Origin of the sequence: Oceanobacillus phoenicis, from assembly GCF_047238145.1 — a bacterium.
Classification (GTDB): domain Bacteria; phylum Bacillota; class Bacilli; order Bacillales; family Amphibacillaceae; genus Oceanobacillus.
In genome coordinates this window covers 2465490-2696175 of record NZ_JBDFME010000001.1, presented here as the reverse complement: position 1 = coordinate 2696175, position 230686 = coordinate 2465490, and the positions used below count along the sequence as shown (strand labels likewise).

Annotated in this window: 244 protein-coding genes, 6 tRNA genes, 1 other RNA gene, 2 riboswitches and 1 other annotated feature (2 of these 254 only partly in view); of the genes, 43 read left to right on the top strand and 208 right to left on the bottom strand. The window is 34.4% G+C overall.

Annotated elements, in window-relative coordinates; all coding sequences use genetic code 11:
- From hepT to ABC346_RS13245, 41 genes are all read right to left on the bottom strand, one after another.
- Positions 1 to 555, bottom strand: the 5' portion of a protein-coding gene (gene hepT / locus ABC346_RS13445) for a heptaprenyl diphosphate synthase component II (protein ID WP_413235325.1). 417 nt of this gene lie to the left of the window's left edge; 555 of the gene's 972 nt are visible here — the first part of the coding sequence; it begins with the start codon at positions 553 to 555; its stop codon lies off the left edge, out of view.
- Positions 556 to 593: 38 nt separating this feature from the next.
- Positions 594 to 1310 carry a demethylmenaquinone methyltransferase gene (menG, locus tag ABC346_RS13440; protein ID WP_413235324.1) on the bottom strand — a complete coding sequence of 239 codons (717 nt, stop codon included), beginning with the start codon at positions 1308 to 1310 and terminating at the stop codon, positions 594 to 596.
- A gap of 15 nt (positions 1311 to 1325) precedes the next feature.
- Positions 1326 to 2051 (bottom strand): heptaprenyl diphosphate synthase component 1, encoded by a 726-nt coding sequence (locus ABC346_RS13435; protein WP_413235323.1) that lies wholly within the window; start codon positions 2049 to 2051, stop codon positions 1326 to 1328.
- A gap of 103 nt (positions 2052 to 2154) precedes the next feature.
- Entirely contained in the window at positions 2155 to 2379 is a 225-nt protein-coding gene (gene mtrB / locus ABC346_RS13430) for a trp RNA-binding attenuation protein MtrB (RefSeq protein WP_413235322.1), read from the bottom strand.
- A gap of 101 nt (positions 2380 to 2480) precedes the next feature.
- On the bottom strand, positions 2481 to 2753 hold the full coding sequence (locus ABC346_RS13425; protein WP_010650679.1) for an HU family DNA-binding protein: 273 nt from the start codon (positions 2751 to 2753) through the stop codon (positions 2481 to 2483).
- A 355-nt stretch (positions 2754 to 3108) separates the two neighbouring features.
- A complete protein-coding gene (gene spoIVA, locus ABC346_RS13420; RefSeq protein ID WP_413235321.1) occupies positions 3109 to 4587 on the bottom strand; it encodes a stage IV sporulation protein A in 1479 nt (492 codons plus the stop codon).
- Positions 4588 to 4771: 184 nt separating this feature from the next.
- Complete coding sequence (locus tag ABC346_RS13415; RefSeq protein ID WP_413235320.1) at positions 4772 to 5500, bottom strand: hypothetical protein; 729 nt, start codon at positions 5498 to 5500, stop codon at positions 4772 to 4774.
- 19 nt (positions 5501 to 5519) lie between these two features.
- The gene (locus ABC346_RS13410; protein ID WP_413235319.1) at positions 5520 to 5726 is read right to left on the bottom strand and encodes a DUF2768 domain-containing protein; all 207 of its coding nucleotides are present in this window, start codon (positions 5724 to 5726) and stop codon (positions 5520 to 5522) included.
- Between the two features lie 238 nt (positions 5727 to 5964).
- Entirely contained in the window at positions 5965 to 6225 is a 261-nt protein-coding gene (locus ABC346_RS13405) for a stage VI sporulation protein F (protein WP_011066193.1), read from the bottom strand.
- A gap of 58 nt (positions 6226 to 6283) precedes the next feature.
- Positions 6284 to 7318 (bottom strand): NAD(P)H-dependent glycerol-3-phosphate dehydrogenase, encoded by a 1035-nt coding sequence (locus ABC346_RS13400; RefSeq protein ID WP_413235318.1) that lies wholly within the window; start codon positions 7316 to 7318, stop codon positions 6284 to 6286.
- A gap of 19 nt (positions 7319 to 7337) precedes the next feature.
- A complete protein-coding gene (der, locus tag ABC346_RS13395) occupies positions 7338 to 8648 on the bottom strand; it encodes a ribosome biogenesis GTPase Der (protein ID WP_413235317.1) in 1311 nt (436 codons plus the stop codon).
- 85 nt (positions 8649 to 8733) lie between these two features.
- On the bottom strand, positions 8734 to 8919 hold the full coding sequence (locus ABC346_RS13390) for a capping complex subunit for YIEGIA (protein ID WP_413235316.1): 186 nt from the start codon (positions 8917 to 8919) through the stop codon (positions 8734 to 8736).
- A gap of 2 nt (positions 8920 to 8921) precedes the next feature.
- Positions 8922 to 9818, bottom strand: coding sequence for a YIEGIA family protein (locus tag ABC346_RS13385; protein WP_413235315.1), 897 nt, complete (start codon positions 9816 to 9818; stop codon positions 8922 to 8924).
- Positions 9819 to 9979: 161 nt separating this feature from the next.
- Positions 9980 to 11110, bottom strand: coding sequence for a 30S ribosomal protein S1 (gene rpsA / locus ABC346_RS13380; RefSeq protein WP_413235314.1), 1131 nt, complete (start codon positions 11108 to 11110; stop codon positions 9980 to 9982).
- A 118-nt stretch (positions 11111 to 11228) separates the two neighbouring features.
- The gene (locus ABC346_RS13375; RefSeq protein WP_413235313.1) at positions 11229 to 11810 is read right to left on the bottom strand and encodes a lysophospholipid acyltransferase family protein; all 582 of its coding nucleotides are present in this window, start codon (positions 11808 to 11810) and stop codon (positions 11229 to 11231) included.
- Positions 11811 to 11823: 13 nt separating this feature from the next.
- Entirely contained in the window at positions 11824 to 12516 is a 693-nt protein-coding gene (gene cmk, locus ABC346_RS13370; protein WP_413235312.1) for a (d)CMP kinase, read from the bottom strand.
- Between the two features lie 91 nt (positions 12517 to 12607).
- On the bottom strand, positions 12608 to 13273 hold the full coding sequence (locus tag ABC346_RS13365; protein WP_413235311.1) for a flagellar brake protein: 666 nt from the start codon (positions 13271 to 13273) through the stop codon (positions 12608 to 12610).
- Positions 13274 to 13360: 87 nt separating this feature from the next.
- Positions 13361 to 14704 carry a germination protein YpeB gene (ypeB, locus tag ABC346_RS13360; RefSeq protein ID WP_413235310.1) on the bottom strand — a complete coding sequence of 448 codons (1344 nt, stop codon included), beginning with the start codon at positions 14702 to 14704 and terminating at the stop codon, positions 13361 to 13363.
- 15 nt (positions 14705 to 14719) lie between these two features.
- Positions 14720 to 15544 carry a spore cortex-lytic enzyme gene (gene sleB / locus ABC346_RS13355; protein WP_413235309.1) on the bottom strand — a complete coding sequence of 275 codons (825 nt, stop codon included), beginning with the start codon at positions 15542 to 15544 and terminating at the stop codon, positions 14720 to 14722.
- Positions 15545 to 15719: 175 nt separating this feature from the next.
- Positions 15720 to 16373 carry a glutamic-type intramembrane protease PrsW gene (gene prsW / locus ABC346_RS13350; RefSeq protein WP_413235308.1) on the bottom strand — a complete coding sequence of 218 codons (654 nt, stop codon included), beginning with the start codon at positions 16371 to 16373 and terminating at the stop codon, positions 15720 to 15722.
- A 239-nt stretch (positions 16374 to 16612) separates the two neighbouring features.
- Entirely contained in the window at positions 16613 to 17584 is a 972-nt protein-coding gene (locus tag ABC346_RS13345; protein ID WP_413235307.1) for an asparaginase, read from the bottom strand.
- Positions 17585 to 17819: 235 nt separating this feature from the next.
- Positions 17820 to 18812: a YpdA family putative bacillithiol disulfide reductase gene (locus ABC346_RS13340; RefSeq protein WP_413235306.1), complete on the bottom strand. Its 993-nt coding sequence runs from the start codon at positions 18810 to 18812 to the stop codon at positions 17820 to 17822.
- Between the two features lie 291 nt (positions 18813 to 19103).
- Complete coding sequence (locus tag ABC346_RS13335; RefSeq protein WP_413235305.1) at positions 19104 to 20384, bottom strand: Glu/Leu/Phe/Val family dehydrogenase; 1281 nt, start codon at positions 20382 to 20384, stop codon at positions 19104 to 19106.
- A 187-nt stretch (positions 20385 to 20571) separates the two neighbouring features.
- The gene (locus tag ABC346_RS13330; protein ID WP_413235304.1) at positions 20572 to 21150 is read right to left on the bottom strand and encodes a genetic competence negative regulator; all 579 of its coding nucleotides are present in this window, start codon (positions 21148 to 21150) and stop codon (positions 20572 to 20574) included.
- A 126-nt stretch (positions 21151 to 21276) separates the two neighbouring features.
- Entirely contained in the window at positions 21277 to 21582 is a 306-nt protein-coding gene (locus ABC346_RS13325) for a hypothetical protein (protein WP_413235303.1), read from the bottom strand.
- 10 nt (positions 21583 to 21592) lie between these two features.
- A complete protein-coding gene (locus ABC346_RS13320; RefSeq protein ID WP_413235302.1) occupies positions 21593 to 22159 on the bottom strand; it encodes a CPBP family intramembrane glutamic endopeptidase in 567 nt (188 codons plus the stop codon).
- Positions 22146 to 23699 carry a RecQ family ATP-dependent DNA helicase gene (locus ABC346_RS13315; RefSeq protein WP_413235301.1) on the bottom strand — a complete coding sequence of 518 codons (1554 nt, stop codon included), beginning with the start codon at positions 23697 to 23699 and terminating at the stop codon, positions 22146 to 22148. Before ABC346_RS13315 ends, ABC346_RS13320 begins: the two co-directional genes overlap by 14 nt.
- Entirely contained in the window at positions 23680 to 24753 is a 1074-nt protein-coding gene (locus ABC346_RS13310; protein WP_413235300.1) for a YpbB family protein, read from the bottom strand. Before ABC346_RS13310 ends, ABC346_RS13315 begins: the two co-directional genes overlap by 20 nt.
- A 306-nt stretch (positions 24754 to 25059) precedes the next feature.
- Entirely contained in the window at positions 25060 to 25569 is a 510-nt protein-coding gene (locus ABC346_RS13305; protein WP_413235299.1) for an ECF transporter S component, read from the bottom strand.
- Positions 25570 to 25572: 3 nt separating this feature from the next.
- Positions 25573 to 26007 (bottom strand): DUF4430 domain-containing protein, encoded by a 435-nt coding sequence (locus ABC346_RS13300; protein WP_413235298.1) that lies wholly within the window; start codon positions 26005 to 26007, stop codon positions 25573 to 25575.
- 99 nt (positions 26008 to 26106) lie between these two features.
- Entirely contained in the window at positions 26107 to 27861 is a 1755-nt protein-coding gene (locus ABC346_RS13295) for an ATP-binding protein (RefSeq protein ID WP_413235297.1), read from the bottom strand.
- The gene (locus ABC346_RS13290) at positions 27861 to 28577 is read right to left on the bottom strand and encodes a response regulator transcription factor (protein WP_413235296.1); all 717 of its coding nucleotides are present in this window, start codon (positions 28575 to 28577) and stop codon (positions 27861 to 27863) included. Before ABC346_RS13290 ends, ABC346_RS13295 begins: the two co-directional genes overlap by 1 nt.
- Positions 28578 to 28774: 197 nt before the next feature.
- A complete protein-coding gene (gene ccsB / locus ABC346_RS13285; protein ID WP_413235295.1) occupies positions 28775 to 29965 on the bottom strand; it encodes a c-type cytochrome biogenesis protein CcsB in 1191 nt (396 codons plus the stop codon).
- A gap of 42 nt (positions 29966 to 30007) precedes the next feature.
- Entirely contained in the window at positions 30008 to 31648 is a 1641-nt protein-coding gene (resB, locus tag ABC346_RS13280) for a cytochrome c biogenesis protein ResB (protein WP_413235294.1), read from the bottom strand.
- Positions 31649 to 31680: 32 nt separating this feature from the next.
- Positions 31681 to 32253, bottom strand: a complete 573-nt coding sequence (gene resA / locus ABC346_RS13275; protein WP_413235293.1) for a thiol-disulfide oxidoreductase ResA — start codon at positions 32251 to 32253, stop codon at positions 31681 to 31683.
- A 62-nt stretch (positions 32254 to 32315) separates the two neighbouring features.
- Positions 32316 to 33050, bottom strand: a complete 735-nt coding sequence (locus ABC346_RS13270; protein WP_413235292.1) for a pseudouridine synthase — start codon at positions 33048 to 33050, stop codon at positions 32316 to 32318.
- A 70-nt stretch (positions 33051 to 33120) separates the two neighbouring features.
- On the bottom strand, positions 33121 to 33651 hold the full coding sequence (locus ABC346_RS13265) for a spore maturation protein (protein WP_413235291.1): 531 nt from the start codon (positions 33649 to 33651) through the stop codon (positions 33121 to 33123).
- Positions 33651 to 34241, bottom strand: coding sequence for a nucleoside recognition domain-containing protein (locus ABC346_RS13260; protein ID WP_413235290.1), 591 nt, complete (start codon positions 34239 to 34241; stop codon positions 33651 to 33653). The genes ABC346_RS13265 and ABC346_RS13260 overlap by 1 nt, the downstream gene beginning before the upstream one ends.
- Positions 34238 to 35341 carry a D-alanyl-D-alanine carboxypeptidase family protein gene (locus ABC346_RS13255; protein ID WP_413235289.1) on the bottom strand — a complete coding sequence of 368 codons (1104 nt, stop codon included), beginning with the start codon at positions 35339 to 35341 and terminating at the stop codon, positions 34238 to 34240. Before ABC346_RS13255 ends, ABC346_RS13260 begins: the two co-directional genes overlap by 4 nt.
- A gap of 146 nt (positions 35342 to 35487) precedes the next feature.
- A complete protein-coding gene (gene scpB / locus ABC346_RS13250; RefSeq protein WP_413235288.1) occupies positions 35488 to 36066 on the bottom strand; it encodes an SMC-Scp complex subunit ScpB in 579 nt (192 codons plus the stop codon).
- On the bottom strand, positions 36063 to 36812 hold the full coding sequence (locus tag ABC346_RS13245; protein ID WP_413235287.1) for a segregation/condensation protein A: 750 nt from the start codon (positions 36810 to 36812) through the stop codon (positions 36063 to 36065). Before ABC346_RS13245 ends, scpB begins: the two co-directional genes overlap by 4 nt.
- Positions 36813 to 36950: 138 nt before the next feature.
- Here ABC346_RS13245 and ABC346_RS13240 point away from each other — a divergent pair, with 138 nt between their 5' ends.
- Complete coding sequence (locus ABC346_RS13240; protein WP_413235286.1) at positions 36951 to 37040, top strand: YjcZ family sporulation protein; 90 nt, start codon at positions 36951 to 36953, stop codon at positions 37038 to 37040.
- A 97-nt stretch (positions 37041 to 37137) separates the two neighbouring features.
- On the opposite strand, the gene ABC346_RS13235 is transcribed toward ABC346_RS13240, so the two are convergent.
- From ABC346_RS13235 to ABC346_RS13185, 11 genes are all read right to left on the bottom strand, one after another.
- The gene (locus ABC346_RS13235) at positions 37138 to 37515 is read right to left on the bottom strand and encodes a GNAT family N-acetyltransferase (protein ID WP_413235285.1); all 378 of its coding nucleotides are present in this window, start codon (positions 37513 to 37515) and stop codon (positions 37138 to 37140) included.
- 98 nt (positions 37516 to 37613) lie between these two features.
- Positions 37614 to 38099 (bottom strand): hypothetical protein, encoded by a 486-nt coding sequence (locus tag ABC346_RS13230; protein WP_413235284.1) that lies wholly within the window; start codon positions 38097 to 38099, stop codon positions 37614 to 37616.
- 12 nt (positions 38100 to 38111) lie between these two features.
- The gene (locus ABC346_RS13225; protein ID WP_413235283.1) at positions 38112 to 38543 is read right to left on the bottom strand and encodes a peptidylprolyl isomerase; all 432 of its coding nucleotides are present in this window, start codon (positions 38541 to 38543) and stop codon (positions 38112 to 38114) included.
- Positions 38544 to 38619: 76 nt separating this feature from the next.
- The gene (gene lysA / locus ABC346_RS13220) at positions 38620 to 39927 is read right to left on the bottom strand and encodes a diaminopimelate decarboxylase (RefSeq protein WP_413235282.1); all 1308 of its coding nucleotides are present in this window, start codon (positions 39925 to 39927) and stop codon (positions 38620 to 38622) included.
- A gap of 343 nt (positions 39928 to 40270) precedes the next feature.
- Positions 40271 to 41746 (bottom strand): spore germination protein, encoded by a 1476-nt coding sequence (locus ABC346_RS13215; RefSeq protein ID WP_413235281.1) that lies wholly within the window; start codon positions 41744 to 41746, stop codon positions 40271 to 40273.
- A gap of 23 nt (positions 41747 to 41769) precedes the next feature.
- Positions 41770 to 42198 carry a stage V sporulation protein AB gene (locus tag ABC346_RS13210; RefSeq protein ID WP_413235280.1) on the bottom strand — a complete coding sequence of 143 codons (429 nt, stop codon included), beginning with the start codon at positions 42196 to 42198 and terminating at the stop codon, positions 41770 to 41772.
- A complete protein-coding gene (locus ABC346_RS13205) occupies positions 42176 to 42793 on the bottom strand; it encodes a stage V sporulation protein AA (protein ID WP_413235279.1) in 618 nt (205 codons plus the stop codon). The genes ABC346_RS13210 and ABC346_RS13205 overlap by 23 nt, the downstream gene beginning before the upstream one ends.
- A 325-nt stretch (positions 42794 to 43118) precedes the next feature.
- Positions 43119 to 43871 carry an RNA polymerase sporulation sigma factor SigF gene (gene sigF, locus ABC346_RS13200; protein WP_413235278.1) on the bottom strand — a complete coding sequence of 251 codons (753 nt, stop codon included), beginning with the start codon at positions 43869 to 43871 and terminating at the stop codon, positions 43119 to 43121.
- A 9-nt stretch (positions 43872 to 43880) separates the two neighbouring features.
- The gene (gene spoIIAB / locus ABC346_RS13195; RefSeq protein ID WP_413235277.1) at positions 43881 to 44321 is read right to left on the bottom strand and encodes an anti-sigma F factor; all 441 of its coding nucleotides are present in this window, start codon (positions 44319 to 44321) and stop codon (positions 43881 to 43883) included.
- Positions 44318 to 44671 carry an anti-sigma F factor antagonist gene (gene spoIIAA / locus ABC346_RS13190; protein WP_413235276.1) on the bottom strand — a complete coding sequence of 118 codons (354 nt, stop codon included), beginning with the start codon at positions 44669 to 44671 and terminating at the stop codon, positions 44318 to 44320. The genes spoIIAB and spoIIAA overlap by 4 nt, the downstream gene beginning before the upstream one ends.
- A 105-nt stretch (positions 44672 to 44776) precedes the next feature.
- Positions 44777 to 45943, bottom strand: a complete 1167-nt coding sequence (locus ABC346_RS13185) for a D-alanyl-D-alanine carboxypeptidase family protein (protein ID WP_413235275.1) — start codon at positions 45941 to 45943, stop codon at positions 44777 to 44779.
- Between the two features lie 270 nt (positions 45944 to 46213).
- Here ABC346_RS13185 and ABC346_RS13180 point away from each other — a divergent pair, with 270 nt between their 5' ends.
- The gene (locus ABC346_RS13180) at positions 46214 to 46936 is read left to right on the top strand and encodes a 3-ketoacyl-ACP reductase (protein ID WP_413235274.1); all 723 of its coding nucleotides are present in this window, start codon (positions 46214 to 46216) and stop codon (positions 46934 to 46936) included.
- Positions 46937 to 47418: 482 nt separating this feature from the next.
- On the opposite strand, the gene ABC346_RS13175 is transcribed toward ABC346_RS13180, so the two are convergent.
- The 8 genes from ABC346_RS13175 to ABC346_RS13140 form a co-directional block, all read right to left on the bottom strand.
- Positions 47419 to 48711, bottom strand: coding sequence for a pyrimidine-nucleoside phosphorylase (locus ABC346_RS13175; protein WP_413235273.1), 1293 nt, complete (start codon positions 48709 to 48711; stop codon positions 47419 to 47421).
- A 32-nt stretch (positions 48712 to 48743) separates the two neighbouring features.
- Positions 48744 to 49559 (bottom strand): purine-nucleoside phosphorylase, encoded by an 816-nt coding sequence (locus ABC346_RS13170; protein WP_413235272.1) that lies wholly within the window; start codon positions 49557 to 49559, stop codon positions 48744 to 48746.
- Between the two features lie 13 nt (positions 49560 to 49572).
- Positions 49573 to 50751, bottom strand: coding sequence for a phosphopentomutase (gene deoB, locus ABC346_RS13165; RefSeq protein WP_413235271.1), 1179 nt, complete (start codon positions 50749 to 50751; stop codon positions 49573 to 49575).
- Between the two features lie 95 nt (positions 50752 to 50846).
- Complete coding sequence (xerD, locus tag ABC346_RS13160; protein ID WP_413235270.1) at positions 50847 to 51740, bottom strand: site-specific tyrosine recombinase XerD; 894 nt, start codon at positions 51738 to 51740, stop codon at positions 50847 to 50849.
- A 4-nt stretch (positions 51741 to 51744) separates the two neighbouring features.
- Positions 51745 to 51951 (bottom strand): DUF4227 family protein, encoded by a 207-nt coding sequence (locus ABC346_RS13155; protein ID WP_413235269.1) that lies wholly within the window; start codon positions 51949 to 51951, stop codon positions 51745 to 51747.
- 114 nt (positions 51952 to 52065) lie between these two features.
- The gene (fur, locus tag ABC346_RS13150; protein WP_413235268.1) at positions 52066 to 52521 is read right to left on the bottom strand and encodes a ferric iron uptake transcriptional regulator; all 456 of its coding nucleotides are present in this window, start codon (positions 52519 to 52521) and stop codon (positions 52066 to 52068) included.
- Between the two features lie 105 nt (positions 52522 to 52626).
- Positions 52627 to 53265: a stage II sporulation protein M gene (gene spoIIM / locus ABC346_RS13145; RefSeq protein ID WP_413235267.1), complete on the bottom strand. Its 639-nt coding sequence runs from the start codon at positions 53263 to 53265 to the stop codon at positions 52627 to 52629.
- 94 nt (positions 53266 to 53359) lie between these two features.
- Positions 53360 to 53905 (bottom strand): NUDIX domain-containing protein, encoded by a 546-nt coding sequence (locus tag ABC346_RS13140; protein ID WP_413235266.1) that lies wholly within the window; start codon positions 53903 to 53905, stop codon positions 53360 to 53362.
- A gap of 102 nt (positions 53906 to 54007) precedes the next feature.
- On the opposite strand from ABC346_RS13140, the gene ABC346_RS13135 reads away from it, so the two are divergent.
- Positions 54008 to 54928, top strand: coding sequence for an aldo/keto reductase (locus ABC346_RS13135; protein WP_413235265.1), 921 nt, complete (start codon positions 54008 to 54010; stop codon positions 54926 to 54928).
- A gap of 205 nt (positions 54929 to 55133) precedes the next feature.
- Here ABC346_RS13135 and ABC346_RS13130 read toward each other — a convergent pair whose 3' ends face one another.
- Positions 55134 to 55439: an iron-sulfur cluster biosynthesis family protein gene (locus ABC346_RS13130; protein WP_413235264.1), complete on the bottom strand. Its 306-nt coding sequence runs from the start codon at positions 55437 to 55439 to the stop codon at positions 55134 to 55136.
- A 12-nt stretch (positions 55440 to 55451) separates the two neighbouring features.
- Positions 55452 to 56255 (bottom strand): SDR family NAD(P)-dependent oxidoreductase, encoded by an 804-nt coding sequence (locus tag ABC346_RS13125; protein ID WP_413235263.1) that lies wholly within the window; start codon positions 56253 to 56255, stop codon positions 55452 to 55454.
- Between the two features lie 126 nt (positions 56256 to 56381).
- On the opposite strand from ABC346_RS13125, the gene ABC346_RS13120 reads away from it, so the two are divergent.
- The 3 genes from ABC346_RS13120 to ABC346_RS13110 are packed head-to-tail and all read left to right on the top strand — an operon-like array spanning position 56382 to position 59461.
- Positions 56382 to 57110 carry a glycerophosphodiester phosphodiesterase gene (locus ABC346_RS13120; protein ID WP_413235262.1) on the top strand — a complete coding sequence of 243 codons (729 nt, stop codon included), beginning with the start codon at positions 56382 to 56384 and terminating at the stop codon, positions 57108 to 57110.
- 20 nt (positions 57111 to 57130) lie between these two features.
- Positions 57131 to 58051 (top strand): ribonuclease Z, encoded by a 921-nt coding sequence (gene rnz, locus ABC346_RS13115; RefSeq protein WP_413235261.1) that lies wholly within the window; start codon positions 57131 to 57133, stop codon positions 58049 to 58051.
- A gap of 30 nt (positions 58052 to 58081) precedes the next feature.
- Positions 58082 to 59461, top strand: a complete 1380-nt coding sequence (locus ABC346_RS13110; protein WP_413235260.1) for an aldehyde dehydrogenase — start codon at positions 58082 to 58084, stop codon at positions 59459 to 59461.
- 99 nt (positions 59462 to 59560) lie between these two features.
- Here ABC346_RS13110 and ABC346_RS13105 read toward each other — a convergent pair whose 3' ends face one another.
- From ABC346_RS13105 to ABC346_RS13090, 4 genes are all read right to left on the bottom strand, one after another.
- A complete protein-coding gene (locus tag ABC346_RS13105) occupies positions 59561 to 60820 on the bottom strand; it encodes a DNA polymerase IV (protein WP_413235259.1) in 1260 nt (419 codons plus the stop codon).
- A 75-nt stretch (positions 60821 to 60895) separates the two neighbouring features.
- On the bottom strand, positions 60896 to 62020 hold the full coding sequence (locus ABC346_RS13100) for a M20/M25/M40 family metallo-hydrolase (RefSeq protein WP_413235258.1): 1125 nt from the start codon (positions 62018 to 62020) through the stop codon (positions 60896 to 60898).
- Between the two features lie 45 nt (positions 62021 to 62065).
- Positions 62066 to 63538, bottom strand: coding sequence for an acyl-CoA carboxylase subunit beta (locus ABC346_RS13095; protein ID WP_413236555.1), 1473 nt, complete (start codon positions 63536 to 63538; stop codon positions 62066 to 62068).
- Between the two features lie 14 nt (positions 63539 to 63552).
- Positions 63553 to 63945, bottom strand: coding sequence for a VOC family protein (locus ABC346_RS13090; protein ID WP_413235257.1), 393 nt, complete (start codon positions 63943 to 63945; stop codon positions 63553 to 63555).
- Positions 63946 to 64179: 234 nt separating this feature from the next.
- Here ABC346_RS13090 and prli42 point away from each other — a divergent pair, with 234 nt between their 5' ends.
- Positions 64180 to 64314: a stressosome-associated protein Prli42 gene (prli42, locus tag ABC346_RS13085; RefSeq protein ID WP_413235256.1), complete on the top strand. Its 135-nt coding sequence runs from the start codon at positions 64180 to 64182 to the stop codon at positions 64312 to 64314.
- A gap of 18 nt (positions 64315 to 64332) precedes the next feature.
- Here prli42 and ABC346_RS13080 read toward each other — a convergent pair whose 3' ends face one another.
- From ABC346_RS13080 to ABC346_RS13040, 9 genes are all read right to left on the bottom strand, one after another.
- A complete protein-coding gene (locus ABC346_RS13080) occupies positions 64333 to 65334 on the bottom strand; it encodes an aromatic acid exporter family protein (protein WP_413235255.1) in 1002 nt (333 codons plus the stop codon).
- A 285-nt stretch (positions 65335 to 65619) separates the two neighbouring features.
- Entirely contained in the window at positions 65620 to 66051 is a 432-nt protein-coding gene (locus tag ABC346_RS13075) for a BrxA/BrxB family bacilliredoxin (protein ID WP_413235254.1), read from the bottom strand.
- Between the two features lie 78 nt (positions 66052 to 66129).
- Positions 66130 to 67404 (bottom strand): dihydrolipoamide acetyltransferase family protein, encoded by a 1275-nt coding sequence (locus ABC346_RS13070; protein ID WP_413235253.1) that lies wholly within the window; start codon positions 67402 to 67404, stop codon positions 66130 to 66132.
- Between the two features lie 14 nt (positions 67405 to 67418).
- On the bottom strand, positions 67419 to 68402 hold the full coding sequence (locus tag ABC346_RS13065; protein ID WP_413235252.1) for an alpha-ketoacid dehydrogenase subunit beta: 984 nt from the start codon (positions 68400 to 68402) through the stop codon (positions 67419 to 67421).
- Positions 68403 to 68417: 15 nt separating this feature from the next.
- On the bottom strand, positions 68418 to 69404 hold the full coding sequence (locus ABC346_RS13060) for a thiamine pyrophosphate-dependent dehydrogenase E1 component subunit alpha (protein ID WP_413235251.1): 987 nt from the start codon (positions 69402 to 69404) through the stop codon (positions 68418 to 68420).
- Positions 69405 to 69420: 16 nt separating this feature from the next.
- Complete coding sequence (lpdA, locus tag ABC346_RS13055; protein ID WP_413235250.1) at positions 69421 to 70842, bottom strand: dihydrolipoyl dehydrogenase; 1422 nt, start codon at positions 70840 to 70842, stop codon at positions 69421 to 69423.
- 15 nt (positions 70843 to 70857) lie between these two features.
- On the bottom strand, positions 70858 to 71934 hold the full coding sequence (gene buk, locus ABC346_RS13050; protein WP_413235249.1) for a butyrate kinase: 1077 nt from the start codon (positions 71932 to 71934) through the stop codon (positions 70858 to 70860).
- Positions 71935 to 71961: 27 nt separating this feature from the next.
- Positions 71962 to 73056 carry a Leu/Phe/Val dehydrogenase gene (locus ABC346_RS13045; RefSeq protein ID WP_413235248.1) on the bottom strand — a complete coding sequence of 365 codons (1095 nt, stop codon included), beginning with the start codon at positions 73054 to 73056 and terminating at the stop codon, positions 71962 to 71964.
- Between the two features lie 175 nt (positions 73057 to 73231).
- Positions 73232 to 75283 carry a sigma 54-interacting transcriptional regulator gene (locus ABC346_RS13040; RefSeq protein WP_413235247.1) on the bottom strand — a complete coding sequence of 684 codons (2052 nt, stop codon included), beginning with the start codon at positions 75281 to 75283 and terminating at the stop codon, positions 73232 to 73234.
- 138 nt (positions 75284 to 75421) lie between these two features.
- Here ABC346_RS13040 and ABC346_RS13035 point away from each other — a divergent pair, with 138 nt between their 5' ends.
- Together ABC346_RS13035 and ABC346_RS13030 are read left to right on the top strand one after the other, a co-directional pair.
- On the top strand, positions 75422 to 75670 hold the full coding sequence (locus ABC346_RS13035) for a DUF2627 family protein (RefSeq protein WP_413235246.1): 249 nt from the start codon (positions 75422 to 75424) through the stop codon (positions 75668 to 75670).
- An 89-nt stretch (positions 75671 to 75759) separates the two neighbouring features.
- Entirely contained in the window at positions 75760 to 77142 is a 1383-nt protein-coding gene (locus ABC346_RS13030; protein WP_413235245.1) for an aspartate kinase, read from the top strand.
- A gap of 169 nt (positions 77143 to 77311) precedes the next feature.
- Here ABC346_RS13030 and spo0A read toward each other — a convergent pair whose 3' ends face one another.
- The 26 genes from spo0A to ABC346_RS12900 form a co-directional block, all read right to left on the bottom strand.
- Positions 77312 to 78094, bottom strand: coding sequence for a sporulation transcription factor Spo0A (gene spo0A / locus ABC346_RS13025; protein ID WP_413235244.1), 783 nt, complete (start codon positions 78092 to 78094; stop codon positions 77312 to 77314).
- A gap of 281 nt (positions 78095 to 78375) precedes the next feature.
- A complete protein-coding gene (gene spoIVB / locus ABC346_RS13020) occupies positions 78376 to 79581 on the bottom strand; it encodes a SpoIVB peptidase (protein WP_413235243.1) in 1206 nt (401 codons plus the stop codon).
- Between the two features lie 255 nt (positions 79582 to 79836).
- The gene (recN, locus tag ABC346_RS13015) at positions 79837 to 81531 is read right to left on the bottom strand and encodes a DNA repair protein RecN (RefSeq protein ID WP_413235242.1); all 1695 of its coding nucleotides are present in this window, start codon (positions 81529 to 81531) and stop codon (positions 79837 to 79839) included.
- A 27-nt stretch (positions 81532 to 81558) separates the two neighbouring features.
- A complete protein-coding gene (gene ahrC, locus ABC346_RS13010) occupies positions 81559 to 82008 on the bottom strand; it encodes a transcriptional regulator AhrC/ArgR (protein WP_011066272.1) in 450 nt (149 codons plus the stop codon).
- Between the two features lie 20 nt (positions 82009 to 82028).
- On the bottom strand, positions 82029 to 82838 hold the full coding sequence (locus ABC346_RS13005) for a TlyA family RNA methyltransferase (protein ID WP_413235241.1): 810 nt from the start codon (positions 82836 to 82838) through the stop codon (positions 82029 to 82031).
- Between the two features lie 2 nt (positions 82839 to 82840).
- Complete coding sequence (locus ABC346_RS13000) at positions 82841 to 83725, bottom strand: polyprenyl synthetase family protein (RefSeq protein ID WP_413235240.1); 885 nt, start codon at positions 83723 to 83725, stop codon at positions 82841 to 82843.
- Complete coding sequence (locus ABC346_RS12995) at positions 83722 to 83958, bottom strand: exodeoxyribonuclease VII small subunit (RefSeq protein ID WP_413235239.1); 237 nt, start codon at positions 83956 to 83958, stop codon at positions 83722 to 83724. Before ABC346_RS12995 ends, ABC346_RS13000 begins: the two co-directional genes overlap by 4 nt.
- Entirely contained in the window at positions 83933 to 85300 is a 1368-nt protein-coding gene (gene xseA / locus ABC346_RS12990) for an exodeoxyribonuclease VII large subunit (RefSeq protein WP_413235238.1), read from the bottom strand. The genes ABC346_RS12995 and xseA overlap by 26 nt, the downstream gene beginning before the upstream one ends.
- The gene (gene folD, locus ABC346_RS12985; protein ID WP_413235237.1) at positions 85290 to 86147 is read right to left on the bottom strand and encodes a bifunctional methylenetetrahydrofolate dehydrogenase/methenyltetrahydrofolate cyclohydrolase FolD; all 858 of its coding nucleotides are present in this window, start codon (positions 86145 to 86147) and stop codon (positions 85290 to 85292) included. Before folD ends, xseA begins: the two co-directional genes overlap by 11 nt.
- A 14-nt stretch (positions 86148 to 86161) precedes the next feature.
- Positions 86162 to 86542: a transcription antitermination factor NusB gene (gene nusB / locus ABC346_RS12980; RefSeq protein WP_413235236.1), complete on the bottom strand. Its 381-nt coding sequence runs from the start codon at positions 86540 to 86542 to the stop codon at positions 86162 to 86164.
- Between the two features lie 168 nt (positions 86543 to 86710).
- The gene (gene ptsG, locus ABC346_RS12975; RefSeq protein ID WP_413235235.1) at positions 86711 to 88738 is read right to left on the bottom strand and encodes a glucose-specific PTS transporter subunit IIBC; all 2028 of its coding nucleotides are present in this window, start codon (positions 88736 to 88738) and stop codon (positions 86711 to 86713) included.
- Positions 88739 to 88930: 192 nt separating this feature from the next.
- Positions 88931 to 89773, bottom strand: a complete 843-nt coding sequence (gene glcT, locus ABC346_RS12970; protein WP_413235234.1) for a glucose PTS transporter transcription antiterminator GlcT — start codon at positions 89771 to 89773, stop codon at positions 88931 to 88933.
- A gap of 131 nt (positions 89774 to 89904) precedes the next feature.
- The gene (locus ABC346_RS12965; RefSeq protein ID WP_413235233.1) at positions 89905 to 90294 is read right to left on the bottom strand and encodes an Asp23/Gls24 family envelope stress response protein; all 390 of its coding nucleotides are present in this window, start codon (positions 90292 to 90294) and stop codon (positions 89905 to 89907) included.
- Between the two features lie 12 nt (positions 90295 to 90306).
- Positions 90307 to 91674 carry an acetyl-CoA carboxylase biotin carboxylase subunit gene (gene accC / locus ABC346_RS12960; RefSeq protein ID WP_413235232.1) on the bottom strand — a complete coding sequence of 456 codons (1368 nt, stop codon included), beginning with the start codon at positions 91672 to 91674 and terminating at the stop codon, positions 90307 to 90309.
- A 13-nt stretch (positions 91675 to 91687) separates the two neighbouring features.
- Positions 91688 to 92173, bottom strand: coding sequence for an acetyl-CoA carboxylase biotin carboxyl carrier protein (accB, locus tag ABC346_RS12955; protein ID WP_413235231.1), 486 nt, complete (start codon positions 92171 to 92173; stop codon positions 91688 to 91690).
- Between the two features lie 271 nt (positions 92174 to 92444).
- The gene (locus ABC346_RS12950) at positions 92445 to 92999 is read right to left on the bottom strand and encodes a SpoIIIAH-like family protein (RefSeq protein WP_413235230.1); all 555 of its coding nucleotides are present in this window, start codon (positions 92997 to 92999) and stop codon (positions 92445 to 92447) included.
- A 12-nt stretch (positions 93000 to 93011) separates the two neighbouring features.
- Positions 93012 to 93647 (bottom strand): stage III sporulation protein AG, encoded by a 636-nt coding sequence (gene spoIIIAG / locus ABC346_RS12945; RefSeq protein ID WP_413235229.1) that lies wholly within the window; start codon positions 93645 to 93647, stop codon positions 93012 to 93014.
- Entirely contained in the window at positions 93644 to 94261 is a 618-nt protein-coding gene (gene spoIIIAF / locus ABC346_RS12940) for a stage III sporulation protein AF (protein WP_413235228.1), read from the bottom strand. Before spoIIIAF ends, spoIIIAG begins: the two co-directional genes overlap by 4 nt.
- 13 nt (positions 94262 to 94274) lie before the next feature.
- Positions 94275 to 95453 carry a stage III sporulation protein AE gene (gene spoIIIAE / locus ABC346_RS12935; protein ID WP_413235227.1) on the bottom strand — a complete coding sequence of 393 codons (1179 nt, stop codon included), beginning with the start codon at positions 95451 to 95453 and terminating at the stop codon, positions 94275 to 94277.
- Positions 95454 to 95486: 33 nt separating this feature from the next.
- Positions 95487 to 95879: a stage III sporulation protein AD gene (gene spoIIIAD, locus ABC346_RS12930; RefSeq protein WP_413235226.1), complete on the bottom strand. Its 393-nt coding sequence runs from the start codon at positions 95877 to 95879 to the stop codon at positions 95487 to 95489.
- An 11-nt stretch (positions 95880 to 95890) separates the two neighbouring features.
- Positions 95891 to 96091, bottom strand: coding sequence for a stage III sporulation protein AC (gene spoIIIAC / locus ABC346_RS12925; protein WP_017797006.1), 201 nt, complete (start codon positions 96089 to 96091; stop codon positions 95891 to 95893).
- Positions 96092 to 96134: 43 nt separating this feature from the next.
- Positions 96135 to 96647, bottom strand: coding sequence for a stage III sporulation protein SpoIIIAB (gene spoIIIAB / locus ABC346_RS12920; RefSeq protein ID WP_413235225.1), 513 nt, complete (start codon positions 96645 to 96647; stop codon positions 96135 to 96137).
- Positions 96592 to 97575, bottom strand: coding sequence for a stage III sporulation protein AA (gene spoIIIAA / locus ABC346_RS12915; protein WP_413235224.1), 984 nt, complete (start codon positions 97573 to 97575; stop codon positions 96592 to 96594). Before spoIIIAA ends, spoIIIAB begins: the two co-directional genes overlap by 56 nt.
- A gap of 198 nt (positions 97576 to 97773) precedes the next feature.
- On the bottom strand, positions 97774 to 98331 hold the full coding sequence (efp, locus tag ABC346_RS12910; protein ID WP_413235223.1) for an elongation factor P: 558 nt from the start codon (positions 98329 to 98331) through the stop codon (positions 97774 to 97776).
- 25 nt (positions 98332 to 98356) lie between these two features.
- A complete protein-coding gene (locus ABC346_RS12905; protein WP_413235222.1) occupies positions 98357 to 99418 on the bottom strand; it encodes a M24 family metallopeptidase in 1062 nt (353 codons plus the stop codon).
- A gap of 78 nt (positions 99419 to 99496) precedes the next feature.
- Complete coding sequence (locus ABC346_RS12900) at positions 99497 to 100012, bottom strand: YqhR family membrane protein (RefSeq protein ID WP_413235221.1); 516 nt, start codon at positions 100010 to 100012, stop codon at positions 99497 to 99499.
- A 322-nt stretch (positions 100013 to 100334) separates the two neighbouring features.
- Here ABC346_RS12900 and ABC346_RS12895 point away from each other — a divergent pair, with 322 nt between their 5' ends.
- Positions 100335 to 100697 (top strand): SA1362 family protein, encoded by a 363-nt coding sequence (locus ABC346_RS12895; protein WP_413235220.1) that lies wholly within the window; start codon positions 100335 to 100337, stop codon positions 100695 to 100697.
- Between the two features lie 18 nt (positions 100698 to 100715).
- Here ABC346_RS12895 and ABC346_RS12890 read toward each other — a convergent pair whose 3' ends face one another.
- Both ABC346_RS12890 and mntR read right to left on the bottom strand, forming a co-directional pair.
- Positions 100716 to 101606: a patatin-like phospholipase family protein gene (locus ABC346_RS12890; RefSeq protein WP_413235219.1), complete on the bottom strand. Its 891-nt coding sequence runs from the start codon at positions 101604 to 101606 to the stop codon at positions 100716 to 100718.
- A gap of 127 nt (positions 101607 to 101733) precedes the next feature.
- Positions 101734 to 102177 (bottom strand): transcriptional regulator MntR, encoded by a 444-nt coding sequence (mntR, locus tag ABC346_RS12885; protein ID WP_413235218.1) that lies wholly within the window; start codon positions 102175 to 102177, stop codon positions 101734 to 101736.
- A 346-nt stretch (positions 102178 to 102523) separates the two neighbouring features.
- On the opposite strand from mntR, the gene ABC346_RS12880 reads away from it, so the two are divergent.
- A complete protein-coding gene (locus ABC346_RS12880) occupies positions 102524 to 102898 on the top strand; it encodes a rhodanese-like domain-containing protein (protein ID WP_017797015.1) in 375 nt (124 codons plus the stop codon).
- Between the two features lie 238 nt (positions 102899 to 103136).
- Here the strand turns inward: ABC346_RS12880 and gcvPB are convergent, their stop codons facing one another.
- Genes gcvPB through gcvT form a run of 3 tightly spaced genes read right to left on the bottom strand, consistent with a single transcriptional unit; the run spans position 103137 to position 107064 of the window.
- Positions 103137 to 104594, bottom strand: coding sequence for an aminomethyl-transferring glycine dehydrogenase subunit GcvPB (gene gcvPB, locus ABC346_RS12875; protein ID WP_413235217.1), 1458 nt, complete (start codon positions 104592 to 104594; stop codon positions 103137 to 103139).
- A complete protein-coding gene (gcvPA, locus tag ABC346_RS12870) occupies positions 104587 to 105936 on the bottom strand; it encodes an aminomethyl-transferring glycine dehydrogenase subunit GcvPA (protein ID WP_413235216.1) in 1350 nt (449 codons plus the stop codon). Before gcvPA ends, gcvPB begins: the two co-directional genes overlap by 8 nt.
- A gap of 12 nt (positions 105937 to 105948) precedes the next feature.
- A complete protein-coding gene (gene gcvT / locus ABC346_RS12865) occupies positions 105949 to 107064 on the bottom strand; it encodes a glycine cleavage system aminomethyltransferase GcvT (protein WP_413235215.1) in 1116 nt (371 codons plus the stop codon).
- A gap of 67 nt (positions 107065 to 107131) precedes the next feature.
- Positions 107132 to 107230: riboswitch (glycine riboswitch) on the bottom strand.
- A gap of 3 nt (positions 107231 to 107233) precedes the next feature.
- Positions 107234 to 107324, bottom strand: a riboswitch (glycine riboswitch).
- A gap of 195 nt (positions 107325 to 107519) precedes the next feature.
- Here gcvT and ABC346_RS12860 point away from each other — a divergent pair.
- Together ABC346_RS12860 and ABC346_RS12855 are read left to right on the top strand one after the other, a co-directional pair.
- A complete protein-coding gene (locus ABC346_RS12860) occupies positions 107520 to 109130 on the top strand; it encodes a DEAD/DEAH box helicase (protein WP_413236554.1) in 1611 nt (536 codons plus the stop codon).
- Positions 109117 to 109896: a YqhG family protein gene (locus ABC346_RS12855; protein ID WP_413235214.1), complete on the top strand. Its 780-nt coding sequence runs from the start codon at positions 109117 to 109119 to the stop codon at positions 109894 to 109896. The genes ABC346_RS12860 and ABC346_RS12855 overlap by 14 nt, the downstream gene beginning before the upstream one ends.
- A gap of 16 nt (positions 109897 to 109912) precedes the next feature.
- On the opposite strand, the gene ABC346_RS12850 is transcribed toward ABC346_RS12855, so the two are convergent.
- A complete protein-coding gene (locus tag ABC346_RS12850) occupies positions 109913 to 110098 on the bottom strand; it encodes a YqzE family protein (RefSeq protein ID WP_413235213.1) in 186 nt (61 codons plus the stop codon).
- A gap of 139 nt (positions 110099 to 110237) precedes the next feature.
- Here ABC346_RS12850 and comGA point away from each other — a divergent pair, with 139 nt between their 5' ends.
- The 8 genes from comGA (at position 110238) to ABC346_RS12810 (ending at position 114425) form a co-directional block, all read left to right on the top strand.
- Positions 110238 to 111245 carry a competence type IV pilus ATPase ComGA gene (gene comGA / locus ABC346_RS12845; RefSeq protein ID WP_413235212.1) on the top strand — a complete coding sequence of 336 codons (1008 nt, stop codon included), beginning with the start codon at positions 110238 to 110240 and terminating at the stop codon, positions 111243 to 111245.
- On the top strand, positions 111208 to 112248 hold the full coding sequence (comGB, locus tag ABC346_RS12840; RefSeq protein WP_413235211.1) for a competence type IV pilus assembly protein ComGB: 1041 nt from the start codon (positions 111208 to 111210) through the stop codon (positions 112246 to 112248). The genes comGA and comGB overlap by 38 nt, the downstream gene beginning before the upstream one ends.
- 12 nt (positions 112249 to 112260) lie before the next feature.
- A complete protein-coding gene (gene comGC / locus ABC346_RS12835; RefSeq protein WP_413235210.1) occupies positions 112261 to 112563 on the top strand; it encodes a competence type IV pilus major pilin ComGC in 303 nt (100 codons plus the stop codon).
- Positions 112553 to 112981: a competence type IV pilus minor pilin ComGD gene (comGD, locus tag ABC346_RS12830; protein WP_413235209.1), complete on the top strand. Its 429-nt coding sequence runs from the start codon at positions 112553 to 112555 to the stop codon at positions 112979 to 112981. The genes comGC and comGD overlap by 11 nt, the downstream gene beginning before the upstream one ends.
- Complete coding sequence (locus tag ABC346_RS12825; protein ID WP_413235208.1) at positions 112968 to 113309, top strand: hypothetical protein; 342 nt, start codon at positions 112968 to 112970, stop codon at positions 113307 to 113309. The genes comGD and ABC346_RS12825 overlap by 14 nt, the downstream gene beginning before the upstream one ends.
- Positions 113290 to 113712, top strand: coding sequence for a competence type IV pilus minor pilin ComGF (locus ABC346_RS12820; protein ID WP_413235207.1), 423 nt, complete (start codon positions 113290 to 113292; stop codon positions 113710 to 113712). Before ABC346_RS12825 ends, ABC346_RS12820 begins: the two co-directional genes overlap by 20 nt.
- Complete coding sequence (locus ABC346_RS12815; protein WP_413235206.1) at positions 113687 to 114058, top strand: hypothetical protein; 372 nt, start codon at positions 113687 to 113689, stop codon at positions 114056 to 114058. The genes ABC346_RS12820 and ABC346_RS12815 overlap by 26 nt, the downstream gene beginning before the upstream one ends.
- Positions 114059 to 114182: 124 nt before the next feature.
- Positions 114183 to 114425: a DUF2626 domain-containing protein gene (locus ABC346_RS12810; protein WP_011066312.1), complete on the top strand. Its 243-nt coding sequence runs from the start codon at positions 114183 to 114185 to the stop codon at positions 114423 to 114425.
- Between the two features lie 46 nt (positions 114426 to 114471).
- On the opposite strand, the gene ABC346_RS12805 is transcribed toward ABC346_RS12810, so the two are convergent.
- Positions 114472 to 115095 carry an MBL fold metallo-hydrolase gene (locus ABC346_RS12805; RefSeq protein WP_413235205.1) on the bottom strand — a complete coding sequence of 208 codons (624 nt, stop codon included), beginning with the start codon at positions 115093 to 115095 and terminating at the stop codon, positions 114472 to 114474.
- Between the two features lie 154 nt (positions 115096 to 115249).
- On the opposite strand from ABC346_RS12805, the gene ABC346_RS12800 reads away from it, so the two are divergent.
- Entirely contained in the window at positions 115250 to 115432 is a 183-nt protein-coding gene (locus tag ABC346_RS12800) for a DUF2759 family protein (protein WP_413235204.1), read from the top strand.
- Between the two features lie 463 nt (positions 115433 to 115895).
- Here ABC346_RS12800 and ABC346_RS12795 read toward each other — a convergent pair whose 3' ends face one another.
- The 4 genes from ABC346_RS12795 to ABC346_RS12780 all read right to left on the bottom strand — a co-directional run bounded on the left by ABC346_RS12795 (position 115896) and on the right by ABC346_RS12780 (position 120766).
- Positions 115896 to 117845: an LTA synthase family protein gene (locus ABC346_RS12795; RefSeq protein ID WP_413235203.1), complete on the bottom strand. Its 1950-nt coding sequence runs from the start codon at positions 117843 to 117845 to the stop codon at positions 115896 to 115898.
- A gap of 211 nt (positions 117846 to 118056) precedes the next feature.
- Positions 118057 to 119034 carry an ROK family glucokinase gene (locus tag ABC346_RS12790; protein ID WP_413235202.1) on the bottom strand — a complete coding sequence of 326 codons (978 nt, stop codon included), beginning with the start codon at positions 119032 to 119034 and terminating at the stop codon, positions 118057 to 118059.
- Complete coding sequence (locus ABC346_RS12785) at positions 119034 to 119228, bottom strand: YqgQ family protein (RefSeq protein ID WP_413236553.1); 195 nt, start codon at positions 119226 to 119228, stop codon at positions 119034 to 119036. The genes ABC346_RS12790 and ABC346_RS12785 overlap by 1 nt, the downstream gene beginning before the upstream one ends.
- 80 nt (positions 119229 to 119308) lie before the next feature.
- On the bottom strand, positions 119309 to 120766 hold the full coding sequence (locus ABC346_RS12780) for a spore germination protein (protein ID WP_413235201.1): 1458 nt from the start codon (positions 120764 to 120766) through the stop codon (positions 119309 to 119311).
- 130 nt (positions 120767 to 120896) lie between these two features.
- Here ABC346_RS12780 and ABC346_RS12775 point away from each other — a divergent pair, with 130 nt between their 5' ends.
- Complete coding sequence (locus tag ABC346_RS12775; protein WP_413235200.1) at positions 120897 to 121760, top strand: hypothetical protein; 864 nt, start codon at positions 120897 to 120899, stop codon at positions 121758 to 121760.
- Here the strand turns inward: ABC346_RS12775 and ABC346_RS12770 are convergent, their stop codons facing one another.
- The 4 genes from ABC346_RS12770 to rpmG all read right to left on the bottom strand — a co-directional run bounded on the left by ABC346_RS12770 (position 121761) and on the right by rpmG (position 124482).
- Positions 121761 to 123320, bottom strand: coding sequence for a rhomboid family intramembrane serine protease (locus ABC346_RS12770; protein WP_413235199.1), 1560 nt, complete (start codon positions 123318 to 123320; stop codon positions 121761 to 121763). It abuts the gene before it with no gap.
- 124 nt (positions 123321 to 123444) lie between these two features.
- The gene (locus ABC346_RS12765; RefSeq protein ID WP_413235198.1) at positions 123445 to 123636 is read right to left on the bottom strand and encodes a hypothetical protein; all 192 of its coding nucleotides are present in this window, start codon (positions 123634 to 123636) and stop codon (positions 123445 to 123447) included.
- A 74-nt stretch (positions 123637 to 123710) separates the two neighbouring features.
- Positions 123711 to 124271 carry a 5-formyltetrahydrofolate cyclo-ligase gene (locus tag ABC346_RS12760; RefSeq protein WP_413235197.1) on the bottom strand — a complete coding sequence of 187 codons (561 nt, stop codon included), beginning with the start codon at positions 124269 to 124271 and terminating at the stop codon, positions 123711 to 123713.
- Positions 124272 to 124332: 61 nt separating this feature from the next.
- Positions 124333 to 124482 (bottom strand): 50S ribosomal protein L33, encoded by a 150-nt coding sequence (gene rpmG, locus ABC346_RS12755; RefSeq protein ID WP_017797039.1) that lies wholly within the window; start codon positions 124480 to 124482, stop codon positions 124333 to 124335.
- A 251-nt stretch (positions 124483 to 124733) separates the two neighbouring features.
- Between rpmG and ABC346_RS12750 the strand changes: the two genes are divergently transcribed.
- On the top strand, positions 124734 to 124964 hold the full coding sequence (locus ABC346_RS12750) for a hypothetical protein (RefSeq protein ID WP_413235196.1): 231 nt from the start codon (positions 124734 to 124736) through the stop codon (positions 124962 to 124964).
- Positions 124965 to 124976: 12 nt separating this feature from the next.
- Positions 124977 to 125516 (top strand): hypothetical protein, encoded by a 540-nt coding sequence (locus ABC346_RS12745; RefSeq protein WP_413235195.1) that lies wholly within the window; start codon positions 124977 to 124979, stop codon positions 125514 to 125516.
- Between the two features lie 23 nt (positions 125517 to 125539).
- Here ABC346_RS12745 and phoU read toward each other — a convergent pair whose 3' ends face one another.
- The 13 genes from phoU to ABC346_RS12680 all read right to left on the bottom strand — a co-directional run bounded on the left by phoU (position 125540) and on the right by ABC346_RS12680 (position 136081).
- Entirely contained in the window at positions 125540 to 126196 is a 657-nt protein-coding gene (phoU, locus tag ABC346_RS12740) for a phosphate signaling complex protein PhoU (RefSeq protein ID WP_413235194.1), read from the bottom strand.
- 126 nt (positions 126197 to 126322) lie between these two features.
- Positions 126323 to 128404 (bottom strand): peptidoglycan D,D-transpeptidase FtsI family protein, encoded by a 2082-nt coding sequence (locus ABC346_RS12735; protein WP_413235193.1) that lies wholly within the window; start codon positions 128402 to 128404, stop codon positions 126323 to 126325.
- A gap of 58 nt (positions 128405 to 128462) precedes the next feature.
- Positions 128463 to 129737, bottom strand: a complete 1275-nt coding sequence (locus tag ABC346_RS12730; RefSeq protein ID WP_413235192.1) for an MFS transporter — start codon at positions 129735 to 129737, stop codon at positions 128463 to 128465.
- A 106-nt stretch (positions 129738 to 129843) separates the two neighbouring features.
- Complete coding sequence (sodA, locus tag ABC346_RS12725) at positions 129844 to 130455, bottom strand: superoxide dismutase SodA (RefSeq protein WP_413235191.1); 612 nt, start codon at positions 130453 to 130455, stop codon at positions 129844 to 129846.
- Positions 130456 to 130625: 170 nt separating this feature from the next.
- Positions 130626 to 130698: transfer RNA gene (locus tag ABC346_RS12720), tRNA-Phe, on the bottom strand.
- A gap of 40 nt (positions 130699 to 130738) precedes the next feature.
- A tRNA-Ser gene (locus ABC346_RS12715) sits at positions 130739 to 130831 on the bottom strand.
- Positions 130832 to 130842: 11 nt separating this feature from the next.
- Positions 130843 to 130919 (bottom strand) — tRNA-Ile (locus ABC346_RS12710).
- Between the two features lie 24 nt (positions 130920 to 130943).
- Positions 130944 to 131019 (bottom strand) — tRNA-His (locus ABC346_RS12705).
- A 12-nt stretch (positions 131020 to 131031) separates the two neighbouring features.
- Positions 131032 to 131108, bottom strand: a tRNA-Met gene (locus ABC346_RS12700).
- Position 131109: 1 nt separating this feature from the next.
- Positions 131110 to 131184 (bottom strand) — tRNA-Asn (locus ABC346_RS12695).
- 1209 nt (positions 131185 to 132393) lie between these two features.
- Entirely contained in the window at positions 132394 to 132729 is a 336-nt protein-coding gene (locus ABC346_RS12690) for an SCP2 sterol-binding domain-containing protein (RefSeq protein WP_413235190.1), read from the bottom strand.
- Between the two features lie 565 nt (positions 132730 to 133294).
- Entirely contained in the window at positions 133295 to 134923 is a 1629-nt protein-coding gene (locus ABC346_RS12685; RefSeq protein WP_413235189.1) for a Na/Pi cotransporter family protein, read from the bottom strand.
- Positions 134924 to 135433: 510 nt separating this feature from the next.
- On the bottom strand, positions 135434 to 136081 hold the full coding sequence (locus ABC346_RS12680; RefSeq protein WP_413235188.1) for an NfeD family protein: 648 nt from the start codon (positions 136079 to 136081) through the stop codon (positions 135434 to 135436).
- Between the two features lie 81 nt (positions 136082 to 136162).
- Between ABC346_RS12680 and ABC346_RS12675 the strand changes: the two genes are divergently transcribed.
- Positions 136163 to 136483, top strand: a complete 321-nt coding sequence (locus ABC346_RS12675) for a hypothetical protein (protein ID WP_413235187.1) — start codon at positions 136163 to 136165, stop codon at positions 136481 to 136483.
- 36 nt (positions 136484 to 136519) lie between these two features.
- On the opposite strand, the gene ABC346_RS12670 is transcribed toward ABC346_RS12675, so the two are convergent.
- The gene (locus tag ABC346_RS12670) at positions 136520 to 136903 is read right to left on the bottom strand and encodes a hypothetical protein (protein ID WP_413235186.1); all 384 of its coding nucleotides are present in this window, start codon (positions 136901 to 136903) and stop codon (positions 136520 to 136522) included.
- A 157-nt stretch (positions 136904 to 137060) separates the two neighbouring features.
- Between ABC346_RS12670 and ABC346_RS12665 the strand changes: the two genes are divergently transcribed.
- The gene (locus ABC346_RS12665; protein WP_413235185.1) at positions 137061 to 137345 is read left to right on the top strand and encodes a DUF2624 domain-containing protein; all 285 of its coding nucleotides are present in this window, start codon (positions 137061 to 137063) and stop codon (positions 137343 to 137345) included.
- Between the two features lie 34 nt (positions 137346 to 137379).
- On the opposite strand, the gene ABC346_RS12660 is transcribed toward ABC346_RS12665, so the two are convergent.
- From ABC346_RS12660 to gpr, 39 genes are all read right to left on the bottom strand, one after another.
- The gene (locus tag ABC346_RS12660; RefSeq protein ID WP_413235184.1) at positions 137380 to 138273 is read right to left on the bottom strand and encodes a deoxyribonuclease IV; all 894 of its coding nucleotides are present in this window, start codon (positions 138271 to 138273) and stop codon (positions 137380 to 137382) included.
- A gap of 18 nt (positions 138274 to 138291) precedes the next feature.
- Positions 138292 to 139596 (bottom strand): DEAD/DEAH box helicase, encoded by a 1305-nt coding sequence (locus tag ABC346_RS12655; protein WP_413235183.1) that lies wholly within the window; start codon positions 139594 to 139596, stop codon positions 138292 to 138294.
- 23 nt (positions 139597 to 139619) lie between these two features.
- Positions 139620 to 140738 (bottom strand): Nif3-like dinuclear metal center hexameric protein, encoded by a 1119-nt coding sequence (locus tag ABC346_RS12650; RefSeq protein ID WP_413235182.1) that lies wholly within the window; start codon positions 140736 to 140738, stop codon positions 139620 to 139622.
- Positions 140710 to 141447, bottom strand: coding sequence for a tRNA (adenine(22)-N(1))-methyltransferase (locus ABC346_RS12645; protein ID WP_413235181.1), 738 nt, complete (start codon positions 141445 to 141447; stop codon positions 140710 to 140712). The genes ABC346_RS12650 and ABC346_RS12645 overlap by 29 nt, the downstream gene beginning before the upstream one ends.
- 76 nt (positions 141448 to 141523) lie before the next feature.
- The gene (locus ABC346_RS12640) at positions 141524 to 141913 is read right to left on the bottom strand and encodes a c-type cytochrome (protein ID WP_413235180.1); all 390 of its coding nucleotides are present in this window, start codon (positions 141911 to 141913) and stop codon (positions 141524 to 141526) included.
- A gap of 88 nt (positions 141914 to 142001) precedes the next feature.
- Positions 142002 to 142547: a hypothetical protein gene (locus ABC346_RS12635; protein WP_413235179.1), complete on the bottom strand. Its 546-nt coding sequence runs from the start codon at positions 142545 to 142547 to the stop codon at positions 142002 to 142004.
- Positions 142548 to 142602: 55 nt separating this feature from the next.
- Positions 142603 to 143736, bottom strand: a complete 1134-nt coding sequence (gene rpoD / locus ABC346_RS12630) for an RNA polymerase sigma factor RpoD (protein WP_413235178.1) — start codon at positions 143734 to 143736, stop codon at positions 142603 to 142605.
- 30 nt (positions 143737 to 143766) lie between these two features.
- A complete protein-coding gene (gene dnaG / locus ABC346_RS12625; protein ID WP_413235177.1) occupies positions 143767 to 145581 on the bottom strand; it encodes a DNA primase in 1815 nt (604 codons plus the stop codon).
- Positions 145582 to 145929: 348 nt separating this feature from the next.
- The gene (locus ABC346_RS12620; protein ID WP_413235176.1) at positions 145930 to 146745 is read right to left on the bottom strand and encodes a pyruvate, water dikinase regulatory protein; all 816 of its coding nucleotides are present in this window, start codon (positions 146743 to 146745) and stop codon (positions 145930 to 145932) included.
- 33 nt (positions 146746 to 146778) lie between these two features.
- The gene (gene ccpN, locus ABC346_RS12615) at positions 146779 to 147408 is read right to left on the bottom strand and encodes a transcriptional regulator CcpN (RefSeq protein WP_413235175.1); all 630 of its coding nucleotides are present in this window, start codon (positions 147406 to 147408) and stop codon (positions 146779 to 146781) included.
- A 293-nt stretch (positions 147409 to 147701) separates the two neighbouring features.
- Complete coding sequence (gene glyS / locus ABC346_RS12610; RefSeq protein ID WP_413235174.1) at positions 147702 to 149780, bottom strand: glycine--tRNA ligase subunit beta; 2079 nt, start codon at positions 149778 to 149780, stop codon at positions 147702 to 147704.
- Position 149781: 1 nt separating this feature from the next.
- Positions 149782 to 150663, bottom strand: coding sequence for a glycine--tRNA ligase subunit alpha (glyQ, locus tag ABC346_RS12605; protein WP_413235173.1), 882 nt, complete (start codon positions 150661 to 150663; stop codon positions 149782 to 149784).
- 354 nt (positions 150664 to 151017) lie between these two features.
- Positions 151018 to 151794, bottom strand: coding sequence for a DNA repair protein RecO (gene recO, locus ABC346_RS12600; protein ID WP_413235172.1), 777 nt, complete (start codon positions 151792 to 151794; stop codon positions 151018 to 151020).
- Between the two features lie 31 nt (positions 151795 to 151825).
- Positions 151826 to 151972 carry a YqzL family protein gene (locus ABC346_RS12595; RefSeq protein ID WP_413235171.1) on the bottom strand — a complete coding sequence of 49 codons (147 nt, stop codon included), beginning with the start codon at positions 151970 to 151972 and terminating at the stop codon, positions 151826 to 151828.
- Between the two features lie 98 nt (positions 151973 to 152070).
- Positions 152071 to 152973: a GTPase Era gene (era, locus tag ABC346_RS12590; protein WP_413235170.1), complete on the bottom strand. Its 903-nt coding sequence runs from the start codon at positions 152971 to 152973 to the stop codon at positions 152071 to 152073.
- A 328-nt stretch (positions 152974 to 153301) separates the two neighbouring features.
- Positions 153302 to 153664: a diacylglycerol kinase family protein gene (locus tag ABC346_RS12585; protein ID WP_413235169.1), complete on the bottom strand. Its 363-nt coding sequence runs from the start codon at positions 153662 to 153664 to the stop codon at positions 153302 to 153304.
- Positions 153654 to 154118, bottom strand: coding sequence for an rRNA maturation RNase YbeY (gene ybeY / locus ABC346_RS12580; RefSeq protein ID WP_413235168.1), 465 nt, complete (start codon positions 154116 to 154118; stop codon positions 153654 to 153656). Before ybeY ends, ABC346_RS12585 begins: the two co-directional genes overlap by 11 nt.
- Positions 154118 to 156250, bottom strand: coding sequence for an HD family phosphohydrolase (locus ABC346_RS12575; RefSeq protein WP_413235167.1), 2133 nt, complete (start codon positions 156248 to 156250; stop codon positions 154118 to 154120). The genes ybeY and ABC346_RS12575 overlap by 1 nt, the downstream gene beginning before the upstream one ends.
- A 64-nt stretch (positions 156251 to 156314) precedes the next feature.
- On the bottom strand, positions 156315 to 157268 hold the full coding sequence (locus ABC346_RS12570; RefSeq protein WP_413235166.1) for a PhoH family protein: 954 nt from the start codon (positions 157266 to 157268) through the stop codon (positions 156315 to 156317).
- 2 nt (positions 157269 to 157270) lie between these two features.
- Positions 157271 to 158494, bottom strand: a complete 1224-nt coding sequence (gene yqfD, locus ABC346_RS12565) for a sporulation protein YqfD (RefSeq protein WP_413235165.1) — start codon at positions 158492 to 158494, stop codon at positions 157271 to 157273.
- A gap of 21 nt (positions 158495 to 158515) precedes the next feature.
- Positions 158516 to 158797 (bottom strand): sporulation protein YqfC, encoded by a 282-nt coding sequence (yqfC, locus tag ABC346_RS12560; RefSeq protein WP_017797072.1) that lies wholly within the window; start codon positions 158795 to 158797, stop codon positions 158516 to 158518.
- A gap of 346 nt (positions 158798 to 159143) precedes the next feature.
- The gene (locus ABC346_RS12555; protein ID WP_413235164.1) at positions 159144 to 159638 is read right to left on the bottom strand and encodes a hypothetical protein; all 495 of its coding nucleotides are present in this window, start codon (positions 159636 to 159638) and stop codon (positions 159144 to 159146) included.
- 36 nt (positions 159639 to 159674) lie between these two features.
- Positions 159675 to 160667 carry a flotillin-like protein FloA gene (gene floA / locus ABC346_RS12550; RefSeq protein WP_413235163.1) on the bottom strand — a complete coding sequence of 331 codons (993 nt, stop codon included), beginning with the start codon at positions 160665 to 160667 and terminating at the stop codon, positions 159675 to 159677.
- Between the two features lie 15 nt (positions 160668 to 160682).
- Positions 160683 to 162020: an NfeD family protein gene (locus ABC346_RS12545; protein ID WP_413235162.1), complete on the bottom strand. Its 1338-nt coding sequence runs from the start codon at positions 162018 to 162020 to the stop codon at positions 160683 to 160685.
- A 189-nt stretch (positions 162021 to 162209) separates the two neighbouring features.
- The gene (locus ABC346_RS12540) at positions 162210 to 162656 is read right to left on the bottom strand and encodes a GatB/YqeY domain-containing protein (RefSeq protein ID WP_413235161.1); all 447 of its coding nucleotides are present in this window, start codon (positions 162654 to 162656) and stop codon (positions 162210 to 162212) included.
- 15 nt (positions 162657 to 162671) lie between these two features.
- Positions 162672 to 162848: a 30S ribosomal protein S21 gene (gene rpsU, locus ABC346_RS12535; protein ID WP_010650937.1), complete on the bottom strand. Its 177-nt coding sequence runs from the start codon at positions 162846 to 162848 to the stop codon at positions 162672 to 162674.
- A 148-nt stretch (positions 162849 to 162996) separates the two neighbouring features.
- Positions 162997 to 163662 carry a deoxyribose-phosphate aldolase gene (deoC, locus tag ABC346_RS12530; RefSeq protein ID WP_413235160.1) on the bottom strand — a complete coding sequence of 222 codons (666 nt, stop codon included), beginning with the start codon at positions 163660 to 163662 and terminating at the stop codon, positions 162997 to 162999.
- Positions 163663 to 163685: 23 nt separating this feature from the next.
- On the bottom strand, positions 163686 to 165038 hold the full coding sequence (gene mtaB / locus ABC346_RS12525; RefSeq protein WP_413235159.1) for a tRNA (N(6)-L-threonylcarbamoyladenosine(37)-C(2))-methylthiotransferase MtaB: 1353 nt from the start codon (positions 165036 to 165038) through the stop codon (positions 163686 to 163688).
- On the bottom strand, positions 165035 to 165802 hold the full coding sequence (locus tag ABC346_RS12520; RefSeq protein ID WP_413235158.1) for a 16S rRNA (uracil(1498)-N(3))-methyltransferase: 768 nt from the start codon (positions 165800 to 165802) through the stop codon (positions 165035 to 165037). The genes mtaB and ABC346_RS12520 overlap by 4 nt, the downstream gene beginning before the upstream one ends.
- An 8-nt stretch (positions 165803 to 165810) precedes the next feature.
- On the bottom strand, positions 165811 to 166758 hold the full coding sequence (prmA, locus tag ABC346_RS12515) for a 50S ribosomal protein L11 methyltransferase (RefSeq protein ID WP_413235157.1): 948 nt from the start codon (positions 166756 to 166758) through the stop codon (positions 165811 to 165813).
- Between the two features lie 60 nt (positions 166759 to 166818).
- Positions 166819 to 167949: a molecular chaperone DnaJ gene (gene dnaJ, locus ABC346_RS12510; protein WP_413235156.1), complete on the bottom strand. Its 1131-nt coding sequence runs from the start codon at positions 167947 to 167949 to the stop codon at positions 166819 to 166821.
- Positions 167950 to 168097: 148 nt separating this feature from the next.
- On the bottom strand, positions 168098 to 169939 hold the full coding sequence (gene dnaK / locus ABC346_RS12505) for a molecular chaperone DnaK (RefSeq protein WP_413235155.1): 1842 nt from the start codon (positions 169937 to 169939) through the stop codon (positions 168098 to 168100).
- Positions 169940 to 169973: 34 nt separating this feature from the next.
- Positions 169974 to 170552 carry a nucleotide exchange factor GrpE gene (gene grpE / locus ABC346_RS12500; RefSeq protein ID WP_413235154.1) on the bottom strand — a complete coding sequence of 193 codons (579 nt, stop codon included), beginning with the start codon at positions 170550 to 170552 and terminating at the stop codon, positions 169974 to 169976.
- 89 nt (positions 170553 to 170641) lie between these two features.
- A complete protein-coding gene (gene hrcA / locus ABC346_RS12495; protein ID WP_413235153.1) occupies positions 170642 to 171673 on the bottom strand; it encodes a heat-inducible transcriptional repressor HrcA in 1032 nt (343 codons plus the stop codon).
- Positions 171674 to 171758: 85 nt separating this feature from the next.
- Positions 171759 to 172934, bottom strand: a complete 1176-nt coding sequence (gene hemW / locus ABC346_RS12490) for a radical SAM family heme chaperone HemW (protein ID WP_413235152.1) — start codon at positions 172932 to 172934, stop codon at positions 171759 to 171761.
- 94 nt (positions 172935 to 173028) lie between these two features.
- On the bottom strand, positions 173029 to 174837 hold the full coding sequence (gene lepA, locus ABC346_RS12485; RefSeq protein WP_413235151.1) for a translation elongation factor 4: 1809 nt from the start codon (positions 174835 to 174837) through the stop codon (positions 173029 to 173031).
- Between the two features lie 129 nt (positions 174838 to 174966).
- Entirely contained in the window at positions 174967 to 175269 is a 303-nt protein-coding gene (locus ABC346_RS12480; RefSeq protein WP_413235150.1) for a hypothetical protein, read from the bottom strand.
- A 13-nt stretch (positions 175270 to 175282) separates the two neighbouring features.
- Positions 175283 to 176437 carry a stage II sporulation protein P gene (locus tag ABC346_RS12475; RefSeq protein WP_413235149.1) on the bottom strand — a complete coding sequence of 385 codons (1155 nt, stop codon included), beginning with the start codon at positions 176435 to 176437 and terminating at the stop codon, positions 175283 to 175285.
- 104 nt (positions 176438 to 176541) lie between these two features.
- The gene (gene gpr, locus ABC346_RS12470; protein ID WP_413235148.1) at positions 176542 to 177645 is read right to left on the bottom strand and encodes a GPR endopeptidase; all 1104 of its coding nucleotides are present in this window, start codon (positions 177643 to 177645) and stop codon (positions 176542 to 176544) included.
- A gap of 216 nt (positions 177646 to 177861) precedes the next feature.
- Here gpr and rpsT point away from each other — a divergent pair, with 216 nt between their 5' ends.
- Complete coding sequence (gene rpsT / locus ABC346_RS12465; protein ID WP_413235147.1) at positions 177862 to 178122, top strand: 30S ribosomal protein S20; 261 nt, start codon at positions 177862 to 177864, stop codon at positions 178120 to 178122.
- Between the two features lie 243 nt (positions 178123 to 178365).
- Here rpsT and holA read toward each other — a convergent pair whose 3' ends face one another.
- Positions 178366 to 179385, bottom strand: a complete 1020-nt coding sequence (holA, locus tag ABC346_RS12460) for a DNA polymerase III subunit delta (protein WP_413235146.1) — start codon at positions 179383 to 179385, stop codon at positions 178366 to 178368.
- Between the two features lie 328 nt (positions 179386 to 179713).
- Here holA and ABC346_RS12455 point away from each other — a divergent pair, with 328 nt between their 5' ends.
- A complete protein-coding gene (locus tag ABC346_RS12455; protein WP_011066375.1) occupies positions 179714 to 179848 on the top strand; it encodes a YqzM family protein in 135 nt (44 codons plus the stop codon).
- A 73-nt stretch (positions 179849 to 179921) separates the two neighbouring features.
- On the opposite strand, the gene ABC346_RS12450 is transcribed toward ABC346_RS12455, so the two are convergent.
- From ABC346_RS12450 to ABC346_RS12400, 11 genes are all read right to left on the bottom strand, one after another.
- Positions 179922 to 182234 carry a DNA internalization-related competence protein ComEC/Rec2 gene (locus ABC346_RS12450; RefSeq protein ID WP_413235145.1) on the bottom strand — a complete coding sequence of 771 codons (2313 nt, stop codon included), beginning with the start codon at positions 182232 to 182234 and terminating at the stop codon, positions 179922 to 179924.
- A gap of 10 nt (positions 182235 to 182244) precedes the next feature.
- Entirely contained in the window at positions 182245 to 182805 is a 561-nt protein-coding gene (locus tag ABC346_RS12445; protein WP_413235144.1) for a ComE operon protein 2, read from the bottom strand.
- Between the two features lie 45 nt (positions 182806 to 182850).
- Positions 182851 to 183447: a helix-hairpin-helix domain-containing protein gene (locus tag ABC346_RS12440; protein ID WP_413235143.1), complete on the bottom strand. Its 597-nt coding sequence runs from the start codon at positions 183445 to 183447 to the stop codon at positions 182851 to 182853.
- 104 nt (positions 183448 to 183551) lie between these two features.
- Complete coding sequence (locus ABC346_RS12435) at positions 183552 to 184304, bottom strand: class I SAM-dependent DNA methyltransferase (RefSeq protein WP_413235142.1); 753 nt, start codon at positions 184302 to 184304, stop codon at positions 183552 to 183554.
- 3 nt (positions 184305 to 184307) lie between these two features.
- Positions 184308 to 184664, bottom strand: coding sequence for a ribosome silencing factor (rsfS, locus tag ABC346_RS12430; RefSeq protein WP_017797097.1), 357 nt, complete (start codon positions 184662 to 184664; stop codon positions 184308 to 184310).
- Positions 184665 to 185237 carry a bis(5'-nucleosyl)-tetraphosphatase (symmetrical) YqeK gene (gene yqeK / locus ABC346_RS12425; RefSeq protein ID WP_413235141.1) on the bottom strand — a complete coding sequence of 191 codons (573 nt, stop codon included), beginning with the start codon at positions 185235 to 185237 and terminating at the stop codon, positions 184665 to 184667.
- A complete protein-coding gene (locus ABC346_RS12420; protein ID WP_413235140.1) occupies positions 185218 to 185793 on the bottom strand; it encodes a nicotinate-nucleotide adenylyltransferase in 576 nt (191 codons plus the stop codon). The genes yqeK and ABC346_RS12420 overlap by 20 nt, the downstream gene beginning before the upstream one ends.
- A 24-nt stretch (positions 185794 to 185817) precedes the next feature.
- Entirely contained in the window at positions 185818 to 186108 is a 291-nt protein-coding gene (yhbY, locus tag ABC346_RS12415; protein WP_413235139.1) for a ribosome assembly RNA-binding protein YhbY, read from the bottom strand.
- Between the two features lie 2 nt (positions 186109 to 186110).
- Positions 186111 to 186941 carry a shikimate dehydrogenase gene (aroE, locus tag ABC346_RS12410; RefSeq protein ID WP_413235138.1) on the bottom strand — a complete coding sequence of 277 codons (831 nt, stop codon included), beginning with the start codon at positions 186939 to 186941 and terminating at the stop codon, positions 186111 to 186113.
- Positions 186942 to 186962: 21 nt separating this feature from the next.
- On the bottom strand, positions 186963 to 188063 hold the full coding sequence (yqeH, locus tag ABC346_RS12405; protein ID WP_413235137.1) for a ribosome biogenesis GTPase YqeH: 1101 nt from the start codon (positions 188061 to 188063) through the stop codon (positions 186963 to 186965).
- 2 nt (positions 188064 to 188065) lie between these two features.
- On the bottom strand, positions 188066 to 188581 hold the full coding sequence (locus tag ABC346_RS12400) for a YqeG family HAD IIIA-type phosphatase (protein WP_413235136.1): 516 nt from the start codon (positions 188579 to 188581) through the stop codon (positions 188066 to 188068).
- 374 nt (positions 188582 to 188955) lie between these two features.
- Here ABC346_RS12400 and ABC346_RS12395 point away from each other — a divergent pair, with 374 nt between their 5' ends.
- The 10 genes from ABC346_RS12395 (at position 188956) to sigK (ending at position 197613) form a co-directional block, all read left to right on the top strand.
- On the top strand, positions 188956 to 189096 hold the full coding sequence (locus tag ABC346_RS12395; protein WP_017797104.1) for a sporulation histidine kinase inhibitor Sda: 141 nt from the start codon (positions 188956 to 188958) through the stop codon (positions 189094 to 189096).
- 343 nt (positions 189097 to 189439) lie between these two features.
- Positions 189440 to 191857, top strand: coding sequence for a Na+/H+ antiporter subunit A (locus ABC346_RS12390; RefSeq protein WP_413235135.1), 2418 nt, complete (start codon positions 189440 to 189442; stop codon positions 191855 to 191857).
- Positions 191854 to 192288 (top strand): Na(+)/H(+) antiporter subunit B, encoded by a 435-nt coding sequence (locus tag ABC346_RS12385; protein ID WP_413235134.1) that lies wholly within the window; start codon positions 191854 to 191856, stop codon positions 192286 to 192288. The genes ABC346_RS12390 and ABC346_RS12385 overlap by 4 nt, the downstream gene beginning before the upstream one ends.
- Positions 192288 to 192626, top strand: coding sequence for a Na(+)/H(+) antiporter subunit C (locus tag ABC346_RS12380; RefSeq protein ID WP_413235133.1), 339 nt, complete (start codon positions 192288 to 192290; stop codon positions 192624 to 192626). Before ABC346_RS12385 ends, ABC346_RS12380 begins: the two co-directional genes overlap by 1 nt.
- A complete protein-coding gene (locus ABC346_RS12375) occupies positions 192619 to 194103 on the top strand; it encodes a Na+/H+ antiporter subunit D (RefSeq protein WP_413235132.1) in 1485 nt (494 codons plus the stop codon). Before ABC346_RS12380 ends, ABC346_RS12375 begins: the two co-directional genes overlap by 8 nt.
- Positions 194104 to 194108: 5 nt before the next feature.
- Positions 194109 to 194585, top strand: coding sequence for a Na+/H+ antiporter subunit E (locus ABC346_RS12370; protein WP_413235131.1), 477 nt, complete (start codon positions 194109 to 194111; stop codon positions 194583 to 194585).
- Positions 194585 to 194863, top strand: a complete 279-nt coding sequence (locus ABC346_RS12365; RefSeq protein WP_413235130.1) for a Na(+)/H(+) antiporter subunit F1 — start codon at positions 194585 to 194587, stop codon at positions 194861 to 194863. Before ABC346_RS12370 ends, ABC346_RS12365 begins: the two co-directional genes overlap by 1 nt.
- Complete coding sequence (gene mnhG, locus ABC346_RS12360; RefSeq protein ID WP_413236552.1) at positions 194856 to 195206, top strand: monovalent cation/H(+) antiporter subunit G; 351 nt, start codon at positions 194856 to 194858, stop codon at positions 195204 to 195206. Before ABC346_RS12365 ends, mnhG begins: the two co-directional genes overlap by 8 nt.
- Before the next feature lie 107 nt (positions 195207 to 195313).
- Positions 195314 to 196792, top strand: a complete 1479-nt coding sequence (locus ABC346_RS12355) for a UDP-N-acetylmuramoyl-L-alanyl-D-glutamate--2,6-diaminopimelate ligase (RefSeq protein ID WP_413235129.1) — start codon at positions 195314 to 195316, stop codon at positions 196790 to 196792.
- Positions 196793 to 196908: 116 nt separating this feature from the next.
- A complete protein-coding gene (gene sigK / locus ABC346_RS12350) occupies positions 196909 to 197613 on the top strand; it encodes an RNA polymerase sporulation sigma factor SigK (protein WP_413235128.1) in 705 nt (234 codons plus the stop codon).
- 60 nt (positions 197614 to 197673) lie between these two features.
- On the opposite strand, the gene mtnN is transcribed toward sigK, so the two are convergent.
- The 17 genes from mtnN to cymR all read right to left on the bottom strand — a co-directional run bounded on the left by mtnN (position 197674) and on the right by cymR (position 213813).
- Positions 197674 to 198363, bottom strand: a complete 690-nt coding sequence (gene mtnN / locus ABC346_RS12345; protein ID WP_413235127.1) for a 5'-methylthioadenosine/S-adenosylhomocysteine nucleosidase — start codon at positions 198361 to 198363, stop codon at positions 197674 to 197676.
- A gap of 15 nt (positions 198364 to 198378) precedes the next feature.
- Complete coding sequence (locus ABC346_RS12340; protein WP_413235126.1) at positions 198379 to 199056, bottom strand: YrrS family protein; 678 nt, start codon at positions 199054 to 199056, stop codon at positions 198379 to 198381.
- A gap of 210 nt (positions 199057 to 199266) precedes the next feature.
- The gene (greA, locus tag ABC346_RS12335) at positions 199267 to 199743 is read right to left on the bottom strand and encodes a transcription elongation factor GreA (protein ID WP_413235125.1); all 477 of its coding nucleotides are present in this window, start codon (positions 199741 to 199743) and stop codon (positions 199267 to 199269) included.
- Positions 199744 to 199870: 127 nt separating this feature from the next.
- The gene (udk, locus tag ABC346_RS12330) at positions 199871 to 200503 is read right to left on the bottom strand and encodes a uridine kinase (RefSeq protein WP_413235124.1); all 633 of its coding nucleotides are present in this window, start codon (positions 200501 to 200503) and stop codon (positions 199871 to 199873) included.
- A 13-nt stretch (positions 200504 to 200516) separates the two neighbouring features.
- Positions 200517 to 201167, bottom strand: coding sequence for an O-methyltransferase (locus tag ABC346_RS12325; protein ID WP_413235123.1), 651 nt, complete (start codon positions 201165 to 201167; stop codon positions 200517 to 200519).
- Between the two features lie 61 nt (positions 201168 to 201228).
- On the bottom strand, positions 201229 to 202347 hold the full coding sequence (mltG, locus tag ABC346_RS12320) for an endolytic transglycosylase MltG (protein WP_413235122.1): 1119 nt from the start codon (positions 202345 to 202347) through the stop codon (positions 201229 to 201231).
- A gap of 204 nt (positions 202348 to 202551) precedes the next feature.
- The gene (locus ABC346_RS12315) at positions 202552 to 202830 is read right to left on the bottom strand and encodes a DUF1292 domain-containing protein (protein WP_413235121.1); all 279 of its coding nucleotides are present in this window, start codon (positions 202828 to 202830) and stop codon (positions 202552 to 202554) included.
- Positions 202831 to 202958: 128 nt separating this feature from the next.
- Positions 202959 to 203372: a Holliday junction resolvase RuvX gene (gene ruvX / locus ABC346_RS12310; protein WP_413235120.1), complete on the bottom strand. Its 414-nt coding sequence runs from the start codon at positions 203370 to 203372 to the stop codon at positions 202959 to 202961.
- Positions 203369 to 203638, bottom strand: coding sequence for an IreB family regulatory phosphoprotein (locus ABC346_RS12305; protein ID WP_011066404.1), 270 nt, complete (start codon positions 203636 to 203638; stop codon positions 203369 to 203371). The genes ruvX and ABC346_RS12305 overlap by 4 nt, the downstream gene beginning before the upstream one ends.
- 95 nt (positions 203639 to 203733) lie before the next feature.
- Positions 203734 to 206373, bottom strand: coding sequence for an alanine--tRNA ligase (gene alaS / locus ABC346_RS12300; RefSeq protein ID WP_413235119.1), 2640 nt, complete (start codon positions 206371 to 206373; stop codon positions 203734 to 203736).
- Between the two features lie 315 nt (positions 206374 to 206688).
- Positions 206689 to 207756 carry an AI-2E family transporter gene (locus ABC346_RS12295; protein WP_413235118.1) on the bottom strand — a complete coding sequence of 356 codons (1068 nt, stop codon included), beginning with the start codon at positions 207754 to 207756 and terminating at the stop codon, positions 206689 to 206691.
- 44 nt (positions 207757 to 207800) lie between these two features.
- On the bottom strand, positions 207801 to 207986 hold the full coding sequence (locus ABC346_RS12290) for a hypothetical protein (RefSeq protein ID WP_413235117.1): 186 nt from the start codon (positions 207984 to 207986) through the stop codon (positions 207801 to 207803).
- 66 nt (positions 207987 to 208052) lie between these two features.
- The gene (recD2, locus tag ABC346_RS12285) at positions 208053 to 210377 is read right to left on the bottom strand and encodes an SF1B family DNA helicase RecD2 (protein ID WP_413235116.1); all 2325 of its coding nucleotides are present in this window, start codon (positions 210375 to 210377) and stop codon (positions 208053 to 208055) included.
- Positions 210378 to 210411: 34 nt separating this feature from the next.
- Positions 210412 to 211077 (bottom strand): tetratricopeptide repeat protein, encoded by a 666-nt coding sequence (locus tag ABC346_RS12280; RefSeq protein WP_413235115.1) that lies wholly within the window; start codon positions 211075 to 211077, stop codon positions 210412 to 210414.
- Between the two features lie 15 nt (positions 211078 to 211092).
- Positions 211093 to 212208, bottom strand: coding sequence for a tRNA 2-thiouridine(34) synthase MnmA (mnmA, locus tag ABC346_RS12275; RefSeq protein WP_413235114.1), 1116 nt, complete (start codon positions 212206 to 212208; stop codon positions 211093 to 211095).
- A 14-nt stretch (positions 212209 to 212222) separates the two neighbouring features.
- Complete coding sequence (locus ABC346_RS12270) at positions 212223 to 213365, bottom strand: cysteine desulfurase family protein (protein ID WP_413235113.1); 1143 nt, start codon at positions 213363 to 213365, stop codon at positions 212223 to 212225.
- A 28-nt stretch (positions 213366 to 213393) separates the two neighbouring features.
- A complete protein-coding gene (cymR, locus tag ABC346_RS12265; RefSeq protein ID WP_413235112.1) occupies positions 213394 to 213813 on the bottom strand; it encodes a cysteine metabolism transcriptional regulator CymR in 420 nt (139 codons plus the stop codon).
- 133 nt (positions 213814 to 213946) lie between these two features.
- On the opposite strand from cymR, the gene ABC346_RS12260 reads away from it, so the two are divergent.
- Both ABC346_RS12260 and ABC346_RS12255 read left to right on the top strand, forming a co-directional pair.
- Entirely contained in the window at positions 213947 to 215221 is a 1275-nt protein-coding gene (locus ABC346_RS12260) for a replication-associated recombination protein A (protein WP_413235111.1), read from the top strand.
- An 86-nt stretch (positions 215222 to 215307) separates the two neighbouring features.
- Positions 215308 to 215979 carry an RsfA family transcriptional regulator gene (locus ABC346_RS12255; protein WP_413235110.1) on the top strand — a complete coding sequence of 224 codons (672 nt, stop codon included), beginning with the start codon at positions 215308 to 215310 and terminating at the stop codon, positions 215977 to 215979.
- Positions 215980 to 216099: 120 nt separating this feature from the next.
- On the opposite strand, the gene ssrS is transcribed toward ABC346_RS12255, so the two are convergent.
- From ssrS to ABC346_RS12235, 4 genes are all read right to left on the bottom strand, one after another.
- A non-coding RNA gene (ssrS, locus tag ABC346_RS12250) (6S RNA) lies at positions 216100 to 216283 on the bottom strand.
- A 76-nt stretch (positions 216284 to 216359) separates the two neighbouring features.
- Positions 216360 to 218135 (bottom strand): aspartate--tRNA ligase, encoded by a 1776-nt coding sequence (aspS, locus tag ABC346_RS12245; RefSeq protein WP_413235109.1) that lies wholly within the window; start codon positions 218133 to 218135, stop codon positions 216360 to 216362.
- Positions 218128 to 219417 (bottom strand): histidine--tRNA ligase, encoded by a 1290-nt coding sequence (gene hisS, locus ABC346_RS12240; protein ID WP_413235108.1) that lies wholly within the window; start codon positions 219415 to 219417, stop codon positions 218128 to 218130. Before hisS ends, aspS begins: the two co-directional genes overlap by 8 nt.
- Positions 219418 to 219475: 58 nt before the next feature.
- Positions 219476 to 219696 (bottom strand) — a binding site (T-box leader).
- 51 nt (positions 219697 to 219747) lie between these two features.
- The gene (locus tag ABC346_RS12235; RefSeq protein WP_413236584.1) at positions 219748 to 219921 is read right to left on the bottom strand and encodes a hypothetical protein; all 174 of its coding nucleotides are present in this window, start codon (positions 219919 to 219921) and stop codon (positions 219748 to 219750) included.
- A 105-nt stretch (positions 219922 to 220026) separates the two neighbouring features.
- On the opposite strand from ABC346_RS12235, the gene ABC346_RS12230 reads away from it, so the two are divergent.
- Positions 220027 to 221067 carry an N-acetylmuramoyl-L-alanine amidase family protein gene (locus ABC346_RS12230; RefSeq protein ID WP_413235107.1) on the top strand — a complete coding sequence of 347 codons (1041 nt, stop codon included), beginning with the start codon at positions 220027 to 220029 and terminating at the stop codon, positions 221065 to 221067.
- 33 nt (positions 221068 to 221100) lie between these two features.
- Here ABC346_RS12230 and dtd read toward each other — a convergent pair whose 3' ends face one another.
- From dtd to ABC346_RS12200, 6 genes are all read right to left on the bottom strand, one after another.
- Positions 221101 to 221547, bottom strand: a complete 447-nt coding sequence (gene dtd, locus ABC346_RS12225) for a D-aminoacyl-tRNA deacylase (RefSeq protein WP_413235106.1) — start codon at positions 221545 to 221547, stop codon at positions 221101 to 221103.
- Positions 221548 to 221692: 145 nt separating this feature from the next.
- Positions 221693 to 223897, bottom strand: coding sequence for a RelA/SpoT family protein (locus ABC346_RS12220; RefSeq protein WP_413235105.1), 2205 nt, complete (start codon positions 223895 to 223897; stop codon positions 221693 to 221695).
- A gap of 317 nt (positions 223898 to 224214) precedes the next feature.
- Entirely contained in the window at positions 224215 to 224727 is a 513-nt protein-coding gene (locus tag ABC346_RS12215) for an adenine phosphoribosyltransferase (protein ID WP_413235104.1), read from the bottom strand.
- Complete coding sequence (recJ, locus tag ABC346_RS12210; RefSeq protein ID WP_413235103.1) at positions 224717 to 227035, bottom strand: single-stranded-DNA-specific exonuclease RecJ; 2319 nt, start codon at positions 227033 to 227035, stop codon at positions 224717 to 224719. The genes ABC346_RS12215 and recJ overlap by 11 nt, the downstream gene beginning before the upstream one ends.
- A gap of 284 nt (positions 227036 to 227319) precedes the next feature.
- Positions 227320 to 229566: a protein translocase subunit SecDF gene (gene secDF / locus ABC346_RS12205; RefSeq protein ID WP_413235102.1), complete on the bottom strand. Its 2247-nt coding sequence runs from the start codon at positions 229564 to 229566 to the stop codon at positions 227320 to 227322.
- Positions 229567 to 229601: 35 nt separating this feature from the next.
- On the bottom strand, positions 229602 to 229901 hold the full coding sequence (locus tag ABC346_RS12200; protein ID WP_413235101.1) for a post-transcriptional regulator: 300 nt from the start codon (positions 229899 to 229901) through the stop codon (positions 229602 to 229604).
- 115 nt (positions 229902 to 230016) lie between these two features.
- Here ABC346_RS12200 and spoVB point away from each other — a divergent pair, with 115 nt between their 5' ends.
- Positions 230017 to 230686, top strand: partial view of a stage V sporulation protein B gene (gene spoVB, locus ABC346_RS12195; RefSeq protein WP_413235100.1) — the 5' end (the start) only. Its footprint extends 878 nt past the window's final position; the window shows 670 of its 1548 coding nt (coding positions 1–670); it begins with the start codon at positions 230017 to 230019; its stop codon lies off the right edge, out of view.

Here is a 230686-nt window from a genome sequence, read left to right as displayed (position 1 = left end):
GACAATTGCTCCTAGCTTGCAACTACTAGCTATCAATAAAGCAGTTTTCCTTTTTATACGTCGTAGATAATCACGAAAGTTTTGTTCCCAATTAAATTTATATTCAATTTGCTCAATCTCTCCAATGGAAACTTCCACTAACGTTTTTGATAATAATTCATGTACACGCTTGTCGGGTATATCGGTTATTTCTTCTAGTGCTCTAGCTAGAATATAATCTCCCGTATACATAGCGACACGATTGCCATATATGGAGGCTGTTGTCGGTTTTCCTCTTCTTAGTTCTGCTTCATCTATCACATCATCGTGAACGAGAGTAGCCATATGTATTAATTCTAATGTAACTGCAACTTTTCTAATTTTAGAAAGGTCGTAATCCCCCAATTGAGAAGATAACAAAACAAAAACAGGACGAATTCGCTTCCCTCCTGCATGTAATAATTCCATTGATGCATCACGTAACACGGGATGATTTGCCTGTATACTATCCTGCAATGCAGATTCTATACTTTCCATATCCTTCTTTAAAAAGCCATAAATTTTTGGTAGTTTCATGTAAGTCACCTTATTTTACCTTTAACAATTCTACGTTCTTATTGAGATGCTTTAAAGCCCATATGCATTGCAGCAACTCCGCCTGTATAACTTTTCACTTCTACTTGATCGAATCCAGCTTTTAAAAACATTTCTCTTAATTCTTTCTTTCCAGGAAAATCTTTTGCTGATTCTTGTAACCAAGAATATTCTTTATAACTCTTGGCAATCAATTTACCTAATATCGGCATGATAAATTTGAAATAAAAGTAATATGCTTGCCGATAACCAATTAAGGTAGGCTGCGAGGTTTCGATACAGACCACTTTACCACCAGGCTTAACAACTCTATGCATTTCATTTAAAACCGTCATATAATCTGGTACATTACGTAGTCCAAATCCAATTGTAACATAATCAAAACTATTTTCTTCATAAGGTAATTCCATCGCATTACCAGGAATGAGTTCTAGCTGATTTAATTGCATGTCTTGTTTTTTCTGTTTTGCAATTGAGAGCATGTTTTGACTAAAATCAAGACCGATTACTTTACCTGTTTTTCCAACCGCTTCGGCAAGTGAAACGGACCAATCTCCTGTTCCGCAACATACATCCAATGCAGTTTCCCCTGCTTGAACATTCATACGTTTCATTGTATCTTTACGCCAAGCTTTGTGGCGTTGAAAAGATATAACCGAATTCATTGAATCATATTTGGAATATATATTTTCAAAAACATGATGCACACGCTCTTCTTTTGATGATGGTTTCCCCATTAAAACACACTTCCTCTAAAGTCTAGTCGAGATTTTCACATTATCGTTTGGTTGATCTTGAATATAATGAGTAATAAATGCAGTTTGATTTGATAATGTTTGAACAAGATTACTTACATTTTTCCGATAAGTGTTAATCGTTGTTTCTCCAATTACTGAATTATTATACTCTTTCTCTAATTCAAGTCGTTGTAAGATAAGCCAATCTGTAATTAATTCATTTGCAGTATCATCATATAAAAATTGTGTTACATGTACAATTAACATCGAATTAATCTTTTTGGTTACATTTATCCACTCATGTAAGGTGGGAGAATCTTGGTAATATAATGTCATCTTTAATTCGTTAATTTCTCGTATTGCATTTGCTAACGTTTGAATAAATTCTATTTCTCCTACTTCTGACAATAGAAAATAATATAATCCACTATAATAATCGCCAGAAAGCACTTGTAATTGCTTTGACAGTGTTTCTTGTTCTGTTTCGGCAACCTTTTTTATAGGAACAAGATCATGGGTATCCAAGGCGATCTGTACGAGCATTGTTGTAATAATATATCTCTCGCGTTGCATCGGAGACAATGACCTATGTTGTTCAACGAGGAACTGGAGTAAACCCCATTTTGCTTCATCAATTAGTGGTTGTTCTATATGTTTATGAATATATCCATATTTTAAGTTTTCATCTAGAAGCTCTCTATAGCTCTGATTTCTTGTAATAAATGTAGTCAAGAATATCACCTGGACCCTTTCAGCCATTCAATTGCTTTAGCTATTATAGCACATTTCTACATTTATAAAAACGATTGAATATATGTAGCTTCTAAATTCCAATAATTAGAAATTATTCATTTGTCATCTCACCATGGCTCGTTTGTATTAATGCTTTACCTCTTACTTTGATGGCTGAAGTATGTTCGGTAAATTGAGCAATCATCACTTCTCCTTGATCTAATTTTTCGGTATGATGAAAACGAGTATCATGACCTCTTGTTAATCCGATGACATTCACTCCATTCTCCAGAGCTTTTATAATAAAATATTCGGCTTTATCGGTTCGGTCTGTCATTCTATTTCTCCTTTAGCATTTTTTGAATAAAATATTCATGAAAATGAAGAAAAGGGGTACGCTAAAAACGTACCCCTTTGTAGCAGCCCTATGTAAAATTATTATTTTACACTGTCTTTAAGGGCTTTACCTGGTTTGAAAGCTGGAACTTTGCTTGCAGGAATTTCGATTTCTTCTCCTGTTTGCGGATTACGTCCTTTACGAGCAGAACGTTCGCGTACTTCAAAGTTACCAAAACCAATTAACTGTACTTTTTCACCGTTTTTCAGTGAATCCATGACAGATTCAAATACTGCATCTACAGCTTTTGTTGCGTCTTTTTTAGAAAGCTCACTTTTTTCAGCAACAGCATTCACTAAGTCTGTTTTGTTCATGACATTCACCTCCTCCCAGGATGTTCATTTCGACAAATCGACATATTAATGTCGGATTCATTGTCTGCTTACAAGTAAGTCATCCCTTACAAGTGATGACAAGGTTATATTAACTGAGTTTGGAATAAAATTCAACAAAAAGTATCGATTTCTTCAATATTTATTGGGATTTTTACCTATTTTTACCTATATCCGTATAAAATATAGAGTTGTTTTGGTAAATCCCTCCAACTCAGTATACACAAAGCATTGTCATATTTCACTATACATATACGACAAAAATAAAATATTTCCTACCGTTTTTCTAATTTTTATTAAAAAAACACAAAAAAATATAGCAGCTATGTATAAGCTGCTATAAAATAATGGCGATTAATCCACCAGAGCCCTCATTTATAATTCTTTCTAACGTATCTTTTAATTTATATCTTGCGTTTTCAGGCATTAGAGAAATTTTTGCTTGAATTCCCTCTCGAACGATTGAACTTAATGATCTTCCGAATATATCAGACTCCCAAATCGATAGTGGGTCTTCTTCAAAATCTTGCATCAAATACCTTACCAGTTCTTCGCTTTGTTTTTCTGTACCAATAATCGGTGCGAATTCCGACTCTACCTCTACTCGAATCATATGAATCGATGGAGCTACTGCTTTAAGACGGACTCCAAATCGAGACCCTTGTCTAATAATCTCTGGTTCATCTAATTGCATATCCTCTAATGTTGGAGCTGCAATTCCATAACCAGTTTGCTTCACCATTTGCAATGCGCCGGCTACTTGATCATATTCTCGTTTCGCATAGGCAAAATCTTGCATAAGTTCTAGCAAATGATCTTTTCCACGAATCTCTTCTCCTACAATTTCTTTTAATACTTCATCATACAAATAGTCTGGAGCGTGAAGGTCAATTTCTGCTATACCTTCCCCCATTTCCATTCCTGCTAGACTTGCCTGCTCTATATAGTCATAATCTGTAAAGTTACCAACGATATGATCCACATCTCTCAATCGTTTAATATCCTTCACAGTAGTTTGAATAGCATCTTGATAATTTTGACGTAACCAGTGACGTTCGTTTAACACCATTACCCAGCTAGGTAAATTAACATTCACTTCAAGTACTGGGAATTCAAATAATGCTTCTCTTAGTACATTATATACATCATGCTCAGTCATTGATTCAATACTCATTGCCAATACGGGTATATCATGTTTTTCGACTAATTCTTGTCTTAACAACTCTGTTTCTTGACTTTTAGGTTGAGTGGAGTTCACCACCATGATAAATGGTTTACCGACCTCTTTTAATTCTTCTACTACTCTTGTCTCAGCATCTTCATAGTCATGTCTTTCAATTTCGCCAATTGTTCCGTCTGTTGTAACAACAACTCCTATGGTTGAATGTTCTTGAATCACTTTTCGTGTTCCAATTTCTGCTGCATCATGAAATGGTATTGGATCTTCGTACCATGGTGTGTGAATCATTCTTGGACCGTTTTCATCTTCAAATCCTTTGGCACCTTCTACTGCATATCCTACGCAGTCAACAAGTCTTACATTTACATCCAGTCCTTCATCTACCTTTACTTGTACAGCTTGATTCGGTATAAATTTTGGTTCAGTTGTCATAATGGTTTTTCCTGCTGCACTTTGTGGTAATTCATCATGTGCCCGTGCACGATCACTTTCACTTTCAATATTAGGTAATACTACGAGCTCCATAAACTTTTTAATAAAAGTTGACTTACCTGTACGGACTGCTCCAACTATTCCTAAATAGATATCACCGTTAGTCCGTTTTGAAATGTCTTTGAAAATATCCGTTTTTTCCAAAAGATCCCCTCCCGATCTCCGTACTTTAATATTAACCACCCGCAATATATTGACATTATGATTCTATGATGTTGTCCTATTAAAATATGCCTTGTTTGGCAATATTTTTAATATATTTTTCCATACAGGTACATCATCCATATAAAAAACCCTTGCAACAATATATATTGCTACAAGGGTTTTTTTATTCCATCTCATCTAAAAAAATAGCTTGATTATCTTTTACCGTATACGGAACAGAATATGCAGGAACAAACGGGGAGTGGTCAGTTAGTAAGTAACGAATATCGTCACCTTCCGAATACGCATGATTAGATTCTTGTAAAGCGTTGTTTAAGTCATATGAATAATCAACAAAAAGATTACCATCTAGATCCATAATAATTGGCAATTCTTCTTGCGAATAAGGACTAGTTACTGTTGGTGCTTCTTCAAGACCTAATTTATTATAATCAATAGTGTAATACTTGTCCGTGATTTTTTTCCCAAAAGCAGGATAATAATTTTCCTGTCTATAAAAGTCCAATTGAACATTAACACGGCGAATTTCTTCTGTAATTCGTAAATCAATTAACTTTACTGTTGGATCATCTTCGGGATTTAATAAGGTATATTGATATACGCCTCCCTTTTCAAAGGAATTTCCAGGAGGTTCTGATAGATATCCTTTTTCACGAAGTTGACTGAAATCAATTAAATATTTTTCAAATTCAGGAGTATCATTATCCTTTGTTCGAATTGGTACAAGACCATTTTCACCTTCTTTATAACTATTTACGGATTGTTGAACGGTCTGTAATTGCTCCTCATATGGTATTTGGTTCTCGGACTTCTCACTTTGCGGATAAAGACATCCAGTAAGTAAGAAGCTAAGTAAAATAATCGGTATTAACAAATATGTACGGTTCTCCATAATTTAAAACTCCTTATCATTATCGTGTAGGCCCGCTAAATACGACATACAAGATAATAAATCCTCCACTGACTAAACAGATGTAAGCAAGTAATGATACTATCATCTGTACCCAGCCACGAAGTTTACTTCTGCTCCAAACAATCAGTCCCATTGCGAGAATTAATAAAAACATTCCTGCAAATGAAACATACATCATAAACATTGAAATTGACAACGATTTCACCTCAGCTAACTATAAATATCCTCTACATAGGTGTCATTATAACATAATCCATCAATAGCATGAGTGAATTTTACTAATATTATGTGACGGATTAAACATAAGGAATCCCGTGATAAAGGGGGTGACTCTACCACGGGATGACTAAATAAGTTTCCTTAGCAACTCTATCCTTGAATGCTTGTGCGATTTATCTTATGCATATAAATAAGATTTCGTATACTCAATTGCCTATGCTCTGCTATTTTTTGAAAAGTTTATTTAAACTATTCATGTCACTTGGCATATTATTATTTACAATGGATTGTACAATTTTATCTTCTCTTTCTTTTGAAAGGGGTTTATTAGCCATTTGAGCTAGCTGTTTTACTAAATTACGCACGGTTTGTTCATCTTTAAAATTAGCATGCTTTACAGAGTCTGCAACTTTATATACGTCTTCTGGATTAATGTTTGCATTCTTCTGTAATTTATCAAATAGTCCTTTTTGAAAATTATTCACATTTTTTCCTCCTTGCGATTTCATTCACCATATTATATGCAAGGAGGTAATTTTCGTGTTATTCCGAATATCTTTCTCTTAGTAACGCTGCTAAATCATCCATTTCGTCTCGTTTTCCTCTGTTCATTAGTTGTTCCACGACATCTTTTGGGTTTTTATTTTCAAATATGACTTGATATATACCACTTGTAATTGGCATTTCAACGTTTTGATCTTTAGCAAATTGATGAGCTGCTTTTACTGTACGTACACCTTCAACTACCATACCCATCTGCTCTAGTACATCATCAAGCTGGTTACCTTTACCCAATAGATTCCCTGCACGCCAATTTCGACTGTGCACGCTAGTACAAGTAACGATTAAATCTCCGACACCGGATAATCCTAGGAAACTTAACGGATTTGCTCCTAACGATGTACCTAATCGAGCAATTTCAGCCAGTCCTCTTGTAATTAAAGCAGCTTTTGCGTTATCACCATAACCTAAACCATCAGAAATACCTGCTCCTAGTGCAATAATGTTCTTTAATGCGCCCCCTAATTCTATACCTAGAATATCATCGCTTGTATACACACGGAATGAATCACTTGAGAAAAGGTCTTGTGCATGCTTCGCTTTTTCTAGATTAATAGATGAAGTAGTAACTGTAGTCGGATGTCTTAATGCAACTTCTTCAGCATGACTTGGACCAGATAATACAACAACATCTTCGTATCTTATATCCATCTCTTCTTCGATCATTTGAGATACCCTTTTTAAACTAACAGGTTCTATACCTTTTGTCGCATGAATAACCGTTGTTTGTGGTTCAATCCACTTATTCAATTCACTACATACTTCTCGAATCGCTTTCGTTGGGACTACAACCACAACTGCCTCTACCCCAGAAACAGTTTGATGCATATCGTTAAAAGCGCTAATTTCATTTGGAATATCAACATCTAAATATTTATTATTTCGATGAGTGTTAGTAATTGTTTCCGCATGTTCTTTCCGATGTGTCCATAATCGAACTTCATGGCCATTGTCAGCTAATACAATTGCAAGTGCGGTTCCCCAACTTCCAGCACCTAGTACAGCAACTTTTTTCATGTGATCATCTCTCCCTAATTTATTGGCGTCTTCTTGCGAATAATTTTATAGGTGTACCCACAAATCCAAATGCATCACGAATTTTATTCTCTAAAAATCTTTCGTATGAAAAGTGCATTAACTCAGGGTCGTTAACAAATACAACGAAACTTGGAGGTTGCACAGCAACTTGTGTTGCATAGAGAACTTTCAAGCGTTTTCCTTTTAATGTAGGAGTAGGATTCATAGCTATAGCGTCCATGATTACATCATTTAATACATTGGTTGGAATACGCTTCGTATGACTTTCACTAGCTACCTTAATCGCAGGCACTAATGTATGCATACGCTTTTTCGTTTTAGCTGATAAAAATACAACTGGAGCATAGTCTAAATATTGGAAGTGCGCTCGAATATTTTTCTCAAATTCTTTCATTGCTTTTTCATTCGATTCTACCGTATCCCATTTATTCACAACAATAACAATTGCTCTACCTGCATCATGTGCATAACCAGCTATACGCTTATCTTGTTCACGTATACCTGTCTCAGCATCAATTAACACTAAAACAACATCAGAACGTTCGATTGCACGTAAAGCACGTAGTACACTATATTTTTCTGTAGATTCATACACTTTCCCGCGTTTACGCATTCCTGCTGTATCGATAATTACAAAGTCTTGATCATCTCGATGTAACTTCGTATCTATGGCATCGCGAGTTGTTCCTTCTATTTCACTGACAATCACTCGATCTTCATTTAGTAATGCATTTACAAGTGAAGACTTCCCTACATTCGGTCGCCCGATCAAACTGAAATATATCGTATCTTCATCTTTTTCTTCTTCTGCTTCATTTGGAAAATGACCTACGACTTCATCAAGTAAATCACCTAACCCCAGTCCATGTGTTCCTGAGATTGGAAATGGTTGTCCAAAGCCTAATGAATAATATTCATAAATCGTTTCATGCATTTGTGGATTATCCATTTTGTTTACGCCTACAACAATAGGTTTATTGGACTTAAACAATAACTTAGCTACTTCATCATCCGCAGCTGTAATTCCTTCTTTTCCATTCAGTAAAAATACAATAACATCTGCTTCATCAATAGCAATTTCTGCTTGTTGTCTCATTTGGACAAGTAATGGTTCATCTCCTATCTCAATACCACCGGTATCAATGATATTAAAAGTATGATTAAGCCATTCTGCATTCGCGTATATTCGATCCCTTGTTACTCCAGGGATATCTTCTACAATTGAAATTCTTTCTCCTACTAAGCGATTAAAGATGGTTGACTTTCCTACGTTTGGTCTACCAACAATCGCTACTACAGATTTCCTCATCTTTAAGGAACATCCTCTCTCTTTTGTCTATTTGCCTTTATACATTCTAGCAAAATAAGGTAAGATAAACAATTAAATTCTATATTTAGTGTTTTACAATAATGTAGACTTCATCACTTAATCGATGTGCTATACCATCAATTATTGCTTCTAAATTAGCTGCAAACAACTCTAGTTCTTCTCCCTCATCACAAATAAAGATCGGTGCACCGCCTGCTACTTTAGATTGATTAGATGTAATAATCGCTAAGACAGTTTTATCTAATTCCATATTCACGATTTCCTCCTCTTAATTGATTTCGATTCAGATGGCATTCGGACTGCACTTTCTAATACAGGTACAGCACCTATTACTTTTTTTGCCTTTTCTGCATCTTTTACAAGTGGGAGGATAAATACACCTAAGCGCCCATCATCTAAATCTCGTTTAATTAATGGTGTTAATGCAGGTGTACCTGAATCACGAAACACACCCAATGAAACCGATACATCATGCAATATTGCTTGACGTTGCCCAAGGTTAGCTATAGTAGTAACAATATTGATATTCTTTGGTTTTAATATAAAACCCATTCCGTGTTCTAAGATTTCTTCTTGTCTTTCTGGTAAACCGATATTCATAATATAAATATTGTCAACGTATAGTCCTGCCCCATCAAAAGATATCTCCGATTGTTCAATATCCACTATATCCTTCAAAGTAGATCCACTCATAAGACTCAATCCGATTAAAAACGATAGTACCGCTACAACGGATGCAGGAAACCATCCCCAAGCAATATATGCAAGGGTAGTTAAGAATGCAGTAAACATAACTAGATAATTCCTGCTTTCAAATGAAATTGCTATCCCTTCAATATATGTATTGCCTCTTGATACCAGTTCAAACCCATCTAATTCCGTTAGAGTATTTCTTTCCATATTTCGAACATCTCTAAATTGTGTGGCTGCAACTGTCAAAAATGTGACGGCTGTAAATTCCATTTCAAGTAGTGCAGGAATTGCTAGAGCTCCTAAAGAAGCAGCAATAAATCCTAGTGATAAATGTATAATACGTCCATGTAAGTATGTTGGATATTGACGGTAATCTGACCGTAGTGTTAGCATTCTTGCAATAGTGCCAGTTACTACTCCGAAAAGTATTGCATTTAAATATGCTTCTATTTCCATGAAAGCCACCTCATCTTTAAAAACTGTATCTGTTAGTATGGCTTATTTTATAAATATTAGTACCTGGAAACAAAAGCTGAATTTTTTATAATAATAATGTATGTAAACAATAAAATGCCAAAGAATATAATTTCTTCCTTGGCATTTTATAGTAAGTTGATTTATTTATATTTATCGAGTTTATCTCCAATAAAATCTCCTAGTTGAAAACCAGATTGGTCGTCATCTTTCTCATATTGTTTAAATTCTTTAGCCTCTTGTTCTTCTTCTAATTCTTTTATGCTTAAGCTGATTCGTTGATCATCTTCACTAACATCTAGTACTTTCACTTGAACAGTTTGTCCTATTTCAAGAACTTCTTGCGGTGTTCCAATATGACGGTTGGCGATTTGAGAAATGTGTACTAATCCTTCTACACCAGGAAGTAACTCAACAAATGCACCGAAACTTACTAAACGTTTCACTGTACCTTCAATTGTAGATCCAGCTTTAAATTGTTCCTCAACATTAGCCCACGGTCCCGGTAATGTGTTTTTATGAGATAAAGAGATTCGTTCATTATCTAAATCAACAGATAATACTTCTACTTTAATTTTGTCTCCTTCAGAAACAACGTCAGAAGTTTTTTCTACATGTTCATGTGCAAGTTGAGAAATATGAACTAAACCGTCTACTCCACCAAGGTCAACAAATGCACCGAAATTTGTAATACGTTGAACTGTCCCTTCGATAACTTGTCCAGGTTCAAGTGATTGAAGCACATCATTCTTTCTTGCTTTTTCCTCATCTTCTACAATGGCACGATGGGATAAAATCACACGATTTTGTGAACGATCTAAGTCTGCGATTTTTACTTTCAAAGACTTATTCAGATAGTCACTGAAGTCTTCCACATAATAGGTTTCTACTAATGATGCAGGTATAAACCCACGAACACCTACGTCTACAACTAACCCACCTTTTACAACTTCTTTTACAGTGGTATCGAATGCTTCACCGGAGTTATATTTTTGTTCCAATTCTTCCCAGGCAGTTTCTGAATCGACTGCTCTTTTTGATAGAATAACTTCATCATCTTCTATCTTTTTTACTTTTAATGTAACTGTGTCCCCTTCTGCTAGCACATCTGTTGTTGCTTCAACGTGCATACTAGACAATTCGCCAATCGGTAGAATACCTTCTGTTTTATAACCGATATCTACAAGAACTTGCTTATCTTCTAATTTTACGACAGTTCCTGTTACTGTACTTCCAACTTCCAATGTTTGTAGATCTTTACTTTCTTCACTCATTTCCATAGCCTCCTAGGTACACTTCAACTATCCATTTATAAGGGAATAGTAAGAAAGATAAATTCTAGTTTCTATTTATAACTTCTAATAATTACAATTATTTGTCAAGTAAAGACAATTAATTTTTGTGAATATCATACAAATTTCTGATTTCTCCCATAATTGCTTCTGACATATCTTTTGCCGAAGCTTTTTGTTCACGGTAGGAATTTACATCCATCGGTTTTCCGTATGCTACTGTTGTTTTAGAAAAAGGTTTATATTCACCAATTATTACACAGGGAACGACTACAGCCTCTGAACGTAAAGCAAAGAATCCAACACCTGATAATGGTTTTCCTAATTCTCCGGTTTTACTTCTCGTACCTTCTGGAAATAGGCCTAATGTATGTCCTTCTTCAAGAATCTTAAGTCCGTTACGCAGTGCGTTGCGATCTGCAAGACCTCTACGAACTGGAAAGGCCTTTATCCCTATTAACAGTTTTCCTAAAAATGGTTTTTCAAAAAGCTCACCTTTTGCCATAAACGATATATCACGACTGGAGGTGATACCTACAACAGGTGGGTCAAAGTTAGATATGTGATTTGAACAAATAATAACAGGACCAGACTTAGGTATGTTGTCTTTGCCAATCACTTTAATGCGATAAAGCGGGTAAAAAATGATTGCTATAACAAATCTAGCAAATTTATAAAGCATCCTTCTCCCCCCTCTAGACACCCTTACTATTTTGGGTACTATATTTAAAAATCTCTTGTAAGATTTGATCTTTTACTTCTGTAATTGATAGTGATGTTGTATCAACTTCTATTGCGTCATCTGCTTTGATTAATGGAGATACTTCACGATTTGAATCTATTTCATCTCGATCACTAATTTCTTTTTTTAATGTCTGAATGTCCGAAGGTATACCCTTTCTAATATTCTCTTCATGACGTCTCTTTGCTCGTTCTTCAACGGATGCAATTAAAAAGATTTTCACTTCTGCATCTGGTAATACATGTGTACCAATATCTCTACCGTCCATTACGACACTGAGGTTATTTGCAAGCTTTTGCTGTCTAGATACCATCTCTTTACGAATAGATGGGTGTTGTGCAACAAAAGAAACCTTTGAGGTAACGTCAGGATAACGGATTTCTTCAGAGACATCTTTGTTATTTACAAAGACTCGTTGTCCATTTTCAGTCTGTTTTAATTCTATAATTGAATTCATTAATATAGATAAAACTCTCTCTTCATTTTTAGGATCTACATCCTCTTGTAAAGACTGATAGGTTAAAGCACGATACATTGCGCCCGTGTCAACATAAATAAATCCTAATTGATTTGCTATCATTTTTGCTACAGTACTTTTTCCTGCTGCTGCGGGTCCGTCAATAGCTACTGTGATTGTTTGTTCCATTCTTGTTCAACTCCTACAATAAAAAACTTGGCTTGTGCCAAGTTCTCTTTCTTCATGATTATCATAACATATTCTATTTTTTATGGTCGAATTAATTTCTCTCTTTCAACCTTTTTTCACGTTCTTTATCAAAACAATAGCGAATTATCTCTTGTCGATCTTTTTGAGTGATGGAATGAAATTGCAATGATACGACATTCATTCTAATATTAAGTTCACGAATAGAAACAACTTCTGCTTGAGCGTATGCATAATGAATTTTATTTTGAGATTTTCGTTCAAGAGGCAACCATATGTCAACCATCATAGTAAGCGAAAGGTCTATTACTGTTGGAGCTAAGATAGCAACACCACCCCCACTAATATCTATTGTGGTCGTGGTAAAAGGTTCAAATTGTTGAAGAACACTATGAACTGCAACATCAACAGAAGCATCTACACGCACATACTCACGTCGTTGAATTCTCTTCCATTGCTCTTCATCAGGCTTCGTTATGTATAGAGATGGGATTTTCGCCTTTTTTCTAGATGTAATTTTTGTTGGAAAACGATAAATCGCGTCATCTTCCCCTATATATACAGCAGAAAAATATGTACCTACATTAAAGAATGTGGTTTTCAATGTTTCTTTGTGTACAGGATAATTTATAATATAGCTATCTTCCGTTTCATCAATTATCGTACACAGATAGATATCTGTTTTGTTTTTCTCATGATTTTTAACTTCCAATTGAATTTTAATTCCGATGTCTAGCATAAAGTACCCCCATTACGATAATAAAATCATACTTTATACTTATTATGACAAAATATTTAAAAAAGGGGAAGGCTTTTTCACCTTCCCTTATAAAACAGAATTATAATTTACTTCCTTACCATCTAGTTTCTCCACGAGTTCTTCTTGACCATTTTCTGCATTTATGAAAATTCGGTAGGTTTCATCATCCATAACACCCAAAAATTCATAAGTTAAGATCTCATCACCAGCATCATTATCAATAACTGCTAAGTGACTTTCTTGAATATCAACAGAACTATTGACATTATCTATTGCTTCATCTTCTGAAATTTTTGGATCCGGTATGTCTCTATCCGTGTGATTCATAAAATAACTGTCGGTGGTAAGACCAAGTAGATCTCCATTATCTAATCCAACTTTAACCTCAACAGCATCCGAATATACTCGAACACCATTATCATTATATAAGAATGAATATACACCTATATGGTCGTATTCACTACTCTGGAATAAAGTCATGTCTTCAAGTCCAAACGACTTTAAATATTCATTTGCTTTATCTGAACCTTCATTTAAACTGACTTGTTTTTCTCCCATTTCTCGACTTACTAATAAACTTAAAGGGTGTCCTCCCTTTATTGCCATATCCATATACCCGTGTTCTTCGTCTTTAGTATAGGAAATACTATATAATGGTGTATCAGCACCTTCTCCACTCTCGGAAATCGTAAGTAAGTCTTTATCTTTAATTTCAAATATTTCCATAGCTCTTTGTAATGCTTCGTTTTCTGTGACTTCTGATCCTGTCAAATTTTTATAAGAGTGGTCTTGCGTTTTTGTACTTATCGTTGAATTCTCTGGGGAACCTTCTCCAAATCCTTCTACCGATTTCTCTACAGTTTGAAAGCCATTAACGATTGTATTATCTTGTTGTGAGTTCTCATCTGAAAGCGCAAGTTGAACATCCATCCAGCTTAATCCTTCATCTAATGCAACATGTTGAACTTGTCTTAATTCATCTTTAATTTGTCCAGATTGAGCATAATAGTCTTTTAATTTCTGGGTTTCTTCTTCTGTTAATGGATCATCATCTAAGTTTCGTACTGCTGTTTGATAAGTGAATTCTCCAATATCTGATAAAAACTGTTCTGTTTTATGAAAAGGTAATAACCCTAAAGGTAATTGACCTACATTCGAATGTGCTTGAGACGTTAATCTCCAAATATCAACGAATTGTGGAGATAACCGTTCTTTCGAATTCATCGCTAATGCAGTTCCAATCTCATCATTTAATAAATCCATGTAATAAGTTAACTCATGAAATGAACGTTGGTATTCATTTTCTGCTTGTACTTTTATTTCATTTTTTTCACTATATTCGTTATAACCCCATACCGCTGTTCCAATTACTGCTACACTAAGTACACCTATAGCGATCCAGCGAAACATAATTTTCACACCTTCCTATTTACAAAATATATGTTTTCCAATTTGTTTGATCTGAGGCCTCGTCCAAATCCAACCAGAAGTTGCGGTATCAGGATTAAAATAGTAAAGGGCATTTCCTGAAGGATCCCAACCATTAATAGCATCTAAAACTGCTTCTTGAGCTCTTTCATTCGGTTCTAACCAAATCTGCCCATCAGCTACTGCTGTAAAAGCGCGTGGTTCAAAAATAACACCTGATACTGTATCTGGAAACAACGCACTATTTAATCGATTAAGAATAACAGCCGCAACAGCAACTTGCCCTTCATACGGTTCACCCCTGGCCTCACCGTATACCGCATTTGCCATTAATTGAATATCATTTTGAGAATAACCTTGTGGAACGTTTACAGCAGTAGTTCCACCATTACTCTCACCTGTATTTCCACCACCAGAATTACTTTGGCCATCTGTATTCCTATCTCCACCACCATAGTGAGTAAATTGATTTCCATTGTTTATTTGTTCATTAACATATTCTTTATCGTAATTACTGGCTTGCACTAATTTATCCTTCGTTGTTTGGCCTGCCAATCCATCTATTTCCATGCCAAATTCATATTGGAAATTACGTAAGGCCCAATACGTTCCCCAACCAAAGACACCATCAATTTTACCGTTATAAAACCCTAAATATTGTAGCCTTGCTTGTAACTCAATAACATCATCTCCAACCGCACCTTGTTGGATTACTTGATCACTAAATGCATAGGTTTTTGTATTGTCTGTTTGTACAAAACATATAGAGATACTACTACAAACAACAAGAAATAACATGATTGCCTTATATGTTTGATGCATTTTTATTTCCTCCGTTCCTTGTTATAGGATGCATCACTATTTTTTGTGTTATTTTCCTTTTTATTCATTCAGATAAGAAATATTAATTAAAACTTCATTCAGTGTGGATATATACTGCCCGTTACAAGGTAAATAAAAAACTACTTAACAGTCAACGGTATGACTTGCTAAGTAGTTATTTTAAATCAGTTAGAGTATTTTCATTAGCACGTTTTAACCGGTATAACGCAAATATCCATAATAAAATCATAAACGGAGTCAAAATTAAAATAAAGCTACTAAATCCTTTTAAAATAAAATTATATACTCCATGTAGAAGAAAAGGTATTAGAAAAGCTAGTGTGAGGTTTCTTTTTTTGTAATCTGGATATGTTTTTGCTTTTCCTAAATAATATCCCATAATTATTCCAAATAACGCATGAGAAGATACTGGGAATAAAGCTCGCAGGAACGCATATTCAATTCCATTAGTAATTAGATAAAAGATATTCTCAATAGAAGCAAAACCTAAACTAATTGAACTGGCATAAACAATTCCATCATAATGATTATCAAATTCTTCATGTTGATATATAACAAACATAAATAAAAACCATTTAAAAAACTCTTCAAGTAATGCAATCTGAAAAAAAGATTCGACAAAGATGGAATTGTATTCAATTTCACTAGATATTGCATATTGGATAAACATAATTGGTAGCACAAGCAAAGCACCTAATATAAACATTCGTATAATTAACCAGATTGGTTCAGTTATTTTATCTTTCAAATAAATATACGATAGTAAAGCTATAGCAGGGGCGATACCAACTGATAATATCGACAACATAAATATACCTCTTCTCTAAAACCCAATTCGTTCACTTTAGCATCTAGTAATTGTTTATTACTTTAATGAATGTATAATGATAACTCAGAAATTGCATTCTTCTTTTTCAAGCTAGCTAAAATCCGATTCCCTAGTAAGAGTTCGTCTGCAATGGAAGCTAAACGTAGTAACATTCAGCTTCTATACAAAATATCATCTTATTATGAAATTGATTCACTTACATAAAAAAGCATTCAAATTTAGAATGGATGAAAAAGGGTCTGTAAAGGTTGTTCACTAGCAAGTCCGACCATAAGCTTGATTCGCGCTTTTTTACTATCATAATCTTTTCCTAAAATAACACCATTCTGTAATAAATCATACGTACTTCCAGCATAATCATAGGTTGGATAAACTTCTCCTTCTACAGCTGTCGTTGTAATAACTACAGCAATCCCTTCTTCAATACAATGTTTAATTTCATCCATCATCGATGGGGATACTTGTCCTCTCCCAACACCTTCAATTACAATTCCATCAACTTGATTCTCGCGTGCTGCTTTAATATATTTACCGTCAGCATTCATATACACTTTGATAATATCTACTTCAGGTAAAGCTTTTTGTAGCTGATAATAATCTTTGTAAGTAGGCTTTTGGAATACGCGTACTTGATTATTATCGATAATTCCTAAATAACCATATCCAAACGCATTAAATCCTTGAATATTTGAAGCGTGTTCTTTACGAACATAACGTGAATGGAAAATTCGTTCATTAAATACTACTGTAACTCCAACTTCATTTAATTCTTCACTACAAGCGGTTAGGACTGCATTTTTTATATTGATATATGAATCAGTACCAACTTCAAGTGGAGACCGTTGTGAACCCGTAAAAACAATTGGAATATGATAATCTGTGATCAAATTCATAAAGTACGATGATTCTTCTAATGTGTCAGTTCCTTGAGTAATGACTATTCCATCAAAGGTATTACTTAACAAAAGTTCATCCAATTTCGATTTTAATACTAACAAATCTTGAAATGTTAAGTGTATGCTTGCTTTTTGAAATATAGAATGAACAACTACCTTAATCCCGTTAGGAATATCACATTGTTCTAGTAATTCTTCTCCTGTCAATACACCTGATTCTAATTTATCACTGTCTGGTTTTTTTTCACTTGCTATGGTACCGCCAGTAGCCAATAATAAGATTCTTTTAGTCATTGTTAACCCTTCTTTGTATGTAATTATTTCTTTCTATATTATCCTTTGACAAAGGAAATCTTTCAAGTATGTATTACCTTTTGAGACCAATCCCATATTTAAATCAATTTCAACATTAAATATGTTATAAGCGAATCTGAATCTTGCTATGTCGATTTTAATTACTGGTGGATACTTTACATACTCAATTAAAAATAGAAAATCCACAAAGCAACGAACTTCGTGGATATGTTTCTTATATGTTCTTTTTTTTACGTAAGATCGACTTTGTAATCGGTATTCCATGAAAGCGACCATTTTCTATAAATACCTTATTATTGTCGTAACCTGCTGCAATTACTCCAGCAATATATACATCTTCTATATTTGTCTCCAAGGTTTCATCATCAAATTGTGGCTTTCCTGTTTCCTTATTTATTTCCACTCCCGCTTGTCTTAAAAGGGAATAATTAGGTTGATACCCAGTCATTGCAAATACAAAATCATTATCAATTGTAGACGTATTACCATGGACTTCGTACGTTAATGTGTGGTCACTAATTTCTTTAACTGTAGCCTCAAATACCATATTTACTTTTCCATTGCGAATCAAAGACTCAAATTCAGGTAGAATCCACGGTTTAATACTTTTAGAATAATGATTTCCTCGATATAAGACAGTTACATGAGCTCCAGCTTTGTGTAACTCAATCGTAGCATCTACCGAGGAATTTTTCCCACCTATAACAACAACATTTTGACCAAAGTATGGGTGCGCTTCTTTAAAATAATGCGTAACTTTTGGTTTTGATTCTCCTGGAACATCCAAATAATTTGGTTGATCATAATAACCAGTCGCTAATATGACATAGGACGCATGATATACATTTTGTTCTCCATGTATATTTGATGTAGTTATCATAAAACCTTTACCATTTTTGTTTTTTATGAGTTCAATTACGTTCTCATATGGACGTATACGCAACTTTTTTCTTTGGGCAACCTCTCTATAATAAACCATCGCTTGATTTCTAACTGGTTTTTTATTTTCTGTAATAAAGGGAACATCGCCAATCTCAAGTCTGTCACTTGAACTAAAAAATGTCTGATGTGTAGGATAATTACTTATGGTCTGAGCAACGTTTCCTTTTTCTAATAATAATGGTTCTATACCTTCTTTTTGTAATTCAAGAGCAGTAGCCATACCACATGGACCTGCACCAATAATAATTACTTCCTCCTGTTGCATGAATTGCCCTTCTTTCCTTGCCAGTTTAAAAATGACGCTAAAAACAAAAGAGTTTTATTCAAAAGAAACAAATGAAGCACTTTTTACAAATATACTTCGCTTATCAACTGGGATGCTGGCGAATCACCTCATGTATATCTACTAGAGATTATTCGCCTATGCTTTCTTCCGCAGATTGATTATACGTATATTTCCAAAGATTTAGTGCACGTATTGTTCAACTTTTTGAATTAAGCCTATTTGTTATGTCAGCGTCACTCATACTTATTGATCTATTTTTAAACAACACATTTAGACCCATCCACGGAAACGAGATGCTTCTGCCATCTTTCTTACACCAACCATGTAGGCAGCTAATCTCATATCAATTCTCCGTGTTCTAGACATGTTATAAATGTTGTTAAATGATTTTATCATTATTTCGTGTAATTTTTTATCAATTTCTTCTTCTGACCAATAGAATCCTTGATTGTTTTGAACCCACTCAAAGTAGGATACTGTAACTCCACCTGCAGAAGCTAAAACATCCGGTACAAGTAATATATCACGTTCAGTTAGTATTTTGGTTGCTTCCATTGTTGTTGGGCCGTTAGCAGCTTCTACAACAATCGACGCTTTAATATTATGTGCATTTTCACGGGTAATTTGATTTTCCACAGCAGCTGGTACAATAATATCACAGTCTAATTCAAATAGTGCATCATTGGAAATAGTATTATTAAATAATTTCGTTATCGTACCAAAACTGTCTCGACGATCCAATAAATAATCAATATCTAAACCTTCCGGATCGTGCAAGGCACCATAGGCATCAGATATTGCGACAACTTTCGCACCTGCATCATGTAAAAACTTAGCTAAAAAGCTTCCAGCATTTCCAAAACCTTGAATAACAACACGAGCGCCTTTAATATCTATCCCTTTCTTTTTAGCTGCTTCATTTAAAACTATTGTTACACCTTTTGCTGTAGCAGATTCTCTTCCATGTGACCCACCAAGAACAATCGGTTTACCAGTAATAAAACCAGGACTGTTAAATTCATCAATTTTACTATACTCATCCATCATCCACGCCATGATTTGTGAATTCGTAAATACATCAGGTGCTGGGATATCTTTTGTCGGTCCTACAATTTGACTAACCGCGCGAACATATCCACGACTTAATGCTTCTAATTCACGGAAAGACATTTCACGAGGATCGCAAATAATTCCCCCTTTAGCTCCACCATAAGGAAGATCAACAATCCCCGATTTTAAACTCATCCAGATAGAAAGCGCCTTTACTTCAGTTTCTGTAACATCAGGGTGAAAACGTATGCCACCTTTGGTTGGGCCAACTGCATCATTATGCTGAGCACGATAACCTGTAAATACTTTTACATTTCCGTCATCCATTCTTACCGGTATACGGACAGTTAGAATTCGCATCGGTTCTTTTAATAGTTCAAATACTTCATCGGGGTAACCAAGTTTATCCAATGCACTTTTAATAATAGTTTGTGTTGTATTTAAAACGTCCATATTTTCTTGATTCACATTTGAAGAATCTGCTGCTTTATCGGCTACCATGAATTAACCTCCTACAATATATATATCCTTGTTTTGCCCACTCAAAAATTAGTATACACCTTCAAACAGAATATGCAATAACATAAACCAAATCTGACACCTTTTAACAGATGTTCTTATAATGGAATTATTCAAAATAATATCGTTTATTTTGAAAATGTGTTAACAATAAAACTAAAATTTAATGTTAGTAAAAGAAACGCTTGATTTGTTGCACAGTATCCTCTTCCATAATTAGTTTTCCATATTCCTCAATTCTATGAGAAGTGACAATACTAGGGTTAGCGTATTCAGACATGACACCAATTATATCTTCTTTATCGACACTTGATAATTCAACATTATCTAAGATCATATAATATCTATCATCCATATGATACAGACGAATGTTTTCCAGACCCATAGGATCTAAATAAGATGTAACAGAAATTATATCTTCAAAGTCCACAAAAGAGAAAATTAACTCTTTACTCTCATCCAATGTAACCTTCATCTCGATATAATCTTCATCCTCATTATTATCTTCAAATTGTTGTGTTACAAATATGTGCATTCCTTGAGCTTGCATTAAATGAACTTGAACTAATAACATTCCTTCTAATTCAATACCAAGCTCACTACTTGCCTCATACATCATATCACTGAATAAGCTTCGAACATTTGATGCATCATGCCATAAATCTTCTCTTGTAAAACCACGTTCAATAAGATCATCGAACGTTAAAAAAATCTTAAATTGATCTGTTGAAAGACGTTCTATTCGCATCCTGCATCCTCCCTCTTATCGAAGTGCTCATTCTACATTCCACTTTACAAATATAGTGATGTTTAGAAGCACTTTATATACTATATGCATTTTATCCGAGTGATGAACAGTTCAAACTTGTTTCAGTTATTCAATAAAAAATATATTAGAATCAACTATCCATAACACACCTGAAACCAGTACGGATAATATAATGATTATCATTATAAGGCGAAACAAAGAAAAATTTAATTTGAAACGCATACGCTTAGAATTATAATGAACGTCTTTTCTTGGTGGTAAGTTTAATATATCCATTTCCAGCTCTTTATGCTTGGATGTTTGTATAGAATCACTGTTAAATTCTTCATTTGAACTATCGTTAAGTTCTTCTACCGCTTTTCTTAAATCTTCTGCCTGATCTTTCTTTGTCTCTTCAGTAATATTCGACATGCTAAGCACCTCATTTCTTGAAACGGATAATGAAACCTAATACTACATCAATGACAAAATGAGTGGTAATTGTAATAAGTAAATTTTCCGTTCGTTCAAATATCCAACCAATAAAAAAACTTACTAAAACTACCGATACAAATAACACGGGTTTTTTTAAATAACGGATATGTACCAAAGCAAACAATAGGCTTGCAAAAACATAACCAAAAGTGATTTGAATTGTCCCTCGAAATAATAACTCTTCACATATTGCAACTAACAATGTAAAACCAATAATAAACAAGATAGATTGATTTTCAAAAATTCGTTTATTAATTCCACCATCATCAAAAGATTCTTTTGGAAAAACACTCATCAGAACAACATCAAATACAATCACGATCAGAGCTGAACCACAGCCAATTAATAAGATTTCATTAATGTTAAGATCAATATAGTTCAACCACTCTTTCCATGAAGGAAATAAAATAAGACTTAAAACAAGACTAATAGCTAACAATAAAAGCTGTGAAAAAACTAATTGATACTTTAATTCTTTATCGGATAATTGCTTTATAATTTCATCTTGTTTCATATTCTACCTCGGCCATATGAAAAATAGATTGTAATTTGCTCTGCCAGGATAAAAACTCAGGTGATTTATTATTAGTTGATTTTGGTTGCCACTCACTCCACTGAAAATAACAATTACTACAACATTGCCCTTTGCTTGGACGATAGCTGTCTTGAAAAGGCATGTACAGTTTTTGGCGGTAACATTGATCACTGTTTACCCAATGGATCATCTCCGCGAGTTTCTTTTCTTTATAGGTAACTCGTTTTTCTATATAGGCACTTATTTCTTTTTTAATAATATCTATATTAGTCTCTTCTGTAATTAATTGATTTTCCACTATCATATCATGTTTTTCTAACTGCGACCGTATGAATCTCCATTGAAGCTCACTAATTTGTAGATAAGAAATGACTTCCTCATCATTAATGGTGTGAACTCCTTGTTTTGAAAATTCCTGCAACCAATCTACAATTCGGTATACATCTTCTTTCGTTGGTAGTTCTTGTTGAATTATTTGTTTAGGCAATACCCAATCACCACTAGTATATAAAATCACTGCCACACTTTCTTTTCCATCTCTTCCTGCTCTTCCAACTTCCTGAATATAAGACTCTATTTGTGAAGGTAAATGATAATGTACAACGAGCCTGATATCAGATTTATTGATTCCCATACCAAATGCACTTGTGCAACAAATTACATCTAACTGGTTATTCATGAATTGTTGTTGTATATGTATTCGGTCGGTAGCCTCCATCCCACCATGGTAATATGCGATATTTCTGTTTTGTATGGTGGAAGATAACCATCTAGAAGTTTCCTCCGCTAAGTACCTACTAGTAAAATAAATTAGAGTTGGTACATGATATTGTTGGATTAATTCCCGTATTCGTTCTTTCTTTTCATCAATATTATCAATTTTTTCCACACAAAAAGCGATATTATCTCTATCCATTGGAAAGATATGCTTCGTGATGTGAGATCGATTTAAACTATTAATAATATCATCTTGAACATCTGGAGTAGCAGTCGCACTTAATGCTAATAAAGTGGGATTACCCAATTTAGCAATAATATCCTTAAGTTTTAAGTAGTCCGGACGAAACTCATGCCCCCATTGTGAAATACAGTGAGCCTCATCAATTACAAATAATGTTACATTAATCTGCTTCAGTTGTTGAACAAATGTGGTATTTTGCAGCCATTCGGGAGACACATAGATAAGACGATAATTTCCTAAATTATTAAGCACATGGTACCTTTCATCTCTAGAAAGGAAACTGTTTAAAGCGATTACGTCTTTTATTCCCTTTGCCTTTAATTCCTTAACTTGGTCTATCATTAATGATATTAACGGGGATACAACGATTGTTAATCCATTTTGTAATATTGCTGGAAGCTGGTAACAGATTGACTTACCGGAACCTGTTGGTAGTACACCGAGAACATCATTACCATTCATCACGTCCGTTATAATCTCTTCTTGTCCTTGGCGAAAAGTATCGTATTGGAAATAATACTTTAGAGCTTCCACTAAGTTAACTTTGGAATTTATCATTGCTATCCCCCCTATCCTTACCTATTAAAGCTAAAGTCAGTCGAATCTCAAAGTAGCTAATGTTATGATCTACGGATTGTTTAATTTCTCGCAGACGATAGGTATTTGATTTTCCCATTGCTTTAAAGATGGTTTCTACAGTCTCTTTGTTAACAAAATTATAAATAGGAAATTGATGATCCTGGATTGCTATTTCTACAATATGGTCTTGGATCGTATTAATTTTTAAGTTTCTTATACGAACGATATCGTTTATTCGATGTCCTTTTTTTAATAATGTATAAGTTTTAGTTGCACTGCTACTTAATGGAGTATGTTTATCTTGTAAATCTTCAATTATTGCCCGCATTATCGGATACTCATCTAGTTTTGTATGTATAATGTGCAAAAAATGCATGATTACTTTAGAAAGTAACAATTCAATGTCCTCATGTCCAAGTTTATGTTTCTGGGATAATTGTTCTATACTAGCTCCGTAGTATTTGTAACCAGATAGTCGATCTACAAAAATTGATGCTTCTTTATCGCTAAGTAACATAAGCTGTTGATGTAGCTCTTGATATAATTGAGTTTGAATCTTGTGTAAGTTACCTTTATACAATTGAAACTTTCGCTTTACAAAATTTTCAGCAATCCACTTATCCGTGGTAGGTATAAAATTAAAGTTCTGTTGATATGTATTTGATATAGTTTGAATTAACAGTAGTAATCGATCCATAAATGGCTGTACTAGTTGATGATATTTTATTCCGTAAAAACTTTGTAATTGATCGATTTGCATCTTTACAAATTCTTTACCTTTTGGTGTTATTTCATAATAGCTTTCTTTGGTTTGTATTAAATAACGATGATGTTCTAAATAAACAATCTTCTTACTATATGTTTCTTTTGATAACGATGGTAAGACACCATAAAACGAATCAATCCTATACAAATAAGCATCTTGTACAGTTTGAATTGATTTTTTAGCCGTTAACAAATGATAGATACTTGAAGCAGAACGTTCAACTTGAATTCTCTCGAAACATAGTAGAATAATACGTTCAAGAAACATAATAACCTCCTTCTTTATAGGAAGACTGTCATCAGTGGAGCTCATTCGCTCACCTATAGACATATATAATTATACCGATTGATCGTCGATTTGAAAATTGATATAACAATTGTCATTTGTTATCAAATAAACATTTCTTTATTTCTATTTATAATTATATCATCGACCATAATAATCCCCTATAGATGTGATCATCTATAGGGGATTATTGACCGTAATTATCCGACATCTATTCCGAAGGGTAGTCATGTTTGTTTCGTTTCAGTAGAAGAAGACGTAAATCATCACTGAATATTAGATTCCCCTTTATGTTTTCTCTGAAAAGAGTTTGTTACTATAATTCTTTATTAGTCGCTTTATTGCTGGATACAGCAATAAAAGAAATACTCCATTTCCTACTGCATGAGCTGTATCAAATGGTAGTCCAGCTACATAATAAGGAATAAAATGACCAGTTACTTGATAGGTTGTTAATGAGATAACAAATCCATATAAATAACCAGCAAAGATACCAATTGTTACAATAAACCATAGTGGAGTTTTCGCTACATATTTACCTATTAAACCACTTATTAAACCTATCATGCACCAGGAAATCATTTGCCATATTGTCCATATACCCATACCTAATAACATATTGGACAAAAAAGTAGTTAGTATTCCAACGATAATAGCAGACAATGGACCTAATAGAATTCCACAAACGATGATGATAGCTGTGACTGGTTGAACATTAGGAAGAAATTGAAATGCATATCTGCCACCGACTGCTAGTGCGCTTAGAATTGCAAGTAGTGTCAGTCTATACGTGTTCATAGCCTATTCCCAAGACTGTAAATCAAAAACGACTTCATCTCCTGGTGATAACTCATAATCACCAGCACCTACCGTAGCCATTTCACCATTCACCGTGTACATCCATGCAGTCTGTTCTTCGTCACTAGATTCTACACGTTCAATGGATGTAATAAATCCACTGTCATCTGCTTCTATAAAAAAGTTTTCTTCTAATACTTCTAATAGAATATCTCCTTCTTCAATTGAAATTGTCTTCTCATTTACGTGTTCACTTCCATGATCAATGGATATTGTTATACGAACTTCATCATCAGCCAATTCTTGAGAAGTTTCGTTTGTGCTAACTCTTGTATTACTATTATTTTCCTCGGATGTACTATTTGAACAACCTAAAAGTAATCCAATCGATAATAGCAAGACTCCTACATATGAAAACCATTTTTTCAATAAACCCATCTCCTTTTAACATCATTGCACACGCCAAACCATGAATTAAAATGTATTGATTTTTTCATGCCAAATATTTTCTGTATTCATTACCATGATTTGTCAATATTATTTTTGCTTTATTGGAATTTCAAAACTAAATGTTGTTCCAACATCTAGTTTACTTTTCACATATATTGTTCCATGATGAGCGTCAATAATATTTTTGGCAATAGCTAAACCTAAACCGGTCCCTTGCTTTTCTTTTTTAACTCGGGATTTGTCTGCTTTATAAAATCGTTCAAATATAAATGGTAAATCTTCTTCTGGAATTCCACTACCACTATCTTCCACTTCTACATATAATTTATATTGATTACTTGTAGCAAATACCTTTACAAAACCATTGTGAGAGGTATGTCGTATTGCATTATCGATTAGATTCGTTAATACTTGTTCGATTCGGTCAGGATCCATTTCTCCAACTTGAAGGTCGATATCAGTTTTAAGTTCTAATTCGACTAGTTCATCACGAGAAATCCCTTGAAATTTGTGAACGATTCTTTCAATAAATGGTTGAATTGCTACAGAATCCAAACGTAACTGAATCTGACCTGCCTCCATTCGGGCTAAATCGAGCAATTCATTTACTAACCTTCCCATCCTTAGGGATTCTTCATATATAATTTGTGCTAACTCATTTTTCTCTTCTTTTGAACTAGCAACATCATCAACGATTGCCTCACTATATCCTTGTAACATAGAAATAGGAGTGCGAAGTTCATGAGAGACATTTGCAATAAAGTCTTTTCTTAACTTATCTAATCTTCTTTCTTCCGTCATATCCCGGACCACCGCAACACAACCACGAACATGGGCATCATCATATAGAGGCGTAACGAGCATGACATAACTACGACCTTGTACTGCAGACTCTTTTAGAACGGCATGTTCTTTTGAAATCACTTCTAATAGTGCTTCCTCGACTTCTGTCGGAAGATGGTTCTGTTTTTTCGTTTCTTCAGGATTTTCATAAAACCATTCATCCATATATTTCTTTGCTGGTGGATTAATGACAAGAACTTCCCCTTCACGATTTAATGTAAATACACCATCTGCCATAGAACTAACAATACTGGAAAGTTGTTCTTTCTCCTGTCGTAACGCATTAATATGATAATTCAATTGATGGCCCATACGATTAAATTCAATTGCTAGTTCACCAATTTCATCACGTGTAAGTACAGGAACTTTTGTGTTAAATTCCCCACGTGTCAAATTATGAGCAGCTTCTTTCATCTTGATCAACGGTGATGAAATACGCGTGGATAAAAAGACAGCAAAGAACGTAGTTAAAAGTATGGCAATCCCAGCACTCAACAAAATAAGTTTTGTTGTTTGATCTTTTGTCTGGTTAATCATATCAAGTGATTTAAAAACAAATACTGCTCCACCGTCATCTATTGGTGCTCCTACAAGAATTACTTCTGTATCATTAGCAGTATATAATTGATTACTAATTTGTTTCTTTTCCACGATTACAGTTGAAATTTCATCTTGCTCTTCTATCCATTCAACGTCAAACTCATGAAGGCTCTCATCATTACTACCTGATATCCAATTATCTTCTTCGGAATACATAATAGCAATCCGGCTAGAAGGATCTTTCAACATCTCAGTAACTTCTTCAATAAAAGGCTGGTCATGATCTGTTTCCACCAAGGAAGATATTTTTGTCGCCATTTGTTTCATTTCGTCTTCAGCTTCTTGAATATGGTAGTTATCAAAGAATTGCATTAAAAAAAAGGTGAGTATACATAGAACAAATGATACTAATAATAGAATAGTTAAAGACAGTTTACCTACAACACTTTTCCAAAACATTAGCTATCTTCTACCTCAAATTTGTATCCTACACCCCAAACCGTTACAATCATTTTGGCAGCTTCTTTAGAAACAGTATTTAATTTCTCTCGTAGTCGTTTTACATGTGTATCGACAGTTCGTAAATCACCAAAAAACTCATATTGCCAAACTTCTTTTAATAACTGTTCTCTATTAAATACTTTATCTGGAGCATTCGCTAAAAAGCATAATAGTTCATATTCTTTCGGTGTTAAACTTACTTCTTGGTTATCAGCTGTAACTCGATGTGCATCATGATCGATTGTTAGATGTGGAAATACAAGCATATTTTTAGATGATGTATCTACTTCTTGATAGGTTTTCGCTGATACTCTTCGAAGTAGGGCTTTTACCCGTAGTACAGCTTCTCTTGGGCTAAATGGCTTTACAATATAATCATCAGCCCCAACCTCAAATCCTTGTACACGATTCGATTCTTCCCCTTTAGCAGTTAACATAATCACAGGAGTATCTTTTTCTTTACGTAATTCTTTACATACTTCGATACCGTCTTTTTCGGGCATCATAATATCTAATATAATTACATCATAATCATTAGCTAGCGCTTTTTCTAAAGCAATATTTCCGTCAGCTGCTTCATCTACTTCAAAATCTTCTTTTTCTAAGTACATTTTTATTAATCGACGAATTCTATCTTCATCGTCAACTACTAGTATTTTATGTGTTATATCCATCATCGGTCCTCCTCAGGTCAATTCTATATAAATTATAAACGAATACATAGTAAAAGTTAAGAAATCCAGCGTTCTTAATAATTTCACATAATTACATGATGAAAAAATATATTTATACGAAAATCCGAACTATCAAAAGCATAAAACATTCTATGCGATGTATAGTTCGGATACTATTTGTTAACTTATTCTGTCATTTAAGCATAAGAATGTAGACCTGCTAATACTAGATTGACAACAATTAAGTTAAACATGATGATTGCAAATCCTACTACTGCAAGCCAAGCAGACCTTTCACCATGCCAGCCTCTTGATAATCTTAAATGTAGGAAAGCTGCATAGAAGAACCACGTAATGAGTGCCCAAACTTCTTTTGGATCCCATCCCCAGAATCTTCCCCAGGCAATTTGTGCCCAGATTGCAGCAAAGATTAGCCCACCAAGTGTAAAAACTGGAAATCCAATTGCTACAGAACGATACATGATCTCATCAAGCATATCTGGTTTTACACCTTTTAATACTGGTTGTAGTTTTGCTCCAATTCGGTTTCTTGTAAATAACAATGTTAATAGGTATATGGCTGATCCTGTAATAAATGACCAAATAACTGTATTGAATTTTCTCCCAGCATCAGCACCTTGCATCCATTTAGGAGCTTCAATTATAGGTGACATTGCATTTTCCGTTAACAACTCACCATTATTTGGTCCTGCAATTGCCGGAAGATGATATTCTGTCGTCGTTGTTGCACCATTTTCTGTATATTCAAAAGAAGCTTGATAGGATGCCATATTAAATGCAGAAGTGATAACGATAAAACCAATAAACAAAAATAGACAATATAAAACTACTTCTAATGAAATATTGCGTAAGGAAACTTTTGATTGATCAATTTGACGGATTAAATACATTAGTCCGGCCACAAAACTGATAAATAGAATTCCTTGTCCAAGTGCTACAGTCGTTACATGTATACTTAACCAGTGACTTTGTAACGATGGAACTAGAGGAGATACTTCTGTTGAGAACATACTAGCATAAGCAATAATTATCATTGTAATTGGTAACGCAAATAATCCAAGAAATGCAGTTTTGTAATAAATATAGATTATGATAAATGCTAGTATCATGGACATACCTAAAAATGTTGTAAACTCAAATAGGTTACTTACAGGTGCATGTCCTGTTACCGCCCATCGGGTAAAGAAAAAAACAAGTTGTGAAACAAAACCCGCAATAGTAATAACTAGGCCAATTGTTCCTGAAAGCGATTTTTGATGGCGTTCTTTCTTATTTTGACGGATGGCACCACCAAAAAAGAACGTCGCGATCAAGTATAAAATAAAGGCTATAAATAACGCTCCATTACTAATACTTAATAAATCCATTGATTATCCTCCTAATACTGGAGTAGTTGCATAAAAAAGCAACTACTCATCCAGTTCTTGTTGATCATTAACCATGTTAATCGAAGTACCTTCTAGTGATTTTTCAATATCCTTCTTAATACCAAACCAATTTTTATTGGTATGCCCAGCTAAGAATACGCCATTATCTGTCGGGTGAATCCAAACACGACGGTGTTGCCAATACATACCTTGAATGACTCCAATCATAAAGATAGCAGCACCTACAATAAAGAAAGGTAACGTCCGGTCAGCATTCAACGTTAATCCACTTGCATCTCTTAATTCAAAATCTTCCATGCTAATCTTAAAATCATTCTCACCAGTAGCGTCGATATTTTTACCTATTCCTAAAAAGCTTACTTCTCCCGTTTCAGACTCTGGTGGGAATAAGGTCATCACGAACGCAGGATTTCTCGGATGATTTGTTTGTGAGGCGGGATTTCCCTCCTCTGTCATCACATAATCAGGAAAATAGTTAGTTAGCTCAACTCTAAATCCATTATCTAGTTCGTAGGTAGATTGCGGTTCTGATAAGTCTATTGAAAATGTAGATAAAGCTGTTTCATTTTCATCGTCTGTTTCATGAATCTTAAATGTAAATGAATCAAATTCATTTACTTGATAACCAGATTGATAAAGAGTATAACCATCAAATTTTGCTGGTTGATTCATTTGAATCGATTGCCTTGATTGTTCCTCTAATTCTGGTTCAGCACCAGGAATATCTGCATTCTTTGCTTCATAAATGATTACATCTGTTTGAAAATTACTTGGTATTTCCCCTTCTTTTAAAATTGCTTCCTGAAATCTTTCATCTTCAGGATCATGAGTTTCCATTACAAATTGTTCATTCTTTATGTAATACTGCCCTTCTGTTCCTGGAATTACCATCTGTTCGCCTTCTCTAATCCACATGTACTCTTCTGAAAACATAATAGGAGTAGTCCGCAACAATGCTGCTAAAAGTATAATAATTAACCCGATATGATTGACATACGGACCCCAGCGAGAGAATCTTCCCTTTTCAGCTAGAATATGGCCATCATCATAAGTAAGTTTGTACTTGGATTTTTTTAAGTTCGACGCTAATTGATCAATTTCTTCTTTACTTATCTGATCTGTTTCACTATATAAACGTTGTCTTGATAAAAACTTAACATGCTTTTTAGCACTTTGATTTCGTAACGCTCGAAATAATGGTACAAAACGATCCAAACTACAAATCACTAACGAAATACCAATTAGTGCAATAAGTACCATATACCACCATGAGCTATATAAATTATGGAAACCGAGCTGATAATAGATTAAACCTAAAATGCCATAACGATCTTCATAAAAGATTGCTGGATCACGAGATACTGCATTTTGTGGAATAAATTCTTCTTGTGGAAAAATAGTTCCAAAAATAGATGCAACTAAAGCGATAACAATTAACCAAACGCCTACTTTTACAGATGAAAAGAAACTCCAGATTTTATCTACAATTGACTTTTTATATGTTTGTGAACGACGAGCTGATCCATCATATCTCATATTTAACAGTTTGGAGTCTTGATTCCCATCAATATGTTGGTTCCCTTCAACGGGCTTTCCACAAGATTCACATAATACTGTTCCTTCGGGATTAACATGGCCACACTCACATTTTATCTTATTCATACTATCCCTCCATCCCAAGGCCAATCTTAATTCTATTGCGGAGTAATATCATTTAAATATCCTTCTAACCTATCTAAGGTTAGTGCCCCTTGGACAATTTCTTCTATCTCCCCATCAGGATTAATAAAATAGGTAGTAGGCATAGGGCCAATTTTATATAGATCCTTTACCTCTCCATTTTTATCATGAGGAACCGGAAAAGTTAAGTCATATTCTTCAATAAATTGATCTACAACTAACTCTGTTCCATCTAGGCTTACTGCAATAATTTCAACACCTTTTTCTTTATATTCCGGATATAAATCCTGCATATAAGGCATTTCTGCTTTACATGGGTCGCACCATGTTGCCCAGAAGTTCAACATTACACCTTTTCCCTCTAAGTCACTTAACTGGACCGTTGTTTGTTCAACTTCATCACTAATCTGGTTTAGTTGAAAATCGGGAGCTGCATCACCAACACGATATATTTTATTATCATCTTTCATATTAGAAACAATAGCGAACACTACTGCGGCTACTAGAATAAGTAATATGGATGACCTAAAAATGAAGCGATTTCTTTTTTTCTTCTGTTTATTAGTCTTATTTTGTTGAATATCCAATGTAACACTCCCTTCCCAGGTCATTATATCACTTATAACTATTTGTAAATTTGACCATTATCTTACAATTTTTGAGCATGTGCACGTAATTGATTGACTTCTTTAGGAGTTAACGCTCGATATTCGCCTGCGTTTAAGCCTTCTAAACCAATAAAGTCGTACCGTTCACGTTTTAACTTCATGACTGGGTAGCCCAGTTCTTCCAGCATTCGACGTACTTGACGGTTTTTCCCTTCATGTAATGTTAATTCTATAATTGAAGTCTTCTTCTGTTGGTCCGTAGATAGTAAATTTACTTGAACTGCTTTTAGTACATCTTTATCTGAACGTATTCCTTTGTGTAATAAAGCTAATTCCTTTTTATTCGGTATACCTCTTACCTTTGCAATATATACCTTGTCCATTTCATGTCGAGGATGCATGAGTAGGTTAGCAAATTCCCCATCGTTTGTTAATAGTAAAACTCCAGAAGTATCATAATCCAATCTTCCAATCGGAAAGATTCGTTGTTCTACGGTTTTAAAATAATCGGTAACTACTTTCCTGCCTTTATCATCTTTCACGCTGGAAATTACGCCTCTTGGCTTGTATAAAAGAAAATAAACTGGAGTTTCTTTTTCAAGTGGGACACCGTCTACAACAATTTCATCATTCGCTGTAACTTTAACTCCCATTTCTTGAACAATTTCTCCATTCAATTTAACTTTGCCCTCAAGAATCATTTGTTCAGCTTTTCTTCGTGATGTAACCCCACTCTGTGCGATTACTTTTTGAAGTCTTTCACCATTGTTCGTCATTCTAATCACCATTCTTTTTGTATTTAACCATAATAATAGCGTTAATATTATATTAACGCTATCAAGTGTATTATCCAAACATTATTTTAACAAGAACTATTGTAGAAAGTATAGCAATAAGATCTGCAAGTAATCCAACCTTCAAAGCATATCGAATCTTTTTAATCCCTACAGCTCCAAAATAGACAGTAATAATGTATAAAGTCGTATCAGTACTTCCTTGCATAACAGAAGCAATTCTTCCTATGAAAGAATCGGGACCATAAGTTGAAATCAATTCCGTAGTCATTCCTAATGCTGCTGTACCTGATATTGGCCTTATTAATGCCAGTGGTAAAACTTCGGATGGAATTCCAAAGACAGATAAGATTGGTGAGATTAGTTGAACAAAAGCTTCCATTGCTCCCGAGCTCCTAAGAATAGAAATAGCTACAATCATTCCAACCAAAAAAGGAAGCAAAGAAAATGCCGTTTTGACACCTTCTTTCCCTCCTTCCACAAATAAATCGTAAGCTGGTATTTTTCTTACCGCTGCCATTATTAGAATAACCAATATAAAACAAGGAATTATCCAAATACTAATAGATGTTATAATCTCCATTAATTTTTCCTCCAAGTACTTTTATAATGGTAAAAACGATCAATTATTAGTCCTGCAGTCGTGGCAATGATTGTGGCCATTATTGTTGCAGAGACAATTTCTGTTGGAGAAGCAGATTCATATTGCATTCGAATTCCAATTACTGTCGTAGGCACTATGGTAAGTCCTGTTGTATTCAATGTGAGAAAAGTGATCATTGATCGAGAAGCGGTATCATTATCGTTATTTAGTTTTTTCATTTCTTCCATGGCTTTAATACCAATCGGAGTTGCCGCATTTCCAAGTCCAAACATATTTGCTGTCATATTTGAAAGAATATAGCCAATTGCAGGATGATCTTTTGGTATGTCAGGAAATATTCGAACTACGATTGGGCGAAATACTTTTGCTAATAAATCAAGTAATCCCGCCTCTTTGGCGATTCTCATCATACCTAACCAGAAAACTAATATACTAATAAGTCCAATGGATAATGTAACCGCATCTCCAGCACTTTCAAAGATTGCTTGATTTACTGCCTCCATATTTCCGCTAAACATCGCATAGACAATTCCTATTACTGCCATGGAGATCCATATCCAATTGATCATATAGCTTCTCTTCCAATAATTGATTCAAATACTGTTTTTAAGTTATCAAAGATAGAGTCTTCTTTCTGTGGTTCTCCCGGATAAATATATGATTCATACACTTCTAAATTGTTTATATAATAAACAGATTTCCCAATCGCTTGCTTCAAATCACTATTTCCTTTTGATAAGAGATAATTTTTCACATCAAGTTTATCTTTTCCATCCTTTAGTAAAGGGAGGTGTACAGCTTTCTTAAAGTTACCGTATACGGTACTTGTCTCAGGTTTAATATGATAAAGTGCTGTCCCTTCCTCTTGTACTGTTTTCATTTCAAATTGATCAAAACCCCACTCAAACATACTAATATGATCTTGCCAGTCATCTGGAGCATCTAAAGTTACTGCAATTAGATCCATACCATTTTTATGAGCCGAAGTGACTAATGTTCTTCCGGTAGCTTTCGTATATCCAGTCTTACCACCAGTACAATAACTATATAAACGAGTCAGGAGTTTATTTTTATTTTGCCAGTGATAGGTTCTGTTTTCTGAAAGATATGACTCAGATTCACTAACTTCTCGAAACATAGGATCATCCATTGCATATTTCATTAGAATCGCCATATCATATGCACTCGAATAATGCGTGTCTGAATCTAAGCCATGTGGATTATCAAAATGCGTATTTTCCATCCCTAACCACTTCGCTTTTTCGTTCATTAAGTAAACAAAACCTTCTTCACTTCCCCCTACATGTTCAGCTATTGCTACGGCTGCATCATTTCCAGAGCGGAGCATTAATCCATAAACTAAATCTTTTAAGGGGATTTCTTCACCCTGTTCTAGATAGATAGAGGATCCTTCTGTATAAATTGCTTTTCTAGAAGTAGTTACTTGTTCATCTAACATTCCAGATTCTATAGCGATGATTGCTGTCATGATTTTTGTAATACTAGCTATAGAAGCTTCTTCATTAGCACTTTTCTCAAATAACACTCTACCTGTAGACTGTTCAATTAATACTGCGTTATTTGCAGAAACAGATGGTAATGCTTGTCCATACAAAGGAAAACTCATGATTATAAGTAAAAATGTCAATAATCCAATGAATACACGCATCAGTTCTTGTCCTCCTAGATATCTTTTCTATAACTATCTTATGCAAGTCAAAAATGGTTATGAGTACAAGCGATAATTATTTATTTTGCTAGAAGAAATGAAAAATAAAAAAATCCCATAAAGGGATTTAGATGATTCAATATCATTTATACTTCGTCTTGAAATCTTTCGAAAAATAAATCTGCTTCTCGTTCTTCTTTATCAGGGTCAATATTTTCAGGTAGTGGTGGTAATTCATCTAAGGCTGACAAACCAAAAAAGGTAAGAAACTCTTTGCTTGTTTGAAACAATACTGGTCTTCCAACCGTGTCTTTTCTTCCACATTCTTCTATCAAACTTCGTGTTATCAGTGTTTGGACAGGTCGTTCACTACGAACTCCTCTAATCTCATCAATTTCTGCCCTTGTTATAGGTTGACGATAAGCTATTATAGCAAGTGTTTCCAAAGCTGCTTGTGACATTTTACTTGTACGTGGAGAATCAATTAAACGTTTAAAATAAGAGCTATGTTCTGGTTTTGTAGTTAAATGAAAAATATCATTCGATTGAATTATCATTAATCCACGGTCTTCCCGTTCGTATTCAAACCGTAATTCCTCTAATAGATGCTCCACTGCATCAATTCCGATATCTAATATTTTACTTAGTTGTTTTAACGTAACACCTTCATCACCACTGGCAAATAGTAACCCTTCTGTAACGCCTTTAAGTTCATTCATATTCACGTAGATTCCTCCATGCTAAATAAATACAGGTCTTCAAAGTGTCTTTCTTGTACAGCGTATATTTGCTTATCTTTCATTAATTCAAGAACTGCTACAAATGTAACGACAACATAATTTTTAGTTGGCGTTGGAAATAATTCATCAAATACCAATCCGTTTGAAGCAGACTTCACCCGTTGAAGCACATCTTTCATTCGTTTCTCAATGGGAATATCCATTCGTTGCACTGTAGTATCATGTGGCTCGGACCATTCTTTTCTTTTCAACATTTTATTTAATGCACCAATCATATCAAATATAGAAATATCCGTTTGATTTGTTGTAACCTTCTCTGGTATGTCATTGAATTCAAATACAACTGGTGGTCGAGTGTATAATTGATTTTCTTCATTTTCTTTTTCTTTTAACCGTTCTGCTACTTCTTTATATTTGCGGTACTCGATCAATCGTTGCATCAATTCTTCTCTTGGATCTTCCATATACTCTTCATCAAGATCATCTTCTAATTCTTGTTTTGGCAAAAGCATTTGGCTTTTTATTGCTAATAATGTGGAAGCCATTACTAAGTATTCGCTAGCTAAATTTAATTCCAAGTGTTGCATAGTATGTATATACTCCATGTATTGCTGTGTAATTTGAGCGACAGGAATATCATATATATCGATTTCATATTGATTAATTAAATGTAATAATAAATCTAATGGACCTTCAAATGTATCCAGTTTTACTTTATATCCTTCGTGCATAATATGATTTCCTTTCAAAAAATAATTAGATATGTGAGTTGTGCCCATACACAGTATACATATCTTACATAAGCTATAGCGTAATATAAATGTTATCACAAAACATTTATGTAATGAACACAAAGGAGGCAGTTAAACATGAGTGGTGGATATGGTTATGCAGGAGGATTTGCGTTAATCGTAGTATTGTTTATCTTGTTAGTAATTGTCGGTGCTGCTTGGTACTAGAAAGCAGAGCTTAAATAAAAGCATTATACTTTTTCAAGCAGTATATACAGCTGACGAAGAAAACCAGCCCATTAGTCAATGGGCTGGTTTTCACCATTTATTCCTTGCTATCGACCTCTGAACTGTCTATACACTTTTCAAAGAAATCTTCTATTTCCTCGGTCGGTGTAATTTCATACTTATTACCATAAATCCGTTGAATCTCCAGAATCATCTTCTGACCAATCCCACTGTTACGATGAGATGGATTTACGGAAATATGCTGAATTACTAATGATGTTTCATCCAAAATCTGAACACCAATTGCACCTAATACATCGTCCTCTTCTTTCCATAAATGTAGATGCCAGTGATCAAGTTGTTCATAATCTTTGATTGTTTGCTGTAATTTTTTTACGTCTTTCTTTTCTTCGGGCATAAACGATAATAAGCCCATTGCAATTTTTTCAAGATTTTTTTTATAACGAATTAACATAATTACCCCTCATTATTGCTGTAATGGTAATTCTATATTATAGTTAGACAATTATTAATACCAACTAACTATATATATTATTTATGTCATGCTATATATTATTTGTCAACTTTGCTCCATTTAGATTTAGTATAAATATCTCTTATAGCATACCATACAACTAAACCGTCAGATGATTTATTCTTCCATTGGAACGGAATCATATTAACAATTGCTATCCAAAGATTAAACCACATAGCTAAGCTAACTAACAGATAATCACTATCTATCCCAAACGGAATTAATAGCATAAAAAATACAATGATATTAAATAGAGGTCCTAAAAGAGCAATAAATGCTCGTTGGTGTGGTAGCAAGTCATGACTAAAATGATAATAACTTCCCCCACCTAATATGTACAAGGAATATATGTTGACCTGAAGATTTCCTACACGTTTTTTTATTATAGGTGATCCCCAGCCAATATGTATAGAGATATGAACTGCTTTATAAACAAATGACCCTGAAACATGACCAATTTCATGTATCAGGGTAATAATCGGAGCAATAATAAACAAAAATAAAACAATATCTATTAAGCTCATTATTATAACCGATTAAGAATCAATACGAATTTCTTTCATCGTATCGCCATTTCGCATTGCTTTTGCATGTTCAATTCCTGATGTAACTTTACCAAATACAGTATGGACTCCATCAAGATGAGGTTGAGGTTCATGCACAATGAAAAATTGACTGCTTCCAGTATCTTTACCAGCATGCGCCATTGATAAAGAACCTTCTTCATGTTTGTGTGGATTATCTTCTGTTTCACACTTTATTGTATATCCAGCTGAACCAGTACCATTTCCTACAGGACATCCTCCTTGGCTTACAAACCCTGGAATCACACGATGAAAAGTAAGGCCATCATAGAACTGATCAGAAGCAAGTTTTTCGAAATTAGCAACGGTATTAGGCGCTTCTTCTGGATAGAGTTCAAATTCAATTTTATTACCATTTTCCATTAAAACATATCCTGTTTTCATAATAATTATCTCCTTATATCATAGATTCTTATATATTTTATCACTTCTTGTCAAATATATAAATGAATAACTCTCCTTATTCGTAGGATAAATCATTACGTACTACATCTTGATAGGTTTCTCTTCTAACGACTAATTGATCTTTTCCATTTTCCACAAATACTACTGCAGCATTTGGAAGTCGGTTATAGTGACTCGCCATAGAGTAATTATAAGCACCTGTTGAGAAGACAGCTAGAATATCTCCACTATTAATTTCTGGAACTGGTAAATCCCATATCAGCATATCTCCAGATTCACAGCATTTACCTGCAATAGAAACTTCTTTTGTAATAGGTTTTTTTGGATGATTCGCAATAACTGCTTCATATCCCGCATTATATAAGGCGGGTCTAATATTATCTGTCATTCCACCATCAATAGAGTAATATTCTCTAATTCCAGGTATCTGTTTGTTTGATCCAATGGTGTATAATGTGATTCCAGCATTTCCAACAATAGATCTACCTGGCTCTATCCAAATTTCTGGCATCTCCATTGACAATCGTTGGACATGTGACTGTACAGCGTCCGCCATACCCTCTATATAATCTTCTAGCGGTAATGGTTGGTCATCTTTTGTATAACGTATTCCAAACCCTCCGCCCAAATTGAGGACATTGGGCTGATATTGATATTTAGTATTCCATTTTTCTAGTTCAGAAAACAATAAATTAGTAGCTACTTTAAATCCACTTGTTTCGAATATTTGTGAGCCTATATGGCAATGCAGTCCTTGAAAACGAATTCGTTGATGTTGATATAAACGTTTAAATGCTTGTTCAGCTTGTCCATTTTGTAAATCAAATCCAAACTTTGAATCTTCGTTTCCAGTCATGATATATTGATGTGTTTTCGACTCAACACCTGGTGTTACACGGATTAAAACATCCATTTGTTTTTGTTTTTCTTCTAGTACTTCTTCCAACAGATCAATATCATGAAAATTATCAATGACAACACACCCAATTTCATAATCTACTGCCATCCTAATCTCTTTCATACTTTTATTATTCCCATGCATATGTATTCGTTCAGTTGGAAAGTCAGCTTGTAAAGCTGTATATAATTCTCCTTCTGATATAACATCAAGACATAATCCTTCCTGTTTAGCTACCTGAAGCATAGCGATAGAAGAAAATGCTTTACTCGCATAAGCGACTTTTCCTACTATACCATTATCCGTAAACGCTTGTACAAATGCCCGAGCGTTATTTCGAATAAGCGCTACATCATATACATACAAAGGAGTACCATATTTCTGTGCTAAATCAAGTGTGTCCAGGCCACCTATTTCTAAATGTCCTTTTTCATTAACTGTATAAGGGTGAGTATCTATTATCATAATTCAAATTTCCCCCGTAATTTCAAATAATAAAAACACTTTATCACAACACCGTAAAAAACAAAAGCATGAATTATAATCAATATACTCATAAATTAATAAAAGCTTGAGACAAATGTATTTACTCAAAAGATAAATCCGTTTGAATAGGTTTTGAAAAATCGCTTTAAGAAATATACTCCACTCATCCACATCTGGCGGCTGATAAGACGCCAGGTGCTCATGCATCAGTGTCTCACCTATGCCTTCCTCCCACCGGAGTATCCGTATATTCTTTTGCTATTTTTTTAATCATTTGTCTATTGACGGAAATTTTTGTTTTTGTCACAAGCCCAAATTACAGTTAAGGTTGACGATAGTTATTTTTAGGATGGACAATACTTGGTCTGCTCTTCGTATAAGGAACAGGTACGCGGATAAGAATTTGAATCATTGCTTTCGGATTAAATGGAACTAGTGGCCATAAATATGGTGTTTTCAATGACTTTATTTGAATTAAAAATAAAATGTATAAAGTTATTGAAATCACATATCCTGGCAAGCCAAACAGTCCAACAATCACGACTAGTGTCATACTAACAACTTTATTCGCTACACTTATTTCATAACTTGGAGTAACGTAATTACCTATGGAAGCTGTAGACACATAAAGTATAACTTCTGGTGAAAACAAACCTACTTCAATAGCGATTTCTCCAATTAATACAGCTGCAATTAACCCCATTGCTGTAGATAAAGGCGTAGGGGTGTGAATGGCCGCCATCCTTAAGAATTCAATACCAATCATTGCTAAGAGTACTTGCACAACAATTGGAACATTACCTTCATCATTCGGACCAATAAAACTTAAACCTTCTGGTAAAAGTGACGGTTCGATAGCAAAAAGCACCCATGTTGGCAGTAAAAATAACGCTGCTAATACTGCCATAAAGCGAATTATTCGAATAAAGGTTCCAATAGATGGTACTTGTCGATATTCTTCTGCATGTTGAAGATGATGAAAAAAAGTCGTAGGCAGTATTATTGCACTGGGTGATGTATCTACAAATATAAGAACATGACCTTCTAATAAATGACTTGCTGCTACATCTGGTCGTTCTGTATATCGAACTAAAGGATATATATTCCATCTTCGTAAAATTAAAAACTCCTCTAATGTTTTTTCTGCCATCGAAATCCCATCTAGCTTAATTTTACTGATATGGTTTTTAATAAGTTCAATTAATCCATCATCAGCTACATCTTGTAAATAAGTAATACATACATCTGTTTTCGACCTTTCTCCAACTTTTACCATTTCATTTCTTAAATTTTCATCTCTTAGCCTTCTTCTGGTTAATGCGGTATTTTCAATTATATTTTCAGTAAATCCGTCTCTTGATCCTCGAATGACTTTTTCTGTATCTGGTTCTTCCGGAGTCCTTCCAGGGTAATTACGAACATCGACAATTTGAGCAAATCGCTCTCCATCTATAAATACTGCAATAAGACCACTTAGTACTTGATCAACTGCTTCATCCATTGTTTTTACTGATTCTACTTGTTGATGTACAAGCCTATTTTCAATTATTTCAGGGAGCTTTCTTTTGTTTGTTTCTACATCATTAATTTCCACTAGCTTTTTTAACATTTCCTGAACAACAGAGGCATCACAAAGTCCAGTTACATAATATAAATGAATACGTTGCTTTAAAATTATAATTTCTCGATAACCAATGTCAAAGGAAGTTTTAATTCCAAGTTTGGTCTTCATATAATTGTAATTTTCTTCAATCTTTGGTGAAATCATACGCTTTTGTTGAGATTTTAATTTACTCATAAAACAATAACCTGCCTTTTTGTTTATCTTACAAATACAGTCCATTGAAATAAGGAACCAAAAACTTTACCTAGTAATAATGCCATCATAAAAATTAATACAAATTTGTCCATTCCAATTCTTCGCGTCAAGATAGGAAAAACATTTAACACTTCCGTTAAAGCAGCCGCTAACATGCCATTAAATATTCCGTGTAACAATCCCCAAAATAACAGTGTTATAATCGTCTGATTAAGGGTTATAGACGCAAAGGAGAAATAAGTTCCAATTAACAAACCAAAAATCACAGAACCACCATATGCTTTTGTAAAAGCTTCAGACTTACTTAACTGTACTAGACGAGGAATAATTCCTAGTACAGTTATAAAAGCTACAAACCCTGCCCCAACTGCTAAACCACCACTAAAACCAATAAAAACTTGCAAGAATCTAAGAAAGATTTCTTGGATCATTTAAATCATTTTCCATATAGGTGATATATTGATTAATATCCTGCTGATAATTAAAAATCTCTATTTCTAAGGGGCTTGGTTCTTCATTGAAACGTTTATTAAACCAGTGATTAAAAAATAATAATGTTCCTACTCCTAATCCTAGGGAGTATGGAATCTGAATCCATAGAGGAAATTCGTTTTCCCTGCCAGTTAGTAGTAAATGAATTTTTTGTTGAACTTGTTGCATGCTTACGTCATAGTGAAAATTCATGATTGTCATTGCAGTACCAACAAAAAGTAACAGCCATACAAAAGCTACAATCCAGAGATTGGTTTGTTTCTTCCTTTTTTGAATATGAATAATTGTTTGTTCAGACCCTAATAATTGAACCTCTATATCCGAAAATATGGAAATTAAATGATCGACAATTAAGAAGCTATCAATAATTAAAATGTTGTTATCTTTTTCAGTAATACGATAAATGGGTGTCAATTCAAGTTTTTTCTTATAGGAAATATTAGAAGAGACATGAGCAATATCCTCTAAATACAATTGCTTTTTATGGGATATATTAACTTTTTTATGCATTCGTAAGTAGACAATATCAGCCATAACTCAGCCTTCTTTCCATTGGTGTATAGTGAGTATAGTATTAGTCAAATTAAATGTTTTTATTAAAAAACATCCCATAAAGTGAAACTTCATTTTAGAAGAGAAATTGAGACAAAGTATTAACTCAAAAGAAAGATAATTCGGTTGAATTGTTTTGAAAAACCCACTACAGGAATATACTTCGTTTATCTGGCGGCAGCTGCATGAGCCTCCGGATGCTCATGCAGCTGAGTCTCAACCAGACCTTTAATTATCATCCGTCTTTTGACCAACTTGCCATTATGAACATAAAAAGAGCCTTCCAAAGAGAAGACTCATTTACGGTTTAACTTGAATCCATATTTTTTTTCATATCTTCTAAGATCTTTTTCTCTAGTCGTGATACTTGTACCTGCGAAATTCCTAATCTTTCTGCTACCTCTGTTTGCGTCTTGTCTTTATAGTAACGAAGATAAATAATCAAACGCTCACGTTCCGTTAAACTTCGGATTGCCTCTTGTAATGATAGTTTTTCAAACCATTTTGAATCTTGTTCTGCAATCTGATCTAATAAAGTTATTGGATCTCCATCGTTTTCAAACACCGTCTCATAAATCGATTGTGGTGACTTCGCTGCTTCCTGGGCATGTACAACTTCCTCAGGTTGTAATTCGAGAGCTTCGGCTAATTCATTTACCGTTGGAGAACGTCCATACTGTTTCGTCATTTCATCTTTTTTTCTTCTAATTTTATTTCCTATTTCTTTTAAGGATCGACTTACTTTGATACTGCCATCATCACGAATAAAACGTTGAATCTCTCCGATAATCATCGGTACTGCATAGGTGGAAAATTTAACATCATAGCTTAAATCAAATTTGTCGATTGATTTAATTAAACCAATACTTCCAATTTGAAATAAATCGTCCGGATCGTACCCCCGATTAATAAAACGTTGAACTACTGACCAGACAAGTCGTATATTTTTTTCTACTAAACGGTCTCGCGCCGTTTGGTCCCCCTGCTGGCTCAAGCGTATAAGTTCTTTTACCTGCTCATCGGTTAGCTGCTCCCGCTCCCGTGTTTTATTCACATTCATGATTAGCCCTTAATTATATACGGTTTTTGATTTTGAAAGTTGTTTGGTCATATATACGGAAGTTCCTTTTTCGGGAGCAGAAATAACTTCCACAGAATCCATAAAATTTTCAATAATAGTGAACCCCATTCCAGATCGTTCAAGTTCTGGCTTGGAAGTATATAATGGTTCTCTTGCTTCATCAATATTATCGATACCTACACCTTCATCACGAATGGTTAATTCAATTTCATCATCATGAATTACACATTCAATATAGACTTTGTGTTGAGGTTCATTATGGTATCCATGAATAATCGAATTTGTTACTGCTTCGGAAACAACTGTCTTAATTTCTGTCAACTCATCCATTGTCGGATCTAACTGAGTAATAAATGATGCTACTGCAACTCGAGCAAATGCTTCATTCTCACTTACACTTGCAAATGAGAGAGACATTTCATTTTTCATGATGCCACCCCCAATGCTTCTAGCGCATATTGTTCATTGTCTGCTTTACGAACAATTTTAAATAGACCTGACATTTCAAATAAACGTTGTATTGGCGGAGAAACGGAACAGACCATCATTTCTCCCCCTAATTGAATTACCTCTTTATACCTCCCCAGTACTACTCCTAATCCAGAAGAATCCATAAAACTTACTTGTTCAAGATTCAAAATAACGTGTTTAATCGGATTATTATATATCTTATCCTTCCATATATCTCGTAAAGCCTCCGTCTCATGATGATCCAATTCCCCAGATAGTCTGACGATGAGGACATCCCCTACAACATCAAAGTCAGAATGAAGTGCCATGTTTCACGATTCCTCCCTTAATAAAATTTCTTAGATAGCTAATTTCTTCAAACAATGCGCTAATTCCTGCCCATCGACAAAAGAAGTGGAAATGTTACTTTATTATTAATGTTTCACCAATTCTTGTAAGGATCTTTTCATTAAATCACCAAAAGATGCTTTTTCTACGGTTTCTTTAACAGTTAAAGGTACTTCAGATATAATTGTATCTCCATCTTTAATTACTAATTTTCCTACTTCATCCCCTTTTTTAATCGGAAATGTCCAAGATTCTTGTAATTTTACTTCTGTAGAAATATTCTTCTTTTCATCTCCTTTTTTGTGTATCGTGCTAACAGAATGATCTGTTACAATATCTACGGAAGATTGCTCTGCCTTTAATAATTCTATCTCAGTCACCTTATCCCCTTTTGAAAATAAAGGATTTGTTTCATAGCTGTGGAATGCATAATCAAGTAATTCAGTTACCATTGCATTTCTTTCCTTTGGTGATTTCGCGCCCATAACTACGGCAATTACTCGCATGTCATCTCGTTTAGCTGTGGCTGTTAAGCAATATTTCGCCTCACTAGTATAACCAGTCTTTAACCCATCTGCACCTTTATAGAAACGAACTAGTTTATTTGTATTAACAAGCCAAAATTCATTTTCTTTGCCTTGGCGAAGGTAATCTTCGTATATAGATGTATAGTCTGTAATTGACTCATGTTTTAAGAGTTCGTTTGCCATAATTGCCATATCATAGGCACTACTATAATGATTTTCTTCAGGCAAACCAGTAGTATTTTGGAATAACGTATTTTTTAAATTTAACTCTTTTGCTTTTTCATTCATCTTATTTACAAACGCTTCTTCACTACCAGCTATTTTCTCTGCTAAAGCGACACTTGCATCATTACCAGAAGCTACTGCTACCCCTTTTAATAAATCATTTACTGTCATTTCTTCTCCAGCTTCCAAAAATATCTGTGAACCACCCATAGAAGCAGCTTTTTCACTTACAATAATAACATCGTCTTTTGCTATGTCTCCTTTTTCTAAAGATTCCATAACTAATAGTAATGTCATTATTTTCGTCATACTTGCTGGGGGAAGTTGTTCATGTGCGTTTTTATCATAAAGAATCGTTCCTGTATCTTGTTCCATAAGTATCCCAGAAGTAGCATCTTCAATTAGATTAATCTCCTGCTCACTTTCTTCTGCTGACACGGTATGACCAAAAAATAATACACCTAATATCCCAATTATCATTACGTTTCGTATCTTTCTCATAGCCTTACCTCCAACTTCAATAGATACTCGTTAGTTTTTCCTTCTAATAGGGTTTTCATACCTCTTTTGAAATTATCATGCTACAAAAAATAAAGTATAAAACTTCACAAAGTGAGAGTTTTCTTTATTTCGTCACTTATCCTTTTGGCTTGTCCACATCATCTTGAAATTATGAATTACTACCCTATATAAGGGATAAACTTTTATTTTGATAGAAAGCTTGTTATTCCGTATAATTTGTACATGAATTAAAGATTGGAGGGAATTAAAATGGGTCAATCTATTAAAGGAAAAGTCGCATTTATTACGGGTGCAAGTAGTGGAATTGGGAAAGCAACCGCTATAGAATTAGCCAAACAAGGAGTTCATATTGGGTTATTGGCTCGTTCTGAACAGAAGTTAAAAGATGTATCAGAAAGCATAAAAAAATTGGGAGTTCGCTATCAGTACGAAATTGTAGATATTAGTGATGCAGAGCAAGTGGATTATGCTATTACACAACTCGAAAACAATCTTGGTGAGGCCGATATACTCATTAACAACGCGGGAATTTCAACTTACGGCAATTTAGATGAAGTTAGCCCTACCGATTGGAAACAAGTAATCAATGTAAATGTATTTGGAACGTATCATGTGACGCATCGAGTGTTGCCACATATGAAGAAGAAAAATCAAGGAGATATTATTATGATTTCTTCCAGTAATGGTCTAAAAGGAACTGCTGGTTCTACTGCTTATAGTGCTTCAAAATTTGCAATACAAGGTATGGCAGAAGCATTAATGCAGGAAGTTCGTCCAAATAATATACGTGTATTTACGATGAACCCGAGTTTAGTAGCTACAGAATTAGTATTTGGAAATGAATTAGCCGAAAAAAATGAAGACAAGTATATGCAACCAGAAGATTTAGCGGAATATATTGTATCTCAATTGAAGTTACATCCTCGGATTTTTATAAAACAATCACTTCAATGGGCAACAAACCCATTTTAATACTATTGGGACAATAGCAGGGACTTATTTAACAATAATAAGTCTCCTGACTTGTCTATCAGTTAGTTAAGTGAGTCAATTTCATAATTGCCAAGTTTTATTAACAAACGAATTAGTATTAATATTATAAATATTAATGTTCGGATTACAGGAAATCTTGGCTTTGATTGTAATGGAAAATGTACCTACTAAAAGCGCATCTGCAATGGAAATCAAACAGCACAACATTCGAATTTAAACCATATACCTTAATTATGAAATTAAGTAATTATTTTCCTAGTTCCCTCCCCCGTCTTATAATTGCCTCATTTTTATCTATAAGAGACTATAGAACAAAAGATACTTCATCAAAACAATCCATCCTTGATTGCTCATAACTCAAACTACAAAAATAAGAACCTAAAACTCCTAACGTGGAAATAGGAAATTTAGGTTCTTTTATTTCTATTTAACATGAAGTTTTCTAAAGGATTAATTAAAAACTATTTTATAATTTTAATTACGCTATCCTTTGTTTCAACAGCCTCTGTTGTATAACCCATTGCCTTCTTGATTTTTTGGATAGCTTCCTCATTATCTTGTTTGTTTGTATGGATGGTTGCAATTTTATCTCCTTTTTTAATTGCATCTCCTAATTTCACATGGAATGTTATTCCTACTTGATGATCAATCTGATCTTCTTTCGTTTCCCTACCAGCACCAAGTAGCATAGCAGCTTCACCAATTGCTTGTGTATTTACGGATGCGTAGTATCCTTCCTCATCACTTAATACGTCAATTGATTTTTTCGCTTTTAATTCATCTACGCTATTTATATCTCCATCTTGCGCTTCAACAAATTCAACTAATTTTTTATAAGCTGTACCATTTGTAATAACGTCTGAGACCAAATTTCTTGCTTCTTCAATCGTTGAAGCTTTTTTCGCTAGTAATACCATTTGTGAAGCAATCTCAACAGATACATCATAAATATCTTGGCTATAATCATGGTCACGTAATAATTTTATGGCTTCAATAACTTCATTTGCATTACCAACTTCATCTCCTAATGGCTGATCCATTCGTGTAAGCACAGCAACAGTTTCACGATCTAACTTTTTACCAATTTCAACCATTGCAATAGCCAATTTTTCAGCTTCTTCTACTGTCTTCATAAAAGCTCCATTACCAACTTTTATATCCAATACAATTGAATCTGCTCCTGAAGCAATTTTTTTACTCATGATAGAACTAGCTATTAAAGGAATTGAATCTACTGTACCTGTTACATCACGTAATGCATATAATTTCTTGTCTGCAGGAACTAAGTTTCCTGATTGTCCAACTAATGCAATACCATGCTCTTTTACCTGTTCTTTAAATGTATCTAATGGTAATTCCGTATGGAATCCTTTAATAGATTCTAACTTGTCCACTGTGCCACCAGTATGACCTAATCCTCTTCCGCTCATCTTTGCAAACGGGATACCTAATGAAGCGATAATTGGTGCAACAATTAAGCTAACTTTATCACCTACACCACCTGTAGAATGCTTATCGACCACAATGGTATTTAAGAAAGACATATCTATCTGATCTCCAGAGTTCACCATAATTTCAGTTAAATCAGATGTCTCTTGATTCGTTAATCCATTAAAATAAATCGCCATTAATAGAGAAGAAACCTGATAATCGGGAATATTACCTTCTACATAACCGGTAATCACATGTTTTATCTCATCGTAGCTTAAGACTTCACCATATTTTTTCTTATTTATAATCTCTACCGTATTCATTATTTCTACATCCTCTCCAAAATTAGTACAAACTACATTGATTGAATGATATTGCGAACAAATTGTAAAAAGCTCTCTCTAACTTTATCAGTAGTTTCTATCACTTCGTCATGTGTTAGAGGCTGATCTAATATTCCAGCTGCCATATTTGATATACAAGAAATTCCAAGCACTTTAATACCAGTATGATTAGCTACAGTTACTTCCGGAACAGTTGACATACCTACTGCATCGCCACCTAACACTCGTAACATTCTCACCTCAGCCGGTGTTTCATATACTGGTCCACTATTACCAACGTAAACCCCTAGTTGAACGTCTAATTCTAGATCGTTCGCCACGTTTTGTGCTAGTTGTAATAAATCTCTATCATATGCGGTAGACATATCAGGAAAACGAGGACCATGTCTTTCATCATTTGGACCAATTAATGGGTTATCCCCCATTTGGTTAATATGATCAGTGATTAACATCAAGTCTCCTGCAGAAAAAGATTTATTTACCCCTCCAGCTGCATTGGTTACGATTAATTTTTGAATAGCTAATTCCTTCATTACACGTACTGGAAATGTTACTTGTTGCATAGTGTAGCCTTCATAATAATGAAAACGACCTTGCATTGCAATAACTTGCTTTCCTTCCATCGTTCCAATTACTAATTGTCCTTTATGACCAGAAACAGTAGACGTTGGAAAGTGTGGAATATCTTTATATTCAATGGAGACTGCGTCCTCAATTTCATCTGCCAATACACCTAGGCCAGATCCTAAAATTAAACCGATTGATGGTTCTCTGTTCATTTTTTCTTTTATAAAGCTTGCTGCTTCTTGAATATGTTGATTGTCCATTCTATCTTCCCCTTTATTTAATATCGTTCAAAAAGCTTTCTCCATGTTCAGGTAACTTAATTCCAAAGTTTTCTGCAACAGTTGCTCCAATATCTGCAAATGTCTTTCTGATAGGTAATTCTTTTCCTTGTTCAATTTGCTTATGATAAACGACTAATGGTACATATTCTCTTGTATGATCAGTACCATGGTGAATTGGGTCATTACCATGATCAGCAGTAATGATTAAAAGATCATCATCTTGTAACTGCTCGATAATCTCTGGCAATTGTTGGTCAAACTCTTCTAAAGCTTTTCCATATCCAATAGGATCTCTTCGATGCCCATATTTAGCGTCAAAATCAACAAGATTTAAGAAGTTTAAACCAGTAAACGAATTATCCATTGACTTTCGTAATTGGACCATACCATCATTATTATCTTTTGTTCGAATAGCTTCTGTAACACCTTCACCATCATAAATATCAGATATTTTACCTAATGCCAGTACATCATAATTATTATCTTTTAATTCATTCATTACTGTTCTGCCGAAGGGTTTCAACGCATAGTCGTGGCGATTAGATGTACGTTCAAATGTACCTGGCTCACCAATAAATGGTCGTGCTATTACTCTTCCAACCATGTATTTTTCATCTAGTGTTAGTTCTCTCGCAATTTCACAAATTTTATATTGCTCATCTATTGGAATAATTTCTTCGTGCGCAGCAATTTGTAATACAGAATCCGCCGATGTATAAACTATTAGCGCTCCAGTATCCATATGTTGCTTTCCAAGTTCATCAAGAATTTCTGTACCAGATGCTGGCTTATTGCCAATCACTTTACGCCCGGATTTTTGTTCTAATTCTTGGATTAATTCATCCGGAAATCCATCAGGAAATGTACGAAAAGGCTTCTCAATATGTAAACCCATAATTTCCCAATGACCAGTCATCGTATCTTTACCATTTGATGCTTCTTGCATCTTTGTATAATGTGCTTTGGGATGAGCTGCAGATTCAATACCTTCTATCTTACGGATATTACTTAACCCAAGGCTCCCCATCGTAGGCATATTTAGTCCATTCATATTTTCTGCAATATGTCCTAATGTATTTGCCCCTATATCATTAAAATCTTTCGCATCGGGGGCTTCTCCAATCCCTACTGAATCCATTACAATTAAAAATACTCGTTTAAAATTATTCATAGTTCATACCTCCTGTTATGTATATTCCCTCAAGCATGCAATAACTATGTTGTCTCTATTTGATGTTAGATGTCAGACAACTTTAATGAAAAAAATTAGGCTCTGGGATGATAAGCTTGATACATATCTTTTAAACGAGCCTTTGTGACATGTGTATATACTTGAGTTGTCGAGATATCCGCATGACCTAACATCTCTTGCACCATACGTAAGTCTGCCCCATTCTCTAATAAGTGTGTAGCAAAAGAGTGGCGAAGTGTATGTGGCGTAATCGATTTTACTATTCCAGCCTCCAATGTAAGCCCTTTTAAGATTTTCCAAAAGCCTTGCCTTGTTAATCTTCTACCATGTTGGTTGACGAATAAAGCATCTTCTTGTCTATTCTTTTTAATCAAGCTGTTTCTTGCCTCAGAAATATACTTTTCTAAATAATATTTAGCCGTATCTCCAAGTGGAACAATTCTTTCTTTAGAACCTTTCCCAAAACATTGCACAAATCCCATCGTTAAATGTAAATCGCTTACTTTTAGAGAAATCAACTCGGATACTCGTAGGCCAGTAGCATATAATAATTCTAACATCGCTTTATTTCGAATGGAAAGTTTGGATTCCATATCTATATCCAATAATCGATCTACTTCATCTTGAGATAAAATATCCGGGAGTTTACGATCTTTTTTAGGTGTTTCAATATGTAAACTCGGATCATTTGCTGTGATCTGTTCACGAATTAAAAATTGATGAAAAGAACGAATTGAAGAAATGTGCCTAGAAATAGTTGCAGTTGATTTTCCTTGATCTTTTAAAGTATAAAGAAACCCCATAATATCTGTTCTAGAAATCTTATCCCACGATGCAGTTTTATCATGGTCTTTCATATATTGCAAGTAATTCGTCAAATCTCTTTTGTAGGAACTTAATGTATTCTCAGACAATCCACGTTCAATACGTAGAAAATGAAAAAAGTCTTCGACAGCATATTCTAACATAGCGTTACTCATCTCCTAAAAATTTAAAAGGAAGCAGGTCAAATATTCCGTTATTCCTTTGAATAACTTTTATCGCTGGACCCTGTGGTGGATCAAACCGGTGCATATCTAAGTATTCATTATGCATAAGCTGTAGTACGTAATAAAAGATGCACGCACTAATCATGAATAACAAAAATATTTTTATCATATCGATTAATAGTCTACGCATCACATATCTCCCAATTTATTATTCTATTGAAAGAATATGCTTGTCCTATCCATAAATATTACAATCATTTATTTCATAAAAAAATATTGCCTCTTCCCACTGGAAAAAGGCAGACTAAGTTGCTTTTACAATAACTTCCTGACACTGTTTACATACTCCGTGAAAAGTTAGTCGATGGTCTTTGACTTCAAATCCCCACTCTGTTTGCACGATACGTTCTACATCTTCTAATAAATCATTTTCAATTTCTTCAACAGAACCACATTCAATACATACTAAATGATGATGAAAATGTTTTGCGCCTTCTTTACGTAAATCGTAACGGGAAACGCCATCACCAAAGTTTATTTTATCTACAATTTTCAGCTCCGAAAGCAATTCTAATGTACGATACACCGTAGCCAAGCCAATTTCTGGTGATTTCTCTTTTACGAGTAAATAAACATCTTCAGCACTTAGATGATCTTCTTCTCGTTCAAGAAGCACACGTACAGTTGCTTCCCTTTGGGGAGTTAATTTATAGCTATGCGAGTGTAGCTGTTTTTTTATTTGGTCAATCCGATGTTCCATGGAAAGTCGCCTCCCTCTTTACCCAACTATATTATAATCTTCCAATTAGAACGTGTCAAAGTGTATTATCACTTTCAAATTATAATAATTATAATATAGTATTCACTATAAGTAAACTCTTTGGATCCACTCGACCATTATCGTGTTTGAAATGTAAGCTTCTACAATAGCTGCTACGCCTGTACAAACAATTAAAATAACAAACGAAGATGTTAATTTAATAAATGGTTGAGATAAAGAGGTGTTATTTCGTTTAGCGACTAATTTACTCAATAATCCTAATGAGAATATCATGCATATGCTTCCAGCAATAATATAAATAGGAATAATAACAATGTTTTGAGGAGCAATTGAAACAGCGGACAATATCAATCCATCCATTCCTAGCCAATTCACCATAAAACCAACAGAAAAACCTACTACCATTCCTTTAATAAAAATCAATATCCACACAATTGGAAGGCCGATGACACTTAATGCAAAAATAAACATTAAGCCTAAATATTTTATATGGTAAAAGAAACTTTGCCATAAAATATCTCTATTGTTTAATGTCGAACCTTCTTCTGTTGTTTGGATAAAAAAACGTTCTAAATAAAAGAATAAATCTTGTTTCTGAACAACATCCATACTATTTACAATAACGGCACCAAAAACTATACCCGTTAAAAATAATATAGTCATAAATATATAAATGGTTGCATGTTGTTTAAAGTGATTGAAGACTACATAGCTCTTATGCATCGAAATCCTCCTAAAATGATTATCTATAATTTAATCTATGAGGATTTCATCTTAAAAATAACTTATTTTATATTTTTAATAGATTACATATAAGTTAGTCTTTTTTTAGAGCATGTAAGTATAATATAGCATAATTTGTTTTAGCATCATGTATCTCTTGGTTCAATACCATTTGCTTTGCTTGTTCTAAAGATACTTCTTTTACTTCCACAAATTCATCATCGTCTCCTTTAGGTGGTTGTTCTAATGGAATCAAATCATCTGTGATGTAGATATAAATCAGTTCGTTTGCAAAACCTGGTGAAGTATAGAAGGAAGTGACAAAAGAAAGGTTAGTAGTAGTAAAACCTGTTTCCTCTTCTAATTCCCGCACAGCTGCTGTTAAAGGGTTTTCGCGTACTTCCAGTTTACCAGCAGGAATTTCACATAGTGCTTTTTCTAATGGTTTACGATATTGTTCTACTAAAATAATATTTCCATCTTTCGTTATTGGAATAACGGCTACTGCTCCTGGGTGAGTAACGATTTCCCGCTTCGAAGTTTGTCCATTCGGTAATTCTACTTCGTCTACTTTTAAATCTATTACTTTTCCATTAAATATAGATTCTGATGAAATGGTCTTTTCTTCAAATTTATGCATTTGTTTTTCTTCCTTTCTTAATTTACTGAGTGTCTAAAAGTTGTTTTCTTTTATTACAAAACCTACAATAATCATATAATCCATATGATGAGGAGGCAAATAATGCGTCATAATTTACTAGGTAAATCTAATATAAGTATATCTGAATTAACATTAGGATGCATGTCACTTGGACTTGATTATCAACATGCAAGTAAAATTATTGATACTGCTATAGAGAACGGTATTAATCACTTAGATACAGCTGATTTATATGATTTTGGTATTAATGAACAAATTGTTGGAAAATCAATTAAACATCGCCGTGATCAAGTAGTCATTACTTCAAAAGTGGGAAACCATTTCCAAGAAGGTTCAAAAGACTGGTTTTGGGATCCTTCGAAAGAATATATTCATCATGCTGTAAGGAACAGTTTAAAACGACTGCAAATCGATTATCTTGATGTTTGTATGTTACATGGAGGTACGCTTGATGATCCAATTGACGAGACTATTGAAGCGTTTGAAGAATTAAAAGAAGATGGCTTGATACGCACATATGGTATCTCCTCTATTCGTCCAAATGTTATTAGAGAATATGCTAAACGCTCCACTATTGATGTATTAATGACTCAATACAGCCTTCTTGATCGCAGACCAGAAGAAGAAATACTACCTTTAGCACTGGAAAATAACATTAGTGTGGTATGTAGAGGACCTCTTGCAAAAGGGTTGATAAGTAATCAAATGAAGGATGTTATTGAGAAAAAAGGTGAAGATGGATATTTAAGTTATAGTTTTACTGAATTAAAAAAGTTGAATGAAAAACTACATGAAATTCGTGGAGATTATTCTATTCAAGAGTTAGCTATGCATTATGTGGGTGATCACTCAGCTGTCACTTCCACCGTGTTCGGGGCTAGTTCTTTAAACCAGTTAGAAGAGAATGTTCGTGAGTATAATAAAACAGACCGAATAGATGAAACCATTTATCATCAATTACAAGAGATTACAAAAGCAGAAAATTACGATAAGCATAGATGAATATAAACGGATTGAGATAAACATTATCCTTTTATGCACTTATTTGACAATAAGTTATTTCGTAAAATGCGACATTGTTGTTCAGCTTCATTAAATTGCGGCGTCCGCTTCATGTAGGTACGAATATAAGTTTTTGTGAAAATGAAAGTTTTGCTAAGTTGGTTTTAACTCATACCTGCGAAGAGGCGCCGCTTTAGTTTTTGACTTAGTTATTAATTGTTATAGAAGGATTTAATATGCCTTCTTTGCTGTATAATCGAAATAGGCTTCCACGTACGTCTAATCTCAGCTCTTTATAAAAAAACACTTTCTGTTCGCGATTAATATAAGTTGGAAATGTATCAGTTTCAACATTTTCTGCATTATCAGGTAAGCTTGTAATCCAACGCACTGTAGGGATACCATTCACTCCGCATACACCTTCCGTATCGTAAAACAAATATAATTTCATCCCCTGTTCATATTGTTTCTGTAATAATTCTTTCGCTTCATTTGAAAATTCTATTTTCATATTGCACCTCGATTATTTTTTATCAAATTGTTTTCTTAGAATTGTTTCTATAGACCCAGGTATTAACCGGTAGAAGATACTTCCTAATTCCATCCACCAAGGCATATTAATCTCACGCTTGTTTGTAAATAAATGTGTAACGATTTTATTTGCTACTTGTTCTGGATCTAACATATACTTCTCTACATTTTGTTTATAAGTTCCATCTTTATCCGCACGATCAAAAAAGTTCGTCCTTACTGGACCTAAATTCACTGCCATAACGTTAACAGATGACATTTTACATTCTAATCTTAATACGTTTGTAAACCCTAGCATTGCTTGTTTAGATGATGCATATCCCGCAGATTTAGGTGTAGATATTTTTGCAGCTTGAGATACTATATTTACAATCTGCGTGCTAGCATTCGTTTTTCTAAAATACGGTAATATGCTTTTTGATAAGTGAATTCCTGCAAATACATTTAATTGAAACATTTCTAATAGGTCATCATAATTCATATCTTCTATAGAATCGAAAACTCCAACACCTGCGTTATTAATTAGCCCATCTATTTGCTTGTTTTCATTAATAATTGTTGGTATTAAATTTTCGATTTTATTTCTGTCAGTTAAATCAACTAGATAAATTGCACTTTTTTGATTATACAATTGATCAATTTCATTTTGAATTGATAAGAGTTTATCTCGAGAACGAGCCAATAAAATCGGGAATCCTCCTTGACTCGCGATTTTTTTAGCTAACATCTCTCCTATACCGCTTGAAGCGCCGGTAATAATTATTTTTTTATCTATTAAACGTTGATTAATCTTCATTATAAAAAACCTCTTTTTAGAACGTCTGTATATACACTTATTGTACCGTGAATCGTATACTGTGTACATTCTTGATAATTGACTTCTTTTTAAAAATCAAACACAATAATATGAAGGGGTGAAAGAATGACAAAGATTATTGCCCATCGAGGGGCAAGTAGATACGCACCTGAGAATACAAGATCTTCTTTTGAGCTTGCATATCAACTGAACGCGGATGGTATTGAAACTGATGTTCAATTATCAAAAGATGGAATACCGATACTATTTCATGATGAAAAAATCAAACGTACCACGCGTAAAAAAGGATATATTCATGAATATACATATAACGAGTTAAAAAAATTGGATATAGGTAGTTGGTTTGGAAGCCAATATATCGGGGAAACCATTATGTCACTAGAAGAATTTCTTTTATGGGTAATTGATAAACCATTGTTATTACATCTGGAATTAAAAAATAATGTATTTGATTATCCTCGCTTAGAAGCAATTACATACAATCTTGTTGAAAGATATGGTCTACTGGATCGGACGTTTTTTTCTACTTTTTCAACAAGAAGCATTCAGCGATTAAATAAGATTAGCATAGATACGAATATCGGTTGGCTAACAAGTAAATCCAGACATCAACTCCCTTTATTTTCTCGGGCGTTAGGTGCTAACGCCATTCATATAAAATACCGTCTCTTACAACCGAAACTTGTACAACAAGCAAAAACGGAGAACATACCTTTAAGGGTATATACTGTAAATAAACCCAAACAAATTCTCCGTTGTTTTCAATATAAATGTGATAGTATTTTTACAGACGTACCAGATATTGCAAAAACTACGTATCAAACCTATTTGTAAATAGAAAGTTGGTGACAAACATGGAACTCGTCTTCCTTGGAACCGGTGCTGGACTACCTTCAAAAAATAGAAATGTTTCTGCTGTTGCGATAAATATGACTCAAGAGATAAATGAAGTTTGGTTATTTGATTGTGGGGAAGCTACACAACATCAGATATTACATACCAACTTAAAACCAAGAAAAATTACGAAGATATTTATTACACACCTTCACGGGGATCATATTTATGGTTTACCTGGATTATTAAGTAGCCGTGCCTTTCAATCAGGTGAAAACCAACCACTAAGTATTTATGGGCCTGTAGGAATTAAAGAATTTGTGGAAACTACCCTACGTATAAGTCAAACAAACCTTACGTACCCAATTAGAATTAAAGAAATAACAAAAGATGGTAAATTATTTGATACAAAAGATATGACGGTGGAAACCAAAAAATTACAGCATGGTATTGATAGTTATGGATATCGTATAAAAGAAAAAGACAAACCAGGTGAACTTTTAGTAGATAAATTAAAGCAAATAGGTATCTCTCCTGGGCCAATTTATCAACAAATAAAGGAAAACGAAATTACCAAATTAGAAAATGGTACTATCGTTTATCGCGACGATGTTGTTGGATCACCAAAAAAAGGCAAAATCATATCTATCCTAGGAGATACCCGTTTTTCACTTGAACATATTCCATTCATCAAGTTCAGTGATATACTTATACATGAGTCAACGTTTACACAAGAAAAAGAATTATTAGCATTTGAATATAATCATTCAACAAATGTCCAAGCAGCAAAACTAGCTAAAGAAGCAAATGTTAAAAAATTATATTTAACCCATATATCCTCTCGTTATCAAGCAGTGGATGGAGAAACAATCATTGAAGAAGCAAGAGAAGTTTTTCCAAATACTTGGCTAGCGAATGATTTTAGTGTCTACAAAATTTAGATATTTATATATAGAGGAGAGACAAACGTAATGGAATTATTAGAAAGGTATCAATCAATAGTAGAAAATCAACGAGCCTATTATAATCACGGCAATACGGTTGACTACTCTTTTCGAAAGCAACAGTTAGAAAAAATGAAAGAAATGCTAAAAGAATATGAAAGTCATATTTTTCGAGCGTTGCGAAATGATTTAAATAAGTCGAGACATGAAGTAATTACTTCAGAATTAAGTATTTTACACTCGGAAATTGATAGCATGTTAAAAAACCTACGTCAATGGATGCAACCAGATAAAGTAACAAACCCGATCACTCATAAAGGATCAAAAAGTTATATTATGAAAGAACCTTTAGGAGTTATCCTAGTAATAGCTCCATGGAATTATCCGTTACAACTATCTTTAGCCCCTGTGATTGGTGCTATAGCAGCTGGTAATACCGTTATCATTAAGCCGTCTGAACATGCACCTCATACTTCAGAATTACTCGCTGAAATGATTCAAAATACATTCGACAGTTCATTCTTAACTGTAGTACAAGGTGCAAAAGAAGAAACAGAAGCTTTATTAAACCAACGTTTTGATCATATATTTTTCACTGGTGGTGCAGCAATCGGTAAAATTGTAATGCGTGCAGCTAGTGAATTCCTTACACCTGTTACTCTTGAATTAGGCGGTAAAAGTCCTGCTATCGTTGACGAGGATGCGAACATCCAAGTTGCTGCAAAACGTATTGTATGGGGGAAATATACAAATGCAGGTCAAACTTGTGTAGCTCCTGATTATATTCTTGTTCATGAAAAAGTGAAATTTAAGCTATTAAAAGCGATGAAAAAATACATCAAATCCATGTATGGTAAAGATCCTCTTCAAAATGAAGGATACACGAGGATCATTCACGAAGGTCATTTTGATCGACTAACCAAATTCCTTTCAAATGGTACCACCGTCCATGGTGGTGAATATAATCGAGATAATTTATCCATTGAACCGACAATATTAGATAAAATCACATGGAATGAAGCAATTATGCAAGAAGAAATTTTTGGCCCAATTCTACCTGTATTAACTTATACAAATATTGAAGATGCTTTATATCAAATTAAAATAAGAGAAAAGCCTTTAGCTCTATATTACTTTGGAGAGAATGAGAAAATGCAACAGCAAGTGATGGAATATGTCTCATTTGGGGGCGGTGCCATTAACGATACCATCTACCACTTAGCTAACCCTCACCTTCCGTTTGGAGGGGTAGGTTCTAGTGGAATGGGTGCTTATCATGGAAAAGCTAGTTTTGATACTTTTTCACACCATAAGAGTATCTTGAAACAAACAACCAAATTTGATATACCGTTTCGTTATCCTGGTGGTAAAATTTCTTCGAATATCGTCAAAAAGTTCTTAACGTAAAATATATATGAAAAGCGTTAAAAAGGTAGTCAAAACATAGAAATTATACCTCTATGATATTGAAAAAAGCCATATTTCCATTCGTCATTAGAATTGGATTTATGGCTTTTTATAATCATCTAGAAAATCTTTTTGAAAACTAGTACGTGGTTGTTGATTATCTAGATTCTCACTCTTATTTTTTTGTGAAGTAATAATATTAGGACCATATTTTTTTGTTAAATTATCCACTGTTACTTGAAGCTTTTCTTTCTTCTCTAATGTTTCGTACGTGAATAAATCTAACTGCTCTCCTATATTTCGTTTGGTTTCCATATCCTGTAATGATACACCCAATAAACGGACGGGTTGTTTATTCCAATGTTGCTCAAAAAGCTCTTTTGCCACAAATAATATCTCTGAATGATTATCAATATAGTTATATAACTTTTTACTTCTCGTAATCGTCTTTCTATCATGGTATCGAATTGTTATTTGTACCGTTTTACCAGCGGCTTCCTTACGTTTCACTCGACGCTCTACATTGTCGACTAATTCATGGATTAATTGTATTAATTCTGTTACATCAGTGGAGTCATGTGGCAATGTTTGAGAACTGCCTATACTTTTAAAATCATGGACGGCTTCTGGATCAACTGGACGGTTGTCTACTCCATTGGCACGATTTTGCAGTCGTTCTCCGTTTACACCTAATAGTTGTTTTAATTCATATACGTCTTTCTTAGCTAAATCTCCAATTGATTCGATATCTATACTTTTTAATTTCTCTGCTGTTTTTTCTCCTACCCCATACATTTCTTCCACCGGCATTGGCCAAAGTAACCTCTCTACCTCTCTTTTTCGAAGCACGGTAATACCGAGTGGCTTCTTCATATCCGATGCCATTTTAGCAAGAAATTTATTTGGAGCTATTCCAATACTACAAGGAATATCGAGTTCACTCAAAATACGCTGTTGCAATTGTTTTGCTGTAACCAATGGATCTTTCGCATAAATAGTATCTGTAATATCCATGTATCCTTCATCAATCGATACCGGTTGTACATACGGTGTAATCTCTGCTAACATTTTAAAAATCTCACGTGATGCTGCTCGATAACGGTCGAAATTTGGACGCATAAGTATCAATTCCGGACAAAGCTTTTTCGCTTGCCATATTGGCATCGTTGTTTTTACACCTTTTCCCCTAGCTTCGTAACTACTTGTTACAATAATTCCCTTTCTTTCTTCAGGGTTTCCTGCAATGGCAAGTGGCTTTCCTTTTAATGATGGATTAAATGCCATTTCTACAGACGCATAAAAACAATTCATATCTATATGAAAAATAATCCGATGTTTTCTGGCCTTAGTTGGTTGCATAAATAACCTTCCTTTATGAGGAAAAGCACCCCTTCTCTACGAATAGGGTGCCAAAACCTCCAACTTCTATTTTGATTATTGATTAGAAGCTTCCTTCACGATTTCTGTAATTAATTCGGTAATTTTTACTAAATCTTCTACCTTAATATGTTCATCCGTAGTATGAATTTGTTCATAGCCAACAGCTAAGTTAACAGTTGGGATACCAAACCCTGCGATAATGTTTGCATCACTTCCGCCACCGCTTTTTTCTAATTTGCTTTCACGGCCAATTGCTTTAGCAGCTTTACGAGCTACTTCAACAACTTGCTCTCCCGCTTTATGATTAAATCCAGGATAAGCTACAACAGTCGTTACATCAGCAGAACCACCGTAGCTTTTGGCTGTTTCTTCAAAGGCAATTTTCATTTTTTCCACTTGTGCTTCCATTTTCTCAGGCACTAATGAGCGAGCCTCTGCTAATATCTCTACATGATCAACTACGATATTTGTTTGCTTACCGCCTTCAAATCGACCGATATTTGCTGTTGTTTCATTATCGATCCGACCCAATGGCATATTAGATATAGCTTTTGCTGCTAATGTAATAGCTGAAATACCTTTTTCTGGTTCTAAACCAGCATGTGCGGTTTTTCCTTTAATTATTGCATGTACTTTTGCTTGAGTAGGAGCAGCTACTACAATATCACCTACATCCCCATTACTATCTAAAGCATAACCATACGAAGCATCAACTTTCTCACTATCAAGCGCTTTTGCTCCAACTAATCCAGATTCTTCACCTACTGTGATAATAAATTGGATTTGCCCGTGTGGAATATTATTTTCATTTACTACACGAATCATCTCTAACATGGACGCTAAACCAGCTTTATCATCAGCACCTAAAATCGTCGATCCATCTGTTGAAATCACACCATCTTTAATTAATGGTTTTATACCTTTACCCGGTACAACTGTATCCATATGTGAAGTAAAATAGATGGAATCAGCTCCCTCTACATTTCCTTCCCATGTACAGATTAAGTTACCTGCTCCATGACCAGTTTGCTCCATCGTGTCGTCTTCTTCCACTTTGACCCCAAGGTCTGAAAATTTCTTAACCAATAATTGAGCGATTTCTGCTTCAAATCCTGTTTCGGAATCTACTTGTACTAATTCTAGAAATTCATCTACTAATCGTTGTTCATTTACTAGCATAATTGAATACCTCCCTATTATAGGCTACTACAAAATATTCTTTTTTTACAGTGGAATGTTTCCATGTTTACGATTAGGTCGTGTTTCTTTTTTATTGTTTAACATGATAAGAGATTGTATTACCTTGATCCTTGTTTCTCTGGGATCAATAATGTCATCTACCATCCCTTTCGCAGCAGCGTAATATGGACTTGTTGTTAGTATGTCATTATCTTTTTCAACTGTTTTAAAAACACTGGAAGCACTTTCTGGTCCCATAACTGCAATTTCTGCACCGGGCCATGCGAACAGCATATCCGCCCCTAAAGCTTTGCTATTCATTGCAACAAAGGCTCCTCCATAAGCTTTACGTAGTATCACAGTTATTTTAGGTACCGTAGCCTCAGCATATGCATAAACTAACTTCGCTCCATGACGTATTATCCCTTCTTTCTCATAACGTATTCCAGGATAGAATCCAGTTACATCTTCTAAAGTTATAATTGGAATATCAAAACAATCACAGAATCTTATAAATCGTGCTGCCTTATCACTCGCATTGGAATCAATTCCTCCAGCCATATGTTTCGGTTGATTGGCAACAATACCAATGGTTTTACCTAACATAGATGCAAAGCCGACTACGATATTTTTTGCGAAATATTTATGTACTTCTAAAAAACTACCATCATCTACAATCCTCTCAATAATTGGTATCACATCATATGTTTTCCCTGATTCACTCGGTACAAGTTCAGATAGACTATTACAATAATCTTTATCCGTCAATCCTTTAGACATAGTAGTAGTATTTATAAATGTGAGAAGTCTTGCTGTGATTTGAAAAGCTTCTTGTTCATCAGATGCTAGAAAATGACAATTACCATTTAACACTGAATGCATATATGTCCCGCCTAATTCTTCTGCAGATACCGTTTCTTTCGTAATTGCTTCTATAACTTTGGGTCCAGTGATATACATTTGAGATATGTCCTTCACCATAATTATAAAATCAGTTAGTGCAGGAGAATATACTGCTCCACCTGCATTTGGGCCTAAAATGATAGATATTTGTGGAATTACTCCAGAGTACTTGACATTACGATAAAAGATTTGTCCATAACCATCCAAGGCAGTAACTCCTTCTTGAATACGAGCACCAGCAGATTCATTTAGCCCTATAATTGGTACTTTTGTTTTAGCTGCTAGATCCATCATGGACGCTATCTTTTTTCCCTGCAACTCACCTAATGAACCTCCTCGTACAGTAAAGTCATGAGCAAATACATATATCGGCTTTTCATTTATAGTCGCATAGCCTACGACTACTCCTTCACCCGGTGGATCACTACTATCTTCAACTTTTTTTATAAATGGGTAGAGCTCAACAAACGAATTTTCATCTACCAAAGTATCTATTCTCTCTCTAGCAGTTAATTTTCCTTTATGGTGTTGCTCGGCAATTTTTTCACTTCCTCCCCCTCTAAATAATATTTTTCTTCTTTGCTGAAGTTCTTCTAATTTCGTATAAATATCTATATTGACTCCTCCTTTTAAGAATCACAGATTTCAACTAAAACACCATGCAAGGAATGAGGGTGTAGGAAAGTGACTCTGCGTTGATCAGATCCAACTCTAATATTAGGATAAATCGTCTGTATAGTGCTATTTGTTATTGATAAAACATGTGCAAGATAGTTTTCAACTTTCAATGCAAAATGATGAATCCCTTCACCACGTTGATTTAAAAAATTCGATATCGAGGAGTGATCTCCTATAGGTTCCATTAATTCAATACAAACATCACCATTCATTAATTTCGCAATCCGAATTCCTTCCTCTGAAATCGTTTCTTTACTTACAAGCTGAAATCCTAATTCCTTCGTAAATTTAGAAATGGCTGGTCGTAATTGATAAACTGCTATTCCTATATGATCAAGTTGCATAAACTCCCTCCTATAGGCAAGTTGTTCCTATCATCCGAACATTAACTTATAACTATCACTGGATATTCATTATTTAAAATGAAAATGACTCATGTAATTCATGATATAGAAGTTTTTTTGTATTTATTCTATAATTTAAATAAAAACATAAATGTAGCTTGTTCTAATTGGTAATTCACGATAGAATATAAATTAGAGAAATTTGAATATCGGTGAATTAAAGGAGGAGCCGTTGTGACTTCCAAGGGGAAACAATCATTGAAGAAAAAACGTTCGAAGCGTGAGCGTAGAACGAAGTTTATAATTTATATTATGATTTTTCTTATGTTAATCTCGACGTTAACAGCTGGATTAGCATTTATTATTTAAAAATCGAGAAAATAGCAGTCATGATGACAAGCTATTTTCTCGATTTTTTTCTTTACGAGATTTCCGCGGCGGAATATCCGTTTTCTTAAATTTATTTTTAATGATAAGGTACTCCTCTATTTCATGTAGTAACTGAAATAAGTTTGCTCTTGTTTCAAATTCCTCTCGATTCGTTGGCAGTTCTTCTTCATGAAATTCTCTTCGAAGTTCTCTTAATTCCTCTAAAAATAATATGGCAGTGTTTCCCGGATGTACCGAAGTAGACAATTTTTCAATGAAGTCTGCAATACGATTGGATATATAATCTGTGTTGGGTAGATGCGTAACTAATGGTAGCATCTTTTTTAATAATTCAAACTGTCTTTTTCTCATTTGAAAATAATCAAAATACGTATGATCACTTCGTAATAAATGGTTTTCTCTATCTCTTTGTACCAAAGTATTGGCTTTAGTAAGTATATCTTCCGTGTCGGTAATTTCCTCACCTTTCCAACTTGAATCTTTATCTCGAATATATAAAGAATACTCATAAAGTATACGGCTAAAATTTTCTTCCAATTTTTCTTGATTTGATTTCAGCATCTTATCCAGACTAGGCATGTACAGATTTAGTAAAAGACCAGTTCCTATGCCAATAGTAATCAAAAGTAACTGATCAGCTAATAATGGACCAGTAATCGATGATGTACTGTATAAATTTAGTGTTACTACTGAACTAGACGCAATTCCCGGGGTGACTTTAAAAATTACAGTTACAGGAATAAATAATATCAACATGATAAAAATGGAAATAGGATAATAGCCAATGAGTTCGAAAAATATAAACGAAAAGACCATTGCCAGTACACATGCAAGAAAACGCTGCCATGCACTCATCAATGATCTTTTCCTAGATGGCTGTATACATAATATTGTTAATATTCCAGCTGACACAAAGTTGGTTAAACCAAAAAGCTGTGCAAGCGTTATGGAAACTGGTGTCCCAATTGCAGTTTTTATCGTGCGGTAACCAATTTTCAACTTTTATTACTCTCCCTCAAATATCTCCATATAACTTAGGACTAACTAAAATTATTTCTAACATCTTCGTGATGTTTGCAGCTAAAATGTGAGTCGCACCCCGTTTACAAGTTCTGCTACCTTCAGAAAGAGAAAACATACTTTTCAAATGGTGGATTCTCGTAGGAGCCGCTCACATTTTTATTGCTGCATATAAATTCATCCTTACACAAAAGATGGTTAACTTTAGTATTATCCAATTATTCGTTTTTTAAAGAACTCCATATATCCTACGTTCTTATAGAATTATAATTCTTCACAATGTTGGTCGAATAATGTTTGTAGTTTTCCGGTAACATCCATAGCACTAAATCCTTCGATGTCATGTCTTTCAATCATTGTAATTATTTCCCCATCTTTTAGTAACGCAAATGACGGAGAAGAAGGTGGAAACCCTTCAAAGTACGTACGTGCTTTTTCAGTTGCTTCACGATCTTGCCCTGCGAATACGGTTACCAGATGATCTGGTCGTTTATCATAATGAATAGAGTTCATTGCGGCTGGTCGAGCAACTCCGCCTGCACATCCACAAGTGGAATTTACCATTACTAAAGTTGTACCCTCGCGTTTTAACGCTTGGTCAACTTCTTCTTCTGTTTTTAATTCTTTATAACCTGCTTCTGCAATATCTTTTCGAGCAGCATCTACAACATCCTGCATAAATAAGTTGAAATCCATGATAACCCATCCTTTTAATATGAAATATTATAAATATAGCTTATCAGCAACATCCATAAATTTCAATTTATTAATTTCTTAATAAAGAGAAATCGTGGTAGCATTCATACCTTCTAGAATTTCTTTCACTCTCGCTAGAAATCTTCCGCAAACTAATCCATCTAAAATACGATGATCAAGTGATAGAGAAAGGTTAACCATATCTCTGGCAGCAAACATATCATCAATAATAACTGGCTTACGAATAATCGATTCTACTTGCAATATAGCTGCTTGTGGATAATTAATTACCCCCATAGAAGAAACCGAGCCAAATGTTCCAGTATTATTTACCGTAAAGGTTCCGCCTTGCATATCTTCAGAAGTCAATTTCCCAGTTCGTGCTTTGTTTGCCAATTCATAAATATCACGAGCTACTGCCTTTATTGTTTTTTCATCTGCATGTTTTATTACTGGAACGAATAATTCATTTTCTTTAGCTACTGCAATAGATAGGTTAATATCTTTTTTCTGAATTATTTTATCTTCTGCCCAAGCACTATTCAGCTCCGGAAATTCTCTTAAAGCTTGAGAAACAGCTTTTATAAAAAATGCAAATGGTGTCAAACTATAACCTTCATCAGATTTAAATTTGTTTTTAATAGAATTACGATACTTCATCAAGTCTGTTACATCTACTTCTACTTGCATCCAAGCATGAGGGATTTCTTGTTTTGAGCGAACCATATTATCCGCGATTACTTTCCGTACCCCTCTTACAGGTATCTCTTTATCCCCTGTCTCACTGACAACCGTACTAGCAGATGATCCTGATTCGACATTTACTGTACGTGATGTTTTACTAGAATCCTCTTTTTGTTCTGTTTGAAGAGTTGTAGTTGTACCTTCATTAATAAATTTCTCTACATCTTTTCTGGTAATCCTTCCTCCGCGACCGGTACCTTCAATCATTGTTAAATCAATTTCGTTTTCCTGCGCTAATCGAAGTACTGCCGGGGAGTATCTTTTTTTCATGGATTTGTCTTTATCTTCGTTATTAGTATCGTTATCTATCTTTTCTTGGGCATTTGTATTTCTCTCATTACTTGTTGGTTCACTCGATAAAGCTGAATCTTCTGTTTCGATGTAACAGATCAACTGACCGACTTCTACAGTTTCACCTTCTTCTGCAATAAATTCCTTAATTACACCAGTAAATGATGAAGGAACTTCCGCATTCACTTTATCTGTCATCACTTCAGCTATGGGATCATATTTATTAACTTTATCACCTACCGCTACGAGCCAAGTGTTTATCGTACCTTCTGTAACACTCTCTCCTAACTGAGGCATGTTAATTTTTTCTACTGACATCTGTATACCTCCAATTAGTATTCTGCAAGCTCTCGCATTGCTTTTTCTACTTTATCTGGATTTACCATAAAGTACTTCTCCATTGTTGGAGCATAAGGCATAGCAGGTATATCTGGACCAGCTAATCGTTGAATCGGAGCATCTAAATCAAATAAACATGATTCTGAAATAATTGCAGCAACTTCACCGATAATGCTCCCTTCTTTATTATCCTCTGTAATAAGAAGTACTTTACCTGTTTTACTTGCTGCTTGACGAATTGCTTCCTTATCCAATGGATAAACAGTTCTAAGATCTAAAATATGTGCATCAATACCTTCTTCTGCTAATTTTTCTGCAGCTTGGAGTGCAAAGTGAACACATAATCCATAGGTAATAACGGTAATATCTTCTCCTTCGCGCTTAACGTCTGCTTTTCCAATTGGAAGTACATAATCATCTTCAGGAACTTCTTCTTTTAACAAACGATATGCACGTTTATGTTCAAAAAATAGTACCGGATCATTATCACGAATCGCTGCTTTTAAAAGTCCTTTCGCATCATACGGAGTCGAAGGCATAACAATTTTTAGTCCAGGTTGGTTAGCAAAAACTGCTTCTACAGACTGCGAGTGGTAGAGAGCGCCATGTACTCCACCACCATACGGTGCTCTTACCGTTAGAGGTGCACTCCAATCATTATTCGAACGATATCGTATTTTAGCTGCTTCTGAAATAATCTGGTTCACAGCTGGCATAATAAAATCAGCAAACTGCATTTCCGCAATTGGTCTCTTCCCATACATCGCAGCACCGATTGCTACTCCGGCGATAGCTGATTCCGCCAAAGGAGTATCTAAAACTCGATCTTCACCGAATTCCTCAAAAAGGCCATCTGTAGCTTTAAAAACACCACCTTTTTTACCAACATCCTCGCCTAAAACAAATACATCTTTATCTCTACGCATCTCTTCTTTTATAGCAGTCGTAATTGCTTGAATATAAGACATTACTGGCATAACTCATCCTCCTCCCTACTCTTCCTCATATACATATCGTAAAGCATCTTCTGGTTCTGCATAGGAAGCATTTTCTGCATAATCCGTTGCTTCATTAACAAGTTCATCAATACGAGCCATGATTTCTTGTTCTTTTTCATCTTTAAGTATTCCAGCTTCTTTTAAAGTCATTGCAAATGTAATAATAGAATCTCTCTTTTTCGCTTCTTCTACTTCATTTTTTTCACGGTATGCTCGATCATCATCATCACTTGAGTGTGCCGTTAGTCGATACGTAATTGCTTCAATTAATGTAGGTCCTTCTCCGTTAACCGCTCTCTCTCTCGCTTCTGCTACTGCTTGATATATAGCAATCGGATTATTTCCATCCACTGTGATACCAGGCATTCCATATGAGCTTGCTCTTTCAGAAATAGATTCACTTGCAACTTGGCGGTCATAAGGCACGGATATAGCATACTTATTATTTTCTACCATCGTGATGACGGGCAGTTTATGAACTCCCGCAAAATTAAGACCCTCATGAAAATCTCCTTGATTCGAAGATCCTTCTCCTAATGTAACGAATGAAACTAGTGATTTACTATCCATCTTTGCTGCTAATGCAACTCCAACAGCATGGGGTAATTGTGTTGTTACCGGTGATGATCCAGTTAGAATTCGATTTTTCTTTTGACCAAAGTGGCCTGGCATTTGCCTTCCACCTGAATTTGGATCTTCTGCTTTTGCAAAAGCAGATAACATAACATCCTTTGCACTCATACCAAAGGATAATACAACCCCTAAATCACGGTAATATGGAGCAATATAATCCGCAGTACGATTTAACGCAAAGGAAGCACCAACCTGAGCTGCTTCTTGACCTTGACACGATATAACAAAAGGAATCTTTCCTGCGCGATTTAATAGCCACATCCTCTCGTCTAATTTTCTTGCCAATAACATCATTTCATACATTTCTAAGGCAATATCATTACTTACTCCTAGTTGCGACTCAGACATCGAATACCTCCCTAAATTAACCATGAATTTGATTTCCTTCTACTGCAAGTGCAGCTTCACCAATTACTTCTGACAAAGTTGGATGCGGATGTATACTTTCACTGATTTCCCAAGGGGTAGCATCTAAAAATTTTGCAAGACTTGCTTCAGCAATCATATCCGTAACATGTGGTCCAATCATATGAACTCCTAATAAGTCATTGGTATTTTTATCAGAAATTATTTTAACAAAACCTTCACTTTCACCATATACTAAAGCTTTCCCGACTGCTTTAAATGGGAATTTACCAACTTTCACATTATAGTCGTTTTCTTTTGCTTGATCCTCTGTTAAACCAATACTAGCTGCTTCAGGACTAGAATAAATACAAGAAGGAACAGCATTCGTTTCTATTCGTTCGACAGTATGCCCTGCCATATGTTCTACTGCTTTTATTCCTTCATGTGATGCAACATGAGCTAATTGAAGACCACCGATTACATCACCAATCGCATAAATATGTGATTCCTTCGTCTGATAAAACTCATTTGTCTTAATCAAATTCTTATCTGTTACGACTTCTGTATTTTCAAGCCCGATATTTTCAATATTTCCTTTTCTGCCTACAGACATAAGAACTTTATCGGCTTGGTAAGTTTGTATTTCTCCGTCAACGTCCACTTCTAGTGAAATTTCCTTATCATTTTTAATCGAATCTGCTTTTACATTCGCATTGGTTATAATTTTTATTCCTTTTTTTATTAATAATTTACTCATTTCCTTAGAGATTTCCTTATCTTCTGTAGAGAGAATACGATCTTGATATTCTAAAACAGTGACATCTACTCCAAAATCATTCAACATAGATGCCCATTCAATACCAATAACTCCACCACCAATAATTAACATAGAATGAGGAAGCGTTTCTAAGTTTAACGCATCATCTGAACTTAATACATCGTTGTGGTCGAATTCAAAACCTGGTAATTGGTTAGGTCTTGAACCCGTTGCAATCAGAACATTTTTCGGTAAGAGCATATCGTTTTCTTTCCCATCACTATATTCAACAGAAATTGTTCCAGGCATCGGTGAAAATATACTTGGTCCAAGTATTCTACCAAAGCCTTGATAAACATCAATTTTCCCTTTTTTCATTAAACCTTGTACACCTTGATGTAACTGATTAATGATTTTCTGTTTTCGTTGTTGAACTTTTGAGAAATCAAGAATAGGCTTTGCTACTTGAACGCCAAATTTATCTGCATTAAGCGTTTGTTGATATACTTCGGCACTTCGAAGTAATGCTTTAGAAGGTATACAGCCTCGATGAAGACAGGTTCCCCCTAATTCAGCCTTTTCAACAATTGCAACTTTCATTTTTAATTGTGAAGCTCGAATGGCAGCTACATAACCACCAGTTCCTCCTCCAAGAATTACTAAATCGTATTCCGTTGCCATTAATGTCCCTCCTTTTTACGGGTAAATCTTCACAGGTGCTTCCCCTCGAATTACCTGAAGAACTCCTTCATTCATAGCCTCCAGTTCATTGTTACCTGGAAAAACCATAACATCTGCAATCCAATTTATTCTTGTAATGACTTCTTTCATTACAAAATCATCTTCTTCTACATTTCCCGTGAAAACTATGCCATCTATCTCTCCATTTAAAACTGTGCTCATTGAACCTATTTCTTTTGCAATCTGATATGCTAATGCCTGCATAACTTCGATAGTCCATGGATCTTCTTTTAATAAATTAGAATGAATGACTTTAGGATCTTCGGTGTGAAGATATGCTTTTAAGCCAGCACTTTTTATTAATTTCTGCTCCCAATCGTCGATACGATCATTTTTATCTAATCCATATCGCAGAAATCTTCCAATAGGAATGCCGCCACAACGATCTATAGTAAAAGGTCCTTCACCGTCTAAACCATTTGTAACATCAATTATTTTTCCGTATCTATGTGCACCAATTGTAATGCCTCGTGCGATATGAATTACAATAAGATTAAGCTCATTATACGTTTTTCCGAGACGCTTAGAAGCTAGCCTTCCTGCTTGTCTATGATTCAACGCATGAAAGATACTTTTCCTTTCAATTTCAGGAATTCCCGATATACGTGCTATTGACTGCATTTCATCAACAACTGGTGGATCCACGATATATGCTGGAATATTTAAGCCCTTCGCAATATTATCCGCTATAACTGCACCTAAATTTGAGATATGTTCACCAAAGGAAGCTGTTTTCAAATCATAAAGCATTTGATCATTTACAGCATATGTTCCGCCCGTTATAGGTTGTAGTAGCCCGCCTCTTCCGCATATGGCTCTAAATTTTGAAATATTAATACCATCCATATCCAACTGATGGAGAAGGCTTTGTTTTCGATAAGGAACTTGATCCATCATTCTACTTAAATTATTTAGTTCTTCTTCACTATGGTGAATCTTTTGCTCATATAGAAGCCTTTCTTTTTCAAACACACCAATAGTAGTTGCGTATAATTCTGGTTGAATCACTAATATCCTTTCATTTGTTTGCACGAGACAACCTCCAACGACTTATCTTTCTTAATTAAAATTTAATATATGTTTTTCATTTTGTAGAAACTGACTTCTAGAATTACGCACTGATTGAATTCTTTCTTCTGCCATACGATCTGCTGCTACATGAGTAGGAATATTATCTCTTTTTGAGATATCAAATACTTTTTCAACATTGTTATAAACCATTTCTACTTTTTTCATAGCTCTTTCTCTGTTATAACCGACCAATTCATCAGCAACATTGATAACTCCACCTGCATTAATAACATAATCTGGCGCGTAGATAATTCCGCGTTCATGTAACATATCACCATGATTTGTTGTCATTAATTGGTTGTTAGCAGATCCTGCTATAGCTTTAGCCTTTAACTTATCTAACGTTTCATCGTTAATTGTAGCTCCTAAAGCACACGGAGCATAAATATCGCATTCTACTCCATAAATCTCATCTGGGTCTACTGCTTTTGCTCCAAAATCTTCTACTGCACGTTTTACAGATTCTTTATTTATATCCGTAACAATTAAATTTGCACCTTCTTTATGTAAAAAATCACATAGATGATAGGCAACATTACCAACACCTTGAACCGCCACAGTTTTCCCTTCGAGTGACTCTGTTCCAAAAGCTTCTTTTGCAGTCGCTTTCATCCCGTGGTATAAACCAAGTGCTGTGACTGGAGACGGATTACCGGATGCACCAGAATAAGAAGAAGTTCCCGTTACATAATCGGTTTCTAAATGTATTAAGTCCATGTCTATTTCCGTAGTCCCAACATCTTCAGCAGTAATATAACGACCGTTTAAGCCTTGAATGTATCGTCCAAATGCTCGAAACATTTCCGGGTTCTTATCTTTTTTTGGATCTCCAATAATCACTGTTTTTCCGCCACCTAGGTTTAATCCAGCCGCAGCGTTTTTATATGTCATTCCTTTTGCCAGTCGCAGAGCATCTATAATTGCATCTTCTTCTGTTTTATATGTCCACATTCTCGTTCCACCTAATGCAGGCCCTAATGTTGTATCATGAATAGCAATTATCGCTTTTAATCCTGAGTTTTTATCTTGGCAAAATAGTAATTGTTCATAGTCATATTTTTGTAAGCTTTTAAAGATTTCCATTACTAATTCCTCCTAAAAATGAATTCACAGTGCTTCAATCGGTACACTTAACCTACATCACTCCTTTCAATATTAGCTTGCAAATTATATGCCAACTAAAATATCAAGTATATACGGATGTATAAATGTAAAAATGCGCAATAAATTTCAATCCTGCAATTTATTGCATGAAATATTATTCAAGGTTGTATTTATCCAACTTGTAATATAAGTTACGTACAGAAATTTGTAACTCTTTTGCTGTTTTCGTTTTATTTTTATTGCATCGTTGAAAGGCCATATTAATATACTGTTTTTCATAGTTATCCAATGCATCTTGTAATTTCATTATATCTTCGTCAGTGGTTACACTTACTGATACATCTTCTTGTTTATTTGAAATCATATTAGGTAAATGCTTAACATCTAGTACTTCTTCTGTATTATCCATAAATATCATCGCCCTACTAACTACATTTTCTAATTCACGAACATTACCAGGCCAATGATACTTCGTTAATTGTTCAGTAGCTTTTGTTGAAATTCGCCCAACATTTCTTCCGTATTCATTGTTCATTTTATGAATGATATGTTGAATAAGCTCTGGTAAATCTGATAATCGTTCCTTTATTGCAGGAACAGTGATCGGTAGCTTATTTAGTCGATAGTATAAATCTTCTCTAAATGATCGATTCATGATAGCTTTTTCTAAATTTACATTCGTTGCTGCAATAACTCGTACATCTATAGATATAGGAGTAGAACCACCAACACGAACGACCTCCCTCTCTTGCAGCACACGAAGTAATTTTGCTTGCATTGTTAATGATAATTCACCTATTTCATCTAAGAAAATACTTCCACCATTCGCTTCCTCAAAGAATCCTTTTTTACCACCAGTTTTTGCACCAGTAAAAGCTCCTTCTTCATACCCAAATAGCTCACTTTCTAATAAAGATTCAGAAAGTGCAGCACAATTCACTCGAATAAATTTATTATGTTTACGATCACTTTCGTTATGAATGGCGTGTGCAAACAATTCTTTTCCAGTACCTGATTCGCCACGGAGCAAAACAATTGCAGGAGTCTTTGCCCCAACTTTTGCTTGTTCAAGTGCTAACTTCATCTCAGAAGAACTTCCAATTATATCATCAAATGTATACCGTGCTTCTAAATTACGAATGATTTGTCGTGCACGTTTTAATTCTTTTGTTAATAATTGTATTTCTGAGACATCGTGTAAAACCCCAACGCTACCCTTAATCTTTCCTTGTACAATTATAGGAGCAACATTAACGATTACTTCTTTATTATGAGGACCAACTTTCATATGTACGCCTCTAACTGCTCTCCGTGTTTCTAAAACTTTCAAATGCACACTTTCTCCTTCAGCAATATCAACAGTCGCTGGTCTTCCAATAACATCCTCTTCCGTTAAACCGGTAATTCGAGTATAAGCAGGGTTAATAATTAATCCGTTCCCTTTCTCATCTACTACACTTATCGCTTCATCCGAAGATTTTATAATCGCTTCTAGCATTGTTTTAATTTCATTTAAATCTGTATTTTCTTCAGCAAGCTTGACAACTTCTGTAATATCTTTAAATACAGCAAAAGCACCTACTAAGTCACCGGTTTTGCTAATAATTGGGATTCGAGTAGATATTACTTTCTTTCCATTATCCAATATTGTTTTTTGATTCAATTCTTTTCGTTGAGCCTTTAATACATTCGGTAATCTGCTGGAAGGTAACAAGTCATAAATATGTTTTCCTTTATAATCATTCTCTTTTTTATTTAAAATTCGTTCTGCTCGTTTATTTAATAGTTCTACCTTTTCGTTTTTATCTATGACAATCATTCCGTCATGAATATGGTTCAAGATCAGCTCTAGTCTATTAGCTTGTGATTTGACTTTTTCAACAAGGAATTCTTTTTCATAAAGTAATTCAGAAATTATATTGGCCACTGATCCTGGAACTACTACTGTTTTTCGAGGACGTATATCAATAATTTCATCTAAAACCGATTCGACCCCTGTAGCTTCTAATATAATATCAACATCGTCAAAAATCCAATCCTTCCAATTAGCACTAACTGGAATACGTGCATTTTTTGCCAGTTGTATAGCTGGGGCAGTTAAATCTAGATCAACAACTGCCTTTATGTTCATACGTCTTGTTTCCTGTAATAAATTAAATAATGCAGTACCACCTTTTCCGCCACCAACAATTAAAACTTGTTTCATTATCTCTCCACCTTGCATTATTTTGCATAACTACATCTTATGATATTCTGCATTTATTAGCAAACTTTAATTTTTTCTATTTTCTCTAGAATTTGATATAATTAAGGTGAATATGTGTTTACATAAAGGAGTTAAGCGATGCAACGTCTACTTGCTATAATTGTTATATTTATTCCTGGAATTATCGCAGCAATTGGCATAAAACTGATGCGTGATACGTTGTTTGATGATTTCTATGCAATTTTTTTCTATGGTAGTATTCAATTTATAGTTGGACTTATCCTGTTTATAGTCGGAGTAGCATTCTTAGGTGGATTCATTATTTACCGAGATAGGAAAAACCAAAAACGACAACAGCAGCATTTTGACACAAATAAAGACGGATAATTTCCGTCTTTTTTCATTAAAATTACTTTAATCTTCCATAAAATATGTTATATTATAAAAATAAATTCGATACAGGGGGATCATTATAAATGAAAGTAGCAAAATTTGGAGGAAGCTCAGTTGCAAATGCAGAACAAATTCAGAAAGTAGCAAAAATTATCAAGGCGGATCCCTCCAGAAAAGTAATTGTTGTATCCGCACCAGGAAAAAGATTTAAAGAGGATGTTAAAATCACAGATTTATTAATTCAATTTGCTTCAAGTCATCAAAGAAACCAATTCGAACAAAGTGAGAAGACGTTAGCAATTATATTAGATCGTTTCAAAGTAATTGTTGATGATTTAAACTTACATTCCAATATACTTGATGATATTAAACAAACAATTGAAGAAGATTTAAATAAGGATTTAACACCAAGTAAACAAATGGATGCTATTAAGGCAATTGGTGAAGATAGCTCTGCAAAAATAGTAAGTGCATACCTTCAACATATAGGTATTGATGCTACATATATGAACCCGAAGGATGCAGGTATATTAGTTAGTAATGAACCTGGCCGTGCACAATTATTACCTGAAAGTTTTCCGATCATTAAAAAGCTACGTGATATTAAGAAAGTAGTTATCGTTCCAGGATTCTTTGGATATGCAGAAAATGGAGAACTCATTACATTTTCTCGAGGTGGTTCGGACATAACAGGTTCTATATTAGCTGCAGGAACAAAAGCATCCCTATATGAAAATTTCACTGATGTAGATTCGGTATATGCTGTTAACCCAACAATCGTAAATAATCCTAAGGAAATCAATGTATTAACCTATAAAGAAATGCGGGAGTTATCATATGCCGGCTTTTCGGTATTCCATGATGAAGCATTAATACCTGCATTTAGGGAACAAATTCCTGTTTGTATTAAAAACACCAATAATCCGGATGCACCTGGTACAATGATTGTATCGGAACGTGATGCAAACGATAATTGTGTTGTAGGTATTGCTAGTGATGTTGGATTTTGCAGTCTTTATGTAAGTAAATTCCTCATGAACAGAGAAGTCGGATTTGGGCGTAAATTACTCAATATTTTTGAAGATGAAGGCATTTCATTCGAACATGCACCATCTGGAATAGACGACATGTCCGTTATATTTAGAGATCACAAGTTTACTCCAGAAAAAGAACGTGTAGTGATTAACCGTATTAAAAATGAATTACATGTTGATACAGTTAGTATTCATCGAGACTTAGCTGTTATTATGGTAGTGGGAGAAGGTCTTGTAAATACGATTGGAGTGGCTGCCAGAGCTACTTCTTCATTCTCCAAAGTAGGGGTAAATATTGAAATGATAAACCAAGGTTCCTCAGAAGTATCAATGATGTTTGGTATTCATGCTGAAGATATTGACAAAGCTATCCAATCACTATATCACGAGTTTTTTGAAGTAAGCCAGAAGATAGAAAACATCACTGTGTAATGCAGTGGTGTTTTTTCTTTATGTCTAAAAAAAATTAGAATGAAGTTTACTTACAAGGAAAAAACGTCCCTCTCCATCAGATATCAATCTAATCAAGAAGAACGCTTTTCCTTTCTTTTTTCGTACATAGTTTATCGCCTATTGTGCGTATGTACAACATACAAACGCCTTAGCTAACTTTATGTTCTAATCGTAATCGATCAGCAACCATTGCAATAAATTCAGAGTTCGTTGGCTTAGCTTTTGAAATGTTAATGGTGTAACCAAATAATGCTGAGATGGAATCAATATTACCGCGGCTCCATGCTACTTCAATCGCATGACGAATCGCTCTTTCTAAGCGTGATGCCGTGGTATTGAATTTCTTTGCAATATCCGGATAAAGTACCTTTGTAATTGAACCAAGCAATTCAATGTCATTGTATACCATTGTAATCGCTTCTCTTAAATACATATAGCCTTTAATATGTGCAGGCACTCCAATTTCATGAATAATATTCGTAATATTTGCCTCAAGATCCTGTTTCTTCTTTTCTACTTTAGCGGTTTTAGATAATGAAGGGCTGGAAGTTACCTTCGTTCCTTGTACCTGTCGAATTTGATCTGCTAAATTAGATAAATCAAATGGTTTTAAAATAAAATAAGACGCACCTAAATCAACTGCTTTTTTCATAACTTCTTCTTGACCAAACGCTGTTAACATTATGACATTCGGTTTCGAAGCTAAATCCATCGATTTAATACTATTTAATACCGCTAATCCGTCAATATGTGGCATTATGATATCTAATATTAGTACATCAGGATTTTTCTCCTCCAGCATACTAATACAATCTCTTCCATTAAAAGCAGTACCAATAACTTCAATATCGTGTTGTTCTGTAAAATAATCCTCCATCATCTCAATAAGTTCTTTGTTATCGTCTACTAAACAAACAGAAATTTTCTCCACCAGTTATTTCCTCCCTTTATCTTTTGATCCACAATTTACATATTCTACAAAAGTATAAAATATCCTCTTTTTAATTAAAAAACTTTGAATTATTTTATATTTATTCAAATATGCTTCGTTTTTCTTATGTTTTCGATATGATTCGATAAATAATTAAGAATAGTGTCGAAAAATCTTTAATGATTATAAGATGATGATTTCAATTCTATTAATTCCAACTGCTTTTATAGCCTAAAGCAAAAATAAAATGCTTGTAATGGATTAACCACTACAAGCATTTATTAAGCTGTTGTTTGTTGTTCATCTCGGTGCGGAATTATATCTGCATCTTGCAACATCCATTCAATATGAACACCGTAACCTGATGTTGGATCGTTAACAAATACATGAGTTACTGCTCCAATTACTTTTCCATTTTGAATGATTGGGCTTCCACTCATTCCTTGCACAATCCCGCCTGTTTCTTTTAATAATTTAGGATCTGTAATTTGAATTACCATACCTTTGGTGGAAGGATTGTTTTGTGGAACACTACTTACAATTTCAATATCAAATTCCTCAATCTCTTCTCCATTTATAACTGTTAAAATTTTTGCTGGTCCTTCCTCTACTTCATGGGATAATGCTACTGGAAAAGGTTTGTTGTATTTCTCGTGGTCAATTTCTTTCTCTAACACACCAAAAATACCATAATCTGTATTTCTTTTTATGGAACCAATTCGATGGTTCCCATCTTCAAATCTTGCTTGTTTCTCTCCAGGAATCCCATTATCTCCTTTTTCGATCGAGGTTACTGAAGAATGTACAATAGATCCATCCTCTATTTCGATTGGTTTCTTTGTATCCATATCAGAGATCACGTGACCTAATGCACCATACTTCCCACTTACTGGATCATAAAAGGTCATTGTACCTATTCCAGCTGCTGAATCTCTAATATATAGCCCTATTTTGTATTGTTTTTCCTTTTCATCTAATACAGGTTCGAGTTTCGTGTCAATCGTATCTTTTCCTCTTTTTACGGTAACATCCATCAATTTGTTACTTTTTCCAGCTTTTTCTACATAAGATTTGATATCATTCATTCCTTTAATTTGTTCACCATTTATTTTAACGATAACATCACCGACATTAATTTTTGCTTTCTCCCCTGGTGAAATTTCACCGTTATTTCCACTTACTAAATGATGACCAACTACGAGCACACCTTTTGTTTCCAGTTGAACTCCAATTGATTGACCCCCGGGAATTACTTTGACATCTTGCAAATTTCTTGTTGGTTCATGCCCATTATCCTTTTTAGGTGTTGGGGCAGCATAAGGAAAAACTTTTTGAATGTCTGTAGTTGCACTAGTCGATTGGATTTGTTCCGAATCTATATGATCAGCTATGGTCATTTCTGGAAAAATAAACATAGAAGAAAGCATAAGAGAAGTTACTAAAAATAGTACGATTCGCTTTATAAAGTTTTTTGGTTTACTTTGCACGTCATCACTCTCCTCTTCCAACCATCGATTTGTTCTTTTTATGTACTTATAATTTCTGCAATCGACAAATCTTTAAACTGGAACAACCTATGTGAAATGTGTATCTTTTCCTATAAAAGAGGTTGTATAAATTACATAGCTCGATGAGTCAGCTATATACATATAAGAAGTTTAGTTATATTTGTTAATCGAGGTAAAATAAAAAACCGGTAAGTTTATTTTCCGGTTTTTGACTGATTTTATCCTATTTATTTTTTAATTTTTGACTTTAAAATTTGAAGCAAGTTCAAGCATTTCTTTTGCATGGATTTTTGCAGTATCAGTAAGTTTTGTTCCTGTAATCATACGACTTAATTCGTCGATTTGTTCTTTTTCATTTAATTCATGAACACTTGTATAAGTACGATTCGCTTTCTCATTTTTTTGAATAAACTTATGAGTGTCTGCCATTGCTGCTACTTGGGGAAGATGAGTAATACATAACACTTGTGAATCTGTAGAAACCTGATGCATCTTTTCAGCGATAGCTTGTGCAACTCGTCCACTCACTCCTGTATCTACTTCATCGAAAATAACGCTAGTAACACCTTGATGTTTCGAGAATATTTTTTTAAGTGCAAGCATAAATCTAGATAATTCTCCACCTGACGCAACTTTAGATAAGTCTTTTAACGGTTCACCGACATTCGTTGAAATCAGAAAACGAACTTTATCGAACCCATTTTTCGTTAATTTAGGTGGTGCTGCGTCCTCAAAATCAATTGCAAAAGAAGCGTTCTCTAAGTATAAATCTTTCAGTTCTTGATGTATTTCATTTACCAAATTATCTGCTGCCAATTTACGTAAATGATGTAGTTGTTCCGCTTCTAACATTGTATCTTTTTCCAATTCTTCTATTTCGGCAACTAATGCGTTAACGTGTGAATCCCGATTCGTAATCTGTTCTATTTCTTCATCAACTTTAGCTAAATAAGCTAACATTTCTTCTACTGTTGTTCCATATTTTCGTTTTAACTTATTTAGTTCATCTTTTCTTTGCTCCAATTCATTTAAGCGATCTGGATTATATTGGAGCTCATCTAAATGATTTCGTAATGAGTATGCCAATTCTTCTAAAGCATAAAAATGATTTGCTATCTCTTCATTTTTTTCAGTAATAAAAGGATCAACATCTTGATTACTTTCCAATGCTAATTGAGCTTGTTTAACAAAATCAAGACCACGTTGTTCACCATATAGAGCATAATAAGCATCATTCAAAGCTCGGTGTAACTTCTCATAATTTGCAAGCTGATGAATTTCTTCTTCAATTTCAGTGTCTTCTTCAGGTTGTAATTGTGCTTGCTCCAATTCTTGCTGTTGAAATTGTAACAAATCAAGTCTCTGGGCCATCTCTTGCTCATTATCATTTAATTTACGGTACTTACGTTTAACTGTTTCAAGCGAATCATATATTTTCCTGTATTCTAACTTTGTCTCTTTGATTGCTTTATCATCATACATATCTAGAAAGTCAATATGATGGTCAACATCCATTAATGACTGCGTCTCGTGTTGACTATGAATATCGATTAATGTTTTTCCAAATTCACGTAATATTGCTAACGTAACTAATTTACCATTAACACGACAAATACTTTTACCAGAAGAAGTAATGATACGCTGTAATACTACTTGTTCATCTTGTATTTCAATTCCAAATTCATTGCCAGTTCGATAAATAGGATGGTGGTTGTCCGAGATAAAAAACAATCCTTCAATTGTTGCTTTTTTCGTACCATGTCTGACATAGTCAACCGATCCTCTCCCACCTGCTAGCAATTGAATTGCATCGATTATAATGGATTTACCAGCTCCCGTTTCTCCTGTTAAAACAGTTAATCCATCATTAAAAGTAATAGAAATATCATCGATAATGGCAAAATCTTGAATTGATAATTCGGTTAGCACTTTTCTATACACCCCATTGTTTCCAGCTTATAACATTTCAATAAAGCGATTTTTTATCATTTCTGCTTGTTCTGGAGTTCTGCAAATGATTAAACATGTATCATCCCCACAAATCGTACCCATAATCTCTTCCCAGTCAAGATTATCAATTAATACACCAACAGCATGTGCATTTCCGGGTAATGTATGAAGAATAATAAAGTGGCTAGCATGTTCAATTTTTACAAACGTATCAACGATAAGTCGTTTTAACTTTTGCAAAGGATTGAATCGTTGATCAGCAGGTAAACTATATTTATATTGACCCGTCGTTGTAGGTACTTTTACCAATTGGAGTTCTTTTATATCGCGAGAAACGGTTGCTTGAGTAACATTAAAATCTAATGCTTTTAAGGAGTCGACTAATTCATCTTGTGTCTCAATTATATTTTCTGTTATAAGTTCTCTAATTTTAATATGTCGCTGTAATTTACTCATGATTACACCTCCTCAGTTTCTCAACTCAAATTCATATGTGCTTCTTTTATAACATGTTCATAGGATATAGACACTTCCATATTACTTTCTTTTTCCCATCCTAAATGAACTAAGAACTCAATATTGCCTTCGGTGCCAGTAATCGGTGAGTAAGTTAAGTTCAACAAGGAAAAACCACTCAGTCTTGCGTAAACGATCACTTTATCTAAGACTTCGTAATGTACTGCCGGATCACGAATTATTCCTCTATCTCCTACTTGTTCACGCTTTGCCTCGAATTGTGGTTTTATTAGTGCAATTATATCACTATTTGGTTGTAGAATCTTGTTAAGAACTGGAAATATATGCTTTAAAGATATGAAAGAAACATCTATAGATACAAAATTAGGAAGACCTTCACTCAATAAATCAGGTGTAACATCACGAAAATTTGTTCGTTCCATTACAATAACACGGTGGTCGTTTCGTAGCTTCCAATCTAATTGGTTATAACCAACATCTATGGCATAGCTTTTGACTGCGCCATGTTGTAATGCGCAATCAGTAAATCCTCCAGTAGATGAGCCAACATCCATAAATAATTTGCCAGATACATCTACATCAAATTCTTGTAATGCCTTGTCTAGTTTTTTTCCACCCCTACCAACATAGGGATTATCTTTTTGTTTTACACGTAATGGAGTTTCTAGTGAAATAATTGTTCCTGGTTTATCTATTCGTTCATTCTCTGTAAAAACAATTCCAGCCATAATTGAACGTCTTGCCTTCTCAATATCTTCAACTAATTCTCGCTCAACGAGTAATTCATCAACTCTTTTTTTCTTTTTCATTTCTAATGATCACGCTCACTGAAATACTTCGTTAATTCTGTTAACAGAGAATCTTCTGCTCCTGCTAACTGTAGACTATTAAAGGCTTTATCAACGTAATGATTTTTCTGCTCAATTGCACCGTCTAATCCTAATAATTTCGGATACGTGCTTTTTTCATTTAATTCATCACTGCCAACAGGCTTTCCAATTTTCGATGCGTCTCCAGTTATATCTAGGATGTCATCTTGTACTTGAAATATTAAACCTAGATAATAAGCATAATCAGTTAAATGTTTTAACTGATTATCTGATGCTCCACCAAGATATGCACCAGCAAAAATTGCAAACCGAATTAATTCACCCGTTTTCAAGGCATGAATTTCTTCCATTTCATTCAATGAAACAGCTTGTTTTTCCGCTTCCATATCCAATATTTGACCAGCAACCATTCCAGAAGGCCCGCTAGCTTCCGATAATATACGAATTAACTGAACTTTCTCCTCTGAAGAGAGCAATTCATCTGAGCTAATCAATTGAAAACTATACGTTAGTAGGGCGTCACCAGCCAAGATCGCAGTAGCTTCGTTGAATTGTTTATGATTTGTTAATTTTCCGCGACGATAATCATCATCATCCATTGCTGGTAAATCATCATGAATAAGTGAATACGTATGAATCATTTCTAATGCAACCGCTGAAGACATCACTTTATCTAATGTTTTTCCATAAACCTCATAGCTAGCAAACATTAATATCGGTCTTAATCGTTTACCGCCAGCTTCTAACGAGTAAAGCATGGAATCTTTTAAATTAGACGGTATGTCTAATTGCGAAAAATATGTGTTATATGTTGTTTCTAATTTCTCACGATATTTCACTAAATATATTTGTAAGTTTTCATTCACGACGATGAATCCTCCTGTATATCAAAAGGTTCTAGTTCTCCTTGTTCGTTCATTATTTGCACCATTTTATCTTGCACACGGTTTAACTTTTCGCTGCAAAGCTTAGAAAGATTCATACCTTCTTGATAATATTCAATTGCTTTTTCTAGTGGAACGTCACCTTCTTCTAATTTAGAAACGATTTCTTCTAATTTCTCTATGGCCTGTTCAAACGTCAAATCCTTCGTTGCCATTTTCGGTTCCCTCCTTAATTGACGATACTTTTCCAATCACTTCTCCATCAGCAATCTTTAATCGTATCGTATCATGCATATTTACATTTTTAACAGTTTTAATTAATTCTCCATTTTCATTATAAGGTAATGCGTATCCCCTTTTCATAATCTCCAAAGGGTTAACTAAGCTCAACTTGTCTATTTGCGAATATAATCGTTGAGATTCTTGTTGTAAATAGTTATTCATTACCTTATTTTGAAGAGAATGTAATTGACTTAGTTTATCAAAAGCTAATGAAAATTCCCTTTTAGGATGTTGACTGGAAAGTCTTTTTATCAAGTGATAATGTGTTAATTTATCGTCAGAAACTTTTGCTTTCATCATCCGTTGAAAGTTATCAATTGTTGAGTCCAATTGTTGTTCCTTTTGCTTTATTAATTGATGCGGATATTTAAACGCATAAGTTTGTCTTAATTGACGAAGTCTGGTTTTATGCTGATTAATATATTGCTTTAACTGCTGTGATAATTGTCTTTGCTGTATTTCAATTTTATCCTGTAGTTCAAGTTGAGAAGGAACTGCTAATTCTCCAGCTGCAGTTGGTGTAGGAGCTCGTAAATCAGCAACAAAGTCACTTATTGTTGTATCTGTTTCATGTCCAACAGCGGATATAATTGGCGTTTTCGACTCATATATAGCTTTTGCAACTATTTCTTCATTAAAACTCCATAACTCTTCAATCGATCCCCCACCTCTACCAACAATAATAACATCATATAATAGATCATCTGCTTGGTGTATCGCTTGAACGATTGATGCCGGAGCTTGATTTCCCTGAACAAGCACTGGAAAAACCGTTATTTTCACAGAAGGATAACGGCGTTTCATTGTTATCAGGATATCTCTAATTGCTGCTCCAGTAGGGGAAGTAATCACTGCTATACTTTTTGGATAACGCGGAATTGATTTTTTATGCTCTTCAGCAAAATACCCTTGTTTATGTAATTTTTCTTTTAATTGTTCAAAAGCTTGATATAATGAACCAATTCCATCTGGCTCCATTTCATGAATATACAACTGATATTGACCATAAGCTTCAAATACACTAATTTCTCCACGAATAAGAACGTTCATTCCATTTTCCGGATGAAATAGTAGCCTACGATTACTGGAAGCAAACATTACCGCTTGAACACGTGCTGAATCATCTTTTATCGTCATATACATGTGACCACGACTATGATGTTTAAAATTTGATATTTCACCACGCAACCAAATATCTCGCAAATGTGGATCAGCGTCCAATTTCCTTTTCACATATTTTGTCAATGCGGTTACCGTCAAATATTTATCCTTCAACGTGATTCAATCCTTTTGCAGCTTTAATTGTGTTTTTTAATAGCATTGTTATCGTCATTGGACCGACACCACGTGGTACTGGTGTAATGTACGATGCTTTCTCTTTGGCACTTTCAAAGTCGACATCTCCAGTAAGTTTCCCGTCATCCTTACGATTAATTCCTACATCAATAACTACTGCACCTTCTTTAATATAATCAGCATTAATTGTATGAGCTCGTCCCATTGCAACAATTAGTATATCAGCTTGTTTGGTTATTTCTTGCAAATTCTTTGTACGTGAGTGCGTATACGTAACCGTTGCATTTTCCTGTAGTAAAAGCAATCCAATTGGTTTTCCTACGATATTACTTCTGCCAATAATTACGGCATGTTTTCCTTCAAGAGAAATATCTTTTGATTGCAACATTGTTAAAATACCATACGGAGTACATGGAATAAATGTGTCTTCACCTGTCATCATTTTTCCAACATTAATAGGATGAAATCCATCTACATCTTTCTCAGGTGAAATCGCATGTATAATCTTCTGTTCGTCCATTTGATCTGGTAATGGTAATTGAACTAAAATGCCATGAACACTTTCGTCTTTATTTTGTTCATCAATAATTCTTAAGAGTTCCTCTTCGGAAGTGTCTCCAGTCAGTTCAATTAAATTAGAAGAAATTCCTGTCACTGCACATGCTTTTTCTTTTCCCCTCACATAGGATTTGGAAGCAGGATTATCTCCAACCAATATTACTGTTAAATGTGGAGTCAGACCTTTTTCTTTTAATTCATCTACTTCTATTTTCATATTTTGCTTTAATTCTTCAGATAATTCTTTACCATTTAACAACGTAGCCATTGGTTTTCTCTCCCTTATGCAATAATTTTTGATAAAACACCGTTCACAAATTTCCCTGATTGTTCATCCCCAAATGTATGCGCAAGTTCGATTGCTTCGTTTATAGAAACATTTTGTGGAATATCATCCATGTACATTATTTCTAAGATAGCCATTCGGAGAATCGTTCTTTCTACAGAAGCTATACGATCTATTGTCCATTTTTCCAGGTGAGCAGAAATCTTCTCATCAATAACGGTTTTTTTCTGTATAACTCCTTCCACTAATGATCTTAAGAAAACATCATTACGTTCCTTTTCTTTTAAAGTTTCCATTACATCTTCTAATTCCGTCTCATTAATATCCAACTGAAATAAGACCTGAAAAGCTTTTTCTCTTGCTTTATGTCGATTCATTCTATTTTGACTCCTTCTAATTCCTTCATTTACTGTTAAAATAATAACACGTTTCACTTTTGCTTGGCTAGGATTCAACCATACCATATAAACGATTTTAGCATATCCTATAACCTTTTAGTGAACAAAAGAAAGCCGTCAGTAAAAGATATATTACTCAAACGGCTCTTATTGTACCCTATAGCAGGTTATAATATCGGATTGTCCTCTTTCAACATTTTCCTTTTGTATTTGTACACATGCTGAATCGTGTATGTTTGTAAATACAACTGGAGTTATTGTTGAGAACCCGTGCTTGTCCAGATAGTCTAGATCTACTTTTAACAATGGTTGTCCAGCTTCTACAAATTGATTTTCATCAACTAAAATATTGAATCCGGATCCTTTTAAATTTACAGTATCTAATCCTACATGGATTAATATTTCTCTACCACCATTAGATTGTATGCCAATTGCATGATTGGTCGGAAAAATATTATTGATTTTCCCGTCTACAGGAGAAACAACCACTCCCTCTTTAGGAATTATCGCAAATCCTTCTCCCATCATTTTACCAGAGAACACTTGGTCAGGAACATCCGTTATCGGTATCATTTGACCTGTTAATGGTGCTACGAATGTTTCATCTTTAACGGATCCAACATTATTCTCCTTTATTGCTTTAACATCTTCTCCTTCTCGAGGTCTCCTACCTGTAACAATATCTTGAATTTGTCCCTTAATGGTTTCGGAGCGAGGACCAAAAATTGCTTGAATATTATTTCCAACTTCTAAAACACCGGATGCTCCTAATTGTTTTAATCTATCCTTATTTACATCACGAATAGAATCAACTGATACGCGCAACCTGGTAATACAAGCATCTATATGAGTAATATTTTGCAATCCACCTATTGCTTCTAACACTTCATTCGCTAACTCATTTTTACCAGAATTTGTACCATGATTATTCCCATCTGATTCTTCTCTACCTGGAGTTAATAGGTTAAATTTCTTAATAAAGAATCGGAATAGGAAATAATAAATTAACGCAAAAATTAATCCAAGCATTATTGTGATCCACCAAGGCTCTTGTCCTGGTAAAATACCAAAAAGAACAAAGTCGATTGCTCCACCTGAGAAAGTATATCCTATATTTACACTAAAGAAAGTCATTAGAACAAAAGAAAAACCATCTAAAATTGCATGAAGCAGAAATAGTAATGGTGACACAAACATAAATGAAAATTCAAGAGGTTCTGTAATTCCTGTTAAGAAAGAAGTAAGTGCACCTGAAACAAGTAGACCAGCAACTAATTTCTTCTTAGCTGGTTTAGCAGCATGGTACATGGCTAAGGCTGCTGCCGGTAGCCCAAACATCATAATAGGAAATTCTCCCGCCATAAAATTACCAGCTGTGAATTCCACTCCATCTTTTAATTGCGCAAAGAAAATGGTCATGTCTCCACGCACAATATTACCTGCTTCGGTCGTATAGGATCCAAATTCATACCAAAAAGGCGCATGAAATATATGATGAAGTCCAAACGGAATTAATAATCGCTTTATAAACCCAAATAAAAACACTGCTACATATGTTCCTTCTTCAATTAGCCAATAAGAAGCATTATTCATTGCGTCTTGTATTGGGGGCCAAATAAACAGTAACAATATGCCTATAACAAATGAAAACCCAGCAGTAGCTATAGGGACAAAACGCTTTCCAGCAAAGAATCCTAAGAAGGAAGGCATTTCGATATTATGAAATCGATTGTAACAAAATGCAGCAATTAGACCGACAATAATTCCTCCAAATACACCTGTTTGTAATGTTGGAATACCTAAAACAGATGCAAAACTCGGATCCGATTCAATCATTTCAGGATTTACACCAATCCAAGATCCCATAACTTGATTTAAAACCAAATAACCGACTAATGCGGCTAATCCCGCTGCACCATCACTCGCAAGCCCTATAGAAACACCAATAGCAAATATCAATGGTAAGTTCTCAAAAATAATTCCACCTGCATCTTCCATAACAGTGGCAACTAGTTGAACCCACTCCAATTGAAGAAATGGAAGGTACTCTAACATCGTATCCTGTTGCGCTGCATTACCAAAGCCGAGCATCAAACCAGCAACTGGTAATAGTGCAACTGGTAACATAAGTGCTTTACCAATTTTCTGTAACACACCAAATGCTTTCCTAAACATTCTTCTCCCCCCTCTAGCAAGTACCGAGTACAGTAAAACATAAAAAAAGCATGAGTATCTATTGCAAACAACCGTTAAGTTGTTAGACTTAACGACTGTGCATTTATCTACTCATGCCTGATCGTATCAGTAGCACGTAATTTCTTCCACGTGTGACGGGCCCGTAATACCTCATTGAAATGAAGTGTCACTTTATTCATATTTTTGATAAAGACGTTGTAAATGCATCGTTAAATAGACAGCTTCTGCCTCGTAGACCGGTTTTTTAATACTATGCTGCATAATTTTCATTAATTTCCAGCTCAAATTATAACATATTGGATATTCTGTTTTCAATAACTCTGCAATCTTTCTAGGTTCTTGTACAACTTCACCTTTTACCAATCGATCAATTGTATATCTGATATGACGAACCAACCTAATGTACTCAATACCTGCTCGATCAATCTTAATATTTAATTTACTTTCAATTAAATCAATTAATTGTGTGATTAATTGAGAGTATCGATTAATATCTGATATTTTTTTATTGTATATAGCACTATGTACGTGTAAAGCAATAAAGCCAATTTCTCCATCAGGTAAATTAATCTCTAATTGTTGGTTTAGAAAATCAACAATATCTGAAGCAATTTCAAATTCAAATGGATAAAGGATTTTTGTTTCAGATAAGAATGGATTTATAATTGCCATACCTTTTTCCAATCGATTAATTGCAAATAAAAGGTGATCCGTTAAAGCAACGTGGACTTGTTCATTTAATATTTCACTCGATCTTTTTTGAATCATTTCAATGGAATCAATAATTTTCTGCAGTAAGTAATCATCTATCTGTGGTACCATTTTTTTGTATTGATTTTGTTGTTCTTGATCTCGTAATACAAATAATTTCTCAACGAATTCTTCTTGGATAGTATCATTCTTTTTATAATGAAAACCTATTCCATTACCTATTAACACCACTTCATTTTGATAATTATCTCTGGCTATTAATACGTTATTATTCAATGACTTTTTAACAGTAAAATCAGACATATTACCTTTCTCCCATAACTATCTTTGAATAAGTCTAATTGTAACATAAATGAAAGAAATTTATAAAAATTATTAAGCTTATTCATAAAAAAACACAGGTCATGCTTTCATGACCCATGTTTTCACACTAACTACTCTGATTCTTCTACGTCGTCTTCCATCTGAATACCGACAACATGAACATTTACTTCCTGTAAGTCAATGGCTGTCATGGAAAAGATGGTTTGACGAATATTCGTTTGTAAATCCTGCGCTACTTTTGGAATGGGTGGACCAAATTTCAAAATAACATAAATGTCAATGGAAACTCCGTCTTCTTTTAATTCTACTTTTACACCTTTACTGTGTGATTTCTTCCCGAAACGTTCAGCAACGCCTGATGCAAAGTTACCTCTCATTGCATATACTCCTGGTATTTCTGTAGCTGCTATTCCAGCTATTACCTCTAACACTTCAGGTGCAATCTCTACTTTACCTAACTCATTTAGATCACTTACTTCTAATAATGGTTGTTCACTCATTGCATTCACTCCTTATTCGGAATCATCTGTTTCCTGCAAAATCGGATAATCAGTAAGGAAATTGGTATTAAAATCACCTTCTTGAAATACTGGGTGATTCATAATTTGATAGTGAAAAGGAATTGTTGTAAAGACTCCTTCAACAACAAACTCATCTAATGCACGCTTCATCTTATTAATCGCTTCTTCTCTTGTTGATGCATACGTTATTAGCTTAGCAATCATCGAATCATAATACGGAGGAATTCGATAGCCACTATACGCACCAGAATCAATTCGTACTCCTAATCCACCAGGTGGCAAATACATTTCAATCTCACCGGCAGATGGCATAAATTTTTGGTATGGGTTTTCTGCATTGATACGACATTCAATAGCCCAACCATCCATCGTTATATCTGATTGAGTAACTGATAACTTTTCACCATTTGCGACATTGATTTGCTCTTTAATCAAATCAATCCCCGTCACCATTTCTGTTACAGGATGCTCTACTTGTATTCTAGTATTCATTTCCATAAAATAAAACTCATTTGTTTTTCTGTCAAAAATGTACTCAATGGTACCAGCACCAACATACTCTACTGCTTTTGCTGCTTTTACAGATGCTTCTCCCATTTTAGCACGGATGGATTCATTTAGTGCAGGAGAAGGTGATTCTTCAATTAATTTCTGTAGTCTTCTTTGAATCGAGCAATCTCTTTCTCCAAGATGAACAACATTACCATGAGTGTCAGCAAGTATTTGAATTTCAACATGACGAAAATCTTCAATGAATTTCTCCAAATAAACTCCTGGATTTCCAAAAGCTGTTTCTGCTTCTTTTTGCGTTATCTCCATTCCCTTAATAAGGTCTTCTTCATTATGTGCAACACGAATCCCTTTTCCGCCACCACCAGCAGTAGCTTTGATAATGACAGGATAGCCGATATCATTAGCCACTTCAATTGCATCTTCTATTGTATCGACAATTCCTTCTGAACCTGGAACAACAGGTACATTGGCGTTTTTCATTGTTTCTTTGGCAACATCTTTAATTCCCATTTGTTGAATTGCTTTAGGAGTAGGGCCAACAAAGGTGATATTACAAGCTCTGCATATCTCTGCAAAATCAGCATTTTCAGCTAAAAAACCATATCCTGGATGAATAGCATCTACTTCAGTTAATGTTGCAACACTCATGATATTCGTTATATTTAAATAGCTGTCTTTACTTAATTTTGGACCAATACAATATGCTTCATCGGCTAATTGTACATGCAATGATTCGCTATCGGCTTCTGAGTAAATGGCAACCGTTTCGATATTCATTTCCTTACAAGCACGAATAATACGAACCGCGATTTCCCCTCTATTAGCTATTAATAGCTTCTTAATCAATTATTCCATCCCCTTACTTCTTTACTCTGAATAATGGTTGTCCATACTCAACGAGTTCTCCATTCTCAACCAAAATTTCAACGATTTCTCCTGATACTTCTGCTTCAATTTCATTAAACAATTTCATTGCTTCGACAATACATACAACACTGCTAGGGTCCACTTTTGTTCCCTTATTCACAAAAGAATCTTTTTCCGGTGATGAAGCAGAATAAAATGTACCAACCATCGGTGAAGTAATTTCATAATCATAATCTACTGAAGAACTAGATGATTCATTTGTTGCCTCTTTCGTTTCTTCAGCTCTTATTTGCTGTTGGTTCTCCAAAGTTGGTTGACTAGTAACTTCTGTTACAGTTGGACTTGGCTGTGTTACTTGTTGCTGACTACTATACTTTTTCATCGATATATTTGTCCCATTTGTTTCATATGAAAATTCTGTTATAGATGATTCATCGACCATTCTAATTATTTCCCTTAATTCTTCTACATTTAACATAACCGGCACTCCTCGCTTGTATTTTTTCTTATCTTTTGTTCAAGCTTTTACGATTAGGTACTAATATTACCTCTTAATATATTACGATACAATCAGGGTAAACATCAAGTAAATCTATATTTTCTAACAATTTAACTTAATTATATCAGTAATAAAAATGCTTTGCTATGTAGGAATCAACTTCTCTTTTATGCAGAAAAATATATTTTAAATCTCACAAAAAAAACGACGGAAGAATAAATCCGTCGATTAGTTGAATTAGATCTTATTATTATTCTCCTGTAGTAGGTTGGAAATTAACTTCAGTCGTAATATCCCTACCAAATTCATCGCGAACCATTTGCATAATATTTACTGCTTCTTCGTCTGATAGTTCTTCTACTTTTACATGTACATGAACCTTATCACCGTCAGTGCGAACAAGAACATCTTCATAACCAGTTGCACCTAGTATTTGTTCTTGTAAAATTTTCTCTTTAGAAGATAATTCTTCTAATTGATCAATTTCTTTTAAAGCTTCATCTTTCTCTTCTGCACTAGCAGATCCCGAAGCTACTACATCTGTTAGACGACTCTTTTGTTTACTGCGCTCATCTTGAACTTCCATACGAATAGTGGTGAATACTTCGTCACTACCAACATTATTTGTACTTTCTATTTCAGCATTTTCATCTCCATCTGCAGGAGCAGTTGTTTCTTCTGAACCATCTTGTCCATCATCAATAAAAGCTAAATCATCACCATTTGGTGAGAAGATGTAGAAAACACTAAGAACAACCATTAGACTAAGCATTGTTAATAACCATACTGTTTGTTTTTTTAACATATAAATTCCTCCTTAATTTTTTGGCATTACTGAAATTTTATGCGTAGGGACATCAAGTACTCGTGACACTGCTTCTATCACTTGATTTTTTAAAGATGGTGTTTCAGCCCCTTTTGCAACAACGAAAACTCCTCTAACTTCTGGTTGTTTTGTTTGTATAAGTAGTGGTATTTCTTGATCACCGCTACGAAACAAAACTACTTGACTCTCTTCAGTTTGATCTTCTACTACTCTAGAACCGCCATTTCGATCTGTCTCATCCGTTGTTTGTTGACCTCTCGTTTGATTTTTTTCGTAAACTTGTTCACTAGTTGCATCAAGATTTACCATAACTTCTGCATCATTCACACCCTGTATCTTGTTAAGCATCGTAGCCAACTGACCCGACATCTCTTCTTCTAATTGCGATATATCAGAACTTGCCATTTCTTCTTCCCCTTTGGTTGGTTCTGATTGATCGCTTGGTGGTTCTAAACTCATTTCTGGTTCTTCATTAGATGAGAATATATTACTTATAAAAAGCAGTAGCAATCCTGTTAAACCTAATATGATTAAATAACCAATTTTCCTAGATGGCTTCTTGTCCTTCTTTTCCTTATCATTCTGTTCATTGTTCGGCCTGAAAAAAGAATCTATTTTATTTTTCAAGATGTCCCTCCCTCCCAATAAACGGTTACTTTTTTATCAGTAATTTCCCACAATTCCATAAGAAGCATCTCCATTTCTGAAAAATCCACCTCCGGACTTGTTTTCTCCGAATTTGAATCAATTACCACGTCTTCAACTGTATTCACCGCTCCCTCCCCTTGTTCAGCTTCTTTTATAAATACAATGACTTCTGTAAGATCCTCAAAGGAAACTTCGCTCTTTTCTGTAAATTGAAATTCGATGTCTTCTACCATCATGTTATATTGTTCCTTTAAGGGGTCCTCGGCAACATTTTCCAATTGGACAGCCATTTGTTCTAAAATATATGCATCTTGACTCGCTTGTATTTCATTTTTTTGAAATTCTATTTGATTTTCTAGAGAATCAGTTGATTTATATTGTTGTTCTATTTCATTCATGGAACTTGATATGACAGTATCTATATCGGTATCAAACAAGTGAAAAACTGGTTGCAAAATAATTAAAATTAATACCAATCCTGTTACTAAACGAACGTATTTTTTAAGGTCATTTGCAGGAATAAGTAAATCAATGATAGAGGCAATTATGATAAAAATTATGATTTGAGTTACCCAATCGATTAGTAAATTCATTGATTCTATCTCCCTATCGTAATAGTATGGTGAGATTACTAGCCGCCACGATAATCACAATTGCCAATAGAAACATAAGCGAAACGGCTAATAAACATGCAAGTATGTAAAGGATGTACGTGCTAATCGTATTCAATGCTTGTACGATTGGTCCTCCACCGATCGGTTGTAATACAGCAGCTGCAATCTTATAAATTAACGCTATTGCGGCGACTTTTATTGCAGGAAATGCAACAATAAATAAAATAACAACTAGACCAGCAATACCTAACGCATTTTTTAAAATTAATGAAGCACTCAAAATTGTATCTGCTGCATCTGTAAACGTACGACCGACCACAGGTATAAAATTACCGGTAACAAACTTTGCAGTTTTCATTGCTACACCATCTTGAATTGCTGAAGCGGTTCCTTGAACAGAGATAACCCCTAAAAATATGGTGAGAAATACTCCGAGTGTACCTAACGCAACAGATTTAAAAAGATTCGCTAAATGAGTAACTTTGTAATTTTCATTTAAACCGCTAATAATCACTAACATTGCAGCCAAGAATAATAATGGCAAAACAAATACTGAAATAAATACGCCACTAAAATTAATTAAAAAAATAATAATGGGATGAAAGAAGGAAATAGAAACAACATTTCCAAAACTAGCCATCATTCCTAAAACAAGAGGCAATAATGCAATCATAAAACCTTTCATTGTGTCAATTGCTTCTTTTGTATAAGAAGTTGCTAAATAAAAACTATTCAACACGAGAAAAATTAATACTAAAAATATTACGAAATACGCCACTCGACTAACAGTTGTTTTTTCAAATGCGGATTGCATAGATTGTAATACAACTGCAAATAATGTCAGCATAAGCAAACTTCCTAATAATTTTCCATTGAGAATTAACTCGTGAAATAGGTAGTGCAGTAATTGAGTAAGGATATCTTTGATAGAGAAAGAGTTTATATCTTTTATAAAATCGTAAAAACTTGTTTTTTCTAAATCAGGTATAGCCTGTCCATATTCATCGACAATTTCCTCCCAATAAGTCTGAACCCCTTCTATTGATATTTCATCTAATAGCGCATCCTTTAGTTCTGTAGTAGGGATTGGTTCAGCAGATATAGAAGCTTGTCCAATAAACATGAACAATATAGTGAAGAGAATCACTCGAATTCCTGTTGAATACTTCATTCACTTCAATTGCTCCCTTCAGGCTCTATATTTTTAGACATTCGGTAAAAAGCCAACAATTGCTTCAATAACTGATGTAATAATTGGAACTGCTAATAACAAAATAAATATCTTCCCTGCTAGTTCAATATACTTTGATACCGAATCTAGTCCTGCGTCCTTCGTTAGATGAGATCCTATTTCTGCTATATATGAAATACCTATTATTTTTAGAATCGTATTCAGGTATAACGTCTGAATATTCGCCTGATTTCCTAAGGAACGAATTGTTTCGAAAATAAGTTGAATTTGTTGAATTACTGAAAAAAATATAATGATAGCTGTAATTAAAATTAAGAAAAAAGCAAGTGATTTATTAATTTCTTTTAGTAAAATGTAAAGAATAGCTGCCACAACACCTAATAATACAATTTGGAGAATATCCATTAGAAAGCTCCTTAGAATAAAAATACCGATTTAATTTGTTGGAATAAATCTGATAATCCATTTACGACAATGACAAGAACAATAATAAAACCAATTAATGTCGCAAATTGAGCAATTTCTTCTTTTCCCATTTGTTTTAAAATTGTATGAATGAGTGCTACTATAATTCCAATACCTGCAATTTGGAACAGTATCGATGCGTCTAAAAACATGCATTTGCCCCTTTCTTCCCACCCATCGAGATATATTAGTAACTTAAATAAATAGCAGTACTAAAAATAGTCCACATAGCACTCCTAGTGTTTTTGATAACTTTCCATAATGTTGATAGGCGTCTTGAGCTTCACTCAGCTGTGTTTCTAAATAAACTTTTGTTAGATGGATATGCTTTTGTTGTTGTTCAATATCATGCTGCCCTAACGATTTTCCGAATTGAAGTAAGATTTCTTCATCACTAGACTGTAATGCAGAATTTCTTATTAAAAGACTTACCTGCTTCTCCCAAATTTGATCAAAATCAAAGGGTATTTTGTCCATTTGTTCAGCCATACCACGAAAAAACAATCGAATTGGGTCAGGACTTTTATGGGCGATAATAAAGAAAGCAGCTTGTAGTGAAACTTGACTATAAACCATTTCTGCTTCAAGTACTTGTAAAGCATTAATTATTTGTCGTAAATGTTTTGGTCGTTGCTTCAAGCGATTACTCCATTCAAACCCGATGGTGGTTGCTGTCACGATTAAAAGCAGTGCTCCAATCCACTTCATGTATAGTACTCCTCTTTGACAATTTAATTTCATCACCAGTTGAATCATAAACTTTCTGTATTTTACCTATGTTTGTCCCTTTCCCCAATAAAATATATCTTTCAAATACCTGTTGTTCTATTAACTTTTTCATAGATGGTCGCTTATTTAAATCCATCCATTGATTCGCATGAGCCGTACAGATAATAGTTACACCAGTATGAATCGCCTCCAATAATGCCTCTGCATCTTCCTCCGCTCCAATTTCATCGACAACAATTATTTCTGGTGACATAGAACGGACGAGCATCATCATTCCTTCTGCTTTTGGACAGGCATCCATAATATCAGTTCGTGCTCCTACATCATGTTGAGGAATACCTCGTAATGAAGCAGCTATTTCAGACCTTTCATCTACTATTCCTACCTTTTTTGACCTATTCATTGGTTGATCTATCGTCGCAATCATTCTTGTTAAATCACGAATAATCGTTGTTTTTCCTGATTGAGGGGGACCGATTATCATAGTATTAAGATAGTTATTATTTTGGTACATATATTTAAATACTTCTTGTGCTGCATTCCTTTTTTCCTTAGCAATGCGAATATTAAAACAAGATATATGTTGTAATGCCTTGACACCTTTACCCGAGGTGTTTACTCTTCCGGCAATTCCAACCCTATGTCCACCTTCTATGGTGATATAACCTGAACGTAGTTCTTCTTCCATGCGATATAAAGAGAATTCACTTATTTGATTTAATAAATAATTCCCATCACTTAATTGAGGTTTTGTATCTTCGAGCCACTCTGTGTATTTATCAAATATCAGTTCGATAGGTCTACCTATTCGAACTCTAATTTCTTGAAGTTCTTCTTCATTATGGATAATTTTTTCTTTTATACGGCGTTGTAAGTGTATTGGGAAGAGTCGTAAAATCTTGTCCATAATATTTCCTCATCTCTAGATAATCTTTATACTAAATGTATGTGATAGAAGATATATTATGACCAATTGGAGGTAACTGAAAAATTGATATTTAGTTAGGGGGTAACCTTGTTTTTGTATAAGCACAAAAAAACGCCCTAAAAAGTCTCTTTGACTTTTTGGGGCGTTCGTACATACATATTAAAATGGCTACGTGATTTAAGCTCTTGATACGTATTTACTATCAGATGTATTGATAACTAATACATCTCCTTCGTTTATAAAGAATGGAACTTGTACAATCAATCCTGTTTCAAGCGTCGCAGGTTTAGAACCACCACTTGCAGTATCACCTTTAATACCAGGTTCTGTTTCTGTTACTGTTAGTTCAACATTATTTGGTAGTTCTACCCCTAGAATTTCATTCTCATAGCTTATGATAGAAACTTCCATATTTTCTTTGATAAATTTCAACTGTTCTTGAATTTGTTTGCCTTGAATTTCAATTTGATCATACGTATTCGTATCCATAAATGCATGTGCATCTCCAGAAGCATACAAGTATTGCATTTTACGATTTTCAATATGTGCTTTGGCAACTTTTTCACCTGCACGGAACGTTTTTTCCTGAATATTACCGCTTCGTAAATTACGTAGTTTAGATCTTACAAAAGCAGCTCCTTTTCCTGGCTTCACATGTTGAAATTCGATTACTTGCCAAATATCATTATCTACCTCAACTGTGAGCCCTGTTTTAAAATCATTTACTGAAATCATTTTTTGTTCCTCCTATGTATGGGTATTAAAGCTGAATCAATTCTTTTGGAGCAAAGGTTAGTCGCTCGTTACCTGTGTCAGTTATCACAATGTCATCCTCGATACGACAACCACCAAGTCCTTGTACGTATATTCCTGGTTCTACGGTTACTACCATTCCAGGCTTCAAAATTATATCAGAACGAAAAGATAATCCAGGACCTTCATGAACCTCTAAACCTAGTCCATGGCCAGTAGAATGTCCAAATTGTTCCCCGTAACCTTTCTCTGTAATATAATCTCTTGTTAGGCTGTCAGCTTCTTTTCCAGAAATCCCAGGTTTCGTACCTTTCACTCCACGAAGGTTCGCCTCTAATACTATATCATATATTTGTCTAAGTTCTACAGATATTTCACCTACTGCAACCGTTCTGGTAATATCAGAACAATACCCATTGTACAAAGCACCATAATCTAGAGTGACAAGTTCACCAGATTCAATTTTCTTATCTGAAGCAACACCATGCGGTAAGGCAGATCGGTATCCAGATGCTACAATGGTATCAAAACTGGAAGAGGTTGCTCCTTGACGACGCATAAAGAATTCCAATTCATTTGAAACTTCAATTTCAGGTACTCCTGGTTTAATGTAATTTTGAATATGAGCGAATGCATCATCAGCAATTTTAGCAGCTTTCTTCATCACTTCTAATTCATCCTGAGTTTTAAACATACGCAATTCTTCAATCCATCCACTTACGGGAATAAGGTCAACAGAAAAAGATTTTTGGTAGGATAAATACTCTGAATAAGTTGTATAGTCCTTTTCAAATCCTAATCGTTTTATATTATTTTCACTAATTAGTTTACTAACTTCCGTAGCTACCCCACCTTTATGTTCTACGATATCAAAGTCTGGTGCTTGAGCAGTAGCTTGTTCTGTATATCTAAAATCTGTAATAAATACTGCTTTTTTTTCAGTAATCAAAGCAGTCCCCGCACTCCCAGTAAAACCTGTAATATAGCGTCTATTATACGGGCTACTAATGATAACAGCTTCAACATTATGTTCTTCCATTCGATTTCTTAATTGTTCTAGTTTAATCAATTCTCCAATCCTCCCATGTAGTCAGAAAACTATCTATTTTTGTATTTTAGTTTAACACAAATTCAATAGTTTGAATAATTATTCGGAGCTTTCTGATTGAGGAGGTTTCGCCTTTTGCCAGTCTTCATAATTATAAGATATAGAGTAACCTACAAATGTACCGTATAGAACAAACACGCAAATTGTTGTAACCCATGTATTCAACGATAGTTCAGTTATGTGTGGAACATTCGGAAAAAGTGGTTGAAATACAAAGAAAACAATTCCCCATACAGCTATCCCAAATACGATACTCACCCAGAGTGAATAAACTTTCTTTAACAATATATAGTAAAGAAATGCAATAACTACAGATACTATACCACCTATAAGAATTGTGAAAAAATTCCCTAACCATTTATCTGTCCAATCAGCATTGATCCATGAAGTTAATAAAAAAGATTTAGGTGATACCTCCATAAAATTAAAATAATAAAATATACTAGCTATTAGACTCCATAAAACCCCTCCTATAAACCCGGTAAATAACGACCTTGCTAGTAATGTGAGTCGATCAACATTTTGGTTAGAATGATTTTGTTTCGCAGAACTCATGTAGTTACACCTCCATCGATTAGTATTGCCAATCGAAGATGAACTATCACATTTTAAATGAAAATTCTTTACTATAAAGACAATCGAACATTGCATAAATAATAATTTAAAGGGAAGAATATAATATAAATAACGTCTAACTCGTTAATACAAACTTGTTCAAATATAGCAAATTGGTATATTATTAAGGTAAGTAATCTCCGTCTAATCCTCACTATTAAACCAAGAGAAAACTAATCATGCTAAGTGAAGGGCTACGAAGACACTTATAAAGTTGATAACCATCAAGTGATGTATATAAAATTGATTAGGAGGGGTGTAGATGAGAAATAAATCTATGGCTATACTGGTGTATATAATAATTGGATTAGCTGCTGTTGGGCTTTTTTCACAATTATTTGGGAATACTATTTCTTTCCTTTCCAGAATATTAGTTACCATTGTAATTGGGGCAGCCATCTTTGGTATACTTTACTACTTTTTTGTTAAGCGTAATTCCCCTACAAATACAGAAGATCGAAAAAAGTATAAACAAGCTGTGAAACAATCTAAGACTAAATATAGTTCCACCTCTTCTTCTATACCAAAAAAAACATCCCATAAAAAGAAACGAACAAAAAAAGCAAGTCATTTACGTGTAATTGAAGGAAGTAAATCGAAAAAAAAGAACCGTGCATCATATTAACGGTTCTTTTTTTTCGATTTATCCATGCCACTTTTTCAAAAATTTTTCAGTACTATTTTTTCCGGAAACAATTAATCTCTGTCTCATCTCTTCTGATAATGAGAAATTCATGGTTGCTGTCCCCTCAACAGGTACAAAAATAATATTTTTCTTATCGTTAGTAGAAATATATCTAGAATCATGTGCCTGTTTCATTGTAGAGAAGAGAGCTTGAAACATGTCAATTGCATTATCGATCTTTCTCGGCCCAATCTCTTGAGTTATTTCCGTTAATTTCACACCTAATAATGGCCGTAACGGTTTATTTGCAGGCTGATCAAAAATCCACATTGGAAAGTTACTGAGTAATCCTCCATCAACAACAATGCTTTTTTGTTTATACCTTCCAGGTACTCTTTTGGGCATAAAGAAATACGGAAAGCCAGCACTCATACGGACAGCCTTTGAAACCGGGAAATATTCTGGTTTTATACCATATACTCTTTCTAAATCATCAGGGATCACTACTAATTTCCCCAAAGATAAATCACTTACAACTACTTTTAAATAACCATCTTTAATATCAGAGAAGGTTTTAATATGTTTACGCTCTAAGACATCCGTCAACCATGTTTCAAGTTTATCCCCTTTGTTAATTCCAAGCTGGAAATAAAGAAATAGCCATTTTGACAAAGGTAAGAATTTTGTAAGCAAAGGTGGGTCCGCTAATGAAGAAAGATCTAATTCTTTTATAAGCTCATTAATTTCTTCATATGAGTACCTTGCTGCAATCATCGAAGCAATAATCGCTCCAGCAGATGTTCCTGCAACTCGTTCTAATTCAATATGATGTTCCTTAAAGGTTTCTAAGACACCTACATACGCAAAAGCCTTAACTCCTCCTCCAGAAAAAACACCATCTATATTCATAGCATCTCTCCATACAGTTGTTACTTCATATATAAGCACAACGATTAGGAGTTATTCCAATAAGTAAATATAAAATGAAAAAACCGAACTAATCGGATCAAACATCCCTAATAGCTCGGTTCTATTTTTAGTTTTGGTCTGTCTTATTTACTTGCTGGTCACTTTCTTTAATTACTTTTTTTAGATCCTTTACTCGTGAATCATCATTTTTAAAATAATTAACAAGGTCCCCAATACGATCAATAGAGTTCCAACTCAAATGATGTTCAATTCCTTCTACATCTTCATAAATATTTTCATCATTTACTCCAATTATTTCTAAAAACTCTTCCAACAATTCATGACGGAATACTAGACGTTCTCCGATCTTCTTACCTTTAGACGTTAATACAAAACCACGATACTTCTCGTAATCTAGATATTGATCTTTATCTAATTTTTGTACCATTTTTGTGACAGAAGATGGATGAACATCTAAGGCTTCAGCAATTGCTGATACACGGGCATATCCTTTCGATTCAATTAAGTTATATATAATTTCAATATAATCTTCCATACTAGGTGTAGGCATAAAACGCGCTCCTTAAATAGATATAAATAATTTTTATCGTAGGCAACTTTTTTTCTATACTATGAGCATACATGAATGTTGGGTTAGACTCAAGTTTTTATTACAGAGTGCAATTAACCGTAGCATTGCGAGTGCCCTATTGGCTCGGATAGAAATGACGAGCAGATGCTGTTGGGCAATCTTGTAAATCCCACTAGTTTCTGAAATATTCTACTAAATCAAACCTTGTCTATCTACAAACAATAAATATGAAGTCTAAATTCTTTCCTTTTAAATAAAAACTTTGAAAAATAGGCTCACTACACATATAATGATAATGTAGACTTAGAATTACGGGGGACCTAGAATGGAAATTTTAATTATTGCATTAGTCGTTTTATTAGCGGTAAGTCTATTCCGCTATTATAGACAAAAGAATTATTTAAAAGTATTAACCGAAGATCAATTTCGTGAAGGATATCGAAAAGCACAATTAATAGACGTTAGAGAGCCTCAAGAATTTGATAGAGGTCATATTTTAGGAGCTAGAAATATTCCAATGACCCAAATGAAACAACGTCTTGTAGAAATGCGTAAAGATAAACCAATTTATTTATATTGCCAAGGAAGTTCACGCTCAGCAAGAGCAGCCCAATTACTCCATAAAAAAGGATATAAAGAAATCTACCAGCTTAAAGGTGGATTTAAAAAGTGGACAGGTAAAATTAAGACAAAAAAATAGCATGAAAAATGTAAACCGAACCATCGTGTGATGTAGTTCGGTTTTTACTTTTTACTATTAGTAAGCAAATTATGTCATTGAATCAATTTCATAATTATTATATTTGGTATGAAATCCAAATGTTGTGCTGTTTGATTCCATTTTGTTAACTTAAAAAACCGCTACTTATATTAGTAACGGTCTTTTCAAGATTTATTTTAATGTAACTAGATTTTAAACAGGACTTATGAATAACTACTTATGGATTGTATCTTAATACTGGTTTTCTAGCCGCAGTTGTTTCATCCATACGCTTTACAATTGTATGATGAGGCGCTTCCTGGACAAGCTCGGGGTTCTCTTCCACTTCCTTCGCTATTGTGCGCATCGTATCAATAAATCCATCCAATGTTTCTTTTGACTCTGTTTCAGTTGGTTCCACCATCAAACCTTCTTCTACATTCAATGGGAAGTAGATTGTAGGAGGATGATAACCAAAGTCTAATAATCGTTTTGCCATGTCTAATGTTCTTACGCCGAGTTTCTTTTGCTTACTACCTGATAAGACAAATTCATGTTTGCAATGTTGTGGGTAAGGAAGTTCAAATGCACCTTCCAGCTCTCTCATCATGTAATTCGCATTTAATACAGCATACTCACTGACCTTTTTAAGACCTTCTGCTCCCATTGTACGAATATACGTATAAGCGCGTAGATTTATTCCAAAATTCCCATAGAATGGTTTAACTCTTCCGATAGATTGCGGTCGATTTTCATCAAAATCGTAACTATCTTTCTTTTTAATAATTAGTGGTTTCGGTAAAAATGCAGCTAGCTCTTCGCTAACTCCAACTGGACCTGACCCAGGTCCTCCACCACCATGTGGGCCAGTAAACGTTTTATGAAGGTTTAAGTGTACTGCATCAAAGCCCATATCTCCAGGACGTACATAACCCATGATTGCATTCAGATTTGCCCCATCGTAATACAGCTTACCACCAGCTTCATGGACGATTTCAGCCATTGTTAAGATATCTTTTTCAAACAATCCAAGTGTATTAGGGTTTGTTAACATTAAAGCAGCAGTATCCTTTCCTACTACCTGTCTTAAATCATCTAAATCTACTAACCCTTCATGATTAGATTTGACCGTAACAGCTTCAAAACCAGCAACAGCTGCAGAAGCTGGATTTGTTCCATGAGCAGAATCGGGAACGATTACCTTTGTACGTCCATAATCTCCTTTAGACTCATGAAATGCACGGATCATCATTAATGCAGTCCATTCGCCCTGTGCTCCAGCAGCGGACTGTAAAGACACTTCATGCATACCTGTTATCTCTTTTAATGATTCTTGAAGATCGTACATAACTGCCATTGCGCCTTGAACTGTGCTGACATCTTGATACGGATGGATATGACTAAACCCATCTAATCGAGCGATATCTTCATTTATTTTTGGATTATACTTCATTGTGCAAGAACCTAATGGGTAGAATCCAGAATCAACCCCATAATTACGGTTTGATAGACCTGTAAAATGGCGTATAATATCAAGTTCACTTACTTCAGGTAGTTCTGGAGGAGTCTGTCGTACATATTCCGAACCCAACTCTTCTTCTAAATCAAACGATTCAACATCTAACTCTGGTAAACTATAACTTGTTCTTCCTTCTTTACTTCTCTCAAATATTAGTGGAAAATCTTTATTAGACATGAACATCCCCCAATTCTTTCACAAATTGATCGATTTCTTGCTTTGTTCGTACTTCTGTTACAGCAACTAACATATACCCTTCAAGTGATTTATCAACTTTAGCAAGATCATAACCAGCAATTATACCTTTCTCTAATAATTGCTTATTAATTTTCGAGACTGCATCTGGAACTTTTATAACAAACTCATTAAAGAAAGATCCATCGAAAGCGATCTCCAATCCTGCTTCAAGAATTTTTTTCTTTGCGTATCTTGCCTTTTGCATATTCACACTGGCCAATTTACGTAATCCATGCTTACCAATCGAACTCATTGCAACAGAACTAGCTAATGCATTTAAAGCTTGGTTTGAACAAATATTGGACGTTGCTTTATCTCGTCGGATATGCTGTTCTCGAGCTTGTAAAGTTAACACATATCCTCTTGTGCCTTCTTCATCTACTGTTTCTCCTACAAGTCGCCCCGGAACTTTGCGCATTAGTTTTTTCGAAGTTGCAAAATATCCACAATGAGGACCACCAAATTGCGCGGGGATACCGAAAACTTGTGTATCTCCTGTCACAATATCTGCTCCGAACTCTCCTGGAGGTGTTAAATATCCAAGGGCCAATGGATTACTAGAAACAATCAACATTGTTTTCTGATGGTTCTCAAGTAATTGTTCGATTTTTTTCATTGGTTCTAATTGGCCGAAAAAGTTAGGATATTGAACAACTACACCAGCAATCGTATCATCCATTGCTTGATCTAATTGAGCTACATCGGTGATTCCATTTTCGGTATTAATTTCTACAACTTCAATTGACTGGCCTCTTGTATAAGAATCAATTACTGCACGATATTCTGGATGAACCGCTTTTGATACAAGTACTTTTTTTCTTTTTGTATGAGCAGCACTAAGGTTGACTGCTTCTGCCAAGGCTGTTCCTCCATCGTACATAGAAGAGTTTGCAACCGGTAATCCTGTTAATTCTGATATCATTGTTTGAAATTCAAAGATTGCCTGTAACTCCCCTTGAGATATTTCTGGCTGATATGGTGTATACGCAGTATAAAACTCTGAGCGAGAAATCACATGATCTACTACAGAAGGAATGTAATGATCATAAACACCTGCTCCTAAGAAAGATGTGTATTCTTTTGTATGAATATTTCGATTAGCAAGCTCTGTTAACTCTTTCGTTAGTTCATACTCACTTATAGGTGCTTTTAGATTCATTTCACCCTTAAAACGAACATGCTCTGAAATATCAGAAAAAAGTTCTTCCGTTGATTGAATTCCAATTGCATCAAGCATTTCCTGCTTATCTTGATTGGTCATTGGTAAGTAACGAAATTCCATTGGTTTTCCCCCTTATCTTCCTCGTTTATAAAATGGTGTTGAAACTATTTTAGCTTTCAATATACGTTTTCGAACTTTCACGTTAACCTCAGTACCTATTTCTGTAAATGTAGTATTAATTAAAGCTAAACCAACATTCTTATTCAGCGTTGGTGATTGTGTGCCAGAAGTGATAAAACCAATCTCTTCATCATCTTTAAGTACCACATAATCATGTCGAGGAATCCCCTTATCAATCATTTCAATTCCTGCTAATTTACGATTCACACCTGTCTCTACTTGATTTTTTAGGACTTCCTTTCCTATAAAGTCCGATTCTTTATTAACTTTTACCGCAAACCCTAAACCAGCTTCTATTGGAGAAATATTTTTTGATAACTCTTGCCCGTATAGTGCTAAATTAGCTTCAAATCGTAATGTATCACGAGCACCTAATCCAATGGGTTCTAACCCTTCCGCTTCTCCTTTTTCAAGAAGCAATCTCCATAATGCTGCCCCTGATGAAGCATCGATATAGATTTCAAAACCATCTTCACCGGTATACCCAGTTCGCGAAATAAGTGCTTTAGCTTCTATCCCTTTTATAGATACATTATTTTTAAATCTAAAAAATTTAATTTTTTGTAAAGATTCATCTGTACATTTTTGCAGTATATCTTCTGCTTTAGGCCCTTGGATTGCGAGCTGAACATACTGATCAGAAATATTTTCAACTACAACCTCATCATTTGTAAACGAATTTTGTTGTTTTATCCAAGTTGCATCTTTTTCCGTATTTGCTGCATTTACTACTAGCAAATATTCTTCCTTATCTAGCATGTAAACAATTAAATCGTCTACGGTACCACCATCTTCATAACACATAATGGTATATTGTGCTTTACCTGGTTCCAATTTAGAGATGTCATTTGTTAATACGTATTGCAATAACGATTCACTTTTTGGTCCTTTTATATATATTTCACCCATATGAGATACATCAAAGAGACCTGCCTTGGTTCTCGTTACTTCATGTTCATGTTTAATACCGGAGAATTGTACGGGTAAATCCCACCCTCCAAAATCAATCGTTTTTGCTCCAGAAGCTTCGTATTCTGGAAAAATTGGTGTTCGCTTTAGTTCACTCATTCCATCCACTCCCATTTTAGTTTGATGAAAAGCGCATAAAAATAGAGACTCCTCCAAAAAGAAGAATCTCTGTCCTTTAACCAGAAAGTTGCATACTCATTCTTCAAAAAAGAAAGAATACTTGCTTCGTGGGTGGTTTACCTTATCTCGTAAACACTCTCCAGAGTTGCGTCCTACAAGAGTCTATTTGCCTGAGAGATTCGTTCTTCACTTGCTCCTTCGGCGTTACCTTATGTGGTAAGCTCTCCCCTTGTAATCTTCCGCTGATGAAATATGTATATTTTGGATATACTAAATACCAAAATAAAGGAAAATCTATTTTCACTTGGATTATAACACAGATATTGTGGATTTTATAGAAAAAACCAAATTTTATTAACAAGAAAAGGGGATAACATATGGATTCTATCCAAGTCAACAAAGACGAACAGTTTATCATAGACCTGGATGATGCAATGCAGCGAGAAGAAAATCTAACAAGCTGGAAACTTTTCTCTATGGCATATGAAGCTGAAAAGCAAACGATGAGTCCTTCATTTAAAGGGCTACGATCAGTTAATCATTTATCACACCTTCAAATATTAGATCATCAACGAGAGGCAGCTGAACAAGTTATCGAAGAAATGGACGGTAGAGCTATTCTTGCTGATGAGGTTGGTCTGGGAAAAACAATTGAAGCTGGTCTAATATTAAAAGAATACATGGTAAGAGGACTTGTTTCTAAAGTATTAATACTAGTTCCAGCTTCACTGGTAAATCAATGGGAGAAAGAACTCAATGAAAAGTTTCTTATTCCTGCTATTGCACATCGTAAAAATTATAGTTGGTTAGATAATCATGTAGTAATTTCTTCTATAGATACAGCAAAACGCTCTCCAAATCGAGAAGAAATATTAGACATTGACTATGATCTCATTATAATAGATGAAGCTCATAAATTAAAAAACGATAAAACGAAAAATTATCAATTTGTTCGTGAACTTAAGAAGAAATATTGTCTTCTACTTACTGCTACTCCTGTTCAAAATAAACTACTTGAGTTATTTAACTTGATTAGTATATTAAAGCCAGGGCATTTAGGAAACTACCAAACATTTACTGAAAAATATGGAAAAGACAGAAAAAGAATGGAACAAGATCCTTACTTGAAACAACTAGTTCAAAAAGTAATGATTCGAAATACAAGGAAAGAGACAGCTTTGCAACCATCAAAAAGGAAAATAGAAACGGTGTGGATGGACTTCCCGAAAGAATTTCAACAAATATACGATCAGTTAGTTCAACTTTCGTTTGGAATGTCTTCATTTTCAAAGATTACCTATTTACGTGAATTTTGTTCTTCTCGTGAAGCGTGCTATATGTCATTAGTTAAATTCGTAAAAGATATAGAAGATGAACAACATCCACTAAAAAAAATAATCTCTGATTTAGAATCATTAGAACAACATGTAAAAGCGGAACAGATGGTAAAGTTAATTCAATCTTTAGGTGATGAAAAAGTAATCGTATTTACAGAATATAGAGCTACACAATACTATTTGCAATGGTTCTTACAACAACATGGAATTACGTCCGTTCCATTCCGTGGTGGATTTAAACGCGGAAAAAAAGACTGGATGAAACAGTTATTCAAAGATCATGCCCAAGTACTTATTGCTACAGAGGCTGGAGGCGAAGGTATTAACCTTCAGTTTTGTCATAATATGATTAATTATGATCTACCATGGAATCCAATGCGTTTAGAACAACGGATAGGAAGGATTCATCGATTTGGTCAAGAAAAAGACGTACAAATATATAATTTAGTTATTAGAAATACGATCGAAGAACATATGCTCTCCCTATTGTATGAAAAAATTGATTTATTCCAAAATGTAATCGGTAATCTAGATGCTATATTAGCTGAGTTAAATGTTAAAAGTCTTGAGGCAGAGATGGAATCCATTTATAATGAATCGAGTTCTAGTGGGGAAGTTCGTATTAAATTAGATAATTTGACCTCCATAATAGAACAATCAAATCCATCAGATAGTGAAATGGAGGAGAAAAAGTATGGAAATTCATGATTTAAATTCTTTTCTTAGTGATTATTTTAAAACAAAGAACTGCTCGATTGAAGAAAATCTAGATGGAAAAATGATCATTCAGTTAACGGAAGAGATGGATCGAGAACTAATGAATAGGCCATTTTACTGGCATTATATAAAAAAGATAGGACGTCAAGGTGATCCAATGAAATTGTCACTGATAACCAACCCTGATAAGAAAGACGAACAAGGAGAATGGATTCATTTCGGCAGCCCTCGCCTACACCAAATACTTGAAAAATTAAAACAAGGTGAACGACTTACAAAATTATTTGAGGTCATTCATACTGCCGAAAAAACCCCTCTGTATCCGTGGTTAATTACCAATATCAAAATTAGTTATAGTGGAAGATACAAAAAGGATGAAATACTATCTATGGGGGTACAATTAGTAAATGGTAAAATGATTGTCGATGCAATGGAGAAGCTACAGAAAATTCCATTGGAAAAATCCATTTCCGATTACTGTTTTACCATGTCACCCATGATTAAACTCAAGAGTGGTTTTAAGCGCATTCAAGATACCATTACCACATATATTGAAAATCAGGAACATAATTGGGCAACCGATTCTTTTGAAGTTTGGAAAGAGGAGAAAAAGACGCTTACACACTTTTATGAAGATGATTTAGAGCATAAACGATACATGCAGGAATTAGAAGACCTAAAAAAGAGATATCAACCTACGATTGAAATTACGGTTATAAACGGTGGTATTTTTTATTTAAAAAATAATTCCTTGTAATAAAAAAAGAAATGGTTCATTTTCCATTTCTTTTTTTATACCATAGTTTAAATGTAAATGGTAAAACTCCAAACCAACGACTCTGATATAATCCATTTGTTTTTTGATGAGTATTCTTTCTTTTTTGTTTTTCTTCCTTTGGCAGATCGATATAAGTAATTACTTGTTCAGTCATATATCTTAAATAGTCATTTCCTTTCATACGCACACCGCCTTTATTTACTAATTAGTTTGGTCAGTCCTTAAATTATTATTCAAAATATTTTCAAATACATGCAGGATAATACTGAGTTATGTAGAAAGTATATATAGTCAGAAAATCTTCGAAAGGAGGTAGATGCATGAATGAAGTAAAAAAACTTTCTGACTCCCTCATTCAATCTGCGGTCGCATTACAATCTTCGGACATACACTTTTATCCTTATTCTACACAGACGGAAATATATTTTCGTATTCATGGAAAACGTACACTACATCGAAAGATTTCTTCAAATCAATATCGATTATTAATCACCTATTATAAGTTTATTTCAGGAATGGATATTGGCGAGTCCAGAATACCACAACATGGTACAATAATCTGGAGTGAAACGTCGAACACTTATTCTTTGCGTATTTCTACCCTTCCCCACTATTTACTAGAGAGCATAGCAATACGAATCCACCCACAACAATCTCATCAGATAGAGCAGAAATTGTTTCTTTTCCCAAATCAAATTCGTCACATAAAAAAAGAATGGTTAACAAATCAAGCAGGTATCATTCTACTAACAGGTCCAACTGGAAGCGGCAAATCAACCACTTTATATGCACTATTAGAATCCATACTTGCTGAAAAGCCATGTCAAACAATTACACTAGAAGATCCTATTGAAAAAAAGATGGATAATGTATTACAAATTCAAATTAACGAGAAAGCAGGTATATCCTACCATACTGGACTAAAAGCTGCACTACGGCATGATCCAGATATTATTATGGTTGGAGAAATTCGTGATCGTAAGACCGCTCATTTTGCACTTGAAGCTGCTTTAACTGGACACCTCGTTTTTAGTACTTTACATGCTAAGAATGCTATTGGAACTATATTTCGATTAAAAGAAATGGGGTTGAAGGATATTGACCTTGAGCAAAGCTTATTAGCTATTGGAGCAATCCAACTCTTACCGATTCAATATAAAGGCAAAAATAGAAGAGCTGCAATAATGGAATTGTTAGAAGGAGAACAGTTGTCAGAAGTAATAAATAATCAACGAAATCAACTTGAATACCGTTTTACATTTGAATATCTACGAAAGAAGGCTTTTGCATATGGCTTTATATCTAAGGAAGATTATTCAACAACATAAGCTATCTTCTAGCAAACAACTTCGCTATTTACAAATTCTAAGCAGAATGTTATCGAAAGGGTTAACGATTTCTGAATCACTTGACACACTTACTTTCTATCAAGAATATAAACATATTGCTGAAATGATAAAACAAGATCTTAAGAATGGATTACATCTAGATGAAGCACTTGAAAACGTCCATTTTCACCACTCTATTATTACACACCTTTATGTTGTGAGGGATAATGGTAATTTAGAAAACCGCATAAAGCAAAGTGTAAATCTATACCAAAATCGAATAAATTATCAGAAGCGATTTCAACAAGTAGTCCGATATCCACTTATTCTGATAATAACGTTTAGTATTATATTATTTTTTGTGTATAATCAAGTCCTTCCTTCCTTTCAATATCTGTTCGTAAGCAACCTTTCCCCTCCACTTCAACTCGTGTTTTTTATGTTACAATGGGTTGGTTATTTTATTCTTATTGTGTTATTTTTCTTCCTAATTGCCTTTGTATTTTGGTCCTTCTACAAAAAAAGGATATCTACGGAGCTGAAGATAAAGATCTTTTCTAAAATCCCTCTTCTTGCAAGTTACTATAGAAAACAAACATCTTTTCATTTTGCTACGCAATTAAGTTCACTGCTTGAGGCAGGTTTGTCATTTCATCAATTACTTTCTTACATGGCTAATCAGGAGAAATTGCCGATTATTACCAATTATTCAAAACAGATGCACTTGCAATTAGCAAAAGGAAAATCATTAGAGAGTTTACTTACATCTTTTGTCTTTATTGAAAAACAACTAAAAGCAATTATGTCTACTAGAGTTGATGCAAAGACGCTTGCTAAGGACTTACACGTGTATGCTGAATTGTCTATGGAAGAAATGTACTACCAATTAAACAAGATAATTACGTATATTCAACCTATATTTTTTATCATTATGGGTGCTTTTATTATTTTCATCTATATTAGTATCCTCTCTCCAATGTTTGAAATAATGAATACAATTTAAGGAGTAGATAATATGTTTAAAAAAGAAGAAGGTTTTACACTCATTGAAATGCTAATTGTGCTAATGGTCATTTCCGTTTTAATGATCCTCATCATCCCTAATATTGGTAAAAAAAGTGAAGACGTACATTCAAAAGGTTGCGAAGCATTGGTCAGTGTTGTTCAAGCTCAAGTAGATGCATTTTTACTAGAGACGGGACAACTCCCTAGTTCATTGGATGACTTAGTGGACAATAATTATATTACTGGAGATCAATTAACTTGTCCTAACAATAATGCACTAACTTATTCGAACGGCAAAGTAAATGCCTCCTAGCAAGAATGGATTTACACTCATCGAAGTATTATTCTCTTTAGCCATTTTAATGGTTATAATAGCCCTCTTCTCACCTTTACAAATAAATCAACTAAATCAATTAAAAGAGAACCGATTTCTTGAGTTACTAGAATATGATGTCTTGTATATTCAATCACGAGCAAGAATGTATGAAAATGAACGTGTTCTAATTCGATTTTATGCTGATGAATACAGAATAATTGAAGGAATGAATACCAATGAAGTTCGTCCATATCCAACAGGATTATCAATTGACACATTTGGTAGAAGAGAAATATATTTCAATACGAATGGCACATTTATTCAGCCGCGAACAGTACGGGTGTATGGAATTTATAAATCATATCGATTAACTTTTCCACTAGGGAAAGGGCGTTTTTATATTGCAGAAATCTAATGGGTTTAGTTATATGGAAGTGTTAATGGCAACTTTACTCTTTTTTACAATAATCATATTGCTTCTTCCTCTTTCCTCTCTTCTAATGAAAGAGCAACTCGTGCTTCAAGAAAGACGAACAATAGCTTATAAATTACATGATAAACTACAATCAAACCTATGGAATGATCTTCAACACGAACAATCTACATTCTTATTGGAGAACTCTCAAACAGAGGTAATGTTTGATTTTGAAACAGATCAAAGAATACTCACAGGATGTGCACAGTGGGTAAATATAAATCATCGCCAAGAGGAGTATTGTTTGCATGGTAAATCTCCGAAATAATCGAGGTTTCTCGTTAATCAGTCACTTATTGATGTTGACAATTATCTTAATTACACTTCCTTTTATAAGTTATATGTTACAGTCCACAGAAACTCCATCTACTAAGGAAGAACTGTCTGTTCATCAATTTTTCCAATTTATACGTGATGATGTGATTCGCTCTCTTCATGCAGTGACCACAAATGAAAAACTGGTATTAACTGTGCCAAGTGAGTTAAATGAACAAACCGTTATTTACGAACAATACGGAAATGTGATTCGACGCCAAGTAGATGGAGAAGGATTTGAAATTTATGTAAGAAACATAGCTGAATTATACTTCCAACAGTTAGAATTTGGATTTCAAATTATATTAACGACAAGTTCAGGGGAACAATATGAAAAAACAATTAGTTTTTATTAACAATGAACAAGGATTTCTATTCATTTATGTTATTTGGATTATTAGCTTCCTATTTATAAATATATCATTATTGACTATTTATTATCATCATGATCAACAGATAACCGATTTTCATTTAAAACAACTCCAGTCAGAGACATTGTTTCAAATGAGCAAGGTAGACGTTGAAAACGATATAGAGGAATTTATCGATACACAAAAATCTAAATATTATTCTTATCCTGATGGAGTGGTTGAAGTACGGATAAAATCAAGAAAGCAACATATTCTTTCATTATCTTTCATTATTTTTTTGGATGAGGAACCTTTTTATTCCTATGATCATTTTTACAAATTTGACGAATAAAATTTATTTAATAGGTTATTCTAATTACAACTTCTAATACAAATGTTTATGAGAAACGTTTACAATCTTATCCAGCTCGTATATAATAACTATGAAAAGGCTACCTACAAAGGAGGGGGAAGACATGGATCGTATGTTTCGTGTTCTTGCCTTTTGGACAGGTATTTTTACAGTAATGTTTTATGTCGGTGACATGATGAATACTGCACTTCTATTCCTGGCTCAAACGGCGTTTTTCCTTACATTAGGCTATTTAAAATTATCCGAACGTATGTACATGTATTTATTTGGTGCATATTGTACTGTATTTCTAATTGGATATACTTGGTATTCCGAGTTTATACTTGTACCTGGGTTTGGACATTAAAACCAAGAAAAAACCACATGAATCATGTGGTTTTTTCTTATGCCCGTCAGGCTTGAAAAAAAGGATTTTCATCTTTTTCTGCTTGTATGGTCGTAATTGGACCGTGTCCGGATAAAACTTGATATTGTCCCGGTAATTGATATAGTTTTTCTCGAATTGAATGTTCTAATATGCCTATATCTCCTCCTGGCAAATCAGTTCTACCAATTCCTTTTTGAAACAGGACATCTCCGCTGATAACTAATTGTTGTTCAGGAAATATATAACTTACACTACCAGGGGAGTGACCAGGTGTATGATATACTTGCATTGAAAACTCTCCAATAGTTAAACTACCTTCTTCCACACTGAATTCTACAGGAGCTGCTGTAATAGATTCTCCCATTAACTTATATGATCCATTCAAATTTGGATCGCTTAACCACTCGTGTTCTGCCTGATGTAAATAAACTGGGGCATTTGTTTTCTGACGAATCTGTTCTAACGCCCCAATATGATCAAAATGTGCATGAGTTAATAAAATCGCATTAATAGATAAGTTATGTTCTTCAATTATAGAAAGAATTATTTCTGCATCTCCACCTGGATCAACAACAATCCCATTTCTTCCCTCTTTGATAATATAACAATTCGCCTGTACAAGGCCAACTGGTCTAGCAATAATTTCCATAAAATTCTCTCCTTATTTTTTATAATAACTCGACAAAAAAGATGGAATACTATAAAATAATAATTGATAACCGTTAGTTACATAATAATACATATATTCCTTTCGACTCAATAGTAATTAAGAAAAAGAGTTGGAATGAGGAGGTTAATTAAAGATGGAAGCGTATTATCACATTATCCTTGGAGTATTACTTTTAGGAGTCACTTTATTAGCTGTTATTTCTGTTATTCGTCAGCTAAAGTATAAAAACATGTTTGCATTATTATTTTCAGCGATTACTGCTGTAACCTTCGGATTCTTTTCAATCGCTACGATTATTAAAGAAATTATTGGTTAATTACAATGAGAAAAACAACAATTTTGCTTTTGCAATATTGTTGTTTTTTTGGTTCTAAGTCAAATGTTGGGGTGAGCAATTAGCTCACTCCTATTTATATTAAACCATTTTGTTTTTATATTGATGATGGTAATAGTATCCTTGCTCGAAAACGATCGAAAACGTTTATATCCATAATCATGTACCTTTTTTGTCCACTCACCACATTGTGGACTCCAACTCCCACCTAATGTAATAGATACCTTCTCGTACTTCTGTATTTCCTTCTTCCAACTCAGGTAATGTTTTTTAAGAATTCAATTGCACGCATCACCTTATTGTTTGGTTTAGTGGTTTAAACAATGATAACAAAAATAGGAGATTGCGTGTTTTTTATTAATTAAAATTTTCCTTTACTCCAACAATTATTTTAGAACCAAAAAAACCTAACAACAATCGGATTGTTGTTAGGTTTCCTATAGGTTTAATTATGTTCATTTGATTCATCTTTACCGAAATCTACGAAGCGGAATAAATCACCATATATAATGGAATCTGAGTAAGCTAATTCTTGGTCAACTTTTTCTTGAATTGAATCACATGCACTCGCTACTTGTTCTTTTTGCTGATCTGCTTCTTGTTCAGATGATGTTTCTTCATCAATGATGTCATCTACAGGTTCACCAGTTTCCCTGTCATAACATACACCTACAGTTTTTATATAGTCTTCACTAACGAAATCACCGTTACGAAGTGCTATATAATCTTTACGATCTTCACTAAACATATCATTACCGAAATAGATATCTTTATCTTCTTCAATACCTAACATATTAAGCATTGTCGGTTTAAGATCAATTTGTCCTGTTACTTCATCCATTACTTTTCCTTCTCCATGTCCAGGAATATGAACAAATAAAGGAACACGTTGTAACTGTACTTGATCATAAGGAGTAATCTCTTCTTTATCTAAATACTGTGCCATCGCACGATTATGATTCGCACTAATTCCTATATGATCGCCCATAATCACAATTACCGAATCTTCATATAACCCACTGTCTTTTAAATCTTGGAAGAACTGTTCAATAGCTTCATCCATATATCTTACAGCTGGGAAGTAATTATTAAGTGTATTTGAGTTTGAATCAAATTTATCAATAGACGTGTCTTCTTCATGCATTTCAAATGGGAAATGGTTTGTTAAAGTTATAAACTTACTATAAAAAGGTTGTTCCATTGATTCTAAATACTTAATTGATTGTTCAAAGAATGGTTTATCTTTCAATCCCCAACCAATTGAATTCTCGTTTGAAACTTCATAAGCCTCTTCTCCATAAAAATTGTCAATCTCTAAGCTGTCATACATACCATCACGGTTCCAGAAGCTTTTATTATTTGCGTGTAAAACTGATGAAGTATACCCTTCTTCTTTAATCATTTCAGGAAATGCATTGTATTCATTCCCACCATGAGTAAAGAATACTGCACCACGTGAAAGTGGATACAAGGAGTTCTCAACTAAAAACTCAGAATCAGAAGTGTTTCCTTGGCCAGTCTGTTCATAGAAGTTTTCGAAGTAATACGTATCTTCATCTTCAACTAAACTGTTTAAAAACGGCGTTACTTCCTCACCATTGACATCATTATTAATTACAAAATGTTGTAATGACTCTGCATTAATGAAGATAACGTTCTTACCTTCAGCAACACCGGACATTTCTTCACTACGTTTATGATCGATATTCGTTTCGATAAATTCCTCAATTTCAGGTATTTCATTCCCATCTGCAAATACTCGTTGGGATTCTGTCTTTGAGTGAACAACAATATCGTATATATGGTAATTAAATAAACCGATATTTTTAACTAAATATTCTCTGTCAAACGCACGAGTAAATAATTGTGGACGTTCCATCTCTGCTAAGAAAAAGTTTCCTGCAAGTAGGACTAGAGAAAATGCAACTGCTCCAACTTTTCCACTCTTTGGATATTGAACAGATAAAGTACCTTCATATTTCTTACTTAAAATCCAAATAATAACGACATCAGCAAAGAATAATACATCATACGGTTTGATTAAGGTCAAAATACTTGAACCTAAATCTCCCATATTACTTCCCATAAATAATTGTGGGATGGTAATAAAATCTGTAAACTGACGATAGAATACGAGATTTGCCCAAATAATCAAGGAAGCAAATAACGCCATATAGCGAATATATTTCATTTGCCTTGAAGTCTTATTAAACCAAACTGCAATCGTAAATATTAAGAATGCAGATACAAATGGATTAATAAATAAAATTAACTCTTGCATCGAATTGTCTATTCCAATGTTGAACATGAATCTATATACAATATACGTTTTTAGACCAAATAATATCGCTGCTAGTACATACAACGGCATCTTTGGTTTTTTGAAGAATTTCATAGTTCTCCTCCTAGTTTCCTAACTCATTCATCTAAATTTCATAGTACAATTACTCATTATGGATTATCTTCCACCTTTTTAGCAATTGTAAACTACAATTAATAAAATACTTATTAATATAGACGAATATCATGCCATTAAAGTTTCACTTTTATAAGATTTTTTTACACTGTACTCATAAGTTACTATTTTAGTAGAAAATCAAAAAAAATCAAGTGAAAAATGTGCTATTTTTTGAAGAATATACCAAATATGCTGCTCCAATAATACCTGCATCATTTCCTAATTGCGCAGTTTTAATGGAACATGCTTCTGCAACTCTTGGTAGTGCATGTCTATTAAAAGCTTGCTGGATAGCTTCAATTAACTGATTCCCAGCTTTGGAAACTCCTCCACCGATTAACACTTTGGAAGGGTTTATTATTACACCCATATTAGCTAACACTTTCCCTAATACATCAGCAGTGTGATCAACTATCGATTTTGCGGCTATATCACCTTCAGATGCAAGTTCAAAAATTTCTTTCGATGTTATTTCACCATTACTATTATAAACTTTCGCTAATTTTGACTCAGGTATTTCAATTACTTTTTCTAATGCTTGTCTTACTATACCTGTAGCTGAGGTAATTGTTTCTAAACAACCATTATTACCACAATTACAAGGTGCCCCATTCTCTTCCACTATCATATGACCCAATTCTCCAGCCATTCCATTTGCCCCATTTAAAATTCGGCCGTTGGCAATAATCCCTCCACCAACACCAGTTCCAAGTGTAATAGCAATTAGATTGTCTGCTTGATTTCCTGCACCAACCCAATTTTCTCCTAGTACTGCAATATTCGCATCATTTTCAACATACACCGGGACTTTTGCATATTGTTTAAACGCTTCAGCTAGAGCAACATTCTTCCATCCAATATTAACTGCTTCATACACGAATCCATTTTCTGAATCGATAAAACCTGGTGCGCCTACACCGAGTCCTGCTATCGATGATAAAGAGTATCCTAAATTAGCCATTTTTGACTCAATAGATGACCAGATTTCTGGAACAATATGTTTTCCGCCATCTACTAAGCTTGTAGGTACTTCCCATTTGTGTAGTATACTTCCATTTTCAGAGATAAAACCTATCTTAACCGTAGTTCCTCCAATATCAATCCCCACTAATAAATGTTTCTCCACTATCCATTCCCCTTTAAATGATTATTTTTTTCTTTTTTCACGCAAAGTTTAGCCATTTGAAATTCTTGTTGAGTAATAAATCCATATTGGTACAAATCATTTAATTCAAGTTCTATTAATTCCAAATCTCCAAGACGATCACCAGTATAAATAAACGCACCAAAGCGTTTTAATAAATTACGAACATCAATCATCGTTTTCAAATTAATCACCAATGAATATTATACCAAAAGCTTTTAGTAATGGGAACTAAACAAACGAAAACCCGAATCACTTAACGATCCGGGTCTTTCGGGTCTAATATATCAGGTCGGCGATGCTTTATCGGTACTGGCATACGAATGATCACATCTCGCAACGCTTTAGGTGAAAATGGAATAAACGGCCAAAAATAAGGAATTTTAAATGTTGTCATTTTTGTTATATACAATAACCAACAAGTTATCCCTACTACATAGCCAATCACTCCAAAACTTGCAGTTACTAGTAATAAAATAATACGTACAATTCGATTAGCCATACTCAACTCATAACTAGGGGTCGCATAAGAACCGATTGCTGCAGTAGCGATATACAGAACAACCTCATTGGTAAACCACCCTACTTGTACGGATACTTCACCTATCATAATCGCGGCAACTAATCCGAGTGCGGTCCCTAATGCAGATGGAGTATGAATGGAAGCCATCCTTAACATATCTAGCCCTATCTCCGCGATTAGAAATTGAACAAGTAGAGGTATTACCCCTGGATCATCAGGACCAATAAACTCTAAAGCATCTGGCAATAACTCTGGATGTGAAGACATTAAATAATAAAGAGGCAGTAATATCATTGAAAATACAATCGCAAAAAAACGTACCATTCTTAAATATGCACCAACTGTTGGCTTCTGACGATACTCTTCCGCATGTTGTAAGTGATTCCAAAACGTTGTTGCAGTTATCATAACACTAGGAGAGCCATCAATAATTAGCAGTATATGTCCATCATATAAGTGAGCAGCTGCAGTATCTGGTCTTTCTGTATACCTTACAGATGGATAAGGATTCAAATAACGATCACTTAAAAACTCTTCAATTGTTTTCTCAGCCATCGGTAGTCCATCTGTGTCAATTTTTTCTAATATTGATCGTATTTTGTCTATATGTTTATTATCTGCAATATCTTCTATATAACTTATCACTACGTCTGTTTTTGATCTTCGACCGACCTGCAAATATTCCATTCGAAGTGAACGATCTCGTACTCTTCGTCTTGTTAATGCGGTATTAAATACTAATGTTTCAACAAATCCATCTCTCGGTCCACGAACTACTCTTTCTAAATCTGGTTCTTCAGGTGAACGTGAAGGGTAAGTTCTTGAATCAATTATAATCGCCTTATCTATACCATCTACAAATAAAGCTGTTGCTCCTGCTAATACAAAATCAGCTGCCTGATAGATATTATCTATGGGTTCAATTTCTATATAAGGAATGTATCTCTTAAGGAGTTTTGTTAATGTATCTTTATCCAGTTCATTCTCTTCTAACTCAGCCAATGTTTTCATGATAAATAACGATATATCATCTTTAGCAAAACCATCAACCATGAACATAGCCATATCTTTGCCTGCATAATTTAAATCTAAATAGATTAAATCAAAACTTTTATCCACACCTAAATAACTTTTTAGAAATGTAACGTTGTTTTTTAATTTATGGTCAATTGGTCTTTTGTCCTGTTCCATTCGTTACCACCCATGATCTATATGATATGAATAGTTTATTACGAACCATAATTTCTATACTAGAATCCTTCATATATTCTTTTTGTTTAACATATATAAACATATAGACAAGCGATAAAGGATGAGGAAGATGTGGAAAAAATATATCCTTCCAATTATAGGCGGTTTAATATTTGTGCTTACTATTTATATTATCAATATTGATAAACAAGCAATTAGTTTTTTTCCGTTAGATGATACACACACTTTTAATTATGCAGATACAAAGATTTCACTTATAGGAGAGGAAGATACAAATCGTTACGAAATGCAATGGAATATAAATTCACAGAGTGATGAGGAATTAACCATGCGGCAAGATGTTTCGTTATTATTTCTAAATGGTAGGCTGAAAGGAGTTCGTAGTAAATGGCAACAAAATACAGATAAAATTGATATTCAAGAAAATTTTATTGGACAAAACTCGAATCATTTTGAGAGTATTTCTTTTCATCAAGGAGAAATTCATATTGATGATAATACAATAAGAAGCATCCAGCAAATGTCTCAAGATGATTTGTATGTCATTGACTCCCCTTCAGAGCCAATTGCTTCATTTAAAGAACCTGCTAACGAATATGAAAAGGAGTGGGAAGAGGTCTTAAATCGGACGTCTAATCAACAATTAATTTATCAATGGCAGCAACTCATACATTATTATCAAGTTGATTCCTCCAACTATTATGTTATACCTTTAACAAAATTAGTTTTATATGAAGCGTCTCCGTTGCCAAATATGACAAAAGAAAAATCAGATCAAGTGATTGGACAATTGTGGGAGGGCCTCTACAAAAATTATATTATTCCAGCACTTGATCCACCGAACGATAATCTTAGTAGCTTTGTACCGCTAATTTTAATCGATAAAGAAGCAAAACATTTATTTGTTCTATTTGAACTAAACGGAAAAAAAGAGCAGCTAATTCAGCGATTGCCAAAAGCTACTCTAAAATGATTAATAATTGGATAAGTCTTGCTGAAGATCAATTAAATCCTGATTATCAGGAAATCGGTCTAAACCTTCGCCCAATACTTCTTTTGCCTTATCAAATTCAAAATTATTTGCATAAATTATAATTAAATTATTGTATGCTTCAGGAATAGTTTCTTCATACTCTAGACTTTCTTCTAAATCAGCTTGTGCTAATTCAATTTCATCTTGCTGAATATATGCATATGAACGATGGAAGAGAAAATAAGGCATTAACTCATTATTATCGTTATTTGTTTTTAAATCATTTAATGCATTGGTAGATATGTCAATTGCTTCCTCAAATTGATTATCAGATAATTTTTCTTCTACTTCAATCAATTTAAACTCTAAAGAAGAAGCGTTGTTATCAGTACCATACATGAGTAACCCTGCACATAAAATAATAAATGCGATGATTGCTCCTAATTGATATTTACCATTCTTCTTATTAGGTACGTATAGACAAGCGGCTACTAAAAAGCCTCCAATTAGACCTCCAAGATGAGCACCCATATCTATTTCCGGAATGGAAAATCCAATGACAAGGTTTACTACAAGTATGAAAACAATATTCATACCCATCGTATCTTTAAATACATCTTTATAAATTAAACCAAAGAATAACAATGCCCCAAACAATCCAAATATTGCACCAGATGCCCCGGCAGAAATACTAATGGAAGTAGCAAAGCTAGCTATCGAACCAGCAATTCCTCCAAGGAAATAAATAACTAAAAATCTAGTTCTACCAAAAATTCTCTCAATAGCTGTTCCGAGATAAAATAAAGCAACCATATTCATTAAGATATGGACAAAACCAATATGTAAGAACATGGAAGTTAACAACCTCCACCATTCTCCTTCCATAATCAATGGATTATATTTTGCACCCATATCTATAAGCGTATCAATATTTTCACTTCCGCCATTATTTATTTGTTGTAAGAAAAAGAGTAAATTAAGTGCTATTAAAATATATGTAAATAATGGTTTCCCGTTTGAAAATACTTTACGCCTTTTTTCTATTCTGTTGTTAAAATCATGAAGTATGGTTTGCTTATAGAAAGAAACTTTTCTTTCTTTTTCTTCATCATCCATTTCTTCTATTTCATCTAAAGAGAGATCTAGACCTGTTTTTTCTCGTAAACGTTTAATTTCATCGGAACGCACTGATTCATGTAAAAAATATACATTCATCGTAAATGGCTTTTTTGCATTTGAAGTAATCGGTTTTTTTAATGTTTGCCAGTCATCACCAATCGGTTCCTCGCTAGCAGTATAAATGGTGATTGCTTCAATATGTTTTCCTTTGAACATCTTTCTCATTTGATGAATGCGTTGATATGTACTAGTTACATCTTGTTTAAGTTGATTTTGCCAATCAAACCTCTGTGGCAATACTCTAATGATGACTGAAGTGTTGTTTTGAAATCTTTCGAACCAAAGCTCATCTGTTTCCTCATTATTATTAATTAATTCAAATCCTTGTTGAAATAGTTGATAAGCTAATTGGTACTCCATATATAAATCGTTTATGTACATACACCAACCTCCCCATGAATATCATACCAAAACGAAATATCTTTGCACAGGATTATCATGGCGGATACTTCTAAAAAACCTTAGAAGATGAGTGAAGAGATCTCTACACTTATCTTCTAAGGTTTTAATAATTATTTCTACTTGCTGTTGGCTCATCAAAAAGTTTTGATTGAACACCTGGGAAATTCATAGCTAACCGAACTGCTAACTTACGTATAATACTTATTGCAAATAGTGTATTAAATAATTTATACCTCCACTTTAATATGACTAAAATCAAAGATATAAATAATGCAATCGAAATGAGTGGACGCATTAAGAAATCATTCCTTCCTAACTCTATATGTAAATATAGTTTTTTCAAGAATGATTTACTTATACATAGAAAAATTAACTACCAATAATTCCTTTTTCAGTTACTAGATAATCAACCGGTAGATCGTGTGATTCCTTGGGTAAAGAAGGAACTATCTGTAACTCACTACATATTGATAATGTAGGGGCTTGTGTGCTTGGTAACATACGATCGTAATAACCTCCCCCAAATCCAATCCGATAACCGCTTTTATCAAAAACAACACCAGGAACTATACATAAATCAAGTAATTCAACTTTCACAGAACTTGTTCGCTCAATAATAGGTTCTTCAATTCCAGCGTATACAACTTCTAACTGTTCAAAAGAAGTAATTTGATAATATGTCATTGTTTTATCAGTCGGATAACATTTTGGAACAGCAATTACTTTGTTTTCTTTCCATCCTTGTTGAATAATTTGTTTTGTATCCCACTCAAATCCTTTAGAAACAGTAATTCCAATTATAGATGCATTCTTCCAAAGATCTAATTGAAATAATAGTTGTTGTTGTTTTAATTGAATATCATTCCTCTTATATTGCGGTAATTCATTTAATTGTTGAATCATGTTTATTCTTAATGTTTGCTTTTTCATATATATACACCTCTAATAATAGAAAAACTCCTATCCTAACGATAAGAGTTTTTTACTGACATTATTTTGTTTCACGATGTAACGTGTGTTTTTTAAGACGTGGTGAGTACTTCATAAGCTCAATACGTTCAGGATTTGTACGCTTGTTTTTTGTAGAGATGTAATTACGATCTCCTGTTTCTGTACAAGCTAAAGTTATATTTACGCGCATATTTTATCCCTCCAAACTTTTCAACTTGCCTCTTCATACATAATCGTGCAGACTTTAATTATATTATCAAACTTTCCAGTAATTATCAAGATTGTTTACAGTAATAATGCATGAAAATAAGCTATTAACTTATTTCAATTATTATAATAATTAAGTTGAACTATAAAAATCAGTGAAATAATAATGATTATTCATGGTTTCCATTGTCTTTTTATGGTATAACTAGTAATGAATATGAAGGAGGGAATAAGATGTTTTACGCGATAATAGCAATTATCGTAGTTGCAGTTGTTCTATTCATTCTATCTTATTTTATGAATGATAGAATTGAAGAAGTAGAATCACAGCTAGAACAAATGTCGATTACAACAATGCAAGATACATATCAGCTTAAAAAGAAAATCAAAGTACTTGAGGAAGAACTATTACCTGGTGATTTAACTGATCATAAAAGGGAAAATAGTAATCTTATCAATAATTAGAGGAGTAAATCAATGAAACACCACATTCGAGCTTTTGCAGTCGGTCTGTTTACAAGTGCCTTAATTATTCTGATTGTATTCTTTTTAGTACAAGATTCACAAACACCAATTGAGGATGTTAAAGCAGAAGAACTCATTCCTGTATTAGAAGACCAAGGTTATGCTATTCTATCACAAGAAGAATACATTTCTTATAGTGTGAATGGAAACGATTCAGATAACAAATCAGCAACCAATCACGAATCAGAAGATGAAGACACTGTAGAGAGTAAGGAAGAAACTGAGAATAATAAAGAAGATGAAGAAGAAAATAGTGAAGAGGAATCTGAACAAGATTCTGCCGTAGAATATAAGCTTACAGTGGAAACTGGAATGGCATCATCTGAAATAAGTGACATACTAGAAAACGAAGATATTATTGAAAGTGCTTCTGACTTTAATAACTACTTAGAAGACAATGATTACGCAATTAACGTTAAGCCAGGCACATTTGAATTATCAAGTGATATGTCTCACTTTGACATAGCAGAAGTAATTACAAGCTATAATTAAAAATAGCACAGCGATATGCTGTGCTATTTATTTAGATTTACACTTTCTCCTTTTACCAAATATAATATGCTTTCACCAATATTTGTGATATGGTCAGCGAATCGTTCCAAATATCTTGCGCAAAAAGACATTTGCATCACATATTCTATCTGATCAGGTCGAGTCGCTGTTTCGTATAGCAAATCACTAACTACTCGCTTATAAACACGATCTACTTCATCATCCATTTCCGCTAACTTTCCCGCCAGTGAAATATCCTCCTGTTCAAATGCTAGTACTGCTGTGTGAAGCATCTTTTTGACCTGATGATGCATATTCGAAAGATCAGGAGGTATACTTGAAGGATTATCGAGTAACCGTATGCTTGATTTGGCAATATTTTTAGCATTGTCCCCCATTCGTTCAATATCAATCATAACTCTTAAAGCAGTAACGATTCTTCTTAGGTCTGTAGCTACAGGTTGTTGTTTTGCAATTAATAAAATAGCCTTATCATTGATAATTTGTTCTAGCTTGTCAATTTCTTTATCATTAGCTATAACATTCTCTGCAATTTCTTGTTGTTGTTGTATTAATGATTCCATTGATCTGTCTAAAGCCGCACCAACCAAATCTGACATATGAAGTATTTCAGCATACAATTCTTGTAGCTCATCTTGGAACTGATTACGTGTTGACATATATGTTCCTCCCCCTAATAGTTTCTATATGTAACTAATTATAAAGGATTAATATTAATTGTTTGTAAACTCTATGTAATCATTTATATAAAAACAGCGAATCCAAATTGGATTCACTGTTTTTTATCAATCAACTGCTTCTTCTTCATCTTGTTCTTCTTTCACTTCGAAGTAAGCATCAAGGATACGTCTGCCAATTTTATTATTTATTCCATTCCCTTCCCCAGTATGTGGAACAATAATGGCAAACGCAACTTCAGGATCATCATATGGAGCATAACCAACAAGTGAAAGACTATTGGTATCAGCTAGCAATTTTCCATCTTCATAAATGGATGTTTCCGCTGTACCCGTCTTCCCAGCAGCAGTATAATCTGCGTTATTAAAATAACTGCTTGCTGTTCCCGTACTATATACTCTTCTAAACCCTTCCTGCACACGTTCAATTTCAGACTGACTCATATCAATCTTGTTCATTACTTGTGTATTTTTTGTATAATACACTGGACCTAATTCATCAAATGATGCTACCGGATCATGAACTTGCTTTAAAAAGTGTGGTTGAACTCGATAACCATCATTAGCAATTGTTGATACATATTGTGCTAATTGTAAAGTCGTATACGTATCATATTGTCCAATCGTAAAATCCAATACATTACCAGGGTTGGGCGCGCTATTTGAACGAACACCTGTAGATTCATAAGGAAAATCAATACCTGTAGAAGCACCTAAACCAAATTGATTAAAATAATTTTGTAAATCATTTAATGCGTTGTTGTATTCATTCCAACTTGCATTAAGGCTAGAGTTATCTGGGTATGGATGACGATTTTCTCCCATCATTCGTAAAGCAATATAGAACATGTACACGTTTGAAGACTTTTCGAGAGCTTGATAATCGTTTACATAACCTAAATTTCTAACTGATTTTTTTACTGGTGTACTAGCGATTCGAATTGGGTTATCAAAAAACGATTGACCTGGCGAAATCGCACCTGATTCATATCCTGCTAATACACTAGCACCTTTCACTGATGAACCTGGTTCATATGCACTTGCAAGAGCCATAAATGCGGCATCATTGTATTCTTTCTCTTTTTTATCATAATTCACACCAGACATTGCCAGTAGTTCACCTGTCTTCGGATTCATTACTACCGCAAATGCGTTCGTTAAGTACTGATTAGGCCCAGGATATTTTTCTTTAGCATCCTTGAATTCATCCAGTACTATTTCATCTACTTTTTCTTGGAATTCCATATCAATCGTCAAGACAAGGTCTTTTCCTCGTTGCCCTTCAACAACGGTATCCGTACCAACTATGGTACCATCTTTTCTCGTCTCATATTGAATCTGTTCTTTTCTACCACGTAAGAAGTCTTCATATTGCTCTTCAAGACCACTTTTACCAACTCTATCGTTTCGACTATACCCTTTACTTAAGTACGCTTGCACATCTTCAGCTGGAATTCCTTGTTCTTGACTTGTAATACTCCCCAACAGACTCGTTAAGGTATCCTCGTAAGGATATACTCGATCCCAATCTGTAGTCGCATTTATACCTGGTAATCTATCCAAATTCTCTGCAACAGTAGCGTATTCCTCAGCTGTAACATCTTCATTTTTTATCACTTGTGGTGTTAATGAGTAAGCTTTATCTAACTCTTTTTTTATAGCGATAATTTCCATATCATCATCAGAGAAATCACTAATTTCTTCTTCAGTAATCAAATCTAATGTATGGTTATATACGTCCGCATTGTCCATCTCGGAAGTATCTAAGCCATCTAACCTTTCGTCTACATCGTCTTGATTAAGTAAGTAATAATATTCTCGCTTATCTCTATCCGTGATACGTTTTAACCTATCTTCCTGACTCATATCAATATACTCTGCTAAATTTTTAGCTAATTTTAAGCGATCTTTAGCTTGAACACCTTTTGGTGGTGTATAGGTAATAGAATACATTGCTTTATTGTCTACTATTACATTTCCGTTCGTATCTAATATCTTCCCTCTTGGAACAGGTACACTCGTCGTATCAATATTTGTCCTTTCAATTTCTTCTTGGTGAGCCTCCCCATTTAATATTTGAACAACCCCTAATTGCAAAATTAATACAGAGAACATCAAAAAGATTGCAAAAAATAATATATTTATCCGAAAGGGAAGTTGGGCTCTTTTCTTTTTATTATCAATACTCAATGTTTCTTCTCCCCCAATAATTTAGTACAATATTTTCCTCTGTTTGATTTTACCATAATTAACGATTTTTTTCGTCTGTAATTTGTTCTTTTATTAAAATTTCTTTTTGCTTTCTGGTTCCTATATGAATATTTTTAACAAAGAAATAAATAACAAGGTGACCAGCTCCAAAAACAATAAGTAGAATAGGAATAACTTGTTCTTCTTCAAAGAAAATAATCCCGAATATAAATACAGTTATCGATAATGCCCGACCTAAATTTAAAAAGATTTCTCGTACAACAATGTATTCCACTCGCATTTCCGCGGCTTTGTAGGCTTTCCCGATTACATCAAAAGTCATTGAAACAAATGGCACATTTAAGATAGGATAGGCAATACCTATAATTACTGCATAGACCATCAACAACGTGTAATTCACTTCAAAAATAATGATAAATATAGAAACAAATAGTAATAACCCACCTAATAATATCGATTTTTTTCTTAAATGTGGTTTTATAAATTTTGCTGCAACTAGATAAAACACAATCGATAAACCGGATAAAAACATATTAAATGTCCCCAGTGCGAGTTCACTATTTGTAACGAGAAACACCCAGATGGTGATATAAAACCCAAAGATCCCTTCTCTTAACCCTTGGAAAAAATGCGAATGTAAAATTCTTTTCCAATTTTTGTTTCTCTTTTTTTCTTTTGCTATATGCTTCATTGCAAATAATCCTTTAGAGCCTTTTCGAACGATAAAGAAACTGGCAATCACTGCACAAGCAAATAATAAGAAAGAAATACCAAAAATCACATTATATCCGACATCATCTACCATATTCGCTATAATGAAACCTGCTAAAAGCGGACCCACCATGCCAGCAAAGGAACTTAAAATTCCAAACACTCCATTAAACATATCTCTTGTATCAGGTTCAGTTATTTCAAATGTAAGAACATGAAAAGATAACCAGAAAAACCCATAACCGATACCTATTAAGCATCCTAGTATAAAGTTATAATAAGCTGCCAATTCTCCAATAAATAATACACAAACAAAAAATAAGCAAAGAAATAGTATTCCAACACGTAAGATAAGTATACGATCAATTGCTTTTGATAACTTTCCCGCCCATACAAATGCAAGTGCCTGAAAAATGTAACTAGCTAAATTATAATTAGCGATTGTTATTAATTCTCCGGATTGTTTCCAAATGTAGACGTTGACAAATGTATTCGATAAGAAAATACCTCCTGAATATAATCCGCCAATTAATAAAAGAATGATTAAATCACGATTTTCAATTTTATGTTTTTGATAGTATTTGTTTATTTGTTGGAACATCATAACGACTCCTTCTTTTCCTACTTTATTTTTTGCGAAGGAGTCGTATCTATACAAAAAAAACACGTGAAAATCATTTCACGTGTTTTGATTTATAGTTATAAAATTATTTAGCTTCTTCGTAGTTTTTCGCTACTTGATCCCAATTAACTACATTCCAGAATGCTGAAATGTATTCTGGGCGCTTGTTTTGATACTTAAGATAATAAGCATGTTCCCAAACATCAAGTCCTAGAATTGGAGTTTTACCATCCATTAATGGAGAATCTTGATTTGGTGTACTTGTAATTTCGAGTTCACCGTTGTTTACTATAAGCCATGCCCAACCAGAACCGAAACGACCAGCAGCTGCTGCTGCAAATTCTTCTTTGAATTTGTCTAGTGAACCAAATTTAGCATTAATTTTATCTGCTAGTTCACCTGTTGGCTCACCACCGCCGTTCGGAGATAATAGCTTCCAAAATAGGCTATGGTTTGCATGTCCGCCCCCATTGTTGCGTACTACAGTTTTAGCACTTTCAGGGACTGCATCTAGATTGCTGATTAATTCTTCTACAGACTTGCTTTGAAGATCTGCCTGTCCTTCCAATGCATCATTTAATTTAGTTACATACGTGTTGTGATGTTTCGTATGGTGAATGTTCATTGTCTCTTTGTCAATTGTTGGCTCCAATGCATCATATGCATATGGTAATTCCGGTAATTCATATTTTGCCATGTTTATCTTCCTCCTTAAAATAAATGATGTAAAGGTTTATGTCCCTTTATATTAAAAAGATTATCAAAGCTTTTAAGTAGTTGCAAACGATATGCATTATATTACCAATGTTTGTATTCGGTTTCATTCATATACTAAAAAAAACAAGCATTTGCTTGTTTTTTAAAAAGTGGCTCGGGACGGAATCGAACCGCCGACACAAGGATTTTCAGTCCTCTGCTCTACCGACTGAGCTACCAAGCCGTATTAGAATTTAATTTGTTCATAAAACGAAAAATATGTATGGAGGAGGTAGAGGGATTCGAACCCCCGCGCGGTTTGACCCGCCTCTCGGTTTTCAAGACCGATCCCTTCAGCCGGACTTGGGTATACCTCCGAATAGTTAAATGGTGGACCCTGCAGGACTCGAACCTGCGACCGATCGGTTATGAGCCGATAGCTCTAACCAACTGAGCTAAGGGTCCTTCTATTCAATATTAAATTTATCATGGGGCGATCGATGGGGATCGAACCCACGTATGCCGGAGCCACAATCCGGTGCGTTAACCACTTCGCCACGACCGCCATGATTATATATGGTAGCGGCGGAGGGGATCGAACCCCCGACCTCACGGGTATGAACCGTACGCTCTCGCCAGCTGAGCTACACCGCCATGGCTCCACAGGTAGGATTCGAACCTACGACCGATCGGTTAACAGCCGATTGCTCTACCACTGAGCTACTGTGGAATATTGTTGTTTATGTAATAACAGCAACGAAATATAATTTATCATGTATAACATAATCTGTCAATCATTTTTTTGCGTCTTTGCAAAAGTTTTTATTTCGTTTTTCGACTGCGTTATTTATAATAGCATGTTCTTTTTTATATTTCAACATAAATTTTAATAGATTTTTACATTTTTTTCTTTTTATCATATAAAGCTACTTTTTTAGTATAATTTTCTTTCAATTTGAATATCCTCGATTACTTTATTATAGTTCAATTATACTATTTTTTATATATTAAAATACTTAGCCCTATTTTAATGGAGTGATGTAGTTGTCTTGCAATAAACTTCTTGAACAACAATTTAGAACAGATTTTCATAAAAGAAAATAAATTTGATATTATTTAAATTATAATTTTCAAAATAAGCATTCAGAAGTGCATTTAAATTCACTTAAAACAAAGTGAACATTTTTAGAATGTTCAATCTCTTTTATCCTCACTCACAAACAATTAACCTAAACAAAACCATCTAAAATAACCCCATTTTATTTTCATTGGATAGAAGCAAAAACTAAAAAAGGGTTAGACAATGATTTCAATCAACAAGCTATCGGATACCTATTTTATCTTCTAAGCGTTAATCTCTATCAATTTAATAACTCATTATTTAAGCTTTTTGTGAGGGGAATTGTAACATCCAAGCAACTACTAATAGGATGGGCAACAATAGCAAAAGAAGATATGGATAACTTTTATCATCCATAATTTTATCCAAGTCGATAGATCTATTAATTATAAACATATTAAAGCTATTTCGACGCATCAGTTAATAGAAATTTTATTGAAAGAAAATAGTTATGATAGCGTAATTACATATGTTCTTGAAGACAAGTTTATATTATTATGTACTCCAAATGAGTCAATATTACACATATCTCCTTTATTCTCATTTTTAATTAATTTTTTTCAACAGACTAAATCAACTTAGCCAACAACAAAAATCTCTAGATACTGTCACACCGTATAGTGATTCCATTAAAGGTATTTACTACCCGTTTATTCCTACAATTGAAATAGTTGAGAGCCAAGCTTAAATAGCAAAAGGCGAAAACCACTCGGAAAAGTGTTCTTGCTTTTCCGAGTTAGTTAGGATAGTACACAAGAAATGTGATCCTAATTTTAAACTGCAATTATAGATTTCAAAACTACTTTTAATTCTATTTACTCATTTAGTATTATATTTCTGAAGTAATTCCTGTAATTTAAGGGCTATTCCGATATTACCTGTCACCTTTAATTTTCCAGTCATATAAGCCATCGTCGTATTTAATTCGTTGTTTGCAAGCTTAATAAAATCTTTTGTATTTATTTGAATCATACAATCTACATTATCTACTTTGTTTCGAGTGACGTAAGGATTGTTTCCTTTTAAAAAGAGAATATAATTCGTATTTGCATCTTTCAATTTCAATTCAACAATACTGTCAATTTCACTTACAATCATAGGATTAATCTGTAATTCATTATTTAATTCTTCTATTAGTTGCTCTATCTCTTCCACTTTATCCCCCCTTACTACTTATATTACTAATAATTGATAAATCTGAAAAGATATATATTTCGATTAACTATGCATTAAATTCAACAAAAAAATTGTATAAAAAGTACAGTATTACCTATTAACATTATTGTACAACCAACAAGTAGCATGAATGGAATATTAGTAGCTTTATCAAGAATCTTTTCTCCTTCATCTGCACCATTATTTCCCGATTCTTTGTCGGTTTCGTTTGAGCTTCCATTATCTCCTACTTAGTTTTTTCATCTATTCCATCTCCACTATCCCCGAACCACCTGTATTGCCATCATTGGCTTCCTTAACGATAATTTGTCTCCTATTCATATATAAGTATAGAATTTTGTGCTTTTTAGACCAATACTATATTGGTAGCCTATAGAAAAGTAATACCTAGAATTAAATAATAAAATTAAACCAATAATCATTTACTCTAATACATATGCGTGACGAACTTCGAGTTTTTCAAGAACAGTAATAATCGAATCTTGAATTAATCCATTAAAAAAATCGTAGAGAGGTCTTACCCACTCTACGATTTTGTATTATTTTACTGTTCACCTAATACATTTTCAGCAATGTTCACTGCATGGTCGCCAATTCTTTCTAGGTTGCTTATTATATCTACAAAGACGATCCCTGCTGATCCATTACATAGACCTTCATTCATACGAATGATATGACTTTTTCGGAATTTACGCTCCATTTTATCAATTTGATCTTCTTTTTGAATAACTTCCAATGCCGCTTCTCTATCTTTTAATTCTAATGAATCAATTGCTTGTTTTACCGTCATCGCAGTAAGATCAAACATATTATTTAGATCTTCCATGGCTTGGTCTGTTAAGATTACTTTGTTTGACATTTTATAATCAATCAATTCCACTATATTTTCAAAATGATCGCCTATACGTTCAATGTCTCGTACCGTATTCATTAGAGCCGTGTGCTCAGCACTTTCCACTTCTGATAGAGATGTTGACGCAATTTCTACTAAATAATCCGTGATTTTTCTATCTAGATTGTTTAGAGCGCCCTCAACTTGTAACGCCATCTCAGAATTTTTTTCATTTTGAGTAGTCACATATAAATGTGTTTCTTCTAAACCTTTATGCGCATATCCACCCATTCTTACAACTTCAGCTTTTGCTTGATCTAATGCTAAAGAAGAAGATTGTTGAATAAATATTGGATCTAAGTGCTGTGGTTTATACTCAATAATTGTATCATCACCAGGTATAAGTTTGGTTACAAACCAAGCAAGAGCTGCAATAAATGGAAATTGAATAATTGTATTAGCAATGTTAAAACTCCCGTGGCCAAAAGCAATTGTCATTTCTGGATTTAGGTTGAGCCAATCTTGTAGGAAGGCTACATAATTTGTAAAAGGTATCAACAATATTAAGAAGACAGTTGCCCCGATTAAATTAAAAGTTACATGTGTTAATGCCGCTCTTTTAGCAGCTACAGAAGCACCAATACTAGCAATAATTGCAGTTATTGTTGTACCTATATTATCCCCGAATAATACTGGTAAAGCAGCGCCTAATTCAATTGCACCTTCAGAATATAAACCTTGTAATATTCCTATTGTTGCAGATGAACTCTGAACAATTAATGTGAACACTGTTCCAATTACTACTCCTAGAATTGGCGTATCGCTCATGGATACAGTAAGTTCATGAAACGCTTCTAAAGAGCGAAGCGGTGACATTCCACTGCTCATTAATTCTAAACCAAAGAATAGGGATCCAAAACCAAATACTGCTTGTCCAATTGCATTGACAATAGGTTTCTTAAAGAAGAATAACAACATTGCACCTACAGCCATTATAAGCAATGCATATTCACCAATGTCGATACCAATGATAAAAGCAGTTACTGTTGTACCAATATTGGCACCCATAATAACCCCGATAGCTTGTCTTAAAGTCATAAAACCTGCATTTACAAGACCAACAGTTAATACTGTGGTTCCGGAACTACTTTGTATAAGTATAGTTACAATCATACCAGCGAGTACTCCAAGAAACGGATTGCTCGTAAATCGATCCAGTATATCTCGGAGACGATCGCCTGCTGATTTTTGTAATCCATCACCCATGAATTTAATACCTAATAGGAATATTCCTAAACCTCCGATAAATTCAATTAATAGTGTTTGTACATCGATATCCACGTATTACTTCATCCCTTCTAAGGCCTATGTTATTTCTTGTAGAATTTTGTGCCTTATCCATTATTGATGATATTATACTGTTTGTAAAGGTTCTTTTGAAAAATTTACATACTCTTAATATTTCTTTACGTTTCATTAAAGTGAAACTTCATTCCGTGGGAGTTTATATTCTTCCTAAACGGATTGTTAATTGCACAAAGGCATGACCTAAAGGCATTTGAACATATCGACATTTACGGTCAGTTTATCCATCACTTATCCTCATTAATTAGGCCAAGTCTATGGGAAGAACTACTGCACGTTGTGGGATAAAGCATCTTTAGTTAAGTCTTATTTTTAAACAATTATTTGTAAATATGTGTTCTTTCGTTTATAAGTAATTTCCAATTTATAATACTTTCAAGTTTTGATTTATCGTTTGATACATATCTACTTTTAACACAAAAATCCCGGAATTAAACCTCTTTCTATATAGAGGATATAATTTCGGGATAATGACAATGCTATATTTTATTCAGTAACTGTAGAATCATCTATTTTTTCAATTCGAATTTTGGTTCCATCAACTTCTACTACTTTTACTTTCGATCCTTTTTCTATCCAGTGACCACCGGATACGGCACTATAATGTCTCTTATTTATTTCCACTGTTCCTGACGGCCGAAAGTCCGTTAAAGCTTCTCCTTCTCTTTCTAATAATTCTTCATATTCTTTTGACAGTGAACTATAACCTGCTTCTTTTGTTAGCTGATCCATTAAAGCCAACTTCGTCCACATTTTCCTACGTTTAAAAACTTTTAAAAATACCAATGATAATCCTGTACCGAAAAGTAACGCTATAACTGCATATAAACCACTAGCTAAATCTGGCTGTGGTAGTGCTACAGCAGCAATCATCGTTCCAAGCCCTAGTGTAGCCAGAGTACCATCGTTAACAATTTTTCCATCGATAATGATTAGTAATAAACCAATAAAATAAACAATAATGATAAGTAAGACAGAGTCTGTATTTAAATAAGCCGTAAAATAAACAGAAATAAATCCTATTCCTAATAAACCAAATATTCCACGCATATTTACTAATACTTCACCTAATAAGAATAACGTTCCTAAAAATAATGCAAGAAAACCAATCCATTGTACATCAAATAAATCCATATATTACTCGCCCCTTCCATTCTCTATCTATATATACGATCTCAAAACAAAAAAGGTTTCATAAAAGGAGACAAGACAACGATGCATCCCTTTAAAAAACTATTATTATCCATATTAATTATATTGGTTTTCATAAGTATATTTCAAGATTTATCTCATATTAATGATAATTATTCCACTGAACCGAATTTTCAGAATCAACAATTCAATTATAATATCATACCAATAAAGGTAATGCCTGGTGATACAGTTTTAAGCATAATCGAAAGTTTACATCAGGGAAGGACTCAAGAGATTGAAATAGAACTACTACTGAAAGAATTTCAGCAATTAAACCCAACAACAGAACCAACAGATATTAGAGTAGACCATATTTATTATTTCCCCTTAGAAAAACAGTAAAATATTTATATAAAAAAGAAGGCTGGATGAACAGCCTTAAAAAAGAAATGGTATAACAAATAAAGTCATTAGCATGGATATTGCACCCAATCCAATTGAAATGTTTCCGAGAGTATCTACATCTCTACTTCTAGCTACAAAACCAAAGATGATACTTGCAGATCCTAAGATTATTGGCCAAACAAAGAATGAAATCAAAGCTAATGCAATCCCTGCCCATCCATAGAAGATACCTGGATTAGCGTCGTCTTCTTCTTCCGGTATGTCACTATCCCTTATATCATCTGCAGTAAATTCTTGTGCGTATTCTTCATTTCTTTTACTATTCAAATCATGTCCAATAAAAGAATGATATTCATCATCCCCATGATGTGGTGCATCCTCTGTATGAACATCCTTATTTCTTTCATCTTCCATCATAAAATCCTCCCTCCAACATATATTTTGATACGACCTTATTTTATGGAGACAATTACTATTCGAAACTGTTAAAATATGGTTAACCAACCAATCTCAAAAGTAATCATTTTTAATTTTTTTGCATATCTATATATGAGTGTGAAAAGGAGAGAAGAATATGTCATTTTTTATTAAAGAAATGGTAAAAAGTAAAGTTCGGAATTTGACAGTTGGCGAGTTACTTCATTATAGCAAACAGTATAATTTTCACATAACAGAACACCAAGCAAGACAAATTATTAACTATTTGAGAACCAATTCCCCTGATCCATTTAAAGCTAGTGATCGTGATCGTATGTTTCATGAATTATCTACGATTACCGATCAACAAACAGCACAACAAGCACAAGCGTTAATGGATGAAGTTATCCAATCTTATGGATTAGGACATCTCTTTAATTAAAAAGAAGCTGATTATAACAATCAGCTTCACTAATTTACGCTTCCAATATTTTATCTTTTAATTGGTTATCAAATTTACCTTCTTTTAACATTTCAATTTCATGTTTATAAGGAGGTTTTTTATTTTTCTTATCCGTACCTACAAATGGTGTTTCCAAAATCTTAGGTAGCTCAGATAATTGTGGGTGATGAACAACCTTATGCAGAGCGTCAAAGCCGATATAACCAAATCCAATATTCTCATGACGGTCCTTATGAGCTCCTCGCTCATTTTTACTATCATTTACATGGATAACTTTTAATCGATCAATACCAATAATTTTATCAAATTGCTCTAATACTCCATCAAAATCTTCTACAATGTTGTACCCTGCATCATGAATATGACATGTATCCAAACAAATAGATAGACGATCATTGTGGGTTACACCATCGATAATCTGAGCTAGTTCTTCAAAGGTACGTCCTATTTCAGATCCCTTTCCAGCCATAGTCTCCAATGCAATTTGGACAGTACTATTGGGATCTAGTACTTCATTTAAACCTTCTATTATTTTCGGAATTCCCTTTTCAGGACCTTCTCCAACATGCGCTCCTGGATGAAGTACGATTTGTTTAGCACCTAATGCCTCGGTACGATCTATTTCATTTTTTAAGAAATTAACTCCCAATTCAAAAGTCGCAGGTTTTATAGAGTTACCAATATTTATTATATATGGTGCATGTACAACAATATCTTGTATTCCATTGGCATCCATATGTTCTTTCCCTGCCTCAATATTCAACTCTTCTATAGGTTTTCTTCTTGTATTTTGAGGTGCACCAGTATAAATCATAAAGGTATTTGCTCCATATAAAGCAGCATCTTCACTAGAGCCTAGTAACATTTTCTTTCCATTCATTGAAACATGTGATCCAATCTTTACCATATTGTTTCCTCTCTTCCCTTACTTTTTCTTTTTCTTAGTTAATTGTCTTTTAATCTCTTGGTGTTGACGTTTTTGTTTCTTTTTATAGCCTGGTTTAACTTTTTTTTGTTTAGATACTCGTTTCCAAGCTTCTTTATCAATGGAAGTATCAACTTTTTTGCGACGTTGTCGTTCATTCCACGATTGATCCTTCTTCCAATCCCCGTTCTTTACTTCGACAAATTCAAATATTAACCCTTTTTGCTCTAAACGTTGGATTAATGACAAATCATTATCATCATAAATACTAATTGCCGTTCCTTCTAAACCAGCTCTAGCAGTTCTACCAACTCGATGAATATAAAAAGATTCTTCTTTTGGTATTTGTGCGTTTATAACATGACTGACACCTTTAATATCTATTCCTCTAGAGGCTAAATCTGTAGCTACAACGTATTGGTATTTCAGATTTTGAATTTCTTTTAAAACTCGTTTTCTTTCTCTCGGGCTTAATCCCCCATGAATGACTCCTACTTCTAAACCATACTCTAATAATTCATCTGCAAGTTCATTTGCTTGCTGTTTCCCATTGGTAAATATAAGTGCAAGATACGGATGGATGGATTGAGAAATTTCCCAAATGATTTCTGCTTCTTTCCGATGTTTTTTACGAATTAATCGATGATCCATTTTTTCTGGTGAGAAGTGTTCATCAATTTTAACATTTAATGGATTTCTTATATATTTTTTGAAAAAATGTTGTAGTCGTTGTGGAATTGTTGCGGAAAAAACAAGCAATTGAATATCTTGTTTCGACCGTACTAATAATTGATCAACTTCTTCTAAAAACCCAAGATCCAACATTAAGTCAGCTTCATCAACCACAAAAGATTTCGCAGTGTATATAGATACAGCTCCATCTTTAACAAGGTCTAAAATTCTACCTGGGGTTCCTACGATAATATGAGGAGGCGTCTTTAATTTCTCTATCATTTTTTGTTTATCCGTACCCCCGACAAGCAACTTAGCATTCCATTCAGTCGTTTTATTAGCTAGTGTGATGATATTTCTTACTTCATCGTATAATTGTGTAGCCAATTCTCGTGTAGGTGCTGTAATTACAAATTGTACCTCTTTTTTGTCACTTTCTAATTTGTGAAAAAGAGGTAATAGAAATGCATGTGTTTTACCAGACCCCGTACGAGATTGTCCAACTACACTATCTCCTTTTATAATAGCAGGAATAACTTTTTCCTGAATTTCTGTTGGATTCTTAAATTTTAATTGTTCAATAACATCATTTACAATGGGGTTTAATTGTAAATCTTCAAATTTCATACCCATGTAATGACCTCCTATCTCTCCATCTATACAAATTGAAATGGATCAGTATTTATCTCAGATATCTCTATAAAATCTTTGTCCAAATTCATCGATTGTACCAGTGTTTGTTTCGTATAATATTTCATGATTTTTTCAATATAATGCCCGGCATCTATTATGGTTAATCCCATTTCAGCAGCATCCTGTGCGATATGGAAAGTCATATCCCCGGTGATGTATACATCCGCTTTCTGACGCATAGCCTTGGAAACATATTTTTCTCCACTTCCACCTAGAATTGCTACTCTCTTAATCATTTTATCCTTATTTCCTGATATACGCATACCTTCTAGCTGAAATTGGTTTTTGACGGTTTGAATAAAAGAGTCTAATGTGGTTGGCTCTGTTAAATTGCCAATACGCCCGATGCCAAATTCCATAGTTTCATTTTCTAGTGAATAAATATCATAAGCGGGTTCCTCATAAGGATGCACGTGGAGGATTGACTTCATAACCTTTGAAAGTATACGCTCAGGGACAATCGTTTCAACTTTAAATTCATCAACATATGTGATTTCATTTTGATCTCCAATATATGGATTAGTACCATCTAGAGGTTTAAAAGTTCCTTGGCCAGAACTTTGGAATGTACAATGACTATAATTTCCAATATGCCCTGCTCCAGAGTCAGCTAAAGCCTGTCGGATATTATCCACATGGCTTTCCGGAACATAGATGACAACTTTATAATACGCTTCATTATATACAGGCACAAGTGGAGTTGTATGAGTTAAATTTAGCTCCTTAGCTAACATATCATTAACACCGCCATCTGCTGCATCTAAATTAGTATGAGATGCGTATACAGTGATATCATTCTTTATTAATTTTTGAACCGTTCTTCCCTTAGGTGTATCCATATTGATTTGCTTTAATGACTGAAATAATACAGGGTGGTGGGCAATAATTAAATTTATACCCTTCTCTATCGCTTCATCTACCACACTTTCAGTGACATCTAAAGTAATAAGTACTCTATTCGTAGTCGAATTGTAAGTTCCTATCTGCAGACCAACATTATCCCAATCATAAGCTAAATGTTTCGGTGCCCAAACTTCCATTGCTTGAAAAAAATCAGCGTGTTTCCAAGTTGTTTTTTTCATTGTTTAAGACCTCCTGCATCCAATCTAATTCTTTTGTAAATTGGTTAATTTTTTCTCGATCCACCTGCTTTGCTTGCTTCATCTGTTTAACTATACGCGCTAACTTTTCTCTTTCCAACTCCCACTTTTTCATAAATGCATCACTTTTGTCTTGCAATAAGTATGGACCAAAATAAAGTTGTTTTTCTTTTTCCAAATTATTATAAGGAGATTTATATGAGTCATCTTTTTCTGCCACTAAAATCTCATAAATATGTCCTTGTTCTTCAATAATTTCTTCCGCTACTAAAAGATAATGATGATTATCTAACCATTGTCGTAATTCTTTTGCATCGACATTGGGTTGTAAAATCATTCGATCTACTTCTAAAGAAATTTCTTTATGTTGATTTAGGATAGATGTAATTAACGATCCACCCATACCTGCAATTACAATTTGATTAACTTCCCCTTGTTTGATTACTTCTAGCCCATTTCCTAGCCGAACATCAATTTGATTTTTCAATCCATATTCATTAATTGTATCTTTTGCGCTTTCTAAAGGACCAATATTCACTTCACCAGCAATTGCTTTTGCATCTGAATTGTTTTGACAAACATATGCAGCTAAATACGCATGATCCGATCCAATATCAGCAAAATTTGCATTTCCCGGGAGATAAGATGCTACTTTCTTTAAACGATTTGATAAACTAACTCGCTTACCCATTACCTAATTCACCTTCTACATTAAGAAAAGCTTTCTGATTTTTAAGCAGAAAGCTTTCATTCATTTAAACTTATAATTACTGTTTCTCACTTAACCATTGCGTTAATGCTTCCAGATCTTCACCTTGCACTTGAGTTTGCGCAGGCATATTTCCGATACCTTCTTGTACAATTTGAGCAAGTTCTTCCTGAGAATATTTGCTTCCAATCTCAGTTAAATCAGGTGCAGATCCACTAGCTAAATCAGATCCATGACACATTGCACAATTATTTTGGAATACCGCATCTCCATCTCCTCCAGCAGTTTCTCCACCGCCTTCTTCAGATTGTTCGGTTTCTTCCCCACCATTTTCTTCAGCGTCATGAATAGCTTGTCTTTGATCAATTCCAACTACTGAAATAATAATTACAGCAAGGATCCCGATAACAGCAATAATTGCATATGGTATAACCGGGTTTTTTTTCATTATGCTTCCTCCCTTATGTAATCCCCTTAATGCATATATAAAAGACTATATATAGTGTACTTTAAAATTCGATAATTTTAAAGGATTATCATAGAAAATTTAAAAAAACGACATAAATTAACATAGATAACAGAGCGATTAGTCCAACCATTCTTAAAATAGTATCTTTACGGAGATACCCTATAATAAACCATAGAAAAAATTGAATACCTGCCATAGCAATAACTATTAACGCATCAAAATATATTTGACAAAGCAGTATCGATAATTGCAATAGAAACAATAAAAATGATATCCACCCAACAAAAGATAAAGGTTGGTGATTGGGACGAAAAATAATAATACCTATTCCACTTAACATAAATCCAAAAATTAAAATTAAAAATTGTAATACTGAATTATTATAAAAAATAAATAGTGTTGATACAACCACTAGCATTACCAGTATTAAACTAAAATATACAAATGCAATTCTCAGTTTCTTTCTCTTTCCATCATCTACTTCTAGTTCGCCACCTTTTGTATATAATGCAAGGAGATAATCACAATACCTTTCTGGTAATAGTCGATGTTCTTTCCAATAATTAATTTCATTAATGATAAGTTTCGTTTTCTCTTTTGAAATCCGGATCACCCCATTTTAGATATACATAAGTCATTATCCACCATAAGCAGATAATGACTTTGATTTAATCTAAAAAGTCTTTAAGACGCTTGCTTCGACTTGGGTGTCTCAACTTACGGAGTGCTTTTGCTTCTATTTGTCGAATACGTTCACGAGTAACTCCGAAGACTTTTCCTACTTCTTCTAATGTTCTTGTTCGCCCATCATCAAGTCCAAATCGTAATCGAAGGACATTTTCTTCTCGGTCAGTTAGTGTATCTAAAACATCTTCTAACTGTTCTTTTAGTAATTCATAAGCTGCATGATCTGAGGGTGAAATTGCCTCTTGGTCCTCGATAAAGTCACCTAAATGAGAATCATCTTCTTCTCCAATTGGAGTTTCTAATGATACTGGTTCTTGAGCAATTTTAAGAATATCTCTTACTTTATCCGGACTTAATTCCATTTCTTCGCCAATTTCTTCTGGAGTAGGCTCCCGTCCAAGGTCTTGTAATAATGACCGTTGTACCCGAATCAACTTATTAATCGTTTCTACCATGTGAACTGGAATACGAATCGTTCTTGCTTGGTCAGCTATCGCACGAGTGATTGCTTGACGTATCCACCATGTAGCATACGTACTAAACTTAAATCCTTTACGATAATCAAACTTTTCAACAGCTTTGATAAGACCCATATTTCCTTCTTGGATAAGGTCCAAGAATAACATTCCTCGTCCAACATAACGTTTAGCAATACTAACTACTAATCGTAAGTTCGCTTCAGCTAGCCGTCTTTTTGCTTCTTCATCGCCTTCTTCAATACGTGAAGCAAGGTCGATTTCTTCTGCAGCAGACAATAGATTTACTCTACCAATTTCCTTCAAGTACATTCGAACAGGGTCATTTATCTTAATACCTAATGGTACACTTAAATCATTAAGATTAAATTCCTCTTCTTTCGCGATTTTCTGCATTTCGGGGTCATCTTCCGACTCACCAATCACATCAACACCCTGTTCTTCTAGGTACTCATAAAATTCATCCATTTGTTCTGATTCAAGTTCGAAATTAGATAAACCGTCTGCCACCTCTTCATAGGCTAATGAACCGCGTTTTTTCCCAATTTCTAAAAGTCTATTCTTAGCTTGTTCCAAAGTAGTTACTTCTGTTGTTTCTGTTGCTTCTTCTTTCATATGCGAAGGCTTTTGTTCGGCCATGAGTCCCCCTCCTTCCAAGTCAAATAATTTTTAGTTCATGTGCTTACGCTGTTTTTGAATTTCAATAATTTGCATTGCTATTTCAGCTGCTTCCATTGGATTGTTTTGTTGCTCTGCAATTCTTTGCTTTTCCTTCAAAGATTTAATACTTACTTTTTGGTTACTTTCGTTTAAGATAAAACGAATATAATCATCAATTTCTTCATCTGTACTATTTACAATATCCGTCATCATTACAGCTTCAACAATTTGTTTTTTTAAATGATCATCGGATAGTCTTTCCATAAATAATCCTATATCTGGAGGATTTCCCTCCTCATAATAAGCATATAAATGCGTAGCAATAACTTTGTGATCATTGATATTGAATGACGCTCCTAAATCGTTTTGTACCTTTTCAGTAATATACGAATCCTGTAACATATATGCAATTAATTTCTTTTCTGCATTTAAATAAGCAGGATGGAGCTTTGTTTGGTATGATGAAATACTTTTATTAGTATATCTGTTATACTGTTGATTATCCCTAGAATTCAGTTGATTATTCCGATAAGATTGTAATTGTGCCATTAGAGAATCATGAGACAGATTAAATTCTTTATGCAATTCTTGCACATAATATTCCCGTTCTAGGGTACTCTCAATCATCGAAAGTTCCTTAAGTACTTTTTCGATATAAGCAATCCGATCTCCTTCTACTTTTAAGTTATAATCTTTTCGTAAAAATCTCATATAGAAGGTCATATAGGTATCACTTGTTCGAATCACCCGATTCTGGAAAGCCTCCATACCATTACTTCGTATAAAACTATCCGGATCATCAGTGGGATCCATTTTTGCAATTCTTATATCACAACCTACGGATCGAAGTAACTGGGAAGCTTTATAAGCTGCATTCAAACCTGCATTGTCCCCGTCATAACATATAATTACCGTATCCACATAACGGTTTAATAATTTCGCTTGAGATTCAGTCAAAGCAGTACCTAATGTGGCTACTACATTTTTTAAACCAGCCTGGTAAGCACTAATAACATCGACAGAACCCTCAAATAAAATAACTTCATTTTCTTTTCGGATGTGTTTTTTTGCTAAATCAAAATTAAATAATATTTTGCTTTTTTGAAACAACCCGCCTTCAGGGCTATTTAAATACTTTGGTTCTACACCATCATGCAATGCACGCCCAACAAAACCAACTGTTTTTCCTATAGCATTACGTATCGGGAAAATTACTCGACCACGAAAACGGTCTATAACATCATGTTCATTCTGTGCTGATAAAATACCGTTTTTTACAAGTAATTGTTTACTAAATCCTTTTTTGGTAAGAAACTCTAAGGTAAAGTCTTTTATATTCGGAGCATAGCCAATCTGAAAGTCCTCTATTCCTTCATCAGTAATACCACGTTCTTTCAAATATTGATAACCTTCTTTACCGTCTTTTGTGTACTTCAGTAAATGGTGGTATAACTTCATAAGCCAGTCATTTGCTGTAAGCACTTGTTGATCTTCATCTGATAAAGAGGATTCTTTTTTAATAGATGATTGTGGCAATTCAATTCCTTGCTTCTCTGATAGGAACTGTAACGCTTCATAGAATGTAAAACTTTCTATTTCTTTCAAAAAGGTAAAAACATTACCACCTTTTCCACATCCAAAACAATGAAAAATTTGTTTTTCTTGAGATACCGAAAAAGAAGGTGTCTTCTCCCCATGAAACGGACAAAGACCAAAATAATTTCGACCCTGTTTTTTCAGTTGAATATACTCTCCAATAACATCAACAATATCATTAGCAGTTTTTACTTGTTCAATGATTTCATCTGGTACTTGATTGGTCATGTTTACCACCATACTATAATATTATTCGTGACTTCTTAAAAAAATCCTTCACTTTTCGACATATTTTTCTCTTATTCCGAAAAAAACACCTTCTAAATGCTAAAAGTAACTCTCAGAAGGCTTTCATAATATTTTTTTCGTTAATTGCCTTTCTTTAAATTCTACAAGTGTATAGTAGAATCCTTCTTTCTTCTTAATGTTTTACTTTTCAGAATTGGATTTTGTGTTGTTATGCTCACACGAATGATTATTATAATATATTTTTGAATAGATATCTATCATTTTGCCTCAAAATCTAGTAAAAAGAAAAACATTCTGCTTTTACGACAGAATGTCATCTTCACTAATTTATAATGTATTGTTTTCTTGCTTCAATCGCAATATATGATTTGCTGTTTCTTCGACAGCTTTATTAGAAACATCAATGACCTGACAACCAATTTTATCTACAATAGTTTGGAAGTATTCTAATTCTTGCTCGATACGATTCATATTCGCATAAGTTGCTTGATCTCCGAGCCCAAGTGCTTTTAGACGTTCTTTTCGAATACTATTCAATTTTTCTGCTGTAATCTTTAATCCAATACATTTTTTCGGATCAACCATCATTAATTCTTCTGGGGGATCTACTTCTGGAACTATTGGTACATTTGCTACTTTAATTCTTTTGTGAGCTAGATATTGCGACAATGGTGTTTTAGATGTACGTGATACCCCTATCAAAATGATGTCAGCACGTGATATTCCTCTTGGATCTCTACCATCATCATACTTAACAGCAAATTCAATGGCTTCGATTTTTTTGAAGTAGTCTTCATCCAATTTATGTACTAATCCTGCTTCTAGACGAGGAGTTCGATGAAATACTCGTTCCATCGCATCCATTGTTGGACCCATAATATCGATAGCTTCTACTTCAAGTTTTTTCGCTTGTTGATTTACGTATGCTCTTAAATCTGGATCAACTAGTGTAAATCCTACTATGCTAACTGTATCTTTTGCAAGTGTAAGAAACTCATCCACAGTTTCCTTATCTTCTACATATGGAACTCTTTGAATTTTATAATCTCCATTTTTAAATTGACTCAGACCCGCTTTAACTACTAATTCTGCAGTTTCCCCGACAGAATCAGAAAGCACGTAAATAATTGGCTGGGTAGACATCCATATTACCCCTCTCTTAAGAATCAATAATGATTAAATATCTTCATCCGTAGTTAGTTCCACTAACAATTTTGTCATTGTTGTTTTTGTTATTCGACCGACTACTTCTAATCCTCGATCACTATCCTTTACTACCGGAAGTCCGTCGATTTGTTTTGAAATTAACTTATGAGCAGCATCAATTAATAAATCATCTCTTCGACAAACTGTAATGTTTGGCATACGTGTCATTATAATATGCACTGGAATGCTTGTTAAGTCTTGGTGTCCCATACTTGTTCTAAGTAAATCTTTTCTGGATAGTACACCTGTTAAACAAGCATAATCATCAACGACAAATAATGTACCTACATCCTCTAAAAACATAGTAGAAATTGCATCATATACAGACACACTTTCTTTCACTGCCACAGGTACCTGTTGAAATTCATGCACCTTATATTTCTTGATTTTTTCAGACAATAACTCTGAAGCGGTTTTCCCTGTATAGAAATACCCAACTCGTGGTCTTGCATCCAAAAATCCCGCCATTGTTAAAATGGCTAAATCCGGACGAAGGGTAGCTCGAGTTAAATCTAGTCGGTCTGCAATATGCTCCCCAGTAATTGGACCATCAGCTTTTACGATTTCTACTATTTGCTGTTGTCGTTTTGTTAAGTCCATTTTTTCACCACCCAAACAACAACATATTCGTTGCTGTTTAATTTTGATTGCGACCTTGATTCCGCATATAACTGGGAGTAATACTCCCAGTTCATGACGACAAGACTATAGCCATTGAGAATAAGTGGGGGATAAACTACCCGTAAATGTCCGATACTGTTCAAGGGGCGTTAGGTCATTCCCTTGTGCTACTAACATTTAGTGGGAGAAGAACGAACCCCTAAACGTTAATTTTACTTTATCCTTTTATTAATTGTATCAGTTATAACAAGAACAAGCATCTATTTTTCCATTTAAAACTGTTGTTTCCATTCAATTTTTCTTAAATCAGCGTATGGAAGAATAAGAGATGTTAGTGCTTGTATTAATGCAAGACGATTATTGCGTATCTCAACATCATCTGCCATCACCATATTGTTGTCAAAGAACGCATGAATTGGTGCTGCTAGTTGTGCAAGTGTAGCTAACGCCTGTTTCGTTTCATTTTGAATGAGTTGATTTTCATATACTGCTTTGATATCTAAATAACGTGTGTAAAGGTTTTTCTCTGATTCTGTTTCTAATTTTTCTTCACTTATCGATCCATTTGTTTCTACTTTATTCGATAGATTCAAAACACGAACGAGAGCTTCTTGGATTGGTTTAAAAGTCTCTTCATTTCGCTTTTCGGACAATTCTTGTGCCTTATCAAATGATACAAATATATTTCCAAGCTTTTGATCCGTTACAGCGTGAATAACATCGACCTCTAAACCTGCATCTTTCATTAGATATACTGCTCGCAAGCGGAAGAATTCAATTAATTCTTCTGTAATATTCTCACTTATGGGTACATTTGATTGCTGGATTACCTCGAGGGCAATATTGATTAATTCTTCCACTGTTAGGTTCCATTTTTCATTGTGTAATATCCGTAATATTCCAGAAGCTTGTCTCCTTAACCCATATGGGTCTTGTGATCCGGTTGGGATTAGCCCTACAGCTATACATCCTGTAATCGTATCTAATTTATCCGCTACACTAACCACGGAACCGATAACCGATTGTGGTAAATCATCTTTTGCATGTTTCGGTTGATAATGTTCTTTTATTGCTTGTGAAGTAGATTTATCTTCTCCAAAATAATTCGCGTATTTTTCACCAATTATTCCCTGTAATTCCGTAAATTCGTTTACCATATTTGTCATTAAGTCGAACTTAGAAATTTCAGCTGTACGTACAATTTTTTTTCTATCTTCCACTGCTAAGGTGAGTTTTTCTGAAATACGATCAGCAATTTTTTTCATTCGTTCTACCTTATCGGAATAAGTACCTAGTTTTTCTTGAAAAACTACCTTTGATAACTTCTCTTGGAAAAAATCAATGGAATGCTTACGGTCTTCATTATAGAAAAATTCTGCATCAGCTAAACGGGCTCTTAATACTTTTTCATTACCCCTGGCGACTGTTTCAAGATGAGAGCTATCGCCGTTACGAACACCTACAAAATAAGGCTGTAACTTTCCCTTTTTGTGAACTGGAAAATATCGTTGATGTTCTTTCATCGAAGTAATTAAAACTTCAGGCGGAATTTCAAGATAAGCTTCTTCAAATTTTCCAACAAAGGCAGTAGGATATTCTACTAAATTTCTCACTTCTTCTAGTAACTCTTGATCAACTGAAATTTCAAAAGTATGTTCTGATTCAAGATTAGATAATTCTTCGACAATTAGTGCTTCTCTATCCTTTGCTTTTGCAATTACATAATTTTCTTTTAGTAAATCCTCATATTCAGCCGGTTGCTGTATTGTCACTTTTTCTCCTAGGAAACGATGACCATACGTCATATTATTTGTAGCTACGTGCGCGATTTCAAAAGGGATGACTTCCTCACCGAATAAGGCCACTAACCAACGAATCGGTCTTGCATAACGAATGGTCTCATTACCCCAGCGCATATTTTTACCAAACGTAATCGACTCAATAATCGATTTAAATTCCGGTAATAGTTTTTGGACAGGTTTTCCTTCAATATGCTTTGTAACGTAAATATAGGAATTGCCTTTTACCTCTCTAACAACTATATCATCTGTTGATAGTCCTTGACCTCTCGTAAAGCCCTGTGCTGCTTTAGTCCAATTTCCTTCTTCATCTTTGGCAATTTTGAGTGCTGGTCCTTTTACATCTTCTTCAATGGAAGTTTGTTTTTCATCCATATCTTTTACATAAACAGCTAACCTTCTAGGAGTTGAATAAGATATTACACTATCAAAGGAAATTCGATTATCCTCTAACCATTGTTTTGTTTTTGTATAAAATTGTAATTCTGCATCATCTATAAATCGTGCAGGTAACTCTTCTAATCCAATCTCAATTAATACATCACGTGCCATTTTATTTAGCTCCTTTCTCTTGAAGCATTGGAAATCCTAATTTTTCACGTTCAGATACATATATTTTTGAAATACTTCTCGCTAAGTTACGAATTCTAGAAATATACCCGGTTCTCTCGGTAACTGAAATTACTCCCTTTGCATCTAACAAGTTAAATGTATGAGAGCATTTTAAAACATAATCATATGCAGGAAATACAAGTCCTTTTTCCATAGTTTGCTTTGCTTCTTTCTCATACATTGAAAACAAGTCAAAAAGCATTTCCGTATTAGATTCTTTGAAAGTATATGTGGAATGTTCAAATTCAGGCTGATAAAAGATATCTCGAATAGTAACACCATTATTCCATTCTAGATCAAACACATTCTCTTTATCTTGAATATACGATGCTAAGCGTTCTATTCCATATGTTAATTCTACTGTAACAGGGTTTGCTTCGAGCCCGCCAATTTGTTGGAAGTACGTAAATTGCGTAATTTCCATTCCGTCTAACCATACTTCCCATCCTAATCCCGCTGCACCTAAGGTAGGATTTTCCCAATTATCCTCCACAAAACGGATATCATGTTCCAATGGATTAATGCCAAGTTTTTTTAATGATTCTAGATATAATTCTTGAATATTATCAGGTGACGGTTTCATAATTACTTGAAATTGATGGTGTTGATAAAGTCGATTAGGATTTTCACCGTATCTTCCGTCATCAGGACGTCTCGATGGTTCCACATATGCTACATTCCAAGGCTCAGGACCTAAGCTTCTTAATAATGTCATTGGAGACATTGTTCCTGCACCTTTTTCTGTATCATAGGCTTGCATAAGTATACAATTTTGATCTGACCAATGATTTTGTAATGTTAATATCATTTCTTGAATGTTCATATTGTCAACTCCTTAATTTATAATGCGAGACCTACCGGGAGTTCATCCGCTATCCCACAATTTTTCTTTCTACCGCTAAGATAAGAAAAACCGTCCCTATGTCTATAAATAGACATAGGGACGGTTTTTCCGCGGTTCCACCCTACTTGCTCAATTGATTGAGCCACTTTATGGTTCATTGCTCAGAAGTTCCTTCTTAAGGTTACTATCCTCTAGCTTTCACTATTCTAGAGTCGCTATCCATAGTATATTCTTAATACTCCTCTTCTTCACTGCAATCAAATTTATTTTTAAATATGTAAAAATAATACTCTATACGGTTTGTATTTGTCAATAATTACATAAAGTGAAACTTTATTCATTGGGAGGTTTACTTTCCGTTACATGAGGGATAAATAAATCTAATTGATCCAACACTTTACGTGATTTAATCCAAAATCCACCGTACTGATCATAATACGCATATAGTATATTTCTAATCAATTGAACATTCTCTTTTTTCATTCGAATATTTCCAATTCGCTCCAAATCTACTTCACTAAATAAATACATTAATCGAGATAACTTAGCTGGAATATTAATTGCTTCCGCGTCAAAATGAGCACATTGTTGACATAACATACCACCTTCATTAATCGAAAATCTCACTAACTTATCTTCCTTACCGCATCTACTGCATTTGTGGAGAATAGGAGCAAACCCTGCTTTTTTGTATAATTTTAATTCATACATAATTACAGGTATATCAACTTCATCATGATTATTTATCCACAATAACGTCTGATAAAATTGTTCAAATAAGTGTGGATCATTGTCTTTGGAATCAAGCAACTTATCGGTTAATTCTGCAATGTATGATACATAAGCAGTCTTATAAATATCTTCTCGAACGATTCGAAAAGAATCAAGTACTTCTCCTTGTTGAATCGTACTTAATCCTGTACCGATATATACAAAGAATCGAGCATTAATGAATGGCTGCGTTACAGCAGCCATTCTGCTTTTTGGTTTTTTTGCTCCTTTTGCCAAGGCATTAAATTTACCTATTTTATTACTAAAAATAGTAACTAACTTATGCGTTTCTCCATAATCTTGTGTTTTAATAATAATCCCATCAATTTTTTCAAGCAATCGCTTCACCTTACTTTCTTTACAAGATGAGCTATATATTGGTTTCAGTAGAAGATACTTCTGTTGATTCTTTAGCCTGTCCATCATAATCCAATGTTGCATTTTCTAATTCTTTCATCAATAAATAGGTTTCAATGTTTCCTGTCTGACTAAACAACTTCCATGTTATATCTACCACAAGAAACCCCACCTTTCTTTAATTATTAGGTTGAAAATGTAACTTATTTATAGAATGGCTTTTCTAAATCAAATCATAAGTATTAAATATTTCCATGTTTAATATTCGTCACTTCTAAATCCAAATTCATGTAATTGGTTTTGCCTGTTTCTCCAATCTTTTTTCACCTTTATCCATAGCTCTAGATACACTTTGGAGCCAAGTAACGCTTCAATATCTCTTCGTGCTTGTTTTCCAATATTTTTCAACATACTTCCTTGCTTCCCAATTAATATACCTTTTTGAGAACTTCTTTCAGTCACAATTGTTGCTTGAATCAGTAACTTTTCATTCTCATTCTTCTCTATATTTTCAATTACTACAGCAATTGAATGAGGCACCTCTTCTTTTGTTAAATGTAATACTTTTTCCCGAATTAATTCTGAAATTACGAACCGCTCCGGATGATCAGTAACTTGATCTTCTGGATAATATTGAGGTCCTTCTGGCAAATGCTTCTTCAATACATCGACTAAATGGTCGACATTATTTCCTTCTAGTGCAGATATTGGAATAATTTCTTCAAAATCGTAAAGTGACTTATACTTCTCTATCAGTGGTAATAGTTTATCCGGATGAATTAAATCAATCTTATTAATTATAAGAAAGACAGGACTATTAACCTTTTGCAATAAATCAATTATATACTGATCTCCTCTTCCATATCCTTCATCTGCATTTATCATAAATAATATACTATCAACTTCATTTAAGGTATCTTCTGCAATTTGAACCATAAAATCGCCCAGTCGATGTTTCGGTTTATGAATTCCCGGTGTATCGATAAAAATCATTTGCGCATCGTCTGTAGTATATACACCTTGTATTTTATTTCTAGTTGTTTGTGCTTTATCACTCATAATAGCAATCTTTTGACCAATTACTTTATTCATAAAAGTTGATTTACCAACATTAGGGCGACCAATAATTGATAAGAATCCTGATTTATAATTCGTTTCCATGTTGTATCCTCCGAGACGTTAATTTTATTAATTTATATCATACTATAAAATGATTTCAGTTTCACTAAATCGACAAAACCTTTAAAAACTTTCTTTTTTTTGCGATAGAGAGTTACTCTATCAACAACGTGTCATATAAGTTAAATTACATCGTTATCATAATAGCATGAATATGAATAAGAAATAAACTTTCTAAATCGATCTTAAAAGTGGTTGATATTACATTTTTCATCTATTCCATCTTTTTACAGGAAAAAAGCCCAAATCTAATGAAAGATTTAGACCTTTACGTTTAGAGATACTAATGGAATAAACTACTCCATCCTTCTTATAATAGTTCCATTATTTTAGGAGCAAAAATCATTATACCAACTATTACTGCAATAATAGCAGCAATTAAAACTGCCCCTGCTGAAACATCTTTTATATGTTTTACTGCCGGATGAATCTCAGGTTGAACATAATCCATAACTTTTTCAATGGAGCTATTAATCATCTCCGTAACTAATACCAGCCCTATAGTGAGCATAATGATTGCCCACTCCACATTCGATAAACCAATCATAATGCCACATAAAATAACGACCATTGTTGAAATTAAATGCAGCTGAAAATTAGATTCTGTCGAAGCGATCTCTTTTAGACCATTCCATGCATATCGGAAACCTATTTTTCTTCGTTTACCTTTCAACGCCAAACTCACCTAGTATTTCTTCTTGTCGACCAAACATTTTCTTTTCATCCTCTTCATTCATATGATCATATCCCAATAAGTGTAGGAATCCATGTACTGCTAAAAATCCTAACTCTCTTTCTAGACTATGATCATATTCAATGGATTGTTCTTTTGCTTTGTCAACCGAGATAACAATATCTCCTAATACAAGCGGTCCATCAGCTCCAATTATCTCCATCTCCTCTTCGTTACTTTCTTGCATTGCAAAAGAAATAACATCTGTTGGAGTATCTTTTTGACGATAATTGCGATTTAAAATTTGAATTTCTTTGTTATCGACAAAATTAATGGATAATTCAGCTTCGGATGTAATGGATTCTTTTTTTGCTGCAAAATCCAATAATCGTTGAATTAAATCAATATAATCCTCCGATACAGAGTTTGTTTCATCATGAAAGTCAATGTGCATTAGTTTTCCTCCTCTTTCGGATATTGGATTCGAGAGTGAAATATTCCTTTTAAAGATTCACATATAGTAAATTGAATTATGGTAAGCTCCTTTAATGTTAAAGGACTATCATTTAATTGTCCATCAGCAACTTTATCACGGATAATACCAGACACAATTGCTTCTATTTTTTCTTCAGTCGGCTCTTTTAAAGAACGGACTGCTGCTTCCACTGAATCACAGATACAAATGATTGCGGTCTCTTTTAGTTTTGGTTTTGGACCTGGATAACGAAATTCAATTTCTTCTACTTCCGGATTTTCTTCTTTCTCTTTCATGTAAAAATATTTTAGTAAAGAATTAGAGTGATGCTGCATTGCAATATCGATAATTTCTTTCGGCATTCGATGTTCTTTTAACATATCAGCACCATCGTAAGGGTGTCTAATAATAATATCAGCACTTTTCTTTGGTGACATAAAATCATGAGGATTACGCATGGCAACTTGATTTTCAATAAAATACTGTGGCCTGACTGTTTTCCCTATATCATGATAATATGCCCCAACTCTTGCTAATAATCCGTTAGCACCTATAGCTTCGCAGGCTGTTTCACTTATATTTGCCACCATCACAGAATGGTGATACGTACCAGGTGCTTCTGTTAATAATTTTTTTAATAAAGGTTGATTAGGACTAGACAATTGTAGTAATTTCATATCAGATAATACACCTAATAGACTTTCAAATAGCGGAAGCATTCCCATCGCTAATACCGCTGCTAAACACGCAGAAATTATTCCAAAACTGGATTGAATAATAATATCCAGCCATGTATATTTTTCAAATGATAAAAATATAAATAATAATATAGTTGCAATATGAATAAGCGACATTCCAAAAGCGGATTTAAGAATTGCATATCTATCTTTGACATTGGAGAGTAGACCAACAGCTGCTACTTGTGATACTAAAAAGTATATTCCAACCTCTACATTCAACGCGCCTGCAATTTGGCCATTAAAGATAACCGTTGCAATAATCGAATAAAAAATCCCCATTTTTATGGCAATGCGCTCATGTAATAGTAATTTATGTAATATTGCTGCTGTAGCAATTGGTGTTACATAGAACAATTGATTTGATTGTGTTGTATATAAACTTGCGACCTTCATTAGCAGTACGGCGACTACACTTATTAATAGAACTGCTGCAACCTTTTTCATATTCCAATCATTTTCTTTTGCACTTCGATATAACTCAACTGCGATAAATATCGTAATTATCACTACTAACAAACTTAAGCCCAATAAAGGAAAGATATTTCTTTCACTGTCTAGTACACCTACTAAGTTTAGCTTTTCATAGATTTCATTTGTAATTGTTTGACCTTCTCGAACAATGATTTCTCCAGCTCGTATCATAACTGGGTCAACTGTTGTAGCAGCATCTTTTCGAGCTTGGGAGGTTTTTTCATAATCAAAAAAGGAATTCTCCGTTACTGCAAAAGTAGCTAAATCATTGAGTGCTAATGTTAGTTCTTCATTGAAATCTGAATATTCCACAGTCTGTTCTACATTAGCTATCGCAGTCTGAATATTTTCTGTCCGAACTCCCCTATCTAAGGTTTCTTCTAGAGCCTCCATAAATATTACTTGGCCTTGTTCTAAATCTTCATCTGATTGGGAAAGGAATGTAATTAAAGTTTGATCACTAATTTCGTTGCTTATTTCATTCGATAGTAATTGCTTTAATTGAATTGCTTTATCTTGATCGGTTAGTGGGAGTACATCATTGTCATCATTCGTCTCATCATCTTGCTCTTCATAAAATTTATCAACAGCATCAAATAATTCAGTAACGTAATTTAATCGCTCTTCAGTTACTTCTTCTGATATATCGTATCGATCTGGTACAGATTGAACAGCTTCCCTTGTCCTTCTTTCTGTCTCACCTTCATCTTCTATTGTAATTGGTGATCGTATCGTTTGATTAGAATTACTAAACCTCTCTATTGCATAAGTTTCCGTCTGAACGTTATCCCACATTAATATAAAAAAGAATACCCCTAATAAAATCGCTGGTGGAATAATAATAATTGTTGAATGTTTCTGTTTAAACAACTGATACCTTTCTACCCATTTTTCTTTCACGTAATTTCACCCCAATGATATAGAAATAAGACCCTTTTTACGGGTCTTACTTTTGTATAAGTTTTCATTTTTCATAAGCGTTAATTATTTTTTGGACAAGTGGATGTCGAACTACGTCAGTTTGACTGAGGTGAATGAAGGAAATACCTTCAACTTTAGAAAGTAGTTGTTCTGCAACTTGTAGTCCGGAAGTAACCCCTTTAGGTAAGTCAATTTGTGTGATGTCACCTGTTATTATCATTTTTGAACCAAAACCAAGACGAGTCAAAAACATTTTCATTTGTGCAGGAGTAGTATTTTGGGCCTCATCCAATATAACAAAAGCATCATCTAATGTTCTGCCGCGCATATATGCAAGAGGTGCAATTTCTATCGTTTCTCGTTCAATAAGACGTAATGTATGTTCTGAACCAAAAACATCATGCAGCGCATCATATAGCGGGCGCAAATAAGGATCAACTTTTTCTTTCAAATCTCCCGGTAAAAACCCTAAACTCTCTCCTGCTTCAACTGCTGGACGAGTTAGTATAATCTTTTTAACTAGTCCATTTTTCAATGCATGTACTGCCATTACTACCGCAAGATAGGTTTTTCCAGTTCCTGCTGGACCAATTCCAAATACTAGATCATTACTTTTGATTGATTGTATATAGCTTTTTTGTCCAAGCGTCTTTACCCTTATTGATTTACCCTTATAGTTCTTTGTAATTTCATCTTCAAATAAGGTTTCAAACTGTGAAATCTTACCTTTACGAGACAGCTCTACAGCGTAAACAACATCACGTTCAGTTATTGTTTGTCCTTTACGGATAACATTTAACATTGCTAAGAGAATTTCTTTAACTTGTTGTATTGCTTGTTCTGAACCAGAAACACTAACCGCTTCTCCACGTGATACAATATTCACATCGAGCAATGTTTCTAGCTGTTGTAAGTGCTTATCATTGGTACCAAATAGACCTAAAGTTTCATTGGTACCATTTAATTGCAAATCTAGATCAGTTAAGCGTTCGGACATAATCAGTCTCCTTGGCGAATAGGTTCATTTTTAACAATATTTTCTTCTACAGAAACATAAACGATTAATTTTACTTTACCATGCTCGATACGTTCATGCAAAACTTTTTCTGACAATATTTCCGCATCAGGACCTAGTTCTGTCTCTAGTTGTTTTACAGCTTGCTTTTTACCTGCTTCAATTGCTTCTTCCTTCGTTCTTTGACCTTCATGTAATTGTTTTTCATTTATTTCTGATTCTACAATTGAAATCGGTAATTTCCATTTTAAAAACTGTATCGGTTTTTCATTCAATTCGACTTGGGTTTGTTTAAAATCAGGATCACGGAATCCCCATACTGGAAATTGAAGTTGTCCCATTTTCATATAATATTTATTTTTACTATTCCCTGTTAACTGTTCATAATTATAAGACAAGGGAACGGTTAATGTAACTTCATACCACGTATTTGCAAATATTTCTGCTTCAGCAGTAATTGGTTGACTTTTATTCTCATCTGTCTCATTTTCGTCTTCATCTTGATTTTCTTCATAGCTTAAGTCTCCCGCTACAAGTAAATCTCCTGGTTTAACATAATCATTGATTTGTTTTACAGGTTCTCCTTTGGAAACATACATCCTCGTTATTACTCCTTCTTTAGCAGCAACAATATTTCCTGGTTCACTGGGATCTAGTTCTTCAACTATTATCTTTTCTACCCCTTCTAAGTATAGGGTTGTCCCTTGCAATTCAACACCTGCCCATAACAATTCTGGAACATCATCTAATAAATTCCTTTGAATATCTTTCGGTGTATCCACAGAAAATAACCAAACACCGGGATGGATTCCATAGCTATCTAATTGTACTTTAATTTTTTCTTCTATCTCTTTCGGTACACCAGTGATATTAACAGACCATAATAAATTAGATAAAAATAAAAAAAATAACACTCCACCTAAAATTCCTATTACTAAGAATCGTTTCTTCAAAAACCGAGAAAATCCAAATGGCAATCCTTTCCTCTCTTCAAAAGAAATTTTATATATTGTTCTTCTACGTAATTGCTTTAGTTTCTTAATATCTTGCAAATTTAATTTAGCAATACAATCTTTTGAAGAGACCTTTTTAACATCCCAAACAAAAATACCTTCATTCGCACATTTTTGGAAGAATAGCTCCGGCTTTTCGCCAGAGACTCGAACGGTTACATATCCTCGTATCCTCTTGCCATAATTACGTTTCATTGGAACCTCCTATTCTACGAGTTAATCCGGTAAAAACTTTACCTCATGAATGGTACCTTCTAACATAATTTCTTTCGGTAACATCATTTTTAATACAAATGCATCTCCTTTAATTTGTACATAACCATTCGTTACCTTTAATTTTAATTCGTTATTGGAATAAACCTCTAGTCCTTGATGATTTTCAATATAAAAATGAATATGCCCTATGATTGTTATTCTAGGCATTTCCAGAATAACATCAGAAGGAAGAGAGAATTGTTCAATTAATAGTGAACGAATTCGCTGATGCCATTTAGCCAATGATGATCCCCCCTCACATAGATATGTATGAAAAAAATTCATCAATAAGAACAAGAACCGTCCACTATCTGTAATTAACAAGTAAAGAAATATAAACTGTACAGCATAAAGTGAAACTTCACTGAGCGGGAGATTTTTCGTACCGAAAGCTTGTTAAGCTCAAGTGTACACTTACGGAGAGTTTATCACCCTTAGCCTCTTTGGATAAGCCTCATCGTTTGATGTGGGGATATTATTACATGTAACAGACGGATTAATTAATATAATTCTGATAAATTAAACACAAAAAATCCCGATTACCATTATGGATAATCGGGATTTAATATTTATAAAAATTATTACCTATCTAATGTGAACGATCACGTACCACACTTCGATACGGTTTCTTTGCTCTTGGAGATCCTAGAACTTCTGACATAATTATACCATTTACAAGACCTTCTGCGCTTAAATTACTTGTAACTCGACGCTTCATTTCTTGCTGGCTTATACCTTGATTGTCATCTTTGGTTGCAGGTAATACTGTCGAAGTATCTTTCTCCTCCAGATCCTCTACATTCTGTACCTGGGCACTATACTTATTAGCAATTCGCTTCATTTGCTCTTGCTGTTGTTCCTGAATATTGCCTGCTGACATAGTAGGTCTTTCTTGTTCGGTATAAACCTTTCTTTCTGCTCTAGGTTGACGCTGGGTAGTTCTAGGAGCAGAGTTGGACTGTTTTTGTGGAGGAGTTTTTTTGTTTTGCTCTTCCTGATTTTTCTTTTTGCCATCACCAAGTACTGCAATAATACCTGAAATGATAATAAAAATTAGAAATAGGTTTTCAAAAATCCAGTCCATTATATCCCTCCTTTACATCCACAATTGGAAAAGGTATTACTGTTGGTCATCATCTTTATTCTCTTTAGACAATTTACCAATAGAATCACGCATATCTGTATCCGCATCAATGTTTTGGTAATTCATGTAATCCATAACACCCATTTTTCCTGAACGTAATGCTTCTGCAAGAGCAAGTGGTACGTCTGCTTCTGCTTCCACAACTTTTGCACGCATTTCTTGAACACGAGCAACCATTTCTTGTTCTTGTGCGACAGCCATTGCACGTCGTTCTTCCGCTTTTGCTTGTGCAATATTCTTATCTGCTTCAGCTTGATCAGTTTGTAAAATGGCACCAATGTTCTTACCGATGTCTACATCTGCAATATCAATAGATAGAATTTCAAATGCAGTACCAGAATCAAGTCCTTTACTCAATACTGTTTGCGAAATGGAATCTGGATTTTCTAATACTTGTTTATGATGGTCAGAGCTACCGATTGTACTTACAACACCTTCACCAACACGAGCGATGATTGTTTCTTCACCTGCACCACCGACTAATCGATCAATATTTGCACGCACTGTTATACGAGCAAGTGCTTTCACTTCAATACCGTCCATAGCGATACCTGCAATAAACGGTGTTTCAATTACTTTTGGGTTAACACTCATTTGTACAGCTTCTAAAACATCACGACCAGCAAGGTCAATAGCAGCACCGCGTTCAAAAGGCAAGTCAATGTTTGCCCGATGTGCTGCAATTAATGCATTCACTACTCGGTCTACATTACCACCAGCAAGATAGTGACTCTCTAATTGATTGGTTTTCACATTTAATCCTGCTTTATGTGCTTTAATTAGCGGGTTAATTACTCGATTTGGTACTACTCTACGTAAACGCATCCCAATTAGAGTAAAGATACTTATCTTAACCCCTGCAGCAAGTGCACTAATCCAAAGTGCGACTGGTACAAATGTAAACAAAATTGCTAAAGCGATAAGTACCGCTGCTATAATTATAATTGGTAAAATAACACTACTATCCATTTATATGCCTCCTAATTATTCTTTTATTTCCTTCACTACTACACGCACACCTTCTACACGAATAACTTTAAGATGTTTACCCTTACTAATAAATGAACCATCTGACACCACGTCGATTTGTTCATTTTCGAAAACTCCAATTCCCGATGGACGCAGTGGTGTTAACGCTGTTCCTTCCAAACCTACTAGTTCTATTCGGTTAACGGAAGAGACATATCCTTGTTCAGTTGCAGTACTATCTCTTAGTATAATATGGCGAAAAACTCCTTTATCCATACCAATTCTCCTAAACAATATTACTCCAACAATTACGGCAATCAAAAAGGCTATACCAATACTTAATGACATATGGCCAAGATCATACCCGGACATAAACAAAGAACCTATTACAGCAGCTATACCAATAAAGCCCAAAATACCGCTTGTAACAAAAAATTCAGCAATAATTAAACCAACACCAATTAATAGGAGAATGATTGCTTCCATACCAGCAAGACCTGCTACAATATGGCCATAGAAGAATAGTAATAGTGCAACAATTCCCATTGTTCCCGGCACACCAAAACCAGGTGAGTACAGCTCTACTACTAAACCAAGACTCGCGACGGAGAGTAAAATAGGGATTACTACAGGGTTAGTTAGAAAGCGAGCTAGTTCTTCTGCAAAAGATGTTTCGACTTCTACTATACTTGCGTTACTTAATCCTAATTCGTATAGTAACTCATTTCGATCATCTACAATTCCTTCAGCATAACCTACTTCTACAGCATCACTTGGCCCTAAAGTTAAAAACTTTCCTTCTGGCGCACCAAATTCTGGAAGGTCAATACTACTGTCCGCCATTGCTGCTGCATAAAGCGGGTCTCTTTCTTGTGACTCGGCAGCGCTTCTCATTTGAGCTAGCCAAGCAGATTGAGCTTTTGCATCAGCAGCTGTTCCATCTTGATTAATTACCCCACTTGCTCCCATTGTAGCGTGAGGGTTAAAGTAGATATTATCAGAAAATAATGCGATATAAGACCCAGCCGAGAGTGCCTCGTTAACAATATACGATGTGGAAGGTACTACCAAGCTCTGAATCAGCGAACCAATTTTGCCTGCTGAATCTACTCTTCCTCCTGGTGTATCTATTTCAAAAATGATATGATCTGCACCATTTTCCATCGCTTCCTCTGTTGCTCGGTTCAAGAAGGCTTCTAAACCTCTCTCTACTTCATTTTCTATTGGAATAATATAGACGGTTTCTCCTTCTCCTTGTTCTGCATCTACTATATTTCCAGATGCAAAAGGTATACAGAAAAGAACCACAATGAAAGTTATGTATACAGCATATCTTAACCGCTTCCCAATCAACTTAAATCACCCCCTATAAAGCACCTATACCTATAATACGAAGCAATCAGTTAAAAGGATTCATCTTTTTTCGTGTATTCGGTACATCTTGATAGTACCATACAATTGAACAGTAGAGAAAGTCAGACCTTAGCAACTGATAAATATTATTAAAAAGAGATCATCCTAATTTAGGATGATCTCTTTTAGTTAGCGCAATTCTTCTTGCACTTTCGTTTTTATTTGAGAGCCATCTGCTTTACCTTTTACTTTTGGCATAACAGCGCCCATCACTTTACCCATATCCTTCATCGATGTAGCATTCACTTCTTGAATTGTTTCCTGAATGATCGATCTTAACTCATCATCTGAAAGTTGTTCTGGTAAATACGCATCAAGTATTTCCAGTTCTTTTTCGATTTTTTCTACTAAATCTTCTCTTCCAGCATTCTTGAATTCTTGGAGGGAATCTTTTCTTTGTTTAACTTCTCTAGACAGAATTGTTAAATCTTCGTCCTCGGAAAGTGTATCTTTACCAAGTTTAATCGATTCATTCTGAATTGAAGCTTTAACCATGCGAATAACGCTAAGGGTTTCTTTATCTTTGTTCTTCATCGCTTGCTTCATATCTTGATTCAGACGATCAAGTAACGTCATACGCTCGCACCTTCTTTAGAATTTACGTTTTCTAGCAGCTTCTGATTTCTTCTTACGTTTTACACTAGGTTTTTCATAGTGTTCACGTTTACGATATTCCTGTAGTGTACCGCTTTTTGATACACTGCGTTTAAAGCGACGAAGAGCATCTTCAAGAGACTCGTTTTTACGAACGCGAGTTGTATTTGACATGCTAATTTCCCTCCCTCCGAAGCACAAAACCATTTTATACAAACATGAATCTAATCTCATGCCTTTATAAATTATAATATAAACAATGAATCAGGTCAACGGTTATTTATATCTAATATCATCATTATGTTACATAATCTATTCAAATTTAGTAGTCAGATGTTCCTTGTTCTCCTGATATAATCGCAACGCCAGAACTAGCTCCAATTCTTGTTGCTCCTGCTTCTATCATTGCTTTTGTTTGCTCTAAATCGCGAACACCACCAGATGCTTTTACTCCCATCTCAGGCCCAACTGTCTCACGCATTAAGCGAATATCCTCTACAGTCGCACCACCACCAGAAAATCCAGTAGATGTTTTCACGTAATCAGCCTCTGCATTTTTGGCTAATTTACAAGCTCTTACTTTTTCATCTTCAGTTAAAAGACTAGTTTCAATAATTACTTTGGTTAGGGCCTTGCCTTTTGCAGCTTCGACTACGGCACGGATGTCTTTCTCAACAAATTCATCATTATTTGATTTTAGTTCACCGACATTAATTACCATATCAACTTCTGTTGCCCCATCAGCAATTGCTTGTTTTGTCTCAAAAATTTTCGTTTCTGTAGAAGTTGATCCTAATGGGAAACCAATTACTGTACAAACTTTTACTGGTGTATCTTTTAATTCTTTATAGCAGTATGACACCCAGTGGGGGTTTACACAAACGGAAGCAAATTCATGTTGTTTTGCCTCTTCGACAATCTTTGCAATACTTTCCTTTGTAGTATCTGGTTTTAATTGAGTATGATCGATATATTTAGCTAATTCCATTTAATCTCTTCCCTTCAAATATGTTAAGCTCCATAAACTTTTGCTTTACTGTGAGTTGAATGTTCCATAACTCGAACAAAAATTCCTTGATTAATAGGATATCCTGATTTAGTTACTTTGACCTTAACAATCTTTCCTATTAAGTCTGGAGTACCTTCAAATTGTACTTTCATATAATTATCACTATAGCCAACTAATGTATTTGGTTGTTCCTCATCTAGCCTTTCTTCAGGTATAACCTCTAATACTTCATTTTCATACTGTGAAGCATATTCTTTCGCAAGTTGATCAGAAAGTGTAATTAAATGATGGACACGTTCCTCTTTGATAGTATCTTCCACCTGATCTTCCATGCGAGCAGCCGGTGTTCCTGTTCTTCTTGAAAATGGAAACACATGTAGTTCAGCATATCCTATTTCTCTTATAAAAGAACAAGTTTGTTGAAATTCTTCCTCTGTTTCACCAGGAAATCCAACGATAACATCGGAAGTAATAGCTAGTCCAGGTAATGCTCTTTGAAGTTTATTAACTTTTTCCTTATAAAAGCTTGTAGAATATTTTCTTCGCATTCGAGCTAGGACACTATCAGATCCTGACTGAAGCGGTATATGCAGATGACGTACAATTTTTTTACTTCGATCCAGTACGTCAATGACTTCATCTGTAATTTGACTCGCTTCAATGGAACTAATTCGAATTCGCTCTAATCCTTCTACTTCTTCTAGCTCTCTTAGTAACATAGCAAAATTATAGTCTTTCATATCTTCTCCATACCCAGCTGTATGAATACCAGTTAGAACGAGTTCTTTATATCCTGCTTCTACTAATTTATTGGCTTGTTCTAATACATTCTCTGGATCTCTAGATCGTAATAATCCTCTAGACCATGGAATAATACAAAATGTACAGAAGTTGTTACATCCTTCTTGTATTTTCAATGATGCACGCGTACGATCTGTAAACACTGGGACGTCCATTTCTTCAAACACGCGATTTTTCATTATGTTTGATACACCATTAACAGGTTCTTTTGTTTTTTGATGTTCTTTTATATAAGAAAAAATATTCTTACGATCTTGTGTTCCTACAACAATATCTACACCAGGAATCTCCATAATCTCTCCCGGAGACGTTTGTGCATAGCATCCGGTTACACAAACTACTGCTTCTGGATTTTTACGAATCGCTCTACGGATAACTTGTCTACTTTTTTTATCACCAGAATTCGTAACCGTACAAGTATTAATCACGTAAACATCCGAATTGTGATCAAAGTCTACTCTTTCATAACCTTCTTCTTTAAACATTCTCCAGATTCCTTCTGTTTCATAATGATTAACTTTACAACCAAGTGTATGAAAAGCCACTGTGGTCATGTTAAACACCTCAATTCTTCTAATTGATAGGAAATACTTGATAAAGCGTATAAAGCTGCCGTTTCTGTGCGTAAAATCCGTTTACCAAGGCGTATTGGTATGAATCCATTATCTTTTAATCGGTCAGCTTCTTCAATTGAAAAACCACCTTCAGGTCCAATACAGAGAATTATGTTATCATTTGTTGAAATGTTCTGTAACGAATTTACTAAATTTGAAGACATCTTCTCTGTTTTTGCCTCTTCTTCATAAGCAAATAGTTTCACTGTGTAAGCAGATGCTTCATCCAGTAAATATTTTAAATTCATTACTGGATATAAAGTAGGGATTCGATTTCGATGGCTTTGTTCACTTGCTTCCTTTAGAATTTTTTGAAACCTTTTTGCTTTCTTATGATACTTTTTTTCATCATTCCAAATAGCTATAGATCGTTCAGCCTGGAAAGGAATAAACCCTGAAGCACCTAACTCTGTTCCTTTTTGGAGAATTAGATCAAACTTGTCCCCTTTTGGTATACCTTGTGCAATTGTAACGAATATCGGCATTTCATTCGTACCTTCTAGCCATTCCATTACTTCTGCATCAACATAATCGTCCGCTAATATAGTGATACGGCACATCGCAGCTTGTCCATCTTCTGAATTACAAATGATGTTTTCACCAACTTGTGCTCGCATTACTCGTTGTAGATGATGAACATCATCTCCTGTAATGCGTATTGAATTCTCAGTGACATTCTCTTGCGATACAAAGTATCTTTGCATCTCTTCACCTACTTTTCACTTGGCTTCTTAGCTACTATTGATACCCAGTCTTCCATTTCGTTTAAAGAAATTACTTCAAATCCTTGTTCAGTCAATCTATCTTTTACCAGCTGTTTTTTATTTTGGATAATTCCAGAAGTGATAAAATACCCGCCTTCTTTTAAATTATTCCATGCATCATCGACAAAACGTATGATTATTTCAGCTAAAATATTGGATACAATAACATCAGCCTCTTGCTGAACACCTTCTAGTAAGTTGTTTTGTTTTACCTTTACAGATTCATTAATCTGGTTTAACTTACTGTTTAATATTGTACTTTTCACAGCAATTTCGTCAAGGTCATAAGCATAAACTTTCTCTGCTCCTAATTTAGCAGCAGCAATACTTAAAACACCTGAACCACAGCCTACATCCATTACGTAATCCCCTTGATTTACATACGCCTCTAGACCTTGAATACTTAAAACTGTTGTAGGATGTGTCCCTGTACCAAAAGCCATACCCGGATCTAATTCGATAATCAATTCATCACTAGATACTGGTGTATATTCCTCCCATGTAGGAGTAATTGTAATACGATTCGATATTTTAACCGGTTTATAATACTTCTTCCAAGCCGTTGCCCACTCTTCTTCATGAACCTCACTTAACGTGACTTCATTCTTCCCTAAATCAATATCATACAACAACAATTGATTAATTGCCTGCTTTATTTCTTCAACTGTTTCTCCTAAAAAACTATTCATAGGAAGGTATGCTTTAATACGCACACCTTCTTCAGGATATAGTGCGGGATCTAGATCATAAAGTTCCCCAAATTGAGTACACTCCACCCTCTCAAGATCTAATGGATCCTCAATTACGAGACCACTTGCACCAGTTTCATGTAAAATATTCGAAATAGGTTCAATTGCTTCGTTTGTCGTATGAATACTTATCTCTGACCATTTCATTTGGCTACCACCCGTCCAATGGAAAAATATCTATGTAAACGGCACAAAGTATTTGTACCGTTATTCTCCTTTAAAAGCTCTACGAAAGCGTTGAAAAATATTATCATCTGGTTCATCAGTTGATTCATTTCCACCAAGTTCATTAAACTCTCGAAGTAGTTCTTTTTGTTTTTCAGATAAGTTAGTAGGTGTCATCACCTTGATCTTGATATGCTGATCACCATGTCCTCGCCCGCGTACATTCGGTGCACCCTTGCCTTTAATTCTGAAAGTTTTTCCAGTTTGCGTTCCAGCTGGAACTTTAACTTTTACTTTCCCATGTACCGTAGGAACCTCTAATTCATCACCTAATGCAGCTTGGGCAAATGTCAGTGGCAATTCGCAGAAAATATGGTCTCCTTCACGCACAAAGAAATCATGTGGTCGCACTTTAATTACAACAAATAAATCTCCTGCTGGCCCACCATTTTTACCAGCTTCGCCTTTACCTGCCACTCTAATTTGTTGACCTTCATCAATACCTGCAGGAATTGAGATATGAATTTTTTTCTTCTTCTGGACTTTTCCTGAACCACCACAAGTATTACATTTTTCAGGTATAATTTTACCGGACCCTTCACAATAATTACATACTCTGCGATTTACAACACGTCCGAATGGCGTATTCTGTTCTTGGTTTAATTGACCAGAACCATTACAATGTGAACATGTCTTCGGTTTTGTACCTGGTTTTGCACCTGATCCATTACATGTATCACACGTTTCTTCTTTTGGAATTTCAATGTCCGTCTCTTTTCCAAATACAGCTTCTTCAAAGTTTAAAATCATTGTATATTGTAAATCATTACCTTGTTGTGGAGCATTTGGATCACGTGAACGACCTCCACCTCCGAAGAACATATCAAAAATATCACCGAAGCCTCCAAAGTCTTGAGCTCCCCCACCAAAACCGCCGCCAAAGCCTTGACTTTGTGGTCCTGAATGACCAAATTGATCATATTGAGCACGCTTTTGGTCATCACTAAGTACTTCATAAGCTTCTTTCACTTCTTTAAACTTATCCGCTGCATCCTCTTCTTTATTCACGTCTGGATGGTACTTACGAGCCAATTTACGATAGCTTTTCTTTATTTCATCTTGAGATGCAGATTTATCAATCCCTAATATCTCATAATAATCTCGTTTGCTCATCTTACATCACTCTCCCGACACACTTATAGCATAAGTTTTATCTTATCATCAACTATTTGTCTAAAGCAAATAGTTATTTCCAAAAACCCTTAAAAAAGTCAAAGCCAAGAGAATCCTGACTTTGACTTTTCATTTATTTCATCAGCTATTATTTTTTATCATCGTCATCTACTTCAGAATAATCAGCGTCTACAACATCATCATCTTGTTTTTGACCACTTTCTTCACCTTGCTCGCCAGAAGCTTGTTGAGCTTCTTGTTGTACTTGCTCATAAAGCTTAGCAGATAATTGTTGTACGTGCTCTTCTAAAGCATCTTTTTTCGCTTTCACTTGTTCCATATCACCAGACTCAAGCGCTTGTTTCAATTCATCTTTAGCAGATTCTGCTTTTTGTTTATCTTCTTCAGAGACTTTATCATCTAGGTCTTTGATTGTTTTATCAGTTGTAAAGATAAGTTGATCTGCTTCATTTCTCAAATCTACTTCTTCACGACGTTGTTTATCCGCATCTGCATTTTCTTCTGCTTCTTTTACCATGCGATCCACCTCATCATCTGACAGACCTGATGATGATTTAATTGTAATCGATTGTTCTTTATTTGTTCCAAGGTCTTTTGCACGGACGTTAACAATACCGTTAGCATCGATATCAAAGCTAACTTCAATTTGCGGCATACCACGTGGTGCTGGTGGAATGTCTGTTAATTGGAAACGACCAAGCGTTTTGTTATCTGATGCCATTTCACGTTCACCTTGAAGGACGTGAATATCAACTGCTGTTTGATTATCAGCTGCAGTAGAGAATGTTTGAGACGCACTTGTTGGAATAGTAGTATTACGCTCGATTAATTTTGTGGTTACTGCTCCCATTGTTTCGATACCTAGAGATAATGGTGTTACATCAAGTAATAGTACATCTTTTACATCACCTTGAAGAACCCCACCTTGAATTGCGGCACCAAGTGCTACGACTTCATCCGGATTAACACCTTTTGAAGGATCTTGACCTAATTCTTTTTTTATTGCTTCTTGAACAGCTGGGATACGAGTTGAACCACCAACAAGAATTACTTTATCAATATCGCTCTTCGATAAGCTTGCATCAGATAATGCTTTACGAGTTGGTTGCATTGTACGTTCAACTAAATCTGAAGAAAGTTCATCAAATTTCGCACGGGACATAGTCATCTCTAAGTGTAATGGACCAGCTTCTCCTGCTGTAATAAATGGAAGTGAGATTTGCGTTTGCGTTACACCAGATAAATCTTTTTTCGCTTTTTCAGCAGCATCTTTTAAACGCTGAGTAGCCATTTTATCTTGAGAAAGATCAATTCCGTTTTCTTTCTTAAATTCTTGTACCATATGATCAATAACTACTTGGTCAAAGTCATCTCCACCAAGACGATTGTCACCTGCAGTGGATACTACTTCAAAAGTACCATCACCAATATCAAGAATAGACACATCAAATGTACCACCGCCAAGGTCATACACAAGAATTGTTTGATCTTGATCTTCTTTGTCGATACCATATGCTAATGCTGCTGCAGTAGGTTCATTAATAATACGTTCTACTTCAAGACCAGCAATTTTACCAGCATCTTTTGTAGCTTGACGCTCGGCATCATTAAAGTATGCTGGTACAGTGATTACTGCTTTTTCTACTTTTTCACCAATGTAATCTTCTGCATAAGACTTAATGTATTGAAGTATAATCGCAGAAACCTCTTGAGGAGTGTATTCTTTATCTTCAATTTTAACTTTATAATCTGTACCCATATGACGTTTAATTGATTGAATAGTGTTTGGGTTTGTAATTGCTTGTCGTTTAGCTACTTCACCAACTTGGCGTTCACCATTTTTAAAAGCAACTACGGATGGAGAAGTACGGTTACCTTCCGGATTCGGAATGACAACAGCTTCGCCGCCTTCCATTACTGATACACATGAATTTGTAGTTCCTAAGTCAATTCCAATAATCTTACTCATTGTTTATTTCCTCCTTAACTGCAATAACTTTCAATTATTTATTCACTTTTACCATTGCTGGACGAATAACACGATCTTTAAGCTGGTATCCTTTTTGTAATTCCTCTACAACTATATTGGATTCCATGTTTTCATCTTCAATTTGCATTACAGCGTGATGAAGATTCGGGTCAAAAGCCTCACCCTCGGTTTTAATTGGTTCAACACCTTGAGACGTTAAAGCTTCTTGTAATTGACGATACACCATCATTATTCCATCAATAATACTTTTGTTTTCTTCAGTTACTTCAACCTGTAAAGCTCGTTCAAAGTTATCAATAGCTGGTAAAAGTTCAGTGATTAAATCTTGTGATTTATACTTACGATCCGCTTCTCTTTCTTTTAGCGTTCTTCGTTTGTAGTTATCAAATTCTGCTTGAAGACGTACTAAACGATTGTAAGTCACTTCTTTTTCTTGTTGTAATTTAGCTATTTCATCATTTTCAACAGCCTCTTCTTGAGGTTGTTCCGTTTCACTCTCTTTTGATTGATCAACGGATTCATCTACATCAATTACTTCTTGTTCATTTTCTTGTTCTTGTTCAGAAGTTACTTGATCATTTTTATCGTTCATTTGAGTGGCACCTCGCTTTCAATTTCCATCATTGACTATATCATGATTGCACTATTTAGAAAACCAAGACGTATTATAAAGAATTTCAGCTAAGAATCTCGCTTATACCACTTATCTAAAGTGTTGGTCATTTCATCGGAAATTCCTTTCATTAAAGAAATCACCTTTTTGTATTCCATTCTTGTTGGCCCTAATAGAGCAATTGTGCCCATAAGATTTTCACCAACATGATAAGATGCCGTTATGAGACTTAGATCTTTAATCGCTTCCACTTCATTTTCATTACCAATCGATACTTTAATACCATGATGTGTGTTTTTCAAGAGATTTGCTATTTCATCTTCTTGTTCAATTAAGGCATAAAACGATCGAATTTTGTCAACATCGTTAAATTCAGGCTGCATTAAAATGTTTGATTTTCCGCCAAAATACAATTTAACAGGATGTTCATCTATAAAGAAAGCCCGAAGCAAATCAAAGGAAGCATCAAAATCATCTATATAACGTCGCATTAGTTGTGCAACTTCAGTAGAAATAACCTCTCCTAATCGAATAATCGGAACTCCTCTTAAACGATCATTTAAAATATTTACTAACTTTTCTAAATCCGAAGAAGCTACTCCTTCAGGTAGGGCAAAAGATCGATGCTCTACATGACCCGTATTGGTTACTAAGATTGCTACAGCGGTATGATCGGACAGTGTTAAAACTTGAATTTGTTTTAAAGTAGCTTCAAACATTTCTGGTCCTAAAATAATCGACGTATAATTCGTCAACTCAGATAGTACTTCTGCAGTCATTTGTACTACTTGTTCAAATTCAAAAAACTCTCCATTTGTATACTTGCGTAAAATCCCCGCTTCATCTTGGTTTATCACTGGACCTATAAGATGGTCTACATAATAACGATAACCTTTTTCTGAAGGAATTCTCCCAGAAGAGGTATGCGTTTTTTCAAGAAAACCTAAATCCTCTAAGTCCGCCATTTCATTCCGAATAGTGGCTGCACTATACGGAAGGTAATCCTTTTTTGATAATGCACGTGACCCTATTGGGTGTGCAGTTTCAATAAAATCATCAATAATGACTTGTAAAATGATCAGTTGCCTTTCAGTTAACATGATGATCACCTCTGTTAGCACTCTTGTTTATTGAGTGCTAATTCTATAAATAAATTATCAAATCCCTATTTCTTTGTCAAACAGTTTAGCTTTCTAGTTGAATAATTTTATCATCAAAAGACTGCATCATTAAAAATTTAGAGAATACTCGATCGCCTAACAACATTCCTCTGTCCGTTAAACGGTAGTTCCCATCTTTTAAGCTTAATAAACCTTGTTCTAATAACTCCTGTAATTCATTTGCATATAATTGTTCAAGTGATAACCCATATTTTTTTTGAAACATTTTGTTATTAATTCCAGAAGTTTTGCGCAGCTGCAAAAAAAGTTCCTCTTCAATTTGGTCTTTTATAGTAATTTCATCAATTTCTTCTATCGCACTTCCATCTTCTTTAGCAGAACGCATATACATCCCTAGTGGTTTAAGATTGGAAACTCGCTTACCTGGAATATAACCATGGGCTCCTGCGCCAAACCCATAATAATAATCATTATTCCAATATGTAAGGTTATGCTTACTTTCAAACCCGGGTTTTGCAAAATTACTTATTTCATACTGTTCTATGCCACGTATTTTCATCTCTTGTTGTAATATGCGATACATTTCTACTTCTGCATCTTCTGGAGGTCGTTGTAACTGCCCTTTATTCTGTTTATGAAAAAATACCGTCTTAGGTTCAATTTGTAAGGCATAGGTAGAATAATGTGGTAATCCAAATTGTAGCGCATCATTTAATGTTTTTTCAAAGTGAGCTACTGTTTGGTTTGGCAATGCATAGATTAAATCAAGACTTATATTATGGAACTTATTCTCGGTCAATATATTGACCGTTTCATAAACATCTTTTACACAATGCATTCTACCGATTTCACGAAGCATTTCATCGTCCATTACTTGTACACCAAAGGACACTCGATTCACTCCGTACGAAGATAGTAACTTAGCTTTTTCTTGATCAATATCTCCGGGATTTATTTCAATCGTAAACTCTTTACAAGTGTCTAAATTAAATTTTCTATCTAAAAAATTAAATAATCTCTTTAGTTGTTTAATATTTAAAGCCGTAGGTGTGCCTCCACCCATATAAATTGTATTCACATGAACATTATATCCAGATATAGAGCAATCTATTTCATGGATTAGTGCTTCAACATAATCGTCAGCTTTATTTTCCATATAAAAGTATTTAACAAAATTGCAGTAATGACAGATTTGTTTACAAAATGGGATGTGTATGTAAACTGCTTTTATTGAATCCAAAATTAATCAACCCTTCTAATAAAAAGGAAAACTGATAGATATCATTCTACCAGTCCTCCTGTATTCATAATTACTATTTATTATAAGTCTTTTATTAGTTATCATCCATCTTCAATACCGCCATAAATGCCTCTTGCGGTACTTCTACGGAGCCAACCATTTTCATTCGTTTCTTTCCTTCTTTTTGCTTTTCCAATAGTTTACGTTTACGTGTAATATCTCCACCATAAAGTTTGGCTGTAACATCTTTACGAACTGCTTTAATATTTGATCGTGCTACAATTTTATTTCCTATTGCAGCTTGTACCGGCACTTCAAATTGTTGTCTCGGAATTAATTCCTTTAATTTCTCTACAATTTGTTTTCCGCGCTCATATGCAAAATCACGATGGACAACAAAAGATAAAGCATCAATCGTATCTCCATTTAATAAGATATCCATCTTAACTAAGTTCGATTGTTGATAGCCAATTAATTCATAGTCAAATGAAGCGTATCCCTTAGTATTCGATTTTAATTGGTCAAAGAAATCAAATACAATTTCGGATAATGGTATGTGGTAGACGACATTTACGCGAATGTCATCCAAGTATTGCATATCAATAAAGTTACCACGTTTTTTCTGTGAAATTTCCATTACTGGACCAACATATTCATTAGGAACCATTATGGTTGCTTCTACATATGGTTCACGTATTTGTTCCACTACTTGAGGATCAGGCATTTCAGATGGGTTATCGATATTTAATACCTCTCCATCTGTTTTTTCAACCTCAAAAATAACACTTGGTGCTGTTGTAATTAAATCAATACCAAATTCTCGCTCAATTCGCTCTTGAATAATCTCCATATGCAATAGACCTAAGAACCCGCAACGATATCCAAAACCTAATGCTTGCGAAGTTTCTGGCTCATACTGTAACGAGGAATCATTTAATTCCAGACGTTCCAAAGCTTCTCTCAAGTCATTATAATCATTTGAATCAACTGGATACATTCCACAGAATACCATAGGATTTAAACGTCGATACCCAGGTAAAGCTTCATCTGCTTTTCTATTTGCATGCGTAATGGTATCCCCAACTCGAGAATCTCCCACATTTTTTATAGAAGCTGTAAGATATCCTACATCTCCTACGTGTAATTCTTTTTTCGGAACTGTTTTTGGTGTAAATACTCCTACTTCATTAACTTCAAATTCTTTACCAGTGGCCATCATTTGGATTTTATCCCCGACTTTTATAGAACCTTCTTTCACACATACATAAGCGATAACGCCACGATACGAATCATATAAAGAATCAAAAATTAAAGCCTTTAAGGGTGCTTCACCATCACCAGCTGGTTCAGGGACAACCTCTGTAACACGTTCTAATATTTCTTCAATACCAATGTTCGCCTTTGCAGAAGCTAATATTACATCGTCACCATCAATTCCTAGTACATCTTCTAATTCTTTTTTTACTTTTTCAGTATCTGCACTAGGCAAATCAATTTTATTAATTACAGGGATAATTTCTAGCTCGTTTTCCATAGCTAAATATACATTCGCTAATGTCTGAGCTTCGATTCCTTGAGCAGCATCAACTACTAATATTGCTCCCTCACATGCGGCCAAACTTCGAGAGACCTCATACGTAAAATCGACATGCCCTGGTGTATCAATTAAATGAAAAATGAATTCTTCTCCTTTATTACTTGTGTAAGCAAGTTGAACTGCGTTTAATTTTATTGTAATTCCACGTTCGCGTTCTAGATCCATTCCATCTAGTAATTGATCTTTCATTTCACGCTTTGTTACTGTTTTTGTATTTTCAAGTATTCGATCTGCTAAAGTAGACTTTCCATGGTCGATATGAGCGATAATCGAAAAATTCCTGACGTTTCTTTTTTTGTTCGCCATTTCATGCACACTCCTAGTTTTAATCCTACACGTTTCTATATATACTATATTAAAATAAGACGTCAATTACTAGGATGATTATAGCAATTGACGTCTTGAGATTCAATTGTTAACTAAAGGAATTGGTATTTAGAAGAAGATTTTCGATATTTCATACATAATTCCAACAATGATATCAAATACTTTTTTTACTGTAGCTTCTAATACCGATGCAGTTTTATTTGTAAGTGAATATTGTCCCTGTTCGACTTCATATACGTTTGCTTCTTGTTCCAAAGGTGGTTGTGAAGAAACGGGCATATTTGTTTCTTCTACAGCAGGTGTGGTTTCGATATTTTCTACTGTTGATGCTTGTTCCTCTTTTTGCATTCCAAATACAAATCCAGACAGGAAAAAAATAACCATGATCAACAATACTATTACACCACGCATATTACTATACCTCCTAAGGATTAGAAACTTCTTCTGCATCCCAATAATATTCACTAAATACTTCAGCTAACGCATCAGCGGAGCGGTAAAGTTCTTCCATCGTATTGTCGACTCCTCCAAATTCGACTAGTAGTGCATTTCCGGAAACATCTTGGTTATATACTCCATTCCCATTGGAACCGTCTTTTGGATAAATTCCTCGACTTAATCCTGGATATTTTTCTTCAATTAGTGCATTTAATTCTGTAGCTGTTTTCATATTTTCTTCGTAATTCGCATGTCCTGTCCCAACAACAAAAATGAGTTTGGCATAGCTCTCCCCATCAATTTCTATAGTTGTTTTATCTCTTCTTAATGCATCCCGATGTAAATCAAAAACATACTGAATATCTTTATTTCCAGAAAAGGCGGTTTCTACTGCTTCTCTGGATACTTCATAGGACTGATGATATTCTTTTCCTTGTTCATTCAGTTGTTGGCCAAAATCTGTTTGATCTACATAAGTTCCAATACCCTTTCGTTCTAAAGATTGTCCTAGTCGTTCACTTACTTTAGAGATATTGATTTCAGCATGCATTGCTGAGTTTGGGTCTTCCACACCAGGTAAATGTGGTAAAAACGACTCCCGATTATGTGTTGTATAGAGAAAAACAACATCCCGATCTCCGGTAGTTTGCTCAACATTTTCTTCAGGAGGGAGCTCTTCATCGACGTCTTCTTCTACAACTGCTTCCCGATCCTTTAGCACTTCTTCCAAAGGTGGATTCGATTCAATTGGAAAACTTGTAAAATGATTATCATCGCCGCTCGCCATTAAAATTTGGCTATCGTATATTGAAAAACCAGGTAATTCATTTCCTAAAAGACTTCTTGGATCACTTGGTTGTATATTAGTTGCTAGCTGAAAGAATATATTTGATAACTTTGGCAATTCTTCATCATCAGGGAAAGAACTTTTATACGCTCGGTTCTCCATACCTAACATATTATAAAATACCAATTCATCTATATTTCTCGTCCAATCAGATAATATTGTTGAAGAAAAGCGATAAGCCGGTTGAACTGTAGTTAGGATACCAATCATCAAAAATAATACGAGTATGCTCGCTAGGTATAGTCCACTTCTCCTTGAAATGACTTGTATAATTGGCTTGATGTTTTTTTTCATAAGAATACACGACTCCACCTTTCCATCCAACTCTTAATTTAATCTATGAGAAGGAATTAAAAAGTAGAACCGTGTAATTATAAAAAATAGAGTATTTAATAGAGCTAACGAGAATAGTTAGCAAAGTTATCAACATCAACCTTTTCATGTAATGCAGCATTTATACCATTAGCTATTACTTCTGCCATATCAATCATAAATCCATCAACTTCTTTTGGAGTTACCATTAAATTATGCCCTAATGGTGTAAGTACCTCAGTAATAAGTTTTCGCTTTTCTTCGTCTGACAGTCCTCCTACAATACCAAGAACCGTCTTTCTTTTTTCCATATTTGGCAAATCTTCGTCTGTTAATTCTCTATTCCCAAATGACATACCAGCAGGAGTTAGTGATTTAGATGGATCGTCTTTTTCTTTCCACTCTCTACCAAAATGTTTTAAGACATAGTCAATCGTATCACTCGTTATGGTAACTGCATCAACTACAGTAGGAACCCCAATAGCGATTACCGGAATACCTAATGTTTTCTTGCTGATTTCTTTTCGTTTATTCCCAACTCCAGATCCAGGATGGATACCTGTATCTGAAAGCTGAATCGTTTCATTCACACGATTAATAGAACGAGAAGCTAAAGCATCGATTGCTATGACCAAATCAGGGTTATACTTTTCCACTATACCGAATATAATATCACTTGTTTCTATACCTGTTACCCCCATGACTCCTGGAGTCACAGCAGCAACATCACGATACCCTTCCGCCACAGTCTCATATTGCAAACGAAATAGATGACTCGTTACTAATACTTTTTCTACAGTCATCGGACCTAATGCATCCGGGGTAACGTTCCAATTCCCTAATCCAACGACTAAACAAGTACTTTCTTTTGTAACGTTATTTTTCATCATAAGGTCTTCAAGCTCTTTTGCTAGCACTTGAGCTGCTTGGCCTTGACGATCTGTATCTTGTTTTTTCACTCCATCAGCATAAATGGTGACATAGGAACCCGGTTTTTTTCCGAGCAATTTTTCTCCTTCTTCATCAATATCGACATAAGAAACTTTGATATCTTTAACCGTTCTTTCTTTAAATGTTACTCCTTTTATTTCTTTATCACTTGTATCTTCAGGCTTAGATTCTGTATACATATCCTTCGCTTCAACCGCTAAGTCAGTACGAACCTGGAAAGGGATTTGTTGTTCTTCCATCGTCTCATCCTTTCAAATTATGATTCCATTCTTAGAATGAGCCTTTTTCATAAATTCATACTTTATTTTATCTTGAACAATCAACAATTCTATTGAAAACCAGCGTTAGCTTTGGTACAATACTTGTTGTCCTGATGAGAAAAGGAGAACTTAAATAGAAGTATTTGAATAATCGAATCTGGAATCTATAGAAGCTTTTGTGGGAGGTGAATCAACATGGCAAATATTAAATCTGCAATTAAACGTGTAGAAGTTAACGAGAAGAAACGTGTTTCTAATACTAAGCAACTTTCTGCAATGCGTACAGAAATCAAGCGTGTAGAAAAAGCAGTAGAAGCTAACGATACAGACAATGCGAAGTCTCTTTTCCAATCTGCATCAAAACACATTGATAAAGCAGCTCAAAAAGGTATCATCCATCAAAACGCTGCTAACCGTCAAAAATCTCGTTTAGCTAGCAAAGTAAACGCATTATAGTCTAAATGGAATAAGAATTCCATTTAACTAAAAAGCCGATGAAATTCATTTCCTGTGAATTCATTCGGCTTTTATTTTTGCATAAGATTATGGCTCTAAAATAATTGTTGGGGTAAGGGGAAAATTTATTTAATACAATACCCATTCATTCGGATTTCTCTCTTTATTAAATACTTTTGTCTCATCCCCAACATGTGACTTATAACCAAATTTTTAAAATTAGGGTACTGTGAATAACTATTCTTATGCAGCTATTATTAATTCCATTAATAGCAGCTCAAACGCTAAGCTTTTTTCCATTTTCCCTTGCTTCATTACACTATCTGTCTCAGCGAGAAGTTGAATCATCTGTTCTAATCTTTCTTGTGAAATATTTTTTTCTCTCGACATTGCAATTTTAATAACATATGGATGAGCACCAATTTGTTTTTGTATTTGAAACTGTGTATAACCCTTTTGTTTCAATAATTTCACACGCAGAATCATCCTGAACTGATAAGATAATAAACCAATCATTGCAATTGGATCTTCATTCATCTTTTCTAAATCCTTAAAAATCTTCATTGCACGTTGAATATCTCCTTGCATAACTGCATCCACCATTGCTAATGAAGTACTTGTTGGAGTATGAGAAATCAACCGTTGAGCATCTTCTACAGTAACATGCCCTCCATCTCCTACATATAAAGCCATCTTTTCTATTTCGCTTTGTAATAATTGGATATTATTCGCAACTTCTGCCTCTAACATATCTTTAGCTTTCGAATCCATTGTTATATTATTTTTTGATATAATTGATTCCAGCCATTTTCTCGCATCTTGTTCTTTAATTACTTGGCAATCCACAACTTCGCTATTCTTTTTAAGCTGTTTTGTAATTTTCTTCCGTTCATCTAATTTTTCGTAAGGAGCAATAAGTAATAAGATAGTATACTCTGGAGGATTTTGAACATACTCTTCTAAATAAGAGGTATTATGTTCAAATGATAGTTTGTCCGGTTTTGCTTTCAAAAATGATGCATTCGTAGCAATGATTAGTTTTTTTTCTTCAAAAAATGGAAATGTCTCTGCATCTGTTAATACTTCTTGAATTGGTATTTCGTTTAAATCATATAACGATAAATTACTTTTATCTCCGTTTAATACTTGTTTTATTAGAGCCTGTTTCAACTCTTCTAAAAAATAAGATTCCAACCCAAATGCAAGATAAACAGGTTGTACGGATTTTTTGTTAATATTATTTACAACATTCATTACTGACATTTCAATCACACACCTATGTACATTATATCCATATGTTAAAATGGAATGAAATGAATAGCAAGTGATACTTCATTTATTAGGAGGAGATACGCATAATTCTTAATGGACGCTTTCTCCTCCTAGCTCATCTATATTAAACGCCATAGGAAAAGCTCTAGAAACCCTCCCTATTGACGATATTTTTTACTTATCGTTAGGTTTTCCGATGATAGTAAAAGTATAGATGTTAACTCTTGCTAAAATTGGCTTTCATATGTGTTGTCCAATGAGGTAGATTTTTTAAAGTAATTCATTTATACTTAAATTGTGATAATAGGAGGGGTACAAGTTGAACGAATTTGAAAAAGATGTACAGTATAAAGGCAATGATGTAGTTGATTCAATCAAAGGTTTTACTTTTTCATTTCTATTCTTCTTTTTAATCTTTGCTATTGGCGTAGTAATTAGTTTTATTGGTCAATAACTGAAGAAATGAATCGTATAAAAAGGAAGGGATCATTTGGTCGCTTCTTTTTTATTGTCTCATCCACGATAGTTTATGGAGAATGTATTAAAAACGTTCCTTGATTTTTGGAAAAATAATATTGAATTGCACCATGTAAATCCGTACGTAGAATGTCGATGTTTTCGGATTCCAGTGTTTCAATTACCTCAACTGATGGATGACCATAGCGATTATTTCTCCCCACTGAAATTAGCCCAAAGTTGGGTCGAGTGTGTTCAATAAACAAACGGTTACTTGATGTTTTACTCCCATGATGTGCAACTTTAAGGATATCAATATTTATTTCGGGAAAGTTTTTTATCAACTTCTCTTCGACATCGCTGCCAATATCTCCTGTAAAAAGCCATTTCGCTCCTAAATCAGCATATAAAACTAATGAATTGTCATTTGATGATTGGTTATCTTTAGTTGGAGAAAGAACTTGAAAATTAGAAAAGTTGCCCTTGATAGTTTGACCAGCTTCAATTCTTTTAATAAATTGATTTGGAAATGAAGATTGAATATCTTTGATGATTTCATCATCAAAGAACGCACTCACCATTATTGTATCCACAGTTACTTCTTCCAAAATATACTCCAAACTCCCTATATGATCTAAGTCCTCATGTGTTAATATAATTGCATCCAAATGAGTTATCCCTCTTGAATAAAAATAAGGACGTAATATCTGCTTATATACACTTCTATTCGCCTCCATACTATCAAAATCAAAGGATGAGCCTGCATCCACTAACAAAGTATCTTGTCGGCGCGGGGTTTCAATTAATATTGCATCTCCTTGCCCAATGTCAAACATCGTAACAATTCCTTCTTCACTTATATACGGTTTCAATGCTCCGAGTATTATAGGGAGACAGAACAATAGCCCTGACAGAAATGCTAACTTCAATTTATTTAATTCCAATTCGTACATAAATCGAAAGAAAAAGATATAATAAATAATTATTGCCGTTATAGATAACCCATCCATAAACAAAGGAAATGACAAATAGGTATCAACCCAGAACAAAAAAGAAACTACGATAGAATGAATCCACTGAAAGGAATTGTCCAAAATAAGAAGCAATTGCTTCGGTAAGAATGATAATATCGTAGCAATATACATAAATGGTATGACGAACAAAGTGAAGTAAGGAATAATAATGACATTTAGTAAAATAGAGAGAGGTTGAAAAATATAAAAATAATACAGCTGTAATGGGAGGATAGCCATTTGAGAAATAAAACTTATTTGCACGATATTCCATAAAGTTGATGTTGAATAAGTAATCCACTTGGCTGAGAGGAGGATAGCAAATGTGACAGCAAATGAAAATTGAAATCCTATCTCATATATAACAAACGGATCAAAGAGGATTATTGACATAAAAACGAAACTAAATATATCTATATACAAGAATTTCCTTTTAAACTTTTGAACGACAAGCAAAATTGTAATCATCCAAACCGCTCTCCACACAGAAGGCTCCCCTCCGGCTAATATTCCATATAAAGGTAAAAAGAAAATTAAAAGTGATTGTGCCCTCTCTTTTGTTACAATATTTCCTTTTACTAGTAATAAAAACACTATGGCAATTATTAATGTGATATTTGATCCTGAGATCGCAATTATATGTGATAAACTCCATCGTTGAAATAATTCTTCCGTAGATTCATCCATCGAAGAATCGTCACCAAATACGATAGATGTTAACCAAGTAACAGTATCATCACTCCACCTTCCACGCATATAATCAATAAGTTGATGGCGTAACAAATAAATATGACTTAATGGTTGTGGTTCATTACAGCGTATTTGATTTACATTGTCAATAATAATTTGATAATGGATATTTTTTTGTAGTAGAAATTGTTGATAATTAAATTGAGCAGGATTTGTACTCGAAGGTGGTTTTTCTATAGAATCATGTGAGGTTTCAATGATGCATGAAGCTCCGTGTAAGAATTCGTTATTCTTAACGAATGTAGCTTGTGAAAGTGTCGGTTGGTCAAAAAAGTACATAACTAAAAAGTTGAGATTAGAATTAGAATGTGATCCTTCCAATTGAAATTGCATGTATTCATCTGTTATGATGGCAGACCCATTAATACTACCAGTTAAAGAAGACAATTGGTGTTGGGATAACTTCTTCTTCTCGATCCCTTCTTCAACCTCAGGTATATAAAATGTAAAAAAACAGAAAGTGATGATTGAAATAAAAAATGGTAGTGAAGGAAATCCTTTACGTGTTTTTAACCAAAATAACCAAAGAAAAATCAACAGTGGCAACCATTCTGCTTTAGAAGTAACATAAAGAATAGCTGCCCCTGTTGTTATCGCAGTATAATACCAATACCCTTTCATTGATATATACCTATTTAAATAGCTGCTCTGCTTTTTCTTTAAAACGGGAAATTTCAGTATCGTTCTCAGAGACTTCATCAATTTTATCGATTATCTCTTGAATAAATTGTGCTTTTTCTTCAATATTCACATCAATAGATATCTGATGTAAAGGGACTTTAACGGTTGCCACACCTGCTTCTTCAAACAATTCAACTGCATATGGATGATTATGATAGTCTTCCGCATAGTACACTGTTTTTATGCCACTTTGAATTAATTGCTTCGTACATTGTAAACACGGAAAATGAGTGATGTAAACATCAGCTCCTTCCGTTGGTACTCCAAATTTGGCACATTGTAATAATGCATTCGCTTCTGCATGCACTGTTCGGACACAATGGCCATCAATGACATAACAACCTTCATCTGCACAATGTACACTTCCTGTAACACTACCATTATATCCTCCTGCTATTATCCGCTTATCTCGGACAATTGTAGCTCCCACTTCAAGTCTTGTACAAGTACTACGTAATGACAGTAAATGACTTTGTGCCATAAAGTATTGATCCCATGAAATTCTCTCCATCTTAGACTCGTCTCCTTTTATTGCATTGCTAAAAAGCTTTTTTCTCTATGGAACTTGAATATAATCTCTTAGTGATTCAACGGTCTTTTCACCAATACCAGAAATATTTAATAAATCCTCTAATTCACGAAACAATCCGTTTTCTTCACGATATTGAAAAATTGTTTCAGCCTTACTTGGACCAATTCCTGGTAATTGTTCTATTTCTTGTACGGATGCATAATTTATTCGTATTTTATCACTTACCGTTTCAATACTTGTATTCATATTAGCTTCTTGATCACCTTGTTCAGGGACAGCAATAATCATTTCATCTTGAACAAGTTGAGCAAGATTGACTTGAGACTGATCAGCATCCACACTGAATCCACCCGCTAATTCAATAACATCATGAATACGGTCATCTTGTTTTACAGTGTAGACCCCAGGGTTTTGAACTGCTCCTTTCACATCTACAACAAATGATTGTTCATTATCCGGTGTTGATACGGAATTAATATCATCTTGAAAAAGTTCATCGGTATCATGTGTCTCGATAGGGAGTTCTGCAGAGGAATCTTGCTTTTTAGTAAATACTATAAAGAAGAAAACAGCTAATCCTGCAAGCAAGAAAAACGAGGATTTTTTCAGAAGATTTAGCAACAGAATTTACACCTCCTCCTGAAAATGACTTTATAAAGATATATATCAATTCGACAAATATCTCTTATCTCCTTCTTTAACTCATAATACAAAAAATAAAAAAGTTATTCATTTTTTTTAGCTAAAAAAAAGATTCTTTCGCCTTCTTGTATATTATTTTTTGTTTTAATGGAAAAATCAGCGAAAACTTGGATATTATTGAATCCTGTATCAAAAAGTAATTTTTTATAAAATTCTACTGAAAATGTCCGTTGGTGATGCGTTTCTGTATAACGGTCATATTTTCCTGATTGGTCACTTTCAAAGAAGGTCAATTCATGATACATCTCCCCTTCTTGATCACCGGGTTGGCAAAACCAAATATACGCAGCCGCTTCAGTAACATCAGCAAAAGTGTTGTTAATATAGATTTCTTCAATATGCGGCAAACTATGGACGTCAAAAAGAAATAATCCATTATTATTTAGTGAACGATATATTGAATTGAAAAACTCAGCTATATGAGTAGGATTTACAATATAATTAACAACATCACAACAACTGATGGCCATATCCATATCTGGCACATTATTTAATTTGGTTATATCTTGTTTTAACCATTTAATAGAAAGAGATGGGTCCGCCTCTTTTTTTGCAAGTTCTAACATGTCCTCAGATATATCAATTCCAGTTAACTGATAACCTTGAACAGCAAGTTTTCTGGTGATTACTCCCGTTCCACATCCGAAATCCACAATAGAATTAACGTTACGGTCGGAATATGATGCAATCACTTCTTGAATAACCGCTACCCAATCATCATATGGTGCATCGATCATTAATCGATCATAAAGAGGTGCCATTTTACTATATTCCATACATTAACGTTCCTGTCCTAAATGTAGTGGGATTTGATTTGCATCTCCCCATAATTTTTCTAAATTATAATAGTACCGTTCATCTTTATGGAAAATATGGCAAACAATATCTCCAATATCTACTAATACCCAGCGAGCCTGATCAAAGCCTTCGATTCTTTTTATGCTCAAACCTTTTTCTTCTACAGTTTCTTTAACTGCTCTAGCAATTGCTTGAACTTGTCGTTCATTACTCCCATGACAAATTAGAAAATAATCTGCAACGAGAGATACCTCATTCATATCTAATGCAATAATATTTTCTGCTCGTTTATCATCACATGCTTCTGCAACATGTTTTATTAATTCTTGTTTATTCATTTAAATTCCTCCATTAATTTGATTTCGCAAGTCGTTATAGGCATGTATGCTATCAGGGTATATCGTGTTATTCTTAGATATTAAATACATCGTCGTATTTTTAGCTGCCATCCAACAAGCTTTTGCCAAATCTTCTTGTGCCATCTCCCGCACTTCCTCTACACCGGGAAATTGTCTTCCTGGTTCAATATAATCTGCTAAAAAGATAATTTTTTCTAATTGAGACATCTTTGCTCTGCCGGTTGTGTGATATTTAATTGCATTAATTACATCAATTGTTTGTACCCCGTATTTTTCTTTTATAATATGCGACGCTACCGGTCCATGCCATAATTCATGATGATAATCTAATAATTCATTAGGGAGATCGGTTTCCGCAATGATCTGCTTCATTGTTTCTAACTTAAAATACTTCGCATAATCATGAAAAATGGCTGCTAATTCAGCATCAGGAATAGATTCATCATATCGTTTCGATAAGTCAATTGCAGTATCCATGACTCTTAACGTATGTGCGAATCTATGCTCTGTTAATTGATCTTTCACGTCTTGTTTAATTACATCTAAATCCATATAAATGATGCTCCTTCACATATTGCATAACAGAATCAGGTAGTAAATATCGAACCCATTCCTTTTGTTGTAGTCTTTCTCTCAACATTGTGGATGATAAATGAATAGTGGGTATATCTACAAAATGTACAGGATAAGTCGTTTCCAGAGAGTATCCTGGTCGTTCCACACCGACAAAAGTAACTATATCTAACAATTCATTTATTCGATACCATTTAGGCAAAAACTCTACCATATCCCCACCAATAATAAAATAGAATTCAATAGAAGGGAACGTTTTTTTTAATTCACGAATGGTATCATACGTATATGATTTCCCTTCTCTTTGTAATTCTATTTTATTTAACTTAAATGAAGGATGACTTCTAATCACTAGTTGTAACATCGATGTTCGATGTTCTGCACTTGTGGTTGTTTCCTCCTTATGTGGAGGTGTATTCGTCGGAATAAACCATATTTCATCCAATTGTTTTGCTCTTCTAACTTCTTCTGCTATCAATAAATGACCAATATGCGGAGGGTCAAAAGTTCCACCGAGGATACCTATTTTCCTCAATTTTAATCACCTTCTGTGTTTCTGTTATGGTAACTTAATCTGTTTATTTTCCAATGACTCTTTATATAATACGATATTATTGCCAATTACTTGTACAAGCTCAGCATTAGCTGAAGTTGAAATTTGCTCAGCAACTACATCCTTGTCCTCCATGCAATTTTGAAGAACACTTACTTTAATTAATTCTCTTTTTTCCAGTGCTTCCTCTATTTGTACAACCATATTCTCATTAACCCCGTCTTTTCCCACTTGAAAAATAGGTTTGAGTTGGTTTGCTTGAGATCGTAAATATCTTTTTTGTTTTCCTGTTAGCATTATTATCTTCCTTTCAAAATTTGTTCGATTTGCATATCCATATCGGATACATTAACATGTGTGCCTGTCCATATCTCAAATGCTGCTTGCGCTTGATATAACAACATAGTATGACCATAGTGAATATAAGGAGTTCTTTGTTTTGCTAATTGCAGAAAATGAGTTTCTAAAGGTTGATATACGATATCACTTACAACCGTTTCTTCATTAATATTTTCTAATGCAATTATTGAACGCGGTTCATTCATCCCAACTGCAGAAGTTTGAATAATCAAATCAAATTGATCCAATTCGGATACTGCTTTTTCCAAACTGATTACTAATGCTTCTTTATTTGTTCCAACAATGGATTCTGCGCGGCTCAAAGTTCGATTAGCTATTTTTATATTATTGTAACCTTCTTTTACAAGAGCATGAAAAATACCTCTTGCCGCTCCACCAGCTCCAAGGATTAATACACGTTTATCCGTTACTCGATTCAAAAAAGGATATGCTGCATATAAGGATCGTAAATAACCCTGTCCATCTGTATTATATCCAATCCATTTTCCATCATTTATAGCTACGGTATTTACTGCACCCATGAGATTTGCGGTATCATCAACATGATCTAGGTATTGCATAATCCTTTGCTTATAAGGAACCGTCACATTAAAACCGGTCAATGGTGTGCTTTTAAGTTTTGCTATATTATCCTCAAAACTGTCTTGCGGATTAATTTCAAAAAGTTCATAAGAACCTTCCAGATTTGAACGTTTTAGAAATTCATTATGAATCCACGGTGACATCGAATGTTCTATTGGATAACCAATTAATTTTAAAGATAATGTCAACGTTTTCTCCCTCCAACTAACTTATATAAGTGATTTACGAACAGTAATTGAAATACCTTTCCAAGTATGAGCTTGTACAGTTGCTCCTTTACCTTGCACACTGATCCACCCTAATCCTGGGAATACAATATCCGTTTTCTCATCATTTAACTTAAACGTTTTTCCTACAAATTCAGGTAAGCTACTAATGTATTCAGCATGTGGCGGAGACAATAACTCTCCCAAATGATCTTTATATAATTGATCTGCTTTTTCCAATTTTGTTCGATGAATAGATAACTCGTTGGAAAAGTAACAAACAAACGACTGCTTATCCCCTTTTAGAAAATCTAAACGAGCTAATCCGCCAATAAACAATGTTTGTTGATCCTGTAATTGATACACTCTTGCTTTAATTTCTTTTCTAGGTGTAATCGTCTTTAAATCTTTATCTGAAACGTAATGAGCCATTTGCTGTTTATTTACTATACCAGGAGTGTCCACTAAAACGTTATGCTCATCCAAAGGTATTTCAATAAAACCTAATGTTGTACCAGGAAAATAAGAGGTAGTGATCGCATTTGCTTCCCCTGTTGACTGTTCAATCAATTTATTTATAAATGTAGACTTCCCAACATTTGTTGTACCAACAATAAATACGTCCTTCATATCTCTATGCGTCTCGATTAATTGTTTTAGCGATTCTATCCCAGTACCTTTTATTGAAGAAATAAATGCAATATCCTTTACCTTTATTCCTAACTGACTAGCTTCTCGTTGCAACCAACTTTTCAGTTTATTTACATTCGTTGATTTTGGAAGTAAATCTAATTTATTCCCAACGAGAATTATTGGATTGTCACCCGTAATTCTAGGTAAACTTTTTAATAATGTTCCGTCCACATCAAAAATATCAATAATATGAACGATTAGTCCGTTAGTATCTCGAATAGAACTTACCATTTGTAAAAAATCATTATCAGATATATTTACATCTTGAATTTCGTTATAATGTTTTAAACGAAAACAACGTTTACACAATACTATTTCCTTATTTAAAGAGCTTGGTGTCGCGTAACCAGCTTCTGACGGATCCGAAGTTTGGATTTCTACTCCACAGCCTTGGCAAATGATTTGCTCCAAAATTATTCCTCCCAGCTAATTTTTCCTTTTCGACGCATATAATTTAAAATCCTGCGTTCGATCGTACGGTTTATTCTCGTAATTTTACCATCAGTCTCGACAATAGGAACAACTAAAACAGTATAAAATCCTGCAAAGTTTCCTCCTAGCACATCTGTTAAGAGTTGATCTCCAACAACTACAATTTCTTTTTTAGATAATTCCATTTCTTTAGCCACCGTTTTAAATGCTTTGCTTAATGGTTTTCTTGCACTATAAACAAATGGCGTTTCTAACGGCTCAGAAAACACTTGCACTCTTTCTTGATTATTATTTGAAATTATCGTTACTTTAATATCATGATCACGCATTTCTTGGAACCATCTGACAACCTCAGGAGTGGCATCCTTAACATCCCAAGCAACTAAGGTATTGTCTAAATCGGTTATAATTCCTTTAATACCACGTTCTTTTAATGTGGTCGGTTGCAAGTCAAATATACTTTTCACATGTTCATTTGGTAAAAATCTAGATAACATCTCCACACCTCATGTTCTTCCATCTTATCACTAATGCAATAACTCATTATAACTAATCCTATAACATCTTACTAGGTTTTTTAAAGCAATAACCATATAAAAGAATAATTCTATGCAAATTGATGTGAAATCATCCCTAAATTATCAATATTATCTGAAGAATCGTTCGACAAATTCTTACTAATATCGATTCTGTGGATAACTTTACTAACATCAAAAAAGTTTATATAACGTATATTACAGAAGTTATTAATAGCTTTATACACAAGTTATCTACAAGTCTATGTAGATAACTTCAACCTTGTCCAACCTTAAATTACATGTTAAATTATTAATAACTTTAAGACAGATGAGGGGTAGGAGGAGGCTGTATTATGGAAAATTTATCGGATGAATTACTGCTTGAATCCTATTATACAGCATGCGAATTACAGTTAAGTCCTGACTTTCTTTCTTTATTTGAAGAGGAAATTCATAAACGTTGTCTTTCTCACAAAATCAAAAATACTGTTTAATTTTGTCTAAAACAAGCAAGCGATCTTCAAATTCTACTTTGAAGGTCCTTTTTTTTTGACTTTTTTTTGACATTTGATGCTGTTTTTTCCTATTTAATATTGTAATTTGAAGACAGCTTTCTTGCATACTTTATACATGCATACGCTTCTCTTATAGGTTATACTGTTAAATAGTTCAGCAACTATTAGTTATCACACCGGAGATATTGTATGTAACTTAACTACAAGTATTATTATTTCAGTATGGATGATTTCTTTCCATTGTGGAATCTTAATTAAAAACAGAAAGATAACTACTGAATAACATTAACGTTCTTTATGTATAGAAAAGGAGGAATTATCTTTGACAGTTTTACATTGGGCTACTCTATCCCCCTTTTTGATAGCCATTCTTATTCCATTTTTGTATAAATATGTAAGAAAAGTGCATACTGGTTGGTTTGTTTTACTCTTACCTCTTACTTTATTTATCTATTTTCTTTCGTTTTTACCAAGTACTCGTGAAGGAAATGTAATTTCTGAACATTTTGCATGGGTGCCCTCGCTTGGTATCAATTTTGATTTATACATAGATGGACTTAGTCTATTATTTGCTTTATTAATTACTGGAATCGGTACCTTAGTTGTACTTTATTCCATATATTATCTTTCGGATAAGAAAGAGAAGCTGAACAATTTTTATGTATATCTCTTAATGTTTATGGGAGCTATGCTAGGGGTCGTATTATCTGATAACCTTATTGTTATCTACGTATTTTGGGAAGTAACAAGTATTGCTTCGTCCTTGTTAATTAGTTATTGGTATGGTAGAGAAAAATCAATTTACGGTGCTCAAAAATCAATGTTTATCACTGTATTTGGTGGTTTGTCGATGCTTGGGGGCTTCTCCCTTTTATATGTAATCGCTGGAACATTCAGTATTCGAGAGTTAATAGCTAATGCAGATATTGTAATGGCGAGTGCACTATTTTTACCTGCAATGATCCTTGTATTATTAGGTGCATTTACTAAATCTGCTCAGTTTCCTTTCCATATCTGGCTACCTGATGCGATGGAAGCTCCAACTCCAGTTAGTGCTTACCTTCACTCAGCTACGATGGTAAAAGCGGGAATATATTTGGTTGCTCGATTAACCGGTGTGTTTGGTGGGAGCCCAGAGTGGTTCTGGATAATCACGATTGCTGGACTAACGACATTAACGTGGGGATCCATATCTGCCGTCCGTCAAAAAGACTTAAAAGGTATATTAGCCTTTTCAACAATTAGTCAATTAGGGTTAATTATGAGCTTACTTGGTGTAGGTTCTGCTGCATTCTATTTCCAAGATGGAGATAACGCTTTGTATACCACTGCTATTTTAGCAGCAGTATTTCATCTAATTAACCATGCTACCTTCAAAGGAAGCTTATTTATGGCTGTAGGAATTATTGATCATGAAACTGGCACAAGAGATATTCGAAATCTTGGTGGTTTAATGACGATTATGCCTATAACAGCAACCGTTTCATTGGTTGGACTTGCTTCTATGGCTGGATTACCGCCATTTAATGGTTTCTTAAGTAAAGAACTCTTCTTTACCGGTATGTTAAATGTAACTGAATATGGCATTTTCAACTTAGAAACCATGGGATTCATCATACCTGTTGTTGCATGGGTCGCTAGTGTGTTTACATTCTTATACTGTATGATTATGTTCTTCCGTACATTTACAGGTAAATTTGATGGCAGCAAACTGAAAGTTGATCATGTACATGAAGCTCCTGTTGGAATGCTAGTAAGTCCTGTTATTCTTGGAATTCTAGTTATTCTCTTTGGTCTATTCCCAAATGTATTAGCATATTCGCTAATTGAGCCTGCGATGGCTGGAATATTACCAGGAATTTTAACTCCTGGTGAATTTTTCGAAGTTCACATCAGTCATTGGCATGGATTTATACCAGAACTCTTTATGACAATTGGGGTAATAGTTCTAGGCGTTCTTCTATATTTGACAATGAGTAAATGGCAAAAATCTGCTTTTTACCTTGGCGAACGAGATATATTTAATTATGCCTATGACTACGGTTATGACGGATTAATTAAGGGATCTCAATGGGTAACTCGTATTCAAATGACTGGACGTCTTCGGGATTACTTTATTTACATGTGCGGATTTATGATCCTACTTATAGGATATACCATGTATAAGTTTGATCTTCCATCATTTGACACAATGGACCTTTCACCAATTGATCCTTTTATGTGGATAGTTGCAATTGTGTTTATAGGTTCTGTTATTGCAGTACCATTTATCAATAACCGCCTAGGCTTGATTATAACAACTGGGGTAACTGGTTTTATCGTAGCTCTATTTTTCGTCATTTTCCGTGCTCCAGATTTGGCACTAACTCAGTTACTTGTTGAGACTGTAACAGTTATTCTATTCATGCTTGCTTTTTATCACTTACCTAAGATGAAGAAGGAAAAAACAAGTAAAGGAATACATGCGATAAAACTAATTATTTCAATTTCATTTGGAGTAATGATTACGCTTGTATCATTAAGTGCATTTTCAATGGGTAGTAAAGCTGGGATGACCTCTATATCTGAATATTTCACAGAATTCTCCAAAGAACTTGCTGGAGGATATAACATCGTAAATGTAATCTTGGTTGATTTTCGTGGTCTAGATACGATGTTAGAAATTCTTGTAGTAGCTATAGCTGTGTTATCAATAATTAGCCTAATTAAACTCCGTTTTAAAGGGAGTGAAGACGTATGAAACAAGTAAAACCGAATGATATTATGTTACAAACTTTTGCTCGTATATTAATTTTTATAATACTCGCCTTCTCCATCTACTTACTATTGGCTGGACATAATAGTCCTGGAGGAGGATTTATAGGTGGCTTGATGACTGCCAGCGCCATTTTGATTCTATATTTAGCGTTTGATATGAAAACAATTCGTAAATCAATACCAATAGATTTTGTTAAGATTATTGGTATTGGGTTACTTTTTGCAAGTATAACTGGCGTAGTATCCATGCTTTTTGGATTTCCATATCTTACTCAATTCTTTGACTATTTTCATATTCCTCTTTTAGGGGAAGTAGAATTGACCACAGCACTACCATTCGACTTAGGCGTATACTTTGTTGTAGTGGGTAGTGCATTAACGATAATATTAACCATCGCGGAGGATGATAAATAATGGAACTATTGATGTCAATCATCATTGGAATAGTATTCAGTGTCAGTATCTATTTATTCATGTCCAGAAGTTTACTCCGTGTAGCTGTAGCAAGTGTTATACTTTCACATGGTGTTCACCTACTTCTTCTAACCATGTCTGGATTACAAAGAGGTATTGCACCAATTTTAAGTTTTGAATCTGATGCCTATACAGATGCCCTTCCACAAGCATTAGTACTTACAGCAATTGTGATTAGTTTTGCAGTAACTTCCCTATTGCTTGTTATGGCATATCGAACATATAAAGTGCATCAAACAGATGATCTAGAACAGTTAAGGGGTTCTGCTGATGAGTAATTTAGTTATTTTGCCGATTATAATTCCTTTTATAATCGGTGCTATATTATTAATGTTTGCAAAGCACCATAAAGTACAGCGTATAATTAGTGGTATTTCCATAATTATACTATTAGCTCTAGCTATATACCTCGCTATTTATGCATACCAACATGGTACTTTAGTTTTGGAAGTAGGAAATTGGAATGCTCCTTTCGGTATTGTGCTTGTTGCTGACTTACTGTCAACGTTTATGGTATTACTCTCTACACTTGTTGGAGCAGTATGTTTATTCTTTGCTTTTAAAACAATTAGTTCGGATAGAGAAAAATATTATTTCTATCCACTTTATTTTTTCTTACTAATCGGTGTAAATGGAGCATTTTTAACCGGTGATTTATTTAATCTATTTGTATTTTTTGAGGTAATGTTAATTGCTTCATACGGATTAATTGTCCATGGCGGTACAGGCTATCAGTTAAGAGAATCATTTAAATATGTGATTATAAATGTTTTTGCTTCAGGGTTATTTATAGTAGCAATTGCATGGATTTACTCTATCACTGGTACAATGAATATGGCTCATATTGGAGAAAGAGTTGCAGAACTTGACCAAGCAGGTGCATTAAATGTAGTAGCTATCCTCTTATTTATTGTATTTGCTTCAAAAGGTGCCCTTTTCCCTCTTTACTTTTGGTTACCAAAATCTTATTTTGGTCCTCCAGCTGCAATTGCGGCATTATTCGGTGGATTACTAACCAAGGTCGGGATATATGCAATCATCCGCACCTTTACAGTTATATTCAACCATGATCCTGGATTTACTCATAAAGGAATTATCGTTACCATTGCTGGTTTTACAATGTTATTTGGTGTATTAGGAGCTGTATCACAATTTGATTTTAAACGTATCCTTTCCTACCATATTATTAGCCAGGTTGGTTATATGGTTATGGGACTAGGTATCTTCACACCATTAGCTATGGCAGGAGCTATCTATTATATTGCACACCATATGATTGTAAAAACGGCATTATTCTTATTTGCTGGTGTAACGGAGAAAATTACGGGAACAACAGATTTAAAGAAAATGGGGGGACTACTTGGAAGTCATCCTGCCCTAGCATGGATGTTCTTTATTACCGCTGTCTCATTAGCTGGTATACCTCCTTTAAGTGGATTCTTCAGTAAATTCCCGATTATCTTGGCAGGCTTTGAAGAAGGACAATATGTGATTTCTGGAGTAGCATTACTTGTAGGTTTATTAACACTATTTTCGATGATGAAAATATTCAGCTATGCCTTCTGGGGTAAGCAAAAGCATACAGAAGAACAAGTGAATATTCCTATCGGTAAGTTATTATTACCAATAATACCATTAGTTGCATTAACGATAATTTTAGGTTTTGCAGCTGAACCTATCTTCACTTACTCAATGGATGTTGCTGAACAGATTATGGATCCTTCAAATTATATTGAATCTGTCCTTAAGGAGTAATGACTATGCCTTTTCAAATTTTATTAAATGTATTAATTGCATTTTTATGGATGTTTTTACAGAATGATTATACTGCAATTAATTTCATACTAGGCTATCTTATTGGTATATTATTGTTGTTTTTCATTCGACGCTTTCTTAAAAGCGAGTTCTATTTTAGGAGAGTTTGGGCGGCTATTAAATTGATTTTCTTATTTTTAAAGGAATTAATTAAAGCAAATATCGATGTTGTCCGAGTAGTTTTAAGCCCAAAACTTAACAATGAACCAGGAATTGTTGCTGTTGAAACAAAGCTAGATACCGATTTAGAAATTTCTTTGCTTGCAGCTTTAATCACTTTAACCCCTGGTACCATTTCGATGGATTTTTCACCAGATAGTAAGACTATCTATGTACACGCCATTGATGTTCCAGATCGAGAAGAAATGATTCGTGATGTACAGAATACATTCGAACGAGCGATTATGGAGGTGACAAAGTAATGATGAATACGATTCTTATGATTGCATTAGTAATCATGGCAATAACGCTTGCTTTGTTATTTATACGTGTAATCATAGGTCCTTCCATTCCTGACCGAATTTTAGCTTTAGATGCGATTGGTGTAACGCTTGTAGGCTTTATTGGTATCATCATGATAAAGCAAGATACTATCGTGTACTCGGATGTGGTACTTCTGTTAAGTATCTTAGCTTTTGTTGGTACCTTCGCTCTATCAAAATTCTTAGAAAGGGGTGCTGTTATTGAGCGCGGTGATTGATACGATCGTAGTATTATTGGTAATAATTGGTTTATTCTTTACGGTTGTTTCTGCAATTGGAGTTTTGCGTTTGCCTGATGTCTATTCTCGTGCACATGCAGCAGGAAAAAGTGCGACACTCGGAGTAATGTCAATTATGTTAGCAGTATTTATTCATTTCTTGTCTCATGGTACAATGAATGCAAAAATACTTTTAGCGATAATTTTTCTATTTATGACAGCCCCATTAGCAAGTTTAATGATTACACGATCTGCATATCGAACAGGAGTTAAATTATCAGATAATACTACTACCAATGATCTTACGGATATGTATAAGGAAGATACAAAAGAATCCAATTGATAAAATTGGATTCTTTTTTCTATATTTTCCAGATTAATAAATATAGGAATTGGAAATATTACTAACAACTTAGATATGATAACTTAAAGAATAAGGAGACATCACCTTTGAATACTTTTGATCTTATTTCAGCCTTAAAAATAAAACAACAAATTGGTCAATTACCGAACACTATTTCCTCAATTTCACACAATTCTCGTCAAGTTGTCGATAACTCCTTATTTATTTGTATAAATGGATTTACTGTAGATGGACATAAATTTGTAACGGAAGCTCTAGAAAATGGTGCAACATGTATTGTGGCAGAAAGAGAAGTTGATGTCGATACAAATAAAGCAGCCTTAATTATTGTTCCTGATACAAATAAAGCTTTAGCAACACTAGCTGCTTCCTTCTATAATCATCCATCTCATAACTTGACATTGTACGGTGTAACAGGTACAAATGGAAAAACTACTGTGACAACCATTATTAAGCATTTATTAGCTCACAACGGACTTTCTACTGCCTTAATTGGAACGAATGGTTTCCAGATAAATGAAGATACATATTCTAGCAGTAATAATACAACGAGTGACATTTTAACTAATCAACATATGCTGTATAAGTCAAAGAATCAGGGTGTGACACATGTGGCAATGGAAGTATCGTCACATGGATTAGAACAAGGTCGTTTATGGGGAATTGATTTTAGCGTAGCCATCTTTACCAACTTATCTCATGAACATTTGGACTATCACGGTAGTATGGAAGAATATGCTGCAACAAAAGTTCAATTATTTAGTTCTCTGGCAATCCAGCCTAATAAACAAAAGATTGCTGTTTTAAATCGAGATGATAGTTGGTACGATTATTTTCAAAAACGAACGCCTGTACAAATTGTTTCCTATGGTATTTATGAAGCTGCAGATTTTCGAGCTACTGCTATAAAATATCGTAAAGATGGAACAACATTTGAATTAATAACACCGGAAGGAAACTTTCAGGTCCAAACAAAACTTATGGGAGAGTTTAATGTATATAATATACTTGCAGCGATCGCATCCGTTTATGTAAAAGAATCTGTCCCCTTAAGAAAATTAGTTAAATCAATTGAAGTCACTCCTACCCCTCCTGGAAGAATGGAGAAATTAGAAAGTTATGGAGGTAGACATATCTACATTGACTATGCTCATACTCCAGATGCACTAACAAAAGCAATAAATAGTTTACTTCCTTTTAAGCAAAACAAATTAATTGTCGTCGTAGGTACGGGTGGTGACCGAGATAAAAGCATACGTCCGTTATTAGCAAAAGCCGCTTCGGTAGCAGACTATGTTATATTAACGATTAATGATCCGAGACATGAAGATTCGAGTAAAATATTACAAGACCTTGAAAAAGGAATGTTACATCATAAATATGCTTGTCTTGCGGATCGTAAACAAGCTATTCGTGAAGCAATAAATCATTCTTCTCCAAACGATATTATTTTAATTGCTGGGAAAGGAAAAGAACCGTATCAAATAATCAAAAATAAAAAGGTAGCTCATAATGATGCTACAATTGCACTAGAATGCAGTAAAGAATTATTTCCAAATATATAAAAAGTATTGATTTTATTTGGACAGACACGATTTCACTTCTACGCTCATAAAGTGTTACATAGGCTAATACCTAGCTATTTTGACACATATGCTATAGTTCTAGGAGGTGATCGCGTTTGTCCGGAATATTATCCGTACTTGGCCTTATTATTAAAGAAGCATTATTCTTCGTATCCTATGTAAAGAATCATTCTTTTCCTCAACCCCTCCCCCCAGATGAAGAAGCTAAATATCTCCAACTTATGCAAGATGGAGACGAGATGGCTAGAAATAAACTTATCGAACATAACCTTCGTCTCGTTGCACATATTGTTAAAAAATTTGAAAATACTGGTGAGGATATGGAAGATTTAATTTCTATCGGAACGATTGGTCTCATTAAAGGTGTAGAAAGCTTCTCTACCGATAAAGGTACCAAATTAGCTACTTATGCTGCTCGTTGTATTGAGAATGAGATTTTAATGCATTTGCGGGCATTGAAGAAAGTTAAGAAAGATGTATCCCTTCACGACCCCATAGGCCAAGACAAAGAAGGAAATGAAATCAGTTTGATTGATATTTTAGAAGCAGAGAACGAAAATGTAATTGAGTATATTCAGTTAAATATGGAGATATCAAAAATGCAGAAGTATTTTTCTGTATTGGATAAACGAGAACGGGAAGTCATTGTTTATCGTTATGGCTTAAATGATCGTGAGGAAATGACTCAACGTGAGATTGCTAAGAAATTAAACATATCAAGAAGTTATGTCTCTAGAATTGAAAAACGGGCATTAATGAAAGTATTTCATGAGTATTATCGAAAAGAAAGGCAGAACTAAAAGATATAGTAAAGCAGCCAAACAATCTAAATAGTTTGGCTGCTTTTATAATCAATCAAATTATATTTTATTAACCATATTTATTATTAATTGAGCGGCATTTTTTCCAGCTGTATCTAGAAATTGATCAAATGACAAGGATGATTCCTTTCCTGCTATATCAGATAATGCACGGGTAATAACAAAAGGTGTATTGTATCTATAACATACTTGTGCGATAGAGGCTGCTTCCATCTCTAAAGCTAACATATCCGGAAAACGCTTTTTAACAATATCTGTTTGATCTTTATGTTGCATAAATGAATCACCTGTTGCAATAACACCTGTTCTAGAACTAATTTCTATATCTTTCATAACCTCAGAGGCTAAATTAACTAGCTGCTCATCTGCTTTATAAGTTGCTGGCATACCAGGTACTTGTCCATACACATAATCAAACGCTGTTGCGTCTACATCATGATGCAACACTTCTGTAGAAATCACTACATCTCCTACTTGTAAATCACTAGCAAACCCACCGGCTGAACCAGTATTTATAATAATTGTCGGTGAGAATCGCTCATGTAAAATGGTTGTAGCCATTGCAGCATTTACTTTACCAATACCTGATAATAGTAAAACGACTTTCTTATCTTGTAAAATTCCTGTATAAAAATAGCACCCGGCTACCTCTAATTCTTCAATATATTCCATTTGTTGTTTTAAAAGAGCAATCTCTTCTTCCATTGCTCCAATTATACCAATTGTCATAGTAACCCCCAAAATCTATTTTTTATCATTCTCGATTAGCTCTTCTACTTTTGTAGGCTGCCAACCTTCTCCATCAACCCATTGAAGGTATACTCGGAACACCTTCGTTTCATCCATATCTGACACAGTAGCAACTACTTTTTGATCACCGCCATTTTCGACACGCCATTCCACCATATTGTCTGGATCAATATTTGTTACCATAGAAGTTGCTTCTTTAATTTCAATTCTATCTTGAGAACCATCATCATATATCGTTGTATGCGGTCCTTCTTGTTCGGTGCCAATCGGCTCCCAATTACCTGTATATGCTTCCGAAACATTATCATCCGATGGTTCCGCTGACTCTGTTTCTACATTGTTTTGTTCATTATCCTGTTCATCATTATCATTATTTTCTTCTGATGATTCATTTTCTTCATCTTGTCCACTCTCTTCATTGTCTGTGGAATTATTATTTTCATCCTCTTCTTCATCTGGTTCAGTTATAAGGAAATCAGAACCTTCATCTGAAGAAGTGTTTTCATTTTCTTCAGCATTTTGTTCTTCTCCTCCAGTACCGCCAAATACCCAAATTCCGAGGAGAATAATAACTAGTATACTAGCTGCGATTATACCAATTGTTATGGCTTTTGTACTTTTTCTTCTTTTTTCAAATTTATCCGATCTCGTTTGATTCATATCACGACTCATCAGATTACCTCCCCATCTCTATAATTGTAGCATACTACCGTAATCTTGTAGTGACAACTAATTTTACGTATAAAAATATTATAACGGTAACAATACTTTATATCATTCGTTTCTAATAGGGAATTTAAGGTTATTATATTCGTATTTACTTCTATTCACTTATCAAAATGAAATGCCTATAAAGCATATCACTCTACAGGCATTTACTACTTACTCTACATTTGTAATTCGTACATCTATATCTCCACCCGGAGTTACTACGGTTACTTCTTCACCGATTTCTTTTCCTAATAAGCTTGTAGCCATTGGAGAATCATTAGAAATTTTCCCTTCAAACGGATCTGCTTCAGCGCTTCCTACAATTTTATAGGTTTCTTCATCACCATCAGGTAACTCCACAAAAGAAACTGATTTACCAAGTGATACAATATTAGGATTATCATTATCATTTTCTATAATTACAGCATTACGAATCATTTTTTCAACTTGCGTAATACGTTGCTCTACAAATGCCTGCTCATCTTTTGCAGCATCGTACTCCGAATTCTCAGATAGATCTCCGAAGTCACGAGCAACTTTAATGCGTTCTACAACTTCTTGTCTACGATCTGTTTTTAGATAATGTAATTCTTCCTCTAATTTATCTTTCCCCTCTTGTGTCATGTAATAGCTTTTTTCAACTGTCATCTCTCTACACTCCTTCTTTTCACTTTCCAATTAAATAAGTCTTACAACTTATGCTGGAAACATTTACAATATACTAATGCCTACTATGGCAGATTTATTATTAATTTTCAATATATCTTTCCGTTAATTATAACCCTCTAGACAATATTTTTTCTATTTTAGAAGCCATGATATCAATTGCAACATGGTTTTGTCCACCTTCAGGTATGATAATATCAGCATAACGTTTTGTTGGTTCAATAAATTGCAGGTGTGATGGGCGAACATTTTGGATATACTGATCGATTACCGAATCCAATGTTCTACCACGCTCCTTGATATCACGCATTAAACGACGAATAATTCGTAAATCTGCATCAGTATCAACATAAACCTTTATATCCATTAAATCAACTAATCGTGGATCTTCAAGTATTAATATACCTTCTACAATAATAACTTCTTTTGGTTCCACATGAATAATGTCTTTTGATCGTGTATGAATTTTATAATCATAAACAGGTTTTTCAATCGGTTCATTCTTCATTAATTGCTGCAAATGTTCTATCAATAAATCATTATCAAACGCCAATGGATGATCATAATTAGTATTCAATCTTTCTTCAAATGGTAAGTGACTCTGATCTTTATAATAATAATCCTGTTCTATTACCAGAATCGATGTTTCTGTAAATCGTTGACAAATGGAACGGGTGACAGAAGTTTTTCCTGATCCACTTCCTCCTGCTACTCCAATTACTACCGGTTTTTGCTTTGTCATTGCCTTGCTCCTCCTAATTTCCTTCTTCTTTCTTGTAACTAATTGCTACTCCATCACCAATTGGTAATATTGAGGTTTGATAATGTGAATGGTTCATTAGTTTTTCATTATAATCTCGTAATTTCTTTACCATACTACGAAAACGTTTAGGTGTCTCCTCTGGTGTTGCAACAAACCCTCTAAATAATACGTTGTCCGTAATGATTAATCCACCATTTTTCACCATTGAATCGGCTAGCTCTAAAAATCTGCCATATTGTCCTTTTGCCGCATCAATAAAAACCGTATCAAACTTCTCATGATTTTCCTTCAACTGGATCATTTCTTGCAAAGCATCTCCATGAATGACCTTTATGCAATCATTTTTGTTTAGCTTACTTATATTTTCGATTGCATCATTGTAACGTGTCTCATCCTTTTCAATGGTCACGATGGAAGCCTGGTGAGCATTTTCTTCCATTCGTAATGCCGAATAACCTATGGCAGTCCCAACCTCTAGAATCCGTTTTGGTTGGTGAATTTGTAACAATACTTGTACAAAATGCATGCTTGTTTTGTCCATAATCGGTATATTATTTTCTTCTGCAACAAGCTCAAGTTGCTCTGCCCATTCAGGAGAATTAGGAGTTAAACTTGCTAAATAATGTGATATCGTATCATCCATTGTATTCCCTCTCATCTAAATGAAAACGGAATGTGAAGAGATATTCTCTCCACAACTCCGTTTAATTAATATATTCTTCTCTATTCTCTACATGTTGTTCAAAATCCTCTGCGAAATGCAGATTTCCTTCTGAATCATGAAGGAAGTATAAGTAGTTAGATTCCTCTGGTTCAACCACTGCTTTTAACGAGTTTTCCGCAAAGTTAGAAATAGGTCCAATAGGAAGTGCCTCAACAAGATACGTATTATAAGGCGATTCTACTTCTAAATCTTCAAATGTAACTACTTCCTGATGTTCCCCTAATGCATACAGAACAGTAGGATCGGTTTGTAATTTCATTTCATCCTCTATACGGTTGTAGAAAACACCAGCAATTTGAGGACGTTGTTCCTCTGCGGCTGTTTCTTTTTCAATAATACTTGCAAATGTAATTGCTTCATGTATAGTAAATTCCGTTGATTCTACTTGCTCACGATAACGATTATATACAGTTTGGGTTTGTTGAAGCATTTTTTCAATAATTGTCTCGATGCTAGGATTCTCTTCATAGAAATCATAGGTAGACGCAAATAAATATCCTTCTAAAGGTGTTCGTATATCTTCTTGTAATATCTCTTCCGTTAATATATCCGGATACTTTTCAATTAATTCCTCTATATACACTTCATCGTTAATTCTTTCAAGAAATTCTTCTTTTGTAAAGTCTAAATTCTCACTATAGATCTCTGCAATTTGATCCACGGTTAAACCTTCAGGAATTGTAATTCTATGAGTTGCTTCCATAACCACTCTGCCTGTTTGCAGTGAATCAATAATTTCATTAAAATTCATGGCTGGAGTAAACGTATACTCCCCTGCTTGAAATTCCGTTAAATTATTGAACTTTGTATAGAAACGAAAAACTCTAGCATCTTTTATAATTCCGTTCTCTTCTAGTGTATTCGCAATCGTTGATGTTGACGAGCCCATAGGAATTTCTACAGTAACTTCTTCTTCACTGTCAGGGTCTACAGGTTTTAAAGAACTACTAATATATAAATAACCTGAAATTCCACCAATAATTAATATGAGCACCATTGCGATAATAATTATGGATACAATTTTTCTAACAGTAGAAGCCTCTTCTGCACGTTTTTTCATATTATAAAAGAAGCCACCCTGCTTTTCTTTATTCGACACTATGTATCCCCCTTCCATCCGCTATATTATACTAAAAAACGCCAACATATTCCATTATTATATCAAAAGCTTCATAAATCGGGCTTGAGCCGTACAAACTCAAGACCACGTCTGTCAGAGATATAGGAAACAAGAAGGTGTTTAGAGGTTAACATATAAAAAGCTGATGCCCATAAAGGCACCAGCTTACAATATTTTGTTGTATTAAGCTTCTTCTTCTTCAGCTAAAGTGTTTAACATTTCTTCTACCATTTGCCATTCGTCATCAGATTCAATTGGGAAAAGTGTAAAGTCTTCATTGTCTTGTTCTTCAAATCGAAATGCATATACCTCAACTTCTTCTTCTTCAGCTTGTTCAGCAGGTACTACTGCGATGTAGGATTGTTCCGTTTCATCTACATCGAACGTAAACAACACTTCAAATAAATGCTCGTCCCCATTTTCATCTGGAATAATAATTCGTTCTTTTTCTTCTAAAGTCATATGGATCCTCCTTTTTAGCAGATTAACTGGATGTATGACCTCATTTCAAGAATTGTAATTAAGAAGGTCAACATCAGAGTAAAAGCCTGATTCGTTCAACAAACAATTGAATTTAGTAGGAATAAACTTTATTTTTGATCCAAGTATCCCTGTAAAATCATGACAGCAGCCATTTTATCAATAACTTTTTTCCGCTTACTACGACTCATATCTGCTTCTAGTAGAACACGTTCAGCTGCCATTGTTGTTAAACGTTCATCCCATAAATCAACGGGAATTGAAAATACTTTTTCAACATGTTTGGCATAACGTTGAGATGCTTCTCCTCGCTCACCAATTGTACCATTCATGTTTTTAGGCAATCCAATAATAGCTTTTCCTATTTCATGTTCATTTATTATTTTTGCTAATTCTTCATCGGCAGAGGACAAATCATTTTCATCCCATCGAATGGTTTTTATTCCTTGAGCAGTCCACCCTAACGCATCACTAACTGCAACACCAATCGTTTTTGAGCCGACATCTAAGCCAATTATTTTCATTTAGTCTCCCTGTTCTGTTCTAGATAAAACTTAACAAGTTCTTCAATTACTTCATCACGTTCTACCTTACGAATTAAATTTCTGGCATCGTTATACCGCGGGATATACGCAGGGTCACCAGATAATAAATACCCTACAATCTGATTGATCGGGTTGTATCCTTTCTCTTGCAGTGATTCATGTACTGTCATCAAGATTTCTTTAATATCTTGATCAAATGGTTCTTCTGAAAAATTGAATTTCATCGTTTTATCAATTGAACTCATCGTGACACCTCATCCCAATTTGCCTTCTACAAATATTTTAACATGTTTGTGGTTATTATTATACTTTTTTCCTAATCAACATACAACCATCAAGATTATTTGACGTTTTCTGCTATATAATGCTCGACAGATTGGAGAGCTTCTTTGATTTTAGAAGGGTCTTTTCCTCCTGCTTGAGCCATATCTGGACGGCCACCACCACCACCGCCACAAACAATAGCAGCCTGTTTCACAATATTTCCAGCATGCATGTTCTTATCTAACATATCTTTTGTTACCCCAGCTACTAGTTGAACTTTACCATTGTTTTCAGCCGCAAGTAAAATAACTCCTGAAGAAAGTTTTTGTTTCAATTCATCCATCATCGAACGTAATTGATTCATATCTTTCACGTTCACTTCTTGTGCAAGTAAAGGCACCCCAGAAATATCTTTTACTTCATCAAGAATCGAAGACGCTTCTAAGTTAGATAACTTAGCACTTAACGAATCTACTTGTTTTTGTGTTTCTTTTAATTCAACCTGTAATCCTTCAATACGTTCAGGTAATTGTTCATCTGTAGTTTTTAATTTTTGAGCACTGTTATCTAAAAGATCCAATTTTGTATTTAAATATTCATATGCCTGTTTACTTGTCACAGCTTCGATACGACGTGTTCCTGCTCCGATTCCTGATTCCTGTACAATTTTAAACAAACCAATTTCCGAAGTATTTATTACATGACACCCACCACATAATTCAATACTATAGTCACCAATTTGAACAACACGAACAATATCACCGTATTTCTCACCAAATAAAGCCATTGCACCCATTTCTTTTGCCTCGTCAATTTTCTTACTATCAATTGCTACAGGTAAGGACTCCCAAATTTTTTCATTTACTTTTTGTTCGATTTGCTGTAATTCTTCTGTTGTAACACGATGAAAATGAGAGAAATCAAATCGAAGTCTTTCTGGACGTACTAGTGATCCTGCTTGGTTTACATGACTGCCTAATACATCTTTTAGTGCTTGATGTAATAAATGGGTAGCTGTATGGTTCTTAATGACATGATTTCGGAAAGTTGTTTCCACAGCAGCATGAATAGATTCATTTAGTTTGAAACTACCTTCTTTTACTTCGATTTGGTGGATATGATGTCCATTTGGTGACTTCTGAACATCGGAAACATAGGCAGAAGCATTTTCTGTATACATCCATCCATTATCAGCTACTTGTCCACCACTCTCTGCATAAAACGGTGTTTCTTTTAAGAAGACGTACAGTATATCTCCCTGATTTGCTTCTTCAACTTGCTTCTTATCTTTTATTATCGCTTCAATAGTAGTTTCCTTATGCAATTGATCATAGCCAATAAACGTACTATCTACTTTTGTCTCAGTAAAAATCGTATCTTGCACTTGCATAGAATCAACCTTTTGACGTGCGCTTCTTGCACGCTCTCGTTGTTTGGACATTTCTTTTTCGTAACCAGATTGATTCACAGTAAAGCCTAGTTGCTCCACATATTCTTCTGTTAACTCTTTCGGGAATCCATACGTATCATAAAGGCGGAATACTTCTTCTCCAGGGAATACCTCGCTTCCCTTTTTACGTTCTTCTTCTATGATGGATGTTAGGATGTTTAATCCATCATTTAGTGTCTCGTGAAATCGCTCTTCTTCCACTTTAATAACGTTAGAAATATAATCGGTATCTTTTTGAACTTCTGGATAAAAATCTTTCATTATGTCTCCTACTACTGATACTAACTGGTACATAAATGGTTGATTAATACCTAAGTCCTTCGCAAATCTTACTGCACGGCGAATTAATCGACGAAGAACGTAACCTCTACCTTCATTAGAAGGCATTGCTCCATCTCCAATAGCAAAACTAACAGTTCGAATATGATCTGCAATTACTTTAAAGGAAGTGTCTTCTGCATCCGAGTTACCAAATTTTCGGTTAGAAATACGTTCTGTTTCACGAATAATTGGCATAAATAAATCTGTTTCAAAATTAGTTGGTACTTGTTGGATAATAGATACCAAACGTTCTAATCCCATTCCAGTATCAATATTTTTCTTAGGAAGTGGGGTATACGTGTCATCTGGATTATGGTTAAATTGAGAAAATACAAGGTTCCAAACTTCTAAATAGCGGTTATTTTCTCCTCCAGGATAAAGTTCAGGATCATTTGAATCATTACCATATGACTCTCCGCGGTCATAAAAAATTTCTGTATTCGGACCACTTGGTCCTTCACCAATATCCCAAAAGTTTTCTTCGATACGAATAATACGTTCTTTTGGAATTCCGATGTCATTTAACCAAATATCATACGCTTCATCATCTTCCGGATGAACAGTAACAGAAAGTAATGCTTCATCAAAACCAATCCATTTTTCATCCGTTAAGAATTCCCATGCCCATTCTATTGCCTCTTTTTTAAAATAATCTCCAATTGAGAAATTACCTAGCATTTCAAAGAATGTATGATGCCTTGCCGTAAAACCAACATTTTCAATATCATTGGTACGAATGGACTTTTGTGCATTAACAATTCGAGGGTTTTCTGGAATAACTCTACCATCAAAGTATTTTTTTAATGTAGCTACTCCACTATTTATCCATAATAATGTAGGGTCTTCGTGAGGTACAAGTGATGCACTTGGCTCTACAGAATGTCCTTCCTCTTTGAAAAAATCGATAAACATTTGTCTAATTTCTGCTGACGTTAGTGACTTCATTTTTTTATCCTCCTTCTAAACTTATCGCCCAATAAAAAAATCCCCTCTCTGCATCATGCAGGGACGAGATATCGCGGTACCACCCTAATTATGGATAAAGTTTAATTATCCACCACTTGAGTCATGTTAACGGTGTGATACCGACGGTGATTAGCCGTACTCAGGCATAGCTTTCCATGAAAATTGCTCTAGTGTTCCTTTCAGCCTTAGGGAACGCCTCTCTTTAAAAAAACTACAGTCATGTACTTTTACCTTCTACGTGATAAGCCTTATTATGCTAGCGCAATTATATAAAATTTAATCATAATAGTCAATCTAGGTACGTCGGAATTCATTAAATTGCTCAACGGCAACTTTTATGATCATCAGAATTGGTACAGCCATGATCATTCCCCAAATTCCTCCAAGTTGACTACCTAGTAATAGTGCAAAAATAATTGCCACTGGATGAATTCGAATTGTTTTCCCCATAATATATGGTGATAATAAGTTGCTTTCGATAATTTGCAATATAAATATCGCTAATATAACAAGTAAAACCTTTCCGCCATCCCCTGCTGTATAAGCAATTGTAATTGCAGGGAAGGCTCCAATAATTGGACCAAAATAAGGGATAATATTTACAATCGCCAATATAATCGCTAATAATAATGCATAGGGTATCTTCATCATCATAAATAACAGAAATGATGCAATTCCTACAAACAAACTAACGATTAATTGACCTCTGATATATCCTCCTAATCCTTTGTCCAGCTCTTTCATTAACCCCTTCGTATCATCTCGATACCGGAAAGGTATAAACTTCCCCAAAAAAGAAAAGATTTGTTTAAAGTCTTTTAAAAAGTAAAAGACAAGAACAGGAATAACGGTAATAATAATCACTTTGTCCATTAAACCGTCAAAGCCACCAACTAAATTCGAAAGTAATTGATCTACTCGTGATTCAATCGATGCTATCATATCGTCCATTCGGTCATGGACACCTTCAGGAAGAAAAGAAGTATAATCATAAATTTGTAATATTAAACGTTCATAAAGTGAAAAGAACTCCGGTATATTTTTACTTATTTCAGTTATTTGCTGAACAATAACTGGATACCCCAAATAAATCGACAAACCAACTCCACCAAAGAAAATAAGATAGATAAGTAGAATAGCTATTCCTCGATGAATACGAAGTTGATGTAATTTCTCAATGACTGGATGTAATAAATAAGTAATTAACATTGCTATAATAAATGGAATTAATAGTTTTCCAACAAACGTAAAGAATCCGCTATAATAGGGCACAGTTATAACAAATAAATAAAAAAAGATAATGACTAAGATACCTATTACGAGATAGTAGACGATTGTTTTCCGGTCAAATTTCTTCCACATAAATACACTCCTCAGCTATTTTTCATTTTAAAGCTGGGAGTATATCACAAGCGTCGTTCTTCCAATGTAAATAGATCATCTAATGAGCTTAAGCTACCATCTGATTCAATTTGGTTAACGTTGATTTGATCACCGGATACAGTCAATTCGATACAGCAAGACCAGCAATAATAGTCTTGGGAACCAATTTTACCAATTTGCTTTCCATGACAATTTGGGCAACGTAGCATATATATCCCCTCTTTTATAGAATTATTGCTACTATCTTTGCCCAATTAAATTATAATTATACCTGGTTACATAAAGTCATATGGAGATACTTCTTCATCATCTTGTTGGACTTCTACCTTTACAGGTTCATTTTCTATTCTTGAGACTAAAGCATCCTTTAATGAAGTATTCCGTTGATTTGTATCTTTGGTGTTTACGCCTTTTATAAAAGCGGATTGTTCTCCACATATAATCAGTGATTCTTTACTTCTTGTTATCGCAGTATATAATAAATTTTTTCTTAACATACGGTGATGTGCATATACAACCGGTAATAGTACGATCGGAAATTCACTTCCTTGCGATTTATGAATCGATATACAAAAAGCGTGTGTAAAATTATTATAGTCCTTACGAATAAAAACAACTTCGCGATCTTCAAAAGCAATAACAATTTGCTCTTCATGTTCTGTGTTCTCTTCTGGGTTGAATATCGCTACAATCTCACCAATATCTCCATTATAAACACCATCTTCGGGTTGATTGACAAGTTGAATGACACGGTCGCCAGTACGGTAAATGACATCTTGGTAATGAATCTCTCTATGCTTCTCTGTTGGTGGGTTTATTAATTTTTGCAGTTCCTGGTTAATGATATTAATTCCTGCTTGGGAACGATACATAGGAGCTAAAATTTGAATATTATTCAAATCAATTCCTTTTGCTTTTGCTTTTTTCATAATAGAAGATATAACTTCAATCATTTGAGATTCTCTACATGAGATAAAACTAAAATCTCGATCATTAGATAAAGAATCTACTGTACAATTGTCTTGTTTAATTTCATGAGCTAACTGAATGATTTTTGAGCCCTCTTTTTGCCGATACACCTCTTGAAGAGAGATTGTTGGTAACAAGTTACTATGCATAAGATCCGTTAAAACTTGTCCTGGACCTACAGACGGAAGTTGATCTTCATCACCTACTAATAACACCTGCATATCTGCTGGTATAGCTTTGAACAAATGATTTGCTAACCAAATATCAACCATAGAAAATTCATCTACTATTAATAACTTTCCATCAATTTGTTCATGTTCATCTTTTTCAAAGCTCCCAATCCCGTTCCAACCTAATAATCGATGTATGGTTACTGCAGGTATTCCTGTGGATTCTGTCATACGCTTTGCAGCTCTACCTGTAGGAGCTGTAAGTACAAATGGAAAATCTGATTTATTCTTATAATCTTTTGGATCTAAAGATAATTTTTGCAAGGCAGCATACGCTTTTAAAATCCCTTTTATCACAGTCGTTTTTCCTGTTCCAGGCCCGCCTGTTAATATCATTAATTTAGAATGAATTGCATGATTAATAGCATCAAATTGTTCTTTTCCGTAACTTAAGACTTCTTCTTCTTCAATCGAACCAATAATCTTTAACATTTCTGCCATAGGAATATTTTCTTCCATTGGATTATCTAAAATTCGCTTTAGGTTAGCAGCGAAACCATCTTCTGCATAGTAAAGGGAAGGTAGATAAACCTTTTCATCAATGACGATAATTTTCTTTGCTGTATTTAAATGATTGAAAACTTGAGAAACTATCTCTATATCACTTGCTGCAATACGTAATAAATCAACCACTTCCTCAAGGCACGTTCGCAGAGGCATATAAACGTGACCAGATTGAATGGCTCGCTGTAAAACAAAGATAATTCCTGCCCCAATTCTACTTTCATGTGTTCCCGCTATACCCTGTTGAGTAGCTATTTGATCTGCTGTTCGAAAACCAAATCCTTCAATATCAAACACAAACTGATATGGATCTTGTTTTAGTAATTCTATGGCTTCATCCTTATATGTTTGATATATAACTTGAGCCATTTTCAATCCTATTCCATAGGTCGCCAAATGAACAGCAACATGTTCAAAGCCTTGGTTTTCCTTAAGTCGATTTGACAGTCGTTCCGCTGTTTCATTGGATAATCCTTTAATTCCTTTTAAAGTATCATCATTATCTAAAATCTTTGATATTGCCTGTTCACCTAGTTTATCTACAATTCTCTCTGCAGTTCTTTTTCCTACGCCATAAAAGAGATCGCTTGATAAATAACTTATCAAACCATCTCTTGAACTTGGTATTATTGTTTCATATGACTGAACCTTTAATTGTGTTCCGTACCGTGGATGCTTTTCTAATTCACCATAAAAACAATACGCAGTCTGTTCTTGAAGGGTATCAAAATATCCTTTTACAATAATTTCTTTATCCTCATAAGCCAAATTCGTATCATCTATTTCGACACGAACAATCGAAAAATGTTCGGCTGCATTTTGAAATATTGTAGCAAGAACGGTACCTTTAGCGTATAAAGGCATATTTTGTTCTTCGGACATAATTTGTTCTGTCATTTTAATAACCCCTTAAAAATATACCCTTTTATCTTTACTCCTGATCTGCTAAAAATGCCAATACCGTTTTTTTACCATTTGCAGCCAGCACATGATCAGGTTGAATCTCCAATGCCTGTTCAAAATAACGCATTGCATCAGTAGCATTATCATGGAATAGTGAAATAACACCTAAATTATAATAAGCATCACTATGTTCTTCATTGAGCTTTAGAACTTGTAAAAATGTTTTTTCAGCTTCGTCTAGATATTCCAATTGAGCAAGAGCAAGACCATATTGGAATAATATTATTTCATCGTTCTTAGAGAGTTCCGTCGCACGCAATAAATATGGTAGGGACAGTTTGATTTGTTCATCGTTCTTCAAACTCATTCCAAGCATAAAGTAAGCATCGCTTTCTTCTAAACCTTGTTCAACTGCTTGCTTAAAATACTGCTGTGCTTGAGAGAACAATTCTTTATCAAAATATAAGTTCCCTAATGCGTAATAAGCCGTCGCAGCGTGTTTATCTAGTTCAATGGCTTTTTCAAAAAAACGTTTTGCTCGCTCAGTGTCATTTAACTGGAGTAATAAGTTCCCAAAATTTATATAACCGGTTGGGTCTTCTGGATTTTGTTCAATTACTTCATTAAAAAGAGCTGCTGCTTCTTGATACTTATTCTCTTTCATTAGACTAATTGCTTGTTGGTTCTTGTCCATTATTGATTCACCCATTTATCCTACATAATCTAATTTGTGGTCATTTTTAATAATTGTATCTATAGTTCCTCCACCAAGACATACATCACCGTCATAAAATACAACTGCTTGCCCTGGAGTAATTGCCCGTTGGTCTTCCATAAATGCTACATATACTTCATTATCTGATCTCACAGTTACATTTACTTCACTATCTTGTTGACGATAACGGAATTTAGCAGTACATGTAAATGAATCTGTGATTTTGTCTGGCTGAATCCAGTTAATGTCTGTAGCTACAAGTGCATTTGAATATAGATAATCATTTTCATATCCTTGACCAACATATAAAATATTGTCAGTTAGATTTTTACCTACCACAAACCATGGATCCCCTGATCCCCCGATACCAAGGCCCTGACGTTGACCAAGTGTGTAATACATTAAACCATCATGTGTACCTTTTACATTACCATCTAATGTTTGCATTTTACCTGGCTGTGCTGGAAGATATTCACTTAGAAATTCCTTGAAATTCCGTTCACCAATAAAACAAATACCGGTAGAATCTTTTTTCTCTGCCGTTACTAATCCATGTTCTTTTGCAATTTTACGAACTTCTGATTTTGGTAAATGACCTAATGGAAACATCACTTTTTTTAGTACATCTTCAGATAATTGATTTAAGAAGTATGTTTGATCCTTATTATCATCATTACCTCTCAGCATTTCGACACGTCCGTCTTCATCTCGACGAACTTGTGCATAATGCCCGGTTGCTAAATAATCTGCTCCTAGAGCTAATGCATGATCTAAAAATGCTTTGAATTTAATCTCTTTATTACACATAACATCCGGGTTCGGTGTTCTTCCTGCTTTATATTCATCTAAAAAGTACGTAAATACTTTATCCCAATATTGTTTTTCAAAATTAACGGAATAGTACGGAATATCCAATTGATTACAAACACGTACAACATCATCAAAATCTTCCGTAGCTGTACATACACCAAATTCATCAGTATCATCCCAATTCTTCATGAAGATACCTACAACATCATAGCCTTGTTTTTTTAGTAGTAAAGCAGCTACAGAAGAATCAACGCCTCCGCTCATTCCAACAACTACGCGTATATCTTTGTTATTTTTCATGATCGTTCCTTCCTTTATTTAATTAATCTCTTCACAACCTTAACGATTCGATTACTTGCTTCTTGTATATTTTCCAATGAATTCATGCTACCAAAACTAAATCGAATAGAATTCGTTGTAATTGGGTTTCCTTCACCATGCATCGCCGCTAATACGTGAGAAGGCTCAACACTCCCGGCCGTACATGCACTTCCACTTGAAGCAGCAACACCATCAAGATCGAAATTAGTTAACATCGCTTCTACATTAGCTCCATTAAAACTAATATTAATAATCGATGGAATCGTGTGCTCTTTATCTCCATTAATAGAAAATGCTATATTATTTTCTTCTAATGTTTGAATAATGATTTGTTTATACGATTGATAACGATTCAAACGTTCATTCTTATTTTGCATTGATAATTCAACCGCTTTTTGAAATCCTATGACTCCAGGTATATTCTCTGTTCCAGCACGACGCTTCCGCTCCTGTTCGCCACCATATGACACTGCGTTTATAGCTGTGCCTTCTCTCACATACAGAAAACCGATTCCTTTTGGCCCATTAATTTTGTGAGCAGAAGTAGTTAATAAGTCAATGCCTAGTTGATCAACATCAATATCTAATAAACCATAAGCTTGCACCGCATCCGTATGAAAATATGCTTGATGTGATTGCAATCGTTGACCTATCTCTTCAATTGGCTGAATCACACCAGTTTCATTATTTACAAACATTACCGATACAAGTATTGTCTCATCCGTTAAAGCTTGTTCTAAATCTTCTATATTAACTCGTCCTGTTTCATCTACTGGTAAGTAAGACACGGTAAAACCTTGTTTTTCTAGTTCTTCTGCAGTATGAAGTGTAGCATGATGTTCTTGTACAGTGGTAATAATATGCCTACCCTTGTGCACATTCGCTTTTGCTGTTCCAATTAACGCTAAATTATCTGCTTCTGTTCCACCACTCGTAAAGATAATTTCTTTCTCTTTTGCATGAATAGATTGTGCAAGAACTCTTCTCGCTTGATCAAGATGTTGTCTAGCTTTTCTTCCAAACGAATGAACACTTGAAGCATTACCTACAACATCTTGATAAATAGGTACCATTGCTTGCACAACCTCATTGGCAATTGGTGTAGTAGCTGCATGATCTAAATATATAGGTTGCATGATAAAAAACCCTTTCCCTCTAGGCTATTTAAATATAAAACATATACGAATCACGTGGTTCATCATTTTCATGATCTACTAAATCTTGTAACGTAGTTTTATCTAAAACATCTTTAACCGCATCTCGTATACTTAACCACAAGGACTGTTGAGCTGGTTTTTCTTCTTCCATTCCTTCTACAATAGTTAAAGGGCCTTCAAGAACTCTCAAGACGTCACTTGCTGTAATCGATTTTGGTTCTCTCGATAACATATATCCACCATAAGCTCCACGCACACTCTTTACTAAACCTGCATTTCTTAGTGGAGAAGCTAACTGCTCTAAATAATGCTCTGAAAGATTATTTTCTTTTGCAATCATTTTCAAAGAAGTTGGACCTTCTCCGTAATGAAGTGCTAACTCAATCATAATCGTTAAACCATATCTACCTTTTGTTGATATCTTCATTTATGGACACCTCAAATTCTTCGTTCCTAATTCATTCTACATGTTATTATATCATGACAACCATCCTCTTGCATTTCAGTAGAATCCACTATAAGCTTGAAGGATAAAATAGAAATAAAAAGGACGATTTATCATGAATCATCAACCGCTCGCATATCGTATGCGCCCGAAAAACATAGATGAAATTATAGGACAAGAACACCTTGTAGGTCAAGGGAAAATAATTGACAGGATGGTAAAAGCAAACATGTTATCATCCATGATTCTTTTTGGACCACCAGGGACGGGGAAAACTTCTATGGCTTACGCTCTGGCAAATAGTGTCGGTCTTCCTTTAAAAATATTAAATGCGGTAACGGATAAAAAGAAAGATATGGAAATAGTAGTAGAAGAAGCAAAAATGAGAGGACAGATGGTACTTATTCTCGACGAAGTACATCGACTAGACAAAGCAAAACAAGATTTTCTACTCCCTCATTTAGAGAGCAACTTACTAACTTTGATTGGTTGTACAACGAGTAATCCGTATCACTCTATTAATCCGGCAATACGAAGCCGCTGTCATTTATTCGAACTACATGGTTTAACGATTGCGAACGTAAAAACTGCATTACATCGTGCAATAGTACAACATAATGAAACCTCTCAATATGATCTTCATATAGAGGAAAATGCACTTGAACATCTGGCTTTAGCAGCGAATGGAGATTTACGCTCATCATTAAATGGTTTAGAGTTAGCGATAAGCTCGACGCCACCAACGGAAGCTGGCATCATCGAGTTAACAATAGATATCGCAGAAGAATGTATGCAAAAAAAATCCTTTTCACATGATAAAGATGGGGATGCGCATTATGATGTTTTATCCGCCTTTCAAAAGTCAATACGCGGAAGTGATGTAGATGCGTCACTTCATTACTTAAGTCGTTTAATTGAGGCTGGAGACCTCGATAGTATTGCAAGACGTATGATTGTAATTGCATATGAAGATATCGGGCTCGCTAACCCGCAAGCTGGTCCAAGAGCAGTAGCTGCTGTACAGGCTGCAGAACGATTAGGATTTCCTGAAGCTCGTATACCTCTTGCAAATGTTGTTGTAGAACTTGCATTATCTCCCAAATCGAACACTGCCTATAAAGCTTTAGACGCAGCATTAAGTGATTTAAGAAGTGGTAGAAGCGGCGATGTCCCTGCTCATCTGAAAGATTCTCACTATAAAGGAGCAGAAAAATTAGGAAGAGGACAAGAATATTTATATCCTCATAATTATCCTGGTGCTTGGGTAGATCAACAATATCTTCCTGACTCTATCAAAAACCGAATCTATTATTCGCCAAAAGATACAGGTAAGTTTGAAAAAGCGCTAAAACAAGTTTATGAAAAAATTCAACGAGATAGGAAGAATTAACGTATATTAACACTTCTTTCCGGAAACAATAGAAACTACTATACACAATTTCTATTGATTTCTAAAAAAGAGGAGTGAAGATTCAAATGGCAAAAGTAAGACAAGATGCATGGTCACATGAAGATGATTTATTACTAGCAGAAACTGTTCTTCGTCATATTCGAGAAGGAAGCACTCAGTTAAATGCGTTTGATGAAGTTGGTGATAAGCTAAATAGAACTTCTGCTGCATGTGGATTCCGTTGGAACGCAGAAGTACGTATGAAATATGACAATGCAATTGATTTAGCTAAAAGACAACGAAAAGAGAAGAAGAGAGCGCTTAGTGCAGGCATGAAAAAAACGTACAGTACACAACAACCTGCAACATTCTCTTCTAGCATAGAAGAAGTAGAGCATAATGTTTCTCCAAAACCGGTAACTAACTCTACACCAACTATTAATTTAGATACTGTCATACATTATTTACGAGAATTAAAAAAAGACTATCATGCTTCCAATCAATCAAAATCTGCATTGGTATCCATAGAACATGAGAATACATCTCTAAAAACAAAAGTAGAAGAACTACAAGATAAATTAGCGGATACCGAAAAACAACTAGCTACTATGCAAGAAGATTATCAAACATTTATCCAAATAATGGATCGTGCAAGAAAAATGACTGTTTTTAATGATAATGAAAATGGTTTTGTTGCTCCAGCTTTCCGAATGGATAAGAATGGTAATTTAGAACAACTAGCTCACGGTTCAAATTAATAGTAAAGATAAGAGAAACTAGGTGATTTCTAGTTTCTCTTTTTTATATTGTAATAATATATTATGAATAAAATACAAAACTGCCAAGAAAATTTCTTGACAGTCAATTCTATGTATACGCTCAATCCCGATTGTGCCGTCATACTTCAAGCTTTGATCCCGCTACCAGCAGGTGGGTGTCCTGTTTTAAAGATATTGTGCCTCCTACAATTTAGGCTTGCACGCACCTTAAAAACCAATTAAACTCCCAATTTTACAGTTGTTCGGTCAAAATACTTTTAATAGACGAACACATCAGGATGACACGTAGAGTAAATTATATTGTGTGTTCATATTAGCATATATATTTTTTGTAAACAATAGGTCAGCTGAACGATATTTTATTGTTCTTTTTCTACTGAGTTCAATTGAATAGATAATTCATCTAATTGATCACCACTAACACCACTTGGAGCTGCAGTCATCAAATCAGAGGCTGAAGCTGTTTTTGGAAATAGTATGGTATCACGTAGATTCGATCTACCCGCTAACAACATGATAATACGGTCTAGACCAAGTGCTATACCTCCATGTGGAGGTGCACCATATTCTAATGCATCTAATAAGAAGCCAAATTGACTGCGAGCTTCTTCTTCTGAAAATCCTAAAACATGAAACATTTGATCTTGTTGTTCCTTTTGATGAATACGTATTGAACCTCCTCCAAGTTCAAATCCATTTAAAACTAAGTCATATGCATTTGCACGTACACTTGCAGGATCAGTTTCTAATTTATCTATATCTTCTTCAACGGCAGATGTAAATGGATGGTGTGCAGCAAAATATCTGCCTAATCCTTCGTCATACTCTAAAAGTGGCCAATCTGTTACCCATAAGAAATGGAACTTGGATTCATCAATTAGATCTAATTCTTTACCTAGGTGAAGACGTAAAGCTCCTAGACTATCGTATACAACATTCGTTTTATCCGCTACAAATAGCAATAAGTCTCCTGGCTCTACATTTGCGCGTTCACGAATTCCTGCAATTTCCTCTACAGATAAGAATTTTGCAATAGGACCTTTCAATTCACTTTCATCAGCCTTTAACCATGCAAGCCCTTTGGCATCATAAACTTTTACATATTCTGTTAATTTATCAATATCTTTACGAGAATAGTTTTCAGCTTTACCTTTTATATTTAATAAAGCTACCTTCCCACCATTATCTACTGCTTGAGAAAAAACCTTAAAGCCAGAGGAAACTACTAAATCGGAAACATGAATTAACTCTAGACCAAAACGTGTATCAGGTTTATCGGAACCATATCTGTCCATCGCTTCTTGATAAGGCATACGTGGTAATGGTAAAGAAATTTCTATACCTTTCACTTCTTGCATGACTTTTTTCATCATATGTTCCGTCATATCCATGATTTCATCACTAGTTAAAAATGATGTCTCTATATCGATTTGCGTGAATTCAGGTTGTCTGTCTGCACGCAAATCTTCATCACGGAAGCATCTTGCAATTTGATAATAACGTTCAAATCCGCCCATCATGATTAATTGTTTAAATAACTGTGGAGACTGAGGTAGAGCATAAAATTCACCCGGATGTACTCGACTAGGTACTAAATAATCTCTTGCACCTTCTGGTGTACTCTTCGTAAGAATTGGTGTCTCCATCTCCATAAAATCATTGTCATTTAAGAAGTTTCGAATAGATTGGGTTGTTTGATGACGTAATCGAAATGTTTCTTGTAATGAATTTCTGCGCAAGTCTAAATATCTATATTTAAGTCGAACATCCTCAGAAACGTCGGTCTCATCTTGAATTGTGAATGGTGGCGTTTTTGCTTTATTCAAAATTTGAATCGATGAAGCATTAACTTCAATATTACCGGTTTTCATTGCAGGATTGACAGTTGATTCATCACGAGCAACGACCGTGCCATTAATTTCGATTACATACTCTGAACGAATATTCTCTGCTGTTTCCAAAGCCTCTTTTGAATGGTCAGGATTAAAGACAATTTGTATTACTCCTGATTTATCACGAAGGTCAATAAAAATTAACCCGCCAAGATCACGACGTTTTTGAACCCAACCTTTAAGCAGCACTTGTTCATCTATGTTTTTTTCAGTCAGTCTTCCCGCCATTAATCTTTCACTCATTTGTTATTCCTCCATTCAACTTTTCCTTAAATACATCTACCAATTGAGACATGGAAACCTTACTTTGATCACCTGTAGACATTTCTTTTAAAGTAACTTCCTGTTTTTCAATTTCATCATCACCAAGAACAATGACAAACTTAGCTTGATAACGATCTGCAGCTTTTAATTGCCCTTTCATTTTGCGCTTTTGATAATCCATATCAGCTTGTATTCCATTCATACGAAGCTTTTTCACTATCTTTGTTGCCTCCAGCTTAGCTCCATCTCCCATATTCGCAACAAAACAGTCAAGTTGTTGATTAATAGGTAGTGTTATATTTTCAGCTTCAAGCGCCATTAAAAGCCTTTCTAAGCCCATTCCAAAACCAATTCCAGGTGAAATAGGACCACCTAATTCTTCCACCAATCCATTATAACGTCCTCCACCTGCAAGGGTTGTTATTGCCCCAAACCCTTCTGCCTCACTCATAATTTCAAAAGCAGTATGGTTGTAATAATCTAACCCACGCACAAGGTTTGGATCGACTACATATTCAATATCCAAAGCATCTAGATATGCCTTTACATCTGCAAAATAAGCTTTAGAATAATCATTTAAGTAATCACTTATTTTAGGAGCTGTCTTCATAGCAGGATGCTCTCTGTCTTTCTTGCAATCAAGAACACGTAATGGGTTTTTATCTAGACGATTTTGACAGTCATGGCATAATTCTTCCCTGTACGGTTCGAAGTGTTGGATCAATGCATTACGATGCGATTTTCTACTTTCTTGATCACCTAATGAATTAACAACAAGTTTTACCGATTTTAAACCAAGACTTTTATAGATGGTCATTGCAAAGTCCATTACTTCTGCATCCACGGCTGGATCCTCACTACCAATAACTTCTGTGCCAAATTGATTCAACTGACGCATTCTACCTTTTTGAGGACGTTCATAACGAAACATGGAACCGAAATAAAATAATTTAGTTGGTTGATTCGGACTTCCGAATAGCTTATTTTCAACATAAGCTCGAACTACAGAAGCAGTTCCTTCTGGACGTAATGTAAGACTTCTTCCACCACGATCTTCAAAAGTATACATTTCTTTCTGAACAATATCGGTTGTATCTCCTACTCCTCGTTGGAATACTTCAGTATGTTCAAACAAGGGAGTGCGTATTTCTTGATAATGATAATTATGACATATCTCTTTAATTTTATTTTCAGCAAATTGCCATTTTGCTGTTTGCTCCGGTAATAAATCCATAGTTCCTCTTGGAGCTTTCATGCTCATAACCTTACCTCCTTAAGATTATCCGTACATATAAAAAACTCCCGTCCCTTCAATATAAAGAAGGGACGGGAGTTTACCCGCGTTGCCACCCTAGTTGATGTTCAAAAATAGAACATCCGCTTTCACAGTTAACGCCTGCAACACGTTTATACCTACTATATTCGATATAAAACCTCCAGAATGTCTTTCATATGGAGCATATAGGAAATAGCTTCCAGCCAATGACTATTTCTCTCTTTGCTACTGCTTCCAAATTACTTTTTCCTTCAACGGTTGTACGTTCTTATTTGTTTGGAATGTCTATTATAATAATCGCTGTTTGTAAGAATGTCAAGAACGTATTATCTTTTTCTTTAATAATTTCACTTCACCAATGGAAATTCCTAGTTCAGAAGCAATTTCCATATAATTCGAGCTTTCTTCTATTTCCATAAAATGATGAAGATCTGCAGATAATAGATCAGAATTCTGGTTCGCACTCCAATGCTTTTTTTGCACTCGCAATATTGCCACTCCTCAAATAAATTCCTTTTCTACTTCTAGCTTTGCCTAAAATAGTATTTTTTATTATACTGTTAAAAGATAGAGTTCCATTTGGGGAGGAAGATCGTGAAATTAACTAAAATAATTACAACCATTTTATTTACAGTACTGTCTATCTTTGTATTTGAACAATCAGTAACTGCAAACACTGCAATCGTAAATGGAGAAGGTGTAAATGTTAGAAGTGGTCCAGGTTCAGAATACGATAGTATCGGTAATGTAAATGATGGACAATCTTATCCATTAGTACAACAACAAAATGATTGGGTCGAAATTGATTATAACGGTGAGTCTGGCTGGGTTTCACAAGAGTACATAAACATAGAAAGAACAGAACAAGAATATGACGAAATAGATAGTGACTCCGCAGAGACAATGTACAATAATACACATCTAAGATCAGGTCCATCCGTTAATGATGCTATTATTGAATATGTTGATCAAGGAACTATATTAAATATAGTTCACAGCGAGAAAGAATGGCTAGAGGTTGAATACGAAGAATCAACGGCCTTTGTTCATCGAGATTTTGTTACAGATACAACAAAGTTACCGAACAATGACGGGTTTAAAAATAAAACCATCGTTATCGATCCAGGTCACGGAGGAAGAGATGTAGGAGCAATTGGTACCTCTAATACGTATGAAAAAGACTTCACTTTTCTAACCGCTCAAGAACTAGCTAGTGAGTTAACTTATCTTGGAGCTGATGTTCACTTGACAAGAAGCCATGATGAGTTCATTTCTTTAAATAGTAGAGCATCCTACACAAATTTTGTTGATACAGACGCATTTATTAGTATTCATTACAACAGTGTAGCTGACTTACCAGACGTCACCGGGATTGAAACATTCTATTATAGTGATCAAATGAAACCACTTGCTGAATCAGTTCACCAAGGAATGGTTCGGGCATCAGGGGATGAAGATCGTGGTATATCTTATGGAGATTTTCAAATTCTTCGCTTAAGTTTACAGCCATCTCTTTTACTAGAACTAGGATTTATTTCGAACAAAGAACAAGAAGCCTTGCTTTCAACAAATGGTTATCAAAAACAACTTGTAAGTGGAATTCTTGAAGGATTATCCAAACATTTTAACCGATAAAAAATCGCCAGTTTCCGAAAGACTGGCGATTTTTTATCTATCTTTACTATCAATAATTAAAGTTACAGGCCCATCATTGGTTAATTTAACATCCATCATGGCACCAAATTGCCCTGTTTCTACATGTATCCCTTCATTCTTTAAAGAAGTATTGAATGTATTATATAAATCTTCAGCTACCGATGGTTTTGCTGCTTGCATAAAGTTCGGTCTTCTTCCTTTACGCGTATCACCGTACAGAGTAAATTGAGAAACAGAAAGGATACTTCCACCTATATCTTTTAAGGATAAATTCATTTTTTCATTTTCATCCTCAAACACACGTAAATTAGGAATTTTATTTACCAAGTATTGTATATCTTCATGTGTATCTTCATGTGTAATACCTAACAATACTACAAATCCTCTGGATATATTGCCTACAATTTGATTATCTACTGATACACTTGCTTCTTTTGATCTTTGTATAACTACCTTCATGTACAATAACTCCTAACCAAAAAATGAAACTGCATTCCGTGGTGATTTTTGTTCTTCCTATTAGTTAGTACCACAAGGGTATGAACCAAATACCCTTGAACAGAATCGAGTTGTGAATAATTCACTCCGATGAAATATGATTGTTCTATTGCACTGTTCTTGTTACAGTATAGACATCTCGAATTTGTTTAATTCGGTCGACAATTTTTCGCAAATGATTTGTATTATGAATTAATATAGTTAATTGAATGATCGCCATCTTATTTCGATCTGATCTTCCATTTACATGTGTAATATTCGTTTTCGTCTCATTTACTGCTTGAAGAACTTCATTCACTAACCCTCTACGATCGTATCCAGTTATTTGTAAATCAACATGATACTGCTTCCGTTCAGCGTATTCACTTTCCCACATTACATCTATATATCGTTGCTTCGCTTCTTCCGTTTGAACATTTGGACAATCTGCTCGGTGTACTGACACACCTCTGCCTTTTGTGATATAGCCTAGTATTTCATCTCCTGGTACGGGATTGCAACATTTAGCAATACGAACAAGTAAGTTATCTACGCCAGCAACCCGAACCCCAGAATCCTTTTTATACATTCTTTTTATATGTTGGTCTGAATCTGTCTTAACTTCTTCAATAGTTGCTTCTAGATCTTGTTCCTTCTCACGAGATTGTCTTATTTTTTCTGTTAACCTCGTTGCAATTAATGAAGCAGTAATTCCTTGATAACCAACTGCCGCATACATATCATCTTCATTTTGGAAGTTAAATTTATCAAATACTCGATTTAAGTTATCTTGGGTTAAAACTTCCTTAGGATCAATATCATTTTCACGTATTTCTTTTTCGACTGCTTCTTTTCCTTTAACAATGTTCTCGTCTCTTTGTTGTTTTTTAAAGAACTGCTTAATTTTACTCTTCGCTTGTGAAGTTTGTACCATCTTCAACCAATCTTGAGAAGGGCCATAAGAATGTTTGGAAGTCATTACCTCCACAATATCGCCATTTTGTAATTCGTAATCTAATGGCTCCATTTTACCGTTAATTTTTGCACCAATCGTTTTATTTCCTATTTCTGTATGGATTTTAAATGCAAAATCTAAAGGAATCGAACCAGAAGGCAGCTCAATCACTTCTCCTTTAGGTGTAAATACATATACCATGTCTGAAAATAAATCAATTTTCAATGACTCTATAAATTCTTCTGCATCATGAGTCTCACTTTGCCATTCTAATATTTCTCGGAACCAAGAAAGTTTCTCCTCGAAACTACTTTTTTCTCGAGAAGTTTTTCCTTCTTTATATGCCCAATGTGCAGCAATACCGTATTCTGCAATATCATGCATTTCTTTTGTACGTATTTGTACTTCTAATGGATCGCCTTTCGGACCAATTACTGTAGTATGAAGTGATTGATATAGATTTTGTTTAGGCATCGCAATATAATCTTTAAATCGTCCTGGCATTGGTTTCCAATTTGTATGAATAATACCTAGTACGGCATAGCAATCTTTAATATTTTCAACAAGGATTCTTACAGCAAGTAAATCATAAATTTCATTAAATTGCTTTTTTTGTTTCACCATTTTTTGGTAGATACTGTATAAATGTTTCGGCCGACCGGACATTTCTGCTTCGATATTAACTGTGTCTAATTCGAGGGCCAATTCATCTATAACTTCTTGAATATAAGATTCTCTTTCTTCACGCTTTTGCTTCATTAACTGAACAATCCGGTAATACTGCTGTGGATTTAAATATCGTAAGGCAGTATCTTCTAACTCCCACTTAATTGTTGAAATACCTAAACGATGTGCCAATGGAGCGAATATTTCTAATGTTTCATTAGAGATTCTGCGCTGTTTTTCTGGAGCAAGATGTTTTAATGTGCGCATATTATGCAATCGATCTGCAAGTTTAATCATGATGACACGTATATCTTTTGCCATTGCTACAAACATTTTCCGATGGTTTTCCGCTTGTTGAGCTTCTTTTGTTTCGTAACGAATTTTACCTAACTTGGTAACACCATCTACCAACATCGCAATTTCATAATTAAAAGCTTCCTCTAATTGTTCTACTGTTACATCCGTATCCTCAACAACATCATGTAAAAATCCAGCAGATATCGTTTCTGAATCCATCTGTAAATTTGCTAATATGCCTGCAACTTGAACTGGATGGATAATATATGGTTCTCCAGATTTCCGAAATTGATCTTTATGCGCATCGGAAGCAAATTCATATGCCTGCTCTATTAATGCAATATCATCATCAGATAAATATGTTTTTGCCTGTTCTACTATATCCCTTATCGTTATATTTTCATCTTTTGCCATGTAATCACCTTTACTTGCTGTATATTCATATAAATTATCAAATTGAGTCATTTGTTAAATAATATCAATTATAAATCTTTTTGATACATACTGTCCAACTATAAAGTAAAACTTCATTCAGTGGGATTTTGCTCTTCCCCGCTGAATATCGGCTGAACAAAATTAATCATTTACTGAACAATTTATCCCACTACTTATCCTCTTTGGTAAACTTCACAGTCTAAAAGTGTGCTATTACTGCTCGTTACATGAGGGATAAAATTATAAAGAAGTAGGTCTGACAATTCAATGGCAATGTCAGACCTACCGTTACAACTTTAATATGTCATTAAAGTTAATACATCATATCCTTCTAATTTATCTTTTCCATCTAAGTATCCTAATTCAACAAGAAATGCACAGCCAACAACGATACCGCCTAGTTGCTCAACTAATTTAATCGTAGCTTCTATCGTTCCACCTGTTGCTAGCAAATCATCTGTGATGAGTACGCGTTGACCTGGCTTAATAGCATCTTTATGAATCGTTAGTACATTCTCACCATACTCTAATCCATAATCTACTTTAATTACTTCTCTAGGTAGTTTGCCTTCTTTTCGTACTGGAGCAAAACCTACTTCAAGTGCATATGAAACAGGACAACCAACAATAAAACCTCTAGCTTCAGGACCTACAACTAAATCAATTTCTTTATTTTCAGCATAGTTTACAATTTCATCTACTGCTGACTTAAATGCTTTTCCATCAGCCATTAAAGGAGTAATATCTTTAAATTTAATACCTTTTTTAGGCCAATCTTCTACAATCTCAATATAATTTTTAAATTCCATGTGTTACTTCCTCCCTTGGATTTTCCAAATAATCCATGCATCCCATAAACCATTTTCTTAAATCCTCATAATTTGAATAATATAGTTGTTTTTCTATTTCAGACTGTTGCTTACGTGATTGATAAACCGTTGATTCTGATAAATCCTTCTTAGGTGGCTTATCTAATGCCGTTATTTTGCCATCTTCTATTCTAACAAAGCCTAGATCTGAAAACACTTCAGACATAAAATTAATTTTATCATCATTCCAGCCCTTGTGCTGTTTTAACGGTTCTATATAAGAATGAATGTAGAATGAGCCCTGTTTTTTAATTAATGCATAGTACCAAACAAATTCTTCTCTGCTTGGAAACGCAAATAGATAATTGCTTGATTCGACCTCATAACAAGCTACAATTTTCTTTGGTTGAAAATAATTAATCACATATTTTAAATCATCTAAATGCTTGGGAAGTTCATATATATAAACAGTCTTGCATTTATCATACTCATCAATAATATCTCTATTATAACTCACTCGACTGACTTCACTTACAAGATTTTCTACTTGATTACTAATGATGATTGCATCCTCTTCAAAACGAGGAATAATATTTTCTCTACGTTTACCTCGAAAATCAAATAACTGCCACTCATCTATCTTCATATCCTGTATCATTAATTGCGCGGTCTGGTTACCATTCCATTCATTTATTGATAATTCTCCAGCAAGTTTTATCGGTGTTTGTGGGGCAATTTGATTATAGACATCCCCCCATCCAAAACCAATAGCATCCATACGAGTAGAACTTTTACGAAATTGCATTTTCAAATGATTCTTTTGACTCCCAATTCGCTTTATGTCTACAGGGATTTCTTTAATTTGAAAAACAGGCTTCGGGTTTTTCATCCCAAAAGGAGCAAGTTTTGATATATCACGTATTAATTCTAAATTGATATTTTCTATATTTAATTGCCCACTTATTTCCAATTCCTGTTTTAAATCTTCTTCATCAATTTCGTTAGTTAATATATGATCAAGTTGAAATTCTAACTTATCTACATTTTCTATTGGAAGGGTCATGCCTGCAGCTTGTGAATGTCCACCAAAGTGTGTAAACAAGTCTCTCATTCGCATACATCCTTCGAATAAATCAAAGGCAGGAATACTACGAGCAGAACCTTTAACAACTCCTAATTCAGGCTGAGTTGATAGCACAATTGCTGGCCGATCATATTTTCGAACAAGGTGTGAAGCCACAATTCCTAGAACACCCTGATTCCAGCCTTCATTAGAGACCACAATAATTCTTCTCTCTGGTTTGGAACTCACAATCTGATCCGCTTCACTAACAATACGTTGAACAACTTTTTTTCGTTCATCGTTTATTTTATTAATTTCATTGGCCATCTCCATAGCTGATTCCATATCTTCTGTAAGAAGTAATTCAACTGCTAAATCAGCATCCTGCAACCTTCCAACAGCATTAAGTCGCGGGCCAATGGAAAACCCGATTGACTGCTCATCTAAATCCTCTATTTGGCATACTTGAATTAATGCTTTTAAACCAATATCCGTTGTAGCTCGTAATTCCTTTAACCCATAGTAAGAAAGTACTCTATTCTCATCGAATAAAGGTACTAAATCAGCGATAGTCCCAATTGCGGCATACGATAATAACTGGGATGGAAAATAGCCTAGCAGAGCTTCCGCAAATTTTAAAGCTACTCCAACTCCGGCTAATTCTTTAAACGGATAACTGGGAGAACATTTTGGATGTATTATCGCAAAGCATTCAGGTATATTGGTTTGAGGTTCGTGATGGTCAGTAATAATTAAATCCATACCCAGTTCATTTGCAATATTTGCTTCATGAACAGATGTTATACCAGTATCTACAGTAATAATCACATTGTACCCTTGGTCAGATGCCATACGAAAAGCAGATTCATTTGGGCCATACCCCTCCGTAAATCGATTAGGTATATAGAAGTCGCATTTAGCCCCTAATTCAGCTAATGCTTTTAACATAACTACTGTTGAACTTACACCATCTGCATCATAATCACCAAATACTAAAATCTTTTCTTCATTTTGTATTGCTTTATGTACTCGTTGAACCGCTTTTTCCATGTCCTTTAAAAGAAATGGTTGATGAAGATCATCTATTTGCGGGGATAGAAACCGTTGCACCTCTTCATTTGTAGTTACACCTCGTTGAATAAACAACTGCTTCAATAAGGGAGATATATCTAGATCTTCTAGTAAAGAACTTTTATCATCGTCTATTGGCTGATTATATCTCCATTTCATTTTACTATCTAACATACGTTCACCCCTGACTAATCTATTATACAAAAGTAAGTCAAGAGGAGCAAATAGATTGCAATTATTCTTAGCATCTATCGACTCAAGCAGAAACAACAATCCACTTTAAAAAAGCTGTTTTCTGCTACTCAAAACCTTATAACCCCAGTCTTGTGAAAATGCCGCCAGTAATGAAAATCAAAAAAAGTTACATTCACATTTGCACACAATATATCTTAGCATCTTAAAATATATAGATATAGAAAAAGACTCCATATTCCTTTTAGAAAATGGAGTCTAAATTTTTATACTTGTGGTCCTTCTACTTTTTCTTTTTTCCTAAAATCTACTGGTTTATCTTTAACCGTGCGCCCTCTCCATACTAGCCAAAGTTGTGCTGCAAAGAATAAAGAGGAATACGTACCAGCTAGTAACCCGACTAGCAAAGCAATCGCAAAACTCCAAATAGACGAAGCACCTAAAATCAGGAATGCTAGTACAGCAAGAATTGTTGTCAATGAAGTATTCATGGTTCTGGTAAATGATTGTACAATACTCCTGTTAACTACTGCGGCTAACACTTTAAAGGATTTCACTCGTTTTTCACGACGAATGTTTTCACGAATTCGGTCAAATATAACAATTGTATTATTGATCGAATACCCCACAATAGTTAATATTGCTGCGACTATCGTAATGTTAAATTCAATTTGAGTTACACTGAATAACACAAGCATCAAAAATACATCGTGTAATAGTGCAATGACCGCAGTAATACCAAAGAAAAATTCAAATCGAATGGTTACATAGGCTATCATAAAAATAGATGCTATAGCCACTGCGTAAATTGCATTTTTAACTAACTCTTGTCCTACTATTGGAGATACGACACTGACACTTGGTTCTTGACCATAAAGTTCATTAAAATGCTGTTGAACTTCATCAACACCTGATTCATCAAGGACGGTGTCAAAACGTGCAACTGCAATTTGATTATTTTCGCCTGATAAATTCACGGAGCTAACTTCATGACCAAGTTCTGCAAATTGCACTTCCACCTCTTCGGCAGTTAAAGACTGATCAGCAACCACTTCTATTCTGGAACCACTTGTAAAATCCACACCAGGATTTATTCGGAAAATACCAATTGCTATCGCACCGACAATAACAATAATTGACGTTGTAACAAAAAATTTCTTGCGATGTTTGACAAAATTGATGGAACGTCCAAAAATTTTCGGTTCTTCCTCTGCTTTTGCAATGTCTTGAATTTGTGATTTATTAACACCCAGCCATGCTTTGCGGTTTTTAAGAAATCCACTTTGCACCCATAATCCTAGTAATAATCGTGTTCCAAGAACTGCTGTAAGGAAGCTCAAAATTATACTAATGATTAACATCGTAGCGAATCCTTTAACAGAACTTGTTCCGAAAATAAACAATACACCAGCAGCAATTAAAGTCGTTATATTCGCATCTAGTATCGTTATAAACGAATTTGAATTACCTAATTTAAAGGAAGCTTTCACGGATTTTCCTAATCGAAGCTCTTCTTTTATTCGTTCAAATGTAATGACATTGGCGTCAACCGCCATCCCGACACCAAGTATTAACGCAGCGATACCCGGTAATGTTAAAACTCCATTTAACATTTCAAAAACTAAGATTACCAAATATATATATACTACGAGATTAATTGCAGCAATTATTCCAGAAAAACGATAGAAACCAATCATAAATAAGATAATTAAAGCTACACCGACAATCCCCGCAAAGACTGTCTCGTTTAATGCCTGTTCACCAAATTGTGCACCTACAGAAGTTGAAAATATTTCAGTCATATGTACAGGTAACGAACCTGAATTGATAATATCTGCCATTTGTTGTGCAGAATCAACTGTAAAATTACCATTAATCATTACATTACTAGAATTAATGGGTCCATCTACATTTGGAGCAGATACATATTTGGGTTCAGCTTTTGCCGCTTCTTCTTCAAAAGAATCACCTTCTTGGTAATCCATCCAAATAACTAATCGGCTATCTTCCATTTCACTAATTTCAGTGGTAACATCCCCAAACTTAGATCCATCTTTTAATTGCAAAGTAACGATGGGGGCATTTGTATTTGGGTCAAAGTCTTGCTTTGCACTTCCTTCTACTAAATCGGTACCATCCAAATACAAATTATCATTGACATCACGGAAGGTTAGATGCGCGGAAGTTGATAACATTTCCCTAGCTTCTGCTTGATTATCTACTCCTGCTAATTGAACGCGAATACGATTATCACCTTCGATATCAATTACAGCTTCACTGATTCCGAGCCGGTTTACTCGGTCATTTAATGTTTGTACTGTTCCTTCTAGTAAACTTTGTGACACTTCTTGAGATGAATCAACCGGTTCTACTTCATATAAAACTTCAAAACCACCTTGCAAATCAAGCCCAAGATTTACATCTTTTGTGATATTGGTAAACGTTGTTCCAATTACTCCTGCCAAAACTAATACAACAAGAAAAAAGGCAACGATTCTACCTCTTTTTTTCATCGAATCCATTTCCTCCTTCATATGTAGTACGATTATTATTCTGCATCTGCATTGTTCTCTGTCAATGCAGCAATAGATGCCATCAAGTCCTCATTTTGATAGGAAGACATGGTTAAATAGCTTAAGTAAATGTTTGAACCTAGGTGAAAAATATCCTGCACAACTTCATATAGACGTTTTTCAGGATCTCCTTTCCAAACCTTTTCTTTTAAGCATCTCCAAACATCATCCACTGTAGCTTGTGAATACCCTAGCATTTCTAGCTCTTCCGCCTTGCTTTGTAATGCTGGAATAATGGATTGTTTCCATTCATCTACAGTATGCTTCATTTCCATTTTATCGCCACCAATTCCATTAATAGATAGGAACAACTGTCATGCTTTGTCCACCTAATTGCATATATATCATTGTATATCAATTTTAAATATTTGAGAAGGCAGGTCGACAATTATGACCAAACAATCATTTCTACAAGGAGCTATAATATTAATTGTAGCTGGAATGATTACCCGATTTATGGGATTTATTAACCGTATTGTTGTTGCAAGATTAATGGGAGAAGAGGGTGTTGGACTATATATGATGGCATTACCAACTTTATTTCTGGTAATGACATTAACACAGTTCGGACTTCCAGTTGCTATTTCAAAACGGGTTGCGGAAGCAGATGCGCAAAATGATCAAAAAAGAATTAAGAAAATAGTCGTTGTATCGTTAGCAATTACTCTATCTGCTAGTATTGTCTTTACCGCAATATTAATACTTCTTTCTCCTTTAGTTGCATCAACATTGTTAACAGATGAACGCGTAATGGTTCCACTTATTGTAATTAGTCCCATTATTCCAATAGCAGCTGTATCAGCAGTATTACGCGGGTATTTTCAAGGAAAGCAAAATATGACTCCTCAAAGTGTAGCTCAAGTTATCGAACAGGTAGTAAGAATTATATGTGTCGCTATATTTATTCACCTCCTTCTTCCTTATGGAGTAGAATATGCAGCTGCTGGAGCAATGTTTAGTGTTATTCTTGGTGAATTCATTTCATTACTGTATATGGTTCGTAAGTTTAAACGAAAGCGAACCATTAAAGTAAGGAATAATTTTTTTAAAGCGTTAGCTG

Excerpts from the sequence above, each read along its gene's own strand:
- menG (WP_413235324.1), bottom strand. The coding sequence starts at position 1,310 with ATGGGGAAACCATCATCAAAAGAAGAGCGTGTGCATCATGTTTTTGAA.
- mtrB (WP_413235322.1), bottom strand. The coding sequence starts at position 2,379 with ATGACAGACCGAACCGATAAAGCCGAATATTTTATTATAAAAGCTCTG.
- ABC346_RS13425 (WP_010650679.1), bottom strand. The coding sequence starts at position 2,753 with ATGAACAAAACAGACTTAGTGAATGCTGTTGCTGAAAAAAGTGAGCTT.
- ABC346_RS13415 (WP_413235320.1), bottom strand. The coding sequence starts at position 5,500 with ATGGAGAACCGTACATATTTGTTAATACCGATTATTTTACTTAGCTTC.
- ABC346_RS13400 (WP_413235318.1), bottom strand. The coding sequence starts at position 7,318 with ATGAAAAAAGTTGCTGTACTAGGTGCTGGAAGTTGGGGAACCGCACTT.
- der (WP_413235317.1), bottom strand. The coding sequence starts at position 8,648 with ATGAGGAAATCTGTAGTAGCGATTGTTGGTAGACCAAACGTAGGAAAG.
- ABC346_RS13390 (WP_413235316.1), bottom strand. The coding sequence starts at position 8,919 with ATGGAATTAGATAAAACTGTCTTAGCGATTATTACATCTAATCAATCT.
- ABC346_RS13385 (WP_413235315.1), bottom strand. The coding sequence starts at position 9,818 with ATGGAAATAGAAGCATATTTAAATGCAATACTTTTCGGAGTAGTAACT.
- rpsA (WP_413235314.1), bottom strand. The coding sequence starts at position 11,110 with ATGAGTGAAGAAAGTAAAGATCTACAAACATTGGAAGTTGGAAGTACA.
- ABC346_RS13375 (WP_413235313.1), bottom strand. The coding sequence starts at position 11,810 with ATGCTTTATAAATTTGCTAGATTTGTTATAGCAATCATTTTTTACCCG.
- cmk (WP_413235312.1), bottom strand. The coding sequence starts at position 12,516 with ATGGAACAAACAATCACAGTAGCTATTGACGGACCCGCAGCAGCAGGA.
- ABC346_RS13365 (WP_413235311.1), bottom strand. The coding sequence starts at position 13,273 with ATGCTAGACATCGGAATTAAAATTCAATTGGAAGTTAAAAATCATGAG.
- ypeB (WP_413235310.1), bottom strand. The coding sequence starts at position 14,704 with ATGTTTCGCTGGATCGCTATAGGTGTACTTAGTGTAGCAGTAATTGGA.
- sleB (WP_413235309.1), bottom strand. The coding sequence starts at position 15,544 with ATGCATCAAACATATAAGGCAATCATGTTATTTCTTGTTGTTTGTAGT.
- prsW (WP_413235308.1), bottom strand. The coding sequence starts at position 16,373 with ATGTTGTCGATATTATCAGTTGGTATCGCCCCTGCTATAGCTTTACTA.
- ABC346_RS13345 (WP_413235307.1), bottom strand. The coding sequence starts at position 17,584 with ATGACTAAAAGAATCTTATTATTGGCTACTGGCGGTACCATAGCAAGT.
- ABC346_RS13340 (WP_413235306.1), bottom strand. The coding sequence starts at position 18,812 with ATGCAACAGGAGGAAGTAATTATTATTGGTGCAGGTCCATGTGGTATG.
- ABC346_RS13335 (WP_413235305.1), bottom strand. The coding sequence starts at position 20,384 with ATGGTAGCCGATAAAGCAGCAGATTCTTCAAATGTGAATCAAGAAAAT.
- ABC346_RS13330 (WP_413235304.1), bottom strand. The coding sequence starts at position 21,150 with ATGCGAATAGAACGTCTTTCAACAGATCAATTTAAGATTTTTTTAACG.
- ABC346_RS13325 (WP_413235303.1), bottom strand. The coding sequence starts at position 21,582 with ATGTCGAATATTACTGAAGAGACAAAGAAAGATCAGGCAGAAGATTTA.
- ABC346_RS13320 (WP_413235302.1), bottom strand. The coding sequence starts at position 22,159 with ATGAAACAAGATGAAATTATAAAGCAATTATCCGATAAAGAATTAAAG.
- ABC346_RS13315 (WP_413235301.1), bottom strand. The coding sequence starts at position 23,699 with ATGATAAATTCCAAAGTTAACTTAGTGGAAGCTCTAAAGTATTATTTC.
- ABC346_RS13310 (WP_413235300.1), bottom strand. The coding sequence starts at position 24,753 with ATGTTTCTTGAACGTATTATTCTACTATGTTTCGAGAGAATTCAAGTT.
- ABC346_RS13305 (WP_413235299.1), bottom strand. The coding sequence starts at position 25,569 with ATGAACACGTATAGACTGACACTACTTGCAATTCTAAGCGCACTAGCA.
- ABC346_RS13300 (WP_413235298.1), bottom strand. The coding sequence starts at position 26,007 with ATGGGTTTATTGAAAAAATGGTTTTCATATGTAGGAGTCTTGCTATTA.
- ABC346_RS13295 (WP_413235297.1), bottom strand. The coding sequence starts at position 27,861 with ATGTTTTGGAAAAGTGTTGTAGGTAAACTGTCTTTAACTATTCTATTA.
- ABC346_RS13290 (WP_413235296.1), bottom strand. The coding sequence starts at position 28,577 with ATGGATATAACACATAAAATACTAGTAGTTGACGATGAAGATAGAATT.
- ccsB (WP_413235295.1), bottom strand. The coding sequence starts at position 29,965 with ATGGATTTATTAAGTATTAGTAATGGAGCGTTATTTATAGCCTTTATT.
- resB (WP_413235294.1), bottom strand. The coding sequence starts at position 31,648 with ATGAATAAGATAAAATGTGAGTGTGGCCATGTTAATCCCGAAGGAACA.
- ABC346_RS13270 (WP_413235292.1), bottom strand. The coding sequence starts at position 33,050 with ATGACGAACAATGGTGAAAGACTTCAAAAAGTAATCGCACAGAGTGGG.
- ABC346_RS13265 (WP_413235291.1), bottom strand. The coding sequence starts at position 33,651 with ATGGAGATTATAACATCTATTAGTATTTGGATAATTCCTTGTTTTATA.
- ABC346_RS13260 (WP_413235290.1), bottom strand. The coding sequence starts at position 34,241 with ATGATCAATTGGATATGGATCTCCATGGCAGTAATAGGAATTGTCTAT.
- ABC346_RS13255 (WP_413235289.1), bottom strand. The coding sequence starts at position 35,341 with ATGCGTGTATTCATTGGATTATTGACATTTTTACTTATAATCATGAGT.
- ABC346_RS13245 (WP_413235287.1), bottom strand. The coding sequence starts at position 36,812 with ATGCACGAAGGATATAAAGTAAAACTGGATACATTTGAAGGTCCATTA.
- ABC346_RS13240 (WP_413235286.1), top strand. The coding sequence starts at position 36,951 with ATGAGTGGTGGATATGGTTATGCAGGAGGATTTGCGTTAATCGTAGTA.
- ABC346_RS13235 (WP_413235285.1), bottom strand. The coding sequence starts at position 37,515 with ATGTTAATTCGTTATAAAAAAAATCTTGAAAAAATTGCAATGGGCTTA.
- ABC346_RS13230 (WP_413235284.1), bottom strand. The coding sequence starts at position 38,099 with ATGAGCTTAATAGATATTGTTTTATTTTTGTTTATTATTGCTCCGATT.
- ABC346_RS13225 (WP_413235283.1), bottom strand. The coding sequence starts at position 38,543 with ATGAAAACAGGATATGTTTTAATGGAAAATGGTAATAAAATTGAATTT.
- lysA (WP_413235282.1), bottom strand. The coding sequence starts at position 39,927 with ATGATAATAGATACTCACCCTTATACAGTTAATGAAAAAGGACATTTA.
- ABC346_RS13215 (WP_413235281.1), bottom strand. The coding sequence starts at position 41,746 with ATGAGTAAATTAAAATCTCAACAAAAGCGTATGATTTCACCAAAGATT.
- ABC346_RS13210 (WP_413235280.1), bottom strand. The coding sequence starts at position 42,198 with ATGATCCAAGAAATCTTTCTTAGATTCTTGCAAGTTTTTATTGGTTTT.
- ABC346_RS13205 (WP_413235279.1), bottom strand. The coding sequence starts at position 42,793 with ATGGCTGATATTGTCTACTTACGAATGCATAAAAAAGTTAATATATCC.
- sigF (WP_413235278.1), bottom strand. The coding sequence starts at position 43,871 with ATGAATGTGAATAAAACACGGGAGCGGGAGCAGCTAACCGATGAGCAG.
- spoIIAB (WP_413235277.1), bottom strand. The coding sequence starts at position 44,321 with ATGAAAAATGAAATGTCTCTCTCATTTGCAAGTGTAAGTGAGAATGAA.
- spoIIAA (WP_413235276.1), bottom strand. The coding sequence starts at position 44,671 with ATGGCACTTCATTCTGACTTTGATGTTGTAGGGGATGTCCTCATCGTC.
- ABC346_RS13185 (WP_413235275.1), bottom strand. The coding sequence starts at position 45,943 with ATGAGAAAGATACGAAACGTAATGATAATTGGGATATTAGGTGTATTA.
- ABC346_RS13180 (WP_413235274.1), top strand. The coding sequence starts at position 46,214 with ATGGGTCAATCTATTAAAGGAAAAGTCGCATTTATTACGGGTGCAAGT.
- ABC346_RS13175 (WP_413235273.1), bottom strand. The coding sequence starts at position 48,711 with ATGAATACGGTAGAGATTATAAATAAGAAAAAATATGGTGAAGTCTTA.
- ABC346_RS13170 (WP_413235272.1), bottom strand. The coding sequence starts at position 49,559 with ATGGACAATCAACATATTCAAGAAGCAGCAAGCTTTATAAAAGAAAAA.
- deoB (WP_413235271.1), bottom strand. The coding sequence starts at position 50,751 with ATGAATAATTTTAAACGAGTATTTTTAATTGTAATGGATTCAGTAGGG.
- xerD (WP_413235270.1), bottom strand. The coding sequence starts at position 51,740 with ATGTTAGAATATGCTGTCGAAGACTTTTTTCATTTTCTACGTATTGAA.
- ABC346_RS13155 (WP_413235269.1), bottom strand. The coding sequence starts at position 51,951 with ATGCGTAGACTATTAATCGATATGATAAAAATATTTTTGTTATTCATG.
- fur (WP_413235268.1), bottom strand. The coding sequence starts at position 52,521 with ATGGAACATCGGATTGACCAAATAAAAAAACAGCTACACTCGCATAGC.
- spoIIM (WP_413235267.1), bottom strand. The coding sequence starts at position 53,265 with ATGCATAAGAGCTATGTAGTCTTCAATCACTTTAAACAACATGCAACC.
- ABC346_RS13140 (WP_413235266.1), bottom strand. The coding sequence starts at position 53,905 with ATGCATAAATTTGAAGAAAAGACCATTTCATCAGAATCTATATTTAAT.
- ABC346_RS13135 (WP_413235265.1), top strand. The coding sequence starts at position 54,008 with ATGCGTCATAATTTACTAGGTAAATCTAATATAAGTATATCTGAATTA.
- ABC346_RS13130 (WP_413235264.1), bottom strand. The coding sequence starts at position 55,439 with ATGAAAATAGAATTTTCAAATGAAGCGAAAGAATTATTACAGAAACAA.
- ABC346_RS13125 (WP_413235263.1), bottom strand. The coding sequence starts at position 56,255 with ATGAAGATTAATCAACGTTTAATAGATAAAAAAATAATTATTACCGGC.
- ABC346_RS13120 (WP_413235262.1), top strand. The coding sequence starts at position 56,382 with ATGACAAAGATTATTGCCCATCGAGGGGCAAGTAGATACGCACCTGAG.
- rnz (WP_413235261.1), top strand. The coding sequence starts at position 57,131 with ATGGAACTCGTCTTCCTTGGAACCGGTGCTGGACTACCTTCAAAAAAT.
- ABC346_RS13110 (WP_413235260.1), top strand. The coding sequence starts at position 58,082 with ATGGAATTATTAGAAAGGTATCAATCAATAGTAGAAAATCAACGAGCC.
- ABC346_RS13105 (WP_413235259.1), bottom strand. The coding sequence starts at position 60,820 with ATGCAACCAACTAAGGCCAGAAAACATCGGATTATTTTTCATATAGAT.
- ABC346_RS13100 (WP_413235258.1), bottom strand. The coding sequence starts at position 62,020 with ATGCTAGTAAATGAACAACGATTAGTAGATGAATTTCTAGAATTAGTA.
- ABC346_RS13090 (WP_413235257.1), bottom strand. The coding sequence starts at position 63,945 with ATGCAACTTGATCATATAGGAATAGCAGTTTATCAATTACGACCAGCC.
- ABC346_RS13075 (WP_413235254.1), bottom strand. The coding sequence starts at position 66,051 with ATGGATTTCAACTTATTTATGCAGGATGTTGTAGATGCTGCTCGAAAA.
- ABC346_RS13070 (WP_413235253.1), bottom strand. The coding sequence starts at position 67,404 with ATGTCAGTAGAAAAAATTAACATGCCTCAGTTAGGAGAGAGTGTTACA.
- ABC346_RS13065 (WP_413235252.1), bottom strand. The coding sequence starts at position 68,402 with ATGCCAGTAATGTCTTATATTCAAGCAATTACGACTGCTATAAAAGAA.
- ABC346_RS13060 (WP_413235251.1), bottom strand. The coding sequence starts at position 69,404 with ATGTCTGAGTCGCAACTAGGAGTAAGTAATGATATTGCCTTAGAAATG.
- lpdA (WP_413235250.1), bottom strand. The coding sequence starts at position 70,842 with ATGGCAACGGAATACGATTTAGTAATTCTTGGAGGAGGAACTGGTGGT.
- ABC346_RS13045 (WP_413235248.1), bottom strand. The coding sequence starts at position 73,056 with ATGGAAATCTTTAAAAGCTTACAAAAATATGACTATGAACAATTACTA.
- ABC346_RS13040 (WP_413235247.1), bottom strand. The coding sequence starts at position 75,283 with ATGAAACAAGTTTTAATTGTTGGTGGCGGAAAAGGTGGTACTGCATTA.
- ABC346_RS13035 (WP_413235246.1), top strand. The coding sequence starts at position 75,422 with ATGCAACGTCTACTTGCTATAATTGTTATATTTATTCCTGGAATTATC.
- ABC346_RS13030 (WP_413235245.1), top strand. The coding sequence starts at position 75,760 with ATGAAAGTAGCAAAATTTGGAGGAAGCTCAGTTGCAAATGCAGAACAA.
- ahrC (WP_011066272.1), bottom strand. The coding sequence starts at position 82,008 with ATGAGTAAATTACAGCGACATATTAAAATTAGAGAACTTATAACAGAA.
- ABC346_RS13005 (WP_413235241.1), bottom strand. The coding sequence starts at position 82,838 with ATGAAAAAGAAAAAAAGAGTTGATGAATTACTCGTTGAGCGAGAATTA.
- ABC346_RS12995 (WP_413235239.1), bottom strand. The coding sequence starts at position 83,958 with ATGGCAACGAAGGATTTGACGTTTGAACAGGCCATAGAGAAATTAGAA.
- folD (WP_413235237.1), bottom strand. The coding sequence starts at position 86,147 with ATGGCTACGTTGTTAAATGGTAAAGAATTATCTGAAGAATTAAAGCAA.
- nusB (WP_413235236.1), bottom strand. The coding sequence starts at position 86,542 with ATGAATCGACATAAAGCAAGAGAAAAAGCTTTTCAGGTCTTATTTCAG.
- ptsG (WP_413235235.1), bottom strand. The coding sequence starts at position 88,738 with ATGTTTAGGAAAGCATTTGGTGTGTTACAGAAAATTGGTAAAGCACTT.
- glcT (WP_413235234.1), bottom strand. The coding sequence starts at position 89,773 with ATGTCTGATTTTACTGTTAAAAAGTCATTGAATAATAACGTATTAATA.
- ABC346_RS12965 (WP_413235233.1), bottom strand. The coding sequence starts at position 90,294 with ATGAGTGAACAACCATTATTAGAAGTAAGTGATCTAAATGAGTTAGGT.
- accB (WP_413235231.1), bottom strand. The coding sequence starts at position 92,173 with ATGTTAAATGTAGAAGAATTAAGGGAAATAATTAGAATGGTCGATGAA.
- ABC346_RS12950 (WP_413235230.1), bottom strand. The coding sequence starts at position 92,999 with ATGTTAAAAAAACAAACAGTATGGTTATTAACAATGCTTAGTCTAATG.
- spoIIIAF (WP_413235228.1), bottom strand. The coding sequence starts at position 94,261 with ATGAATTTACTAATCGATTGGGTAACTCAAATCATAATTTTTATCATA.
- spoIIIAE (WP_413235227.1), bottom strand. The coding sequence starts at position 95,453 with ATGAAGTATTCAACAGGAATTCGAGTGATTCTCTTCACTATATTGTTC.
- spoIIIAD (WP_413235226.1), bottom strand. The coding sequence starts at position 95,879 with ATGGATATTCTCCAAATTGTATTATTAGGTGTTGTGGCAGCTATTCTT.
- spoIIIAC (WP_017797006.1), bottom strand. The coding sequence starts at position 96,091 with ATGTTTTTAGACGCATCGATACTGTTCCAAATTGCAGGTATTGGAATT.
- spoIIIAB (WP_413235225.1), bottom strand. The coding sequence starts at position 96,647 with ATGAAGTGGATTGGAGCACTGCTTTTAATCGTGACAGCAACCACCATC.
- spoIIIAA (WP_413235224.1), bottom strand. The coding sequence starts at position 97,575 with ATGGACAAGATTTTACGACTCTTCCCAATACACTTACAACGCCGTATA.
- efp (WP_413235223.1), bottom strand. The coding sequence starts at position 98,331 with ATGATTTCAGTAAATGATTTTAAAACAGGGCTCACAGTTGAGGTAGAT.
- ABC346_RS12900 (WP_413235221.1), bottom strand. The coding sequence starts at position 100,012 with ATGAGTTCTGCGAAACAAAATCATTCTAACCAAAATGTTGATCGACTC.
- ABC346_RS12895 (WP_413235220.1), top strand. The coding sequence starts at position 100,335 with ATGAGAAATAAATCTATGGCTATACTGGTGTATATAATAATTGGATTA.
- ABC346_RS12890 (WP_413235219.1), bottom strand. The coding sequence starts at position 101,606 with ATGAATATAGATGGTGTTTTTTCTGGAGGAGGAGTTAAGGCTTTTGCG.
- mntR (WP_413235218.1), bottom strand. The coding sequence starts at position 102,177 with ATGCCTACACCTAGTATGGAAGATTATATTGAAATTATATATAACTTA.
- ABC346_RS12880 (WP_017797015.1), top strand. The coding sequence starts at position 102,524 with ATGGAAATTTTAATTATTGCATTAGTCGTTTTATTAGCGGTAAGTCTA.
- gcvPB (WP_413235217.1), bottom strand. The coding sequence starts at position 104,594 with ATGTCTAATAAAGATTTTCCACTAATATTTGAGAGAAGTAAAGAAGGA.
- gcvPA (WP_413235216.1), bottom strand. The coding sequence starts at position 105,936 with ATGGAATTTCGTTACTTACCAATGACCAATCAAGATAAGCAGGAAATG.
- gcvT (WP_413235215.1), bottom strand. The coding sequence starts at position 107,064 with ATGAGTGAACTAAAGCGAACACCAATTTTTCCAGAATACGAAGCTTCT.
- ABC346_RS12860 (WP_413236554.1), top strand. The coding sequence starts at position 107,520 with ATGCAGCGAGAAGAAAATCTAACAAGCTGGAAACTTTTCTCTATGGCA.
- ABC346_RS12855 (WP_413235214.1), top strand. The coding sequence starts at position 109,117 with ATGGAAATTCATGATTTAAATTCTTTTCTTAGTGATTATTTTAAAACA.
- ABC346_RS12850 (WP_413235213.1), bottom strand. The coding sequence starts at position 110,098 with ATGAAAGGAAATGACTATTTAAGATATATGACTGAACAAGTAATTACT.
- comGA (WP_413235212.1), top strand. The coding sequence starts at position 110,238 with ATGAATGAAGTAAAAAAACTTTCTGACTCCCTCATTCAATCTGCGGTC.
- comGB (WP_413235211.1), top strand. The coding sequence starts at position 111,208 with ATGGCTTTATATCTAAGGAAGATTATTCAACAACATAAGCTATCTTCT.
- comGC (WP_413235210.1), top strand. The coding sequence starts at position 112,261 with ATGTTTAAAAAAGAAGAAGGTTTTACACTCATTGAAATGCTAATTGTG.
- comGD (WP_413235209.1), top strand. The coding sequence starts at position 112,553 with ATGCCTCCTAGCAAGAATGGATTTACACTCATCGAAGTATTATTCTCT.
- ABC346_RS12820 (WP_413235207.1), top strand. The coding sequence starts at position 113,290 with ATGGTAAATCTCCGAAATAATCGAGGTTTCTCGTTAATCAGTCACTTA.
- ABC346_RS12815 (WP_413235206.1), top strand. The coding sequence starts at position 113,687 with ATGAAAAAACAATTAGTTTTTATTAACAATGAACAAGGATTTCTATTC.
- ABC346_RS12810 (WP_011066312.1), top strand. The coding sequence starts at position 114,183 with ATGGATCGTATGTTTCGTGTTCTTGCCTTTTGGACAGGTATTTTTACA.
- ABC346_RS12805 (WP_413235205.1), bottom strand. The coding sequence starts at position 115,095 with ATGGAAATTATTGCTAGACCAGTTGGCCTTGTACAGGCGAATTGTTAT.
- ABC346_RS12800 (WP_413235204.1), top strand. The coding sequence starts at position 115,250 with ATGGAAGCGTATTATCACATTATCCTTGGAGTATTACTTTTAGGAGTC.
- ABC346_RS12795 (WP_413235203.1), bottom strand. The coding sequence starts at position 117,845 with ATGAAATTCTTCAAAAAACCAAAGATGCCGTTGTATGTACTAGCAGCG.
- ABC346_RS12785 (WP_413236553.1), bottom strand. The coding sequence starts at position 119,228 with ATGATTGATGTTCGTAATTTATTAAAACGCTTTGGTGCGTTTATTTAT.
- ABC346_RS12780 (WP_413235201.1), bottom strand. The coding sequence starts at position 120,766 with ATGGAACAGGACAAAAGACCAATTGACCATAAATTAAAAAACAACGTT.
- ABC346_RS12775 (WP_413235200.1), top strand. The coding sequence starts at position 120,897 with ATGTGGAAAAAATATATCCTTCCAATTATAGGCGGTTTAATATTTGTG.
- ABC346_RS12770 (WP_413235199.1), bottom strand. The coding sequence starts at position 123,320 with ATGTACATAAACGATTTATATATGGAGTACCAATTAGCTTATCAACTA.
- ABC346_RS12765 (WP_413235198.1), bottom strand. The coding sequence starts at position 123,636 with ATGCGTCCACTCATTTCGATTGCATTATTTATATCTTTGATTTTAGTC.
- ABC346_RS12760 (WP_413235197.1), bottom strand. The coding sequence starts at position 124,271 with ATGAAAAAGCAAACATTAAGAATAAACATGATTCAACAATTAAATGAA.
- rpmG (WP_017797039.1), bottom strand. The coding sequence starts at position 124,482 with ATGCGCGTAAATATAACTTTAGCTTGTACAGAAACAGGAGATCGTAAT.
- ABC346_RS12750 (WP_413235196.1), top strand. The coding sequence starts at position 124,734 with ATGTTTTACGCGATAATAGCAATTATCGTAGTTGCAGTTGTTCTATTC.
- ABC346_RS12745 (WP_413235195.1), top strand. The coding sequence starts at position 124,977 with ATGAAACACCACATTCGAGCTTTTGCAGTCGGTCTGTTTACAAGTGCC.
- phoU (WP_413235194.1), bottom strand. The coding sequence starts at position 126,196 with ATGTCAACACGTAATCAGTTCCAAGATGAGCTACAAGAATTGTATGCT.
- ABC346_RS12730 (WP_413235192.1), bottom strand. The coding sequence starts at position 129,737 with ATGTTCCAACAAATAAACAAATACTATCAAAAACATAAAATTGAAAAT.
- sodA (WP_413235191.1), bottom strand. The coding sequence starts at position 130,455 with ATGGCAAAATATGAATTACCGGAATTACCATATGCATATGATGCATTG.
- ABC346_RS12680 (WP_413235188.1), bottom strand. The coding sequence starts at position 136,081 with ATGGATTTATTTGATGTACAATGGATTGGTTTTCTTGCATTATTTTTA.
- ABC346_RS12675 (WP_413235187.1), top strand. The coding sequence starts at position 136,163 with ATGCATCCCTTTAAAAAACTATTATTATCCATATTAATTATATTGGTT.
- ABC346_RS12670 (WP_413235186.1), bottom strand. The coding sequence starts at position 136,903 with ATGATGGAAGATGAAAGAAATAAGGATGTTCATACAGAGGATGCACCA.
- ABC346_RS12665 (WP_413235185.1), top strand. The coding sequence starts at position 137,061 with ATGTCATTTTTTATTAAAGAAATGGTAAAAAGTAAAGTTCGGAATTTG.
- ABC346_RS12660 (WP_413235184.1), bottom strand. The coding sequence starts at position 138,273 with ATGGTAAAGATTGGATCACATGTTTCAATGAATGGAAAGAAAATGTTA.
- ABC346_RS12655 (WP_413235183.1), bottom strand. The coding sequence starts at position 139,596 with ATGGGTATGAAATTTGAAGATTTACAATTAAACCCCATTGTAAATGAT.
- ABC346_RS12650 (WP_413235182.1), bottom strand. The coding sequence starts at position 140,738 with ATGAAAAAAACAACTTGGAAACACGCTGATTTTTTTCAAGCAATGGAA.
- ABC346_RS12645 (WP_413235181.1), bottom strand. The coding sequence starts at position 141,447 with ATGGGTAAGCGAGTTAGTTTATCAAATCGTTTAAAGAAAGTAGCATCT.
- ABC346_RS12640 (WP_413235180.1), bottom strand. The coding sequence starts at position 141,913 with ATGAAAAAAAACCCGGTTATACCATATGCAATTATTGCTGTTATCGGG.
- rpoD (WP_413235178.1), bottom strand. The coding sequence starts at position 143,736 with ATGGCCGAACAAAAGCCTTCGCATATGAAAGAAGAAGCAACAGAAACA.
- dnaG (WP_413235177.1), bottom strand. The coding sequence starts at position 145,581 with ATGACCAATCAAGTACCAGATGAAATCATTGAACAAGTAAAAACTGCT.
- ABC346_RS12620 (WP_413235176.1), bottom strand. The coding sequence starts at position 146,745 with ATGTCTACCCAGCCAATTATTTACGTGCTTTCTGATTCTGTCGGGGAA.
- ccpN (WP_413235175.1), bottom strand. The coding sequence starts at position 147,408 with ATGGACTTAACAAAACGACAACAGCAAATAGTAGAAATCGTAAAAGCT.
- glyS (WP_413235174.1), bottom strand. The coding sequence starts at position 149,780 with ATGGCACGTGATGTATTAATTGAGATTGGATTAGAAGAGTTACCTGCA.
- glyQ (WP_413235173.1), bottom strand. The coding sequence starts at position 150,663 with ATGAACATTCAAGAAATGATATTAACATTACAAAATCATTGGTCAGAT.
- era (WP_413235170.1), bottom strand. The coding sequence starts at position 152,973 with ATGGAAACGAATTATAAATCAGGATTCTTATCAATTATTGGTCGCCCT.
- ybeY (WP_413235168.1), bottom strand. The coding sequence starts at position 154,118 with ATGCACATTGACTTTCATGATGAAACAAACTCTGTATCGGAGGATTAT.
- ABC346_RS12570 (WP_413235166.1), bottom strand. The coding sequence starts at position 157,268 with ATGTCCGAACGCTTAACTGATCTAGATTTGCAATTAAATGGTACCAAT.
- yqfD (WP_413235165.1), bottom strand. The coding sequence starts at position 158,494 with ATGAAACGTAATTATGGCAAGAGGATACGAGGATATGTAACCGTTCGA.
- ABC346_RS12555 (WP_413235164.1), bottom strand. The coding sequence starts at position 159,638 with ATGGACTGGATTTTTGAAAACCTATTTCTAATTTTTATTATCATTTCA.
- floA (WP_413235163.1), bottom strand. The coding sequence starts at position 160,667 with ATGGATAGTAGTGTTATTTTACCAATTATAATTATAGCAGCGGTACTT.
- ABC346_RS12540 (WP_413235161.1), bottom strand. The coding sequence starts at position 162,656 with ATGACGTTACTTGATCGTCTGAATCAAGATATGAAGCAAGCGATGAAG.
- rpsU (WP_010650937.1), bottom strand. The coding sequence starts at position 162,848 with ATGTCAAATACAACTCGCGTTCGTAAAAACGAGTCTCTTGAAGATGCT.
- deoC (WP_413235160.1), bottom strand. The coding sequence starts at position 163,662 with ATGGAATTAGCTAAATATATCGATCATACTCAATTAAAACCAGATACT.
- mtaB (WP_413235159.1), bottom strand. The coding sequence starts at position 165,038 with ATGACCACAGTGGCTTTTCATACACTTGGTTGTAAAGTTAATCATTAT.
- ABC346_RS12520 (WP_413235158.1), bottom strand. The coding sequence starts at position 165,802 with ATGCAAAGATACTTTGTATCGCAAGAGAATGTCACTGAGAATTCAATA.
- prmA (WP_413235157.1), bottom strand. The coding sequence starts at position 166,758 with ATGAAATGGTCAGAGATAAGTATTCATACGACAAACGAAGCAATTGAA.
- dnaJ (WP_413235156.1), bottom strand. The coding sequence starts at position 167,949 with ATGAGCAAACGAGATTATTATGAGATATTAGGGATTGATAAATCTGCA.
- dnaK (WP_413235155.1), bottom strand. The coding sequence starts at position 169,939 with ATGAGTAAGATTATTGGAATTGACTTAGGAACTACAAATTCATGTGTA.
- grpE (WP_413235154.1), bottom strand. The coding sequence starts at position 170,552 with ATGAACGATAAAAATGATCAAGTAACTTCTGAACAAGAACAAGAAAAT.
- hrcA (WP_413235153.1), bottom strand. The coding sequence starts at position 171,673 with ATGTTAACTGAAAGGCAACTGATCATTTTACAAGTCATTATTGATGAT.
- lepA (WP_413235151.1), bottom strand. The coding sequence starts at position 174,837 with ATGGCGAACAAAAAAAGAAACGTCAGGAATTTTTCGATTATCGCTCAT.
- ABC346_RS12480 (WP_413235150.1), bottom strand. The coding sequence starts at position 175,269 with ATGCGTGGTGTAATAGTATTGTTGATCATGGTTATTTTTTTCCTGTCT.
- ABC346_RS12475 (WP_413235149.1), bottom strand. The coding sequence starts at position 176,437 with ATGAAAAAAAACATCAAGCCAATTATACAAGTCATTTCAAGGAGAAGT.
- gpr (WP_413235148.1), bottom strand. The coding sequence starts at position 177,645 with ATGGAAGAACAACAAATCCCTTTCCAGGTTCGTACTGACTTAGCGGTT.
- rpsT (WP_413235147.1), top strand. The coding sequence starts at position 177,862 with ATGGCAAATATTAAATCTGCAATTAAACGTGTAGAAGTTAACGAGAAG.
- holA (WP_413235146.1), bottom strand. The coding sequence starts at position 179,385 with ATGTCAGTAATGAATGTTGTAAATAATATTAACAAAAAATCCGTACAA.
- ABC346_RS12450 (WP_413235145.1), bottom strand. The coding sequence starts at position 182,234 with ATGAAAGGGTATTGGTATTATACTGCGATAACAACAGGGGCAGCTATT.
- ABC346_RS12445 (WP_413235144.1), bottom strand. The coding sequence starts at position 182,805 with ATGGAGAGAATTTCATGGGATCAATACTTTATGGCACAAAGTCATTTA.
- ABC346_RS12435 (WP_413235142.1), bottom strand. The coding sequence starts at position 184,304 with ATGGAATATAGTAAAATGGCACCTCTTTATGATCGATTAATGATCGAT.
- rsfS (WP_017797097.1), bottom strand. The coding sequence starts at position 184,664 with ATGAATAAACAAGAATTAATAAAACATGTTGCAGAAGCATGTGATGAT.
- yqeK (WP_413235141.1), bottom strand. The coding sequence starts at position 185,237 with ATGGATTTAGATGTAATTAAACAAGACGTGAAAGATCAATTAACAGAG.
- yhbY (WP_413235139.1), bottom strand. The coding sequence starts at position 186,108 with ATGCTAACAGGAAAACAAAAAAGATATTTACGATCTCAAGCAAACCAA.
- ABC346_RS12400 (WP_413235136.1), bottom strand. The coding sequence starts at position 188,581 with ATGTTATCTAGATTTTTACCAAATGAACATGTGAAAAGTATATTTGAC.
- ABC346_RS12395 (WP_017797104.1), top strand. The coding sequence starts at position 188,956 with ATGGAAAATTTATCGGATGAATTACTGCTTGAATCCTATTATACAGCA.
- ABC346_RS12385 (WP_413235134.1), top strand. The coding sequence starts at position 191,854 with ATGAAACAAGTAAAACCGAATGATATTATGTTACAAACTTTTGCTCGT.
- ABC346_RS12380 (WP_413235133.1), top strand. The coding sequence starts at position 192,288 with ATGGAACTATTGATGTCAATCATCATTGGAATAGTATTCAGTGTCAGT.
- ABC346_RS12375 (WP_413235132.1), top strand. The coding sequence starts at position 192,619 with ATGAGTAATTTAGTTATTTTGCCGATTATAATTCCTTTTATAATCGGT.
- ABC346_RS12370 (WP_413235131.1), top strand. The coding sequence starts at position 194,109 with ATGCCTTTTCAAATTTTATTAAATGTATTAATTGCATTTTTATGGATG.
- ABC346_RS12365 (WP_413235130.1), top strand. The coding sequence starts at position 194,585 with ATGATGAATACGATTCTTATGATTGCATTAGTAATCATGGCAATAACG.
- mtnN (WP_413235127.1), bottom strand. The coding sequence starts at position 198,363 with ATGACAATTGGTATAATTGGAGCAATGGAAGAAGAGATTGCTCTTTTA.
- ABC346_RS12340 (WP_413235126.1), bottom strand. The coding sequence starts at position 199,056 with ATGAGTCGTGATATGAATCAAACGAGATCGGATAAATTTGAAAAAAGA.
- greA (WP_413235125.1), bottom strand. The coding sequence starts at position 199,743 with ATGACAGTTGAAAAAAGCTATTACATGACACAAGAGGGGAAAGATAAA.
- udk (WP_413235124.1), bottom strand. The coding sequence starts at position 200,503 with ATGACAAAGCAAAAACCGGTAGTAATTGGAGTAGCAGGAGGAAGTGGA.
- ABC346_RS12325 (WP_413235123.1), bottom strand. The coding sequence starts at position 201,167 with ATGGATGATACGATATCACATTATTTAGCAAGTTTAACTCCTAATTCT.
- ABC346_RS12315 (WP_413235121.1), bottom strand. The coding sequence starts at position 202,830 with ATGACTTTAGAAGAAAAAGAACGAATTATTATTCCAGATGAAAATGGG.
- ruvX (WP_413235120.1), bottom strand. The coding sequence starts at position 203,372 with ATGAAAATAATTGGCTTAGATGTCGGCTCAAAAACGATTGGTGTTGCA.
- ABC346_RS12305 (WP_011066404.1), bottom strand. The coding sequence starts at position 203,638 with ATGAGTTCAATTGATAAAACGATGAAATTCAATTTTTCAGAAGAACCA.
- alaS (WP_413235119.1), bottom strand. The coding sequence starts at position 206,373 with ATGAAGTCACTAACGTCAGCAGAAATTAGACAAATGTTTATCGATTTT.
- ABC346_RS12295 (WP_413235118.1), bottom strand. The coding sequence starts at position 207,756 with ATGTGGAAGAAATTTGACCGGAAAACAATCGTCTACTATCTCGTAATA.
- ABC346_RS12290 (WP_413235117.1), bottom strand. The coding sequence starts at position 207,986 with ATGCTACGTTGCCCAAATTGTCATGGAAAGCAAATTGGTAAAATTGGT.
- recD2 (WP_413235116.1), bottom strand. The coding sequence starts at position 210,377 with ATGACAGAACAAATTATGTCCGAAGAACAAAATATGCCTTTATACGCT.
- ABC346_RS12280 (WP_413235115.1), bottom strand. The coding sequence starts at position 211,077 with ATGGACAAGAACCAACAAGCAATTAGTCTAATGAAAGAGAATAAGTAT.
- mnmA (WP_413235114.1), bottom strand. The coding sequence starts at position 212,208 with ATGAAAAATAACAAAGATATACGCGTAGTTGTTGGAATGAGCGGAGGC.
- ABC346_RS12270 (WP_413235113.1), bottom strand. The coding sequence starts at position 213,365 with ATGCAACCTATATATTTAGATCATGCAGCTACTACACCAATTGCCAAT.
- cymR (WP_413235112.1), bottom strand. The coding sequence starts at position 213,813 with ATGAAGATATCAACAAAAGGTAGATATGGTTTAACGATTATGATTGAG.
- ABC346_RS12260 (WP_413235111.1), top strand. The coding sequence starts at position 213,947 with ATGAATCATCAACCGCTCGCATATCGTATGCGCCCGAAAAACATAGAT.
- ABC346_RS12255 (WP_413235110.1), top strand. The coding sequence starts at position 215,308 with ATGGCAAAAGTAAGACAAGATGCATGGTCACATGAAGATGATTTATTA.
- aspS (WP_413235109.1), bottom strand. The coding sequence starts at position 218,135 with ATGAGTGAAAGATTAATGGCGGGAAGACTGACTGAAAAAAACATAGAT.
- hisS (WP_413235108.1), bottom strand. The coding sequence starts at position 219,417 with ATGAGCATGAAAGCTCCAAGAGGAACTATGGATTTATTACCGGAGCAA.
- dtd (WP_413235106.1), bottom strand. The coding sequence starts at position 221,547 with ATGAAGGTAGTTATACAAAGATCAAAAGAAGCAAGTGTATCAGTAGAT.
- ABC346_RS12220 (WP_413235105.1), bottom strand. The coding sequence starts at position 223,897 with ATGGCAAAAGATGAAAATATAACGATAAGGGATATAGTAGAACAGGCA.
- ABC346_RS12215 (WP_413235104.1), bottom strand. The coding sequence starts at position 224,727 with ATGGAATTTAAAAATTATATTGAGATTGTAGAAGATTGGCCTAAAAAA.
- recJ (WP_413235103.1), bottom strand. The coding sequence starts at position 227,035 with ATGTTAGATAGTAAAATGAAATGGAGATATAATCAGCCAATAGACGAT.
- secDF (WP_413235102.1), bottom strand. The coding sequence starts at position 229,566 with ATGAAAAAAAGAGGTAGAATCGTTGCCTTTTTTCTTGTTGTATTAGTT.
- ABC346_RS12200 (WP_413235101.1), bottom strand. The coding sequence starts at position 229,901 with ATGGAAATGAAGCATACTGTAGATGAATGGAAACAATCCATTATTCCA.